Genomic DNA, 230,686 nt, shown 5'->3' on the forward strand with positions numbered 1-230,686 from the left:
GATGCCTTGCGCATAGGGCTTGCAGCCGGGGTGGCCGCATTTGCCGCACTGGGTCTGCGGCAGGAGGGCATCAATGAGTTGAATCAGACTCATGTTTTAATCAGTCCACTGAATCCGAGAAAAATCACTGCGATCAATCCGGCGCCGATCAGGTCGATCGGCAGGCCGCGGAAGGGCAGGGGAATGTCGTTGTCGGCGGTGCGTTCACGCAAGTCGCTGAACAGACTCAGCACCAGCCAGAAACCCAACCCGGCGCCAAGGCTCAGCGCCGTTGCCGGCAGCAGGCCGCGATCCTGTTGCGCATTGAGCAAGGCCAGCCCGAGCACGCCGGCATTGCCCAGCAACAACGGCCAGAGTCCGTCGAACGGCCAGTCGGGCAGCGCACGCGCCAACAGTTTCAGCAGCGGTGCGATCAGCAGCACGCTGAGCGGCAAGCACACGAACAGGTGCAGGGCCTGCAGTTGCAGCGGCACGAGCAGCCAGTGCCAGATCCCGTAACCGATGACGCCGACGCTCAGCATCAGGCAGAACGTCGCCAGCCCTAGCGCATGCAGCTGGCGCCGACTGCCCGCCAGCAACGGATCGACGCCCAGCGGCCAGTGCAACACGAAGTTGTTGAGCAGGGCGGCACTGATCAGCGTAAGCGCAAGTTCGGTCATGGTTCTGCCGGCAGCAACGGGCGGGTGTCACTTAAGGTTAGGCATTATCCGGCACCCGCGAAGGGGGGGCCAGATATGAAAAATCCCACAGGCTTGCAGAACATGCCTGTGGGATCGTTTTACCGCTGGGCCTTACTTGATGCGTTGACCCGGCTTGGCGCCGCTGTCCGGGCTCAGCAGATAGATTTCTTCACCGCCGGGACCTGCCGCCATCACCATGCCTTCGGAGATGCCGAACTTCATTTTCCGTGGCTTGAGGTTGGCGATCATCATGGTCAGGCGACCGTCGAGTTTCGACGGGTCGGGGTAGGCGCTCTTGATTCCGGAGAACACGTTGCGCTGCTCGTCGCCGATGTCCAGCGTCAGGCGCAGCAGCTTGTCCGCGCCTTCGACGTGTTCAGCCTTGACGATCAGGGCGACGCGCAGGTCTACGGCGGCAAAAGTGTCGAAGTCGATTTCCGGCGACAGCGGATCCTTGGCCAGCTCGCCGTTGCCCGCCGATGCGGCGGCACCGGTGTCGGTCTGGCTGGCGGTCAGGTCTTCTTTCGAGGCATCGGTCATGGCTTGTACTTTTATCGGGTCGATGCGGGTCATCAACGGCTTGAATTCGTTCAGCTGATGATTGGCCAGCAGGGTGGTGTGGTCGTTCCAGGTCAGCGGGGCGACGTTGAGGAACGCCTCGGCATCGGCGGCCAGCAGCGGCAGCACCGGTTTGAGGAAGATCACCAGTTGGCGGAACAGGTTGATGCCGGTGGCGCAGATCGCCTGGACTTCATCCTGTTTGCCTTCCTGCTTGTTCAGCGACCACGGGGCCTTGTCGGCGATCCACGCGTTGGCGCGGTCGGCCAGGGCCATGGTTTCACGCATGGCGCGGGCGAAGTCGCGGGCTTCATAGGCGTCGGCAATGCTTGGCGCAGCAGCGAGGAACGCCTCGGTCAGCTCTGGCGCGGCATTGTTGTCGACCAGCAGGCCGCCGTTGCCTTTATGAATGAAACCGGCGCAACGGCTGGCGATGTTGACCACTTTGCCGACCAGGTCGGAGTTGACCTTCTGCACGAAGTCTTCGAGGTTCAGGTCGAGGTCATCGACGCCACGGCCCAGTTTGGCCGCGTAGTAGTAGCGCAGGTATTCCGGCGACAGGTGATCCAGGTAGGTCCGGGCCTTGATGAAGGTGCCGCGGGATTTGGACATCTTCTGGCCGTTGACAGTCAGGTAGCCGTGCACGTTGATCCCGGTCGGCTTGCGGAAACCGGCGCCTTCGAGCATGGCGGGCCAGAACAGCGCGTGGAAGTTGACGATGTCCTTGCCGATGAAGTGGTAGAGCTCGGCGGTGGAGTCCTTGCCCCAGAACGCGTCGAAGTCCAGCTCAGGCGTACGGTTGCAGAGGTTCTTGAAGCTCGCCATGTAGCCGATCGGCGCGTCCAGCCACACGTAGAAGTACTTGCCCGGCTCGTCGGGGATCTCGAAACCGAAATACGGCGCATCGCGGGAGATGTCCCACTGTTGCAGGCCGGCGTCCAGCCATTCGGCGATCTTGTTGGCGACGGCGTCCTGCAGGGTGCCGCTGCGCGTCCAGGTCTGCAGCATCTGCTGGAAGTCTGGCAGTTTGAAGAAGAAGTGCTGGGAATCCTTGAGCACCGGGGTGGCGCCGGAGATCGCCGACTTCGGATCCTTCAGGTCAGTCGGGGCGTAGGTCGCACCGCATTTTTCGCAGTTGTCGCCGTACTGATCTTCAGTGCCGCATTTCGGGCAGGTGCCCTTGATGAAGCGGTCGGCCAGGAACATTTTCTTTTCCGGGTCGAAATACTGGGTGATCGAACGTTGGGCGATGTGCCCGGCGTCACGCAGTTTCAGGTAGATCTGGCTCGACAGCTCACGGTTTTCTTCGGCGTGAGTGGAGTGGAAGTTGTCGAAGTCGACCAGGAACTCGGCAAAGTCGGCGCTGTGTTCAGCCTGCACGTTGGCGATCAGTTGTTCCGGGGTGATGCCTTCCTTTTCCGCGCGCAGCATGATCGCCGAACCGTGGGCGTCGTCGGCGCAGACATAAATGCATTGATTGCCGCGATGCTTCTGGAAGCGCACCCACATATCGGTCTGGATATATTCCAGCATGTGGCCAAGGTGGATCGAACCGTTGGCGTAGGGCAGGGCGCTGGTGACGAGGATCTTGCGTGGTTCGGACATGTGGGGCTTCGCTACTTGATGAAACGGAGGTCGGCCACTATAAAGCGCTGGCGCATATTTTTCACCCTGTGCGCCTGTTTCCGGATACACCAATCACTTAATCCCAGTTTATGAAACCTTTTGATGGCAGTGGGGCGCTGTGGCGAGGGGATTTATCCCCGATGGGTGGCGAAGCCACCCCAAAACCAGACAACTCGGTCAATCAGGTAAACCGCGTTCAATGGTTTCACGACTGCTGCGCAACCGGTCGGGGATAAATCCCCTCACCACAGTGCTTTCCGGCTCTAGTAACGTGTCTGGCTATAAATCGCCTGACCAGAAACGAACCCGCAGGGTAGGATACCCGCCATCTATTCCCAGTCTTGTTATCGGAGTTGCCCATGAGTGCCGTCACTCGCGCAGCGGTGGAAGCCGTCCTCAGCCAATACACCGACCCTTACCTGAACCAGGACCCGGTCAGCGCCGGTTGCGTGAAGCACATCGAGATTGATGGCGAGCGCGTCAGGGTTGAGCTGGAAATCGGCTATGCCGCCGGTCTGTTCAAAAGTGGCTGGGCGCAAATGCTGCAACTGGCCATCGAAAACCTCGACGGCGTCGTCTCGGCCAAGGTCGAGGTCAACAGTGTGATCGCCGCGCACAAGGCCCAGGCGCAGATTCCGGGGCTGGCCAATGTCAAGAACGTCGTCGCCGTGGCCTCCGGCAAGGGCGGCGTGGGCAAGTCGACCACCGCTGCCAACCTTGCGCTGGCACTGGCCCGCGAAGGCGCCAAGGTCGGGATTCTCGACGCCGACATCTATGGCCCGAGCCAAGGGATCATGTTTGGCATCCCCGAGCGCACCCGTCCTGAAATCAAGGATCAGAAGTGGTTCGTGCCGCTCAAGGCCCACGGTGTCGAAGTCATGTCGATGGCGTTCCTGACCGACGACAACACGCCGATGGTCTGGCGTGGGCCGATGGTCTCCGGCGCACTGCTGCAACTGGTCACGCAAACCGCGTGGGGCGATCTGGATTATCTGGTCATCGACATGCCGCCAGGCACCGGCGACATCCAGTTGACCCTGGCGCAGAAGGTCCCGGTGGCTGGCGCGGTGATTGTCACTACGCCACAGGATCTGGCACTGCTCGACGCGCGCAAAGGCGTGGAAATGTTCCGCAAGGTCAACATTCCGGTGCTGGGCGTGGTGGAAAACATGGCGGTGCACATCTGCTCGAACTGCGGTCATGCCGAGCATCTGTTCGGTGAGGGCGGCGGTGAGAAGCTGGCGAGTCAATACGGCGTCGAGCTGCTGGCCTCGCTGCCGCTGTCGATGCTGATCCGCGAGCAGGCCGATGGCGGCAAGCCGACGGTGATCGCCGAGCCGGACAGCCAGATCGCCATGGTCTATCAGGAACTGGCTCGCCACGTCGGTGCGCGGATTGTGTTGCAGGAAGCGGCGACACCGGCGATGCCGAACATCACCATCAGCGACGATTGATGGCCTGAAACACGATCAACTGTGGGAGCTGGCCTGCCAGCGATAGCGGATTCACATTCAACGAATAGGTTGACTGAACCACCGCATTCGCGAGCAGGCTCGCTCCCACATTGGTTTTTGTGTTGGGCGGTTAGATGCGCAAGCCGCCATCCATCTCCAGAATCCGTCCGGTGTAGTAGTCGTTCTCGAAGATGTACGCCGCCGAATGGGCGATCTCTTCCGGTTTGCCCATGCGCTTGAGCGGAATCCCCGAAGTCATTTTCTCCAGTGCTTCCGGCTTCATGCCCAAGGTCATCTCGGTTTCGATAAAGCCCGGGGCAATGCCCGCGACGCGAATGCCGTAACGCGCCAGTTCCTTGGCCCAGGTCACGGTGGCTGCTGCCACGCCGGCCTTGGCAGCGGAATAGTTGGTCTGGCCGACGTTGCCGGCGCGCGAAATCGACGAGATGTTGATGATCGCGCCACTGTTCTTCAGCTCGACCATTTTCGCCGCGACTTCACGGGTGCACAGGAACACGCCGGTCAGGTTGACGTCAATCACTGCCTGCCACTGGGCCAGGCTCATCTTGGTCATTTCGCCGTCCTTGACCTTGAGCAGCAGGCCGTCACGGAGGATCCCGGCGTTGTTGATCAGGCCGTGGATTGCACCGAAATCGGCGGCCACCTGGGCGACCATGTGCTCGACCTGTTCTTCATTGGCCACGTTGCACAGATAGCTGCGGGCCTCGACGCCCTTGGCCTTGCAGGCCGCGACCGCAGCATCGAGTTTTTCCTGGTTCAAATCGACCAGTGCGAGCTTCGCGCCCTTGGCGGCGAAATACTCGGCCATGGAACGGCCCAAACCCTGGCAACCGCCGGTGATAATGATTACTTTGTCGTTGAGTTGCATGCGCATGCCCCGATGCCGGTCTGAGTGGTTTTTATTATTGGCGCCGCTCGATCTGTACCGGCCGTGGCCGGTTGCACATGAGCATAGCCCGATGGCGTGACCGGGACTTATCTCCGGGCGCCTGTCCGTTTTTTCGACGGATTATATATAAGGAGTCATAAATTGAGCGTTGAAGCGGCCAAGAATGCCCGAGAATTGCTTCTCAAGGAATACCGTGGCGTATTGTCCACCCACTCCAAATCAATGCCCGGTTTCCCGTTCGGCTCCGTGGTTCCCTATTGCCTGGATGAACAGGGTCGCCCGCTGATCCTGATCAGCCGCATCGCCCAGCACACCCACAACCTGCAAAAAGACCCGAAATGCTCGTTGCTGGTGGGCGAGCGTGAGGCCGACGACGTGCAGGCCGTCGGTCGCCTGACCTATCTGGCCGAGGCGCAAAAGCTCGAAGAGCCAGCCGCCATCGAAGCCGCCGCCGAGCGTTACTACCGCTACTTCCCCGATTCGCAGAACTACCACAAGGCCCACGATTTCGACTTCTGGGTGCTTAATCCTGTGCGTCATCGCTACATTGGCGGTTTCGGCGCGATCCACTGGGTCGAGCAACTGACCCTGGCCAACCCCTTCGCCGGCAAGGCTGAAATCAGCATGGTCGAGCACATGAACAGCGATCACGCCAAGGCCATCGCCCACTACGTGGAGCTCGCCGGCCTGCCGCAGACGGTGCCGGCGCAACTGGCCGGGATCGACAGCGAAGGCATGCACTTGCGCATCGGTCAGGCGCTGCACTGGTTGCCGTTTCAAGCGCCTTGTCACACGCCGATACAAGTGCGCGAGGCCTTGGTTTCTCTGGCTCACGCCGAGGTCTGGCCAAAAAATGCTGAGGCCGATGCTTGAATTCACGAAAGGGCGACGTCATCTAAGGCTTACTGCAAGGCATTTCTTGCGTTGAGGAATCTTTGATGCGCCCTTTTTTGTTGCTCTTTCTGCTGTTTCCGGTGCTGGAGCTGTTCGTATTCGTCAAAGTGGCAGGGGCTATCGGGTTTTTCCCGGCCCTGCTGCTGATCATTCTTGGCTCGATGTTCGGCGTGTTCGTGCTGCGTATCGCCGGTCTGGCCACCGCCCTGCGTGCCCGTGAAAGCCTGAACCGCGGCGAACTGCCTGCGCAAACCATGCTCGAAGGCCTGATGCTCGCCCTGGCCGGTGGCCTGTTGATCCTGCCGGGCTTCATCAGCGACGTGGTCGGTCTGGTGATGCTGCTGCCGTTCACCCGTCGTCTGCTGGCGAACAAAATGCGTCAACGCGCCGAAGACCAGGCCATGCGCCAGCGTGCCTTTGCCGATGACCTGCAACCCCGTGGCGGGCCTGCTCCACGCGAGCCGCTGGGGCGTGAGCCAAATGTCATCGAAGGCGAGTACGAACACCGCGACAGCAAGTAACGTCTGCATCGACACGGCACCTTCGGGTGCCGTGTTCGTTTATGGGGTCTGATCGTGAAAAAAATTCTGACCCCGCCCTTGTAATAACCTTATGCGCCCTTATGTATCGGTCACCGAAAGGTTTCCGGCATTGAGTCGGACAGACTTCCGCGGTTCGCTCGACGAATCGCAACCGGCGCAGGCCGGATTTGTTAAACCCGCCGGGACTACACCGGCCGATGAAAACCACAATTAGGAGAGATCGACAATGAAGCTTCGTCCTCTGCATGACCGCGTCGTTATCCGTCGCAGCGAAGAAGAAAAGAAAACCGCTGGCGGTATCGTCCTGCCAGGTTCGGCTGCTGAAAAAGCCAACCACGGTGTGATTGTCGCTGCAGGCCCAGGCAAGACTCTGGAAAACGGTGAAGTGCGTGCGCTGGCCGTTAAAGTCGGTGACAAGGTTGTGTTCGGTCCTTACTCCGGCAGCAACACTGTGAAAGTCGACGGCGAAGACCTGCTGGTAATGGCTGAGAACGAGATTCTCGCTGTACTGGAAGGCTGATTTCCCCGCTCATTTTCCCGCTACTACAAAGTATTTAAGGAATATCGATCATGGCTGCTAAAGAAGTTAAATTCGGCGATGCCGCCCGCTCCAAGATGCTCAAAGGCGTCAACGTTCTGGCTGACGCGGTAAAAGCGACCCTGGGCCCGAAAGGCCGTAACGTGATCCTCGAGAAGAGCTTCGGCGCTCCGACCATCACCAAGGACGGCGTTTCCGTTGCCAAGGAAATCGAGCTCGAAGATCGCTTCGAAAACATGGGCGCGCAGCTGGTCAAAGACGTTGCCTCCCGTGCCAACGATGACGCCGGTGACGGTACTACCACCGCTACCGTTCTGGCTCAGTCGATCGTCAACGAAGGCCTGAAAGCCGTCGCTGCCGGCATGAACCCGATGGACCTCAAGCGCGGTATCGACAAAGCGACCATCGCGATCGTCAAAGAGCTGAAAGCCCTGTCCAAGCCATGCGCTGACACCAAGGCGATCGCTCAGGTCGGCACCATCTCCGCCAACTCCGACAACTCCATCGGCGACATCATTGCCGAAGCCATGGAAAAAGTCGGTAAAGAAGGCGTGATCACCGTTGAAGAAGGCTCGGGCCTGGAAAACGAACTGTCGGTTGTAGAAGGCATGCAGTTCGACCGTGGCTACCTGTCCCCGTACTTCGTCAACAAGCCGGACACCATGGTGGCCGAGCTCGACGGCCCGCTGATCCTGCTGGTCGACAAGAAGATCTCGAACATCCGCGAAATGCTGCCAGTGCTGGAAGCCGTTGCCAAAGCCGGCCGCCCACTGCTGATCGTGGCCGAAGACGTTGAAGGCGAAGCCCTGGCGACGCTGGTTGTGAACAACATGCGTGGCATCGTTAAAGTCGCAGCCGTCAAGGCTCCAGGCTTCGGTGACCGTCGCAAGGCCATGCTGCAGGACATCGCCGTTCTGACCGGCGGTACCGTGATCTCCGAAGAAATCGGCCTGAGCCTGGAAAGCACCACTCTGGAGCACCTGGGTAACGCCAAGCGTGTCACCCTGTCCAAGGAAAACACCATCATCGTTGACGGTGCTGGCGTTGAAGGCGACATCCAGGCGCGTATCGCTCAGATCCGTGCTCAGGTTGCTGAAACTTCCTCGGACTACGACCGTGAAAAACTGCAAGAGCGTCTGGCCAAGCTGTCCGGCGGCGTTGCGGTGATCAAGGTTGGCGCTGGTTCCGAAGTTGAAATGAAAGAGAAGAAGGCCCGCGTTGAAGACGCCCTGCACGCAACCCGTGCAGCCGTTGAAGAAGGCGTGGTACCTGGCGGTGGCGTTGCGCTGATCCGTGCTCTGGAAGCCCTGACCGAACTGACCGGCGACAACGCTGACCAGAACGTCGGTATCGCTGTGCTGCGTCGCGCTGTTGAAGCGCCGCTGCGTCAGATCGCTGCCAACTCCGGCGACGAGCCAAGCGTAGTCGTCAACGAAGTGAAGAACGGCAAAGGTAACTTCGGTTACAACGCTGCTTCCGGCGAATACGGCGACATGATCGAAATGGGCATCCTGGACCCAACCAAGGTAACCCGTTCCGCTCTGCAAGCTGCAGCCTCGATCGGCGGTCTGATCCTGACCACCGAAGCCGCTGTTGCTGATGCACCGAAGAAAGAAGGCTCGGTTGGCGGCGGTATGCCAGACATGGGCGGCATGGGTGGCATGGGCGGCATGATGTAAGCCAGCCTTACCCCTGTAACGCAAAACCCCGCTGGCGAAAGCCAGCGGGGTTTTTTATTGCCTTCGATTTAGTGTTGGCTTGAGACCGAGGTGCGGCCATCGCTGGCAAGCCAGCTCCCACAAGGATCTATGGTGTTCACCCAATACGTGTTTCACCTTGGACATTGTGGGAGCTGGCTTGCCAGCGATAGCGTCAGATCAGACGCTGACCGGTTGTGCCTTGACGACGGCCTCAGCCTTCAGCGCCGGGCGATACAGCACCCAGTAATACGACCCCAGGCAAATCAGCCAACAGAAAATCGCCGTCCACACGCTGTGCGAAAAGAAGTGCGCACCCTGCATCATCCGGCTGATCGAGAACACCGAGCCCAGGGCAAAGGCAAAGATGAACGCCTGTCGGGCCAGACGTGGACGTCGGTCACGCAGCACAAAGAACAGCGCAACCAGGGTGAAACCGGTCGCCGCATGACCACCGGGCCAGCAACGGGCGAGGGGTGGGGCGCACAACGTTTGATGGCATGTTGGATCCTGAGCAAAAGAAAACGCCCCGGTGCCTCGGCCCGGGGCGCTTCGATTAACGTTCGCTGACTTGTGGCGCACCCTCCTTGGGTGCTTTCCAGCCAAGCAACTGATGTTTGAAACCATAACTGGCGGTTTGGTAGTAGCTGATGGCGCGGCTGATCAGCGGGTCATCACTGATCGCCCGGGATTCACGGCTCTCAGTCAGCGCATCGTCGTGTCGGCGCAAGCCCTGGCGCGGGCTGAGAATGGCCAGATCCTTGCCGTCGAACAGCCCCAGATGCTGGTAGTTGCCAACCACCACCCGTGGCGGCAACGGGTTTTCCTGCAGCAGGTTGCGCCCGAAGAACGTCGACTGGTAATCCATGTTCAGCAAGCCCAGCAGGGTCGGCGCGAGGTCGATCTGGCTGGCCAGTTGAGCGTTTTCGCGTGGTTCGATCAGCTTCGGCGCATAAATGAACAGCGGAATCTGATAGTTGGCGATCGGCAGGTCTTCCTTGCCGGCGCTACCGGCGGTGTGGTCGGCGACGAAGATGAAGATCGTGTTGTCGAACCACGGTTTCTGGCGCGCCTGCTCAAGGAACTGGCCGATGGCGTAGTCGGTGTACTTCACCGCGCCGTCGCGACCGTTGCCGGACTTGATGTCGATGCGGTTGTCCGGGTAGGTGTACGGGCGATGGTTGGAGGTGGTCATCAACTGCAACAGAAACGGCTGGCCCTTGGCGAAATCGGCATCGGCCAGTTTCAGGGTTTGCGTGTACAGGTCCTCGTCGGCCATGCCCCAGGCGTTCTTGAAGTGGATTTGGGCCTCATCGACGCTGCTCTGATCGACCACGCGATAACCGTTACCGCTGAAGAACGCGTTCATGTTGTCGAAGTAACCGCGCCCGCCGTAGACGAATACGCTGTCATAGCCTACCGCACTCAATTGCTGACCCAGGCTGGCGAACCCGCTTTCGCGGCCGATGCGTTTGACGATCGAGCGGCCCGGCGTCGGTGGAATGGCCAGGGTGATGGCTTCCAGGCCACGGTCGGTGCGGGTGCCGGTGGCGTAGAAATTATTGAAATACAGGCTCTGTTTGCGCAGCGCATCGAGGTGCGGGGTCAGATCGCGCTTGTCACCGTTGCTGCCCAGGTACTTGGCGCTGAGGCTTTCGATGGTCACCAGCACGATGTTGGGCGTGCGTGCCGTGCCGGGGTTGTCGATCACCCGGCGAATGTCCTGTGGGTCCTGACCGATGAAGCGGGCGTTGGGTTCGTTCAGTTCGGCGCGAATCTGCCGGGCCACCTCTTCTGACGAGCGGCTGCTGTAGAACTGGCTGTAATCCAGCTCGTTGTTACGAAAGGCCGCGAAGAACTGATAGGGGCCGTTGCTCGCCAGTTCGTTCTGGTAGGCATTGCCGCCCTGGGCGCGCGGTGCGTCCTGACTGAGCAGTTGCAGGCTGAGACCGGTCACCAGCAGCAGCACCAGCGCATTGAGCAGGCGGTTGCGCAACGGCGGCAGTGGCGCATTCAGCGCCGCATTGAACGGCTTGCGCAACGCGAAGCTGATGCCAATGGCCAGCAGCGCCAGAATGCTCAGCAGGGTGCCGATCGGGTACGACTCGAGCACGTTGTTCAGCACTTCATCGGAGTACACCAGGTAGTCCACGGCGATGAAGTTGAAGCGCACGCCGAACTCGTCCCAGAATAGCCATTCGGCCACCGACACGAACAGCATGACGAACAGGCTGACGGTCAGCAGCCCTCGCAGGAACCAGCGATGACCGCGGCGGCGCCACAAGGCCGGCGGGCAGAGCAACAGATACAGGCCCAACGGCAACGCCGCATAGGCAAGGAAACCCAGGTCATACAGCAAGCCAATGCCGAACACCGAGAGGGCAACGCCACCGGCCTCATCCAGATGAGTCAGGAGCAGCATGGTCCGGGTCAGGAAAAATACCAGCAGCCAGGCGCCGGTAATCAACAGCAGAAGGCGCAGGGGCGCCGTCTTGAAAAAATCCATAGTCCGCTTCCTTTTACGATGGCGCGGGAGTGTCGTGGCGGCGCCGTCGGCAGGTTGTGAACCCGTAGTGAAAAATTTGTTAAGACTTGAATATGCTCGAGAGAGTTGAGTCGCGGAACGCTCAACCCTAGCTCTGTGGAGAATCTGGCCTTAAGCTGCGCGGGCCATGACGGCCGTTACTGTGTACGGAGGAGGTGCCCATGCGAATTCTATTGGTCGAAGACAACCGCGACATCCTGGCCAATCTGGCCGATTATCTGGGGCTCAAAGGCTACACAGTCGATTGTGCCCAGGACGGTCTGTCGGGCCTGCATCTGGCTGCCACCGAACATTACGACCTGATCGTGCTCGATATCATGCTGCCGGGCATTGATGGCTACACCCTGTGCAAGCGCCTGCGTGAAGACGCCCGTCGTGACACGCCGGTGATCATGCTCACCGCTCGCGATCAACTCGACGACCGCTTGCAGGGTTTCAAGTCCGGCGCCGACGATTACCTGGTCAAACCGTTCGCCCTGTCCGAACTGGCGGCACGGATCGAGGCGGTGATGCGCCGCACCCAGGGCGGTGGGCGTCGGGCGTTGCAGGTCGGCGATCTGAACTACGACCTCGACACCCTGGAAGTGACCCGCGAAGGCAAACTGCTCAAGCTCAACCCGGTCGGCCTCAAGTTGCTGGCGGTGTTGATGCAGAAGAGCCCGCATGTGCTGCGGCGGGAAATTCTCGAAGAAGCGCTGTGGGGCGATGATTGCCCGGACAGCGACAGCCTGCGCAGCCACGTCCACCAATTGCGTCAGGTGATCGACAAACCGTTCGAAAAACCATTGCTGCATACCGTGCACGGCGTGGGTTATCGCTTGGCCGAGGGGCGTGATGGAGTTTAAGCAAAGCCTTTCCCAACGGATCATCATTGCCTTTGCGTTGATGAGCGCGCTGGTAGCCGGTGCCTTTGCCATGGGCATCGTGGCGACGGTGCATCTGGTGGAGGAAAAACTGATTTCGGCAGGGCTGGGTGGCGATCTGCAGCGCCTGTTGCTGATGGACAACGTCTCGGACTGGAGCCATCGGCCCGAGCCGGACCAGTTGTTCTATTTCAGCGGCGGGCCAGGTGATTTCGAGTTACCCAAGGATTTGCGTCACCTGGATGCGGGCTTCCATGAAGTCTTCCGCGAACAGTTGTCGTATCACGCCATGGTCGAAATCGTCGACGGCCGGCGATATGTGCTGCTGCAGGATCAGAGCGATTTCGAAGAGCGCGAGCGTGTGCTGTTTGCCGTCGTGCTGGTGGGCTTTGTGCTCAGTCTGGCTTTGGCGGTATTCCTCGGCTGGGTGCTTGCGCGCAAAGTGATGGCGCCGGTGGTGCGTCTGGCGCGTCAGGTTCGCCACCGCGATCAGTTGCTCGGGCTGGCGCCGCCGCTCGCACCCGACTACGCGGCTGACGAAGTCGGCGAACTGGCGGTGGCGTTCGACGCCACCCTCGGTCGCCTGCGTCAGGCCCTGACCCGTGAAAGATTATTCACCAGCGACGTCAGTCACGAACTGCGCACCCCCTTGATGGTGCTGGCCAGCTCTTGCGAACTGCTGCTGGAGAATCCGGCCATTGATCAACGCGGTCGCTCTCAGGTGGAACGTATCGCCCGGGCCAGCGAGGAAATGCGCGAGTTGGTGCAGACCTTCCTGATGCTCGCCCGTGCCCAGCGCGAAAACGCCGGGGTGGCGCTGCAGCAGAATATTGCGCAAGTGGCTGACAGCCTGTTGTGCGTATGGCGCGAGCCGATTGAAAGCAAGGGGCTGAGGTTGCAGTTCGAACCCGGCAATCCGCCGGACACCTGTTACAACGCAACGTTGCTGACCGCGGTGATGGGCAACCTGTTGCGCAACGCCTGCCATTACACCGACCAGGGCTTTATTCGCCTGACCCTTACCGCCAACGGGTTTGTGGTGGAAGACTCCGGTGTGGGCATTCCGGAAGAAAAACGCGAAGCCATGTTCCAGCCTTTCGTGCGTGGCACGGAAAACCGTGGTGAAGGCCTTGGGCTCGGCCTGTCGCTGGTGCAGCGGATCTGTGAAAACCAGGGCTGGACGGTCAATTTGAGCACGATGACGCCCAATGGCTGCCGCTTCGAGGTGGATCTTGGGGCGCCTTGACGCACGTAGTGGCTCCAGGCTACTCCCTCGAAGCTGTCTAAATCCTGTATAACTCTGTAATACTTTGCCGGTAGACCCGACATTTTTTTCACAAAGGGATGACCTGACGCTGACACGCCGCTGCCTATGGTGGTGGCATCAGTAACTCAGGAGTCCTGGTGATGGCCGGCCCGATCAAGCTCGATTTTTCCGAAAAGTATGACGATCAGCATGCCCAGAAATATCTGCGCAAGCACAAGGAAAGCCTTGGTCGTCGTCTTTCTCACTGGCGTGACGAACAGTTGGCCCGCAAGGCGCTGGCGTTGGTCGGCGAGCCAGGACTGGTGCTGGACCTGCCTTGTGGGGCGGGGCGTTTCTGGCCATTGCTGGGTGAAAAAACCAATCGGGTGATCATCGGCGCGGACAATTCCGAGTCGATGATCAAGACGGCCATGGCGTCGCAACCGGCTGACGTGGTGAAACGGGTACAACCCTTGCACACGTCTGCGTTCGACATCGCCTTGCCGGATAACGCCGTCGACAGCATTTTTTGCATGCGACTGCTGCATCACATCGGTGAGGCCGAGCATCGGCGCACGATTCTGCGTGAATTTGAGCGCGTGACCCGCGACAGCGTGATTGTTTCGCTGTGGGTCTACGGCAATTTCAAGGCGTGGAAGCGTCAACGCGCCGAGCAGAAGCGTGACAAACGGCAATACCAGAATCGCTTTGTGTTACCGGCCGCTACGGTCGAAAAGGAATTCGAGGAAGCAGGGTTTCGAATTCAGGAACAACTGGACTTTATTCCGCTCTACGCCATGTGGCGAGTTTATGTATTACGCAAGAGGTAGCAGGATGGCAGTGCAATTTGCAGCAGAAACGGACGTCGCTCCGCAAGATCGCTTTGACTTTTACTGGAACCAGCGCGGTGAGTGGGTGGAAGAACCCAACGTGCGGCGCGGTGGCGAAAGTGGAGTCCAGCGGGTCGTTGGACGCGATGGTCAACTGCTGTATGCCAAGCGCCAGACCGGTCATATCTATCGCAGCTGGTTGCACCCGTTCGGACGGCCGACGGTATTGCGTGAGCTGGATGCCCTGACCGGCGTGAGCAAGCTTGGCGTGCGCGTGCCGCAAATCGTTTTCTGTGGTACCCAGCCCGACCCGCAGCACAAGTGGCGTGCGTTGCTGGTGACCAAGTCCCTGGACGGTTTCCAGGAGATGGAACACTGGCTGGCTTCTGCCGGCGGGCGTGATCAGTGCGGCGACGTCGTTTATGAGCGTGTGCTCAAGGACCTCGCCGAGAATCTGGCGCGCATGCACAAGGGCCGTTGGCAGCACAGCTGCATCTACATCAAACATGTGTTCGTGCGGGTCACCGGCGAAGGTGAATCGGCCAAGGTTGAAGTAGCCCTGATCGACCTGGAGAAATGTCGCCAGCGTCTGACTGCCTATCGCGCTGCCTCTCACGACATGAAGCAATTACGCCGCCACTCGTCGTTCCGCGATGCGGACTGGAAAAAACTCGTCTACTTTTATGAGACGGCGTTTGGCAGCGCTATCAAAGGTTTATAGCGATGAAACTCGAAATTGCACGAGGTTTGTTTTTGGTTGGAGCCTTGGCAGTTGCATCACTGGCGGTGGCTGCCTGGGAGCAGCCACGCATGCAGGTCATTGGAGCGTCCACCAGCGACGCCCATTGTTCAATCCCACGGGAGGCCAAAGCCTCCGTGGCGACCAAACCCGACCATGACTTGTTGTTGTTCATGTTCGGACTTTCCCAAGGAATGAGGCCGCAGAGTTGAACCGATTGAAGCCCACCTGAAAGGCCTCGCAGATGCGAGGCCTTTTTTATGCCCGACACGACACAGATCCCTTGTAGGAGTGAGCCTGCTCGCGATAGCGGTGTGTCATTCAAATCATTGTTAACTGACAGACCGCTATCGCGAGCAGGCTCACTCCTACAGGGGGTTATGCGGTTGGTGTGGGATCGGGTTTCGCCAGCAGGGTGTAAACGCATGGCAAGACGAACAGCGTAAACAACGTGCCGATCGACATCCCCGTGGCAATCACCATGCCGATATCAAAGCGGCTGACCGCGCCGGCACCGGTGGCGAGAATCAACGGCACCATGCCAAACACCATCGCTGCAGTGGTCATCAATACCGGCCGTAAACGAATCGCTGCCGCTTCCTCAACGGCTTCACGCACTGTCAGGCCTTTGTCCTTGCGCAACTGGTTGGCGAATTCAACGATCAGGATGCCGTGTTTACTGATCAGGCCGATCAGCGTCACCAGCCCCACCTGGGTGTAGATGTTCATGCTCGACCAGCCAAGGAACAGCGGAATCAGCGCCCCGCAGATCGACAACGGCACCGTCACCAGAATCACCAGCGGATCGCGGAAACTCTCGAACTGCGCCGCCAGCACCAGAAAAATGATCGCCAGCGCGAGTGCAAACGTCACCCACAACGCGCTGCCTTCCTGAACGAACTGGCGTGACGCACCGCCATAGTCGAAGGCAAAACCGGCCGGCGCTTCTTCCCGGGCGATCTGCAGAACGGTGTCGATGGCTTCACCCATGCTCACCAGCGGAAAACCGGAGATCTTCGCCGCATTGAGTTGCTGGAACTGATTGAGCTGGCGCGGTCGTGCGCGGTCGCTGACCTTGATCAGAGTCGACAGCGGCAGTAACTCGCCCTGGGTGTTTTTCACGTAGTAATTGTTCAGCCAGTCCGGGTTGTCGCGGAAGGGGCGTTCAACCTGAGCAATGACCTTGTAACTGCGCCCCTCGATGGTGAACCGGTTGATTTCCGCTTCACCCAGCAACGTCGCCAGCGTGCCCCCCAGATCCTGCATCGACACGCCCATTTGCGCGGCTTTGGCGCGGTCGATATCGACCACCACCTCGGGTTTGTCGAACGCCAGATCGAGGTCGACGAAGGCGAACTTGCCCGACTCCATCGCACGCTTCTTGATCCGGTCGGCCACTTGCAGCAGCAATTCGTAGTCGTTGGCGGTGTTGACCACAAACTCGAACGGCAAGCCTTCACCGGTGCCAGGCAGGGACGGCAGGTTGAAGCCGAAAATCTGCAGGCCCGGGATGCCTTCCAGTTTGCCCTGCACCTCAGGGAGGATTTGCATCTGTGTGCGGCTGCGTTCGTTCCATGGCTTGAGCAGGAACCCGCCAATGCCCGCCTGCACGCCGTTGTAGCCGTTGATCTGGAACGAGGAATAGTACTCGGGGAATTCCTTGAAGATCTTGATGAACTCGTCGGTGTAGGTGCTCAGGTAATCGAGGTTGGTCGGCTGCGGCGCGGTGGCCATCATGAAAATGATGCCCTGGTCTTCGTCCGGCGCCAGTTCCGACTTGGCGAACTTGAGAAATACCGGAATCAGGCACAGCACGATCACCGCGAACACCAGCACCACCGGCCGCGTGTTCAGCGTGCCATGCAGCATGCTTTGATAGCGGCGCTTGAGACGGTCGAAAATGCGGTCGAGACGGTGGGCGAGGCCACTGGGGTTTTCTTCGTGACGCAGCAGAAGTGCGCACATCATCGGCGACAGGGTCAGGGCGACGATCCCGGAGATCACCACCGCCCCGGCGAGGGTCAGCGCAAACTCCTTGAACAGCGCGCCGGTCAGGCCGGTGAGGAAGCCGATCGGCGCGTACACCGCGGCCAGGGTGATGGTCATCGACACCACCGGCATGGCGATTTCCCGCGCACCTTCCAGGGCCGCATCAAACGGCGTCTTGCCTTCCTCGATGTGCCGGTGGATGTTTTCCACCACGACAATCGCATCGTCCACCACCAGACCGATGGCCAGCACCATTGCCAGCAGCGTCAGCAGGTTCATCGAGTAGCCCATCATCTGCATGAAGAACATCACGCCGATCATCGACAACGGAATGGTCACCACCGGAATCACCACCGAACGCAACGCGCCGAGGAACAGAAACACTACGACAATCACGATCAGTACCGCTTCGAACAGGGTTTTCACTACCTCGTCGATGGAGGCCTGAATGAACAGGGTGGCGTCGTAGGCAATCTCGCTCTTGAGGTTCGGCGGCAGCTGCGCTTCCAGCTCGGGCATCAGCTTGCGCACTTCCTTGATCACGTCCAGCGGGTTGGCGCCGGGCGTGGCCTTGATGCCGATGTACACCGACGGCGTGCCGCCGAACGAACTGATCGAGTCGTAGTTTTCCGCGCCCATCTCCACCCGCGCGACATCGCCGAGCAGCACGCGGCTGTCGCCACTGACCTTGAGCGGAATCGCCGCAAAAGCCTCGGCGGATTTCAGTTCGGTGTTGGCGTTGATGCTGGTGACCACGTACTCGCCTTTCACTTCGCCGGCGGCGGAGAGGAAGTTGTACTGGCGCACCGCATTGGTCACGTCGCTGGCGCTGAGGCCGAAACCGGCGAGCTTCACCGGGTCGAGCCACAGGCGCATGGCGAACACCTGATTGCCGAGAATCTCTGCTTCGGCCATGCCCGGCAGGGTCGCGAGTTTCGGCTGGATCACCCGTGACAGGTAGTCGGTGATCTGCGGGTTGCTCAAGTCCTTGCTGAAGAAGCTGATGTACATCAGCGCCGAGGCGTCGGCGGACTCCTTGCTCAGCACCGGGTCTTCAGCGTCCTGCGGCAGTTTGTTTTTCACCTCGTTGGCCTTGGCCAGCAACTCGGTAAAGAGGCGATCGGTGTTGGAGCCGATACGTGCGTAGATCGAAATTACCGAGAAGTTCTGCCGGCTGACCGACGTCATGTAGTCGATGCCCTCGGCGCTGGCCAGGCTTTGCTGCATCGGTTGGGTGATGTAACCCTGAATGGTTTCGGCGTTGGCCCCGGGGTAGGCCGTGGTCACCGTGATCAGGGCGTTTTCCATTTGCGGGTATTGGCGCAGGGGCAACTTGCTCCAGGCCTGAAAGCCGAGCAGCACAATCAACAGGCTGACCACGGTGGCGAGCACCGGGCGGCGGATGAACGGATCAGTAAAAGCCATGGGAATTCCTTGATCAGTCGGCGCGAGGCGGACTGTTCTGCTCGCCGAGGGTCTTGTCTTCGCTGATGGCAATGTGGGCGCCGTTGTCCAGTTTGATCTGGCCGGCCGTCACCACTTGTTCGCCGCTCTGCACGCCCTTGTTGATCATCACCAGGCCCTCGCGGCGTTCACCGGTTTCGATGAAGCGTCGCTCGGCAATCAGCACCGGTTGGCCCTTGTCGTCCTTTTCGACGCTGCCGTCTGCGGCTTTCTTCTGGCCGACCACGTAGACCGAGTTGCCGTAGAGGGTGTAGGTGATCGCGCTTTCCGGCACCACGATGTGCTTCTGCGGATCGGGCAGCAGCACATCGAGGCTGGCGAACATGCCCGGCAGCAGTTTGCCATCGGGGTTGGCCAGAGTGGCGCGCACCAGAATGTTACGCGTCGAGCTTTCGACGATCGGGTTGATCGCGCTGATCTTGCCCGGGAAGATCTGGCCGGGGTAAGCGGCGGCCGAGATATTCACCGGTTGGCCGATGGCCAGTTTCGGTACCGATTGCTCGGGCACATAGAAGTCGGCGTAGAGGCTGCTCAGGTCCTGCAGGGTTGCGATTTTGGTGCCGCTGGCGAGGTAGTCGCCGACGTCGACCTGACGAATGCCGATGGTGCCGCTGAACGGCGCGAGGATGCGTTTTTTCGCCAGGGAGGCATTGAGCTGGTTGACCGTGGCCTTGTTCTTTTGCAGAACCGCCGAAAGCCGGTCGTACTCGCCTTTGGAGATGGCCCGGCTGTCGACCAGTTGGCTGCCGCGGCCGAAGTCCAGTTGCGCCAGACCGAGGTCGGCCCTGGCGGTTTCCAGCAGGGCGGTTTCGACCGCGCTGTCGAGTTGCAACAGCGGTTGCCCGGCCTTGACCTTCTGCCCGGATTCGAATTTGAGTTCGGTGACGGTGCCGGCGACTTCCAGGCTCAGCTCGACGCCTTGCAGCGCTTTCAGTGTGCCGACCGTGGGCAGACGCATCTGCCACGGCCGCTCGTAAGCCGTGGCCACCGCGACGCTGATGGGCGGTTTCGGCTTGGAAAAGCCCTGGATCATTGTGTAGATCGAAAAGGCCTTGTACCCGCCCAGAACCAGGACGATCAACAAGACAACACCCAACATGATCAGCATGCGGCGACGCAGCATATTTCCAGTTCCTTGGATAAATCAGGTGAGACAGGCGGGCACATTACTCCGAGTGCTGGGGGGATTCCAACTGGCAGTTTTTACATGAAGGTCGGGTATGAACCTTGTGGCGAGGGGATTTATCCCCGTTGGGCTGCGAAGCGGCCTCCTAAATCCTTCAGTCATACCGCGATTGCAGGTTTTAGGGCGGCTTCGCCACCCAACGGGGATAAATCCCCTCGCCACAGGGGGGCGCGTCACGCCATCAGATGAAGATGGTTGTCCCAGAGCCCCGCCGGTAGCTCCAGCGGTTTGGCCAGCAGTTCATCCTGGCGGCAATCGTAGTAGCGGCAACGTCCTTGCCCTGAAGTCACGACAAACCCGTCCTTCACCGCGCCGACACCGGCGCAATCGGGCAAGGGCGCGTCGAGGCGCACTTCGCCGCTGTCCAGATCCCAGATAAAGAACCGGTTGCCACGCGGCGCCGTCAGCGCGACCAGACGCAGCTCGCTGTGTACGGCGACGCTGGCGGTGTAATGCCCCATCGACTGCAACTGGTGATCCGGCACCGGGAACGCCACGAACGGCTGCCCTGGACGCTTGATCGCCAGCAACTCGGAGCGCTCGTGGGACGCGCCCATAAATTGCTGACCGGCGACGATGGTGCCGTCGCTGGCAATGCCCAGGTGACGTACGCTGTTCATCTGCTGGGCGAGGGTTTCCTTGCTCAGCAGGGTGCCGTCGCGCTGCATCAGTACCAGGCTCGGTTCCATGGCATTGAGGTTCATGTCGACGCGGCTTTCTGCCTCGGTACGAATCCCGCCATTGGCCACCACCAGCGTCTCGCCATCGGGCATCCACGACACCTGATGCGGGCCGAGGCCGTGGGTGGAAATTTCGCCGGTGTGCACCAGCCGTTCGCCTTCGAACTTGTACACACCGAGCAAACCACGGCCAGGATCGGTGGTGTCGTTCTCGGTGGCGTACAGGTATTCGCCGTCCTTGTGCACCACGGCGTGGCCGTAGAAGTGCCGGTTCGGCTGCGAGGTCACCGTCTGCAGCAACTTACCGTCGCGCAGGTCGATCAGGTAACTCTCGGTGCCCGGGCGACGTGCGACGAACAGTGCAATCGGCTGCGTCGGATGGTTGATGATGTCGTGGCAGCGTTGGCCGACTTCGGTGGCGAACACCCGCGTGCCGTCCAGCCGATAGCCGACGGCGTAGTGCTTGCCGTCGGTGTCATCGCGCGCCGAGAGCAACAACGGGCTCTGATCCTTGCGCTTGAACAGCGTCCAGCCGCCCAGCGTCACTGCTCCCAGCAGTGCACTACCTAAAGTCAGAACCTGACGTCGCAGCATGGCACTTGCCCTCATCAGTCACCGTCGTTGGCGTTGAAGCCCAGTTGGATGCCCAGCGCCTTGGCCAGTTCGCCTTCGTGCAGGCGATGGACGACGTTGAGGCTGTCGTAGATGTCGTTCAGTTGCTGACGACCGGCGTCGTCTTCGAGCATTTCGCCGAGCGAACGCTGAGTGCTGTCGAACAGTTTCAGCGAAGCGGCGTAGGCTGCGTCGATCTTGTCGGCCAATGGCTTCTGATCGCTTGGCAGCAGGCTGCGCAGGCCTTTGTTATCGACACCTTCCCAGACGGTTTTGGCAGCGGCGAGGCTGGCTTCCAGTGCGGTCAGCGAGGACTGGCTGCGCCAGGCATCGGCCTGGAACGGTTGAGGCACGCCTTTGCTCTGGCGGCCCATCGGCGTGCCGAGCTTTTTCTTCAGCGTGTCGAGGGCGGTGACCTGCACGCGCAGCAGATCGGCGATCGCTTCGTGGGAGTCGGCGTAGCGCTGGTTCGGGAACTTGCTCATCTGCGCCAGCATGCCGTCGCTGGTGTTCCAGCTCTGCAGAATCTCCTCGGCCAATTGCTTCTGACGTTCGCCGATGGCGATCAGCAGCGGGCAGTACTTGGCTTTCTGTTCAGCATTGGCAACGTCAGGCTTTTCATCGAACAGGATGTACTCGTACGCCGACAGACCTTGAACGACTACGCTCGATTTGGCCAGGGCGGCGGCGTCGATCTGCGGCTGGGCGACGACCAGTTGCTCGACCTGACGACCGACGAGGTTTTTCTTGTCCGGCCAGAACTGCACCTGCCACGAACGGTTGCCCTCGGCCAGCGGCCCGATCAGCAACGGTTGCAGCTCGGCCCAGGCTTTCTGCGCGTGGAGAAAGTCGGCGCGGGCGGTTTCCAGGGTTTCCTTGCCCTGGCAGTAGGCGAGGGCGCTGACTGCCAGTTGCCTGTCGGCTTCGACCCAACGAGTGTAGGTCGGCAGGATCACCGATTTGGCGATGGCCGCCGAGGTGACCGCTTGCGGGTCCTGCGGCGAGCAGGCGCCGAGGGCGAGTGCGGCAAGGCTGGTGAACAACAACTTGGGACGGAACATGTCGGGCTCCCGATTCTTTTAAGTGTTTAAAGTGAGTTCAGAAACGCCAGCAGCGCGGCACGCTGTTCGGCGTTGAAAGACAAAACCTGTTGCTGCGCCTGCTGCGCTTCGCCGCCATGCCAGAGCACGGCTTCGAGCAGATTGCGCGCGCGGCCGTCATGCAAGAACTGCGTGTGGCCGCTGACCGCTTGCGTCAGGCCGATGCCCCACAACGGCGGGGTGCGCCAGTCGCGGCCGGAGGCCTGGAATTCAGTGCGGTGGTCGGCCAGACCATCGCCCATGTCATGCAGCAGCAGATCGCTGTACGGGCGAATCACTTGATTGGCCAGTTCAGGTTCGGCCGCGTTGGCGGCGGTGGTGTATTTCGGGGTGTGGCACGACTGGCATCCGGCCTGGAAAAACAGGTTCTTGCCGGCCAGCACTTCGGGATCATTGACGCCACGACGCGCCGGCACCGCGAGGTTGCGGCTGTAGAACAGCACCAGCCGCAGGATGTTGTCGCTGACTTCCGGCTCGCCGTCCGGGCCATTGCCGTTCGGTGCCTGTTTGCAGACGGTTTGCGCGTTGGTGCAGTCATCGAAGGGGCGCAGGCTGGTCGTGAGGCCCATGTCCCCGGAAAACGCGTGAACATTCTGCTGATTGAGATTCGGTTGTCCGGCTTTCCAGCCGAATCGGCCCATGACAGTTTTCTGCTGCGCGTCATCCCAGACCTGATTCGGCCGGCCATTGATGCCGTTGTTCGCTTTCGCCTGCGCGGCGGCGTTGGCGAGAATCGCCTCTTGCGGGATTGCTTCGAGCAAACCGAGGCCGATCATCGGCGGCGCGACCCGGGCGGAGAAACGCGTGTCCGGGTGCATCGGGCCGTAGCCCAGCTGAGTGAACTGCAGCACGGGTTTGCGCAGTTCCACTTCAGTGCCGTCCTTGAAGCGGACCGGCACCGGGGTGTATTCGACGCGCACCTTGCCTTCGGGGACGACGCCGGGCACCGCCATGTCCTGGAACTGGCCGCCGTAGACTGGCTCCGGCACTACGCCGACCTGCTCGATGAGTTTGGCAAATTCAGGCGCGTCGGGAATCGACAGGCGCACCAGCATGGACACCGCATTGGCTGCGTCCGGCGTCGGCGGATGGCCGCGACCGTCCTTGATGTGGCAGTTCTGGCAGGCGTTGGTGTTGAACAGCGGACCGAGGCCGTCCCGCGCAGTGGTGGTCGACGGTGCGATCACCCACGGGCTGCGGAAGAAACTGTTGCCGACACTGAAATCGACCCGGCGCGACGGCGGCAGGTTGGCCGAGGGCAGGGAAAAGGCGTTCTGATCGGTCTTGCGCACGGTCGCTGCACCGCCTGAACGCGCTTCACCAGGCTCAGCCTTGGTAAAGCGCGGAGCGTCATCACAGGCACTCAGGCCCAGGGCCAGAAGCAGTGCGGACAAGCGAAGCGACAGCGAAGGCATCGGACATCCTGCAGACGGGCGAAATTAAAGGCGCAAAGTCTAACAGGGCGAGGGGGTTTGAATAAGAGGAATTATCGTTTACTTGATTTGCGGCAGGGTTTCACTTGAGACCGAGGTGCCCCCTATTGCTGGCAAGCCAGCTCCCACAGGATTTGAGGTGTTTGCAGAATCCGTGTAAGTCACCATTCCCTGTGGGAGCTGGCTTGCCAGCGATGAGGTCATCAGCATTACAGCAAAAAGCAGGCATGAAAAAAGGCGACCCGCAGGTCGCCTTTTTTTGACGCAGACGCTGTGATCAGAACTCGTGATCAGCGTTGTCCGGGTTCAGGTCGCTGATGCCCAGTTTGCCAGCAGCGGCTTCGATCGAACCGGTCTGCTTGACCAGGGATGCGATGGCGTCACGCACGATCTGGTTGCCCGCGGTGTTGCCGGCAGCGATCAACTGGTCGTAGTGCTCACCCTTGTTGGCGTGATCGACCATGACCTGGATCTTGGCTTCGGTAGCGGCCAGATCGGCTTTCAGCGCGTTGTCGGCAGCCGGGTCGGCCTTGGCCACCAGCGACGACAGGCTGGCGCCGGTCATTTTGGTGCCGTCGGTACGGGTGTACTCGCCCAGGTACACGTTACGAATGCCTTTGGCATCGTAGAAGTGCGAGTTGTGGGTGTTGTCGCTGAAGCAGTCCTGCTCGTCTTCAGGGGAGTTGGCTTCCAGGGAAACCTTCATGCGCTCGCCCGCCAGTTCGCCCAGCGACAGGCTGCCCATGCCGAAGAGCATTTTGCGCAGACCGGTTTCAGCCGGCTCGGCTTCCAGGGTGGCGCGGTAGTTGTCGGCCACGTTCGGTTTCCAGTTGCCGACCATTTCTTCCAGGTCGCTGACCAGCAGTTGGGTCACGGTTTTCAGGTACGCACGGCGACGATCGTTGTGACCGCCGGTGGCGCCGGCGCCTTCCAGGTAGTCCGACGCCGGACGGTTGCCCGCGCCCGGGCCGGTGCCGTTCAGGTCCTGGCCCCAGAGCAGGAATTCGATGGCGTGGTAGCCGGTGGCGACGTTCGCCTCGGAACCGCCCAGCTCGTTGAGGCTGGCGAGTTTTTCCGAGGTGATGTCTTTTACATCGACCTTGTCTTCGCCGACCTGCACTTCAGTGTTGGCGATGATGTTGGCCGTGGCGCCCGGGTTACCCAGCGCGTGTTCGTAGGATTTGTCGACGTAGTCGATCAGGCCTTCGTCCAGTGGCCAGGCATTCACCTGACCTTCCCAGTCGTCGATGATGGTGTTGCCGAAGCGGAACACTTCGCTCTGCAGGTAAGGCACGCGCGCGGCAACCCAGGCAGCCTTGGCGGCTTTCAGGGTGTCGGCGTTCGGCTTGGCGAGAAACGCGTCGACGGCGGTTTGCAGGGTTTTCGCGGTGGATTCGGCATCGCTGTAAACGGCGAAGACCATGTCGGCGTAGTGCGCGACCACAGCCTTGGCGGCCGCTTCGTCGACTTTACCGGCAGCGGCAGGCGCAGCCGCTGGCGCGGTAGTGCTGGCAGCTGGCGTCGGCGCGGCGGCTTTGTCTTTGCCTTCGCCGCAACCGGCGAGGGAAATAGCGATGGCCAGCAGACTGGCGGTAGCCAGAGGCATACGAATCATGGCGAACATCCTGCTTCGGTAGTTGAATGGATAGGCGCTGGGGGCGCAAAACTGCGACATAATGCAAATCTTTCGCATTATGTGTAAAGGGCTGTGGCTGGAAATATTTCTTATTTACGAAACGCAAAAGATCGTCCGAACGCGGTCCGAGCCTTCGGCTGCATCTGCTGGGCTGCGATCTTCTGACGTTACAAAATGGCCGCGTTGCTGCGTTGCGCCTGTTTGAGGTAGGCACCCAGCTCACGGGCCGGCAGCGGTTTGCTGTAGTGGTAGCCCTGACCTTCGTGGCAGCCTTCGGAAATGATGTACGTCTCCTGCTCGGCGGTTTCCACGCCCTCGGCAATCACCTGCATGCCAAGGCTCTTGCCCAGTTGAATGATCGCGCGAACGATGGTCGCATCGTCGTCGTCATCCAGCAGATCCTGGACGAAGCTCTTGTCGATCTTGATCTTGTCCAGCGGCAGGCTTTTCAGATAACTCAGCGATGAATAACCGGTGCCGAAGTCGTCGATGGCGATCAGCGCCCCGGAGCGGCGCAGGCTGAGCAAGTGCTGGGCGGCGGTGCTGATGTCTTCCATCAGGCCGGTTTCGGTGACTTCCAGCTCCAGGCTGCGGGGCGGCAGGCGATACATCTGCAATAGATTGTTGACCACCCGCGGCAGCTCGGCGTGGTGCAGTTGCACGGTGGACAGGTTGACGGCCATGCGCAGGTCGACGAAGCCTTGATCGTGCCATTCGCGCAGTTGTTTGCAGGCCTGATCGAGCACCCATTCGCCAATGGCGATGATCGTGCCGTTCTGTTCGGCCAACGGAATGAACAGATCCGGCGGCACCAGACCGTGTTCCGGATGCTGCCAGCGAATCAACGCTTCGACCCCGACCACGCGATGATCGCGATAGCTGATCTGTGGCTGGTAGACGAGGTAGAACTGATCGCGCAGCAGTGCATCACGCAGGTCTTTTTCCAGTTCGCGCCGGCGGCGCATCTCGCTGTCGACGCTGGCGATGTAGAACTGATAGCGATTGCGCGAGCGGGTCTTGGCCAGGGTCATGGTCTGCTCGGCTTTCTGCAACAGCTTTTCCGTGCTGTCGCCGTCTTCGGGGAACAAGGTGATACCGATGGTGGCGCGCAGGCGGATTTCCTGATGGTCGAGGGCGAACGCCGCTTCCAGATCGTCGAGGATGCTTTGCGCCAGTTCCGCGGCTTCATAAGGCTGTTCGATATCGGCCTGCACCAGCGCGAACTGATCGCCGCCGAGGCGGGCGAGTGCGCCAAGCCGACCGCTGTGGGCGCGCAGGCGATCGGCAAGTGCCAGCAATAACTGGTCGCCGGTCTGGTAGCTGAACTGCTCGTTGATGCCCTTGAAATCATCCAGCCCCACGCACAACACCGCGACCCGCCGTTGCAGCTTGCCGGCGTCGACCAGAATCTTGTCCAGTTGCTGCTGTAATTGCTGGCGGTTCGGCAGGCCGGTCAGAAAGTCGTACTGGGCCATGCGTAGCAGACTGTTTTCCGCTTCGTGGCGCAGGTGGGTGTTGCGTTCGATGGATTCGAGCAACTGGTTGGCGGTGGTGATCCAGATGCCCAGCTCGTTTTTCTCGTGACCCTTGAGTTGCGGAATCTTGTGTTCGCTGGGGCGGTCCGGGTTGATTTCGGTGAGGTGCTCGATGATCCGCGACAGCGGTTTGGTCAGCAGCCAGTGATAGACCAGATACAGCACCAGGCCCATGGCCAGCGCGCGCAGCACGCCGGAAATGAAGATGATCACCGAGCTGACGATGAAACTCTCGCCATAAGTGGCGGTGTCGAGGGTGATGCTCAGGTCGCCGTAATACTCGCTGTAGGGACCGCGACCGACCAATTGCGTGGTAAAGGTGCGCTCCTGGCCGAGAATCAGGTCGGTCAGCCAGCGGCTGTTGGAATGCTGCAACTCACGGGACTTCTGCGCGAGCATGGCTTCGTTGGGATGGCCGATTGACGCCTGGCGCACCGCCTCGTCCTGGAACAGGCCTTCGATTACCTGCATGCCCATTTCCCGGTCCAGGCTGTAAACCGCCTGGGTGGAGGGATCGCGGAACATGTCGAGGATCCGCTCGGCGTCGCTGGCTACGGCCTGACGGGTTTTGTAGGCATCGAACACAATCTGCGCGCAGCTCAAGACCACGCCGACGATCAATGCTGACAGGAGCACGACCCGGAGCAACTTCACCGACAAGCTGTTCTTGAGTTCCAGCTTCAAAGGGTTATTCCTTGTTCCGTGCGGGTAGCGTCAAGTTGCCATGAGTATTGGCAATCCCGTGATGGCAGTCAAAGGGACAATCAAGCCCAGGGTTATTTGCCTGTGGCGTTGGCCGAAATGCAGCTGCCTGGAGTATTAGCCCTAATCTGTACTGTGTCGGTAGTTTCGACCCTCAACTTGAGCGGTTTGCAGCATTTTTTCCTCTTTTTGATGGTAGCCCGCTGTGGCATGGCAGCAAGCAGCGCGCCACAGAGAAGTCGGATTCCCCCTACACGTAAAACAGAAACACCCGGCATTCAAGTTTGAGTTCGCTCGCCAAAGTCCTGCGTTTTGCAGAGCGGGGCACGGACGTGACCAGACTTATCCCTCAACGTGAACTCCACGGCCAACAGGCGCTCGACACCCACCAGGCCATGGACACCTTTCGAGAGGCACTCAACCGTCCGGATGAACTGCCGGGATTCGACAACCTGCTCAATGCAATGGGCCTCAATCACTCCAACTATCTGCAAGGCGCCAACCAGCGAAAACTCGTCGAAGCCATCAATAACGGTGACTGGGTCATAGTGAAACCGCGGGTTGTTACTGATAGCGGCGGCGCTTCGTGGAACGCCTTCAGCCCCCAACCCGAACCACCACTGGCCGAGCAACTGGTGGAAGACCACGCCTACACCTTGCCGAAACCGGCTGAGTCAGGCTTTCACATTGTCCAGACATCTATGAGCCGCGAAGGGCTGGAGCGCGCGCTGTACGAAACGACGCCTGGCGAAGCACTGCGCCGCGAGTTCCGTTCGCTTAACCGTCATTTGGGTGAACAGGTCAAAGCGGGGCAAATGGTCCTCTTCAGCGACTCGCGCAACTACATGTGCCGACGCGAAGAGGCGCAAATGATGGCGGCAGCGGAGAAAGTGGATGAAGCGCTGAAAGACCTGACGGATGAAGAGGCTTCTTTCATGGTTGAGCATCATGAGGTGATTGAACCGTTTTTGGGTGTTTCTTCCGGAGCGTTGGGTGTTGCATCGTTTATGGTGGGGCAGCACATGGAAACGCTTAGCAACACGCTTAAAGAACTGGAGCGCTTACACATTGAGCAATACCGCCAGTATGGCAATCTCCACTCTCTGGAGTTTTTTGCACAACGCAAAAGGCTGATGAAGAAACTTGATGCCGGTTTAGGGCTCTTGGTTCGAAAGACAACCGGCATTCCGGATCACCCGAAGCTTAAACGGGCACTAGGCTTGTCCACGCAAAGGATCGTGCACAACTGGAACAAAGCAGGCGCACCGAATCAATTGCCGGGATATGCGACTCACATTGAAGGCGTGGCGCGAGCATAGAAATACATGAAGGCCGGTGGTTATGTGGCAATTGGTCTGGGAGCCAGTTCTGCGGCGATGAAAATCCAGGAAGCGTGCCGAACCGGACGCGAGGCGGAATGTCGGAGGGCGAGATTCATAGAGGGCTCGAAGCTGTCTGGAAACGTTCTAGGCGGAGCACTAGCGGGCAAGTTGGCGACAACCATTGCTCCGATGACATGTGCCGCAATAGGCGTAGGAACCGCCGGAGCAGGAGGAGTCGCTTGCATGTTGATTGTAAGTGGCATGCTCGCAGCGCAAATAGGGGATGGGGGTAGCCAGACAGGGGAACTTATCGGCGAAAAACTGTACGAGATGAACAAATAATGACCTTCTATCGAATTTTAAGCTTGCCCACCAGTTCATCTCTTACATTGAGCTACGTTCTTCTCGCTAATGGATTCTGGATGTTGGGAATCAACGTTAAGGATCCATCGTGATCGCCCCACATTTTGATCTCATCTATCTCTATTCATGGGCCGTCGTACTTCTGCTTTTCTTCCTTAGCGGTGCATTCGTGTTGTTCGCTGCCTATTTTCGGCTGGATCAGATGGAAGAGCATTTCATTGCCTCTTATGTCGTGGGCATTAATCGCAGAATATTGGGTAACGGCCCATTTGGACGAATGAGAAGAGTCAGAGAAATAGGGTCATTGACGGGTCGTTTGACCCATGTGCAAATGCTGGATCTGCATGCAGTCATGGAAGCTGAAACTATCCCGGAGCATCAGAAAAAGTGGCTGAGAATTCCAGGCTACCTCTTCCAGTTCGGTGTGACCGGTGCCGCTTTACTCTTACTTTGGCTGGGTATTGGTTGGATATGCGTGACCGTTTCAAGACCAGCGAACGATCTGCAATTACTCGGTATCGCCGGGTTGATTGCCTGTCTTTTTTTGGGCCTGATGGCTGCATTTGCAAAAGTATGGGTCAGCTTTTTCAGACTGGCGGAGATTGAGTCTCTCCTGAAAAAATCGTACTTCGTCGCTCGCAATCAGCGAGTGTTGGGCAATGGCGCCTATGGTCGCTACTGTCGTTTGTCTCACATTTCACACATGCTTTTAATGGACGATGATTTTCTGTCAAAAAGTGATCCCTATGCCATGGATGAGATTGCTGGTTTCCCCTCTCATCTACGACGCCTGGTTGTTATTCCTGCACGAATACTTGCCTATTCTTTCCTTGGCTATTTGGTCATCCACCTCGGCGGGAAAGCCTTCGGAGTGTTTACCTGAAGCCGCTACCGCAAATCACAGGCATAAAAAAACCCGGCAATAGCCGGGTTTTTTGACTGGCGCGCAGCTTAAGCGGTGAAGGTTTTACCTTCGAACTGCTCAGCAACGAACTTCCAGTTGACCAGGTTCCAGAACGCTTCAACGTACTTCGGACGCAGGTTGCGGTAGTCGATGTAGTAAGCGTGTTCCCAGACGTCGCAGGTCAGCAGCGGGGTGTCGCCGCTGGTCAGCGGGTTGCCGGCGCCGATGGTGCTGGCCAGGGCCAGGGAACCGTCAGCCTTTTTCACCAGCCAGCCCCAGCCGGAACCGAAGGTGCCGATCGAGGTTTTGCTGAACTCTTCCTTGAACTTGTCGAACGAACCGAAGGCTGCGTTGATGGCTTCAGCCAGTGCGCCGGTTGGTTGACCGCCGGCGTTTGGCGCCAGGCAGTTCCAGTAGAAAGTGTGGTTCCAGACCTGAGCGGCGTTGTTGAAGATACCGCCCGAGGAAGTCTTGACGATCTCTTCCAGGGTCTTGCCTTCGAACTCGGTGCCTGGCACCAGGTTGTTCAGGTTCACGACATAGGTGTTGTGGTGCTTGTCGTGGTGAAATTCCAGGGTTTCCTTGGAAATGTGCGGCTGCAGGGCATCGTGTGCGTAAGGCAGCGGCGGCAATTCGAAAGCCATGATGATTCTCCTAATCAGGTCTGTTGCGGTGAGCGCAAGGCCGATCACGGGCGGCCAGAAATGCACCGACGAGTTTTTACTCTTTGCGGCGCAGGGTTCGGATCATAGCACCGGGGTCAAGGCTTAACCACGCAACAACTGTGTGGGATAGAGGTTCCAGAGCTGTTTGGAATAAATCAGCTGGCGATAATCAGTTGGCCAGCCACCGTAAACATCATCAATGCCACCACCAGATCAAGAATCCGCCAGGTACTCGGCCTTGCCAGCCACGGCGCCAGCCATGCGGCACCGAGGGCGAGGGTGAAAAACCACAGCAGCGACGCACTCGCCGCGCCGACGACATAAGCCCCCGGCACCGACTGCTGCGCACCGAGCGAGCCGATCAGCAACACCGTGTCGAGATACACGTGCGGGTTGAGCAGCGTCACTGCCAGCGCGCTGAGCATCACCGCGCGCAACGAGCGCACGGTGGGGTTTTCGCCCTGATCCAGACTCTGTGTCGAGAACGCCCGGCGCAGCGCCTGGCTGCCATACCAGATCAGAAAGACTGCGCCGCCCCAGCGCGCCACCGCGAGCAATGTCGGGTTCTGCGCCAACACGGTGGCCAGACCAAACACCCCGGCCGCCACCAGCAGCGCATCGCACGCCACACACAACGCCGCCACCGGCAGGTGATGTTCACGCCGCAGGCTCTGGGCCAAGACAAAAGCATTCTGGGTGCCGATCGCCATGATCAACCCCAAGGCCACCAGCAGGCCGTTTACATAGCTTTGCCACATAACGATTACTCCGCGTTGGCTGCGAGATCGCGCAGCACTTGCATGGCGCGTTCGGCATCGGCCTGACCGACAAACAAATGATCGTGGTAGTAACCGGCGATTACGTTGCAACTGATCCCGGCCTTGCCCAGTGCGCTGGCGAACGCCGCGGTGAGGCCGACCGCTTCCAGTGCCGAATGCACATTGAGGGTGATCCACGCCGCCACATAATCGAAACCGAACCCGGCCCGTTCAGCCTGGGAGCGCTCGAGAATCAAGGTCAGGCCTTCCTGCTCGCGGAAGCTGCCGACAATCTCCAGACCCTCGGGAAACTGGCCATCGACCAAGGTGCAGAACACATATTCGCCAGCATTGAGCTGCGGGCTCATGCTGCGCAGCAACGTCGTGAGTGAGGTTTCGCCAGCCATTGCAGTGTTCCTTGATAAAGAGTGCTTGCTGGCTATTCTCCGGTCGAAAGTTGTATAAGAAAAACCAATAGTGCTGATCGCTCATTAGGAAAACTGATGTTCGACTACAAATTGCTGTCCGCGCTGGCCGCCGTGGTCGAACAGGCCGGATTCGAGCGCGCCGCGCAGGTGCTGGGCCTTTCGCAATCGGCGATTTCCCAGCGGATCAAGTTGCTGGAAGCGCGGGTCGGCCAACCGGTGCTGGTGCGCGGCACGCCGCCGTCGCCGACCGAAATTGGCCGACGTCTGCTCAACCATGTGCAGCAGGTACGACTGCTCGAGCGCGATTTGCAGACGCTGGTGCCAGCGCTCGACGAAGAAGGCCTGCCCGAGCGTTTGCGCATCGCCATTAATGCCGACAGCCTCGCCACCTGGTGGGCCGAAGCCGTGGGTGATTTTTGTGCCGAGCAGCATTTATTGCTGGATCTGGTGGTGGAGGATCAAACCGTCGGCCTCAAGCGCATGCGTGCCGGCGAGGTCGCGGCCTGTGTCTGTGCCAGCGAACGCCCGGTTGCCGGCGCCCGTAGCGTATTGCTCGGGGCGATGCGTTACCGGGCGCTGGCCAGCCCGGCGTTCATCGCGCGGCATTTTCCTGATGGCGTGCGCGCCGAGCAGTTGCCGCGCACCCCGGCGCTGGTGTTCGGTCCGGACGATTTCCTGCAGCATCGCTACCTGGCCTCGCTCGGCGTCGATGGCGGATTCGAGCACCATTTGTGCCCGTCTTCCGAGGGTTTTGTGCGCCTGACCGAAGCCGGTTTCGGTTGGGGACTGGTGCCGGAACTGCAAGTGCGCGACCAGTTGCAACGCGGTGTGTTGCGCGAACTGTTGCCAGATAAACCGATCGACGTGCCGTTGTACTGGCATCATTGGCGCAATGGTGGTCAGTTGCTGGGTTTGCTGACCGAACAATTGGTACGTTCTTCACCACAATGGCTGGTGGCTTAAAAGCAGTTGCGAGCGTCAAGCTGCAAGCGGCAAGTCAAGCGCTGAGCATTGTTTTTACCCTGCAGCTCGAAGCTTGAAGCTCGCAGCTGGTTTCATTGGAGCTTTACATGAAAATTCTGGTCACCGGCGCAAGCGGCTTCATTGGCGGACGCTTTGCGCGTTTCGCCCTGGAGCAGGGCCTGGACGTGCGGGTCAACGGTCGCCGGGCCGAGAGCGTCGAGCATCTGGTACGCCGCGGTGCCGAATTCATCCCCGGCGACCTGACCGATCCCGAATTGGTGCGTGAACTGTGTGCCGACGTCGAAGCGGTGGTGCACTGCGCCGGTGCCGTCGGCCTGTGGGGGCGTTATCAGGACTTTCATCAGGGCAACGTGCAGGTCACGGAAAACGTCGTCGAAGCCTGTCTGAAGCAGCGCGTGCGGCGGCTGGTGCACCTGTCGTCGCCGTCGATCTATTTCGATGGGCGCGACCACTTCAACCTCACCGAAGAACAGGTGCCCAAACGTTTCAAGCATCCCTACGCGGCGACCAAGTATCTCGCCGAGCAAAAGGTCTTTGGCGCGCAGGAGTTCGGTCTGGAAACCCTTGCGCTGCGTCCGCGTTTCGTTACCGGGGCCGGCGACATGAGCATCTTCCCGCGCTTGCTGAACATGCAGCGCAAGGGCCGGCTGGCGATTATCGGCAATGGCCTGAACAAGGTCGATTTCACTAGTGTGCAGAACCTCAACGAAGCGATGCTCAGCAGTTTGCTGGCGGCCGGCTCGGCGCTGGGCAAGGCCTACAACATCAGCAACGGCGCGCCGGTGCCGTTGTGGGATGTGGTCAATTATGTGATGCGCAAGATGGAAGTCCCACAGGTCACCAAGTACCGGTCCTACGGCCTGGCGTACAGTGTCGCGGCGCTCAACGAAGGCGCCTGCCGGCTCTGGCCGGGGCGACCGGAACCGACGCTGTCGCGCCTGGGCATGCAAGTAATGAAAAAAAATTTCACCCTCGACATCAGTCGCGCCCGGCATTATCTCGACTACGATCCGAAAGTCAGCCTGTGGTCGGCGCTCGACGAGTTCTGCGGCTGGTGGAAAGCGCAGGACATTCGCTGAAACGCGTTGCAACGATTCGGCCGGCCGGCAATGAACCGCACCGCAGGTTGGGGGTCAATCCCTGCGGCTGCGGCGGTTATACTTCGCAGCATTTAGCCATCACCGCGTTTCACAAAGGTTGCCTCAATGTCCATGCGTAATGATGCCCACGACGATTTCGACGATGTCCCGAGCCTGCGCGCCGACACGTTCGACGACGATGACATTCCGACCACTGCCCGTACGTCCGTGCACTCGCGCACGCCACCAGCGGTCAAGGTCCGGGCGGCCAGCACCGGACCATTGTGGGCGCTGGTCGGCGCGCTGTTTTTTGCCTTCATGGGCCTGGCGTGGTGGAGCTTTCAGCAGATCTCGCTGATGGAACAGCAACTGGTCGCGACCCAGGAAAGCTTCGCGCGCATCAGTGAGGAAGCCGCGGGGCGCTTGCAGGATATTTCCGGCAAGGTGGTCGCCAGCCAGACCAACGTCAACACCGACAGCGAAGCCCTGAAGCTGCAGATCAAGGCGCTTGAAGGCAAGTTGCTCGATCAGGGCAAACAGCAGCAGGGTGTGGCCGGTCAGGCCAGCGATCTGGACAAGCGCCTGGCGCAGATGACCGCGCAGACCACCGAACAACAGAACGCCAACACCCAGTTGCAGGCCCAGGTCAAAGCCCTGAGTGCAGAACTGGCGACCCTGAAAAGTGCGCCGGCCGACACCAGCAAGGTCGATGCCCTGCTCAAGAGTTATGACACCCAGCTGAAAAGCCTCGGCGCGGATATCACTGCGCTGAAAAAGCAGGGCAACTCGAACGCTGCGATTGAGCGCCTGGAGCAGGAAATCGTTGTCCTCAAAAGCGAGCAGGACAACCGTCCGGCAGCGCCACAGGGTGGTGGCAATACCGCCGAGTTCGATGCGTTCCGTGGCCAGATGACCCGCAACCTCAATACCTTGCAGGCACAGATCCAGAACCTGCAGCAACAGATCAATGCCCGGCCCTAGGGGCTAAGCTGAGGGGCTCTCGCCTGTAATCTCTGGATTCAAGTTCAACTTCCATATGACCCCAAGCCGTCTACGCTCTTGAAACACCAACAAGAACGAGGGATGCGTTATGGGGTTTTTGCATAAAGTGGCGTGGCTCGGGCTGATGCTGCTTGTGGGGGCAGGGCAGGCCAATGCCGTCTCCACGCAAAAGGACGACAGCAAGGCCGCCATCGCCCTGCTGGAAAAGGCACTGGCCTACTACCACGACAACGGCGACAAGGCCTTCGCCGCGTTCAGCCGTCAGGGCGAGTTCGTCGATAAGGATCGTTATGTGTTCGTGGTCGATACCAAGGGCGTGATGCTCGCCAGCGGCGGGCCATCCTCTGCCTTGATCGGTCGTGATGTCAGCGAAGTGCTCGGGCCGGACCTGCAAAAGACCTTCAAGGACGCGTTGCTGGTGCCTGAAGGCAACGGCATCCAGCAAGCCGAATACCGCTGGCAGAACTGGGCGGACGGCAAAGTCGAGCGCAAGCATGTGTATTACCAGCGCATCGGCCAGCGAATTCTGGCAGTGGGTTATTACTTGCCGCGAGCCTCTGCGGAGCAAGCCAAGGCACTGCTTGATAAAGCAGCCACCGATCTGGGCAAAGACGAAAAGGGCACGCTGACGGCGATCAACTCGCTCAAGGGCGGCTATCTGCAGGATGACCTGTATGTGTTTGTGGTCGACCTCGACACCCAGCGCTATGTCGCCCACGGCACCAACCTGCGGCTGATCAACACCGATTTCAGCAAGATCAAGGACCCGGACGGCAAACCGGTGGGCGAACCGATTCTGGCGCTGATCGGCAAGCAGGACAGTGGCGAATACGAATACCGCTGGAAAAACCCGGTGACCGGCAAGGTCGAGGACAAGCATGCCTACCTGAAGAAGGTCGGGCATTTCCTGGTGGCGGTGGGTTACTACAGCCCTTGAGTGAACGGCCTTTTGCAGGAGTGAGCCTGCTCGCGATCAGGGTGTTTTATTCAACAGTGATGTCGACTGACACGCGCTGATCGCGAGCAGGTTCACTCCTACAGGGGATAGTGGTGTTTGTTCTATCTGGCGCCGTGCTCACGCCCGCGCAGCAGGTTATTGGGCATCGCAATCGCTGCCGCCAGCCCCAGCAGCGACACCGCCGTGCTCACCCACAACAAATGCCGGAACGTCACCGAAAGCTCCGCACGCAAGGCGTTCTGTGCATCCCCTGGCGCCGCGTTCAAGCCATCGAGCAACACGTTGCCCGAATGCCCCTCGCTCATCAGCGAACTGCTTGCCAGATGGGCAAAACTCGAATCCTGCAAGAAGGCCAGCAACAGTGCCGACATCAACGCCACCCCCACCGCGCCGCCCAGCGAGCGAAACAGGTTGGTGGTGCTGGTGGCGACACCGATGTCACGTTGCTCCACCGAGTTTTGGGTGCCGACCAGCGACGTAGGGAATTGCATACCCCCGGCAATGCCGCTGAGCAGCATGAACAGACCACTGAGCAATGTCGCTTCTGGCGGACTGAATGCCATGCCGAGAATCGAGATCGGCATCAGGATCGCACCGGTGAGGATCTGCGGTTTGTAGCGCCCGGTGATCGACGTGCGCCGGCCGGCGAAGTAGGCACCGATCGGCAGGCCCATTGCCAACGGCAACAGATGCAACGCCGCACTGTCAGCGCCGGCGCCGGTGACACTCTGAAAGCGCAACGGCATCAGCACGATCAACGAAATCGCCTGGAAACTGGTAAAGAAAATCGTGCACCAGCACAGCAGGGCATTGCGGTTGGCGAACAGGTGCATCGGTAGCAGCGGTTCCCGCGCCCGGCGTTCATGCCAGACGAACACTGCCAGCACCACGACGGCGCAGGCGAACAAGCCAAGCACTTCACTGCTGCGCCACGAATGACCCTGACCGACCTGGGTGATGCCCAGCAACAGCGCGGTCAGACCGATGATCATCAGCAGCGTGCCGAGGTAATCAATGATCGGTTTGCGCTGCGGAACCGGCAATCCGCGCAGGTTGCGCCGCGCCACCCACCAGGCACCGAGGCCCAGCGGCAGGTTGATCAGAAACACCCAGCGCCACGACAGGTATTCGGTCATGTAACCGCCCAGCACCGGACCGGCGACGCTGGCCACCGCGTACATGCTGCTGAAATAACCCTGATAACGCCCGCGCTCACGCGGTGGCACGATGTCGCCGATGATCGCCTGACTCACCGAAATCATGCCGCCGGCGCCCATGCCCTGAAGAATCCGCGCCAGCACCAGTTGTTCCATGCTTTGCGCCATGCCGCAGAACAGCGAGGCGAGGGTGAACAGGCCCATGCCGAACAGCATCAGTTTGCGCCGCCCGTACAGATCGCCGAGCTTGCCGTAGATCGGCACGGCCACGGTCATCGCTACCATGTAGCCAGAAATTACCCAGGCCAGCAGGCTGACGTCCTTGAACTGGGCGGAGATGGCCGGCATCGACACGGCGACGATGGTCTGGTCCAGCGCGCCAAGAAAGATCGCCATCATCAGCGCGACCAGCACGCTGCGAATGGCCGGTTTGGGTGTTTCAGGCTGGTGAAGATTGGTCACGGGCGGAACCTGCGGGCAGTGAGAATCCCGCAGGTCGCAAGGCGAGCGGGGGATGCTCGCCAGTGTAAGTCGATAGCAGGCTATTCGATAGCCTCATATGGAAGTCCGACGTAATTTTCTGCAATGGTTTTTCTGCCGGCTTCGGAGCTGACGAAATAGTCGAGTTCCGAGGCGCTGATCCGCTGGCTGAAGTCATCATGTTCGTCGAACCGGTGCAGCATCGAGGTCATCCACCAGGAAAACCGTTCGGCTTTCCATACCCGGCGCAGGCAGATTTCCGAGTATTTCTCCAGCAAGTCGGTGCGGCCGTCGCGATAAACCTTCAGCAGAATATTGAACAGGGTGCTGACATCGCTGGCGGCCAGGTTCAAGCCCTTGGCGCCGGTAGGCGGAACGATATGGGCGGCATCGCCGACGAGGAACATCCGCCCGTACTGCATCGGTTCGACGACAAAGCTGCGCAGTGGCGCAATACTTTTTTCAATCGACGGACCGGTGACAAGTTTCTCGGCAAGCTCGGCGGGCAGGCGGGATTTGAGTTCGTCCCAGAAACGCTGATCGCTCCAGTCATCGACCTGTTCTTCGGCAGGCACTTGCAGGTAATAACGGGTGCGAGTCGCCGAGCGCATGCTGCACAGGGCGAAACCGCGCTCATGGCGGGCGTAGACCAATTCGTCATGCACTGGAGGGGTGTCGGCGAGAATGCCCAGCCAGCCAAACGGATAGACCCGTTCGAAGACCTTCAGGCAATCGGCCGGAATCGACTGTCGAGCGACCCCGTGGAAGCCGTCGCATCCGGCGATGTAATCGCAATCGACGCGCCAGGTTTCACCGTCCTTTTCGAAAGTGACGAAGGCTTCGTCGCTTTTCATGCCGTGGGGAACGACATGGCTGGCCTCGTAAAGGGTCGGCGCGCCGGCCTCCCGACGAGCGGCCATCAGGTCGCGGGTGACTTCGGTCTGACCGTAGATCATCACGGTCTGGCCACCGGTCAACCCGTGCAGGTCGATGTGCACCTGACGCCCGTCCAGGGCCAGATCGAAGCCGCCGTGCACCAGCCCTTCGGCGTCCATCCGCTGACTTACACCGGCCTGACGCAACAGCTCTACCATGCCTTGTTCAAGCACGCCGGCGCGGATGCGACCGAGGACATAGTCGGGTGTCTGACGTTCGAGAATGAGGGTGTCGATGCCGGCGTTGTGCAGCAACTGACCGAGGAGCAAACCGGACGGACCGGCACCAATGATGGCAACTTGGGTTTTCAGCGTTTTCATTGTTTTTATGACTCGCAAGCTTCACGCGGCCAAAGCCGGTGAATGATTTTTATGGATCGAGTGCTTGCATTTTTCCCTTGCGGGTCTGTCAATTGAAGGTGAAAACTGAGCCGATATCTGTACATTCTGCCAATCGGTGCGATTATCGCCCAAAAACCTGAGGCCTGGATTGAAGTGATGAACACGCCTGACCTGCCTTCGATTCCGGTGTTCAAGCTCTACGGTGAAAGCCTGGACTGGCCGACCCCTGACTTGCTGCACTGTGAAACCATTTCTTCCCGCAGTCGCGAACACCAATGGGAAATCAAACCCCACCGCCACGCCGATCTGTGCCAGTTACTCTTCGTCTTCAAAGGTCAGGCAGAGCTTGAAATCGAAGGCCAGCGCACGCAACTCGAAACCCCGGCGATTCAAGTCCTGCCGCCGCTGTCGGTGCATGGCTTCCGTTTTTCCGAGGACGTGGAAGGCTTCATCGTTACCCTCGCCACGCCGCTGATCAACCATCTGCAGGCGCAGCTGGGCGATTCGGTGCACGCCCTGGCCCAGACGCAAAGCTATCCGGCGGGCAAGGACGGCGAGTACCTGAACAGTCTGTTTTCAGCGTTGCAGGCCGAGTACAACGGCCATCAGCCGGCGCGGGAAATGCTCATGCATTCGCTGGTCAGCGTGATTATGGTCTGGGTCAGCCGTCAGGCTATCGTGCGACACAACGCCAGTCAGCGGCCGCAACGCCAGCGCGAATACCTCAATGGCTTTATTCAATTGGTGGAAGAGACCTACCGCCAGCATGTGAAGGTCGAGGATCTGGCCCATCGTCTGGGCATTTCCGTCTCGCATCTCAACGGCACGTGCCGGGAACTGGCCGGGCAACCGGCGCTGCAGATCATGCACGAACGCCAGTTGCTGGAAGCCAAGCGCTTGCTCACCTACACCAGCATGACCATTTACGAGATGTCGGAGTTGCTGGGATTTTCCGATCCGACCAACTTCACGCGCCTGTTCCGGCGCCGGGTGGGAATCTCGCCAAAGGCGTTTCGCGACCGTCTGAAGGCCGAGCAATAAACGCCTGAACGCCACGAACCCGGTGGGAGCTGGCTGGCCAGCGATAGGGGTGGTCCAGCCGTCTCAATGCTGAATGTCAATCCGCAATCGCTGGCAGGCCAGCTCCCACCGGATTGACTCCAGTTCAGGTCAATCAGCGCAACGCATTGAGCGTCGCGTTATGCGGAATGCAGCGTTCGAAATTACAGCTCGCGTAATCACGGGGCAGCTGCCGCATTTGCTCGACCCGCCAGGCCGCAGTGCCGTACAGCGCCAGCGTGGCGGCGCAGGTGATGAAAATCGCGAAATACCTTCTTGTTTTGATGTTCATGGCAATGACCTCTGAACGCATACCCTGCGGTATTACTTTCAGCATAGGTCAGGTAGACGCAGCTGCAAGCGTCGAGCGGCACGCGCCAAGATGAATGGCGGCGCAGCTAGCGTGTAGCTTGTGGCTTGACGCTGGAAACCGCTTCATCCCAAGCCGGGTTTTCGGGGAATCGCTGCACCAGAAAATCCAGCATGCTGCGCAGCGCCGCCGGCATGTGCTTGCGCGAGGCGTACACCGCGTAAATGTTCATCTGCCGTGGTTCGGCATGGGGCAACAGGCGCACCAGCTCACCGCTGTGAATATGCACCCCGGCCTGATAGGTCGGCAGCATCGCCACCCCCGCACCGGCCAGTGTTGCGCGCAGTAACGTGCTGGCTTCGTTGGCGCTGATATTGCCCTGTACCGGCACCGAAACCGGTTCACCGTCTTCCTCGAAATGCCACAGGCTCTTGCCGAAATACGAGTGCGTCAGGCAATTGTGCCGGCTCAGCGCTTCGACGCGCTGCGGCGCCGGTTGTTCTTGCAGATAGGCCGGCGCGGCGCAGACTACCGAGCGACACACGGTCAGGCGTCGGGCAATCAGGTTCGGATCGAGATCATTGCTGGTGCGGATTGCCAGATCAATGCGCTCGTCCACCAGGTTCACCGTGCGGTCGAGCATTTGCAGGTCGATGCTCACCCCCGGATAGCGTTTGACGTAGGCGGCCACGGCATCGGCCAGTTGTGCCTGGCCGAACGAGGTGCTGACACTGATGCGCAGCAGCCCGCGCGGTGCGTCATGGGGTTCGCTGACGGCGGCCTGCATGTCGCTCGACAGTTCGAGCATCTGCCGGCAGCGCGGGAGGATTTCGCTGCCCGCCGTGGTCAGGCTCAACTTGCGCGTGGTGCGGTGCATCAGGCGCGCGCCGACCCAGTCTTCCAGCTCCGCCAGATAACGCGACACCACCGGCCGCGACAGGTCCAGATGATCGGCCGCCGCCGACTGACTGCCCAGATCCACTACCGTGACAAACACCCGCATTGCTTGAAGACGATCCATGATTTGCCCGCTTTCAGAAACAAACTATGTTCAAGCATCGCATTTTTTGTACCGAGTCAGGCAACTAAGCTCTGTCCCATCGCCAAACACGGCATTCGGACCACGGAGCAACAGATGATCGGCTTCACTACCCTCAAGCGCGTTTTGCTGGCCACCGCCACCCTCGGTTTCGCGGCGCATGCCGCTGCCGCCAACCTGACACTGGATGTCTACAACCCAGGCACCAAGGCGATTTTTCCGGTGACCTCGGTGCTGGTCAGCGGCGAGAAAGACGCGATTCTGGTCGATGCGCAATTCGGCAAGGCCCAGGCCGAACAGGTCGTGGAAAAGATCCGCGCCAGCGGCAAGCACCTGACCACCATTTACATCAGCCACGGTGACCCGGATTACTATTTCGGCCTCGACACCCTGACCCAGGCCTTCCCTGATGCAGAGGTTCTGGCTTCGCAGCCGACCGTCGATCACATCAACAAAACCGTCGCCGGCAAGCTCGCCTTCTGGGGCCCGAAAATGGGCACCGACGTGCCGGCCAAAACCATCGTGCCGGGTGTGCTCAAGGGCGACAGCCTGATGCTTGAAGGGCAGAAACTGCAGGTGGTCGGCCTTGACGGCAAACAACCGGATCGCAGCTTCGTATGGATTCCGTCGCTCAAGGCCGTGGTCGGTGGCGTCGTGGTGGCCGAGAACATCCATGTGTGGATGGCCGACACCCAGACCGCGCAATCCCACGCCGACTGGCTGCAAACCCTGCACTCGATCGAAACCCTGAAGCCGAAAACCGTGGTGCCGGGTCATTACCTGGGCGAGAGCAGCCGTTCGTTGGCCAGCGTGAAATTCACCGCCGACTACATTAAGGCGTTCGACGCCGAAACCGCCAAGGCCAAGGATTCCGCCGCACTGATCAAGGCCATGCAGAAGCGCTACCCGGCACTCGGTGAAGAAAGCTCGCTGGAGCTGAGCGCCAAAGTCGCCAAGGGCGAAATGCAGTGGTAACCCGATTCTGAAAACGCAGCACTCTCAAGCCAACTGGAGAATGTCATGAGCAAGATCGCAATCATTGGTGCCACCGGCCGTGCCGGTAGCCAACTGCTGGAAGAAGCCCTGCGTCGCGGCCATAGCGTTACGGCTATCGCCCGCGACACCTCGAAGATCGGCAGCCGTGCCGGCGTGGTCAGCAAGAATGTCGACGTGCTGGATTCGGCAGCGCTGCAAGCCGCCGTGGCCGGTCACGACGTGGTGATCAGCGCCGCGCATTTCGCCACCGTGCCCGCCAGTGCCGTGGTCGGCCCGGTGAAGCAGGCAGGCGTTAAGCGTCTGTTGGTGGTCGGCGGTGCCGGTTCGCTGTTGCTGCCGGACGACACCCGGGTGATCGACAGCGCCGGTTTCCCTGCCGAGTACAAAGCCGAGGCCAGCGCTGGCGCGGCGTTTCTCGATGCGTTGCGTTCGGAGAACGAGCTGGACTGGACCTTTCTGTCGCCGTCGGCCGAGTTTGTCGAAGGCGAGCGCACCGGCAGCTTCCGTGTCGGCAAGGATCACTTGCTGTTCAGTGCCGAAGGTCGCAGCTGGATCACCTTCGCGGATTACGCGATTGCGCTGATCGACGAAGTGGAAACGCCGAAGCATTCGCGTCAGCGGTTTACGGTCGGCTACTGATGCTTCCCACGTTCCAGTTGTAGGCCTTCGCCTGCTCGCGATAGCAGTGTGTCAGTCGACGTAAATGTCACTGACCCACCGCCATCGCGAGCAGGCGAAGGCCTGCAGGGGAATGTGGTGCTTCAGCGGGTATGCGCCTGCTCCACCAGCCAGATCATCAACTCCTCCAACTGCGGCGACGCTTCCCCACCCTGCGGCATCACCACGTAGTAGCCCAGCCCCGTCTTCACCTTCAATTCAAACGGCATCACCAGCCGCCCGGCGCGCAGGTCGTCGCCGATCAACGACCAGTCGCCAATCGCTACCCCTGTCCCATGCGACGCCATCGACATTGCCTGATCCAGCGTCTCGAAATGCTGGCCCATGTTGACGTTGCTCAACTGCAATTGGGCAGCGTTCAGCCACACCGTCCAGTCCTGTGTGTCGCGGGTCGGGTGCAGCAGCAGATGCTGTTGCAGATCGGTCGGTTCGGTCAGCGCCGCAGAGCCCTTCAGTAACGCGGGTGAACAGACCGGTGTCAGTTGCTCATCGAACAGGTGCAGGGCGGTCGATGAATTGTCCGGCGGGGTGCCGTAGATCACCGCGGCATCGAACTGCTCGCGCTGAAAGTCCACGCCGTGGGCCAGGGTGGTGGTCAATTTGACCGGCACGTCCGGGCGTTCCTTTTGCCATTGCAGCAGGCGCGGCACCAACCAGCGCATCACGCAGCTGGGGGCCTTGAGCTGCAGGGTTTCGCGCTTCAGACCAATCTGCTCGGTGGCTTCGCTGATCAGGCCGAAGACCTTCTCCACCCGGGGCAGCCATTCACGCCCTTCGGCGGTCAGCTCCAGGCCCCGGGCCAGGCGAATGAATAACGCATAACCCAGATGCTCTTCCAGACCGGCGATCTGCCGGCTCACTGCCCCTTGGGTGATGTGCAACTGCTCGGCCGCCCGCGTGAAGTTGCAGCACTGCGCGGTGATCAGAAACGTGTGCAGGGCGGGCAGGGGAGGCAGTCGTTTCATGTGGATCCAAGGTATGACGTGAGGACATGGCTAGTATGACTTTTAATCGATTGTTGCCGCTACCTGCCGCCCGTTCAATGAGCCCATTCCACCCGGATCAATGTGGGAGCGAGCTTGCTCGCGAATACGGTTTTCTATTCAGCATCAATGTGGCTGATACACCGCTTTCGCGAGCACGCTCGCTCCCACACTGGCACGGCGTATTGAACAAACAAGAAGGGCAATCGACATGGCGACGTGTGGCGAAGTACTGGTCAAGTTACTCGAAAATTATGGGGTCGAGCAGGTGTTCGGCATTCCCGGGGTGCACACCGTGGAGTTGTATCGCGGGCTGGCCCGTTCGAGCATCAACCATGTCACTCCACGGCATGAGCAGGGCGCCGGTTTCATGGCCGACGGCTATGCGCGTACCCGCGGCAAACCGGGGGTGTGCTTCATCATCACCGGTCCGGGCATGACCAACATCACCACCGCGATGGGCCAGGCCTACGCCGACTCGATCCCGATGCTGGTAATCTCCAGCGTGCAGACGCGCAGCCAGTTGGGCGGCGGTCGCGGCAAGCTGCACGAGCTGCCGAACCAGAGTGCGTTGGTCGGTGGCGTCGCTGCGTTCTCTCATACCTTGATGTCCGCAGCGGAATTGCCGGGCGTACTGGCCCGTGCGTTTGCGCTGTTCCAGGCCGGGCGTCCACGTCCGGTGCACATCGAGATTCCGCTGGACGTGCTGGTGGAAGAGGCCGATGAATTGCTCGCCAGCGTCCCGGTCAACATCGACCGCGCCGGTGCCGCCCCCGCCGCCGTGAGCCGCATGAGCGAGCTGCTGGCCGGCGCACAACGACCATTGATTCTCGCGGGTGGCGGTGCGATCGACGCCGCCGCCGAACTCACCGAACTGGCCGAATTGCTCGACGCTCCGGTGGCGCTGACCATCAACGCCAAAGGCATGCTGCCGTCCAGCCATCCGCTGCTGATCGGCTCGACACAAAGCCTGGTCGCGACCCGCGCACTGGTGGCCGATGCCGACGTGGTGTTGGCGATCGGCACCGAACTGGCCGAAACCGATTATGACGTGACCTTCGCCGGCGGTTTCGAAATCCCCGGCAAACTGCTGCGCATCGACATCGACGCCGATCAGACCGTGCGCAACTATCCGCCACACGTGGCGTTGGTCGCCGACTCGCGCAACGCTGCACAGGCGTTGCTCAGTGCTTTGTCGCTCCAACCTCTGGCCGAGCGCCGCAACGATTGGGGCCAGGTGCGCGCTGCGCGTTTGCGCGACGATCTGGCCGCGAGCTGGGATGCGCCAACCCTGGCGCAGACGCGCTTCCTCGAAACCGTCCTGCACGAGTTGCCGGATGCAGTGTTCGTCGGCGATTCCACGCAACCGGTGTACACCGGCAACCTGACCTTCAACCCGGAACGACCACGGCGCTGGTTCAACTCGTCCACCGGTTACGGCACCCTCGGTTACGCCTTGCCGGCGGCCATTGGCGCGTGGCTCGGCGGCAGCATTGAGGATGGCGCCCGTGCGCCGGTGGTGTGCCTGATCGGTGACGGCGGCTTGCAGTTCACCCTGCCGGAACTGGCCAGCGCGGTCGAAGCGCGCACTCCGGTGATCGTCCTGCTGTGGAATAACCAGGGTTACGAAGAGATCAAGAAGTACATGGTCAACCGCGCCATCGAGCCGGTCGGCGTCGACATCTACACCCCGGACTTCATCGGCGTCGCCAAGGCCCTGGGTTGCGCTGCCGAGGCAATCGGCTCGGTCGAACAACTGCGCGGCGCGCTGCGCGCCGCCACCGATCGTCAGGGCCCGACCCTGATCGAAATCGACCAGACCCAATGGATGCAGGCGGTGGCCAAATGATCAATTTCCCGACCACACTCGATGGCCTGTTCATCAATGGCCAATGGTCCGCCGGTTGCGAGCATCTGCGGGTGATCAACCCGGCCACCGAAGCGCTGCTGACCACGGTCAATGGCGGTGACGAACAAGCGGTCGATCTGGCGGTCGCTGCTGCCACGGAAGCATTCAAGGACTGGTCGAAAACCAGCGGTGCCGAGCGTGGCGCGATCCTGCGCAACATCGCCAATGGCGTGCGCAACGGTCGCGATCATTTGATGAAGTTGCAGTCGAGCAACAACGGCAAGCCGCAATTCGAGGCGGCCATCGACGTCGACGACGTGATCGCCACCTTCGAGTATTACGCCGAACTCGCCGAAGGCCTCGACGCACAACTGGACAGTCACGTGGCGCTGCCCAGCGACGATTTCAGCGCCCGTCTGCGCCGGGAACCGTGCGGTGTGGTCGGGCTGATCGTGCCGTGGAATTTCCCGATGGTCACCACCGCGTGGAAACTCGCACCAGCGCTGGCCGCCGGCTGCTGCGTGGTGCTCAAACCGTCGGAAGTCACGCCGCTGCCGGAGCTGGAACTGGCGGCGATCATCGCCGAATCCGGCCTGCCCAAAGGCGTATTCAACCTGGTCTGCGGCACCGGTCTGGCGGTCGGTGCGCCACTCTCGGCTGATCCACGCATTGCGAAGATTTCCTTCACCGGCAGCAACGCTGTCGGCGTCCAGGTGATGCAACGCGCTGCGGAAACCGTGAAAGGTGTGAGCCTGGAACTGGGTGGCAAATCTTCGCTGTTGGTGCTTGAAGATGCCGATCTTGAACTGGCGGTGGAGTTGGCTTGCGGCGGCGGTTTTTTCAACGCCGGGCAGATGTGCTCGGCCACCAGTCGGGTGCTGGTCGCCGATGAGCTGGCCGATGAATTCCTCAACCGCTTGCAGGCCCGTGCAGAAAAAATCCGCGTAGCCGATCCGTTCGACCCGGACGTGGAGATGGGCGCACTGGTCAATCAGGCGCAATACCAGCGGGTGCTCGGCCACATTGACCGGGGTCTGAGTGCCGGAGCGAAGCTGGTGTGCGGCGGCAATCGTCCGGCGGATCTGCCGCGCGGCTATTTTTTGCAGCCGACGGTGTTCACCGAAGTGCCCCTCGACAGTGCGTTGTGGTGTGAAGAGATCTTTGGCCCGGTGCTCTGCGTGCGCAGTTTCAGCAGCGAAGCCGAGGCGATTGCCCTGGCCAACGACAGTCAGTTCGGGCTGGTCGCCAGTGTGGTAACGCGTAACGCCGAGACTGCCGAGCGGGTCGCCAACGCCCTGCAGGCGGGGCTGGTGTGGCTCAACGCGCCACAAGTGATCTTCCCGCAGACGGCATGGGGCGGCTACAAGCAGAGCAGCATCGGTCGCGAATTGGGGCCGTGGGGCCTGGCTGCATTTCAGGAAATCAAACACGTGATCCGGGCGCTCTGAGTGCCCGAAAACGGGGAGCGCATGCCTCGCAACGAGGCATGCGCCGGTGTCATGGCTTCGATGAGTTTTTATCGATAGTCAGGTGTATTGCACGACCTCAGGATGAACCCGTCGGCAGCGCTGCAGGCCTTTGAAAACAAGGCCTGCAGCAGATCCGGCCGCGCGGATGCAACGGTTGCGACCAACCTCATACTTAAAAGAACAAAGGGAGTCCTTCATGGGCGAGCATGATCTGAACAGGCGTCAATTCATTAAAACCGTCGGCGTCGCCTCGGTAGCGGCGGCGGCCCTGAGCATGCCCTTCATCCGGGCCTCTGCCAGCGACACACGTTTCGCCGGCAAGACCCTGCGCTTGCTGACCTGGTCGGATGACACCGGCCTCGCCGCACTGCGCAATATTGCCGCCACGTTCGAGGCCAAGACCGGCGCCAAGGTCATCGCCGACCGCACCGGCAGCACCTCGGAAATGGTCGCCAAACTCAAGGCCGGCGGTGACCGTCCGCAGTACGACATCATCACCCTGGCCGGGGTCGGCGCCGAAGGTCTGGCCGCCGCCGGACTGCTGGAAAAACCCGACCTCAACCGCATTCCCAACCTGATCGACGTCCCGGAAAAATACCGCACGGGCGCCAACGGTCACGGCATCGGTTACCTGCTGTGGTGCAACAGCCTGGTCTACAGCACCCGCACGCTCAAAGAGGCGCCGAACAGTTACGCGGCATTGTGGGACGCCGATCTGGCGCCGAACATTTTCCTGCCGCCGCCGAACTGGACCGAGGCGATGGACCTGATCATCATCGCCGCCAAACTCGCCGGCGGTGACGAACACAACATCGAACCGGGCTTCAAGAAACTTGCCGAACTCAAGGATCGCGTGGTCACCCTCGGCGAGAACCCGAACCAGATCGCCGAGCTGTTCCGCACCGGTTCGCTGGACATGGGCGGCTTGTACGCCCCGGCCTTCTTCCCCAAGCAGATCCGCGATCCGAACTACGGCCTCGGCGCCACGTTCGGCATGAAGGAAGGTTTCTACACCGACCTGATGCTGTCGGTGATGCCGAAGAACCGTCCCGGCGACACCGATCTGGCCTACGCCTTCATCGACCACTCTCTCGACCCGCTGGTGCAGGGCAAGATGGCCGAAGACATCTTCAACGGCCCGGTCAACGCCAAGGCGATCATCTCCGCCGAAGCACGCAAGAGCCCGTACATCCTCACCCCGGAGCAGATTGCCGAGAAGGCGATCATGCACGACAACGCCTTTTTGGCGACCGTGCATGACCAATGGATTCGTCGTTACACGGAAATCTTTTCTTCCTGAGCCGAACACCAACCTTCAAAACACCACAAAACCCTTGTGGGAGCTGGCTTGCCAGCGATGACGGCCTACCTGTCGACAATGATGTCACTGACAGATTGCGATCGCTGGCAAGCCAGCTCCCACAGGGGCACGGTGGTTTGGAGAGCTGTGTTCGTCAGTTGTTCTTCCATTGACGAGATCATTGCTATGGAACATCAATCCCTGAGCCAACCGGTCGACGCCGGCAGCGTGCGCCCGGCGCGCGGTGTTTCGCCGACCGCCCGGGCGTGGTTTTTCCTCACGCCGTCGATGCTGTTTCTCGGCGTGCTGATCGCCGCCAGCCTGCTGGTGTTGCGCATGAGCGTCGGCACCAAAGGCGCGGAGTGGACGGGGTTCAGCCTGGCCAGTTACGCCCAGTTGCTCGAACCCTATTACCTGAAATCCTTGCTGCTGACCTTGCGTCTGGCACTGATCAGCGCGGTGATTGCCGTGCTGCTGGCGATCCCGGTGGCGTACACCATGTCGCGCCTGACCTCGCCGTTCCTGCGGCGGATTTTTCTCGCGGCAGTGCTCCTGCCGCTGCTGGTCAACCTGCTGCTGCAAAGCTATGGCTGGCTGGTGATTCTCGGCCCGGGCGGGATGCTCAACCAGGCGCTGATGGGCCTGGGCCTGATCAAGCGCCCGATCATGTTGCTGTACAACCAGAACGGTGTGCTGATGGGTCTGGTACAAACCGCATTTCCGCTGGCCGTGCTGCCGATTGCCAGCGCCATGCGCGGCGTCGCGCGCACCTACGAAGAGGCGGCGGCAACGCTGGGCGCCAGTCGTTTTCAGGTGTTCCGTCAGGTGGTGTTGCCGATGAGTCTGCCGGGGATCATCACCGGGGCGACGCTGGTGTTCGCCTACAACGCCAGCAGTTTTGTCGTGCCGTTGCTGCTCGGTGGCCGTCGTGTGCCGATGCTCGCGGTGATGGTGCATGACCAGATCGCGCCGCTGATGAACTGGCCCGCCGCGTCGGCGGCCGGGGTGGTGCTGATCGTCACCACGCTGGCGATCATGACTTTGTCCGAATACATCACCGGCCGTCGTCGGCGTCTGCTGGAGGCTTCGCAATGAGTGCCCTGACCAAGAAGCGCATGGCGCTGTTGCCCGGCGACACCGGCAAGTTCGCCGGGATCCTCTCCGGCTTCATTCTGCTGTTGGCGGTGTTGCCGATCCTGACCATGATCGTCATGTCGTTCAGCGGGGCGTCGAACCTCGATTTCCCGCCGAGCAGCTACAGCCTGCAATGGTACAAGGCGGCCTGGCACACCTTCGTGTCGCCGGATGCCAGTGATGTGTTGAGCCTCGGCCAGGCCATGGCTACCAGTCTGCTGGTGTCGTGCCTGACCATGGTCTTCGCCACGTTGATCGCGGTGCCTGCCGCCTATGCGCTGACCCGTTGCGAGTTCCGTGGCAAAGCCGTGGCGCTGCAACTGATGTCGCTGCCGCTGGTGTTCCCGATGGTGGTGTTGGGCCTGGCCTTGCTGCTGGTGTTCGACAGCCTGCCGTTCCACCTGACCACCTCGCGGCTGGTAATTGCCCACGTGATTCTGGCGCTGCCGTTCGTGGTGAAGAACTGCACCGCGGCGATGCTCTCCATCGGCAGTGAAGTCGAAGAGGCGGCGCGAATGCTTGGCGCTTCGCCGCTGCGGGCGATTGTCGATGTGGTGGTGCCGTTGATGAAATCGGGGATTCTGGCGGGGATGCTGCTGGCGTTCATCGTCTCGTTCAACGAATTCACCGTGACCTATTTCCTTTACACCATCGACGTCATGACCGTGCCGATCTGGATGTACAGCCGCACCGTGTCATCGCTCGACCCTACCGTGTTCTCGTTTGCCGTGCTGATCGTGCTGATCGACTTCGTCCTGATCTGGGCGCTGGAGAAGCTGGTGGGCGAGGGCGGCGTTTCCTTTTGATTTGAGGTGCAACATGACTGGTCTGATTCTGGAAAACGTCGAGAAATTCTACGGCTCGGCGTGCGCGGTACAAGACGTCAATCTGCATTTGCCGGAAGGCAAACTGGTGTGTTTTCTCGGCCCGTCGGGCTGCGGCAAAACCACTTTGCTGCGGATGATCGCCGGGCTGGAAACCCTCAGCGGCGGCGAAATTCGCCTGGACGGCGAGGACATCGGCCAGACCCCGGCGCACCTGCGCAACTTCGGCATGGTCTTTCAGTCGCTGGCGCTGTTCCCGCACATGACCGTCGGTGAAAACATCGCCTACCCGCTGAAATTGCGCGGCGTCAGCAAGGCTGATCAGCAGAAGCGGGTAGTGGAGTTGCTGGAGTTGATCCAGTTGCAAGCGATGATCGACCGTCCGGTGGCGAAGCTTTCCGGGGGGCAGCGGCAGCGGGTGGCGATTGCCCGGGCGATTGCTTCACGTCCGAAAATCCTCTTGCTCGACGAGCCGCTGTCGGCGCTGGATGCCAAGCTGCGCGAGTCGATGCAGGTGGAAATCCGCCAATTGCAACAGCGCTTGAACATCACCACGATCATGGTCACCCACGACCAGCGTGAGGCGATGACCATGGCGGATATTGTCGTGGTGCTGGGCGAGCACAAGGTGCAGCAGGTCGGTACGCCGATTGAAATTTATCGGCATCCGGCCAACGAGTTTGTCGCTGACTTCATTGGCTCGGGCAACATCTTCCCGGCCACGGCATTGGGCGATGGCAAAGTCGGCCTGCCGGGTGGCGATGCACTGCAAGTGCCGATCTGCAGCAGCATCGTGGTGGGGCAGAAGGTGAAGATGCTGATTCGCCCCGAAGACCTGCAACTGTCTGCACCACAGGCGACGGCGGGCAATCGCCTGCTCGGCAAGGTGACGTTCGTGCGTGATATCGGCGCGACCATCGAGACCACGGTGGAGTGTTCCGGGGTGACGTTTACCGCGTTGAGTACGCCGTGTCAGGGGATTGGTTTGGGGATCGGGCATCCGGTGTCGGTGACGTTGCCGGTGGAGGCTTGTCGGGTGTTGGGGGCTTAGAGCGAGGTCTGACTCCGAATCGCCCCTCACCCCAGCCCTCTCCCGGGGGGGAGAGGGAGCCGACCGAGGTGTCTGGCGTTATCCATCGACCTGAAAAATCCAGTCGATTATGGATTCGGCAAAGCATTTTCAGGTCGGTGTACTTGTTGAATATCCCCCATTCAGTCCTCTCTCTCTGGAAGAGGGAGGCGACCGAGGTGTCTGGCGTTATCCATCGACCTGAACAATCCAGTCGATGATGGATTCGGCAAAGCATTTTCAGGTCGGTGTACTTATTGAATATCCCCCATTCAGTCCTCTCTCTCTGGGAGAGGGAGCCGACCGAGGTGTCTGGCGTTATCCATCGACCTGGAAAATCCAGTCGATGATGGATTCGGCAAAACATTTTCAGGTCGGTGTACTTGTTGAATATCCCCCATTCAGTCCCTCTCCCTCTGGGAGAGGGAGGCGACCGAGGTGTCTGGCGTTATCCATCGACCTGAAAAATCCAGTCGATGATGGATTCGGCAAACCACTTTCAGGTCGGTGTACTTGTTGAATATCCCCCATTCAGTCCTCTCTCTGGGAGAGGGAGGCGACCGAGGTGTCTGGCGTTATCCATCGACCTGAAAAATCCAGTCGATGATGGATTCGGCAAAACATTTTCAGGTCGGTGTACTTGTTGAATATCCCCCATTCAGTCCTCTCTCTGGGAGAGGGAGGCGACCGAGGTTTCTGGCGTTATCCATCGACCTGAAAAATCCAGTCGATGATGGATTCGGCAAAACATTTTCAGGTCGGTGTACTTGTTGAATATCCCCCATTCAGTCCCCTATCCCTCTGGGAGAGGGAGCCGACCGAGGTGTCTGGCGTTATCCGTCGACCTGGAAAATCCAGTCGATCATGGATTCGGCAAAACACTTTCAGGTCGGTGTACTTGTTGAATATCCCCCATTCAGTCCCCTCTCCCTCTGGGAGAGGGTTAGGGTGAGGGGCTTCTAAACGGTCACACTGAAAGCCGCAACCGCGCCAGATCCCGCAACGGCGGCGCGCCAAACAAGCGGCTGTACTCGCGGCTGAACTGCGACGGGCTCTCGTAGCCCACGCGATATCCTGCCGCCGAGGCTTCCAGACCCTCGGCCAGCATCAGGCGCCGCGCTTCCTGCAGGCGCAACTGCTTCTGATACTGCAGCGGACTCATCGCCGTCATCGCCTTGAAGCGGTGATGCAGGGTCGAGACGCTGAGGTTCACTTCTTTCGCCAGATCATCAATGCGCAAAGGTTGCTCGAAATTGCCGTTGAGCCATTTGATCGCCTGGCTGATGCGGTGGCTCTGGCTGTTGGCAATCGCGATCTCATACAAACGATGACCCTGCGGACTGCGCAGCAGACGATAGAGAATCTCGCGGCGAATCAGCGGCGCAAGCATGGCGATGTCTTTCGGTGCATCGAGCAAGCGGGCCAGGCGCAGCACGGCGTCAAGCATCGCGCCGTCGATGCGTTCAACGTACAGACCGCGCCCGGTGGGCCGGGTCGGTACGCCCATCGGGCCGGCATCGGCGATCAGTGCGGTGATTTCCGCCGGGTCGATGTCCAGGCGCACGGCGAGGATCGGCTCTTCCGGTGAAACGTTAACCACGCGCCCGCTCAGCGGCATCGAGACCGAGACCACCAGATAATTCAGCGGGTCGTAATTGAAGTACTCGTCGGCCAGCCGCACCTCTTTGCGCCCCTGGGCCATGATGCACAGCGCCGGCTGCGCGAGCACCGGAGCGAAGTTGTGGGACTGGGTGTGGCGCGACATGAACAGCGAGCCGACGGCGGTCTGGTAACTGCCATCGTCGGTGGTGTTGCGGCGGATGATCGCCGCCAGTTCTTCGCGCTGTTTCTCCATGTCGGCATCAGGCTGGGCTTGAAAACGATCGAATGACGTCATGCACGGCATCCTCGGCAAGGGAGATGGAATGGAGCAGAGCTTAAGTTTGTGCAAGCGCGAGCGGTAGACACATCCTGTCAAATGCTTGCCTGATTCTGCATTGGCTTGCCGGCGTGCTCAGTCACAGCAGGATGCAGAGCGGCAAACTTGCTTGATACGCCGTATGACAACGGTGTGACGCGGTTTCACAGGTTGTTACAAGTCCTGTGTGCAGTCTCGCAGGATTGTGCAACAGGGCGGCAGGAATCGACTAACGGCGCGGTGTGTTCGGCGCTTAACCTTTGATCCTGTCGCAGCCCGTCCGCTGGCTGCCACGCGACTCCCTGGGAGGGTTGAACATGTCCAAGCAGATTCCCGTCAGTCACATGGCCTTCGTTCGAGCGCGCGCCGGACGCTCGGCGGAACTCGGTGTACGCCTGAGCGCGTTGATCGAGCCGTCCCGTGCCGCCCCCGGTTGCCTGAGCTTTGCCTTGCAGCATTCGCAATGTGATCCCGAGTTGTGGCTGGTCTCCGGTTTCTGGAGCAGCCAGCAAATGATGACCCGTTATTTCAACAGCCCGTCGATGGAAATCTTCGCCGAGCTGGTGCAGGACCTGGTGGTCAACAGTCTGGATTTCCATACCTTCAAGGACGTGTCGGCCGCGCAAGCCCTTGGCCAATGCCCGGTGCCGGTACACAAACTCGCCGGTTGAGGGTTTAATGTCCGGCTTATTTGTCTGAGCCGGGATGTATGACATGGCACGTAAAGAGTTCGAACACTTCGAAGCAGTCTCCGCAGTCGTCCCCGTCGAGTTGGGCGGCAACAAGGGGTATCACGCGGCAATCGCGGTCAAGGCCCTGGTCGATGGCGGTACACCACGCTTTCACAAACTGCTGGATGATCAGGTGTTCCCCGGCGCCATCGCTGCCGACGAGGCGGCCATCAATGAGCTGGATAAACTCAAGGGCGTCACTGCTGACGCCGAGTTGGTCTGGTAACGCGTTACTGGCTGGCGCCTGGACGCCACATCTTGAACAGAGCCTCAGGCCCCAACTGAAAATAGTCCGCTGGTCCGCCGCCGCGCAGAATCGGTTCTGCCGCGGCGGTGTCGTAGATGCCGTCCTTCAACAGCCACTTGGCGATATGCACGGCGACCACTTCGCCGAGGATCAGCCAGCTCGGCACGGTTTCGCCGTCGGCGCGCTGCAATTGAATGATCTGCGTGACCTTGCACTCGAAGGACACCGGACTTTCGGCGACCCGTGGTACCGAAATCACTTTTGATGCCACCGTCGTCAGCCCCGCCAATTCAAACTCGTTGACCTGCGGCGCGACCATTGCGCAGCTCTGGTTCATCTGCTCGGCCAACGGGCGCGTGGCGAGGTTCCAGGCGAACTCGCCGGTCTGCTCGATGTTGTTCAGGCTGTCTTTGCGCCCGACGCTGGAAAAACCAATGATTGGCGGGATGTAGTTGAACGCGTTGAAAAAGCTGTACGGCGCCAGGTTCAAGTGGCCCTGAGCATCCTGCGAAGAAATCCAGCCGATGGGGCGCGGGCCGACGATGGCATTGAACGGATCGTGGGGCAGACCGTGGCCGTTGGCGGGTTCGTAGAAGTGGATGTCATCGGACATGGCGAGGGTTCCTGAAGAGGGCATGCTTAAAGACGCCATAGTGTAAGAGCGCACCGCGTATTTCCAGTCAAACGCTGATCCTCTGTAGGCGTGAGCCTGCAGGGGATGTTTGTGATGCTTCAGAAATGACTAAGCCCGGCCGAAGCCGGGCTGTTGGACGACTGCTGATATTCAGCTGATGGCTGCAGCAGTACCGGTTTTGTCGAAGCCGTCGGCAGCGATGGCATTGGCGGTGCCGGTTTTGTCGAAGCCATCGGCAGCGATGGCATTGGCGGTGCCGGTTTTGTCGAAGCCGTCGGCAGCGATGGCATTGGCGGTACCGGTTTTGTCGAAACCATCGGCAGCCACAGCTTTGCCAAGGCTGGTTTTATCAAAACCGTCAGCGGCGTAGGTGCCCGAGTGGCTGGTTTCGATGGCGGCGCTGGCGCCGGAAATGAAATCGGCGGATTTGGTTTTGTCCGAACCGTCGGCAGCGAAGGTATTGGCGGCCAGTACGGACAGGGTCAGAGCGAGGATCAGTCGGGTTTTCATGTCGGTTACTCCAGATTCGTTGGCGGGTGTGTCTTGCATGGGTTTCATGCTACGCCAGTTAATTTGATTAAAAAGCGCAAATTAATGCTAAAAACAATCAATTAAGTTGATATTAAGGCCGGCGTATCGAAATCGCTTTCGCCGTCGAAGCGAGCGTCGCGCAGTTCATTGATCAGGTGTTTGCAGGATGCAGCGGCAGGATTAATCAGCGATTAATCGCTTGGATGGCGATTCTGTTCTCCAACACCCTCGGCTCCGCGCTCGGTGACTACCTGGCAGATGATTCGCGCCTGGGGTTCGTCGGCGGTGCTGGCGGGGATTCTGTTGGTGATGGTTGTCGGGGCGTCGTATGCGCAGAAGCGCGTTGCCGAAATGACCTGATACCGAGTCGCCCCAATCGCTGGCAAGCCAGCTCCCACAATGACAGCGCTGTTCACAGACCTTGTGTACGACGCGAAACCTGTGGGAGCTGGCTTGCCAGCGAAGGGGCCCTCACAGCCACCGTTGCAGTGGCTGGGCAAACCCGATCAGTCAGTCACGATCCGCGAGTGCTTCTGGGTGTCTTTCATGGTGATGTACACCAGCAACGACACCGCGATGCACGCCGTCACGTACCAGTAGTAACCGGTCTCCATGCCGATGCTCTTGAACCACAGTGCGATGTATTCGGCGGTACCGCCGAAGATCGACACGGTCAGTGCGTACGGCAGGCCGACGCCCAGCGCGCGGATTTCGGTCGGGAACAATTCGGCTTTCACCACTGCGTTGATCGAGGTGTAGCCGCTGACGATGATCAGCGCCGCCATGATCAGGAAGAACGCGCCCCACCAGCTCTGAATCGTGTGCAAGGTCATCAGGATCGGCACGGTGAAGATCGTCCCCAACACGCCGAAGGCGATCAGGATCGGACGCCGACCGATTTTATCGGACAGGCCGCCAATGATCGGCTGCAGGCACATGAACAGGAACAGCGTGGCGGCAGAAATGGTGGTCGAGTCGGAGATGCTCATGCCGACGGTGTTCACCAGGTATTTCTGCATGTAGGTGGTGTAGGTGTAGAACGCCAGGGTGCCGCCCATGGTCAGGCCGACCACGGTCAACAGCTCTTTCGGGTGGCGCAGCAAGGTGCGCATCGCGCTTTCCTTGGACTTTTCTTTCTTGGTGAACGACTCGGTTTCCTCCATGCCACGACGCAGGTACAGCGCCACGATGGCACACAGCGCGCCGATGGCGAACGGAATACGCCAGCCCCACGCGTACAGTTGCTCGGTGGTCAGCACGTTCTGCAGCACGATCAACACGCCCAGCGCGATGAGCTGGCCGGAGATCAGGGTCACGTACTGGAAACTGGAGAAGAAGCCGCGACGTTCCTTGGTCGCCATCTCCGAGAGATAGGTCGCCGAGGTGCCGTATTCGCCACCGACCGACAGGCCTTGCAGCAGACGGGCGAACACCAGCAGGATCGGCGCGCCGATACCAATGGTTTCGTAGTTCGGGCTGAGGGCGATCAGCAGCGAGCCGAAGCACATCAGGTAGACCGAGGCCATCAGGGCTTTCTTGCGGCCGACCTTGTCAGCGTACAGGCCCATCAGCCAGCCACCGATCGGACGCATCAGAAAACCCACGGCGAAGATCGCGGCGGTGTTCATCAGTTGCGCGGTGGAGGAACCGGCGGGGAAAAAGGTTTTGGCGAAGTACAGCGAGAAGGCGGCATACACATACCAGTCGTACCACTCGACCATGTTGCCGACAGAACCGCTGAAGATCGATTTGATCCGGCTGGCTGTGGTTTTTTCTTTGGCCGGCACGGCCGCCGACCCAAGAGGCAGGGCGTTGGAGTTATCCATTGAAGGATCCTTCGTTTAATTGTTTTTGTGGAGCGCGTCGAAACGCAGCCTGCGGGGGCTGTAGCAGGAGCTGTGCCAACGGGGGGAGGGCCGGTTTAGAGGGGGTGACGGGATTGGGTGAGCGGGATATCGCCGAAAAATTTGGTTTGATGAGCGGATTTCCGCTCATTGGGGCGAAGATCAGAAGCCCCTCACCCTGGCCCTCTCCCGGAGGGAGAGGGAACTGACCGAGTGGATTGTTCGAGGTGCACCGGCCTGAGATATCGAGTCGAACTCAGGTTTTGAATAGCACAAAGATCGGCTCCCTTTCCCTCTACCCCTTGGGGGAGAGGGCTGGGGTGAGGGGGATGGATCTCGGCCAAACCAAAAATCCCGACCCAGCCTCATTCAGCCAAAAACATCTCCCGGCTCAACCCATGTCGCTGCATCTTTTCATTGAACGTGCGGCGCGGCAGTTGCAGTTCTTCGAGCACCGCTTTCACATCGCCCCTGTGCCGGGTCAATGCCGCGCGCAGACACTGCGCTTCAAACGCTTCCTGCTGCGCGGCGAGGGACTGGCCCGGATCGATTCCCTGCACCGGCTCATCCAGCCCCAGCACCTGGCGTTCGGCAACGTTGGCCAGTTCGCGCACATTCCCCGGCCAGTCATGGCTGAGCAGGTGACTCAACTGCGCGCCGCTCAATGGCGCAAACGTCCGCCCCAGGCGCTGCGCGGCGCTTTGGGCGAAGTTGTCGAACAACAACGGAATGTCTTCGCGACGATCACGCAACGGCGGTAAACGCAGTTCGGCGACGTTCAGGCGATACGCCAGGTCTTCCCGAAAACGTCCGGCCCGGGCTTCGTCGAGCAGGTCGGGTTTGGTCGCCGCGACAATGCGCAGATCCACGCGAATGCTCTGGTTCGAGCCCAGGCGTTCGAGTTTCTGCTCCTGCAACACCCGCAACAGTTTCACCTGTTGGGCCAGCGGCATGCTTTCGATTTCATCGAGGAACAGCGTGCCGCCATCGGCGTATTCGAGTTTGCCGATGCGCTTGCCCGATGCACCGGTGAAGGCACCGCTCTCGTGGCCGAACAGTTCGGCCTCGAACAACTGTTCAGGGATCGCCGCGCAATTGAGGGCGACGAAGGGTTTGTCCGCTCGGGAGCCAAAATCATGCAGGCAACGCGCAACCAGTTCCTTGCCGCTGCCAGTCTCGCCACGGATCAACACGTTGACCGGCAACGCGGCCAGCTCCAGCACTTGCCGACGCAAGGTCTGCAAGCCACGGGACACGCCGAGTAGCGTCGCGTCGAGTCGGGCGCGGTGATCGGCCTGCTCGTGCAGGGCACGGTTTTCCAGCACCAGCCGACGTTTCTCCAGGGCGCGGCGCAGGCTGCCGAGCAGGGTTTCCGGGCTGAACGGTTTCTCCAGAAAGTCGTAGGCGCCATCGCGCATCGCTTCGACGGCCATCGGCACATCGCCGTGCCCCGTGAGCAGAATCACCGGCAGATCGGCATCGCGCTTCTGCACGTCGGCCAATAACGCCAGCCCGTCCATACCGGGCATGCGCACGTCGCTGAGGATCACCCCGGCAAAGTGCGCGGGCAGGGCGGCGAGGCATTCTTCGGCGCGGCTGAACAGCTGCACGTCGAATCCCGACAGGCTCAGCCACTGTTCGACGGCGTTGCGAATACTGCTTTCGTCATCGACCACCATCACTGAGTTGAGCATCAGATATGCGCCTCCAGATCGATCGGCAAAGTCAGGGTGAACACCGCGCCACTGTCACCATTCTCGACGCTCAGGCGGCCGCCGGATTCATGCACGATGGCAAACGAGACCGCCAGTCCAAGCCCCAGTCCGTCGCCCACCGGTTTGGTGGTGAAGAACGGATCGAACACCTGGCTCAAGTGTTCTTCGGCAATCCCGCCGCCGTTGTCGATCACGCTCAAGCGCCACAACTGTTCGTCGGCTTGCAGGCGGATTTCCAGGCGCTTGCACGGTTTGCCGTGCATTGCATCGAGGGCGTTGCGCAGCAGGTTGATCAGTACCTGTTCGAGACGGATGGCATCGCCGCGCATCCACGCCGGGCGGGTCAGGTGCAGCACCAGGCTGACCTGTTCGTCACGCAGCCGCGCATCGAGCAACTGCAGCGACTGATCGACCACCGTCGCCAGATCCAGCCGCTCGCGCAACCCGCTTGGGCTTTTGCGCGCGAAGGTTTTCAGGTGCCCGGTGAGGGCGGCCATGCGCGTGAGCATCTCGTCCACCGGTTTGAGCGCCTTGTAGGCGTCGTCGACGCGGCCATGATCGAGCAGCAGGCGCAGGGTCGCCAGTTGCATGCGCTGAGCGGTCAGCGGCTGATTGATCTCGTGGGCAAGGGCGGCGGACATTTGCCCGAGTGCGGCGAGTTTCGCCGATTGCACCAGCCCCTCTTGCGCGGTGCGCAGGTCTCGGGTGCGCTCTTCGACTAACTGTTCAAGCTCTTCACGGCTGCGCTGGCGCAACTTCGCCAGACGCCAGCGCTGGTTGAGGAACAGCAGCAGAAACACCAGCGCCAGCCACACTCCGGCGGCGGCCAGGCCGGCGTTGCGCAGGTCTTCGAATGCCACTTGCGGGCGTCGCAACAGATGCAGGGTCCAGCCTTCGGTGCTGAGCGGCAGCGATTCCCAGAGATAATCCGCAGTGCCTTGCGGACCTTCGACCCGGCGCAGATCGCTGTTGTCATCGAAGCGCCGCAGCGACAGATGAGTCAAGGGTACGAGCGCCTGTTTATCGTACTGACGGGTGGCCTTGATCTCGGCCAGATCGGCGCTGTTCAACGTCCGCAACGAGCGATAGCGCCAGCCGGGCTGGTTGGCGATAAAGACGATGCCGCGGGCATCGCTGACCAGCAGGGTGTCAGTGCCCTGACTCCATTCGCGCTCAAGTTCAGGGAATTCCAGCTTGACCACCATCGCCCCGAGGAACTCGTCCTTGTCGCCCAGCACGGCGCTGGAGAGGAAATAACCGGGAATGCCGCTGGTCACGCCTACCGCATAAAAGCGCCCGCTGCCTTGGGTGCGGGTCTGGTTGAAGTAAGGCCGGAAACCGTAGTTGTGACCGACGTAACTGCTCGGTAGACGCCAGTTGCTGGCCGCTACGGCGAGGCCCGTGTGATCGAGCAGTTCAAGGGTCGAGGACTGCGCCGCGCCGTTGATCTTTTCCAGTTTCAGATTCAGCGCCGATTGTTCCTCGGCATCCACGGGACCGGCCAGCGCCGCACGCAACTGCGGATCCAGCGCCAGCACCGCCGGCAGGGCACGGTAGCGGTCGATCAGGGTGTGCAACGAGTTGGCGTAGAGCACCAGTTGCTGATTGGCGCGGGCGGCGTCTTCTTCCAGCGCCTGGCGCTCGGCGTGGCGGATGGCAAGCGTTGCGGCAATGGCCGCGCCGGCGATGATCAGCAGGGTATACAACGACAGACGCAAGGTACGGGAAGTCGGCAGCATGCTGGGCAGATGGATGGCAGGTCGGGCGGGCAAGATAGCATGGGCCGGACGGGTCCGGCGCGCTGTTCGCGCCGGCCGCACGGGTCACACAAACGTTTCAAGCTGACTTTGCCGGCGTGGCAGATTCAACCGGGGTTTCGGGATGGGTCTGGGTCTCGGTTCGTCGGCGATCGAGCGCTCCAGTTGTTGCAGGCGTTCGCTCACGCCCACTGCCGCGCCGGGAGCGTCGAGTAGCGCCTGAGCAGTCTCCATGACCTTGTCGATGGCGTCGAACGGATCGAGACCGGTCCGCGCCAGCTTCAATACCTGACGTTGCTTTTCAGCGTCCAGTGCCTTCAGTTGCGCATAGAACAGATCCTGAACAGGTGCCGCGTAGGTGTTGAGGTTGTCGGTGAAATTCTTGATGCCGTCGATCAGGGCTGTCCCCCCGTTGATCAGGTCTTTTGCACCGTCGACCACGCTGGACACCGTCTCGCCTGCCGTATTGAGGCCATCCTTGAGCTCCTGCGTGTGCAGCGTTTGCGCCAGCTTCAAACCCTTCTTGAAAAAGTGGTAACGCAGCAACGGGAAAACGATTGCACCGACGATCGCTCCGACGCCTGTACCGATGGCATTGCCGATCCCGGGGACCGCAGTGCCGATGATGCTGCCAATGGCGATACCTTTGCCGACACCATAAAAGACCGATTTGATGCCGGGCCTGGACTTGATGAACTTGCCGAACGTCATGCTCTTGCGCAGTTCTTCAATGTCGGCGCCTTCGGGAACCAGGCCATCGAATTCGCGGGTTAGATTGTGTAGCTGGTCTGCCGCCGTTTTGGCTTTATCGAATAGCCCGACGGCTTTCTTGACCAGGTTGAAAATGACTTTGGACGTGCCTGTCTGGTCGACATGGACAATCGGGTTGTTGCCGACGAACCCATACAGATTCAGCCCGTCGACATCTCCCGCCGGATCGGCGCTGAGCCAGCGCTGCAACCATGGCGCGTAGTAGCGTTCGCCGTAGTAATACAAACCACTGACATCCATCTCCTTGCCTGAGTAACGCACGGTTTTGTAGTCGATCCCGTCTGCCGGGTACTTGAGCATCCAGGCGGTGGCGCCAAACGGGTAATACCCTTCGTGGCTGATGATCTGTGCCTGCTGATCGAGCTCCATCACGCAGGAGCCGAGGTGGTCGTCGAGGCTGTAGCGCAGTTGATCGTCGTCGACGCCTTTGGGTTTGTTCTGTGCCCAATGCAGGCAGCGTGCGTTACCGACGCTGATGACGTGCAGTTCTTCGCCATTGTCGCGGGTGCGGATTTCCAGCCCCGGCAGGTAGCGCACTTGATGAAAGTGTTCAGTGTTGGCCGTGTAAGTCTGGTGGCGCTTGAACACGCGCAAGCCCTGGCTGTAGCGGTAATGCTCGGCGTCGTGGCGACCGTCCTCGCGGTGGATCAGGGTGACGCGGGTCAATTCATCGCGCGCGTTCCAGTGCAGGGCTTGCCCCGGTTGCACGGCTTGCTGATTGCCATGGCGGTCGAACAGTGTGTCGAAATCCGGAACCGGTTGCCCCTGCGTCCAGCGCACGCCGCGGTTGCTGTGCGGGTCAATGCTCAACTGTTGCGTGTGATTGGCGCCGGCCCGAACATGTTTGAGTTCGATGAGGTTGTTACCGGCGTCGTACCGGTAGCTCTGGGTGTAATTGAGGCGGTTGATCGGATCGGTCGGGGTTGGCAGGCCGGGAATGTCGGTGAGCGGGCCATCGTCGTAGCCGCTGGCGCTGGTCAGCCGATACAGCGAGTCGTAGCTGAAATGGCGACGGCCATCGACGCGCTGATTGGCGAAATGGCTCGGGGTAAACGCGTGGTCGTCGATGCGGGTGATGTTACCCATGGCGTCGTAAACGTATTCGAAATCCTGCAGGGGTGCCTGCGCTTGTTTCTGCGCCGACTGTCTTCGCAGACGGCCATCGGCAGGGTCGTAGCTCCATTGGCTGATGACATCGTTGCCGGCCCGTTGCTCAACGATCTGTGCGGCCGCGTTGTATTGCGCAGCGAGCAGTACCGGCCGCCATGTGGTTTGATCTTTCAGTTGCAGGTGGACCTGTTTGAGTTGCCCCGAGAGGTCGTAGCGCCATTGTTGCCGGTGACCCGCGGCGTCGATTTGCTCCAATGCTGCGCCCAAGGGGCTGAAGGCGTGGCGCGTGGTGAATGCCTCGGCATCATGGAAGCGGCGGGTTTGCTCCAGTGCCTGACCGGACAAACTGTAGCTGGGCAGGCGCAGTGTGCCTGACGGATCAGTCTGTTCCTGCCGTTGTCCGCGCAGATTGTGCCCGGGGTCAGCCGTGGAATCGGCGTAGGTAAATATTTCGACATCCACCTCGTCGTTTTCTGCGACCGCCACGACACGCAACTGACGGTCGTAGCGTATGCGCCAATGACTGCCGCGTGCATCCCAGCGATCCAGCACCTCACCGGCCATCCCGGCAAGGTGCAGACGCCATCCGGCGTCAACGCTGTCGATTTTCAAAGGTGTGCCGGGCAAGCTGTAATACGTGACGAGGCTAGCCCGCGGTAGCCGCGGATCCCACTGTTCGACTAACTGTCCCGCTGCATTGTGGTGCTGGCAGGTAACAAGACGTTCCACTACGCCATCCGCTACCTGACGAAAGTACGCCACACGCTTCACCGGCAAGGTCCGAGGATCATGGATGTACAGGTCGGGCGTACGAAAGTGCGGTGATCTATTCATATGCTGGTTCCAGTAATCCCTTCGCCTGCCGTTGCTCCCGGATGTTGTGGGGGCTGCGATCCCCGTGTTCTAGGCTGCTCGTTGTGCGTTGTACTGGCGATACCTTCCAATCAGTTCAAGGTTGCGATTGGCTTGTGCGATTCGTACCGATATTTGCGCTTGAATCTCATCCCGACGGATCATCCCGCCCTGGCTGGTGCCAACATTTTTTGTGAACATGTCGTAGGTGTAATTCAATGATCCGAGAAAACCTTCGGAATAGAATTCGTTGATCTCCAATCGAGCGAACGCGGCGTTGACTTCAATTCGGTCTTGATTCAGGAGGTCGATAATCAGGCCGAGACCTCGCTCTAAATCGTCGATGGTCGAGTCTTGCAGGCCCACCACTGCGGCAGCGACATCGCTCCCTGATTGGGCGATTGCCATCAGTTCACTTGCAGCGGGCACGCCCACCTGCCCAAGTGCTGTTGAAGTGACGACTGAAGCGATTTGTTTTCTTCCCTGCCCGCTGCGTGGGTCGTAACCCATGACAAAATTTTTGGCGAATTGCAGCGGTCGGTTCAATACACCCACCGTGGCTTCGGTATGCAGGCTTTCTGGATCGATTTTCCGAGGGTCAGGCAAAATGGGGGTCGAGAAGTTTTTGTAAATACTCAGCTTCTCCACAACTTTACTCACGATAGTACTGGCTATCGTTGGGACCAAAGGCACGCCGGGAGCAATACTGGAAACCAGAGCGGCAGCGCTTGTACTCGCACCCGCTTTTGTCAGGTGATAGGCAGTGTTCACCGCAAAGCGTTTTCCGATACTCCCGTTGCTGAACAGGTTGTTCAGTTGAACATCCATGGCCTGCATCTCGATTCCCAAGGTATCCAGCACTTTTGTGTAGTCTTCGATGTCCTGTCGGTCATTGTCAGGCGTGTCTTTGCTGGTGCCGTCGTTATCAATGAAGACCAGCGGGTTATTGCCGACGAATCCATACAGATTCAGCCCGTCGACGGCTCCCGCCGGATCGGCACTGAGCCAGCGCTGCAGCCATGGCGCGTAGTAGCGCGCACCGTAGTAATACAAACCACTGACATCCATCTCCTTGCCTGAGTAACGCACGGTTTTGTAGTCGATCCCGTCTGCCGGGTATCTGAGCATCCAGGCGGTGGCGCCAAACGGGTAATACCCTTCGTGGCTGATGATCTGTGCCTGTTGATCGAGCTCCATCACGCAGGAGCCGAGATGGTCGTCGAGGCTGTAGCGCAGTTGATCGTCGTCGACGCCTTTGGGTTTGTTCTGTGCCCAATGCAGGCAGCGTGCGTTACCGACGCTGATGACGTGCAGTTCTTCGCCATTGTCGCGAGTGCGGATTTCCAGCCCCGGCAGGTAGCGCACTTGATGAAAGTGTTCAGTGTTGGCCGTGTAAGTCTGGTGGCGCTTGAACACACGCAGGCCCTGGCTGTAGCGGTAATGCTCGGCGTCGTGACGACCGTCCTCGCGGTGGATCAGGGTGACGCTGGTCAATTCATCGCGCGTGTTCCAGTGCAGGACTTGCCCCGGTTGCACGGCTTGCTGATTGCCATGGCGGTCGAACAGTGTGTCGAAATCCGGAACCGGTTGCCCCTGCGCCCAGCGCACGCCGCGGTTGCTGTGCGGATCAATGCTCAACTGTTGCGTGTGATTGGCGCCGGCCCGGACATGTTTGAGTTCGATGAGGTTGTTACCGGCGTCGTACCGGTAGCTCTGGGTGTAATTGAGGCGGTTGATCGGATCGGTCGGGGTTGGCAGGCCGGGAATGTCGGTGAGCGGGCCATCGTCGTAGCCGCTGGCGCTGGTCAGCCGATACAGCGAGTCGTAGCTGAAATGACGACGGCCATCGACGCGCTGATTGGCGAAATGACTCGGGGTAAACGCGTGGTCGTCGATGCGGGTGATGTTACCCATGGCGTCGTAAACGTATTCGAAATCCTGCAGGGGTGCCTGCGCTTGTTTCTGCGCCGATTGTCTTCGCAGACGGCCATCGGCAGGGTAGTAGCTCCATTGGCTGATGACATCATTGCCGGCCCGTTGCTCAACGATCTGTGCGGCCGCGTTGTATTGCGCAGCGAGCAGTACCGGTAGCCATGTGGTTTGATCTTTCAGTTGCAGCTGGACCTGTTGGAGTTGTCCGGCCACGCCGTAGCGGGAACGTTGCCGATGACCGCCGGCGTCGGTCTGTTCGAGTAACGTGCCGAGCGGGCTGAGCACCCGGTCATGGGTGAATGCCTGGTCATCGTGAAAGGTACGGCGCTCTTGCAGAGGCTGGCCGCTGAGGGCAAAGCTGCCTGTGTGCAGCGTGCCCGAGCGATCCTTCAGTGTGTGTAACTGGCCGCGCAGGTTGTGTCCGGCGTCAGCCGTAGCGTCGGCATAGATGAATACATCGACATCGGGCTGGTCGTTTTCGGCGAGCGCCAGCACCCGCAGTTGTTCATCGAATGTCGTGCGCCAATGGTCACCGCGTTCGCTCCAGCGCTGCAGTGGTTCGGCGGCAAGCCCCGGCAAGGTCAGGCGCCAGCCGGCGTCGACGCTGTCTGTTTTCAGCGCCTCGCCGTCGAGGCGGTAAACCGTGGTCAGGCACGGCACAGGCAAGCGCGGATCCCATTGCTTTACCAGGCGCCCGGCAGTGTCGTGCTGGCGGCGAGTGGTCTGGCGCTCAGTGTCATCACCGGCCGCATTGCGCAAGTACGCGACGTCGCTGACCGGTAGCGTCCTGGGGTCATGGGCGCGCAGCGTCGGCGTATGCCAATGCACTGAAGGGGTCATCCTCGCGAGCTCGGACAGTGCCATATCAGGCCGCCTTTTTCTTGTTGGCTCGCGCCTGCTTCAGCAAAAACTGATTGTCCGTGGTGCCCATTTCCTTGTACCAGCCGACCATGGCCTGAGCGCGTGAAATGTGGCGCAAGGCGGCATTGGTTTGTTGGCGCATGCCCGCGCGAGTGATCGGCGCCAACCGTTGCCCGGAGGTCATATGGGTCACGTTGGGCAGCATCTCGGCGGGCAAAATGACGTCAGTGCCCAGCACGTCAAATGCGCTCTCTGCCCAGCCTGCGCGTTGCTCTACTGCGGTTTTCCATTCATTAAGCATGTTCTCGATTTTTTCGATTTTCGCGGGGTCAAGCCGGTTTTTGATGTCCTCGGCATCCTGCGCTTTTTTAAACAGACTCAGAAAGTGCGGGACGATCGATATCGCTGCGCCAAGCACCCTGCCGATGAGAAACTCAGGGTTGAGTACAGCGTTGAGCGCGGGGTTTATCAATTCGCTCTTTATGTCTTTCCACGATTCGATCTCTTTGACAGGGCGGTCAATGCCCAAACTTTTGTCAATGGCGCTGACAGACATTTGCGAGGTCTGCGGAATCAGTGGACCTAAATTGATCCCGACACTTTCCGTCACCGGATCGAGCATTTTCGCTGCGAGATCGCCGGCGGCATTGCCGCCGGAAACTCCCCCGACCGTCGGATAGGCGGCGACTTCAGTCGGAGGCGGAATAATGCCGTCGACAAATCCGCTGCCGAGACTTCCACTCTGTGTGGTGGCTGTATACCAATACGCAGTTTCGACGACCAGGCTCAGTACCATGGTTCTGTTGAGGCCAAGCGGATGGAGGATGTTATGCAGCTGGTCCACTACCTGTGTGGAATAAGCATTGATGACTGAAATAAATTCCGACGTCACCATAATCAGGGTTTCCGCACGCGCGTTGCCGTCAGGATCGATATAGCGCATCGGGTTATTGCCCACAAACGCATAAAGATTCGGGCCATCTGCCTGCTCTGTGTCCGCACTGACCCAGCGCTGCAACCACGGCGCGTAATAGCGCGCGCCGTAGTAGTACAAACCGCTGACATCCATTTCCTTGCCGGAATAACGGATGAATTTGTAGCTCACCTCGACCTCATGCTCGCCGACCATCCACGCCGTTTCGCCAAAAGGGTAATAGCCCTCGTGGTTGATCAGCCCGGCCTGTTGATCGAGTTCCATCACACAGGAACCGAGGTGATCGTCGAGGCTGTAACGCAGTTGGTCGGCGTCGGCGTCTTTGGGTTTTTTCTGCGCCCAGTGCAGGCAGCGCGCGTGAACGAGACTGATGACGTGCAACTCTTCACCGTTGTCTCTGGTGCGGATTTCCAGCCCTGGCAGGTAGCGCACCTGCTGAAAGTGTTCGGCGGTTGCGGTGAAAGTCTCGTGGTATTTGAGCACCCGCGCGCCCTGACTATAGGTGTAGTGCTCAGCGTCACTGCGCTGGTTTTCGCGGGGGATCAGGATCACCTGTTGCAGTTCGTCGCGAACATTCCATTGCAGGTTCTGGCCGGGCTGCACCGCTTGTTGATTGCCATGGCCGTCGAACAGCCTATCGAACACCGGCTCCGGATCGCCCGGTTTCCAGCGCACCCCGCGATTGCTCTGCGGGTCGATGCGCATCGTCCGGGTGTAGGCATTCGTGGCCCGCAGATGGCGCAGTTCGATGAGGTTGCCGCCGCAGTCATACTGGTACGTCTGGGTGTAGTTGAGGCGATTGTTCGGATCGCCCGGCTGTGGCAGACCGGGAATGTCTGAGGGCGGGGCGTCGTCGTACCCCGTGGCGCGAGTCAACCGATAGAGCGAGTCGTAGCTGAAATCACGGTGGCCATTGATGAGCTGGTTGGCGAAGTAAACGGGCTGGAACGCGTGATCTTCGATGCGGCTGATATTGCCGACCCGGTCGTGAAAGTATTCGAAGTCCTGTAGAACCTCGCCGGCCTCCTTGCGGCTCGACTGAGTGTGCAGACGCCCGTCCGCCAAGGCGTAGGTCCAGCGGCTGCGCACCCGGTTGCCGGCCAGTTGCTCGATGATCTGCGTGGCAGCGTTGTACTGCATATCCAGCAACACCGGCTGCCAGTCAGTCTTGCCGCTGACACGCAGATGCACTTGTTTGAGCTGTCCGGCCAGGCCGTAGCTTGAGCGTTGCCGATGGCCGCCGGCATCGGTCTGCTCCAGTAGCGCACCGAGCGGGCTGAACCGCCATTGACTGGTGAAGGTTTCGCCATCCTCGAAGATCCGGGTCTGCGTCAGCGCCTGGCGGGTGAGGGCGAAGCTGTCCGTGCTTAGCGTGCCCGAGCGATCTTTTTGTGTCAGCAGCTGGCCGCGCAGGTTGTGAGCAGCATCGGCGCTGGCATCGGCGTAGGTAAACACATCGACATCAGCCTCGTCGTTTTCGCTGAGTGCGATCACCCGTAGTTGCTCATCGAAGGTCGTGCGCCAACGCGTACCGCGCTCGTCCCAGCGTTGCAACGGCTCGCCGGCCAGACCGGGCAGGTGAAGGCGCCAGCCGGCGTCGACGCTGTCGGACTTGAGCGCTGAGCCGTCGAGGCCGGGAACCGAAACCCGACAGGGCACTGAAAGGCGCGGATCCCATTGCTCGATCAGCCGTCCTGCGGGGTCGTGATGTTGGCGGCTGGCCAAGGCTGCGGGCGTGTCATCCGCCACCGTGCGCAGGTAGGCCACCTGTCGCACCGGCAGGCCGCGAGCATCGTTCACGGCCAGCGCCGGCGTGCGTCGATGCACATTGGCAGTCATGAGCGTGGCGACCTGGCGGGCGGTGACGGCTCGGCGGTGTCGTTGAAGTCTTCGCTGGCGCGGTACCAGGGGTGGTAGGTTTCGCGGGAAAAGTCGCCACGCGCATTGATCAGCTTGATGGACCGGCCCAACGGGTCATAGAACAGTTGATCGAAATAGCCGAGCTCTCGCAGTGACTGGTCATTGACGTAGCCATGGGTGTCGGCGAAAAACGGCCGGAACTGACGCACCGGCAAGCCCTTGTTGTTGTATTCGACACGCTCGCTGATACGCCAGCGCGGGTCGGCGTCGACTTCTACGAACTGGCCATCCTCGACGATCAGCGCGCCGTCGGCGTCGACCGCATACGCCTTGCCCGGATCGACCCGTTGCTGGGTTTGCAGGGCACGGCCGAAGCCGTCGACGCAGGCTTTGATGATCTGGATCTGTGCGGGGATTTCGTCGTCAGGGTAGCGATCAGCGCTGAGCATCACGCTGTGCACCGGTTCGCGGTGAGCACTGGCGATGACTTCGCGCAACGCCTGTTCCGCAGCGCTCAGCACCGTGCGCTGCGCCAGTTGCCGGCGAGCACTGGCACGAATATGCCGGCTGGGCAGCACGTATCCCCGGGCGACCCATTCGGGGAGTGCAACTGCGTCCGCCGGCACTTGGCCCATCCAGCTGAACAAGTCCTTGCGCAGCGTGCTCGCGGCTTTTTGCACCGCGTCTTCGGGGGCTTCAATGGCCGGGTCCGGGCGATGATCTTCTGGCCGGATAAATTCGCTCAGGGACTTGAAACCTGCGGCGACGCCGCGCTCGGTGCCGTGAAAACTGCTGGCCAGCGGCTGTCCGGAAGGCTCGTAAATCACTTCTTCAATATTTTCATTGGCGTCGACGATGCGCTGCGGCAGCAGGGCGTGGTAGTCGTACTCGATGTGCGTGGTGCAGTGATCCGGCAGTTCGACGCGGATGATCGCCAGGTTGTAGTCGTCGTATTCGGCTTGGGTCGCGCCATGGCTGAGCGTTTCGCGGTAGCTGCACACTTTGTAGAAACCGCTGAGGTCGGCATAAGTGGCGTAGCCGAAGTGCGCCGACCAGAGGTCTTGTTCGGCATCGATGGGCGGCTCGATCTCAAACAACAGCGGCATCGCGGTGTAACCGATTCTCTTCAGTTCGTCGCGAATATCGAAGGGCGGGGGTAAAACGTCGTAAGCCTGCAGCGCGGTCTTGTCCAACTGCGCCAGCTCCAGTGGCCCGGCAAGTGCGACAAAATCGGCCTGCCCGTCATCGAGCAGCGTCCCATCGGGCTTCACGTAACGTTGCACTGACTGCGTTGTCAGTACCCGCTGTTCATCCCAGTAGGCCGAATCCTGATGCGCGATCATGTCCTCATAACTGGCCTGTTGCGCTGTCAAACCTTGCGGTAGCGAGCCTTTGGGCAACACCAGTGCATTGCTGCGCTGTTGCCACGGCAAACCGAGCCGCCACTGCTGCGGCTGGTCAGTCAGGTCAATGAACGTCGAGCGTGTTTCGCTCAGATAGAAGGATTGCTGCGCTGCATCGTGTGCATCGCGCCACCACTGTTGCTCATCCACATCGGTGAACGGCGGTGTGTCCGATTCGGTCAGGCGCCGCGCGTAGTTGACGGTCAGTGCATGGGTGGACAAACCGTGGGCGTCCCAGCGCAGATTGAGGTCGTGGCGGCACAGCGGATCGTCGATGAATGTGTCGTACTGGTAGCTGATGCTTTCCAGCACCAGCGGCAGCATTACCGCTGAGGCGTATTGGCCTCGGGCCCGGACTTCGCGCACCAGGTAGCGGTTCTCCTGCACCGCATAAGGGCTGGCAATGCCCGGGGCGTCGAAGCTGTCCTCGGCGTAGGTTTCGCTGCGGATGACCGACCCCACCAGTGCCCGAGCGATTTCGTACTCGGTGTCGGCATCATGCGGCGTGATGGTTTCATCGCATTCGTCGGTGACGTGATAGCGGCTGAACAGGGTGTTGCCCAGCGGCCATGCCTGGTGATCGCCATTGAAATAGGGCGCACGCGAACGATCCATGGATTGTCCGGTGTGAAACCAGGTACAGACCCGTACCGGCGCCGTAAAACCGCTCTCGTCATCGGCGCCGGCACGTTCGCTGTCGGTCTGTTGCAACTGGCCGAACCCGCGGAACTCACGCTCTCTGGCATCGTAGACGCCCTCGCGATAAAGGAAGTTCTGGGTCAGGCAATTGCCGGTGATTTCATCCAGTTGCCGTTGCTGTTTGACCACGGCCACGGCAAACGGCAAATGACAGATCGGCAGTTGTTTGAGTGCCAGTGTGCGTTGTTTCTCATCCAGCCACTCTTGCGCCGAGCTGCGATAAACCACGCTGGCGCTACACCCCATGTTGTTGTTGCTCGCGGTCAGCAGATAGGGTTTGGCGGCGACGAAATCGTAGCGCCAGTGCTGCGGCGTGATGTGTGGCACCGTCAGGATCAGGCTTGCGCAGCCAAGCCCTTGCAGGTCGGCGAAACTGACCTGGCTTGAACGGTCGTAGCGCACGCCTTCAGGCCATGGCACGCTGATCGGCGTTTGTTCCAGCCCGTTCCCGCCACGGTTGCGGTAGATCTCGAACCCCTGCGATTGCAGATAAATCAGCGCAGGGGCGCCGCTGCCATCGAGGTCGGCGATGCGTACCCGCGATGCATCGAACGTTTCGTACTCAAAGGGCAGGGCGCTGATCACCCGGCCTTCGCCAAACCTGCCGTGCCCCAGGTTCGGCCAGCATTTGATTTCGTCATGACGGATACGGCACAGCTCAGGCATGTCGCTGCCGAGCAGGTTGCCCAGCAGCACCAGTTCAGTGGACGAGTTGCTGAACAACGGCAGGTGGTCATCGACGGGCACATGCAGCACTTCTTCGCCGGGAGCGAAGCCTTCCTCACGTCGGTTGGCATAGAGGCGCACCGAGTTCGGCCCGATCAACCCCAGTGAACTGAGCCCGTCGCCGCTCAGGTCACCGAGTTGCGACAGCGTGTGGAAAAACTCCAGTGGAAATGCATTGAACGGGACGAAGTCGGCGAATTCACGCTGTGCATTGAGTGCGCGAAACGCACTGATACCCGGTTGCGCGCTGATCCAGTCGAGGCGGCCATCGCCGGTCAGGTCCGTCAGCAGTTGTTGCACCGGGCGCTTGCGATCGCCCAACGGCATGTTGTCCAGCGCCTGCCATGGCCCGTAGCCGATTTCATCGGTGCCTGAGGTTTGGCGCAGTGGCTCACGGTAATACCAGCACTGATCATAACGACACAGAAAACCCGGCACGCCTTCGCCATAAAGGTCAACGCACTGGTAGAAACCGCCGTCTTCCACACCGGGTTGGTTATCGGTTTCGAGCAGGCGTGTGGGGGTGCGATTGATGTCGAACGTTGAATATTCGAACTCCACGGGCGGGCTGTTCTCGACGCCGCCGCTGGCATCATAAGACTGATAGTGGGCGGCGCTGATCTGGCTGAAAGACCAGTCGCTGGAAGGCGTCGAATATTCCAGCAACAGGCGACGCACCAGCGCTGGCCTGATCGCCGGGTCATCGCTGAAACGATGAAACATCAGGACTTGCCGGCACAGCCGGCGGGTCGCGAGTTCAAAGCCTCGGCCGTAGGTCGAAAACGGGTCCTGGCGCGTGAGCCAGGGTTGCACCGTTGCGCCATCGTAGTCCGGTACATCGGCCAGCGCGGTGCTGCGCTCGCCGTAATCGAACAGCAACTGAAAGTGCCAGTCGAGTTCGGCGGGATTGTCGATCGTCCAGCTGTACAGATGGCTGCTGGCGGTGAAGTTGCCGTAGCACACACGGCGCAGATAGCGCTGGGCACGGTAGTCATGCACCGGGTCGGGATCCTGATCATCGGCCTTGTATTCAAAACAGATGTGTTCGCCACGGGCGTTCATGCTTTCGCACAGCAACCAGCTGGCGATTCGCCCTGGGGCCTCAGGATCGGCGAGCCGTGTGGCTTCGGTCTTGCCGTAAAGGTGTAGCGAGCCGTCGGCGCCGTGTATCAACCAGAATACCGGTGGATCTGCTTCTCGGGTCTGGCGCTGCCAGCGCTCGCGCAAGGCAAAATCGCTTTCGACTCGAGGCCAGTAGCGCACCACCCTGTGCGGGCCGATGTTGACGCCGTTGTAGGTGCTTTCTTCACGGAATTTGAGCTCGCCATCCTCGTCCAGCTCTGGCATCCACACTTCCCCATCGACGCCGATGATCTCGTCGTGATCGGTGTAACGCGGCACACCTTTATGGGTTCGGCGGCTGATCTGACCCACGCCGCCCAAGAGCCAGGACAGACCGAACGGACCGTTGCCGCTCTGACTGTTGTAGCTCAGCGAAAACTGTGGATCCCAGCCCCGGCCGGGGGAAGTCGGGATCGGCAGCTCGAACGATGCCGCGCCAGTCGGCCCCACGGCGCCCCAGCTTTTACCGATGGTGGCGAGCGATGCGCTTTTGGCGATGGCAGGTGTGGTGATGCTCAGTTCTTGTCGGTCAGGCATGCTCGAATCCATTGCGCACGGGGTTGGCGTGAATGGATTGACGCTATCAAGAATGGCATTGGAATTAACCTGTCATATCTGACAGGTGCGCAAGAACATTTTGTATGCTTTGGCAGGTTTTTTATCGCATTGGGTTTGCACATGCAAAAACGGCCGGTCATCCCTGGGGATGAGCCGGCCGTTTTCATAGGGCGAAGCGCTTACTGCACTTCGACCGCCAGGCTTTCGCTGATCTTCTGTTGCCAGATCGCAGGACCGGTGATGTGCACCGATTCACCTTTGCTGTCCACCGCAACGGTGACCGGCATGTCCTTGACCTCGAACTCGTAGATCGCTTCCATGCCGAGCTCGGCGAATGCCAGCACCTTGGACTTCTTGATGGCCTGAGCCACCAGGTACGCGGCGCCACCGACGGCCATCAGGTACACGGCCTTGTTGTCCTTGATCGCGTCGATCGCGGTCGGGCCGCGCTCGGACTTGCCGATCATGCCCAACAGGCCGGTTTGCTCGAGGATCTGCCGGGTGAACTTGTCCATCCGCGTTGCGGTGGTCGGGCCAGCCGGACCAACCACTTCGTCACCGACCGGGTCAACCGGGCCAACGTAGTAGATGAAGCGACCTTTGAGGTCTACCGGCAGGGTTTCACCCTTGTTCAGCATCTCGACCATGCGTTTGTGCGCAGCGTCGCGACCGGTGAGCATTTTGCCGTTGAGCAGGACGGTTTCGCCCGGCTTCCAGCTCTGCACGTCTTCCGGGGTCAGGGTGTCGAGGTTGACGCGGCGAGCCGACGGGCCGGCTTCCCAGACGATTTCCGGGTAGGCGTCCAGCGGTGGCGCTTCCAGCGAGGCTGGACCTGTACCGTCGAGCACGAAGTGCGCGTGACGAGTGGCGGCGCAGTTCGGGATCATGCACACCGGCAGGGAGGCGGCGTGTGTCGGGTAGTCCATGATCTTCACGTCGAGCACGGTGGTCAGGCCACCAAGGCCCTGGGCGCCGATGCCCAGCTGGTTGACCTTCTCGAACAGCTCCAGGCGCATTTCTTCAATGCGGTTCTGCGGGCCACGGGCCTTCAGCTCGTGAATGTCGATGGATTCCATCAACACTTCCTTGGCCATCACCGCGGCTTTCTCGGCGGTGCCGCCGATGCCGATGCCCAGCATGCCCGGTGGGCACCAGCCGGCGCCCATGGTCGGAACGGTCTTGAGTACCCAGTCGACGATCGAGTCGGACGGGTTGAGCATGGCCATTTTCGACTTGTTCTCGGAACCGCCGCCCTTGGCTGCCACGTCCACTTCCACGGTGTTGCCCGGGACGATGGAGTAGTGGATGACTGCCGGGGTGTTGTCCTTGGTGTTTTTACGAGCGCCCGCCGGGTCGGCGAGGATCGAGGCACGCAGGACGTTTTCCGGCAGGTTGTAGGCGCGGCGCACGCCTTCGTTGATCATGTCGTCCAGGCTCATGGTGGCGCCATCCCAACGTACGTCCATGCCCACACGCACGAACACGGTGACGATGCCGGTATCCTGGCAGATCGGCCGGTGGCCGGTGGCGCACATGCGCGAGTTGATCAGGATCTGCGCCATCGAGTCACGGGCCGCTGGCGATTCTTCGCGCAGGTAGGCCTCGTGCATCGCCTGGATGAAATCCACGGGGTGGTAGTAGGAAATGAACTGCAGGGCGTCGGCAACGCTCTGAATCAGGTCGTCTTGCTTGATCACGGTCATGAGTCGCGCTCCTCTAAAAGACGGGAACATTCAATAAGGTGCCTGCGGCTTGGGTGCATCGGTCGGTCGCAAGCACCTTTCAAGGCACGCCGGGGCTGCTGGCGCGACGCTAAAAAGGCGCGGCAGTATACCGCGCCTCGATGGGGCGTACACGCGCCGGCAGTCATTCGTTGGTCGCATGGGTGGGCGAATATCGGACAGCGGGTTTGCACTTCAAGAGCTATCCCCTCACCCGAGCCATCTCACCAGGGGCGAGGGGGCCGAGCTTCATACTGTTCAAACCTGAGTTCGACTCAGGGAAGGGTCCGATCTTCATGCTGTTCAAACCTGAGTTCGGCGCGATGTTTCAGGTCGGCGTACCTCGGATAAACCACTCGGTCAGTCCCCTCTCCCTCCGGGAGAGGGTTAGGGTGAGGGGCTTTTCAGGTCATGCATTTGACGTCAATTTTCGAGCCCGAAAATCTGTGGTCATTTATCGACTACGCCACTAAAGTGGCAGCCGGTCTGTAGAGTAGGACACTCGGTCAGCCTCTTATCGCACGGTGAGTCAACGATTGACCCATAACGCCATTCAACGTCTTTTGCTCAAACGCTTCGCCCTTGCTGCGGCCACCTATGGATTGGCTTTGCTGCTGCTGTGGCTGACGTTTTTCACCGGTCATTACGACCAGTCCCTGAGCTCCGTGGCCACTGGCAGCGCGCTGGTGGTGATCAGTCAGGCGACGCTGTTCGCGCTGTTCTGGAGCGGACGCAACCAGCGCTTTTCCGACCCCAGCCTGACCGAAGCGCAGGTGCTGCTCGGGCTCGGCTGGCAGACCTGGCTGATGGCGCATCTGGATGAAGCCCGCGGCGCGTTTCTGGTGTTTTACGTGCTGATCCTGTTGTTCGGCCTGTTTCACCTCAGTCGGCGGGCGTTCATCCGCTGTGCGCTGTTGGTGTTCTTCAGTTTTTGCACGATCACGCTGTGGGACGCCTATCAGTTTCGTCTGCGCGAGCCGGCACTCGCCGCGTTGCAGGTGTGCATTCTGGCCATGGTGCTGGCGTGGCTGGTGCTGTACGCGCGCTTCGTTCAAGTCTCGCGCCAACGCATGCGTCAGCGCCGGTTTGCCTTGCAGGCGCATCAGGACACCCTGCGCGGGATGATGCGTCAGCTCGAAGACCTGGTTGCCACCGACGAGCTGACCGGGTTGTTCAACCGCCGGCACTTTCTGCGCCTGGCCTCGCGCGAACTCAATACGATGGACAGCGATGTCGTGCACGGCCTGGCGCTGATCGATCTCGATCATTTCAAACGCATTAATGACCTGCACGGCCATGCCGCCGGCGATCAGGTGTTGCAGGCATTCGCCGGTGTCGCTCAGGCCTGTCTGCGCGACGGCGACGTGCTGGCGCGTTATGGTGGTGAGGAATTTGTGCTGCTGCTGCCCGATTGCGACGCCGAACGCCTGACCGCCTGCTGCGAGCGCTTGCGCATCGCCTTCACCGATGTCGAACTGGTCGGTCTGAATGTGGGCTCGCTCAGCCTGTCGGCGGGCATGACCTTGCTCGGCCTGGGTGACGATCTCGACGACGCCTTGCAACGTGCCGATCAAGCGCTTTACCGGGCCAAGCGTGACGGGCGCAATCGCTGTGCGGCGGCCTGGGAGAATGTCGATGCCTGAACTTCGTGTCGGTGAACGACAGTGGTCGGTGGCGGCGGGCAGCAACCTGCTCGACGCCCTTAATCAGAACGGTGTCGCCGTGCCTTACAGCTGCCGCGCCGGCAGTTGCCATGCCTGTCTGGTGCAATGTGTGCAAGGCCTGCCGGCGGACAATCGCCCGGACGCCTTGAGCGCCGAGCAACGCCAGCAGGGCTGGCGGCTGGCCTGTCAGTGTCAGGTGGTCGAAGACTTGCAGGTGCACACCTTCGATCCGCTCACCGACGGACGCCCCGCCGAAGTCGAGGCGCTGGACTGGCTCAGTGACAGCGTGCTGCGCCTGCGTCTGACCCCGCAGCGCCCGTTGCGCTACAGCGCCGGGCAACACCTGGTGCTGTGGCTAGATCACATCGCCCGGCCGTATTCGCTGGCGAGTCTGCCGGAAGAAGACCGCTTTCTCGAATTTCACCTCGACTGCCGCCAGCCCGGCGAATTCAGCGATGCCGCTCGACGGCTGCAGATCGGCGACCCGGTGCGCCTCGGCGAACTGCGCGGCGGCGCGTTGCATTACGACCCGGACTGGCACAGCCGGCCGCTATGGCTGCTGGCCGCCGGCACTGGCCTGGGCCCATTGTTCGGGGTGTTGCGCGAAGCCTTGCGCCAGGATCACCAGGGCGCGATTCGCATCATTCATGTGGCCCATGAGGCGAGCGAACACTATCTGGCCAAACCCTTGATGGCACTGGCCGCGCAGCGCGAAAACCTCAGTGTCGAGCTGTGGACGGCGGCCGAGTCAGCCGCCGCTTTGGCGCAACTGCGCCTTGTATCCCGGCAAACCCTGGCCTTAGTCTGCGGCTCAACCGCCAGTGTCGATGCCTTTGCAAAGCGTCTGTATCTGGCCGGACTGCCGCGCAATCAACTGCTGGCCGATGTGTTTCTGTCCCGCAGTTAAGCGCTGATATTCATGGGTTCGAAGAGCCTCTGAGGAGGGAGCCTGTGTTGTGGAAGTGTCTGTGGCGAGAGAATTTATCCCCGCCGGGCTGCGCAGTGGCCCCATGATTTTGTGAGCGCTGCGCACTCAAACGGCGATAAACCCCTTCGCCACAGCCTCCCTTCACCCTCTCTGAACTTCGCAACCCGGCACTGTTGAGAGATGCCATGACCGAAGCCATCCTGCTGGAGCGCGAACGCGGTTTACTGACCCTGCGCTTCAACCGTCCGGACAAGAAAAACGCCCTGACCCGCGCCATGTACAGCCGGCTCGCCGAGGCGCTGAAACAGGCCGACAGCGATCCCGCGATCACCGCCGTGCTGATCACCGGCAGTGCCGAGTGCTTCACCGCCGGCAACGACATTGCCGACTTCATCCAGCAACCGCCGAGCGACCTCGATAGCCCGGTGTTTCACTTCATGCTCAACCTGCTCGAATGCCGCAAACCGGTGATCGCGGCCGTGGCGGGGGCCGCGGTGGGCATCGGCACGACGCTGTTGCTGCATTGCGATCTGGTCTACGTCAGCCGCGACGCACGACTGCGCATGCCGTTCGTCAATCTTGGCCTGTGCCCCGAGTTTGCGTCCAGCCTGATTCTGCCGCGCCTGCTCGGTCAGGCCAGGGCGGCGCAGTTGTTGCTGCTCGGCGAAGGGTTTACCGGCGAGCAAGCGGCGGCGTGGGGCATTGCCAGTGAGGCGTTGGGCAGTGGCGCTGCGGCGTTGGCCAAGGCCCGGGAAATGGCGCTGCGCTTCGATGAATTGCCGCCGCAAGCGGTGCGGATCAGCAAGCAACTGATGAAGGCGCCGGATCGTGAATTGATCCGCCAGGTGATCGAGGAGGAGGGCGCGCTGTTCACCCAGCGGCTGCGTTCGCCGGAAGCGCTGGCGGCGTTGACCGGGTTTATCAAGCGGCAGTGAAAGATCGCCGCCTTCGACAGCAACGGCCGCGGGTGTGTGTTGACCCGACAGCGCTGGCGAAGGTGGCGACCTATGGGTTTTTCAGGGTTCGCTCAGTCATGCTTGCGGGGCGATAAGGCCCCTGGCAACCCCCAACTGGTGATGATTATTGACGCGGACTGCTGCAAAAAACAGCACCGTGCGATCCGTGATCAAGGCGGACGCCATCCCGAAGGGGTCGGCATCGAACTGCAGCCAGCCCGTGCCCGCACCAAAGTTTTTGTCCAGGATGCCGGCGTCGGTGAATCGGGCCACGACGACCTGCGCGGGCTTATAAATGTGGCCATACACCAGAATGCTTCCGTCCTTCTGGACAGACGCGTGATGCCAGTAAGTGTCACGGTCGTCCAGCCTGGTCAGCAGCGGCTTGCCGCGATTGAACTGGATGTTGGTACTGCCATCGGATTCACGACTGACCAACAAACCGCATTCTGCGTCATCCAGCGTGTAACCGACGCCAAGCAAGCGTTGGTTCGTCTGCGCAACAAGACGTTCTAACAGAAAGCTCATTGGCGCTTTCTGCGGTTCAATCAACACATAGCCAGCGTCCCCGAATGAGACGTCAGTTGCGCCAGTGGCAAGCAATCTCGTGAAGAGCGCACGGGATCCTTCATTAGCCGGGTTCTGGCAATAACCACTGAGTACGTATTTGTCGTCAGCGCTGACCAGAACGTCGGTGAGGTGGGTGTGCGCAAAATCGGCAAAGGCAATCCGGACGATGCCCGTCTGGTTGAAGTCGGGATCGAGCGCACCGTCCGGTGTCAGGCGAATGATCGCCGTTTGGGTTTCTTCCACGCCGTCATACACAGGTTCATGCAACAGGATTTTGCCGTCAGGCAGAATCACACTGTTACCCGCGGCAGCGACGTCGGAGGAGGTCGACGGCGCTTCAAAACCGTGCGCCTGAATCTCGCCGATGCTGCCAAGTGCAATCAGCACCGTGCCGTTATTGCCGAATGTCGAGTCCGGAGTGCCATCGGGATGCAGACGGATCAGGCCTTTCCAGGTGTTGAAGGTGCCATCGTAATAGTGGCCGATCAGTAAGATTTTTCCATCGCTGAGTTCAACCACCTCGCTGATCTGCGAGTAGGAGCGCCCTTCATCGTTTTCGACAAACGCCGCGATGACATAACCGTCCTTGCCAAATGTCGGGTCGATCATCCCGTTTGCCGTCAGCCTCACGCAGTAGTAATCAACCCTCTGACGCGTGAGCTGCACATCGCCGACCACATACAGTCGACCGTCAGCATCAACGCCCATGCCTTTGGGGTTAACGTTGCCTTCGGGAGCGCCGGGAGCATTCAACAAGACCAGGCCGCCGTCACCAAAGGCGGGGTCGAGCTGTCCTTCATTGCGCAAAACCTTTGAATCAATGCTCATGTTCATCTCCTTGAAATAGCCCGCCCCTTGTTCAGTCACGCCCGTGGTAACGCAGGACCCATCCTTGATTCGTCGAGTCTTTGAGGTAGGTTCCGGCCACTACGATTTTTCCATCCGCCTGGAGCGCGAGGCTGTCGAAAGAAAGCGCCCCGGTAAATGGCGTGCCCACCCAGCCGGCGTTGCCGAATGTTGAATCGAACGAGCCGTCGCTCAACATTCTGCCGATGACGGCGGGGGACGGTTGGTCGGACTGCTGGTATTTACCGACCAGCACGATCTTGCCGTCCGGTTGCATGATCCCGCTGCTCCAGTAGGTGGATGCATACTCCAATCGGGTCAGCAGAGGCTTGCCGCGATTGAACTGGATATTGTATTCACCATCCGGTTCCAGGCTGATCAGGAGACCTTCAGTGCCGGTTTTGCCGATGCCCAGCAGCCGCTTGTTCGGTTGCTGGATCACGCACTCAAGAACCGGCGACCCCGACATCGGCTCAATGACAAACCCGTTGTTGCCGAACTGCGGATCGAGGCTGCCGTCGCGCAGGTAGCGTGCAAACAGGGCGGCGGATGTGCCTGAGCGGGGCGCCAGTGCGCCGGATGTGCCTGAGCGGGGTGCCAGTGCGCCGCAGATGACGAGCTTGCCATCCTGATCGATCAAGCCGTTGCGCACCTTTACATCGGCAGGCGCCGCACCCGGGTAGAGGACCTGAACATAGCCTTTGTTATTGAAGGAGGTGTCCAGAGAACCATCGCTGTTGAGCAAGTACAGGAACGCTTGTGTGTCCTCTCCGTGCGTAATGGCGTAGGTGTACACCACGAGGATTTTTCCGTCGTTCAGCGACACGATGCTGCCCGATGAAGCCTGTTCGCTACCACTGGCTGCCTTCGCGGTCTGTTCGTCAGCACCTGCGGGCAACCGGAGGATGACGTAGCCCTGGTCTCCAAACGTGCTATCCAGCACACCTGCGGATGTAAAGCGCGCCAGTGCAGGTCTGCTTTCAGCGACGGTGCCCAGAAGCAGCTTCTTGCCGTCGCTCAGGCAGATGACCGATCGCCCCTTGGACTCGGTTCTGACGGTAAAAGCACCACTGGCAATGCCCTCGTTTCCAAAGGTCGGGTCCAGCTTGCCGTCCAGCGTCAGGCAGCCCAGAACGTAAGCCTGATCAGCGACCCCGGAGCCTGCCTGACCTGCGAAATACAAGCGTGTCGAGGCGCTGTCCGAACTGATCCCCCCCACATGGCTTTGCCGTCCGAGGGCCGGCAGCGTCAACCGGAAAACGCCAGCGTCGGCAAAGTCTTCATCCAGCGTTCCCGCTTTTGGTGCCTGTCGGTTCGAGTGATCCATGGCGTTCTCCTTGAGTAGAGGATTCTCGACTCAAGTAACTGCCCCAATGCTTGCACCGTCAACTGTCAGATCTGACAGTTGACACAGTGCTTGCCACAAAATTGCAGCTGCGGCCACGCTTGAAAGGACCCCGCCAATCACGTGCAGGTGCTGCACAAGGCTGCGATTTTTTGATGGGCCGGAAAACAAAAAGCCCCGCCGTTCACACGGCGGGGCTTTGGTTTTTCAGCAACCGGTCACTCAGACCTGCGGGTCGCCCACGTGCAGGATCTTCATGCCGTTGGTGCCGCCGGTGGTGTGGTAGCTGTCGCCCTTGGTCAGGATGACCCAGTCGCCTTTTTCCACTACGCCGCGCTTGACCAGTTCGTCGATCGCCTTCTGGCTGACTTCGTGCGGTTCCAGCGAAGCCGGGTCGAACGGAATGGTGTACACGCCACGGAACATCGCCGCACGCGCCTGGGTCTCGCGGTGTGGCGAGTAGGCGTAGATCGGCACCGAGGAGCGGATGCGCGACATGATCAGCGGGGTGTAACCACTTTCGGTCAGGGCGATGATCGCCTTGACGCCCGGGAAGTGGTTGGCGGTGTACATGGTCGCCAGTGCGATGCTTTCGTCGCAGCGGGTGAATTCCTTGCCGATACGGTGGCTGGAGGTCTTGCCGGTCGGGTGCTTTTCCGCGCCGACGCAGATGCGCGCCATCGCCTGCACGGCTTCCAGCGGGTACTGGCCAGCGGCGGATTCGGCCGAGAGCATCACGGCGTCGGTGTAGTCGAGCACGGCGTTGGCCACGTCGGACACTTCGGCGCGGGTCGGCATCGGGTTCTGGATCATCGACTCCATCATCTGGGTCGCGACGATCACTGCCTTGTTGTGGCGGCGTGCATGCAGAATGATTTTCTTCTGAATGCCCACCAGCTCGGCGTCGCCGATTTCCACACCCAAGTCACCCCGGGCAACCATCACCGCGTCGGACGCCTTGATCAGGCCGTCGAGGGTTTCGTCGTCGGCCACGGCTTCGGCGCGTTCGATCTTCGCCACCAGCCAGGCGGTGCCGCCGGCCTCGTCGCGCAGTTGACGGGCGTATTCCATGTCGGCCGCGTCACGCGGGAAGGACACCGCGAGGTAGTCGACTTCCATTTCCGCTGCGAGCTTGATGTCGGCCTTGTCTTTTTCAGTCAGGGCCGGCGCGGTCAGGCCGCCGCCGCGACGGTTGATGCCTTTGTGGTCGGACAGCGGGCCGCCGATGGTCACCACGCAGTTGAGTTCGGTGGCGGTGGCGGTTTCAACGCGCATCACCACGCGGCCGTCGTCGAGCAGCAGCTCGTCGCCCACGCCGCAGTCCTTGACCAGGTCCGGGTAGTCGATGCCGACCACTTGCTGGTTGCCTTCGGTCAACGGATGGCTGGTGGAGAAGGTGAACTTGTCACCGATCTTCAGCTCGATCTTCTTGTTGGCGAATTTGGCGATACGGATTTTCGGGCCTTGCAGGTCACCGAGCAGGGCGACGAAGCGGCCGTGCTTGGCAGCGAGGTCACGCACCAGTTTTGCGCGAGCCTTGTGCTCGTCGGGGGTGCCATGGGAGAAGTTCAGACGGGCGACGTCCAGGCCAGCCAGAATCAGCTGTTCGAGAACTTCCGGCGAGTTACTGGCCGGGCCAAGGGTAGCGACGATTTTGGTACGACGGACGGACATGCAAAGACTCCTCAGGTTCAAGCGCCAGCGAAGGCTACTATGCTCTTTGGGTGTAGTCATTGTTCGTTTGCACTACTTATCATTTTCTTTATTGAACGCGGCAACTTTGGGACAAACGCGCCTGAAGATTTCCGACCATGGGTCGATACAGAGCTCAAGACAGGAGAACCCCCATGCGATTGTTGCCCATTGCCGCCCTTGCCCTCAGCGTCCTCGCCGTCACGGGCTGCACCCGTTGGTCGATGAACCATCATTTGAACAACGCTTACAGTGCCTATGACCGTGGCAATTGCGAGCAGGTGATGCTCGAACTGTCCAAGGTCGAACGCGCCAGCCGTGCCCGCCCGTATGTGTGGCCGGAAGTGTCGATGATGCGCGGCCAGTGCCTGGAGCGGCAGAAGATGTTTGTCGATGCGGCGCAAACCTATCAGTTCATCATCGCCTCGTACCCCAACAGCGAGTACGCCTTCCGCGCCCGCGCCCGTCTGGAAACCCTGCAGAGCCTGGGCCATTACCCGACCCGCAGCGCAGCAGCGGTGGTGCGCCCGACGGGCTCTTGATGACAGTTGTCATACAAAAGCTGGCCGGTTGTACAGGCTGAGCTATAGTCGAATGAATCGGGTCGCCGGTGAATCCGCGATGACCCGTGCAACACCTGCGACTGGCAGTTGTAAGGTGATGGCGTATTAGCGACCGTCACACCGGAAGCGGGGAGAGCGTGCCTGCGACACAGGCGCGTTCCGAAGCAAGGGTGCGGCTCTGTGAGGGAGCCTTGCAGGACGAACTGCGCATCATGTTTACCGACCGCCGGATCGAACGGCATCAGCTGCCGTACTTCCTCAGAGTGTTCAACAGCGTCACCGACAAACCCATCGGTTTTCTGGGCAATGTGTCCGAAGACGGGCTGATGCTGATCAGCCAGTTGCCGATGATGGTCGGTGCGGATTTCCATCTGCGCCTGAAAATTCCCTGCGGTGACGGTTGCCAGCAGGTGATCGACCTGGCCGCGTCATGCCTGTGGTGCCACGAGGATGCGACGCCGCTGCATTACGACGCCGGTTTCAGTCTGCTGCGAGCGCCGCCCGAATACGGGCAGTTGGTCGAGGCGTTGCGTCAGTACTTCAGCTTTCAGCCGTTGCCGGCCTCGGCCTGAGTGCGGCGCCGCCTTCATTATTGTTATCGCTGGCAAGCCCGCTCCCACAGGGTTTTCGTCGCGCTCGGAGGGTGTGTCCGCGCGCAGAACCTGTGGCTGCGGGCTTGCCCGCGATGGCGGCAGTGCAGGCGCCGCAGGGTTAACGGTCAGGTCACGGCAATCGCCCGTTCACGGTCGAGCGTCTTCTCCGCCAGCAACAGGCCCATTTCACTCAATTGATAGATCGCCATCGCCAGATGGCGCGGCTTGTCGTCAAGGCTGTCGGCCAGGTCGAGCAGCAGAATGCTGACCGAGGAAAAGGTTTCATAAGTCTGGATGGCCACGGCTTCGGGGTTGAGGTCGGGGCTGACCATGAACATCTGCATGCCGCGATCCACGGAGTTGCGCGATGGGGGTTCGGGTTTGAGGTAGTGGTCGAGGGCGCGCTCGGCGGCCTCGTTGAGTTTTTTTGAATCGGCTGAGGTGTAGGGGGAAACCGGGTCGGTTGCCGGGGGATTCGGTGTGTCTTTGAACATAGTGATAACCCTTGTAGTGAGGGCCTTCACCACTTCGCGACTAAACGAAGGGTGGCGGCTGGACGCAGGTTAGTCGACCGGGGGGTATCACCAAAAACCGGCGCGCCGAAGCGCCCTGCGAACAGCCACCATCGAGTGCGGGGATAGGGAATACCCGACTGGATGACGCTTATACACATTGGTGACACACCCCTGGGCGACTAAACCCGACCACTGATTGGCAGCGGCACGGACCAAGTTACGGGGCATCACCAAAGCGCACAAGTCGGCGGATTCTGAGGGATGTGTAGGCAACGGCGCAAGGCACTGTAGCCATGTGCGTATGGCTGAAGGACGTTGCCAGCCTGCGTTGTAGGAAAAGCTACCGTCTGTCGGGACTGTCAGATTTTACAGGTAGGCAGCCGGTTATCCGGCGGCGTACACATACCTCTCGGACATAGCGACGATGAGGGCAGGGTCATGTCAAAGGATACGGATCTGGAAGGTGCACCCGGCGAGGCCGATGTTTTTGTCACCGATGAAGAAACGCCGCTTCTCTCGGATGGGGTGAGTCCGGACGGACTGTATGTCGGGCCTTTGCAAATTCAGCTTTGGGAGATAACCGAAACCGTCGATACCAACAGTTCGATCATCTTCAGTATCCCGCAGTCTGACGGAGAGCATCAGGTCTGGATTGATTACTACGGCCCCAACGGATATTACGTGAAATTGCTTGAGGGGGCCTGGTACAAGGGCGTCCAATGGAACGAATGCCTTGCTACTGGACTTCCGGAGGGTCCTGGCCGCTATTCCACGATATGGAATTACAAAAACAATTGGTCCGAGAGAAGGGACAAACCGGTATTCGTCAGAAAGCTACCTGTTATCACCGGTAAAGATGAACTGACAGCAACAGTCTTCGGCACGGGTGTTACGAGTGGCTATCTTGACATCGTCCAAGACAGCACTAACCTCTCGATGAGTCCGGCGATTCTCGGCAACCAGGCCAACTGGACCCTCAAAGTGCGCGAAGGCTTAAAGCCCTGGACTTACAGCATCAGGGTCAGGCATTCGCAAACTGGACATGTTACTCGTTACTCGACGCCGATCAGTTTCAATTATTACGGCGTCCCGACCATCCGTGAGCCGAAACAGGATGATGTGGTAAGGGAAAGCAGACCCAGGGTTGAAGGCCAAGGGTTTCCGTCTGCAACCGTGAAAATTTATCAATCAGGCTCGGGCATCATTACCTATGGTGAGGCCCAGGTTGGCAATGACGGGCTCTGGTCGACGTATTTGCAGCACGACTTGCCCTATGGATCCTTTACGTTTATCGCTCAACAGTCGATGGGCAATTCTGTATTGCCCGGCTGGTCGAATCTGGTGACGATCAATGCCAAATTTCCGCCCGGTATCCCTGCAATAAATTCCTTGCTTCCTGTCACGGAGCAGAATCAGAGTTTTACCCTGACTGGATCGAATGGCGGGGTCGGGGGGATTGTTCGAATTTTCATCGACGGAACGTCAACCCCGGTCGGTGAAAGCGCCGTGCTGACGCAGGCAAATTGGAGTGCCCAGGTTCAAGTGCCCGTAGGGCCCGCCTCGTTGGTGGCCATAAACGTGCGGGACGAATACGAATCCGGGCGCAGCGGTCCCCGCGCCTTCAAGATCCGCCCCCCGGCGCTGCTGGAACCACAAATGACCGTTCTCGCGGATGGCGGCATTCGGTTCTCAGGCAGCGGCCACTCCAGTGCAACGGTCGAATTCACTCTGCTCTCAGCCCCGGAAGTCACTGTACCGCCGTCTGTTGTAGTCAGAGACGGCATCTGGCAAACAACCGCGACAGGCTGGCCATTCGGCACTTATAAGCTCAAGGTCATTCAAAAGGTTCCGGACGGAGCCAATGGCTGGATCGAGTCAGTCAAATTGGAGTTCACGGTCTACAAGCAAATGCCTGATGTATATGAGACGGACTTCTCAAGGGAGTACCAACCCACCTTCAGCGGCAAAGGTTACAACGGCGCCACTGTCAGGCTCTACCATCCCGGCGGCATACATCTGGCCGCCCCCGATGTCGTCGTGAAGGGCGGGGAATGGTCCAGCATGGCCATCGAGCAATGGGGGCCGTCGAACAAACGGGAAGTTCATATCAAGCAGTTCATCGGTGAACAGTGTTCGCTGAACTGGGTGGTACTGGAGGTCACGATCCCGCCACGGGCTCCCGGCCTGGATGATCCGCCCGAAGACGACCTCTTACCCATGTTCAGTGGCACATGCTGGCCGGGAGCAGGCGTCAACATCCGCTTCAGCGACGAAGAACAGGTTGTACACCCGGGCATTGTCAGTGAAGGCACCTGGCAATTTCAGCGTGACAAGGCGTTTGCCGCGGACGTGGCACATACCGTCACCGTGACTCAATTCGTCGCCGAGCAAACCTCGGCTCCGGCATCGAAAAGCTTTACCGTCCATCTACCCATGCTGGTGCCGGTGATCACTCAGCCCGAAGGCGACGCGAAAGTCGGCCGCGTCACGACGGTCGCAGGCGAGAACGGTATGCAAGGCGCCACGTTGCAGTTGCGTGACTTCCTTTCCGAGAGACCTCTGGGGGCGCCCAAGGAACTGGATAAGGACGGTAACTGGTCGATCGATCTGAGTGATCTGGAATTCAGGCGCTACACCATCGATGCTCGGCAGACACTGGCCGGACGGCACTCTGAGTACAGTGACCGGCGCTCGTTCGAGGTGGTACTGCAGCCTCCGCTCATCACCCAGCCGACGATGAACGGCAAGCTGCCACGTACCGCGATGCTGGAGGGGACGGGGATGGCGAATGCGCAGGTCGAGGTGTTTCTGCAAGGGCTCTCCGAGCCTTGGCTCAAGGATGTGGCGGTGAACCAGGAGGGCTACTGGAAAGCCGAAGTGACCTTGCCGGTGGGCCACAAAACCATCTGGGCCCGGCAATGGTTCACGGATGACACCGGCAAGCGGCGTGAGTCGGACAATACCGAACCTGTGAACTATCAGGTCGTCCCGGCCGCCCCGTTCATCGAAACCCCGGTCGAGGGCGACGTCATCGGACGGCGGGTGGTGGTGTCGGGCTTCGGTGTACCCGGCGATACCGTCAGTGTGACGTTGGCCGGGGCTGCGCGGGCAGTGCTGGCAAGCGCCATCGTGCAGGACGATCGCACCTGGTCGGTGGCGAGCGATGTCGGCTCCCTCACCGGGGGGCATTACCGGTTGCAAGCGGTAGCGTCACTGCAGGAGTTCGAATCGGTCGAGGCACTGCGACCGGTCATGCTGGGTACGTTTTTGCCCAGCCTCGAGCGGCCGGCGGCGGGCAAGTGGGTCAGCCAGCCGGTGCAGTTTTCCGGTCGCGGCCGGGAGGGCATGGGCGTCGCCGTCAGTTGGTACAACCCGGATGTGCAGTGGGTGGCGCAATTGCCCGTTACCGGTGGGCAGTGGGACGCAGAGGCGACGCAGACATTGCCCGAGGCGGGTCACTGGTACCGATTCCGACAGACCCTGACTGACGGCGCGGACGACGCAACGATGTCTGACTGGGTCGACAGTGCGCGTTTTGAAGTGGAGTCCGCGCGCCCGCTCCGCAAGGATTCCTGAAGTCTGTTTCCGATTAACGGTCTGTGCACCTGTCAGATCTGACAGTAGACGGCGCCGCTGTCGAAGCGCTCAATCTTCCTCATCGAATGTGCAACCTGACACCAAGTGTCAGGTTGCTCGGACCTTCTGTCGCCTCAAGGAACCCTGATCATGGCTGATTCGCGCCGTCCTGCCGTGCAACTGTTCGAGCAGTTGTTTGGCGAAGAAAAACAATCCCAGGATGCTGGGCTGGAAAGTCTCAGGCAGTACCTTGAGGAGGGGGGCTCGATTTTTCCACTGGTGGAAAAAGGCGTTCAGGGCCTGGTGCTGGAGCACGCGCTGGGTGCGGAGGATGCCCGGCAAATTCTGCGCCGGTTGAACAGCATGGCCACCTACGTGCGTCGCCAGTTCATTCAGCGGACCCTCAGCGGCGAAAAAGGGGCGCAGGCAGCGCGGTCGAGCGGGATTCTGGCGATGGTCGATGGTCCGAGTTATGAACGCCTGTTCCCCACCTCTTTTGATTCGCTGTGCCCACCGGATGGCCTGGAGTCGATCACCTCGCCGGTGGCGTATCTGATCGATCTGTTGCGCTGGATCCGCGACCGTATCGAACTTTACGGCGTCGAGACAGAAAAGTTTCCGCTGCATGATCGACGCAAGGATCTGAAGCGGCTGTCGGTCGATTTCAATGCGGTGTACCGCTCGGTATCGTCGGTCGACATCATTGTCGCGGTGCTGGAAACGTTCATCTCCGAACACCAACCCGGCGTGCCACTGGAAGATGCGTTGCTCGCGGCGCGTTACCCCAACGGTCTGCCCTATTACCAGCACTGGGTCACGATCGACACGGTCGCCCGTCACCACGGATTGTCGGTCGGTGATTTTTCCCGACGGGTTGATCTGATCTATCCCTATTTTTTGTCGCCGCTCCCCGGCGATACCGATTCTGCGCGTGCTGCCATGATCCATGCATCGCGGCTGGGGCCCAAACAGCGGGAATTGCTGACTGAGCCGGCCGTAGTGGTGGGCGAACGTAACGATTTTTACCGGGACAACTATGGCGCCGATGTGCTGGATTGGCAGAACCTCAACCAGGTGACGTTCTTCGGTGGACGGACAAAGCTCGATACCCGGGCAATCGAAAGCCTGTTGTCGGTGCGCACCTTTGCTCCGGTGCGTTCGGCCAATGTGAAATTCACCCCTGAAGTACCGCCCAATGAGGCGGAAAGCGGTCATTCCGGTTCGATTTACATCAATAAGAACCAGCATCCGGCGATCGGACTCACCGAAGACAGTTCAACCCCGTCAATTCTGCACAAATTGACAGCAAGTCCCAGCGACGCCGCAGGGCTGAACGGCTATGACCGAATGAACCGAATGGTGCGTCTGGCCAACTGGCTGGAGTTGCCGTTCGATCAGGTGGACGCGCTTCTGGCGGCTGCCATGCGCGCTGAAAGTCGCGGCACCGAAACGGCGAACAATTGGGAAATTACCGAAGGCGTGGTGCGGGCTCTCGGCCTTTACCAGAGCCTGCGCGAGCGCTACCAATGCACGCCGGCGGACTTCGCGGTGTTTATTGACGAATTGGCGGTTTACGGTCGCGCCGAGGTGCTGTCACCGTTTGATCAGGTCTTCAATCATCAGGGCGACTACCGCCAACCGTTCAAGCTCGATGGCGCGACGTTTCCGCTGATGCCGCTACCGGGCGTCTCGGACCTGACCATCAGCCAACTGTGCGAGGGCCTGGCGACCGACCTGCAGACTTATCATTACCTGGCGTTAGCGGTGGCCTCTGCACACGGGCTCTCCCAAAACCTGACGCGCACCGCGGCGATTGTTTCCAGTTTTTATCGGCTGGTGAAGTTGCCTCGGCTGTTGAACATTACACCGATGGAAGGTTTGCTGATGCTGACATTGCTCGGTGGCGAGCACGAGCAATGGCTTCCCGCTTTGGCAGGCGAGCCGGCCATCCACGCGCCCAATTCGGGCACACCGGATGTGTTGAACCTGATCGAGGCCATGTCCAGCTGTGTGCAATGGTGCGAGGACAGCGGGCTGTCGGTGTCGTGGATGCTGCAACACGTGGCACCGGTGCAGCCCGTGAGCGAGGCGTCGGAGTCGGATCGGCAGTTTTTCGAGCAGATTCGCAATCTGCTGTCGACGGCGCTGTTGAGCAACGGCGCCTTGTTGATGGCCGGCGTACCCTCTGCAGGCGCGGCCAACTGGCTGGACTTTCTCACCAGTCACGCGGACAACCTCGACCCTGTCGTGGATGCTGACGGCCTGGTATTGGCCCCAGTGGGAACAGCAGACGCTTATTTGAGCTTCCTGCGTGCCAAGTTGGCGTGGGCGGTTGAAAGTGCTCTGGGTGACATCGGCACGCCGCAGCGCGATTCGATTGTCGAAACCATGCTCAGTGTGGTCTTGCAGGCACGAGACGCTCAGGTGTCGTTGGTCAGGGAGACCCTGGCTGTCTATGCAGGCGTTCCGGTCGATCGGTCCATTGCCCTGCTCGATTGGTCAAACGCTACGGTCTACCAATTACTGCGACAGGTGATCGAACACGTCGGTCTCGATGTGCAGGAAACATTACGCGGGCGCAACGAAGAACCGGATCCGTTACTGACGCTGTTGGGCGAGGTGCGCCGGCGGGCGGAGGTGACGACGACGCTGGGGTTGAGCGCCACGCTGTTGCAGGACTATCTGGATTACGGTCATCTGGCCTGGCTCAATCAGGCGGACAAATATGCGTTCACCGTGCGTACGCTTTATTACCTCACCACGCTCACACGGGCGTTCAGCCTGAGTGAACAGCCAGAGCAGGCGCTTCTGGACTATCTGCGTCAGGTCAATGCACTGCCGAAAGTCACCGGCCATGCTGCGCGTCTGGCGCAACAGGCCGCCGCGATCAAACTGGCCGGGTTCTTCGGCTGGAGCGTGCAGGAAGTCAATGAGTGTGTCAGCCGCGTTGACGATTCAGAGCTCAAAGTGTTGAAGGACCTGACACAACTGGATCTGTTGATGCGCGTGCGTGTGCTGTCAGCCGACAGCGGCATGGATGCGCTGACGATTTTTCTGATGGGCCGGTTGCCCGCGACGCTCGACAAAGCGGCCTACGCCGAAGCGGCGGAACTGGCCTTGCTGAGCGAGACTCGGGCGCGAGTGCCGGTTATCCAGGCGCAGGGCGACCTGAAACAACTGGTCACGATCACGTGCACAGTCGACAACTCGACCGTTGTAGCCAACAAACCTGATTCGAAAGCCACCTACACCGTGACCCTCACGGATGCTGAGGGGCAGGCGTTGAAGGACGTTACGGTTTATTGGCGTGCGACGCTCGGCACGGTTGAAACTAAAAAAACCGAGGTAAACGGCGTGCTTGAAACCGATTTTGTTCCGGGCAAGGTCATGGGAACGGACACGCCGCAATACTGGCTGGATTTGTTTGAGCCCGAGAACGCTCCGCCCATCCAGGTGATGGCCGATTTCGACTCACTGAGTTTTTCGGAGAGGGACAAATCCCCAGTGCCCCTGGAAACCGTGCCGCGGGGCCAAGAGGTCGAGCTCTACGCCAGGCTGCGGGATAACTATGGAAATCTTGGCCAAAACCTGCTGGTGGACTGGAGTTACAGACCTGTCAATTCGAATAAAAGACAGAGTGTGAGCATCCGGCCTGCGCAAGGCTTCACCAATCAGGAAGGGCTGACGCGTGTCTTTGTCTCCAGCGCTACTGGCGGGACGTTCGCGTTCAGTGTCCTCAGTCAAACCGGCGAGACCTCTGTCAATTTTGAGGCCATCACCTTTGAAGGCGATGAGGTGCCGGCATGAGCCTGCGCAACAGTTTCACCCCGAGTGATACCCCCAGGGAGCAAAGATCATGGCATTGAGCAATGTTGGCGGGCTGTTGGAAAAACGTCGTTTGGCGCTGCTTGAATACTGCATCGGACAGTTCGGCGCACAGACTTATGATTTTCTGGAAACACCGGATGACCTGTTTGAACTACTGCGCATGGACCCGCTGGACACCTACCCGGTGCAGAGCTCCTGGGTGGCCGAAGCGACCAGTTGCGCGCAGCAGTACATCCATGCCGTTTATCGCAAACTCGAGCCAGGTTATACCACGCACCAGTTCGACCCGCGCCATCTGGCGGAGTGGGAACTCACCAACAATTACCCGGACTGGGCCGCCGTGCAGTTGATCGCGTGCTACCCGGAAAACTTCATCAATCCTTTTGTACGGCAGCGCAAGACCAGCCTGTTCAAAACCCTGGAGAGCGCTCTCACTCAGAGCCGCTTGAGCAACGATTCGGCACAGGCGGCGCTGCGCGATTACCTGCAAACGTTCGAGCAGACCTGCAATCTGGATGTCATCAGCGGCTACATGGACGGCAAGACCCCGGCCCGCGCCGATTATTACTTTGTCGGGCGTCAGCGCGAGCAGCCGTTCCAGTATTTCTGGCGCAAGGTCGAGGTTGAACTCACTTCCACGGATAAGGCCATCAATCCAGCGGCCTGGAGCGAATGGCAGGCGGTGGACATCCCGGCGGGTAATCGCGTGCTGGATATTCGCCCGGTGTTCTGGAATGGCCGCTTGTGTCTGGTCTGGGCAGAGTGGCGCGACCGGGTGCCCCTTAAGGAGGCGGACGAATACACGCCCTACAAACTGGAGATCAACCTGGCATTCATGACGCAGAACGGCCAATGGTCGGCGCCGTTGGCTGTGCACAGTGCGGAGTATGAAGAGGATCGCAGTGCCGGTGCGCGGCTGATTGCGACGGTGCGCGAGAACTATCTGCACCCCAAGGGCAAGCTGGGTGTGTTGATCACCAACGACGAGACGGGTGAAGACAATAAGCTGAGCGCGCAGGTCATCCGTGATGTGCTGATGCAGCCTGTCACTGACGATGGTGGTGCCTGGCTGGAATCGGCGCTGCAGAATCGTTTTGTCAGCGCCGAGACGGTGCAGCACCCAATCGGCAGTCAGGTAACGGTGGTCTCTCGCGTGACGACGCTGGGCGCCATGACGCCCTATCTGGATGTGCAATTCACGGCGTTGCGTGTGGATGGCAAAGATGTGCTGACAGTTCAGGGTTTTTGCCGGCCAACGGGACTGGGCGCCGGCAATGCGAGCATGAAACTGGCCTTGAACTTCAGAACCGAGGATGACCCTGCGGATGTTGTTCAAAACTTTCCAATAGCGGGCGGCTGGACAACTGATGTGCTGACCTACTCGCGAAGAGCCGGTAGCTGGGGGGCAACCACCTTCTCCTTCGGCGATGCTGCTGGCGAACTTGGAGGCAAGGAATTTGACCTGACCATTGTCGATCTCATGGATTTCTCCGCGCCGACGCTGGTAAAAAACAGCATCGACGCCGCGCAATTTCTGTCTCTCAATCAGCCCGGCCTGGCGCTGAAATTCTCCCGTCTGAATTCACTGTTCGCTCCGGAACTGGTACAGCGCGCCGGTATTTCCGTGGATGCGGTACTGGATTGGGATACCCAGTTTCTGTCCGAACCACCGCCTACCGGCGTCGTCTTCACCGAACCCAACGGTGCTTTCGACGGTGCCAACGGTCTGTTCTTCTGGGAGTTGTTTTTTCATCTGCCGCACTTGATGGCCACGCGTATGCGCGACGAGGAGCGCTTTGGCGAAGCGCAGGTCTGGCTGCATTACCTGTTTGATCCGCAAGCCGTCGCCGATCCACAAACGCCGTCGAAGCTTGTCAATCCGAAACCGCGGTATTGGCGCTGCCGTCCACTGGCGGACCTGGGCAATCCGGGCTTTGAGGCCATGGCCCCCACCGACCCGGATGCCATCGGTTATGCAGCACCGGAACACTTCAAGATTCTGGTGTTCAGCGACTACGTGAGAAACCTGATGGCATGGGGCGACTGGTATTACCGGCAACTGACCCGTGACAGTCTGGTGGCGGCCAAGTTGTGCTATGTGCAGGCCGGGTTTCTGATGGGCAAGGCACCGACGGCACGCACCGTGACCCGTTGGCAAACCGCGACGGTTGAGAGCTTGCTGACCCAGTGCGGCGCGCGCACGGCGCTGGATGAGTTCGAGCAAACGCTGGATTACAGCCTGGCGGATCTTCCTGCCGCTTCCGATACCCCGCCCATTCTCGGGGTGGTGGGTTGCGGGCCTTTTGAAATACCGATCAATCAGTCACTGCTGGACCTGTTCGCGGCACCGCAACAGCGTCTGGATAACCTGCGCAACAATCTCACCCTCGATGGCAAACCACTGGATATCCCGTTGTTCAGCCCGCCCACCGATCCCAATCAATTACTGCGTGATCTGGCGGCGGGCGGTGTCGCCGGGCCGCGGCCGATGGGCGGGCGGTTGGTCGTCAACGCATTCCGCTGGCGGGTGATATTCGAGGTCGCGTTGCGTGCGGTGCAGTCGCTGCAGGATTACGGCAGCCAGGTGCTGAACCTGCTGGAACGCAGGGATCGTGCCGAGCAGGAGGAGACGCAGCAAAGCCATATCGTCGAATTGGGCGCTTACGCCCGGTCCATGCAGGAGCAATCCATCGCCCAACTGGAGGCGAATGTGACCGCGTTGCAGCAAAGCAGCCTGGTGGCCAGCGAGCGCGCCGAAGCCTACAACAAACGCTATGTCGAAAATATTTCGCAATACGAATATGAGGTCATGGACAACCTGGCCACAGCGAAAGTCCTGGCGGTGACGTCCTCCAGTATCAAGCCCGCTGCGGCGTTGATGGCGGCGCTGCCGAATATTTTCGGCTTCGCCAATGGCGGGCACCGCGCCGACCAGGTGCTTGAAGCCGTCAGCTTCGGACTGGGCATCGCCTCGAACATGAAGCAGCTGGATGCCGACAGGCAAGCCACCACCGAAGCGTATCGCCGTCGTCGCAACGAATGGGCGCTGCAACGTGATCAGGCCTTGGCGGAAGTGCGGGCCATCGACGCGCAAATCGTGGCGCAGGGTTACGCCATCACGGCGGCCCGATTGAATCTTGAGCAAACCCTCAGGGCCAACGATCAGGCATTGACGGTTTACAACTTTCTGAAAAAACGCGCGAGCAATGCCGAGCTGTACGGCTGGCTGTTGGGCCAGCTCAAGGCCTTGCACTATCAGGCTTACGATGCCGTCATTAGCCTGTGCCTCAACGCCCAGGCATCCCTGAGCGCCGAGACCGGTGATTACGATGCGCAGATTCCCCTGCCCAATGTCTGGCTTGATCATCGGCATGGTCTGACGGCCGGCGAGCACCTGCGTGGGCATTTGCTGCGTATGGAGCGTGAATACCTGCAGCGCCACGAGCGGCGGCTGGAACTGGTGAAGACCGTCTCCCTGCGGCAGTTGTTCGAGGACCGGGTGGACTTGCAAACCGGCGCTGACTGCTGGGCCAGTGCGCTCAAAATATTGCGCGAGAGCGGCACGCTGGAATTCAAACTGACGCAGCTATTGTTTGATCGTGATCATCCGGGGCACTACTGCCGCCAGATCAGTGGGGTAGAAGTCGATCTGCCGGTGTTGACCGGTCCCTACGAGGACGTGCGGGCCACTTTGCTGCAGATCGGCAGCATGACGGCGACCCGAGCCACGGCGCAGTCGGTGGCCTATTTGCACAAACCGACAGGCACGGCGCCTTCGGATGTGTTGTTCAACCTGCGTAGCGGTCAGCAGATCGCCTTGTCCACAGGCGTTGCCGATAACGGCCTGACGGCGATGAAACCCGACGAGGGTTTGCTCAATCCTTTTGAAAATACCGGGGTGGTTTCCAGTTGGAAAATCAGTTTTCCCTGGCCGTTGAAAAGCCCGCAAGCGGCCACGCTGAACTCGCTGACGGACATCATCTTGCGTGTTCGCTACACCGCAAAGGCCGGCGAGCGGACCTTTGCCCGAACGGTCGAAGACATGGTGACCAAAGCTGAACGTACCGGTCAAAACACAATGCTCAAGGGAGTGCGCAATCATGAATGAACCGGTGATTCAAGCGAACGAGAGTCTGGTGCGCAACGGCGAATTTGCCGATCTGGAGCACTGGGACAGAAGTGGCCTGGTCGGCACCGGCAGTGAAATGTATGAGGGTAACGTCACCTCCTTTCTGCAAGCCGTGGACGGAGGCTGGGTGAGACAAGAGATGACCTTGCCCAAAGACCCCGGCGTCGACGCGCATTACACCCTGACTTTCCTCTGTGAGATACGGCACGAGGAATCAGGCTGGCTGCGCCTCTGGAGAGATACGCAGTTGTTATTGGAGATTGAACTCAAGCCTGGAGACTCGCGCAATAGCGAGCAAGACCGGGCCCGACTGGCAGCGGGACAACCGCTGGAGTTCAGACCGATTAAATACGAACAGGCGCTGGAACTGCCGATTGCGCGTGGCGACATACTTCGTCTTGAAATTACCAGCCCTCTGAATGAAGCGCATATTGAGGCTTCGAGACTGCGTATCACCCACGTCGACATCCAATTGCGTCTGGCGCCGCTGGCGTTGCAGGCGTTGCAGATAGACCAAGAGACCCTGGCGCCAGGCCGTACGTTGCACCTGTGCATTGGCGCGACAGACACCGATTCTCACCGATTGACCTTTGTGCCTGAGCCGGACAATAGCTGGCGTGAAACCAAGGCTGCACTGATCATCCAAGGCAATCCGCAAGACGCAATTCTGGCGACACCCGACTGGCAGGTTGATCAGCCGCTGCAAGACCAATGGTTGCTCGACTGCCCCTTCCTCGGCGATGACCAAGAGCATGAGTTGACGCTGAACCTGCTCAACCAGTACCGCGCCGAGGCTTACACCATTCCCGTATCGCTGGGGCATCACCGTTTGGCTTTCGGGGCGGAAAAGGACGCGGCTTACTACCCGATTTTCGAATACGGGCAACAGGTGCAATTGGGGGTTCGAGTGGTGTCGTTTTACACCGCGCAGGCCATCAGCGGGCGCACCGTGACCTGGGCGCAAGCGGGTGCAGGCGTCAAAGGCGCCGCTGTTTCCGGTGACGATGGTTGGGCGTATTTCGATTACCAGCCAACGCAGGCCGGTGAGTTCGTCATCGAAGCGTCGGTTGTCAGCCCTTATTACGCTGGCGGTGTGGTTTCACGCCGCTTCGATGTCCGCGTACTGGCCACGGACCCGTGGCGTGAGCTGTCGGTGATTGTCGACGAAAACGCGACGGGCTGGGAGGCGACCGGTTATCCGAATCGTGGCAGTGCCCATCCCTTGCAGATCCGCGTGCCTGTCGACAGTCCTTTGTTGGACTCTGAACTGTCGCTGCATTGGCGCGGCGATAGCCAGACGCAATTGGGCGTCGTGGTCAGCCCGGCGCTTGAACAACCGGTGCCGGTCGACAGCGTCGACACGGTCTGGACGCTGACCAGCGACGACAGCAGTGACGGCCGGTTTGTATTGTCACTGGTCTGCTCGAAGCTGCTGTTGCCGTCACCGGATAAACCCATGTCACTGGCGCGCAACCGGGTCAAGGTCGGCGAGGTGCGCGGCGCCAATAAGTTTCCGATTGTCGATGAGCAAGAAAGCGTGTTGCTGCGCGTGCAGGTATTACACGACGTGACCCTGGGGGACGGCGATCCGGTGACCAATGCGTTGGTCGACTGGGAGACACCCGAGGACGACATCGTGCGCACTGTCACCGGGGCCGGTGGCTGGGCCAGTTTGCTCTACACGCCAAAAAGCGCCGGGGCCAGGACGGTCACGGCCAGCGTCAAGGCACATGCCGAGGCCAGTGCGATCGAGCAGTCGTTCGATGTCACAGCTGTCGCGACCAGTCCGTGGAAAAACCAGGTCAACATTTTTCTGGACGGGGTGGAAGTCGAGCGCAATACGCTGGGCGTGCTGTGCCGTCGCGGGCAGATCCATACGCTGCGAGTCGAACCGGTTAGCGGCAGCCCGTGGATCGGTAAAAACATCAGTTTGCACTGGCGAGGTGAGGCGCCTGCTATCGGCTTGCAACCTGCCGATCTGGACATGCCCAAGGCATTGGTACAGGCAGGGGTGCAATGGCAACTCGCCTCAACGGCGGAGTCCAGCATCAGCAGCCTGTTCGATCTGGTGTTGCGCCTTGAAAGCGTTGAACTGCCACGGGAATTGTCCGGGCGTCTGATCGCCGCAGACCTGACTGAAGAGTTGAGTCTGGTGCTCGATCAAATCCACGCTGAGCTGGATTCTCTCAGCCTTTATCCATGCCTGGGCGCGCGGCACCGCTTCAACGTTTTGCCCAATGCATTGAGCCCGTTGGTGGGTTTGCAGGCATGGCTGGTATGGTCGGGTACCTCCGCCGAAGCATTGGCCGCGACAGTGCAGCCAGCACTGAATGCCGGGCAACCGTTGAGTGATGGCGGGGCGCTGTGGACATTGGATTTTTCCGCCAGCGAGCAACCTGGCCAGTTTTCATTGTCGCTGGCGCTTCCTCAGCTGGACTTTGCTGCCGCGCCCAAACCAATGGACCTGGCGCACAACAAAGTACGCATCGAAGCGTGGCGTGAATCGCCGATCGAGCCCGTAGTGAGCGAGGATTCGGCATGGATGTGGGTCCAGGTGGTTTCGCATTTCACCGACCGTGCCGTCGATCAGGTCCCCGTCAGTTGGGTGGCGGAGGAAAAAACCCACGAAATGAATACCGCCGCCGATGGCTGGAGCGGGTTCCCGTTTGTGCCCACCTCTGCCGGGCAGAAAACGGTGCAGGCTTCGCTGTTCAGCCCCTATGACGGCTATCGGGATTCGCAGTCAATGACCGTCGAAGCGCTGGAGGTCGATCCGTGGAAGGGCGTGACGGTCAGTTTCGATGGTCAGCCAGCGCAGCCCTGGGGGGAGGTAACCTGCTTCCCGCGCCGCCGCGCTCAGCACACCATCAATGTGATGGCTGCGCAAAACAGCCCCTTGTTCGATCATCAACTGACACTGGGGATGAGCGGGGCAGGGCCTGCCGAGTCAGGGATCCGTTTCGAATCTCCCGGTCTTGGAACGCCTATACCTTTCAGCAGCGCGGGTTTTCGCTACACCTTCATGACCGGCGATCTGAAGGACGCCAGCTTTGCCCTGCGCCTGGCCTCATCGAAACTGGCCAGGCTGTCCCCGGCCAATGCAATGTCATTGGGGTCGGGAACTCAAGTGCTGAAAATCCTTGCCAGTCAGCGAGCCACGCAGACGCTGCTGTGGGGCGAGGCGGTGTCTGAACAGATCAGCGTGGTCTCGTCTGTCAGTGGCAGGCCGATGGCGGGCCTGACGGTAACCTGGCGCAGCCCGGAGCTGGGCGTGGTTACCACGGTGACGAACTTCTACGGGGTTGCGAAGATCCGTTTTGTGCCCACTACGCCGGGGGCCATTGAGCTGACGGCGACGGTGGGCGATGCGCAGTATTCGGAATCGGTTTCGTTTGCGTTTTTCCTTGATGAACCTCGTCAAATAAAGTCGCTGTTCAGCGTCGATTCACCGGGGCAGCAAGTCCATGCGGGTGCGACTGTTGTTTCGGCCTTGACGGGGAAACCTCTGCCGGATGTGTGGGTGAAGTGGACATTTGAAAACGTCTCGCTCTTACAGAGCAAAACGAATGAAGACGGGATCGCAATGGTCATCTTCAAACGTCCCTTGATCAGGCAGGGTTTTTTACAAGCCTTGGTCAAGGGCGGCCTTGCCGGCTGGGAAATACAATCTCTAGCGGTGCCAATTGATGTTCTCTAGGTGAAGCGACTGACTGTACCGGGAAATCAAGTGATTCAGGTGGGAGAATTGACACTCATCTCTGCGCTGATCTTTTCTGCTGTCAGTCAAGCGCCCCTTGAGAGCGTGGAGGTAGTCTGGATCAAGAACGGCGTAGAGCAAGAGTTGCGAACTAAAACCAATATTCGAGGCGAGGCGTATGAAAACTTCAGGGCCAATGCAGCGGGAAGCATGACCATCCAGGCACAAATTCGTGACCCCAAAGGAAAGCCTTTCGACAGTAAGCAATTTGTATTCACCGTGGTCGAGCGGCCCTGAGGCTGGGAGCGAAGACGCTACAGGTTTCCCGCTCGTTTCCACTGCAGATACTGCGTCACCAACTCGGCCCCTAACTCCGGGGGCCGAACATCCACCACCGGAACGCCATGCGCACTCAAGCGCTCATGGAGTTCTGCCCGCTCATTCAAGTAATTCACTGTCCCGCAATAAGCCAACGCCTCAGGCAGCGTTTGTACCGTGGTCTGGCGTAACGTATCCAGCGTCTCTTCACGCAGACTGGCCACCAGCACCCGATGTTGCGTGCTCAGGCGTTTGACCGCGTTGAGCAGTTCATCATCGTCTTCATCGCGCAGGTTGGTCACGAGAATGACCAGCGCCCGGCGCTTGTGCCGAAGCAGTAGCTGATTGACTGCAGCCTGATAGTCGGCAGGGCGTTGCGTGCTGTCGAGATCGTAGACGCTGTTGAGCAACACATTGAGCTGGCCGCTGCCTTTGACAGGCGCCAGATGGCGCGATTGATCGCCGGCGAAGGTGCTCAGCCCTACCGCATCGCCCTGACGCAATGCCACATGACTGAGCAGCAGGCAGGCATTGAGTGCGTGATCGAAATGCGACAGCTCATCGTCCTGGCTGCGCATCCGTCGGCCACAGTCGAGCATGAAGATGATTTGCTGATCGCGCTCGTCCTGATACTCCCGGGCAATCGGCGTGCGCTGGCGGGCGGTGGCTTTCCAGTCGATCTGACGCAGGCTGTCGCCTTCGCGGAATTCGCGCAGCTGATGGAACTCCAGACCCTGACCGCGACGCTGCCGCTGGCGTACGCCGAGCTGGCTGAGCCAGTTGTCCACGGCCAACAGTTCGCCACCGTAGAGTCGGGCGAAATCCGGGTAGACGCGGGTGTTGTCGACGACGCTGAGCAGGCGCTTGCCTGACCATAATCCCAGTGGGCTCGGCAGGTTGATCTCGCAATGTTCGAAGCTGAAGTGACCGCGTTTGAGCGGGCGCAGGCGATAGCCGATCAGGCTGCGCTGGCCGGGTTGCAGTTCGACCGACAGTGGCAAGTGCTCGAAACTCAAACCCTCGGGAACGTGATCGAACACTTGAACCTGCAACGGCTCGGTAAATTCATGCACGACCTCCAGACTTACCTCGCTCCAGCGACCGAGCGCCAGGCTGCCGGGAATCTGCCGACTGATGCGCACTGCGGGCAGGCGTTTGAGGCGCATTGCATCGAGCGTCGCCAAGGCGAGCAAGGCCAGTAGCAATCCCCAGTTGATCGACAGCAGGCTCGCCGGGACATTGATCTCCAGTGCTTGCAAGGTGCCCAGCACGATGCCGATGGCCGCCAGGATCAGCAGCCAGATCAGCAGCAAGCGCGAGGGTTTCACAGGCGCGGCGCCGGGACTTGATCGAGCAATTGCTGCAACACCTGATCGACTTGCAAGCCTTCGATATCCAGCTCCGGGGCGAGGCGCACACGATGGCGCAGCACGGCCAGGGCGCACCCCTTGATGTCGTCGGGAATCACGAATTCACCGCCACGCAACAGGGCACGGGCACGTGCGCAACGTGCCAGTGCAATCGAGGCGCGCGGCCCGGCGCCAAGGCTCAGGCCCGGCCAGGTGCGGGTGCTGCGTGCGAGTCTGACAGCATAGTCGAGCACCTGATCGTCCAGCGGCAAATCGCTGGCGATGCGCTGCAGTGCCTGCACATCCTTGGCCTGCAAGACCGTGCGCAGCGGCTGCACGTCGAGCATGTCGGCGCGGGTCGAACGGCTGACCTGACGCACCATGTTCAACTCTTGATCGGCATCGGGATAGTCCATGCGCACCTTGAGCATGAAGCGGTCGAGCTCGGCTTCCGGCAACGGATACGTGCCTTCCTGTTCGATCGGGTTTTGCGTGGCGAGGACCATGAACGGTTGAGCGATCGGCAGGGCCCGGCCCTCGAGGGTGACCTGGCGCTCCTGCATCGCTTCCAGCAACGCCGCCTGGGTTTTCGCCGGGGCGCGGTTGATCTCGTCGGCCAGCAGCAGGTTGGTGAACAGCGGGCCTTTGCGCAGCTTGAACTGTTCGGTCTGCAGGTCGTACACGGCGTGGCCGGTGACGTCGCTGGGCATCAGGTCCGGGGTGAACTGGATGCGCGCAAACTCGCCGCCAAAGCAGCGTGCCAGTGCCCGCACCAGCAACGTCTTGCCGAGCCCCGGCACGCCTTCGAGCAAGACGTGGCCACCGGCAATCAGCGCGGTCAACACGTCGTCGATCACGGCGTTCTGGCCAATCAGTGCCTTCTGCAATTCGCCGCGCACGGCCTGCGCCAACTGACTGGCGCGCTGGCGCTGCTGGGCGGCGTGGCTGGCGCTGCCGGGCTCGATCTGTTCAGTCATAACGTGTTCCTCAAGGTTTGCAGATGGGCGACCTGACGGCAGAAGTCAGCACTGGACAGGCGCCGCTTCGACACCGGGCTCAGGGCCTGGCTGATGGCGCGGGTGGGTTGCCGGGTCAGGCGTGACAGCGCCAGCCATTGCTCGGCGACGTTCAGTTGAGCGAAACCGGGATGTCGGCGCCGGGCGCGGCGCAGGACGTCCTGTTGCAAGGCCTGCAACAACGCCTGCTGACCCGAGTGGCGCAGGGTGAAGTCGGCACTCGCGCGCAGGTGTTCCTGCAACTGTCGGCGCCCCTGCGGCGCCGGCGCCTGCAGCGGACCATGACGTACGCCGGCCTGCCACAACCACAGGCCAATCAGCGCGAGCAGGGCGACGATGGCCTGGGGGAAATAGCGCCAGAGCAAAGTCAACAGGCCGTCGTGCACGGTGTTGTAAATCAGTGTGACGTCGGTGTCGGCGCTCAGATACCAGAGCAGCCAGGCGTTGTCGTACTGGCTGATGGCGGTGGTTTTCCAAAGGTCGGCATCGGTGACCACGGTGATCGAGCCGAGGCTGTAGGGCAGTTGCATCATGTGCGTGGCCTTGGCGCTGTTGGCCCAGGCCTGTGCGAGGTTCTTCGGGTCATCGAGATGGAAGTCGGTGTCGAACCCGGCGTAGGCCGGTGCGTCCTCATCTTCCAGGTACAACCTGGTCAGTTTCGGGAAGCGCTCTGATTCCGGAACAGGGGGGGAGTCTTTCAGATCCTTGCTCAAGGACTGATGCAGTTGTACCCGGTCGAGCAGCAGGTCGTTGCTCTGCTTGGTCTGCTCGTCCCATATCGACTCCGCCACGAACACCAGACGTCCGCCGGCGCGCGCCCAGTTCAATACCTGATCGACCTGACGCGGCGTCATCCGCGAACGGTCGTTGAACAGCAGAAGCGTGTGTCGACGCGGGTCGATCTGCGGCAATACGGTAAGGCTTTCAGCGTGGCTGACATTGATGCCGCGCTCACGCAGAAACATCTCAGCTGCCAGATAGGGATTGGCTTGCGCCGCCGGCGATGGGCCGTGATCGACCACTTCCTGATAAGGCCTGGCCTTGAGATACATAAACACGCTCAATACGCCGAGCAGCATGACGATCAGTGCGCCAAGCCACCACACCGTACGCCGGCTCAACGCGCAGTTCCGTGGTCGAACAACGCGCGCCAGCCATCGCACAATTGTTGTTGCAGATGCGCCGCCGGCAGGCGATGCCCATAGGCCATGTTTTGCCAGTGCGTGGTCAGGGTGCGGCTGAAGGCGAGCAGTTCCGGGCGCTGCAGCTGTTCGATCCGGGCGAGTACCTGATGTTCAGTGTCGGCGGATTTCAGCGGCAGATCGAAGTCATGGAGCAGTTGGCTGAGCAGCCCGCGATAGAGCAGGCTCAACGCTGCACGGGGCTGGCTGTGCCAGAGTTGTTCGGCACTGCCGGCGATATCGTCAGGCAGGGTGTCCCGGTTCAGATCCAGACCGAACGCCTGCGCTGGCAGGGCTCGTGCAGGCTTGGCCGGCAGTGTCGGGCGGCGACTGACAAAAGCTTGCAGAAACTCGCGATAGCGCCAGATCAACCCGCCGAGCAACGCGATGACAATGCCCCACAGCAGCACTTCAATGAACTTGGCGAGGGTGTTGAGGTGCTGACCGTCGAGCCAGCCCAACAGGGTTTTCAGCCACTGCGGCAATTCACCGGGCGTTTGCTCTTTGGCCGGGGCCGCCGGGTCATCGCCGAAGCGGTAACGAGTAACGCTTTCTTTGTTCTTGAACGGCGGTTGTTCAAGCAGGGCCTTGATGCTGTCGCGCGACGCCTGACTGGTCAGGGGCTGATTCAGCAGTCGTGGGGCGTCGGGGCCGGTGTCGGGTTCGCCAGCCCGGACTGACGGTACATTCGGCAACACCAGACAGACCGCCAGGATCAGCCCCAACACACTGTGGTTCAGACGCTGGCGTAAGCGGCGGAACACCAGTTCGATGTCCCAGGCTTCGAGTTGCGTGCGGCGGTTCAGATACAGGCTGAAACCACAGGCGACATATATCGGTTCCCACACCACGAGCACCAGCGCATACAAGGCATTGGTCAGGTGTTCGAGCCAGCGCCAGTCGTGATCCGCCGCGAGGATCAGCGACTGCCAGTCCCAGTCGGTTTCGATCTGCTGCGGCAAGAGCATGTAGAACAGCACCATCAGGCCGATCCACAGTGCGGTTTCCAGATGCACGCCGATGATGGTCAGCCATTGCGCGGCGCCGGCGTTGCGCTGCAGCAGTACGTGCAGACGTTGCTGCCTGGCATTGCCGTCCAGCCCTTCGAGCTGCATCACCGGCATCAGAAAACTGCGGCTGACACTCAGGCGTCGCCAGGTCAGACTGGCCAGCAGTTGTGGCCTGAGCAGACGCGGCCATTCGCGCAAGGCTTGTCCGAGTGTCGGCGTTTCCCCGAACAGCGCCCTGGACAGGATGTACAGCGGCAGTCGTTCATACGCCGGCTTCAGCCACCAGAAGATAAACACCGCCAGTGACGGCGAGTCCCACAACACCACCGTGAGCAAGGCAAACAGCGGCAGGGTGACGATCGCCCAACTGGTCATCAACAAACGTCGATGTTGCTGACACATGAGCACGCCCAGATCCATGGCTTCCCAGGTCGTGCGCGGACGGATCACCACGGTGGCGTCACTCAGGCGCATGGCGTGTCCTTCCGGCGAACAGCAAATAAGCGGCGACCCCTAACCACAGTCCCGCACCCACCAGATATTTGGTGTGCGGTGCAACGCTGGTTCTGGATGACCAGTACGCCTCGATGAACGCCGCAATAAGCAGGAACAGCATCACGCCGCAGACCAGCAACACGCTTTTGCGCGCCGCCCGTTTCAACGCCTCGGCGCGAGTCAGGCGGCCAGGGGCGATCAAGGCCCAGCCGAGTTCAAGACCGGCTGCGCCGGCAAGCGCGATCGCGGTCAGTTCAAAGGCACCATGGGCGATCACGAACGACCAGAAGGTCTGGCCGAAACCGATTTCGGTGAGGTGCCCGGCCACCGCGCCGATCACCAGACCGTTGTAGAACAGGAAAAACGCACTGCCCACGCCCATCAGCAAACCGCTGGCAAAGGTCTGAAAGGCGATGCCGATGTTGTGCATCACGTAGTAACCGAACATGACCCAGTCCTCACTGGCGGCACGTTCGACGGGGCGCCCGAGGTGACCGGCCACCGGGTCGTACATGCCTTGCATTTCACGCACCTGGTCGGCCGGGATCAGGTTGTAGACCAGTTCGGGAAAGGCATACACCAGCACGCCAACGCCGATCAGGCTCCCGAAAAACAGCAGGCCGGCGACCAGTACGAAGCGCCATTCGGCGCGCACCAGCCTGGGGAAGTCGGCAAGAATGAAACTCAAAAGGTTGGCGCCCAAACGGCTGCGATGCCGGTATAGCTGTTGGTGCCCGCGCAGTACCTGCTGTTGCAGCGAGTCGATGAGGAAACTGCTGTAACCGCGTTCCCGGGCCAGTGCCAGGTGGTGGCAGAGGCTGCGATAGGCTTTGGGGAAACCGGCGACTTGCGAGGTGTCCTTGCCGCGCTCGAGACGTTCGAGGGTCAGCGCAAAACGCTCCCATTCGGCCTTGTGACGACTTTCGAAAAGGCTTTGCTTCATGTCGGCCCCAACAAGCCACGGGCGATGCCATTGAGTTCCGCGACTGCCTTCGGCGCGGAGATATGCAGTGGCTGGGCCAGCAATGCTGCCAGTTCATTGACCCGCGACACTGACAACTCGCCCTGACGTTCGGCAAAGCCGAGGATGGCGCGTTGTTCGTTGAGGCTGAGGGCAATGGGTGATCGACGAGGTTCGGCGCTCGGCAATGCCGGGCGAGTCAGTGGCCGCTCGCTGTAGACCACCAGCGTGCCCGCTGCCATATCGCCAAGCCGTTTGAAGGTCGGGTGTTGCAGGCAATTGATCGCGCCGAGGAAGTAGCCGAACGGCAGCAGGTCGACGAAGCGCAGCAGGTTGCGCAGCAGCGAAGCCGACCAGCCGACGGGCGTGCCGTCGTCGTGCACCACGCGCAGGCCCATCCACTGTTTGCCCGGCGAGCGGCCCTGACGCAACACTTCGAACAGCACCATGTACCACCAGCTGATCGCAAACAGTAGCAGCGAGCCCAGACCCATGCCGAGCTTGCCGAGAAACGCCAGAGCGATAAACAGCACGGCCATGATCGCCCCGCGAATGCCCAGATCGATCGTGAAGGCCACGGCCCGCACCATCAGCCCGGCCGGGCGCAATGGCAGGTCGATGCCTTCCGGCGTTTCGACCTGATACCGCGTATCCAGCGGCGGGGTCAGCGGTGCTTTCCTTGGCAGTGCTGTAGGCTCGAGCATGGGCTACCTGATGTTCGCCTGTTCGGGGTGCAAGTGAGTCCGATGCTAGCAGTCTCTCGGGGGAAAACGACATAACTATGTATTGCACATCGTGTGTCGCAGGGTGCCTGAATGACGCGAGGCTGGCCGCGACCGCAGTTGAACGCCTAGACTTCGCCGATCTTCAGTTCAGGAACCGCCCGTGACTTCTATCTTCTGGTACGACTACGAAACCACTGGCATCAATCCCCGTAGCGATCGCCCGTTGCAGGTGGCGGGGATTCGCACTGACCACGCGCTCAACGAAATCGACGAGCCGGTCAACCTCTACTGCCAGCCCAGCGAAGACATCCTGCCGCATCCGGCCGCCTGTGCCATCACCGGTATCACCCCGAGCCAGCTCGCCGAACAGGGCTTGAGCGAAGCCGATTTCATGACCCGCGTGCACGCGCAGCTTGCTGCGCCAGGCACGTGTGGCGCGGGTTACAACACCCTGCGTTTCGATGACGAGATGACGCGTTACAGTCTGTATCGCAATTTCTTCGACCCCTATGCCCGCGAGTGGCAGGGCGGGAACAGTCGCTGGGATCTGATTGATGTGGTGCGTGCGGCCTATGCCTTGCGCCCCGACGGTCTGGTCTGGCCGACCGATGACGAAGGCCGGGTGACCCTCAAGCTCGAACGCCTGACCGCCGCCAATCACATTGATCATGGGCATGCCCACGAAGCGTTGTCCGACGTGCGCGCGACCATCGCCCTGGCGCGCTTGATCCGTGAGAAGCAGCCAAAACTCTATGACTGGCTGTTTCAGTTGCGCAGCAAGCAGAAGGTGATGGATCAGATTCGCCTGTTACAGCCTTTGGTGCATGTGTCCGGGCGCTTCTCGGCGGCGCGCAGTTACGTCGGTGTGGTGCTGCCACTGGCCTGGCACCCGAAGAATCGCAATGCCTTGATCGTCTGCGATCTGCACCTCGATCCGCAGGGCTTGCTCGATCTTGACGCGCAGACCCTGCGCCAGCGGCTGTACACCCGTCGTGACGATTTGCCCGAAGGCCAACTGCCGGTGCCGCTCAAGCTGATTCACATCAATCGTTGCCCGGTGGTCGCGCCCCTGGCGGTGTTGCGTGGCGAAGATCAGCAGCGTCTGGGGCTGGACATGGCGTTGTATCAGGCACGAGCACTGCGACTAACTGACGCACAACAAGTTTGGAAAGATAAAGTCGCGGCCATTTATGCCAGCGAAGATTTCATCCCCAGCGAAGATCCGGAGCAACAGTTGTACGACGGATTTATCGGTGACCGCGATCGACGTCTATGTGAGCAAGTCAGAAGCGCTGACCCTGCTCAACTAGCGCAAGAGCAATGGCCTTTCGATGATGAACGTTTGCCCGAATTGCTCTTTCGATATCGAGCGCGCAACTTTCCCGATACGTTGAATTCTGAAGAGCAAGAACGCTGGCGGATATTTTGTCAGCAGCGTTTGTCTGCGCCGGAATGGGGCGCTCCGAATACCTTGGAATCTTTTACAGAGGCGGCCGGCGAATGGATGCATAGTGCGACGGCGAGTCAGAAAGAGGTGCTCAATCAATGGCAGAATTATGTCCAGGCATTACGCAAACGTTTGGATCTTTGAAAACGAACATGACCGGCTCTGAAAAACGCACATAAAAAAACGCCAGCATTCGCTGGCGTTGTTTTTTTCGCGGATTGCTCTGCGAAGGCGTTGCGGCTTAGCCCAGCAGGGTAGCCCAACCTTCAACCACGTCGCCGCCCCACTTGGCTTTCCACTCTTTCAGAGTTTTGTGGTTGCCACCTTTGGTTTCGATGACTTCGCCATTGTGCGGGTTTTTGTATTGTTTAACTTTGCGTGCACGCTTGGTGCCAGTAGTTTTTACTGCACCGCCACGTGGTGCCTTGGTTTTTGCATCCGGATCCAGCAGTGCGATGATGTCGCGCAGGGATTTGGAGTATTCGCCCATCAGGGTGCGCAGTTTGCCTTCGAATTCCAGCTCGGCTTGCAGTTTGTCGTCTTGCGACAGGTTCTTCAAACGGGCTTGCAGCTCTTTGATTGCTTCTTCGGTGGCGCGATATTCGTTGATCAAGGACATGATTACTACCTTAGTAGAGTGCTGAATGACAGGGGACAGTGCCGCAATAATAGTCAGGCTGTTTCATCAAGTAAACATTTAACCGGACTTTTTATTTAATTTAGTTACAAGAGTTAGCGATAAATTGAATGCCCCGTTAAATAGTGTGATGCAGTCATCACAGATATTCACAGTTGCCTGATCAACCAGGCCATCGGCGCGCCACTGTCCTGACGAATCATTCCGCCAAAAAGCCGTAATTCGCAGCGGCAGCCACGGTAACGGTCATCAATACTGCAGTTTTCCTGCGCAGTCGCTAGAATGGCGGCCTTTGCGAAGTTCTGGAGTTTCCCCCTCATGCGCACCTATCGGCTGGTGATCTCTTGCCCGGACCGCGTTGGCATCGTTGCCAAAGTCAGTAACTTTCTGGCGTCCCACAACGGCTGGATCACTGAAGCGAGCCACCACTCCGACAATCAGATCGGCTGGTTCTTCATGCGTCACGAAATTCGTGCCGATTCGCTTCCCTTCGGTATTGAAGTATTGCGCGAGAAGTTTGCGCCAATCGCCGAAGAGTTCTCGATGGACTGGCGCATCACCGACACCGAGCAGAAAAAGCGCGTGGTGCTCATGGCCAGCCGCGAATCCCACTGCCTGGCCGACCTGCTGCACCGCTGGCACAGCGATGAACTGGACTGCGAAATCTCTTGCGTGATTTCCAACCACGACGACTTGCGCAGCATGGTCGAGTGGCACGGCATTCCTTATTACCATGTCCCGGTCAATCCGCAGGACAAGCAACCGGCGTTCGCCGAAGTGTCGCGCCTGGTCAAACAGCACGATGCCGAAGTGGTGGTGCTGGCGCGCTACATGCAGATTCTGCCGCCGGAGCTGTGCCGCGAATATGCGCACAAGGTGATCAACATTCACCACAGCTTCCTGCCATCGTTCGTCGGTGCCAAGCCGTACCACCAGGCTTCCCTGCGTGGGGTGAAACTGATCGGTGCGACCTGCCACTACGTGACCGAAGAGCTGGATGCCGGCCCGATCATCGAGCAGGACGTGGTCCGTGTCAGCCACAGCGACAGCATCGAAGACATGGTGCGTTTCGGTCGCGATGTCGAGAAGATGGTGCTGGCCCGTGGCTTGCGTTATCACCTCGAAGATCGCGTGCTGGTGCACGGCAACAAGACCGTGGTGTTCTGATCGAACGCACGTGCGCTTGAATTCTGAAGGGCCTGGGCGTTCAATCGCTCAGGCCCTTCTTCATTCAGGCCCCTTCGCCGTTTCCGACCCGAGGACATGCTGATGAGCGATCCACTGGACAAAGCCACTTCCAAAGCGCCCGCCACATTGGGCGAAGGTTGTCTGAGCCGCTATGACCCGGAGGATATGAGCCCGGAGGATGGTACGGAGTTTCCCGGGGCTGCCGAGTTGTGGGAGCAGTTAAAGGAAGAATCCGACGATTCAGATTCCAGACGCTGAAAAGATCACTGCCGAAATCTGTGATCTTTTTACGTCTGCGACACCTTCATCAATTTGCGCAACAGCGGCCGCCCCAACATCAACAGAAACACCGGCCCACCTACCAGCAAATAGAAGTAATACGTCACCACTCGCCAGATCAGGATCGCTGCCGCGGCGGTGGATTTGCCGACCATGGGCGTCAACAGTGCCGCCGAAGTCAACTCCGCAGCGCCCGCGCCGCCGGGTAACAGGCTGAACTGCCCGGCACCCAGCGACAGCATCTGTACCAGAAAACTCCACGCCCACTGCAGGTCCGCGCCCAGCCCGCGCAGGGCCAGATACAGCACGCTGTAGCGCAGCAGCCAATGCACGCAGGTCAGGGCAAAAACCTTGATCAAGGTCTGTGTCGGCAGTTTCAGCGTGTCGATGAACGCCGCGAGAAAGTGCAGGAGTTTGCGCGCCCAGCGCCGGCGCGTACGGTGCTGGACATTCATGCCCGCGAGCAGGCGTCCGCTCAGGCGAATCAAGCGGCGATGGTAGCGCGCCAGGACGACGCAACTGAGCAGGCCGCCGAACAGGGAAACCGCGCTGACGATCAGCAGCCACTCCAGGCGATCGCTGAGGTGCTGAAACAACGCGTAGATCAGAATCGCGCTCAGGGCGCAGAGAAAGAACAGCAAGTCGCTCAACTGATCCATGGCAAACACCGCGCTGCCACGGGCCGGGCGCACCCCGCAGCGGGCCAGCAGCGCCATGATCGTCAGCGGTCCGCCGCTGCCGCCGGGGGTGGCGCAGTAGGCGAATTCGGCGGCCATCACCACCCCCAGACTCTTCAGCGGTGTGACGCGCTCCCGTTGATCGCCGAGCAACAGCCTCAGGCGCAGGGTGTTGATTCCCCAGCACAGCAGAATCATGCCGAACATGATCAGCAACCAGTTCAGCGGAAAGCTTTGCAGGCGCGCCCAAGTGTCGCTGCCGCCCAGCACGACAGGGATCAGCACCGCCGCGAGCAAGCCGATCAACAACAGAATGCCGCGGCTCATGCGGCGTGCTCCAGGCACTGGCGCTGTTGCGTCAGCCAGTCGATCTTGGTCATTGGCACTCGTCCTTCAGCCAGCAGTCGTTCAAGGGTGTGCAGCCAGTAATCCCGAGAGAAGGGGTGGCGCATGTCCACCGGGTGCAAGCCTAGACGAATCACCGGTGCCTGGCGCCAGCGCTGTTCGCGCTGGGCACTGACTATTTTTGACACGCCCCGACGCCAGGCACTGCGCGCGCTCCAGACCAGCCCCGGGGCAGCGATGGGAGTGAAATCCGGCAACCGATAGAGATGTTGCGGATCACTGGTGTAGCTCAGCGGCAATTCGCGCAAGGCCTGACGGGTGCCGTCGCTCATCAGCCACGCCGGGGCGACAAAACCGTGCAGCGGCCAATCGTGGCGTTGGAACGTTGCAATGCCGGCACGCAGGCGGGCGAGGGCGGCCTCGTGTGGCAACTGATAGAACTCGCCCTCATGGGTGTAGAGACGACGCATGAACCAGTCGCGCGGCGTGCTCGGGCCGGGTTCCTGGTCGTCATGGAAATAGCCGTGCAGGGCCAGTTCATCGCCACGGGCAACGCGTTCGCTGAGCAAGCGACAGAACCCCGGATGGGCGTCGAGCGCGTTACGGCGGTGAAAATCCGGCACGACCAGCCAAGTCATCGGCACGTCACCCATGGCGTCGGCGGCTTCGACAAACGCTTGGTAGTCCGCCCATGTTTGCGGTGCCACGTCGTGCAGCACCAGTAACACGGCGGGACGATTCAGTGGCTCAGCCATTGGCAACCTTGGGCAGCGCGTGGCCGAGCACGGCGTGATAGTGGCCGAGCAGGCTGTCGACCACCGTGTCCCAGGCGTAATGCCGCTCAACATGCTGGCGTGCCTGCTGACCGAGCTTTTCAGCGCCGCGACTGAACAGCTCGCGCACGGTATTGGCCATGGCTTGCGGGTCATTCGGTGCACAGAGCAGGCCGCAGGATTCGCTGACGATCTCTGTGAAAGCGCCGGCCGCCACGGCCACCACCGGAATGCCACAGGCCATGGCTTCAAGGATCACCAGACCGAAGGTTTCCTGATCGCCGGCATGCAACAGCGCATCGGCGCTGGCCATCAGGCGCGCGACGGTCGCCGCCGGGCAGAAGCTGTCGATCACGCTGACATTGTCTGGCACCCCGGCGGGCATTGACGAACCGACCAGCAACAATTGATAGCGTGGGCCCAGGCGCTGCATGCATTTGAGCAGGATCGGCAGGTTTTTTTCTTTCGAGCCGCGCCCGGCGAAGATCAACAGGCGTGTGTCCTCACCGATGCCCAGTTCTGCGCGCAGTCCGGGGGCGCGGGCGTCAGGATGGAAGGTTTGCAAATCGACGCCCAGCGGTTGCACGAACACATTGCGCACCCCAAGGCCGATGAGTTTGTCGGCCATCACCTGACTCGGCGCCAGGACCCGGTCGAAGTTGCCATAGAGCCGGGTGACATAAGCTTCGATATTCGGCGTGACCCAATGGCCCATGCGGTTGCTGACCAGCAGTGGCAGGTCCGAGTGATAAAAGCCGATCACCGGCACATCCAGTTGCCGCCGCGCATCCAGGGCAGCCCAGGCGGTCAGATACGGATCGCCCACTTCGATCAGATCGGGCTGCAAATCCTGCAGGACGTTGCGCCACGGCGCCAGCCGCACCGGGAAACGATAGCCTTTGCCAAAGGGCAGAGCGGGGGCGGGAACCGTGTAAACACCATCGTGTTCACTGAAGTGGGCGCCAGGGATCAGCAGGCTGTGGCGAGTTGCAGGTTTAACGCCCAGCCGGCGGTGTTTGGCATCCAGATAAGTCCGCACGCCGCCGCTGGCCGGGGCGTAGAACATGGTGATGTCGGCGATGTGCACGGTGACTGTCCCTCCGCTGCGTGGTACTCCCTTGGTTGACCTTTATCAAGAATAGATGTTCGGTCGGGATTGCGCGGTGGGGCGGTTAGTGAAGTGTTGCCGTGTTTTGCGGTCCGTAATCGCTGGCAGGCGGGTTTCCACAGGGATTTGCGATAACGCAGTTCCCATGTGTGAGCCAGCCTGCTGGCGATGAGGGGCGTGCAGACGCTAGATGCGGAAACTGCCGACCAGTTGCTTCAACCGCGAAGCCTGTTGTTCCAGATCGGAACAGGCGCGCAACGTTGCCTGCAGGTTTTCCACGCCTTCCTGGTTCAGCGTGTTGATCTCGGTGATGTCGACGTTGATCGACTCCACCACCGCCGTCTGCTCCTCGGTCGCCGTGGCCACCGACTGGTTCATCCCGTCGATCTCGCCAATGCGCTGAGTCACGCTGTTCAGGCGCTCCCCGGCGAGGTTGGCAATCTCGACGCTGTCCTGACTGTGGCGCTGGCTGTCGCTCATGGTGCTCACCGATTCGCGGGCACCGACTTGCAGCTCCTCGATCATGGTCTGCACCTGTTGCGCCGATTCCTGGGTGCGGTGCGCCAGGTTGCGCACTTCATCCGCCACCACGGCAAAGCCACGGCCGGCCTCACCGGCACGCGCCGCTTCGATCGCGGCGTTGAGCGCCAGCAGGTTGGTTTGCTGGGAAATGCTGGTGATCACTTCGAGAATCTGGCCGATGTTCACGGTTTTGCTGTTCAGCGACTCGATGTTGCTGCTCGAGGCGCTGAGCATGCTCGACAGCTGATTCATTGCCTTGATGCTGCGATCGACCACTTGCTGGCCGTCTTCGGCGAGGCCACGGGCGTCGCTGGCCTGGTTCGAGGCTTGCGCGGCGTTACGGGCGATTTCCTGGGCGGCGGCGCCGAGCTGGTTGATCGCGGCGGCCACGCTGCTGGTGCGCGAAGCCTGTTGATCGGAGTTGTACATCGACGAATTCGACGCCGCGACCACGCGCAACGCGACCTCGTTGACCTGTCCGGTGGCCGACGACACTTCGCGGATCGAGCTATGAATACGCTCGACGAAACGGTTGAACGCCGTGCCCAGCACACCGAATTCATCGTGATTGACGATGGTCAGCCGTTTGGTCAGGTCGCCTTCGCCGTCGGCGATGTCTTCCATGGCGCGGGTCATGACGTGCAGCGGCTGGATCAGCAGGCGGATCAGCATGCCGAGCAGGGCGATGATGATCGCCACCGCAATGATGGTCGCAATCACCGCCGAGGTGCGGAACTGGCTGAGCATGGCGAAGGCCTTGTCCTTGTCCACCGACAGGCCGATGTACCAGTTCACCGACGGCAGGCCTTTGATTGGTGCGAAGGTCACGATACGGGTTTTGCCATCGACGGTGACTTCACTGAAATCGCCGCTGATGCGCGGGGTGTCCTGGGGATAGGCTTCCTTCAGTGATTTCATCACCAGTGCCTTGTCCGGGTGCACGAGGATCTTGCCGTCCGAGCTGACCAGGAACACATAACCCATGCCGTCGAAATCCCGCGCGGCGAGGGTGTCGACCAGCGATTGCAGGCTCAGGTCGCCGCCGACCACGCCAACGCTCTGGCCGGCCTTCTTCGAGGCGGTGGCGATGGAAATGATCAACTGGCCGGTGGCCGCGTCGATGTATGGTTCGGTCAGGGTCGAGGTGCTGCTGCTCTCGGCGCCCTTGTACCAGGGACGAACCCGAGGGTCGAAACCGTCCGGCATCTTCGTATCCGGGCGAATGGTGAAGTGACCGGTGGCGTCACCCAGATAGGTGGCCATGAACGTCGACGTCAGGGTTTTCTGTTCCAGCAGGCTGGCGACGTTGGCGGACTCGGGGTTGATGGCGATGTTCTGGGCGGCGTTTTCGATCAGCAGGATGCGACCGTTGAGCCAGGTCTGGATATTGCCGGCAGTGACTTCGCCCATCTCGTTGAGATAGTTCTTCAGGTCATCGCGGATCGCGTTGCGCTGGAGCCAGTCGTTGTACAGCGTGAACGAGGCGAAGGCGGCGATGACGATGAGGGCGGCGGCAAGCAAAATTTTATGGCTGAAGCGCAGATTTTTGTTCATGGCTTGGGGTTCCGCTAAGGTCTTAATGTCCAGGGCGTGCTTTTATAGAAGCGCGCGTAATGGGCAAGGGTGAAAGTAAGCTGATATTTCCGTCTCTCCTTAGGGAAATGTCCGGCCCGACTTGTGATCGGGCTCTCACCTCTGTTTATCGGCCATGCAGAATCAAAGATTAACCATTGGGTGACAAAATGCCTGACTCCTCGCAACTCGTAATCGGTGCCGAACTCACAGGACAGCAGGTGGGGCAGGCCATGCGCCTGGCGAACCGCCACGGGCTCGTCGCCGGCGCCACCGGTACGGGTAAAACCGTCACCTTGCAGCGCCTTGCCGAAGCGTTCAGCGACGCCGGCGTGGCGGTGTTTGCCGCCGACATCAAGGGTGATCTGTGCGGCCTTGGCGCCGCTGGCAACCCAAAGGGCAAGGTCGCTGAGCGCATTGCCGGCATGCCGTGGCTCAATTACCAGCCCAAGGCTTACCCGGTGACGTTGTGGGACATCCACGGCGAGTCCGGTCATCCGTTGCGCACCACGCTGAGCGAAATGGGCCCGCTGTTGATCGGCAGCCTGCTGGAACTCACCGACAGCCAGCAGTCGGCGCTGTATGCCGCGTTCAAGGTCGCAGACCGCGAAGGGCTTTTGCTGCTGGACTTGAAGGACCTCAAGGCCCTGCTTAACCACCTCAAGGACAATCCGCAGCTGCTTGGCGAAGACGCGGCGCTGATGACCACCGGTTCCAGTCAGGCACTGTTGCGGCGACTGGCGATCCTCGAACAGCAGGGCGCCGAGGCGCTGTTTGGCGAGCCGGCGCTGCAACTCGAAGACATTCTGCAACCGACCGCCGACGGCCGTGGACGCATTCATCTGCTGGACGCCAGTCGTCTGGTGCATGAAGCACCGAAGGTCTACGCGACCTTCCTGTTGTGGCTGCTGGCCGAGCTGTTCGAGCAGTTGCCGGAGCGCGGCGATGCCGATAAACCCCTGCTGGCCTTGTTCTTCGATGAGGCGCACTTGCTGTTCGGTGACACGCCCAAGGCCTTGCAGGAGCGCCTGGAGCAAGTGGTGCGGCTGATTCGTTCGAAAGGCGTCGGCGTGTACTTTGTGACCCAGTCGCCGGCGGACTTGCCGGATGACGTGTTGGCGCAACTGGGGTTGCGCGTTCAGCACGGTTTACGTGCGTTCACCGCCAAGGAGCAGAAATCCCTGCGGGCAGTGGCCGATGGCTTCCGGCCGAACCCGGAATTCGACAGCCTGGCGGTGTTGACGGAGCTTGGCATCGGCGAGGCGCTGGTCGGCACGCTGACAGAAAAAGGTACGCCGGAAATGGTCCAGCGCGTCCTGGTGGCGCCGCCGCAGTCGCGGATCGGGCCGCTGAGCGAAACCGAACGCACGGTATTGATCGCCGGGTCGCCGTTCAAGGGCCGATATGACAAACCGATCGACCGAGAGTCGGCGTATGAAATTCTGATGGGGCGCAAGGGGCTGGCGCCAGAAACTGAGGTCCCGGCAGGTAAGCCCGTGCCCGAAGAGCCGAGTCTTGCCGACAGGGCCGGGGAGTTTCTCGGGACGGCGGCCGGGCAGGCGTTGAAATCCGCCATGCGCCAGGCGGCCAATAATTTGGGTAAACAACTGGTGCGCGGCTTGATGGGCTCTTTGCTTGGAGGCAGCAAACGCCGCTGACCATTCTTTGCCGGCGAGCTAAATGTGGGAGCGAGGCTGCTCCCACATTGGATCTGCGCCCACGTTCAGATAGATTTCAGGACTTGTCTTTAGCGTGCGCCGCCAGCCGTTCCAGTGCCGCCCGCAGCCCCGGATCACTGATCCCGTCGGCCGTGGCCTGAATGGTCGCCGCCGCATCCGTCGACAAATCCATCGTATGTCCGGTCGCCCCGCGCTGCACGGTAGGCGGCTGCACCTTGAACAGAATGCGTGTCAGGCTGGCGAACTCGTCGAACATCTGCAATTGCCGCTGCAAGCGTTTCTGCTGATAACGCAGACGGGTGGCCCAATGGCCGTCGGTGACAATCAGCAACAGACTGCCTTCACGCCAGGACGCCACATGACAATGTTCGCGGGCGGCGGGTTGCAGTTGGCTTTCGAGCAAGCGTTGCAGATGCCCCAGACGTTGGGCATGGCCGAGAATGGCTTTGAGCGGCTTGGCTTCGCGCAGCAGAACGGCGGGTGCTCTGGCCGTAAGAGGGCGGAATGCCATGATCGAACACCTGAAGTAACAGAAACGCCATGGTAGCAGAAAGCGGCAAAATCACTCGCCCATTGCTTTTGTCCCTGCTTTACCCATTAAATCAACGACTAACTTCTTTCCTGTACGGGTTGAAGTTGAGCAAAACGCCCCTATCTTAAGTGAGCCCCGTCAAAGCGCAGTGCCAGCATCGTGGAACATCGCCACTTTCCTCACTTCCGTTTCCGGGTAGAATGCTCGTTCGCATGCGGCCATGAGGGCTGCACGGGCGACGCTCACGGGGCCGCCCTCCATCCCTTTAGTGTGGAAGATCCTGCCGATATGTTTGCGCCTTTGTTAAAGAAACTTTTTGGAAGCAAGAACGAGCGTGAAGTCAAACGCATGCTCAAGACGGTGCAGCTCGTCAATGCCTTCGAAGAGCAAATGGTGGCCCTTTCGGACGATCAATTGCGTGCCAAGACCGCCGAGTTCAAGGCCCGCATCGCCAAAGGGGAAACCCTCGACAAGCTGCTGCCAGAAGCCTTTGCGGTCGCCCGCGAAGCCGGCAAGCGCGTCATGGGCATGCGCCACTTCGACGTACAGCTCGTCGGTGGCATGACCCTGCACGAAGGCAAAATTGCCGAAATGCGTACCGGTGAGGGTAAAACCCTCGTGGCGACCCTGGGTGTTTACCTCAACGCGCTGTCCGGCAAGGGCGTGCACGTGGTGACGGTGAACGACTACCTGGCCCGTCGTGACGCCAACTGGATGCGTCCGCTGTATGAATTCCTCGGCCTGACCGTCGGCGTCGTGACGCCGTTCCAGCCGCCGGAAGAGAAGCGTGCCGCCTACGCCGCCGACATCACCTACGGCACCAACAACGAATTCGGGTTCGACTACCTGCGCGACAACATGGCGTTCAGCATGGAAGAAAAATTCCAGCGCGAACTCAATTTTGCCGTGATCGACGAAGTCGACTCCATCCTCATCGACGAAGCGCGTACCCCGCTGATCATCTCCGGTCAGGCCGAGGACAGCTCCAAGCTGTACATGGAGATCAATAAACTGATCCCGCAGCTGGAACTGCACGTCGAAGAAGTCGAAGGCGAAGTCACCAAGGCCGGCCACTACACCGTTGACGAGAAGACCCGTCAGGTCGAGCTCAACGAAGCCGGTCACCAGTTCATCGAAGACATGCTCACCCGCGTCGGCCTGCTGGCTGAAGGCGAAAGCCTGTACTCGGCACACAACCTGGGCCTGCTGACCCACGTGTATGCCGGTCTGCGTGCGCACAAGCTGTTCAACCGCAACATTGAATACATCGTGCAGGACGGTCAGGTCGTACTGGTCGACGAACACACCGGTCGTACCATGCCGGGTCGTCGTCTCTCCGAAGGCCTGCACCAGGCCATCGAAGCCAAGGAAGGTCTGAACATCCAGGCCGAAAGCCAGACCCTGGCCTCGACTACGTTCCAGAACTACTTCCGTCTGTACACCAAGCTGTCCGGCATGACCGGTACCGCCGACACCGAAGCGTTCGAATTCCACCAGATCTATGGTCTGGAAGTCATGGTCATTCCGCCGAACAAGCCGTTGGCGCGTAAGGACTTCAACGACCTGGTGTTCCTCACCGCCGAAGAGAAGTACGCGGCGATCGTGGCGGACATCAAGGAAAGCATGGCCGCCGGTCGTCCGGTGCTGGTGGGTACTGCCACCATCGAAACCTCCGAGCACATGTCCGCATTGCTCGTGAAGGAAGGCATCGAACACAAGGTTCTGAACGCCAAGTTCCACGAAAAAGAAGCCGAGATCATCGCACAGGCCGGTCGTCCGGGCGCCCTGACCATCGCCACCAACATGGCCGGTCGTGGTACCGACATCCTGTTGGGCGGTAACTGGGAAGTGGAAGTCGCGTCGCTGGAGAACCCGACCCCCGAGCAGATCGCGCAGATCAAGGCCGACTGGCAGAAGCGCCACCAGCAAGTGCTGGAATCCGGCGGTCTGCAGGTGATCGCGTCCGAGCGTCACGAATCCCGTCGTATCGACAACCAGCTGCGTGGCCGTGCCGGCCGTCAGGGCGATGCCGGTTCCAGCCGCTTCTACCTGTCGCTGGAAGACAGCCTGATGCGCATCTTCGCTTCTGACCGGGTGAAGAACTTCATGAAGGCCCTGGGCATGCAGCCGGGCGAAGCGATCGAGCACCGCATGGTGACCAACGCGATCGAGAAGGCGCAGCGCAAGGTTGAAGGCCGCAACTTCGATATCCGCAAGCAACTGCTCGAGTTCGACGACGTCAACAACGAACAGCGTAAAGTGATCTATCACATGCGTAACACGTTGCTGGCCGCTGACAACATCGGTGAAACCATCGCCGATTTCCGTCAGGACGTGCTCAACGCCACCGTCAGTGCCCACATTCCGCCGCAATCGCTGCCAGAGCAGTGGGACGTCGCCGGTCTGGAAGCCTCGATTGCCAGCGATTTCGGCGTGAAACTGCCGATCCAGCAGTGGCTTGACGAAGACGATCACCTGTACGAAGAAACCCTGCGTGAGAAGCTGATGCAGGAGCTGATCGCCGCGTACAACGAAAAAGAAGACCAGGCCGGTGCCGACGCACTGCGCTCCTTCGAGAAACAAATCGTTCTGCGCGTACTGGACGATCTGTGGAAAGACCACCTGTCGACCATGGATCACCTGCGTCACGGCATCCACCTGCGTGGCTACGCCCAGAAGAACCCGAAGCAGGAATACAAGCGCGAGTCGTTCACGCTGTTCTCCGAGCTGCTGGATTCGATCAAGCGCGACTCGATCCGTGTGTTGTCGCACGTTCAGGTTCGTCGCGAAGATCCGGAAGCCGAAGAACAACGCCTGCGTGAGGAGGCCGAAGCACTGGCCGCCCGCATGCAGTTCGAACACGCCGAAGCCCCGGGCCTGGACCAGCCGGAAGCCCTGGTCGGTGAAGAGGTCGATGTCGCCCTCGCCACTGCCCCGGTTCGCAACGAGCAGAAGCTGGGCCGCAACGAACTGTGCTACTGCGGTTCGGGCAAGAAATTCAAGCATTGCCACGGGCAGATCCAGTAAAACCCGTTTCAATCGCTGAAATACCCGCGCCGCGACCGGCTCCTGCCGTCGCGGCGTTTTGCCATTCAAGCCACCGTCCCTACGATTGGCGGTGCTGACATCATTGAGTAAGGAGCGCATTCATGGCTGTTGGTCTTGGTCCTTTGCCAACGTTGCACCCGGTTGCCGGTTTTGAACTCGGTATCGCCTCGGCCGGCATCAAGCGCCCGGGGCGCAAGGATGTGGTGGTGATGCGTTGCGCCGAAGGCTCTACGGTGGCGGGCGTGTTCACCCTGAACGCCTTTTGTGCGGCGCCGGTGATCCTGGCGAAACAACGTGTGCACAACGCTGTGCGCTACCTGCTGACCAACACCGGCAACGCCAATGCCGGTACCGGTGAGCCGGGCCTGGCTGCGGCCGAGCGCACCACGGCGAAGCTCGCTGAGCTGACCGGTGTCGATGCCAGCCAGATCCTGCCGTACTCCACCGGTGTGATCGGCGAGCCACTGCCGGTCGAGAAGATCGAAGGCGCCCTGCAAGCGGCGCTGGACGACCTGTCGGAAAACAACTGGGAAGCCGCAGCCACCGGCATCATGACCACCGACACCCTGCCCAAGGGTGCCAGCCGCCAGTTCCAGCATGATGGCGTGACCATCACCGTGACCGGTATCAGCAAAGGTGCGGGCATGATCCGCCCGAACATGGCGACCATGCTCGGCTACATCGCCACCGACGCCAAAGTCTCCCGTGATGTATTGCACAACCTGATGCTCGACGGCGCCAACAAGTCGTTCAACCGCATCACCATCGACGGCGACACCTCGACCAACGACTGCTGCATGCTGATTGCCACCGGCAAGGCTGCGCTGCCGGAAATCAGTCGCGCTGAAGGCGAGCTGTTCAACAAGTTGAAGCAAGCGGTGTTCGAAGTGTGCATGGACGTGGCCCAGGCCATCGTGCGTGACGGCGAAGGCGCGACCAAGTTCGTCACTGTTGAAGTCAACGGCGGCGGCAATCACCAGGAATGCCTGGACGTCGGCTACACCGTGGCGCATTCGCCGCTGATCAAGACCGCACTGTTCGCCTCCGACCCGAACTGGGGCCGTATCCTGGCCGCTGTCGGCCGTGCCGGTGTGCCGGACCTGGACGTGAGCAAGATCGACGTGTTCCTCGGTGACGTGTGCATCGCCAGCCGTGGCGCCCGCGCAAGCACCTACACTGAGGCGCAGGGTTCGGCTGTGATGCAGCAGGAAGAAATCACCATCCGCATCGAGCTGGGTCGCGGTGATTGCAGCGAAACCATCTGGACCACCGACCTGTCGCATGAATACGTGAAGATCAACGCCGAGTACCGCACTTGATCTAAAAGGTGGGGGCGGGCTGTCGGCCTCTTCGCGAGCAAGCTCGCTCCCACAGTGGTTTCGGCCGTTCACACATGCTGTGTACACCCAAGAACCTGTGGGAGCGAGCTTGCTCGCGAAAGCGATGGTTCAGACTCGACAAGTTTAGAAGCTTCCTCTGACGAAAAGGCGCCACACCCATGTCCCTGCACCTGATCATCGGCGACAAACTGCTTTCCTCCTGGTCCCTGCGCGCCGCCCTGGCCGTTGAACTGACCGGCGCACCCTACAGCGAAGAACTGATCAAACTCGGCAAGCCCGACACCCGCGCGCTGCTGCTCAAGCACTCGCCGACCGCCAAGGTCCCGCTGCTGCAAACCTCGCGCGGCACCATCGCTGACTCATTAGCCATCGCCGAGTACCTCGCCGAGCAGTTTCCGTCCGAGCAACTCTGGCCGACAGATATATTCGCCCGTGCCCAGGCGCGATCCGCCTGCGCACAAATGCACAGTGGCTTCTTCGCCATGCGCAATCACATGCCGTTCAACCTCAGCCATGACGCGCCGCTGAACCCGGTGCCGCCAGAAGTGAAGGTCGACATCGAGCGCATGCTCGCGCTGTGGGCCGAATGCCGTGCTGCTGCCACCGAGAGCGGGCCGTACCTGTTTGGTCGGGTGAGTCTGGCCGATGCCTTCTTCGCGCCGATTGCCGTGCGCCTGCGCACCTATCAGGTCAAGCTGCCAGCGGCCGACGAAGCCTATGTTGAAACCGTCTACCAATGGCCGGCCTTCAAGGCATGGCAGAAGGCTGGACTGGAGGAGTTGAATCCGTGAAACGCGTACACGTCGCCGCCGCCGTCATTCGTGACGACAGCGGCAAAGTTCTCATCGCCCGCCGTGCCGACACCCAGCATCAGGGTGGCTTGTGGGAGTTTCCCGGCGGCAAGGTCGAGGCCGACGAGTCGGTGAAAACCGCGCTGGCCCGTGAGCTGCACGAAGAGTTGGGCATTGTCGTCGGTGCTGCCCGTCCACTGATCAAGGTTCACCACGACTATCCCGACAAGCAGGTGTTGCTGGATGTCTGGGAAGTGTCGAGCTTCAGCGGCGAACCCCACGGTGCCGAAGGTCAGCCGCTGGCCTGGGTCACCGCGAAGGAGCTGGTGGACTATGAGTTCCCCGCCGCCAATCAGCCGATCGTCGCGGCGGCGCGTTTACCGGGCGACTATTTGATCACTCCGGAAGACCTGGAAGCCCCGGCCTTGTTACGCGGCATCCAGAAAGCGATTGCCGGCGGGATCAAGTTGATCCAGTTGCGCGCACCGAACGGCTATGACCCCAAGTATCGCGATCTGGCGGTGGACGCGGCCGGTCTGTGTGCCGGCAAGGCGCAGTTGATGATCAAGGGTCCGTTCGAGTGGCTCGGCGATTTCCCGTCCGCCGGTTGGCACATCACGGCCGCGCAATTGCGTAAATACGCGGCGGCGGGGCGGCCGTTGCCGGCGGAGCGCTGGCTGGCGGCGTCGTGCCACAGCGCTGAAGAACTGGCACTGGCCGAGCAGATGGGCGTGGACTTCGTCACGTTGTCGCCGGTACAGCCGACCTTGACCCATCCGGATGCGCAGCCATTGGGCTGGGAGCAAGCGTCGACGTTGATCGACGGCTTCAGCAAGCCGGTGTTTCTGTTGGGTGGGGTTGGTCCGGCTGAGCGCGAAAAAGCCTGGGGCGTCGGTGCACAAGGCGTGGCGGGGATTCGCGCGTTCTGGCCGGATTCTCTGTAACGGCTGCTGGCCTCTTCGCGAGCAAGCTCGCTCCCACATTGACTGCATTCCAACTGGATGAACCGAATCAACTGTGGGAGCGAGCTTGCTCGCGAAGGCAGCCTGTCAGACGCTACTTTTCTGCAGGTTTTACCGCCGGCTGCCACAAAATCTCCGCAATCCCCTGCCGCCGCGCAATCAACCTGGCCGCGACGAACAACAAATCCGACAACCGATTGATATACGCCAGGCCGACCCCGGCCAACGGCTCAAGCGCATTCAAATGCTGACAACGTCGCTCGGCACTGCGCGCCAGGCTCCGGCACACATGCGCCTGAGCAATCAGCAGCGAACCGCCGGGCAGTATGAAGTTCTCCAGCGGCCCCAATTCTTCATTCCACACATCAATCGCTGCTTCCAGACGCTGGATTTCCGCCGTATTCAACGCCTGATATTCCGGCATCGCCAGCTCGCCGCCGAGATCGAACAGCCGATGCTGACAAGGCGCCAACACGTCAATCAGCTCATTCAGCCCCGGACAGGCCTCGCGCTCGGCCAGCAACCCGGCCAGCAGCACGCCGACCTGACTGTTCAGCGTATCGACTTCGCCAATCGCCTCGATCCGCGGATGATCCTTGGGCACGCGACGTCCATCGCCCAGGCCAGTTTCGCCTGTGTCGCCGGTGCGGGTGTAAATCTTCGACAAGCGAAAGCCCATGCTTTACCTCGGTAGTTGATTGTTTTCGGCCGCTATCGGCGCAGGTTGCGTCAGCGGCAGGCGCAGGGTGAAGCAGGTGCCCTGGCCGGGCGCCGATTGCACTTCCATCTGGCCTTTGTGGTTGTTGGTGATGATGAAATACGACACCGACAACCCCAGCCCCGTGCCCTGGCCGATTTCCTTGGTGGTGAAGAACGGCTCGAACGTGCGTTTGCGCACGCTCTCGCTCATGCCGATCCCGTTGTCTTCGACCTGAATCTCGGCCCACGGCGGATTGAGCCGGGTGCGCAGGATGATCCGCCCGGGCTCGCTGTCATCTTCGCGCTGGTGAATGGCCTGCGCGGCGTTTTTCAGCAGATTGAGCAACACTTGCTCCAGCTCGTTGGCGGTGCCGGGCACCGGACCGAGGGCCGGGTCGAATTGACGGATGATTGCTTGCCCCTTGAAGTCGAAGCCGATGGCCAGGTCGAAGTCGTTGCCGGCGATTTCCACGGCCTGATCAATCAGCGCCGGCAGATCGCATGGCGCCATTTGCCGGGTGCTGCGACGGCTGAAGCTGAGCATATGGGTGACGATCTTCGCGGCCCGTGCGCCGGCCTGTTGAATGCCGTCGAGCAACTGCGGGACCTCCCGGCCCTGCAAGTAACGGTTGACCGTGTCCAGATCGATGCCCAGTTGCTCGGCGGTTTCGAGGTTCTTCGGCAGGTCCGCCGACAGCCGCCGACGAATGTTCTGCACGTTGTGCAGGATCGCCCCCAGCGGGTTGTTGATTTCGTGAGCCATGCCAGCGGCAAGTCCACCGACCGAAAGCATTTTTTCCGACTGCACCATCATCTCTTCCAGCGACAGGCGCTGGGTGATGTCGTCGATACGGATCACCACGCCACGCCCGGCGCCGCCCATCAATGGGTAGAAGGTCAGGGCGTAGTGCTTGGGTTCGTCGTCCTTGAACCAGGTCACCCGCTCGATTTTCGCCACGGTGTGTTCTTCCACAGTCTGCTTGAGTTGTGGCAGAAATGGCTTGAGTGGCTCGAACGCGAGGAAGATCGGCTGGTTCAGCGCTTCGTCCAGGCGTGTACCGGAAAGCGCACTGGCCTCCTGGTTCCACTGGGTGACATAAAGCTGTTCGTCGAGGGCGATCAGTGCCGAGGGCATCGAGTCGATGATGCTGTTGAGGTAGTTCTGGAAGCCGGTGAGCTTCTTCTCGATCTTGCTTCGCACCTGGACTTCCAGTTCCAGTTTGCGGTTGGTGTGACGGGTTTCCTCGGCAAGCCCCTGCGCCTGATCGTAGGCGGCTTGCGAGTCATCGCGTGCACGCTTGAGCTGTTGCTCACGGGCTTCGATGCGCGACAGCATGGTGTTGAACGCTTCCGCGAGGCTGCCGATTTCGTCGTGGTTGCCCCGTGAGGCGCGCAGGGCATAGTTTTCCTCGCGGGTCACCTGGCGCGACAACTCTTCAAGTTGATGAATCGGATGGGTGATCAGGCGTTTGATCTGCCGGGCAATCACCAGCCACAGCAGCACACTGAAGATCAGGATGCCGAGGCTCGCAGTCAACGTGCCAGTGTAGAACGCCATCGGCAGCTCGCTGCTCGCGACCAGTAGCAAATGGCCCGGTGCGGTACCGGGGCGGGGCAGGGTGATCAACTGGTTACTGCGAAACTCGGTGAGTTGCCAGGCTTCGATGTGCCGGTAACGTTCCGGCAAGTTGAGTTTGTCGCCGCGTTGCATCTGCGCGAGCCGTTCGCCTTTGCCGTCATACAGCGCGGCGGCGCGCAGCGGAGAATAGCTGTCGAGTTCCTTGAGCAGGCGCTCGGCGCTTTGCGGCGATTCCAGGGCTTGTGACACCAGGCTGGGGTTGGAAATCAGCCGGCCGATGGTCTGCAGTGCCTGCGGCGCCATGCTTTCCTGGGAGATGTAGTAGGCGGCACTGATGAACGTCAGGTTGGCAACCAGCAGGACAGTGGTCAACAGCACCAGCAGGGCGGCCAGCAGTTTCTGGCCGACCGGCAGGTTTTCAAGGCGCTGGCGCAATGGCATCAGAGTAATCGCAGCAAAGGAACAAGCAGTCAGCGTAGCGGGTGCTCAGTCGCTGGGCAATCCAAGGCTGCGCAGATGAGCGACCAGGCGCACTTGCAACTGATTGAGATGGGGCAAGTGCAGTTGATGGCGCGTGGCAACTTTGCAGGCGTGGCCCAATAGATAACTGATTTCGGTACGGCGTCGGCTGGCCACGTCCTGATACATCGAAGAGTAATTGGCCGCGGTGGCCAGGATCACCCGCTCGACTTCCTGTTGCAGGTTGTCTGCCGCTGCCGGTTGGCCGCAGCGCTGCAGTAACTCGGTCAGTTCCGCGCACAGGATAGCGACTTCACAGTGATGCGCCTGCAATCCACCGTTACGGCAGTCATGCAGCACGGTCAGCGGGTTGATCGCACAGTTGAGCGCCAGCTTGCGCCACAGCCGGGTGAGGATATCGGTGCTCCACTCATGAGGGATTTTCGCCGCGTCCAGATCATCCAGCCAGATCGGCGCCACTGCATGCGCGACGTCGCCGAGCCAGGTGTAGCCGTGACCGGCAAACACCACCCGCCAGTCGCCGTCGCGAAAGGCGCCTTCGGTGCTCGAGGCGCTGATGCAGCGTGCCTGCGGGACGCGGTTGGCGACGGCGTCCTGACTGCCGAGGCCGTTTTGCAGCAAGATCAGTTCAGCGTCGGCTGTCAGGCGTGAAGCGAGGCCGGCGACGGCGTTTTCGGCGTCGTATGCCTTGCACGCCACGAGCAGGCGGCGGATCGGCTCTGGGTCGTCGGTCGTTTGCGCGGGGACGGCATAGGTGTTGGCTTCGCCGTGTTCGACCAGCGTCAGGCCGCCGGCTGCGTTATAGCTGCGCAAACGCTCGGCATCACGCACGATCAGCCGCACCGCCAGCCCCGCCCGGGCCAGGCGGGTGGCCCATAGCGTGCCGAGGCTGCCGGCGCCGAGAACGTGCCAGGGGGTGGACATCAGTTTTTCACTCGGTAAGGTACTGGCATGCAAGGCTCGCCGTATCGGTGGGAAAAGACCCGTTATAATGAGCCCGATTTTAACCGCAAGCCAAGCGCGCTCCATCCTCATCGGGCGCGCCTTTTTATTGGAGAGATTACATGCCGTCGTTCGACGTGGTATCCGAACTGGACAAACACGAGCTGACCAACGCGGTCGAGAACGCCGTGAAGGAACTCGATCGTCGTTATGACCTGAAAGGCAAAGGCAGCTTCGAGTTCAAGGAAAAGGACCTGACCGTCAACCTGACCGCTGAAGCCGGGTTCCAGCTGGAAGCGATGATCGAGATCCTGAAGCTGGCCCTGACCAAGCGCAAGATTGATGTGCAGTGCCTGGAAGTCAAAGACGCTTACGCCTCGGGCAAGCTGATGAAGCAGGACGCCATCCTCAAGGAAGGCATCGACAAGGAGCTGGCGAAGAAGATCGTCGCGCACATCAAGGACGCCAAGCTCAAGGTTCAGGCCGCCATCCAGGGCGAGCAGGTGCGTGTTACCGGCAAGAAGCGCGACGACCTGCAGGAAGCCATCGCGGCCCTGCGTGCCAAGGAATTCGGCATGCCACTGCAATTCAACAATTTCCGCGACTAAGCTTTCCGGTCGGGGAACCTCTCGGCGTTTTCAACGTCCGAGGGCCCAGCAGCGGCAGAAACGATTGAGCCCCAACAGGTTCAGTCTTTCTGCCGTTGATTTTTTACAGGCCGGGTAGCCGGAAATCAGGAGATAGAAGATGGATTTGAATGCTGAGGTAGACAACCTGGTCAAGGCATCCCAGGCGTGGATTCCGATGATCATGGAATACGGCAGCCGCGTGCTGCTGGCCGTGATTACCCTGGCCATCGGCTGGTGGTTGATCAACAAGGTCACGCAAAAGCTCGGCGGTCTGCTGGCCCTGCGCAATGCTGACCTGGCGCTGCAAGGCTTCATCAGCAGCCTGGCGAACATCATTCTCAAGGTGTTGCTGATCGTCAGCGTGGCCTCGATGATCGGTGTTGAAACCACCTCGTTCGTTGCCGCGATTGGTGCGGCGGGCCTGGCCATCGGTCTGGCATTGCAAGGCAGCCTGGCGAACTTCGCCGGCGGCGTGCTGATTCTGCTGTTCCGCCCGTTCCGCATCGGTGACTGGATCGAAGCGCAGGGCGTGTCGGGTACGGTCGACAGCATCCAGATTTTCCACACCGTGCTGCGTACCGGCGACAACAAGACCATCATCGTGCCGAATGGCAACCTGTCGAACGGCATCATCACCAACACCAATCGTCAGCCAACCCGCAAAGTGGTGTTCGATGTGGGTGTCGATTACGAAGCCGATCTGCAAAAGGCCCGTCAGGTGCTGCTGGATCTGGCCAAAGATGAGCGTGTGCTGCAGGATCCTGCGCCGCAAGCCGTGATTTCGACACTGGGTGACAGTTCGATCACTGTTTCCCTGCGTGTGTGGGTTAAAACCGCAGACTACTGGGATGTGCTGTTCATGTTTAACGAACAGTCGCGTGATCGTTTAAAGACTGCCGGCATTGATATTCCTTTTCCGCAACGCGTGATCCGTGTGGTGCAGGAATCGGCAACACAATGATAGGTTGCTAATTAATTGCCTGACTTGTCGGTCAGGCAACTATGACAAGTGACAGGCAATAAAAAAGGCCCATCGCAAGATGGGCCTTTTCTTATGCTTCCAAACTAACCACTGACAATTACAGGATGTTCAGTGGGTATTCGGTGATCAGACGGAACTCTTTGACATCGCCTTCGCCTTGGTCAGCGTTGGCAGTGTGCCAGGCTTGACGAATGCGGAAGGACAGGTCTTTGGCCGGGCCAGACTGAACAACGTATTTGGCTTCAAAGTTGGTTTCGTGGTGTTTGCCGTCTTCACCGTACAGACCAGCGTAAGCGCTGCCCGCTGGAGTGCTGGTACCGTCGATGTCCCAACCTTTAACGTAGCGAACCATGAAGCTCAGGCCTGGAACGCCATACTCGGCCATTTTCAGGTCATAACGAGCTTGAACGGATTTCTCGCCAGGACCGTTGAAGTCAGAGTACTGGATGGAGTTGGCGAGGAAGATCGAGTCGCCACCACGGTTGTTCTTGCCGACGCCGATGTAGTCGAAAGGCGTGTCACCGTTAACCTTCTGGAAGCCCAGGGTGAAGGTGTGCGCTTTCAGGAACGACAGCGCGGTTGCCAGGGAGAAGGTCGTGTTGCTGATGTCACCTGCTTCCTTGTTACCGGTGTCGGTGGTGCGATAGATGTTGAAGTCAGTGTTAAGCGAAGTGTCGCCACCGAACGGGGTGGTCAGGTTCACGTTCGCGTAGTACTGGTTCCAGATATCTTCCAGCTTGGCACCGTAGAGCGAAGCGCTCAGGTTTTCGGTGATGCCGTACTTGCCGCCGAAGTAGTCGATCGTGTTGGCTTCCACGCCCGCGTAGTTGGCGTACAGGCCGCCATCGCGTGCGTTTTTGTCCTGGCTGGAGCCGGAGTAGAAGTGACCGGCTTCGAGGTCAAGGTCTTTCACTTCGCTGCTCTGCAACTGGAAGCCAGTGGCCGTTTGCGGCAGGATGCGGGAACCGCCGACAGCGAACACTGGGGAAGTGCTTGGCTGCATGTCGCCGAATTTCAGTTCGGTTTTGGAAACACGGAACTTGATCGACGCGCCGGCTTTGCCCTGGCTGTCGTTGACGTCGCGAGCACCGTTGTTCGGGTTGACAGTGTCGCTACGGCTCATGTTACCCGAACCGGAAGTACCGTCACCGCCATCCAGTTTCAACGCCAGATAGCCGTAAGCATCGATACCTACACCAACAGTGCCTTGGGTGTAACCGGAGGTGAAGTTACCGAGGAAACCCTGAGTCCAGTCCTTCTGGTCGCGGCCACCGTTCTTGTTGTCGCGGTTGAAGTAGTAGTTCTTCAACGTCTCGGTAAGTGCAGCGCCCTCAACAAAGCCTTTGGCTTCTGCCTGGTCACTTACAAACGGGGCGGCCGTAGCCACTTGAGTACTGGCTGCTGCTGCAACTGCCAGTGCGATCATGCTCCACTTCATCACGCGCATCGTGATTTGCTCCTTTGGTTTTAGAAGAGTACTGCCGTCCCACCTGTTTTATTATCTGGGCGGCTCTTTCTTTTTGTGTCGGCGCAAACTTATATCACGCCGACAATGTTGGCGATACTTGCTGATCCAACCTTTCAGCATCTTTACGACGTTGTCGCAGATGGCGTGGTGGATGTCGCAAATTCACAGTACCGACGCAGCCGGACTGACAACTTTCTCGCTGTTTTTTTTGCCTTCAGCATCGGTAAAAAAGAGTCCCTGGCAAAACACTTGAATCTCCATCGGGCAACCCTGCCACTGTTCTTATGGGGCTTAAGGCATCCACTTCCAGTGGTGCGCTTATAGTCCATATGGGTATGAATGCAACAAGCGTGCACAAACCGCAATTTTGCTGCGGTTATTTTTTTGAACGCCCGCCTGAACATGTGAAAACCTTGTGAAAGCTGGGCTTCAAGCCCGACTTTTTCAGTGCTTGACGCCTTTACTTCTATGGTGTTGCCGCACCGTAAAGTGCGCGTGACAACCAAAAACGTTACCGGTTCACCCCGCCAGTGAGTATTTGGCGGATACCCGACGCACTCAGCGTAGACGCACTGTGCGGTTTTGGTGCAAAAAATTTTACAGCTGTTCCGGATTCATACAGTTGAGAACGGGCTGGAGGCTGAGCGCATCAGGGTTTTTCAGTCATTTCCTTGCTTCTGAAACCGATATGGGTGCTGTACTGGTGCGCGGTCTCGATAAATGTTCCATGCCGGGGCGGGCGCAGCGCTCGCGATCACAGCCTTCGTGAAGGTCGGCGCATTCGCAGGTATGCTGCCGTCCTGTCGCTTGGTGCGTCTTTCGCGAGAAGGGCCGCTAAGCTGAATAATGTCGATCAGCTGGGAGTGCGCGCAGTGTTTGCTTTAGATTCACGACTTCAACAGGACACGCTGGTCATCGGTGACTTTCCGCTGTGCCGGCTGCTGCTGTCCAATGACGCCAACTACCCGTGGTTCATCCTGGTGCCTCGTCGCGACGATATCAGCGAGTTGTTTCAGTTGGATGTCGCCGACCAGCAGCAGCTGTGGCAGGAAACCACCACGCTGGCCGAGTTGCTCAAGGATTCGTTCGACGCCGACAAGCTGAACGTGGCGACCCTGGGGAACGTCGTCAGTCAGTTGCACATGCATGTGATTGTGCGTAAGCGCGACGACGCCGCATGGCCGGCGCCGGTCTGGGGCAAGCACCCGGCCAGACCTTACAGCGCCGGGCAGGTGGCCGCTATTCGCGAGCGCCTGCGCCTGGTGCTGACCGAAGATTTCACGTTTCTGGAGGGCTGAATCATGAGCCTGGAACAACGCGTTACCGATCTGGAAAGCCGTCTGGCCTTTCAGGATGACACCATTCAGGCGTTGAACGACGTCCTGGTGGCGCAGCAGCGGGTAGTCGAGCGGCTGCAATTGCAGATGGCCGCATTGCTCAAGCGTCAGGAGGAGATGGTCGGGCAGTTCGAATCGTTCGAGGAAGAGGCGCCGCCGCCACACTATTGAGCCGGGAGCTTTTCTCCAGGCATAAAAAAACCGCGCACAGCCCAGGCTGTTCGCGGTTTTTTTTACTTTGGATCAGCGACGCGGCAGAGCGGCGATCACGTCTTCGGCTTGCAGACCCTTGTCCCGGTTCATCACCGAGAACTCCACGCGCTGGCCTTCGACCAGAACGCGGTGGCCTTCGCCACGGATGGCGCGAAAGTGCACGAAAATATCATCGCCGGAATCCCGGGAGATAAAGCCGAAGCCTTTGGAAGTGTTGAACCACTTGACGGTGCCGGTATCGCGGTTGCTCATGTCGTAGCTGGTTGGCGCGGCGGCAGGTGAAGACTTATAGAAGCTGACGGCCAGGTGCAGGATCACGGCCACCAGGGCAATCGCCAGGCTGAACAGCACGGCTGGCTGGCCGGCGATGACAGGCATCGGCGCGATCAGGGTCAGCGTTTGCAGGACGACGGTCAGGATCAGAAGCGCGCTGACCAGGTTTTGCAGATGCTGACGCGGGCCCTTGTTCCAGTACGGGATCACTGGGGCGAGAAGCAGGTTCAGCAGGCCGAAAAAGGCCAGGTAAAGTGCATCGGGTTGTTGCAGGTAGGGAACAGCTTCGGATTTCAAGCTAGGGATGAACGACAGCAGCAATGCCGCTGCGCCCATTAGCAGGTGGACGATTTTCAACATTTTGATTGGCTCACGTTTTATGACGGCTCACAAGGAAGAGCTGAAGGCGCACGGTTCGCTTCGAACAAAATAAAGAGGCGGTAGGCACGTACACGGCATCAGCCTATGCGCCACGCCCCGAAAAATGGGGCGTGGCGACACACTGCCTATTTAACAGCAAAGCCTGCGGCTACTCAAATCAGCCCGGCCGACGGCATGGCGACGGTCGATTTGTCGCAGGCTGTGCACCCGATCAGGGCTGCGGGCTGTCAATAGCCTTGCTAGAGTGGGTCTGCACCTGTTGGATGAATTCAATCGCCGTTAGGGGGTAAACATGGCAATCGATATCGGTATCAGTGAAGAGGATCGCAAGTCCATCGTTGAGGGGCTGTCGCGTCTGCTGTCGGACACCTACGTGCTGTATCTGAAAACCCATAACTTCCACTGGAACGTGACCGGTCCCATGTTCCGTACGCTGCATTTGATGTTCGAAGAGCAATACAACGAACTGGCGCTGGCCGTGGACTTGATCGCCGAGCGTATCCGGGCCCTGGGGTTCCCGGCGCCGGGCGCCTATGCCACTTACGCACGTCTTTCTTCTATCAAGGAGGAGGAGGGTGTCCCGAGCGCGGAGGCCATGATCAAACAACTGGTCGAGGGGCAGGAAGCCGTGACCCGCACCGCGCGCGGCATTTTCCCGCTGCTGGACAAGGTCAGCGACGAGCCGACGGCCGACTTGTTGACCCAGCGCATGCAAGTGCATGAGAAAACTGCATGGATGTTGCGCGCCTTGCTCGAGGCCTGACCGACGGCGCGCGCGGGCAGGCCTGAGGGTTGCTCGCGCGCTGTCCGCAATCTTACTGCTGTCGTTGGCTTATCCTACGTTGATGGTCAATAAGTCATCTGGATATAACTTTGCGTCTGCGCTTTTATGAAGGCCACAGGGAGTGACTTTCACAACAGGCAGAGATGACAAAGGAGTGTCACCGATATGGTAGATGGAGACAGGCGAGGCGACAGCCATACTGGCGTGCCTCATGCGTTGAGAGTCGATTCGTTCGTCAATGAATTCGACATGTCATTGATCCGGCCGTTATCCCGGTCCGTTCGTTTGAATGGTTATGCGACCTGCCTGAGACTGGAGCAGGTCTACTGGAACATCCTCGGCCAGATGGCCGCCGACAATCGTTGTTCGGTCAGTTCACTGTTGTCCCGCGTCGATCGCGAAGTGCAATTGCGTCACGGGGGGGTGAAAAACTTCAGTGCACTGGTTCGGGTCGTGTGCGTGATGAACGGCGCCAAGGAGAAGGCGCCCGCCATTGCGCTTTGAAAACGGCGGTCGTCAGTAAGGTCGCGGCCTGTGCAGTCTTACGGCTGCACAGGCCGCATTTAATGGATATAATCCCGCTCTTTCGCCGCAAAGCCCTGCGCGCGGTGGCAATCTGATCGCCGAGACACCCCCATGCCGATGTACGATTACCAATGTGCTTCCTGTGGTCATCAGTTGGAAGCCATTCAAAAGATCAGCGAGGCACCGCTGGTCGACTGCCCTGCCTGCCAGGCGCCAGAGCTCCGGAAACAGCTGTCCATGCCAGGCTTTCGCCTCAGCGGCAGCGGTTGGTACGAAACCGATTTCAAGACCGGCGCCAAGAAGAATCTGGCCGGTGGCGACAAATCTGACTAGGGTTCAGGCCCAGGTCGAACGACACGCGTGAGTTTCTACATGTCGCACAATGCTTGAGTGCGGCGGGATCTCCACCGAATTTCGAATTACGAGAAGCGAACCACTACCATGATGCGCAGCCACTATTGCGGCCAACTGAATGAAAGCCTGGAAGGCCAGGAAATTACCCTTTGCGGATGGGTTCACCGTCGCCGCGACCACGGCGGGGTGATTTTCCTCGATATCCGTGACCGTGATGGTCTGGCTCAGGTGGTGTTTGACCCGGATCGCGCCGAGAGCTTCGCCGCCGCTGACCGTGTGCGCAGCGAGTACGTGGTGAAGATCACCGGTAAAGTGCGTCTGCGTCCGGCCGGCGCGACCAACGCCAACATGGCGTCGGGCATGATCGAAGTGCTGGGCTACGAGCTGGAAGTGCTGAACGAGTCGGAAACCCCGCCGTTCCCGCTCAACGAATACTCCGACGTCGGCGAAGAAACCCGCCTGCGCTATCGCTTCCTCGACCTGCGTCGTCCGGAAATGGCCGAGAAGCTGCGTCTGCGTTCGCGCATGACCACCAGCATTCGTCGCTACCTCGACGAGAACGGCTTCCTTGACGTGGAAACGCCGATCCTGACTCGCGCAACGCCAGAAGGCGCCCGTGACTATCTGGTGCCAAGCCGTACTCACGCCGGTTCGTTCTTCGCCCTGCCGCAATCGCCGCAGCTGTTCAAGCAACTGCTGATGGTCGCCGGCTTCGACCGTTACTACCAGATCGCCAAGTGCTTCCGCGACGAAGACCTGCGTGCCGACCGTCAGCCTGAGTTCACTCAGATCGACATCGAGACCAGCTTCCTCGACGAAAAAGACATCATGGGCCTGACCGAAGGCATGATCCGCAACCTGTTCAAGGAAGTGCTGGATCTGGAATTCGGCGAATTCCCGCACATGACCTTCGAAGAAGCCATGCGTCGTTACGGCTCCGACAAGCCGGACCTGCGTAACCCGCTGGAACTGGTCGATGTTGCCGATCAACTCAAAGAAGTTGAATTCAAGGTCTTCAGCGGCCCGGCCAACGATCCGAAATGCCGTATCGCCGCACTGCGCGTTCCAGGCGGCGCGAGCATGCCGCGCAAGCAGATCGACGACTACACCAAGTTCGTCGGCATCTACGGTGCCAAGGGCCTGGCGTACATCAAGGTCAACGAGCGTGCTGCCGGTGTTGAAGGCCTGCAGTCGCCGATCGTGAAGAACATCCCTGAAGACAAGCTGAACGTGATCCTCGATCGCGTCGGTGCTGTCGATGGCGACATCGTGTTCTTCGGCGCCGACAAGGCCAAGATCGTCAGCGAAGCCCTGGGCGCGCTGCGGATCAAGCTCGGTCACGATCTGGACCTGCTGACCTGCAAGTGGGCACCGATGTGGGTCGTTGACTTCCCGATGTTCGAAGAAAACGACGACGGCAGCTTCTCGGCCCTGCACCACCCGTTCACTGCGCCGAAGTGCTCTCCTGAAGAACTGGAAGCCAATCCGGCCGGCGCACTGTCCCGTGCGTACGACATGGTTTTGAACGGCACTGAACTGGGTGGCGGTTCGATCCGTATCCACCGCAAGGAAATGCAGCAAGCGGTGTTCCGCCTGCTGGGTATCAATGAAGCAGAACAGGAAGAGAAATTCGGCTTCCTGCTCGACGCGCTGAAGTACGGTGCACCGCCGCACGGTGGTCTGGCCTTCGGTCTGGATCGTCTGGTGATGCTGATGACCGGCGCCCAGTCGATCCGTGAAGTGATCGCCTTCCCGAAAACCCAGAGCGCTGCGGACGTCATGACGCAAGCACCGGGTGTGGTGGATGCCAAGGCGCTGCGCGAACTGCACATCCGTTTGCGCGAAACGCCAAAGGCTGAGTAAGACGGGCCTGAAGGCGCATCTTCGGATGCGCCTTTTTTCTTTCCAGAGAGAGCAGGTCGAGATTTTTTTGTTTGCCGGCCAGCGCAGTTTCGCGCGGCGGGCAACGTTTCAAAGAGAATTCGGAGCGAGTTATGGCAGGTCATTCCAAGTGGGCGAACATCAAGCACCGCAAAGAACGTCAGGATGCCAAGAGAGGCAAGATTTTCACCAAGTGGATCCGTGAACTGACCGTTGCCGCCCGTCAGGGCGGCGGCGATCCGGGTTCCAACCCGCGTCTGCGTCTGGCCCTGGACAAGGCGCTGGGTGCAAACATGAGCCGCGACATCATCGACCGCGCCGTGGCCCGTGGCGCCGGTGCGACCGAAGCGGACAACGTCGAGGAACTGACCTACGAAGGTTACGGCCCGGGCGGTGTGGCGGTGATGGTCGAGTGCATGACCGACAACCGCAACCGTACTGCCGCCGCCGTACGCCATGCGTTCAGCAAATGCGGGGGCAACCTTGGCACCGACGGTTCGGTGGCCTACCTGTTCGAACGCAAGGGCCAGATCAGCTTCGCGCCGGGCGTTGACGAGGATGCCTTGACCGAAGCGGCGCTGGAAGCCGATGCCGACGACGTGGTGACCCACGACGACGGTTCGATCGACGTGTTCACCTCGTTCACCAGCTTCTACGCCGTGCGCAACGCGCTGGAAGCGGCCGGGTTCAAGGGTGATGACGCGGAAATCGTGATGCAGCCGACCACCAGTGCCGAGCTGGATCTGGAAGGCGCGGAGAAGGTGCTCAAGATGATCGACATGCTTGAGGACCTCGATGACGTGCAGAACGTCTATTCCAATGCGGACATTCCGGAAGACGTGGCCGCTCAGCTCGGTTAAGAGCGACTAGGCTTGAATGTGGGAGCTGGCTTGCCAGCGATGGCGTCGACCCATCAGGTAATGATGGCGCTTGACACTCCGTCATCGCTGGCAAGCCAGCTCCCACATTTGTTTTTGTGTTATTTCGAACCAGCAGGCCTATGACTTTAATTCTTGGTATCGACCCCGGCTCGCGCATCACCGGTTACGGGATTGTTCGCGATACCGGGCGCGGTGGCTGTATCTACGTGGCCTCGGGCTGTATCCGCACCGGCGCCGGCGAACTGCATGAGCGTCTGCAGATCGTCTATCGCGGCGTGCGTGAAATCATTCAGACCTACGGTCCGGTGACCATGGGCATCGAAAAAGTGTTCATGGCAAAAAATGCCGATTCAGCGCTGAAGCTGGGACAGGCCCGCGGGGCTGCTATTGTGGCGGGCGCTGAAGAGTGCCTGGAGATTGCCGAGTACACTGCAACACAGGTCAAGCAAGCCGTGGTCGGCACGGGGGCGGCTAATAAAGAACAAGTGCAGATGATGGTCATGCACATGCTGAAACTGACCAGCAAACCGCAGATCGATGCCTCGGATGCCCTGGCGATCGCCATTTGTCACGCGCACACCCGCTCCAGTCTGTTGCCTCACGGTCTGGGCGCCGCACGCAGTCGTGGCGGGCGCTTGCGTCTCTGATAGCATCAGCATCAATTTTTCCGGAATGCGGATGGCGCCCCTGGGTTGTCGGCGCGCAACCCGCATTCCAACAGTCGCCAGCCCCCGGCTGGCCAGTGCTCAAGGATCTGAAACGTGATTGGACGCTTGCGCGGTACTCTGGCTGAGAAGCAGCCGCCGCACCTGATTCTGGATGTAAATGGCCTTGGGTATGAGCTGGAAGTGCCCATGACCACCCTTTATCGCCTGCCGTCGGTCGGTGAACCACTGACCCTGCATACCCATTTGGTCGTACGCGAAGACGCGCAGTTACTCTATGGTTTTGCCGGCAAGCGTGAGCGAGACTTTTTTCGCGAGTTGATCCGTCTCAATGGTGTCGGGCCGAAGCTGGCGCTGGCACTGATGTCGAGCCTGGAAGTCGATGAGCTGATTCGCTGTGTGCAGTCGCAAGACACCTCGGCGTTGACCAAGGTGCCGGGGGTTGGCAAGAAGACTGCCGAACGTTTGCTGGTCGAACTGAAGGATCGCTTCAAGGCCTGGGAAACCTCGCCGGCGATGTTTGCTCTGGTGCCGAACCAGCCTGACGGCCCGGCGCCGGTCAATACCGCCGAAAACGACGCGGTCAGCGCGCTGATTTCCCTGGGTTACAAGCCGCAGGAAGCGAGCAAGGCGATTTCCGCGATCAAGGACAAGAATTTGAGCAGTGAAGACATGATCCGCCGCGCCCTGAAGGGAATGATTTAAGTGATTGAAGCTGATCGTCTGATCGCCGCCGCGCACAGTCCGCGCGAGCGCGAAGAAGTCCAGGACCGGGCCATCCGCCCGGTCAGTCTGGCCGACTATATAGGCCAGCCGACGGTACGCGAGCAGATGGAGCTGTTCATTCAGGCTGCCCGTGGCCGAAACGAATCCCTCGACCATACGTTGATTTTCGGCCCGCCGGGGCTGGGCAAGACCACGCTGGCCAACATCATCGCCCAGGAAATGGGCGTGTCGATCAAAAGCACGTCGGGCCCGGTGCTCGAGCGTCCCGGCGATCTCGCCGCGCTGCTGACCAACCTTGAACCGCACGACGTGTTGTTCATCGACGAAATCCATCGCCTGTCGCCGATCGTTGAAGAGGTGCTGTACCCGGCGATGGAAGACTTCCAGCTCGACATCATGATCGGTGAAGGACCGGCGGCGCGTTCGATCAAACTCGATTTGCCACCGTTTACGCTGGTGGGTGCAACCACCCGGGCCGGCATGCTGACCAATCCGTTGCGTGACCGTTTCGGTATCGTCCAGCGTCTTGAGTTCTACAGCACCGCTGACCTGTCGACCATTGTCAGTCGCTCGGCGAACATTCTCGGCTTGCCGCTCGATCCGGACGGCGCCTTTGAAGTGGCACGCCGGGCTCGCGGGACGCCGCGAATCGCCAACCGGCTGTTGCGCCGGGTGCGCGATTTCGCCGAAGTGCGGGCCAAGGGGCATATCACCAAAGCAGTGGCGGACCTGGCGTTGAACCTGCTGGATGTCGACGAACATGGTTTCGATCATCAGGACCGGCGTCTGTTGCTGACCATGATCGAGAAGTTCGATGGCGGTCCGGTGGGGGTCGACAGCCTCGCCGCTGCCATCAGCGAAGAACGCCACACCATCGAAGATGTGCTGGAGCCGTATCTGATTCAGCAGGGCTACATCATGCGCACGCCGCGGGGCCGAGTGGTGACGCGACATGCCTATCTGCACTTCGGTTTAAACATTCCGTCACGAATGGGCGAAATGCCCGTGGCAGACGAGTTTCTCGATGCCGTCGACGACTGATACACATTTTTTGGCGATTTATTCAGGGTTTGTACTGTCAGAGGACGGTACTTTTGCGGTAAAGCCGCGAATCAATGAAAAACAGTTGTCTGGCCGGATTGGCAACCTGAGGAGTAAGCACTAGAGTATGCGCGCGCAAAACGGGCTTGAGCCGTTCGCACATCGTTGTCGCGTTTATTACGAGGACACCGATGCGGGCGGCATCGTGTATTACGTTAATTACCTCAAGTTTATGGAACGGGCTCGAACCGAGCGGCTCCGCGAGCTGGGCTTTGCCCAATCGCAGCTGGCAGGGGAGGACCTGTTGTTCGTCGTGCATTCCAGCGAAGCGCGTTACCACGCGCCGGCGCGACTGGACGATGAACTGCTGGTAAGCGCTGATGTAATCGAATTGAACCGTGCCAGCCTGCGCTTCAAACAGCAGGTCAGGCGGGCAACGGATAATGTGCTGCTCTGTGAAGGGCAGTTTTTGGTGGCCTGTGTGCGCACTAACAGTTTGAAACCCCGGGCCCTTCCCGATGACCTGCGTGCGGCCTTCGCCGACGCGGTCGGTCCGGGTACACACTCTAAGCAGGAGATAAAGCGTGGAAGCTAACGTCGTCGACCATTCCTCCATGTGGAGCCTGGTCAGCAATGCCAGCATCGTGGTGCAGTTGGTAATGTTGACTCTGGTGGCCGCATCGGTGACCTCATGGATCATGATCTTTCAGCGCAGCAACCTGCTGCGTGCCGGTCGACGCGCCCTGGAGAGCTTCGAGGAGCGCTTCTGGTCGGGCATCGATCTGTCCAAGCTGTACCGCCAGGCGGGCAGCAACCCGGACCCGGATTCGGGTGTGGAGCAGATCTTCCGTGCCGGTTTCAAGGAATTCTCCCGTCTGCGTCAGCAGCCTGGCGTCGATCCTGAAGCGGTGATGGAAGGCGTGGCCCGAGCCATGCGCGTCGCCATCTCTCGCGAAGAAGAGAAACTGGAACAGAGCCTGCCGTTCCTCGCCACTGTCGGCTCGGTCAGCCCGTACATCGGTCTGTTCGGTACTGTATGGGGCATCATGAACTCCTTCCGCGGTCTGGCCAGCGCCCAGCAAGCGACCCTGGCCACCGTGGCTCCGGGTATCGCCGAAGCCCTGATCGCCACGGCGATCGGTCTGTTTGCCGCGATCCCGGCCGTTATCGCTTACAACCGTTTCTCTGCCCGCAGCGAAACCTTGCTGAGCCGCTACTACACCTTCGCCGATGAATTCCAGGCGATCCTGCACCGCAAAGTGCACACCAGCGAAGAATAAGCAGGTATTTCCCGATGGCTTTAATCGCTCGAGCCCGAAACAAGCGCAAGCCGGTCGCCGAGATGAACGTAGTGCCCTACATCGACGTGATGCTGGTACTGCTGGTCATCTTCATGGTGACCGCGCCGATGCTCAATCAGGGCGTGAAAGTGGATCTGCCCAAGGTTTCCAGCGAAGCCTTGCCGCAGGACAACAACACTCAGGTGCTGACGATTTCGATCAAGGCTGACAAGACCTATTACTGGAACCTTGGCAGCGAAGTCGATACCGAGAAGCAGCAGGACAGGGCCATGACCCTGCCGCAGATGACCGACGCGGTGACCAAGATCATTCGTGCCGGCACCGAAGGCGGCAAGCGTACCCAGGTCTTTATCCGCGGCGACAAATCCGTCGATTACGGCGCCGTCATGGGCGCCATGGGCGGGTTGCAGAAAGCCGGGGTCGGTAATGTTGGTTTGATTACCGAGGCCCCCTGATGCAGCAACAGCGAGAGCCGTCCGCCTCGGAAAGCTACTTCTGGCCTAGTGTTCTGGCGATTGTCCTGCACGTGCTGGTGTTCGGCATGCTGTTCGTCAGTTTCGCCTTCACACCAGAACTGCCGCCGGCCAAGCCGATTGTCCAGGCGACCCTGTATCAACTGAAATCGAAAAGTCAGGCAACCACCCAGACCAATCAGAAGATTGCGGGTGAGGCGAAGAAATCCGCCGCGCGCCAGACTGAAGTCGAGCAGATGGAGCAGAAAAAGGTCGAGCAGGAAGCGGTGAAGGCTGCGGAACAAAAGAAAGAAGAAGCGGCTCAAAAGGCCGAGGAAGCCAAGAAGGCCGACGAGGCGAAGAAAGCGGACGAAGCGAAGAAGGCTGATGAAGCCAAGAAAGCCGACGACGCGAAGAAAGCCGAGGCCAAGAAGGCAGAAGAGAAACAATTGGCTGATATAGCCAAGAAGAAAGCCGAAGAAGAAGCCAAAAAGGCAGCTGAAGAAGAGGCCAAGAAAGCGGCCGCTGAAGAAGCCAAGAAGAAAATCGTCGAAGACGCGAAGAAGAAAGCCGCCGAAGACGCCAAGAAGAAAGCTGAAGCTGAAGAGGCGAAGAAGAAAGTCGCCGACGAAGCGAAGAAGAAAGCTGCTGCCGATGCTGCGAAGAAGAAATCGCAGGAAGCGGCACGTAAATCCGCCGAAGAGAAAAAGGCTCAGGCCCTGGCTGATTTGCTTTCCGACACGCCGCAGCGTCAGCAGGCCTTGGCCGATGAGCAGGGTGACGAAGTCGCGGGCAGTTTCGATGACTTGATTCGTGCACGGGCAGCAGAAGGTTGGGCTCGTCCTCCTTCGGCACGCAAAGGCATGACGGTCGTGCTGCAGATTGGCATGTTGCCGGACGGTACGGTGACTTCGGTCAGCGTGGCCAAGTCCAGTGGCGACGGTCCGTTCGATGCCTCGGCAGTGGCGGCGGTGAAGAATATTGGACGTTTGACAGAAATGCAGGGAATGAAGGCGAGCGATTTCGCTCCATATCGTTCATTCAAGATGACATTCACACCTGAGGACTTAGCCTTGTGAGAAACCTTCTTCGAGGAATGCTGGTCGTGATCTGCTGCATGGCAGGGATCGCGATGGCTGATGAAAAGAACATTCTGGTCACCAGCGGCAGCGATCGGGCTACTCCGATCGCCGTTGTACCGTTCGGTTTCCAGGGCGGTGCCGTCCTGCCGGATGACATGGCTGAAATCATTGGTAACGATTTGCGCAACTCGGGCTATTACTCGCCGATTCCAAAGCAAAACATGATCAGCCAGCCAAGCCAGCCGAGCGAAATCATCTTCCGTGACTGGAAGGCGGTGGGTGCTCAATACATGATGGTCGGCAGCATCGTTCCAGCGGGCGGTCGCCTGCAGGTGCAATGGGCACTGTTCAACGTGGCCACCGAGCAGAAAGTGGCTGACGGCAGCGTTTCCGGTACCACCGAGCAACTGCGTGACATGGCGCACTACATCTCCGACCAGTCGTTCGAGAAACTCACCGGTATCAAAGGTGCGTTCTCGACCCGTCTGCTGTACGTCACAGCCGAGCGTTTTTCCGAGAAGAACACTCGCTACACCCTGCAGCGTTCGGACTACGACGGTGCCCGCGCGGTGACCCTGCTGCAATCGCGCGAGCCGATCCTGTCGCCGCGTTTCGCGCCGGATGGCAAACGCATTGCCTATGTGTCGTTCGAGCAGAAGCGTCCGCGCATCTTCATGCAGAACATCGACACCGGTCGCCGTGAGCAGATCACCAACTTCGAAGGCCTGAACGGTGCGCCTGCCTGGTCGCCGGATGGCAATCGCCTGGCGTTCGTGCTGTCGAAAGACGGTAACCCGGACATCTACGTGATGAACCTCGGTTCGCGTCAGATCACTCGCGTCACTGCGGGCCCTGGCATCAACACCGAACCGTACTGGGGCAAGGATGGCTCGACCATCTACTTCACCTCGGACCGTGGCGGCAAGCCACAGATCTACAAAACCAGCGCCAGTGGCGGTGGTGCCGAGCGTGTGACCTTCATTGGTAACTACAACGCCAACCCGAAACTTTCGGCTGACGAAAAGACCCTGGTGATGATCCATCGTCAGGACGGTTTCACCAATTTCAAAGTGGCGGCTCAGGATTTGCAGCGCGGAAGTGTAAAAATCCTAACTGATAGCACTCTGGACGAGTCGCCTACTGTTGCGCCCAACGGCACCATGGTAATCTACGCCACCCGCCAGCAGGGCCGGGGAGTCTTGATGCTCGTGTCCATTAATGGACGCGTGAGGCTCCCGCTTCCTACCGCTCAAGGCGAAGTCAGAGAACCGTCCTGGTCCCCTTACCTGAACTGACGCGGCGCTTTACGTTTTACTTAACACACTGGGGTTCATTAGGAGTTTCACGATGGAAATGCTGAAGTTTGGTAAATTTGCTGCGCTGGCTCTGGCCATGGCTGTAGCTGTAGGTTGCTCGTCCAAAGGCGGCGACAACGCCGGTGAAGGCGCTGTTGATCCAAACGCTGGTTACGGCGCAAACACTGGTGCCGTTGACGGTTCCCTGAGCGAAGAAGCTGCTCTGCGCGCAATCACCACCTTCTACTTCGAATACGACAGCTCGGACCTGAAGCCAGAAGCCATGCGCGCTCTGGACGTTCACGCCAAAGACCTGAAAGCAAACGGCGCTCGCGTTGTTCTGGAAGGCAACACCGACGAACGTGGTACTCGTGAGTACAACATGGCACTGGGCGAGCGTCGTGCGAAAGCCGTTCAACGCTACCTGGTACTGCAAGGTGTTTCCCCAGCTCAGCTGGAACTGGTTTCCTACGGCGAAGAGCGTCCAGTTGCTACCGGCAACGACGAGCAGTCCTGGGCTCAAAACCGTCGCGTCGAACTGCGTAAGTAATTCGATATGCGAACGTGCCGTCGTGCTGTAACTGTTCTGGCTCTCAGCCTCGCGCCGCTTGCGGCGTGGGCTGCGGTTCCTGTGGTCGATGACAACTCCGGTTATAACAATAGCGGGAGCAGCTATCCGCCTGCGGGTTACGGTACGAACGGCGCCTATGCCGGGGGAGCGGCTTCGGCCCCTGCCTCGGCACAAGGCATGCTGTTCAACCAACTGCAACAGATGCAGGATCAGATTTCTCGCCAGCAAGGCGTGATCGAAGAACTGCAGAATCAGGTTGCGCGCATGAAGCAAGAATCCCTGGAGCGATACCAGGATCTTGATCGGCGCATAGGATCCGGTGTTGCACCAGCCGCGACTCCTGAGAATTCTTCTGCCGGTGGCGACGCAAGTGCTGCTGCCAGTGCTGCTGCCGGTGCCGGGGCTGCCGCTGCGGCCCAAGCGCCTGCCGCGAGCAGTGAGCCGGGTGATCCGGCCAAGGAAAAGCTGTATTACGATGCCGCTTTCGACTTGATCAAAGCCAAGGATTTCGACAAGGCCAGTCAGGCTTTTGCCGCTTTCCTGCGCAAATACCCGAACAGCCAATACGCGGGCAATGCCCAGTACTGGTTGGGTGAGGTGAACCTGGCGAAGGGTGATCTGCAAGGCGCAGGTCAGGCGTTCGCCAAGGTTTCGCAGTTGTATCCGAAGCACGCCAAAGTGCCGGATTCGCTGTACAAGCTGGCTGACGTAGAGCGCCGCCTCGGTCACACCGACAAGGTCAAGGGCATTCTGCAGCAGGTGGTTTCCCAATATCCGGGTACCTCCGCCGCTCAGTTGGCCCAGCGCGATCTGCAGCGCATGTAATTCAGCTTCACCCGTTTGGAAGAAACCCGCGCTTGTCGCGGGTTTTTTCGTTAGAATTCACGCCCTTTTTCTGAAACACGCTTCTGGTGATCTACGCGATGGCGGGGTTGCCGGAGGTGCCTGACGGAGGCGGACAGCCTGTTTAGCTGTTACGCCCGTGGCGACTATGCAAGACACATTGAGAATCACCGAAGTTTTCTACTCGTTGCAGGGGGAAACGCGGACTGCCGGGCTGCCCACGGTTTTTGTGCGCCTGACCGGTTGCCCATTGCGTTGCCAATACTGCGACAGCGCCTATGCGTTCAGCGGCGGTACGATCCGCACTCTCGACGACATCCTCGAGCAAGTGGCTGGCTATCGTCCGCGCTATGTCTGTGTCACCGGCGGCGAGCCGCTGGCGCAGCCGAACGCTATCCCTTTACTCAAGCGTTTGTGTGATGCCGGTTACGAAGTGTCACTGGAAACCAGTGGTGCGCTCGACATCTCGGCAGTCGATTCGCGCGTCAGTCGTGTTGTCGACTTGAAGACGCCGGACTCGAAAGAGGCCCATCGCAACCGTTACGAGAACATCGAGCTGCTGACCGCCAACGATCAGGTGAAGTTTGTCATCTGCTCGCGGGAAGACTATGACTGGGCGGTGTCCAAGCTGATTCAGTACGGTCTCGAGCGACGTGCAGGCGAAGTGCTGTTTTCCCCAAGTCACCATGACCTGAACGCTCGAGATCTGGCGGACTGGGTGGTGGCGGATAACCTGCCGGTGCGCCTGCAACTGCAGCTGCATAAATATCTTTGGAATGATGAGCCGGGGCGCTGAGATGACTGAACCACTGAACACTGGCGAAAAGCGTGCAGTCATTCTGCTGTCCGGTGGCCTGGACTCGGCCACGGTCGTGGCGATGGCCCGGGCTGAAGGCTATGCCTGCTACACCATGAGTTTCGATTACGGACAGCGTTCGCATGCAGAGTTGTATGCCGCCGCGCGCGTTGCTCGCGACCTCGGTGTGGTCGAGCACAAAGTGATCGGCCTGAACCTGAACGGCATGGGCGGCTCGGCGCTCACCGATACCAGCATTGATATCCCTGAAGCGCTGGGCGAGGGCATTCCGGTGACGTACGTGCCGGCGCGCAACACCGTGTTCCTGTCGCTGGCCTTGGGCTGGGCTGAAGTGCTCGGCGCCCGTGACATCTTTATCGGGGTCAATGCCGTGGATTATTCCGGTTACCCGGATTGCCGTCCTGAGTTCATTGAGTCGTTCGAGCGCATGGCCAATCTGGCGACCAAGGCGGGCGTGGAGGGCAATGGCTTCCGTATTCAGGCGCCGCTGCAGAACCTGAGCAAGGCGCAGATCGTCCAGGCAGGTGTGAAGCTGGGTGTCGATTACAGCCTGACCGTTTCCTGCTATCAGGCCGATGATGATGGCCGTGCCTGCGGCAAATGCGACAGCTGCCGCCTGCGTGCGGAAGGCTTCGCGGCAGCCGGTGTAAGCGATCCAACACCTTATTTTTGATTTTTTTCAAAAAGGTGTTGAATAGTCCTTAAAAATCAGTATTATACGCGCCACCACACAGCGGGTCGTTAGCTCAGTTGGTAGAGCAGTTGGCTTTTAACCAATTGGTCGTAGGTTCGAATCCCACACGACCCACCATATTTGGCGGTTTAGAAAATCCGGAAGGCCCACGAAAGTGAGGATTTCCGGGTTTTTTTTTGCCTGCGATTCGGGGGTGTGTTCTTTCCCGGTGTCCGCGCTGACGCAGGTCAGAATCATCTTTTGCATCTACGGGATATTCTGTAGCCTTGCGCAGCTTCAATGTTGTCCGTGCCTGATAATACTCACTCTCCCGGCGGTACCCTCAAGCGGTCCGGAGCCGGGTGTATACTCGACTTTCGCGCGAACGCGCCTGCAGGTCTTGCGAACATGACGCAGATTTCCGAACGCCTACTGGTTCAAGCCCACCTCGACGCCAAACAGCCCAAACCGCTGACTGCCGAGGAAGAGGCTTACTACCGTTCCGCCATCGCCGCCGAGCTCAAGGCTCAGGACGCGGTGCTGGTGGCTCACTTTTATTGCGATCCGGTGATTCAGGCCCTGGCCGAAGAAACCGGTGGCTGTGTTTCCGACTCCCTGGAAATGGCTCGCTTCGGCAATGCCCACCCGGCCAAGACCGTGGTGGTCGCCGGCGTTAAATTCATGGGTGAGACCGCGAAGATCCTCAATCCGGAAAAACGCGTGCTGATGCCGACCCTGGACGCCACCTGCTCGCTGGACCTGGGGTGCCCGGTCGACGAGTTCTCGGCGTTCTGCGATCAGCACCCGGAGCGTACGGTAGTGGTTTACGCCAACACCTCGGCAGCGGTCAAAGCCCGAGCTGACTGGGTCGTGACGTCGAGCTGCGCACTGGAGATCGTCGAAAGCCTGATGGACAACGGCGAGACCATCATCTGGGGCCCGGACAAGCACCTGGGCACTTACATTCAGCGCAAGACCGGTGCCGACATGCTGCTGTGGGACGGTGCCTGCATCGTCCACGAAGAGTTCAAGTCCAAGCAGCTTGAAGACATGAAGGCGCTGTACCCGGATGCCGCGATTCTGGTTCACCCGGAATCGCCGACCTCGGTGATCGAACTGGCCGACGCCGTCGGTTCGACCAGTCAGTTGATCGCCGCCGCTCAATCGCTGCCGAACAAGACCCTGATCGTCGCCACCGACCGTGGCATCTTCTACAAGATGCAGCAGTTGTGCCCGGACAAGGTCTTCATCGAGGCGCCTACCGCCGGTAACGGCGCTGCGTGCCGCAGTTGCGCACATTGCCCGTGGATGGCCATGAACACCCTTGAGCGCACGCTCAAGAGCCTGAAAGAAGGGACGAACGAGATCTTTGTTGATCCGGCGTTGATTCCGCAGGCGATCCGACCTTTGAAGCGCATGCTGGATTTCACCCAGGCGGCACGGATGAAGCTGGCCGGCAACGCTTAAGCTCAAAGGCATTACACAAAACCTGTGGGAGCGAGCTTGCTCGCGAAAGCGGTGTGTCAGTCACCATTGGAATCGACTGATACGACGCCTTCGCGAGCAAGCTCGCTCCCACAGTGGTATGGGGTATCACGAAGTTATTTGGTCTTTTTCGGAATTCGCACGAGGCGGGTGTCGGAATAGATGTCGTGCCAGGTGCGCTTCTGCTTGTCGTACAGCGACCAGAAGAACCCAAGCCCCACGCACAGCCACGAAGCGATCGACACCATGAAGCGCAGCAGCGCCTGCCACAGGCTGATCGCGCTGCCGTCGGCGTTCTGCACACGAATCCCCCACACTTGCATGCCCAGCGTCTGCCCGCCGTGGGTCCAGAACTTGGCGAAGAACGCGAACAGCACCAGCAGCAGTACCGTAGAGTAAAGCGGATCGCCATCCATTTTCCCGGCGTCGGTCAGCACGCGCAGGCGTTCTTCACCGATGATTGCCGCCTGGATCAGCTTGTAAACGAATCCGGTGACAATCAGCAGGGCGGTGCACAGCAGGAAGTCATAGAACATCGCGGCCAGGCGACGGCCGAGGCCAACGGCAGGAAAGTCGCCCTGTGGGATGAGCAAGGTTTTCGACATGGCAGCCTCTGGACGCAAAATGAAGCGCCATTTTACGGATTCGCGCGCACAAAAAAGCCCCTGATATCAATATCAGGGGCTTTTTCGTAACAGAAATCAGGCTTCTGCTTGTACTTCGTCAGCCTGCATGCCTTTCTGGCCTTGCACAGCAACGAAAGTCACTTTCTGGCCTTCTTTCAGGCTTTTGAAGCCGTTGCCCTGAATAGCGCGGAAATGCACGAACAGATCCGGACCGCTTTCTGGAGTGATAAAACCAAAACCTTTCTCGTCGTTAAACCACTTGACGGTACCGCTCTGACGTTGGGACATTTCTTATTTCCTTTGACGCAAAAATTGATGACAGTCTCTTCCTCATGAAAGAGTACTGGGGCTGGTTGCAGGAGAGTAAGAAGACGTCGAACGGGATGTAGCTAACTTGTAGGCTACTGCCCAGGTCACGATTCCAAGCTGACCCATGCAAACACAGTGGACAAACTCTACGCCAACTACGGGAGAAAAAACAAGCCCCGCGAAGGCCCCGGTTTTCCTACACTTGCTGGCAGTTAGTCAATTCACTAGTGCGGCTTAGACGATTAGCTCGTTCAATTGTTTTCGAACGTTATAAGCAAAGTTCATATTCGAATCAGATGTTAGAAAATGCACTTTTTTGTGGCGATTGCGTTACACATTAGTGCACGCATAACGCAATCGCGTTACTTATAGAAACAGTCAATCAGCCACGATAGTAGCGTTGTGGAACAAATGGCATTTTGCTTACAAGCATTGGCACCTTTTTCCCACGGACGATTGCCCAAACGGTGGTGTCGAGGGTGACATAAGCGCTGTCGAGGTATCCCATCGCCAGAGGGCCGCCCAGGGTCGGCCCGAAGCCGCCGCTGCACACGCTGCCGATGATCTCGCCCGCCTCGTTGACGATTTCCGCGCCTTCACGCACCGGGGTGCGTTCCTGCGGCAACAGGCCGACGCGTTTGCGTGCGACACCATTCTGCTGCTGGGCAAATACCTGCTCCGCCCCCGGGAAACCGCCGGCTCGCGCGCCGTCGGCACGGCGTGTCTTCGAGATCGCCCACAACAGGCCGGCCTCGATCGGCGTGGTCTCGGTGTTCATGTCGTGGCCGTAAAGGCACAGGCCGGCTTCCAGACGCAGTGAATCGCGGGCGCCGAGGCCGATGGCCTGGACTTCCGGTTCAGCCAGCAGGGCGCGGGCGAGTTTTTCCGCATCGGCGGCTGGCACCGAGATTTCGAAACCGTCTTCACCGGTGTAACCCGAACGGCTGACGAAGCAATCGACGCCCAGCAGTTGCACGCGATTGAACTGCATGAAGGTCATTTTCGCCACGTCCGGCGCCAGCCGCGCGAGCACGGTGACGGCTGCCGGACCTTGCAGGGCGAGCAGGGCGCGCGCTTCGAACAGCTCCGTTATGGTGCACTGATCGCCGATGTGTTTTTGCAGATGCGCCAGGTCCTGATCCTTGCACGCGGCGTTGACCACCAGAAACAGCTCGTCGTTACCGAGGTTGGCGACCATCAGGTCGTCGAGGATGCCACCGTTGTCGTTGGTGAACATCGCATAACGCTGCATGCCTACCGGCAGGTCGATGATGTCCACCGGCACCAGGGTTTCCAGGGCTTTGGCGGCATTGGCACCGGTCAGGCGGATCTGGCCCATGTGCGAGACATCGAACAGGCCGGCGTGCTCACGGGTGTGTTGATGTTCCTTCATCACGCCCAGCGGGTATTGCACCGGCATGTCGTAGCCGGCGAACGGCACCATACGGGCACCAAGTTCGAGGTGCAGAGCGTGCAGCGGGGTTTTCGACAGTTGTTCGGTGGACATGCGTGGCTCCTTGAAAATGTGATTCGGGATCGGGGGCAAGATCAAAAGCCCCTCACCCCGGCCCTCTCCCGGAGGGAGAGGGAGCTAGTTACGTTTGTCTCCCGGAGGGAGAGGGGGCTAAGTACGATCGTCTCCCTGAGGGAGGCGGAGTTAAATAAGGTTCAGCATTCGATAATGTTGACCGCCAGGCCGCCGCGGGCGGTCTCCTTGTATTTGCTTTTCATGTCGGCGCCGGTCTGGCGCATGGTGCGGATGACCTTGTCGAGGGAGACGAAGTGTTGGCCGTCTCCGCGCATGGCCATGCGTACCGCGTTGATCGCTTTCACCGAGCCCATCGCATTGCGTTCGATGCACGGCACCTGCACCAGCCCGCCAATCGGGTCGCAGGTCAGGCCGAGGTTGTGTTCCATGCCGATTTCCGCAGCGTTTTCCACTTGCTGCACGCTGCCGCCAAGGACTTCGCACAACGCACCGGCGGCCATTGAACAGGCGACACCGACTTCGCCCTGACAGCCGACTTCAGCGCCGGAGATCGAGGCGTTTTCCTTGTACAGAATGCCGATGGCGGCAGCGGTCAGCAGAAAGCGCACGACGCCGTCATCGTTGGCTCCGGGAATAAAGCGCATGTAGTAATGCAGCACTGCGGGGATGATTCCCGCCGCGCCATTGGTGGGGGCGGTGACCACGCGTCCGCCATTGGCGTTTTCTTCGTTGACCGCCAGCGCGTACAGGTTGACCCAGTCGAGTACCGACAGCGGATCGCGCAGTGCCGACTCCGGGTTCTTGCACAGTTGCCGATGCAGCGCCGCCGCCCGGCGCTTGACCTTCAGCCCGCCCGGCAGGATGCCTTCGTTGCGGCATCCGGCGGCGACGCAGTCCTGCATCACTTGCCAGATGTTCAGCAGGCCGGCGCGGGTTTCCGCCTCCGGGCGCCAGGCGCTCTCGTTGGTCAGCATCACCTGACTGATCGACAGCCCATAAGTGGCGCAATGACCGAGCAAATCCTTGGCGCTTTTGAACGGGAAGGTCAGCGGCGTAGCATCTTCGACAATCCGGTCGGCGCCGGCAGCGTCTTCGTCGACGACAAAACCACCGCCAACCGAGTAGTACTCGCGGCTGCGAATCTGAATGCCGGCGGCGTCGAATGCGCGAAAGATCATGCCGTTGGGGTGATAGGCCAATGGCTTGCGGATCATCGCCAGATGTTCTTTCTCGTTGAACGCAATGCTGTGTTCGCCGAGCAGGTTCAGCTGGCTATTACCGCGAATGGCTTGCAGGCGGGCGGCGACGGTTTCGGTGTCGACGGTGTCCGGGTGTTCACCCTCAAGGCCAAGCAGCACGGCCTTGTCACTGCCGTGACCTTTGCCGGTAGCGCCCAGCGAGCCATATAACTCGACGCGCACACTGGCGGTTGCGCTGAGCAGGTTTTCCCGGCGCAGACCTTCGGCGAAGCGCGCAGCGGCACGCATCGGGCCAACGGTGTGGGAGCTGGAAGGGCCGATGCCAATCTTGAACAGGTCGAACACGCTTAACGACATGAGTGGTTCTCCGGTTTCTTGTTATAGGAATTGGCGGAATATCAGGCTTGATGCGTTCCTTGTGGGAGCTGGCTTGCCAGCGATGGCGGTGTGTCAGGCAACAGAGATTGAGACTGATCCACCCTCATCGCTGGCAAGCCAGCTCCCACAGGGATCCGTGGTGTTCTGGAGAAAGGGGCAGGTATTCCCGCCCCTCATTCCTTTAAGCGTAGCTTTCGATCGACGGGCAGGCGCACACCAGGTTGCGGTCGCCGAACACGTTGTCGACGCGGCCGACCGGCGGCCAGTATTTGCCTTCAACCAGCGACGCCACCGGATACACCGCTTGCTCGCGGCTGTACGGATGGGTCCACTCGCCGACCAGCTCCGCCGCAGTGTGCGGGGCGTTCTTCAGCGGGTTGTCGTCCTTGTCCAGCGTGCCGTTTTCCACTGCGCGGATTTCTTCGCGGATGCGGATCATGGCGTCGCAGAAGCGATCCAGTTCTTCCTTGGATTCGCTTTCGGTCGGCTCGATCATCAGCGTGCCGGCGACCGGGAACGACATGGTCGGCGCGTGGAAGCCGAAGTCGATCAGGCGCTTGGCAACGTCATCGACGCTGATGCCGCTGCTGTCTTTCAGCGGACGCAGGTCGAGGATGCACTCGTGCGCCACCAGCCCGTTGCTGCCGGTGTACAGCACTGGGTAGTGCTCTTCCAGACGACGGGAAATGTAGTTGGCGTTGAGGATCGCCAGTTGCGAAGCGCGCTTCAGACCTGCGCCACCCATCATGCGAATGTACATCCAGGTGATCGGCAGAATGCTCGCGCTGCCGAACGGTGCCGCGCAGACCGCGCCTTCCTTGCGCTCCATCTGGGCGTGGCCCGGCATAAACGGTGCGAGGTGTGACTTGACGCCAATCGGGCCGACGCCCGGGCCGCCACCGCCGTGTGGAATGCAGAACGTCTTGTGCAGGTTCAGGTGCGAAACATCGCCGCCGAACTTGCCCGGCGCGCAGAGGCCGACCATCGCGTTCATGTTGGCGCCGTCGATGTACACCTGGCCGCCGTTGTCGTGAATGATCCCGCAGATTTCGCGGATACCTTCTTCGAACACGCCGTGGGTCGACGGGTAGGTGATCATCAGTGCAGCGAGGTGTTCGCGGTGCTCGATGGCTTTGGCACGCAGGTCTTCGATGTCGACGTTGCCGCGCGCGTCGCACGCGGTCACAACCACGCGCATGCCGGCCATGTTGGCGGTGGCCGGGTTGGTGCCGTGGGCGGACGACGGGATCAGGCAGATGTCGCGGCGCTCATCGCCACGGCTCTGGTGGTAAGCGCGAATCGCCAGCAGGCCAGCGTATTCACCCTGCGAACCGGCGTTCGGTTGCAGCGAGATCGCGTCGTAACCGGTAGCGGCGCAGAGCATCGCTTCCAGTTCGTCGGTCAGTTGCTGGTAACCGACGCTCTGTGCGGCGGGAGCGAACGGGTGCAAGGCGCCGAATTCGGCCCAGGTCACTGGGATCATTTCGCTGGCGGCATTGAGTTTCATGGTGCACGAACCCAGCGGGATCATGGTGCGATCCAGTGCCAGGTCCTTGTCCGCCAGTTTGCGCAGGTAGCGCATCAGCTCGGTTTCCGAGTGATAGCGGTTGAACACCGGGTGGCTGAGGATCGGCGACTGACGCACCAGCGCAGCCGGGATGGTGCTTTGCACCGAGGCGGCCAGCGCAGCGAAATCCGGCAGGGTCTTGCCGTCGGCGAACAGACTCCACAGGGTTTCAATATCAGCCTGAGTGGTGGTTTCGTCCACCGACAGGCCCAGACGCTGAGCGTCGATCACCCGCAGGTTGATCTGCTGGGCGTGCGCCTTGTCGTGCAGCGCGGCGGTTTGCGCGCCGGTGGCGAGGGTCAGGGTGTCGAAGAAGCTGTCCTGCTCGACGTTGGCGCCCAGTGCGTTCAGGCCCTTGGCCAGAATGGCGGTCAGGTGATGCACGCGGTTGGCGATCTGGGTCAGGCCTTTCGGGCCGTGGTACACGGCGTACATGCTGGCGATATTGGCCAGCAGCACTTGCGCGGTGCAGATGTTCGACGTGGCCTTCTCGCGGCGAATGTGTTGCTCGCGGGTCTGCATCGCCAGGCGCAGGGCCGGTTTGCCGAAACGGTCAACCGAGACACCGACCAGACGGCCCGGCATGTCGCGCTTGAACGCATCCTTGGTGGAGAAGTACGCGGCGTGCGGGCCGCCGAAGCCCAGCGGCACGCCGAAGCGTTGCGCGGAGCCGATGGCGACGTCCGCGCCGAACTCGCCCGGTGCGGTCAGCAAGGTCAGCGCCAGCAGGTCGGCAGCCACGGCGACCAGCGCGTTGGCGGCGTGGAAGCGTTCGGTCAGTTCGCGGTAGTCGAACAGGTCACCGTTGCTGGCCGGGTATTGCAGCAGCGCGCCGAAGAACGGCGTCACGTCAGTCAGTTCACGCTCGTCACCGACGACCACGTCGATACCCAGCGGCTCGGCACGGGTGCGCAGCACGTCGAGGGTTTGCGGGTGGCTGTGGATCGAGGCGAAGAATTGGTGGCTGCCCTTGTTCTTGCTCAGGCGTTTGCAGAAGGTCATGGCTTCGGCAGCGGCGGTGGCTTCGTCGAGCAAGGAAGCGTTGGCGATCGGCAGACCGGTGAGGTCGCTGATCAGGGTCTGGAAGTTCAGCAGCGCTTCGAGACGGCCCTGGGAGATTTCTGGCTGGTACGGGGTGTACGCGGTGTACCAGGCCGGATTTTCCAGGAGGTTGCGCAGGATCGGCGACGGCGTGTGGCAGTTGTAGTAGCCCTGGCCGATGTAGGTCTTGAACAGCTGGTTCTGGCCGGCGATGGATTTGATCATCGCCAGGGCGTCGGCTTCGCTGAGGCCGTCGTCCATGCCGAGCACGCTGGTGCCCTTGATGCTTTCCGGGATCACGCTGGCGCTCAGGGCTTCGAGGGAATCGAAGCCGAGGCTGTTGAGCATGGCTTGCTCGTCAGCGGCGCGCGGGCCGATGTGACGGGCGATGAATTCGTTGGCAGTGCCGAGGTTTACTTGGGTCATGTCGCTACTCCTCAGGCTTCGGCTTGGGCTTTGATCAAACGGTCGTAGGCGTCTTGATCCAGCAGTTTCGCCACAGCCGAGGCGTCGCTTGGCTGGAAGCGGAAGAACCAGCCTTCGCCCAGCGGATCTTCGTTGACCAGTTCCGGTGCGTCTTCCAGTGCCGGGTTGATTTCCAGTACGTCGCCATCGAGGGGCATGTACACGCCGCTGGCGGCTTTCACCGATTCCACGGTGGCGGCTTCGGCGCCTTTTTCGTAAGCCTGCAGCTCAGGCAGTTGCACGAACACCACGTCGCCCAGGGCGTTCTGCGCGAAAGCGGTGATGCCGACAGTAACGCTGCCGTCAGCTTCAGTGCGCAGCCATTCGTGATCTTCAGTAAAACGCAACTCGCTCATGGAAACTCCTAAGGGGGCCAGACTCGTCTGGTGGACGCGGTGGAAGGCTCGGGCGGCAAAGCCCTGATTTTATGAACGGTTACTTAGCAAGAACGCGGCCATCTTGGATTTATCGTTATAAATCAATTGGATAGCTATTTCTGGCGCTGCCGCATATTGCGTGCGTGTAGCGAAATCGCTACAGCTTGGGGCGGGGAAAAAAGCTGAACGGGATCAAAGCCTTGCACTGTGGTCGCTGGAAGAGGGTGTAGCGATATCGTTCCGCTGTAGCGCTTTCAGTACAGATGGAGGTCGCTTTTGAACGGATTTCGAATCCGTCACAAATCGTTGTAGGAGTGAGCCTGCCAGGGGATATGCGGCGTGATCAGGGCTTGTTGGGAATGCCGTACTTGCGCAGGCGATGGGCGATGGCGGTGTGCGAGGTTTGCAAGCGGCTCGCCAGTTGCCGGGTCGAGGGGTAGCTGACGTAGAGCTTTTCCAGCAGCGATTTTTCGAAGGACTCGACGGCTTGTTCGAGGCTGTCGACATCGCTGTCGGTCTGGCGCGCCACGGAGGTGCCGGCGATGTCGAGATCGCCGATATCGACCAGGCTGCTTTCGCAGATCGCGGCGGCGCGGAAGATCACGTTCTGCAGTTGCCGCACGTTACCCGGCCAACGATTACCGAGTAGCGCCGGATAGGTGCCGGGGGCGAGGCGGCAGACCGGGCGCTGGATCTGTGCGCAAGCCTGCTGCATGAAATAGCGCGCCAGCAGCAGGATGTCCTGACCGCGTTCGCGCAGCGGCGGCACTTCAACGTTGAGCACGTTGAGACGGTAGAACAGGTCTTCGCGGAACAGGCCTTCGCTGACCATTTTTTCCAGGTCGCGGTGGGTGGCGCTGAGGATCCGCACGTTGACCTTCACTTCGCGATCACCGCCGACCCGACGGAAGCTGCCGTCATTGAGAAAGCGCAACAGCTTGGCCTGCAAGTACGGCGACATCTCGCCGATTTCATCGAGAAACACCGTGCCCTGGTTCGCCAGTTCCATCAGCCCCGGTTTTCCACCACGCGCCGCGCCAGTGAAGGCGCCGGGGGCGTAGCCGAACAGTTCGCTCTCGGCGAGGTTCTCCGGCAGCGCCGCGCAGTTCAGGGCGAGAAACGGCGCACTGTGCCGCGCACTGATGGCATGGCAGGCGCGAGCCACCAGTTCTTTACCGGTGCCGGTTTCGCCCTGAATCAGCAGCGGCGCGTCGAGGGCCGCGACCCGTTGCGCGCGCGCCTTGAGGGTGCGGATCGCCGGGGATTCGCCGAGCAATGCATCGAAACCTTCGGCGTGGTCGTGGTGCAGTGCCGACAATTGTTCGCCGATGCGGTTGGGTTGATAGAGCGTGAGCAAGGCGCCGGCATCTGTGATCGGTGTGGCGTCGAGCAACAGGGTCTGGCCGTTGACGGTGATCTCGCGCAGCGGCAGGCGGAAGCCTTGCTCGAGCAGGGTGTCCAGCAGGCCGGGATCGTTGAACAGCTCGGAGACGCTTTCCCCCGCCGGTTCACGCCCGTACAGCGCGATCAAGGCCGGGTTGGCCAGCAACACCTTGCCGGCGCTGTCGAGGGCCAGCACCGGGTCGGTCATCGCCGCGAGCAAGGCATCGAGCTGCAGGTGCCGACGCTGGCCGGGGAGGATGTCGACGACCGTCACCGCTTCCACACCGCGCACGCGAAACAGCGCATCTTTCAGCTCTTCGAGCACTTGCGGGCTCAGGGTCGGGGCGTCGATGTAGACGTTCGGTGGAATCATCTCCACCGCATCCAGATTGAGATTGCGCCCACCGAGGATAGCCAGGACTTCCTGGGTGATGCCGACGCGGTCGATGAAGCTGACGTGGATACGCATGGGGCGGTTCAGTGATCTGCAGTGCGGAGGGTGGCAAGTATGCCTTAAATCAAAAACACCCTCACCCCAGCCCTCTCCCGGAGGGAGAGGGGGCCGATAGCGGAATGCTCACGAGGTACGTCAACCTGAAAATACGGCTGTGAATCACGAGGTACGCCGACCTGAAAATACGGCTGTGAATCACGAGGTACGCCGACCTGAAAAATACGGCTGCGAATCCATAATCGACTCGGTCTTTCAGGTCGATGTCTGTCCTCAGACACTTCGGTCAGTCCCCTCTCCCTTTGGGAGAGGGCTAGGGTGAGGGGCTTTTGAGGTTATTCGAAGTGCTCGAGATTAACCGGGTCGCCGGATTTCATATCGAGCTGCTTACGGATGTCTTCGAACATCAGATCGTAATGCTTGTGCACCGAGCCGATCTGGCTGTGGGTTCTGGGGATGCCGTATTTCTCGGCGATTCGCGTCACATTGTTGGCAAAGTTGTAAGCCTCTTCCTTGGGCAGGAAGAAGGTCTCTTTCATGTCCTTTCCCTGAAGGCTGCCATGCATCGTGAACTGGATGCCTTTGCCTTTTTGCGGATCGGTGAACACTTCATAGTCGAGGCACACGTTGTAACTGACGTCATCCGGCGTCAATGCGTGCCGCTCGATATGCAGATGACCAGGTTCGAATTGGGCCATGGGTTTCTCCTTTCAAGGCATGGGAGAAGGGCAGACCCTGGGTCTGCCCCCGGAGTTTCTATTTATCGATAACGGATGCCCGGCTTCGCGGTGCTGACGCGAGTACCGGCGGTGCCCTGGACGATCGCTTCGATGTCCGCGAGTGAGCCGATCACCGCGACCTTGCCAGTATGGCGTGCGAATTCGCAGGCTGCCTGCACCTTCGGTCCCATGGAACCGGCGGCGAAGCCCAGCCGTTCCAGTTCATCCGGATGCGCCTCGGCGATGGCTTTCTGCGTTGGCTTGCCGTAGTCGATGAACGCCGCGTTGACGTCGGTGGCGATCACCAGCAAATCGGCTTCCAGCTGTTCAGCGAGCAGCGACGAGCACAGGTCCTTGTCGATCACCGCCTCGATGCCCTTGAGGTGGTGATTCTCGTCGTACATGGTCGGAATCCCGCCACCACCGGCGCAGATGACGATGCTGCCCTTGTCCAGCAGCCACTTGATCGGACGGATTTCAAAGATGCGTTTCGGCCGTGGGCTGGCGACCACGCGGCGGAACTTGTCACCGTCCGGGGCGATGGCCCAGCCTTTCTCGGCGGCGAGTTTTTCCGCTTCGGCCTTGTCGTAGACCGGGCCGATCGGTTTGCTCGGGTTCTGGAAGGCCGGGTCCTTGGCATCGACTTCAACCTGGGTCAGCAGGGTGGCGAATGGCACCTCGAAGTCCAGCAGGTTGCCCAGTTCCTGTTCGATGATGTAGCCGATCATGCCTTCGGTTTCGGCACCGAGCACGTCCAGCGGGTAAGGGGTGACGGAGGTGTACGCCGCCGCCTGCAGCGACAGCAGGCCGACTTGCGGGCCATTGCCGTGGGCGATGACCAACTGGTTGCCGGGATGGATCTTGGCGATTTGCTCGGTGGCGATGCGGATGTTGGCGCGCTGGTTGTCAGCGGTCATCGGTTCACCACGGCGGAGCAGGGCGTTACCGCCCAGAGCTACGACGATACGCATGGTGCATGTCCTTCTAGAAAACAGTGAGTTCGTGCAGGACGAATACGATCCCTGTGGGAGCCGGGCTTGCCCGCGATGGCGGTGTATCAGTCAGCATTTCTGTCGGCTGACACACCGCTATCGCTGGCAAGCCAGCTCCCAAGTGACCGTGTCGATCAATTACAGATCAGCCAGGGTCGAGACCAGAATCGCCTTGATCGTGTGCATGCGGTTTTCCGCTTGCTCGAAGGCGATGCAGGCGGGCGACTCGAACACGTCGTCGGTCACTTCGATGCCGTTGGCCAGGTGCGGATACTGCTCGGCGATCTGTTTGCCGACCTTGGTATCGCTGTTGTGGAAGGCCGGCAGGCAGTGCATGAACTTGGTGCGCGGGTTGCCGGTGGCTTTCATCAGTTCGGCGTTGACCTGGTACGGCAGCAGTTGCTGGATACGTTCGGCCCAGGCTTCCACCGGTTCACCCATCGACACCCAGACGTCGGTGTGAATGAAGTCGACGCCCTTGACGGCGGCTTTCGGGTCTTCGGTCAGGGTGATGCGTGCACCGCTTTCTTCCGCGTACTTGTTGCAGCGCTCGACCAGATCGTCATGCGGCCACAGGGCTTTCGGCGCACAGATGCGCACATCCATGCCGAGTTTGGCGCCAACCAGCAGCAGCGAGTTGCCCATGTTGTTGCGGGCGTCGCCGAGGTAGGCGTAGCTGATTTCATGGATCGGCTTGTCGGCGTGCTCACGCATGGTCAGCACGTCGGCAATCATTTGCGTCGGGTGATATTCGTCGGTCAGGCCGTTGAACACCGGCACCCCGGCGAACTTCGCCAGCTCTTCGACGATTTCCTGTCTGAAGCCACGGTACTCGATGGCGTCGTACATGCGACCCAGCACGCGGGCCGTGTCTTTCATGCTTTCCTTGTGGCCGATCTGCGAGGAGTTCGGGTCGATGTAGGTGACGTTGGCGCCCTGGTCATAGGCCGCCACTTCGAACGCGCAGCGGGTGCGGGTCGAGGTTTTTTCGAAGATCAGGGCGATGTTGTTGCCCTTCAGGTGTTGCTGCTCGGTGCCGGTGTACTTGGCGCGTTTCAGATCGCGGGACAGGTCGAGCAGGTAACGCAGCTCACGTGGGGTGTGGTGTTCCAGGCTGAGCAGGTTACGGTTGTGAATGTTGAACGCCATGATGATTCTCCTTGGATTCGGTAATCGGCCCGGCCGCGACGGGGTGGGTGCGGCCGGGGAGATGGTCGTTTAGTAATCGATTGGATCGCGGATGATCGGGCAGGTCATGCAGTGGCCGCCGCCACGGCCGCGGCCGAGTTCGCCGGCGCTGATGGTGATGACCTCCACGCCCGCCTTGCGCAGCAGGGTGTTGGTGTAAGTGTTGCGGTCGTAGCCGATGACCACGCCCGGTTCCACGGCCACCACGTTGTTGCCGTCGTCCCATTGCTCGCGTTCGGCGGCGAAGCTATTGCCGCCGGTTTCCACCACGCGCAGCTTCGGCAGGTTGAGGGCTTTGGCCACGGTGTCGAGGAAGTTGGTTTCTTCGCGGCGAATGTCGATGCCGCCCTGTTTGCTTTCGTCAGGGCGCAGGGTGAACGCGACGATCTGGTTGACCACTTCCGGGAAGATCGTCACCAGGTCGCGGTCGCAGAAGCTGAACACGGTGTCCAGGTGCATCGCGGCGCGGGACTTCGGCAGGCCGGCGACGATGACTTTCTCCACGGCTTTGTTCTTGAACAGGTTCAGCGCCAGTTGGCCGATGGCCTGGCGAGAAGAACGTTCGCCCATGCCGATCAACACCACACCGTTGCCGATCGGCATCACGTCGCCGCCCTCAAGGGTGGCGCTGCCGTGATCCTTGTCCGGGTCGCCGTACCAGATCTCGAAATCGGCGTTGGTGAACTGCGGGTGGAATTTGTAGATGGCGGTGGTCAGCAGGGTTTCCTGACGGCGCGCCGGCCAATACATCGGGTTCAGCGTCACGCCGCCGTAGATCCAGCAGGTGGTGTCGCGGGTGAACTGGGTGTTCGGCAGCGGCGGCAGAATGAAGCTGGAGTGGCCGAGGAAGTCGCGGAACATCTGGATGGTCTTGCCACCGAAGCTGTCTGGCAGATCATCGGCCGACACGCCACCGATCAGGAACTCGGCGATGTGCCGCGGCTCAAGGCTTTTCAGCCAGGATTTGACTTCGCTGATCAGGCCCAGGCCCACCGAGTCGGCGGTGACCTTGCGGTCGAGAATCCAGTCCAGCGCTTCAGGGATGGCGACGATGTCGGTCAGCAGGTTGTGCATTTCCAGCACGTCGATCCCGCGTTCACGCATCTTGGTCACGAAGTCGAAGTGGTCGCGCTTGGCCTGGGCGACCCACAGCACGTCGTCGAACAGCAGTTCATCGCAGTTGTTCGGGGTCAGCCGCTGGTGGGCCAGACCTGGGGAGCAAACCATGACTTTGCGCAGTTTGCCGGCTTCGGAATGGACGCCGTACTTAACTTTTTCCGTGGTCATTGCAGTGATCCTCCAGAGATAAAATTTTGGGCAATTACAGAGTCAGGAAGCCGTCGTAGAGACCGTAGGCAGCCACCAGGGCACCGACGACCACCGCGGCGAAAATCAGCTTCTCGACGTTGGTGAAAACCGCTTGTTTGAGTTCGAGCTTGGCCTTGGCGAACAGGATCGCGCCGGGGGCATACAGCAGGGCCGAGAGCAGCAGGTACTTGACGCCGCCGGCGTACAGCAGCCAGACCGCGTAGACCAGGGCGATGCCGCCGATGATCAGGTCCTTGCGCCGCTCGGCCGCGAAGCCTTCGTAGGTTTCGCCACGCACCGCGATCAGCAGGGCGTAGGCTGCCGACCACAGGTACGGCACCAGAATCATCGAGGTGGCGAGGTAGATCAGCGACAGGTAAGTGCTGGCCGAGAACAGAGTGATGATCAGGAAAATCTGCACCATCGCGTTGGTCAGCCACAGGGCGTTGACCGGTACGTGGTTGGCGTTTTCCTTACGCAGGAACTCCGGCATGGTGTGGTCTTTGGCGGCGGCGAACATGATCTCCGCGCACAGCAGCACCCACGACAGCAGCGCCCCCAGCAGCGAGATGATCAGCCCGACGCTGATCAGCACCGCGCCCCAGTGACCGACCACGTGTTCGAGCACGGCGGCCATCGACGGGTTCTGCAACTTGGCCAGTTCTGGCTGAGTCATGATGCCCAGCGACAGCACGTTCACCAGCACCAGGAACAGCAGCACGGTGATGAAGCCGATTACAGTGGCCTTACCCACGTCGGAGCGTTTTTCCGCCCGCGCCGAGAAGATGCTCGCGCCCTCGATGCCGATGAACACCCACACGGTGACCAGCATCATGTTGCGCACCTGGTTCATCACGCTGCCCAGGTCGGGGTTTTTCAGGCCCCAGATATCAGCGGTGAAGATGTCCAGTTTGAACGCGAAGACCGCGATCAGGACGAACAGCAGCAGCGGCACGACTTTGGCGACGGTGGTCACCAGGTTGATGAACGCCGCCTCCTTGATCCCGCGCAACACCAGGAAGTGCACGGCCCACAGCAGCACCGAGGCGCCGATCACCGCAGCAACGGTGTTGCCCTCGCCGAAGACCGGAAAGAAATACCCGAGGGTGCTGAACAGCAGAACAAAGTAACCGACGTTGCCCAGCCAGGCACTGATCCAGTAACCCCAGGCGGACGAGAAACCCATGTAATCGCCGAAACCGGCCTTGGCGTAGGCGTAGACACCGCCGTCCAGGTCAGGTTTGCGATTGGCGAGGGTCTGAAAGACAAAAGCGAGGGTGAGCATGCCGACTGCGGTGATGGCCCATCCGATCAGGACCGCGCCGACGTCGGCGCTGGCGGCCATGTTTTGTGGTAACGAAAATATCCCGCCACCGATCATTGAACCGACTACCAATGCAACGAGTGCACCGAGTCGTAGTTTTCCGGGAGCTTCAGACATTGCATAACTCCATTGCAGGAGAGAAGAGTTCACAGCGTAGTGGTGTTATCTGTGCAAACAGCTGACTTGGATCAGTTCATGGTCACATTCCATTGTTAATGAATGACTTAAGAAAGGACTGATGGCATAAAGCTGCTGCCTGAAGAGCCCTGTTCCAGAGGCTTTTGGCAGATGTGGTTGGGAATTGCTCCTATTACTTTCGAATTATCACGCTAGTTGCTTTTCAGCTTTTGGCAAATTTTTGGCATCTGTTTTCAATACAGAATCGATTAATCAGGATTGGTGCACAAAACGGATTAACCGTGTTATGCGTTAGCGTTGTTGGCTATATATAAAAGGCGTTGATTGGCGTTATTCAATAAACGTACTTACGCTTATCCGTTTAGTTAATACCCAGAAATAGACACACCTTGTGGCGAGGGGATTTATCCCCGATGGGTGGCGTAGCCCCCCAGATCCATTCAGCGCGGTGCATCAGGCAGAACGAGTTCTCAGGTTTTGGGGCGGCTTCGCCACCCATCGGGGATAAATCCCCTCGCCACAGGTATAACTCGCCACAGGTATAAACAGGTTTCGAGAACCTTTGTCAGGAAGAGGGAGACTGGAATGTCGCAACCGACGCAAAAGCTGCGACTGGGGGCGTTGATCGCCTTGGTAGTGGGTTCGATGATTGGCGGGGGGATTTTTTCCCTGCCGCAGAACATGGCGGCCCGCGCCGATGCCGGGGCGATCCTGATCGGCTGGGGCATCACCGCCATCGGCATGCTGACCCTGGCGTTCGTGTTCCAGACCCTGGCCAATCGCAAACCCGAACTGGACTCCGGTGTCTACGCTTACGCCAAGGCCGGGTTTGGCGACTACATGGGGTTCTCGTCGGCGTGGGGTTACTGGATCAGCGCCTGGCTGGGCAACGTCGGTTATTTCGTCCTGCTGTTCAGCACCCTCGGCTACTTCTTTCCGGTTTTCGGTCAGGGCAACACCCCGGTCGCCATTGCCTGCGCGTCGGTGTTGTTGTGGGCCGTGCATTTTCTGGTGATGCGCGGGATCAAGGAGGCGGCGCTGATCAACCAGTTGACCACCATGGCCAAGGTCGTGCCGTTGATCATGTTCATCGTCATCGCGGCGCTGGCGTTCAAGGCAGATATTTTTACCCGTGACATCTGGGGCCACAGCAACCCGAATTTTGGCGGGGTGATGGACCAGGTGCGCAACATGATGCTGGTCACGGTGTTCGTGTTCATCGGCATCGAAGGCGCCAGCGTCTACTCGGCGCGAGCAGAGAAACGCAGCGACGTCGGCCGCGCCACGGTGATTGGTTTCATCGGGGTGCTGGCGCTGCTGGTGCTGGTCAACGTGCTGTCGCTGGGGATCATGAGCCAGCCGGAACTGGCGACCCTGCAGAACCCTTCGCTGGCGGCGGTGCTCGAGCATATTGTCGGGCCGTGGGGCGCGTTGTTGATCAGCGTCGGCCTGGCGATTTCCCTGCTCGGTGCGTTGCTGTCGTGGGCATTGCTGTGCGCGGAAATCCTCTTCGCCACGGCCAAGGACAAGACCATGCCGGCGTTCCTGAAAAAGGAAAACAAGAACCACGTGCCGGTCAACGCACTGTGGCTGACCAACGTGATGATCCAGATTTTCCTGTTGATCACGCTGTTCTCCGCAGGCACCTACACCAGCCTGATTTACCTGGCCTCGTCGATGATTCTGGTGCCGTATTTGTGGTCGGCGGCGTACGCGGTGCTGTTGAGCGGTCGCGGCGAAACCTATGAGCACGCGTCGGCCGAGCGCACCAAAGACCTGCTGATCGGCGGCATCGCCCTGTGCTACGCGGTGTGGTTGTTGTACGCCGGCGGAGTGAAGTATCTGCTGCTGTCGGCGTTGTTGTATGCGCCGGGGGTGTTGCTGTTCGCCAAGGCCAAGCGTGAGCAGGGCGAGCCGTTGTTCACCCATGTCGAGAAGGCGATTTTCACCTGCGTGATCATCGGCGCCGGGCTGGCGGCGTACGGTTTGTACAGTGGTGTGCTGTCGCTGTGAGGTTGATGCTGGCCTATCGGCCACCCTATGACTGGACGGCGATGCTGGGCTTTCTCGCTGCACGGTCAGTGGTCGGCATGGAAACCGTGGTGGACGGCGTGTATTCGCGCAGCATCGGCTTGAACGGTGTCCACGGCACGCTGTCGGTCTGGCCGGGGAGGGGCGATGCGCTAGAGGTCGAGCTGGATTTTCCCGATCCGGCAGCACTGCCCGAGATTGTTGCGAGGCTGCGGCGGCTGTTTGATCTGGATGCCGATCTGCCGTCGATGCACCGGCATCTGGCTGACGACCCGTTACTGGCGCGGTTGATCGCCGAACGTCCGGGGCTGCGAGTGCCGGGGGCGTGGGACGGTCTGGAGCTGGCCTTTCGTGCGGTACTCGGGCAGCAGATTACCGTGGTCGCGGCGATCCGGCTGGCGGGGAAACTGGTGGCGCAATATGGCGCGCCGTTGTGCTCGGCGGTACCGGGTTTGACTCGAGTATTTCCCGATGTCCAGGTGCTGGCGGCGGCTGATCTGGCGGCGTTGGGCATGCCGAAAAGTCGTGGACGGACGCTTTCGGGCATGGCGCAGGCGCTGCTGGAAGATCCGCTGTTGTTCGAGCCGGGGCGCGAGAGTGGCGTGGCGCGTTTGCTGGCATTGCACGGGGTCGGCGAGTGGACGGCGCAGTACATCGCGTTGCGCCAGTTGCGCGATATGGACGGGTTTCCCCATGGCGATGTCGGGTTGTTGCGGGCGCTGGAGGTGCTGGAAGGTGTGCGACCCGCGGCGCGGGAACTGGCTGATCGGGCTGAGGCCTGGCGACCCTGTCGCGGGTATGCGGCGCAGGTGTTGTGGACGTCTTTGAGCGCTGTGCCCGCAGCCCAGCCGTCTCCCGGAGGGAGAGGGGGCTGACCGCGGTGTCTTTCGTGAGACATCGACCTGAACGATCGAGTCGATTATGGATTCAACTTCGATCTTTCAGGTCGGTGAACCTCTTCAATATCCCCCAATCAGTCCCCGCGCCTCGGGGAGAGGGTCAGGGTGAGGGGCTGTTATTAAAACCACTGTGGGCGATGTGTACCCAATTCGCTGGCCGGCAACGCCCACTGCAGCGGCGTTCCGCTGATCTTCAGCGGTGCCAGCAAGCGGCGCGCCGGCCCCCAGGGTGTCTGTTCCAACACTGAGTTTTGATCCTGCGCATCTTCGGCGCGCAACGCCTCGCTTGTCCCCGGCCCATGCTCAATCAACAACTTCGCCGTGCGCGCCAGTGACAGACGCGCCGCGCCACCCCGACCAGTCTTTAAACGTTCAGTCAAAAGGCGCATCGCACTCGCCGCCAGCAGATACCCGGTCGCATGGTCCAGCGCCTGCACCGGCAGTGGCGTTGGCTTGTCAGCGGTTTTCCAGCGCTGCCCGGCCTCGGCGATGCCGCTGCTCATCTGCACCAGGCTGTCGAAGCCGCGGCGGTTCTGCCACGGGCCGCTCCAGCCGTAGGCGTTGAGGCAGACGTCGATCAGCGCCGGGGCCAGTTGTCGGCGGCGCTCGGCGCCGAAACCGAGGTGTTCCAGCGCGTCGGCGCGGTAGCCGTGCAACAGGATGTCGGCGTCCTTGAGCAGGTTTTCAAACACCGCACGATCTGCCGGAACATGCAGGTCCAGCCGAGCGCAGCGTTTGCCAAGGGTGACTTCCGGGACCACGCCTGGTTCGTTCCAGCCCGGTGGGTCGATACGCAGCACGTTCGCGCCGAGGCCCGCAAGAAAACGGCTGGCGGTAGGGCCGGCGAGTACGCGGGTCAGGTCCAGTACCTTGAGGCCGGCCAGCGGTTGCGCCGCCGAGCCTTGCCACACACTGACGTTTCCAGCCTGCGAATGGATGACATGCACCAGCGGTTCGGCATTCACCGCCATTCCCTGCGGATGCTGCTGCCACTGCGCCCAACTGCGCATTTCGGCGGCGCAGCCCTTGGCCTCGACCAGTGCTTGTTCCAGATCGGCACTGGTCCACTGCGCGACTTTTGCTGCCATCGCGGCACGGTCGGCGCAGGCCCCGAGCACACGTTCAGCGGCGGCGCGGTGGTGCGGGGCGTTAGTGTGCAGGCGGATCCAGCCGTCCCGGGTCGCGTAGTCACCGGCCACCGCATCCCACAGTGGTGGGACTTCCCAGCCCATCGGACGCAACGAGGTGGCGAACCAGAACGAGGCCAGTCTTCGGTCGACTTCGACGGCGGGCAAGTGTCCGGTTTGTTGCTGGAGCAGTTCGCTGACGGCCTGACCGGCCGCGGCGATGCTCGCGCAGGCCAGGTCGGTGACGGCGAATGCCGAGGGCAGGGCGCCCTGTGCGGTGAAGGGAATCGGCGTGTGCGGCAAGCCGAGTGCGGCTTGAATGGACGTGAGCAGATCAGTCATCGAAGGCCCTCCGGAAGAGAGGGCGATGATAGTGCAAAACAATCTCGAGTCAGATGAAAACGCCAGCGGGTGAACACTCACCACTGTGGGAGCGAGCTTGCTCGCGAAGAGGTCATCACATTCAACATCATCATTGAATGGCAGACCGCATTCGCGAGCAAGCTCGCTCCCACAGGGTTCAACGATGTGGCTTATACGCGGAACTGATCCATCAATTTCATCTGCTGACTGGCCAGTGCATTGAGCTGGCTGCTGATCGCCGCCGACTCAGTGGCTTGCTCGGTCAGTGTCTCGGTGACGGTGCGAATCGCCGAGACATTGCGGTTGACCTCTTCGGCCACCGCGCTCTGCTGCTCGGCGGCGCTGGCGATCTGCAGGTTCATGTCGCTGATCACCGTCACCGCATCGCTGATCTTGCCCAGTGCGTCCACCGCCTGACGGATCTGCCCGGCGTTGTTGTGGGCCTGGGTCTGGCTCGAATGCATGGTCGCGACCACGCCACGGGTGCCAGTCTGGATGCGCTCGATAACGATGCGGATTTCTTCCACCGAATCCTGGGTGCGTTTGGCGAGGTTGCGCACTTCATCGGCCACCACCGCGAAACCACGGCCGCTCTCACCGGCGCGGGCCGCTTCGATGGCGGCGTTCAGGGCCAGCAGATTGGTCTGTTCGGCGATGCTGCGGATCACTTCCAGCACCGAGCCGATTTGCTCGCTGTTGACCGCCAGCGCTTCGACTTCGGTCACCGCTTTGCTGACTTCGTCGGCCAGTTGATTGATGTCGCGGGTGCTGCGTTCGATGATCGACATGCCGTCCCTGGCCGATTGATCGGCACCCTTGGCCGCGTTGGCGGCGTTCGAGGCGCTGTTGGCGACGTCGTGGGCGGTGGCGCTCATTTCGTTGGACGCGGTGGCGACCTGATCGATTTCGCGGAACTGCACCTGCATGCCTTCACTGGTCTGGCGCGCAATTTCCGAAGACTGATCGGCGGTGCCCCGGGCCTCGGTGATGCTCTGCTTGATCTGGGCGATGGTTGGTTGCAGCTTGTCGAGGAAGCGGTTGAACCAGTTCACCAGTTCGCCCAGTTCATCTTTCTTGCTGTAGTTCAGGCGCTGGGTCAGGTCACCTTCACCGCTGGCAATGTTCTTCAGCATTTCGGCAACGCTGTTGATTGGCCGGGTGACGCCGGACGCGGTCAGCCAGATCAGCAGCAGACCAATCAGGCCGGCGACCACAGCGACCAGCAGCGCGGTGATCACACCGGTTTCCTGCGCGTCGTCGAGCACCGCTTGCAGCTTGACCGAGTCGGCCAGCAGCACCTGTTTCGGCAGGTCGATGACCACGCCCCAGGCCCGCGAGTTGCCAATCGGGTCGACCGGATACACGGCGCGAATCAGCTCGCCCTGTTCGAGAATCTTCGGTGTGCCGCTGTTGATCAGTTGCAGCAGGTCCTTGCCGTCGGCGCCGAGGGTGTCAGTGATTTTCTTGCCGACCTTGGTTGCGTCGGAACTGTCGGCACCGAGCACGCCGCTGCCGGAGACGATCAGCATGTGCCCGGCGTTGTTGAACAGGTTGCGCTGGGAATCCACGGCGGCCGCTTGCAGGGCGTCGAGGGCGATGTCGACCCCGACCACGCCAATGGCCTTGCCGTCGACGATCAGCGGCACGGAAATGGTCGTCATGAGCATTTCCTTGCCACCGACGGTGTCGGCGTACGGGTCAAGCAGGCAGGTACGCTTGTTGTCGCGAGGGCAGGTGTACCAGCTGTTGTACGGCGTGCCGCTGAGGCTGAGGGTGGTCTTGGTCATGTCTTCTTCGACCATGATCGTGTTCAGCGCCGAGCCGGCAGCGCGGCTCCAATACGTCGCGAAACGCCCGGCTTCGTTGGACTGGCGTGCGGCGTCATTGACGAACTCGCTGTCCTTGCCGTCGAGGCCGTTGGGTTCGAAGGCGAGCCAGATGCCGAGCACTTTGTCGTTGCGCTCGAAGGCGGTCTTCAGGCTCAGGTTCAGCTCTTCGCGCAGGGCGCCGGCGTCCAGCGAACGCTTGGCGGCCATCACCCGCATGTCCTTGATCTGGTCGGCGAGGGCGGTGATCACCGTCAGGCTTTCGCCGAAGGTTTTCTGCACCCGCACTGCTTGTTCCGCAGCCTTGGCCTGCAACAGGTTCTGCACGCTGGCGGTGAGCAACTTGTTGCTGGAGTCGCTGACCAGTTCGTCGTTCTGGTTGGTCTGGTAAATGTTCATGCCGACGATCAACGCGACCACACCGAGCAGGCACAGACCGGAGAGCAGGACGATTTTCAGGCGAATGGAGAGAGAGTCGAACATGGGGCGATCTCGTGAATGAATAAACGGGTGGCTTCGGGTACGCACGACCCGTTTCGCCAAATCCATTCAGCGCCATGCCATGCAATCGGCGCCTGAAGCAGGTGCATGAGGACGTTGCCGACGAACGGTCAGCGCTAAACGTTTGCGCAGGGGATTGTGCTGAAAAGGCGATTAATTACAGGGAAGTTTCAGGCTGATGAACGCCGGAGTGTTTTTGTGCTGATGAGGCTTTTGTGGCGAGGGAATCAGGCAGGGATAGATTCCGGGCGCGACCAGATCCACAGATTGCCCAGGCTCATCCCGGCAATCGCCAGGTAAACCGGCCAGCCGTGATCGAGCATGATCAGCATCAGTGTCGCGCACAGCAGCATGCTGACCGTGGCGCTGACCTTGGCTTTACGCGCGATGATCTTGCCGTTGCGCCAGTTGCTCAGGATCGGCCCGAACAGCCGATGGTTTTCCAGCCAGGCACTCAGGCGCGGCGAGCTGCGGGTCGCGGCCCAGGCGGCGAGCAGGATGAACTCGGTGGTCGGCAGGCCGGGCACGACGATGGCAATCAGGCCAATGCCGAGGCTGACGTAGGCCAGCAGGCCGAACAGCAGGCGGGCGAGTTTCGAGGAGGCGGGTTGCGGCATGGGCTCGGGATTGCAGTGAGGCGAAACGGGGATTCTACAGGCTTGCAGAGATCCCTGTGGGAGCTGGCTTGCCAGCGATAGCGGTGGGACAGTCGACATCGTATTGACTGATCTATCGCCATCGCTGGCAAGCCAGCTCCCACAGGGTCGTGTGTTGTGTTAGTCAGGCCGGTTCTGCTTCGGTGGCGTAAGCCTGTTCCAGCAGCACGGTGAAGCGGTTGAACGCATCCAGTGCGCCTTGCTCGACTTCAGCCTCTTCTTCAGCGCTGAACTGCAGCGAATCGAGCGTACGCACAAAGCGCTTCCAGCCTTCGGCACGGCCGCCTTCTGGCTCGCCGAGGTGACGGGCACCGAAGCTTTCGCTCAGCTCCAGCGCGACGGCGCGCTTGATCAGGAACGCCGCGCCGAGCTTTGACCCTTCGGAAACAAACAGCCAGCCCAGGGCGCGGGCCTTGCTCGGGTTGGCCACGGCACCCGCCACTGGCGCCGGGACTTCGGTGTCCAGATCAGCGAGATCAGCCTTGGCCGCTTCCGCGCGGCAACGGGCCGGCAGATCCGGGACGATGGTGTTCAGTTCAGCGTCGTTGTAGAGGTCGACCAGTTCCGACTGGAACAGGTACTGCGCCACCACAAAACGGGCGAAGCTGGCGCGGGTCTCGAACGGCGCGTGGGCTTTGACCAGGGCGTCGAGCTTGCTGTGCGGCTCGTGGGTGATCTGGTTCAGGCGTTGTGAACGCAGGGCTTTTTCCGAAATGGTCATGACATGTCCTTGATAAAAGAGGCGCTTGATAACGAGACGAACAAGGCAACGTGCAAGCGTAAAAAAACCTCACGGCGCGGTGCCTGAACACACGCCGTGAGGTTGACCGGATCAGATGTCCCAGATCAGGTTGATCGCGAAGTTGCGGCCCGGTTGGGTCAGGCGATCGAGGTTGGCCGGTTGCGTTACCGAGGCCTCGCCGACGCTGTCGTAACCGCGCACGTCATCCCACAGCCAGTATTTCTTGTCGGTCAGGTTGTAGATGCCGCCGCTGACAGTGACGTCGTCGGTAACTTTGTAGTACCCGGCCAGATCAAGAATGCCGAAGCCCGGGGTTTTGAACTGGCTGCTGACGCCATCCGGCGACTTGAAGTTGCTGTCGTCGACGCGGTCCTTTTTCTTCACCACGGTCCAGCTCAGCAGGCCGCCGTAGTGGTCCTGGTCGTAACCCAGGCCGAACACGCCGGTCAGCGGATTGACGCTGTTGAGTGGCTCGCCGTTGTCGTTGTTGCGACCGTAGGCGTAGGCGATCGAGCCTTGGGTGTAGAGGCCTTGCGGGGCACCAAACGCATCCAGATTCAAGCGACCTTTGACTTCCGCGCCCTTGATGGTGGCGTGCTTGATGTTGGCCGACTGGAAGGTCAGTTCGTTGCGACCCGGGGTCACAGCGTCTTCGTTGATGAAATCGCGGTACTTGTTATAGAACACCGCCACATCGAACGAGCCTTGTTCGAATTGGCCACGCAGACCGGTTTCGTAGCTTTTGCTTTTTTCCGGTTCGAGGTCCGGGTTCGGCGCCACGCTATAACCGGTGGTGGTGTTTTCGAAGCGGCCGTACAGGGCTTTCGCGGTCGGCGTGCGGAAACCTTCGGCGTACTGACCGTACCAGGTGTAGTGGTCGGTCAGGGCGTAGGTCAGGCCGAATTTTGGCGAGACTTTGTGCCAGGTCTTGTTCTCGTCGCTGACCGTGCCTTGGCCATCAGCCGCCACGGTATTGAGGAATTCCTGGGTGATGTGCGGTTTGAGCTGGGTGTAGTCGTAGCGCAGGCCCGGCAGGAAGGTCCAGTTGTTCCAGTTGATCTGATCCTGAGCGAACACGCTGTAGGTGTTGATGGTCGGGTCCGGGAAGTCGGTGGCCTTGGCCAGCACGTCAGCGCTACTGGTCGCACCAATGGCGGTGCAGCCACGACCGACGGCCAGGCACGTGCCGTTGCCGCTGCGCGAGCCGGTGACTTTCTGTTGCTTGATGGTGGTGCCGTAAGTCAGGACGTGATCGGTCTCGCCGATGGCGAAGGCCTTGTCCAGCTGAGCGTCGAACACCCACTGCTTTTCTTCGTAAAGGGTGTCACGGGTGCGCAGCACTTTACGGGTGATCGGGTAGTAGAACTCGGTGGTGCTCTGGTCGGTCTTGGCGATCTGGTGGTTGAGGCTCCACTTCACGTTGTCGACCAGCAGGCTGTCGAGGGCGAACGAGTGCTCGATGCCGAAACGCTCACGGGTGATGGTGTCGTTGCCGGTCCGCCACTGATACATGCCGCCGGGCAGTACGCTATTCGGAATGGTCGGTGCGCCATTGAAGTACGGCCCGCCATAAGCACTTTTCTGATCGGTGTCGCGATCATCCTTGTACTTTTCGTAGGTCAGGCCCAGACGCGAATCTTCGTTGTAGTTCCAGCCGATCTTGGCCAGTACGTTGTAGGCGTTGACGTCTTCCGGGTTGGCGGCGGTGCGTTGCAGACCGGTGCCGTTGTTGCTGCCGTAGGAGTCGGTTTCATGGCCGTCGCGCTGGCTGTAGTGCAGCAAGCCGTCGAACTGCTCGGCGCGGCCGGCGACGGTGGCGGATTTCAGCCAACTGTCATCGGCGGAGCTGTAGCCGGTTTTCAGGCGCGCGCCGACGTCCTTGCCGGGCTTGATGATGTCGTCCGGGTCGAGGGTGTAGTAGCTGACGGCGCCGCCGATGGCGTTGCTGCCGTACAGCACCGAGGCCGGGCCGCGAAGGATTTCCACGCGTTTGACGATTTCCGGGTCGACGTAATTGCGCTGGGTCTTGGCGTACGGGCCGTTGAAGAAACCGTCCGGCACTTCCACACCGTCGACTTGCGTCAGGATGCGGTCGCCGTCGATACCACGGATGTTGTAGCCGCTGATGCCGCCGCGCTGGCCGGCACCGCCGACGGACACGCCCGGCTCGTAGCGCACCAGATCCTTGATGGTGTTGACGTTGTTGCGGTCCAGATCCTGGCGGGTCTGCACGGTGACGGTGGCCGGCACGCTGTTGACCGATTGCTCCTGACGGGTGGCGCTGATGGTCACCTGATCCAGATTGAGCGTGCCGCTGGCGTTGCGTTTTTCCAGTACGACGTTGTTGTTGCTGATTTTGCGGAAGCTCAGATTGGTCCCCACCAACAGACGCTCCAGGGCTTTTTCCGGTGGCAGCGAGCCACGCACGCCCGGCGAGGACACACCCTGACCCAGTTCCGCCGGCAAGCCGACCTGCCAACCGGTCACGGCGGTGAAGGCATTGAGCGCCGACACCAGCGGTTGCTGGCCGATCGAGAACGAATAATCACCCATGTTGCGCGCCGGTTGTTCGGTGGCAGCCATCAGCGGTGCAGTGCCGGCCATGAGGATGGCGGCCGTCAGCAGCGACAATACGCGGGAAGGGGAAGCAGTCTGGCGGGTAAGGCGAGAGGACATCGATAGCGCTCCGTGTCGCACGAATCTTTATAGGTTGCTGATCCGCATCAGAAGATGCGAATCAATTGCATTGGCTATAACGAGACGAACGGACTTTCGCTATCGAGTAAAAATAATTCTCATTTAGTTCAGGATCACCAGCGCCGGGAATTCCTGCAGGCGCGCCGATGTGATGTGGGCGAGGGAGCGCACTGCGTCCAGTGGCTGGTCGAGGCGATAGTTACCGGTGACGTTGACGTCGGCCAGCTCCTCGTTGGTGTTGATGATCCAGCCCGGGTAGTAGCGGCGCAGTTCCGCCAGGACCTGATTCAACGGGCAGTTCTCGAACACCAGCCGGCCCTGGACCCAGGCCAGGTCGGTGGTGGCATCGAGCTTGGCCGGGCGATCAAAACCGTTGGGGCCGATGCGGATGCTCTCCCCGGCGGACAACCGCACCCGTGCATCGTTGTGGGTGGCGCGCAGATCGACATCGCCGCGTTGCACATTGACCTGCGCCACGCCGTCCAGATAACGCACGGCGAACGCGGTGTCGCGCACGCTGGCCTGTACCGGGCCGGCGTCGATTTCCAGTGGCTGAGCACGGTTGGCGGCGACCTCGAAAAACGCTTCGCCCTGATACAGCCGTGCTACTCGCTGGCGCTCGTTGATGGTGCTGGAGAATGCGGAGTTGGTGTTGAGCAGCACCTTGGAGCCATCCTCCAGTTGCAGGCGCTGACGCTCGCCGACCACGGTCAGGTGATCGGCCTGGAGGCGCATCGGCAGGTTGCTGAAACTGAACAGGCCGAGGATCAGCACGGCGGCGGTGGCCAGTGGTTTCCAGTGCGGACGCAGACGTTTGAGGACAGTGATTTTTGCAGGCTGCGCAGCGAGACTCTGCGCGCATTGCACCACTTGCGGGCCGTCCCAGATCGCCTGAGCCTTGGCGAACGCCTCGGCATTCAACGGATCGGCCGCCAGCCAGGCGTGGAACTGCCGGGTCTGCTCCTCGTCCGGGCTGCCGAGCACGATGAGCCAGTCCAGAGCCTGGTCCATTGCACGGGCGGCGTCCTGCGCCGTTGCGGGCGAAGGCGGGCGGTGGGTGTCCGTCACGGTGTGTCCTCGAGCTTTTGCAAAGCAGTTTCAAGTTTCAAGCCGCAAGCTGCAAGCCAGATGCGTGTACTGCTTTTGGTTTTTACTTGGGGCCTGAAGCTTACAGCTTGCCGCTGCTGTCGTGTCGTTCAGCGACACCGATGCAGATCGACATGATCAGCTTGAGTTCCTTCTGCACGGTGCTGAGGGACACGTTCAACTCGTCGGCGATTTCCTGATAGCTGTGCCCGTGCAGGCGGCTGAGGATGAAAATCTGTTGCTGGCGGGGGCTGAGTTGACTGAGGCTCACGTTCAGGCGCTCCAGCAATTGTTCGGCGTGGGCGGCGTCTTCGGCGCTGCTGGCGGGGGCAGCGACGCTGTGCACGACATCCTGCGGCACGTCGTCGACCATGGTTCGCGAGTGAATCTTGCGCGCACGCAAATGATCCAGCGCCAGATTGCGTGCAGTCTGGAAGACAAAGGGTTCGAGGTGATCGACGGCCCGCTCGCTCAACGCCCGCGTCACGCGCAGGTAGGTTTCCTGCAGCAGGTCTTCGGCGGTGCTGTGGTTGTTGACCATCCGTTCCAGCGTACGCAGCAGCGAAGTGCGCTGCGTGAGGAAGACGTGGTGGAAGCGCGACTGACTCACGGGGAAACCTGATCCATTTTGAGCGAATGATAATATTTATCATCTAGCTCAATGGTCAAGTGTTGATTTCAAATTGAAATCGAAACCCTGTGGGAGCGAGCTTGCTCGCGAAGGCGTAGTGTCAGCCAATTCAACTAGCGACTGACCCACCGCTTTCGCGAGCAAGCTCGCTCCCACAGGGATAGGGGGATTACTTGAGATTACTCGGCGTTGCACAGCGCCAGGCAGTTATCCAGCATGCGGTTGGAGAAGCCCCACTCGTTGTCGTACCAGGCCAGCACCTTCAGCAGTTTGCCGCTGGCTTTGGTGTGGTTGGCGTCGAAGATCGACGACAGCGGGTTGTGGTTGAAGTCGCTGGAAACCAGCGGCAACGTGTTGTAACCCAAAATTTTCGAGTGCTGGCTGGCCGCCTTCATCAGCGCGTTGACTTCGTCGGCGCTGGCTTCCTTTTTCAGCTGCACGGTCAGGTCCACCAGCGATACGTTGATCACCGGTACACGCACGGCCATGCCGGTCAGTTTGCCCGCCAGTTCCGGCAGCACCAGGCCCACCGCTTCAGCGGCGCCGGTCTTGCTCGGGATCATGTTCTGCGTGGCCGAACGTGCGCGGTACGGGTCGGTGTGGTAGACGTCGGTCAGGTTCTGGTCGTTGGTGTAGGCATGAATGGTGGTCATCAGACCGCTTTCGATGCCCAGCTCGCGGTGCAGCACCTGCGCCACGGGCGCCAGGCAGTTGGTGGTGCACGATGCATTGGAGATGATCTGGTGCGACTGGCGCAGAATGTCGTGGTTAACACCATAAACGACGGTGGCGTCGGCGCCTTTGGCCGGGGCCGAGATGATCACTTTGCGTGCACCGGCCGTAATATGCGCGGCCGCTTTGGCGCGATCGGTAAAGAGACCGGTGCATTCGAACACCACATCAATCTTTTCCGCCGCCCATGGCAGTTCGGACGGGTTGCGGATCGCGCTGACCGCAATGCGGTCGCCGTTGACGGTCAGACTTTCATTGTCATGCTCGACTTGCGCGTCGAACGTGCCGTGAACGGTGTCGTATTTGAGCAGATGGGCATTGATCGAGCTGTCGCCCAGATCGTTGATGGCGACGATCTGCAAATCCTGTCGATAGCCTTGGGTATACAGTGCGCGCAGGACATTACGGCCGATGCGGCCAAAACCATTGATTGCGATTCGAAGAGTCATTGAACAGCGCCGCCGTCGTTTTGTTGTTGGAATTACAAGATTATTCGCATAAAAATAGAAAACAAGCCTTTTTAGTGGCAATATTTTGTTTTATCTACAACGAGTGACCTGAATCAACTGGTCCGAATGGTCAAAAAAGCCGTCTGTCATTCCAACAACATCGGCGTTTGATCAGCATAGACAATCAGGTCGCCACATCCGTTAGCCTGGAGTTCTACACATGCATCCCCGCGTCCTTGAGGTCACCGAACGGCTTATCGCCCGCAGCCGCGCCACGCGTCAGGCTTACCTTGCACTGATTCGCGGCGCCGCCACTGACGGGCCGATGCGCGGCAAGCTGCAATGCGCCAACTTCGCCCACGGCGTGGCCGGGTGCGGCAGCGAAGACAAGCACAGCCTGCGGATGATGAACTCGGCGAACATCGCCATTGTTTCGTCGTATAACGACATGCTCTCGGCGCACCAGCCATACGAAGTGTTTCCGCAACAGATCAAAAATGCCCTGCGCGAAATCGGTTCGGTCGGCCAGTTCGCCGGCGGCACGCCCGCCATGTGCGATGGCGTGACCCAGGGGGAGCCGGGCATGGAGCTGAGCCTGCCGAGCCGCGAAGTGATCGCCATGTCCACGGCGGTGGCGCTGTCGCACAACATGTTCGATGGCGCGCTGATGCTCGGCATCTGCGACAAGATCGTCCCGGGCCTGATGATGGGTTCGCTGCGTTTCGGTCATCTGCCGACGATCTTCGTCCCTGGCGGACCGATGGTCTCGGGGATTTCCAACAAGGAAAAAGCCGACGTGCGGCAGAAGTACGCCGAAGGCAAGGCGACCCGTGAAGAGCTGCTGGAATCGGAGATGAAGTCCTACCACAGCCCGGGCACCTGCACCTTCTACGGCACCGCCAACACCAACCAGTTGCTGATGGAAGTCATGGGCCTGCACTTGCCGGGCGCCTCGTTCGTCAACCCGAACACGCCGCTGCGCGATGCCCTGACCCGCGAAGCCGCGCATCAGGTCACGCGCCTGACCAAGCAGAACGGCAACTTCATGCCGATCGGCGAAATCGTCGACGAGAAGGCGCTGGTCAACTCGATCGTCGCATTGCACGCCACCGGCGGCTCGACCAACCACACCCTGCACATGCCGGCCATCGCCATGGCCGCGGGTATTCAACTCACCTGGCAGGACATGGCCGACCTCTCCGAAGTCGTGCCGACCCTGAGCCACGTCTACCCGAACGGCAAAGCCGACATCAACCACTTCCAGGCCGCTGGCGGCATGTCGTTCCTGATCCGCGAACTGCTCGAAGCCGGCCTGCTGCACGAAGACGTCAACACCGTGCTCGGCCACGGCCTGAGCCAGTACACCAAGGAGCCGTTCCTCGATAACGGCCAGTTGGTATGGCGTGAAGGCCCGACCGACAGCCTCGACGAAAACATCCTGCGACCGGTCGCTCGCGCATTCTCGTCAGAGGGTGGCTTGCGGGTGATGGAGGGCAACCTCGGTCGCGGGGTGATGAAAGTCTCCGCCGTCGCGCTGGAAAACCAGATCGTCGAGGCGCCAGCGATGGTGTTCCAGGATCAACAGGATCTGGCAGACGCGTTCAAGGCCGGTTTGCTGGAGAAGGATTTTGTCGCGGTGATGCGCTTCCAGGGCCCGCGCTCCAATGGCATGCCCGAGTTGCACAAGATGACGCCGTTCCTTGGCGTGCTGCAGGATCGCGGTTTCAAAGTGGCGCTGGTGACTGACGGGCGCATGTCCGGCGCGTCGGGGAAAATCCCGGCGGCGATTCACGTCAGCCCCGAGGCTTATGTCGGTGGTGCTTTGGCGCGGGTGCAAGAGGGCGATATCATCCGCGTCGACGGCGTCAAAGGTACTTTGGAACTCAAGGTCGACGCCGCCGAATTCGCAGCGCGCGAACCCGCCAAAGGCCTGTTGGGCAACAACATCGGCAGCGGCCGCGAACTGTTTGGCTTCATGCGTTTGGCCTTCAGCTCGGCGGAGCAGGGCGCCAGCGCCTTCACTTCTGCCCTGGAGACGCTTAATTGAAACTGGCTTTGGTCGGTGACATCGGAGGCACCAACGCGCGGTTCGCGTTGTGGAAAAACCAGCAACTGGAATCGGTTCAAGTGCTGGCCACGGCCGACCATGCCAGCCCGGAGGAGGCCATCAGCCTCTATCTGAGCGGCCTCGGTCTGGCGCCGGGTTCGATCGGTTCGGTGTGCCTGTCGGTGGCCGGTCCGGTCAGTGGCGATGAATTCAAGTTCACCAACAACCACTGGCGCCTGAGCCGTACGGCGTTCTGCCAGACCTTGCAGGTCGAGCAGTTGTTGCTGGTCAATGACTTCTCGGCGATGGCGCTGGGCATGACCCGCTTGCAGCCGGGCGAATTCCGCGTGGTTTGCGAAGGCACGCCGGAGCCGTTGCGTCCGGCGGTGGTGATCGGTCCGGGCACTGGCCTTGGCGTCGGCACGTTGCTGGATCTCGGTGAAGGTCGTTTCGCGGCGTTGCCGGGGGAGGGCGGTCACGTCGATCTGCCATTGAGCAGCCCGCGTGAAACTCAACTCTGGCAGCACATCCACAACGAAATCGGCCATGTCAGCGCGGAAACCGCGTTGAGCGGTGGCGGCTTGCCGCGGGTGTACCGGGCGATCTGCGCGGTGGACGGGCACGAGCCCGTACTCGACACGCCGGAAGCGATTACGGCAGCTGGCCTTGCGGGTGATCCGATTGCGCTGGAAGTGCTGGAGCAGTTCTGCTGCTGGCTCGGACGCGTCGCGGGTAACAACGTGTTGACCACGGGTGCACGTGGCGGGGTGTATATCGTTGGCGGTGTGATTCCACGCTTTGCCGATTTCTTCCTCGAAAGCGGTTTCGCCCGCAGCTTTGCTGACAAAGGGTGCATGAGCGATTACTTCAAGGGCATTCCGGTGTGGCTGGTGACAGCGCCGTATTCCGGCCTCGTTGGTGCCGGTGTGGCCCTGGACCAATCAATCCCAACCTGAAATGCAATCCCCCCTGTGGGAGCGAGCTTGCTCGCGAATGCGGAGTATCAGTCAACCCAAATGTTGAATGTAATGACGCCTTCGCGAGCAAGCTCGCTCCCACAGTGGTTCTGTGGTGTTTGTTAGTTTGATGCTTAAGGCATAATCCGCCCCAATTCCAACAACAAGGATGCCTTCGAAGTGAGCTCAGTCAACAAGTCGATATTGTTGGTCGATGACGACCAGGAAATACGCGAGTTGCTGGAAACCTACCTGACCCGTGCCGGGTTCCAGGTACGGGCCACCGCCGATGGTGCCAGTTTCCGCCAGGCCCTCAACGAGGCGCCGAGCGACCTGGTGATCCTCGATGTCATGCTGCCCGACGAAGACGGCTTCAGCCTCTGCCGCTGGGTGCGCCAGCATCCGCGTCAGGCCCAGGTGCCGATCATCATGCTCACCGCCAGTTCCGACGAGGCCGACCGGGTGATCGGTCTGGAGCTCGGCGCTGACGACTACCTCGGCAAACCGTTCAGCCCTCGCGAACTGCAAGCACGGATCAAGGCGTTGCTGCGTCGCGCGCAGTTCGCCCACGAACGCAGCGGCAGTGAAGTGCTGGCCTTCGACGAGTGGCGGCTGGACATGGTCAGCCATCGGCTGTTCCACACCGACGGTGAGGAAGTGATTCTTTCCGGCGCCGACTTCGCCCTGCTCAAGCTGTTTCTCGATCACCCGCAGGAAATCCTCGACCGCGACACCATCGGTAACGCCACCCGTGGCCGCGACCTGATGCCGCTCGATCGCATCGTCGACATGGCCGTCAGCCGGTTACGCCAACGCCTGCGCGACACGGAAAAACCGCCACGACTGATTCGCACCGTACGCGGCAGCGGCTACCAACTGGCAGCCAACGTGGTTGCCGGCAATGGTCACTGAGTCGCTGCGCAAACTTGCCGCCAGGGTGCCGGTGCCGCGTTCGCTGCTCGGGCGGATGTTGCTGCTGACCTTGCTCGCGGTGTTGTTTGCACAGACGTTGTCCAGTGTGATCTGGGTCTCGCAACTGCGCGCCACGCAGCTTGAAGGGCTGGTCACCAGCGCCCGCAGCCTCGCCCATTCGATGACCGCCAGCGTCAGTTACTTTCGCTCGTTGCCGGTGGCTTATCGGCCTCTGGTGCTGGATCAATTGCGCAGCATGGGCGGCACGCGGTTCGTGGTGACGCTTAACGACAAACCGCTGGGCATGGATGTGCTGCCGGTCACCCCGCGCAAGGCCGCGGTGATGAAAGCGGTCGATGAAGTGCTGCGCCAGTCGCTGGGCAATGACACCGATATCTCGGTGACCTTCGTCAGTCCTGAAGATCTGCGCATCTTCAATGCCGGCCTGAAGCTCGACGAACTGCCACGCTCCTGGGCGCATTACGCGCTGACCCTGGAACCGGTGAACCCGCCAGTGCTGGTCACGCAGATCCAGATGGCGCCGGGCGAATGGCTGTACATCGCCTCGCTGTTGCCTGAGCCCTACACCAGTCTTGAAGAACAAGGTCTGCCGGCGCAGCAGGTATGGTTCATCGTGCTCACCAGCGGCTTTTTGCTGTTGTTCATTGGTCTGCTGGTGCACTGGCAGAGCCGGCCGCTCAAGCGCCTGGCGCGGGCGGCGCGGGATCTGTCGCTGGGCGCCGACGTCGAACCGGTGGCCGAGGGCGGCGGCAGCGAAGTGGTGGAAGTGGGCCGTGCGTTCAACACCATGCGCGAACGTATCAGCCGCTACCTGACCGAACGCAGCCAGTTGTTCAGTGCGATTTCCCATGATCTGCGCACGCCGATCACCCGCCTGCGCTTGCGCGTCGAGCTGCTGGAGGACGAGCAACTGCAAGCCAAGTTCGGCCGCGATCTGGATGAGCTGGAGTTGCTGGTCAAAGGCGCATTGCAGTGCGTGAAAGACACCGATATCCACGAAAACATCGAGCCGGTGGACTTGAACCATGTGCTCGACTGCCTGGTGGAGCCATATCTGGCGCCCAACGGCAATGGCCGCGTGACGCAGCAAGGCAAGGCGCTGGCGACGTATCCGGGCAAGCCTTTGGCGCTGAAACGCTGCATCGGTAACCTGATCGACAACGCGTTGAAATACGGGCAGAACGCTCATCTGCACATCGACGACGATGAGCGCGCGTTTGTCCTGCACGTCGACGATGAAGGCCCGGGTGTGCCGGAGCAGCGGCTGGAGCAGGTGTTCGAGCCACACTTTCGTCTGGCGGGGCAGCAGCAGGGTTATGGTCTGGGTTTGGGCATTGCGCGCAACATCGCCCATAGCCATGGCGGTGAGGTGACGTTGCAGAACCTGCGTGAGGGTGGGTTGCGCGTGACCCTGCAACTGCCGCGCTCGGTGGATTAGCTCAAAAGAGCCCCTCACCCTAGCCCTCTCCCAGGGGAGAGGGGACTGATCGGGGGATGCTGCAGAGATACGCCGACCTGACCGTACAACGCCGAATCCATAATCGACTCGGTATTTCACGTCGGCGGAAAGCTTATTACACCTCGGTTGGCTCCCTCTCCCAGGGTGAGGGGACTGAGCGCGTTGTTCATTCGAATTGCGCCGACCTGATGCATTGAGTCGATTGTGGATTCGGTACAGCATTTTCAGGTCGACGTAACTCTTCAGTATCGTGCGGTCGGCCCCCTCTCCCTCCGGGAGAGGGCTGGGGTGAGGGCTGCTCTTTGTCACGGATCAGTGACAAAAACCGCCCCCTTCGTTACAAGCCCATCCCGACCTGTTGTTTAGACTGCCCGCAGTCATAACAACAAAAAAGGCCACCCATGGATCTCTTCCACCCAGGCTTCAGCAGTTGGCTGAACGCCCCTGCCCACCAGCAATGGCTCGCCGACGAAGGTCTGCGCCTGCTGGCATTCGCCAAGGCTTCAAAGCTGCCCGAAGGTTTCGGCAACCTCGACGAACGCGGCCGTCTGCCAGCGCACGCGCAAGCCGAAACCATGAACACCGCGCGCATGACCCACAGCTTCGCCATGGCCCACATTCAGGGCCTGCCGGGTTTCGCCGAACTGGTCGATCACGGCATCGCGGCCCTGCGCGGCCCGTTGCGTGATGCACTGCACGGCGGCTGGTTTGCGGTCGCCGAACACCGCGACGGCAATACCGGCAAGAACGCTTATCTGCATGCCTTCGTCGCGCTCGCGGCCAGCTCTGCAGTGGTCGCACAGCGTCCCGGCGCCCAGGCCTTGCTGGATGACGCCATCGACATCATCGACACGTATTTCTGGAGCGAAGAAGAGGGCGCCATGCGCGAATACTTCAATCGCGACTGGAGCGAAGAAGAAGCCTATCGCGGTGCCAACAGCAACATGCACGCGACTGAAGCGTTCCTTGCATTGGCCGATGTCACCGAAGATCCGCGCTGGTTGATCCGTGCACAACGCATCGTCGAGCGAGTGATCCACGGTCATGCTGCCGCCAACGGTTACATGGTCATCGAGCACTTCGATCGCAATTGGCAACCGCTGCGCGAATACAACCTCGACAATCCCGCTGACGGTTTCCGCCCTTACGGCACCACGCCGGGTCACGGTTTCGAATGGGCGCGGCTGTTGCTGCACCTCGAAGCGGCGCGGGTTCAGGCCGGCATGCTCACACCCGGCTGGCTTGCCACTGATGCGGCAAAACTGTTCGAGAACAACTGCCGCCACGGCTGGGACGTCGATGGCGCGCCGGGGATCGTCTACACCCTCGACTGGGACAATAAATCCGTGGTGCGCCATCGCCTGCACTGGACGCACGCAGAAGCCAGCGCCGCCGCCAGCGCCTTGCTCAAACGCACCGGCGAGGCGCAATACGAAGCCTGGTACCGACTGTTCTGGGAATTCTGCGAAAACCATTTCATCGACCGCTGCGACGGCAGCTGGCACCACGAACTCAATCCGCAAAACCTGCCAAGTGCCGATATCTGGCCGGGAAAACCCGATCTGTACCACGCCTGGCAAGCCGTACTGATCCCTCGTCTACCCTTGTCGCCGAGCATGGCGACTGCGCTGGCGCAGTTGTCCCAGAGCTGTCCTGTGTAACCATGTGGTGACATTCGCGCGTCCCTTCGTTACCTGCGAGGGGAAACGTCCTGTTTAAACTCCTATGCAGCGCAAGCACCAGACTTGCAATGCATAACAACAAGAAAGGTACATCTCAGATGAATGCGATTTCTCGCCTCGCTACTGTCATTTCTGTCGCCTCCCTGTTCCCGCTCGCAATTCTGCCTCTCAGTGTTTCCGCTGCCGAATCCAAAGGTTCGGTGGAAGTCGTGCACTGGTGGACGTCCGGTGGCGAAAAAGCTGCCGTTGATGTGCTCAAGGCCCAAGTCGAAAAAGACGGTTTCACCTGGAAAGACGGCGCTGTCGCCGGCGGTGGCGGTGCCACGGCCATGACCGTGCTGAAAAGCCGTGCCGTGGCTGGCAACCCGCCGGGCGTCGCCCAGATCAAAGGCCCGGACATCCAGGAATGGGCGTCGACCGGCCTGCTTGACACCGACGTGCTCAAAGATGTCGCCAAGTCGGAAAAGTGGGACAGCCTGCTCGACAAGAAAGTCTCCGATACCGTGAAGTACGACGGTGATTACGTGGCTGTGCCGGTGAACATTCACCGCGTCAACTGGCTGTGGATCAACCCGGAAGTATTCAAAAAAGCCGGTATCGCCAAAGCCCCGACCACCCTCGAAGAATTCTACGCCGCCGGCGACAAGCTGAAGGCTGCGGGCTTCATTCCGCTGGCTCACGGCGGTCAGCCTTGGCAGGACAGCACCGTGTTCGAAGCCGTTGTGCTGTCGGTCATGGGCGTTGATGGCTACAAGAAAGCCCTGGTCGATCTGGACAACAAGGCGCTGACCGGCCCGGAAATGGTCAAGGCGCTGACCGAGCTGAAGAAAGTCGCGACCTACATGGACGTCGACGGCAAAGGCCAGGACTGGAACCTGGAAGCGGCCAAAGTCATCAACGGCAAGGCCGGCATGCAGATCATGGGTGACTGGGCCAAGTCCGAATGGACCGCTGCCAAGAAAGTCGCCGGCAAGGACTACGAGTGCGTAGCGTTCCCGGGCACCGACAAGGCGTTCACCTACAACATCGACTCCCTGGCGGTGTTCAAGCAGAAAGACAAAGGCACTGCGGCCGGTCAGCAGGACATCGCCAAAGTCGTGCTGGGTGAAAACTTCCAGAAAGTCTTCAGCCTCAACAAAGGCTCGATCCCGGTGCGTAACGACATGTTGAACAACATGGAGAAACTCGGTTTCGACTCCTGCGCGCAGACCGCTGCCAAGGACTTCCTGGCGGACGCCAAGTCCGGCGGCCTGCAACCAAGCATGGCGCACAACATGGCGACCACGCTGGCGGTGCAGGGCGCGTTCTTTGACGTAGTCACCAACTACATCAACGACCCGAAAGCCGACCCTGCCGATGCGGCCAGGAAACTGGGCGCGGCGGTTCAGTCGGCTAAATAAGCACCAGCACCGTAGCCCCTGTGGGAGCGAGCTTGCTCGCGAAAGCGGAGAGTCAGGCAATCGAACTATCAACTGACAGGACGCCTTCGCGAGCAAGCTCGCTCCCACAAGGGGAAAGCGTGTGAATTTTCTACCTTCGTACTGGATTTCCCCATGAGTTCTGTTGCTGTGTTCAGCAAAGCCTCGCCGTTCGATGCACTGCAGCGCTGGCTACCGAAACTGGTGCTGGCGCCGAGCATGGTCATCGTGCTGGTTGGCTTCTATGGCTACATCCTGTGGACGTTCGTGCTGTCGTTCACCACCTCGACGTTCCTGCCGAACTACAAGTGGGCCGGCCTGGCGCAATACGCCCGGCTGTTCGACAACGACCGCTGGTGGGTGGCGAGCAAGAACCTCGCGGTGTTCGGTGGCATGTTCATCGGCATCACGTTGGTGATTGGTGTGCTGCTGGCGGTGTTCCTCGACCAGCGTATCCGTCGCGAAGGCTTTATCCGCACCATTTACCTGTACCCGATGGCGCTCTCGATGATCGTCACCGGTACCGCGTGGAAATGGCTGCTCAACCCGGGCATGGGCCTGGACAAATTGTTGCGTGACTGGGGCTGGGAAGGCTTCCGTCTGGACTGGCTGATCGACCCGGATCGCGTGGTGTACTGCCTGGTGATCGCCGCAGTGTGGCAAGCCTCGGGTTTCATCATGGCGATGTTCCTCGCCGGCCTGCGCGGTGTCGATCAGTCGATCATCCGTGCTGCGCAGATCGACGGCGCGAGCATGCCGACCATCTACTGGAAAGTGGTGCTGCCCAGCCTGCGTCCGGTGTTCTTCAGTGCGGTGATGATCCTCGCCCACATCGCGATCAAGAGCTTCGACCTGGTCGCGGCGATGACCGCAGGTGGTCCGGGTTATTCCTCCGACCTGCCGGCGATGTTCATGTATTCCTTCACCTTCAGTCGCGGCCAGATGGGCATGGGCTCGGCCAGTGCGATTCTGATGCTCGGTGCGATCCTCGCGATCATCGTGCCTTACCTGTACTCCGAGCTGAGGACCAAGCGTCATGACTAGTCTCGCTGCCAAACCTGCCATCAGCCTGAGTCGCATCGCGATCTACGCGGTGCTGATTTTCGCCGTGTTCCTGTACCTGGTGCCGCTGGTAGTCATGCTGCTGACCAGCTTCAAGACCCCGGAAGACATCAGCACCGGCAACCTGCTGAGCTGGCCGACCGTGGTCAGCGGTATCGGCTGGGTCAAGGCCTGGGCCACGGTTGACGGTTACTTCTGGAACTCGATCAAGATCACCGTGCCGGCCGTAATCATCTCCACCGCCATCGGTGCGTTGAACGGTTACGTGCTGTCGATGTGGCGCTTCCGTGGTTCGCAGTTGTTCTTCGGTCTGCTGTTGTTCGGCTGCTTCCTGCCGTTCCAGACCGTGCTGCTGCCGGCCTCGTTTACCCTCGGCAAGATGGGCCTGGCGAGCACCACCACCGGTCTGGTGTTTGTTCACGTGGTTTACGGCCTGGCGTTCACCACGCTGTTCTTCCGTAACTACTACGTGAGCATTCCCGATGCGCTGGTGAAGGCTGCACGTCTGGATGGCGCGGGTTTCTTCACGATCTTCCGCCGCATCATTCTGCCGATGTCGACGCCGATCATCATGGTCTGCCTGATCTGGCAGTTCACCCAGATCTGGAACGACTTCCTGTTTGGTGTGGTGTTCTCCAGCGGTGATTCGCAACCGATCACGGTGGCGCTGAACAACCTGGTCAACACCAGCACCGGGGCCAAGGAATACAACGTTGATATGGCAGCGGCGATGATCGCCGGGCTGCCGACCCTGCTGGTCTATGTGGTCGCAGGCAAGTATTTCGTGCGCGGGCTGACGGCCGGCGCAGTCAAGGGGTAATCATGGCAACGCTCGAACTTCGCAACGTCAACAAGACCTACGGTGCCGGCCTGCCGGACACCCTGAAGAACATCGAACTGTCGATCAAGGACGGTGAGTTCCTGATCCTGGTCGGCCCGTCGGGCTGCGGCAAGTCGACCCTGATGAACTGCATCGCCGGTCTGGAAACCATCAGCGGCGGCGCGATCATGATCGGCGATCAGGACGTCAGCGGCATGAGCCCGAAAGATCGCGACATCGCCATGGTCTTCCAGTCCTACGCGCTGTACCCGACCATGAGCGTGCGCGAGAACATCGAGTTCGGTCTGAAGATCCGCAAGATGCCGCAGGCGGCGATCGACGAAGAAGTCGCGCGCGTGGCCAAGCTGTTGCAGATCGAACACCTGCTGAATCGCAAGCCGGGTCAACTTTCCGGTGGTCAGCAGCAGCGTGTGGCGATGGGCCGTGCATTGGCGCGGCGGCCGAAGATCTATCTGTTCGACGAACCGCTGTCCAATCTCGATGCCAAGCTGCGTGTCGAGATGCGCACCGAAATGAAACTGATGCACCAGCGCCTGAAAACCACCACGGTCTACGTGACCCACGACCAGATCGAAGCGATGACCCTGGGCGACAAAGTGGCGGTGATGAAGGATGGGATCATCCAGCAATTCGGCACGCCGAAAGAGATCTACAACGACCCGGCCAACCTGTTTGTGGCGAGCTTCATCGGTTCGCCGCCGATGAACTTCATTCCGCTGCGCCTGCAGCGCAAGGACGGTCGGCTGCTGGCGCTGCTCGACAGCGGCCAGGCCCGTTGCGAGTTGCCGATGGGCATGCAGGACGCCGGGCTTGAAGATCGCGAAGTGATCCTCGGCCTGCGCCCGGAGCAGATCGTGCTGGCGAATGGCGAAGGCAATGGTTTGCCGAGCATCAAGGCTGAAGTGCAAGTCACCGAACCGACTGGTCCGGACACCCTGGTGTTCGTCAACCTCAATGACACCAAGGTCTGCTGCCGTCTGGCACCGGACGTGGCACCGCAGGTGGGCGAAAGCCTGACGCTGCAATTCGATCCGTCGAAAGTGCTGTTGTTCGATGCCAAGACTGGCGAGCGTCTGGGCGTTGCGGGCCAGGCGCAGGCCGAAGCGCGGTCGGCGAACGTCGCGCAATTCAAAGGGCGCTGAGGAACAAATGTGGGAGCGAGCTTGCTCGCGAAAGCGGTGTGTCATGCAACACATGTATCAACTGACATAAAGCCTTCGCGAGCAAGCTCGCTCCCACAAAGGAGCACGCGGTGGATGGCCTGTTATCCATCGCACTTTATGTAAACCGCGTTAGATAAAAACAGTTAATAACAATAAAGACGAGGATGTAGGGATGAAAAAGAAACACGTCAATGCCCGCTTGATCTGCCAAGTGTCAGCGGCAGCAGCACTGGTGCTGGCCGGCAATGCAATGGCGGCCGATGCGTTCAGCTCCGATTCCAAGTGGATGACCGGCGACTGGGGTGGCGAGCGGACCAAGCTGATCGAGCAAGGTATCGACATCAAGGCGGACTACGTCGGGGAAGTCGGTGGCAACCTGCACGGCGGCTACAACGACGACAAGACGGCGCGTTACGCTGACCAGTTCGGTCTGGGCGTGGCACTGGATCTGCAAAAACTCTGGGGCTGGGACAACACCCAGGCCAAGATCCAGCTGACCAACCGTAACGGCTACAACATCTCTAACGATCGCGTGGGCGATCCGCGTGCCGGCACCTTGTCTTCCTCGCAGGAAGTCTACGGTCGTGGCCACATGGTGCGTCTGACCCAGTTGTGGATTCAGCACCAGTTCTTCGACAACAAGCTCGACGTCAAGGCCGGTTACTTCGGTGAAGGCGAAGACTTCAACACCTTCCCGTGCGACTTCCAGAACCTGGCGTTCTGCGGTTCGCAAGTGGGTAACTGGGCGACCAACATCTGGTACAACTGGCCCGTCAGCCAGGCCGCGATCCGCGTGAAGTACAACATCAACGACGAGCTCTACGCGCAAATCGGTGCGTACAACCAGAACCCGTCGCAGCTGGAACACGGCAACGGCTTCAAACTCAGCGGCAGCGGCACCAAAGGTACCGTTCTTCCTGTCGAGCTGGTCTGGTCGCCGAAGGTCAACAGCCTGCCGGGCGAATACCGCGTCGGTTACTACAAGAGCACTGCTGATGCCAGCGACGTTCGTGAAGACGTCAACGGTTTCGACGCTGCTACTACTGGCGACGCGTACAAAACCCACAGCAGCAAAAGCGGCTACTGGTTCGTGGCGCAACAGCAACTCACCAGCCACAACGGCGACGCTTCCCGTGGTCTGAACATCGCGGCCAACGCCACTTTCCACGACAAGGACACCAACTTCATCGACAACTATCAGTCGGTGATGTTTGTTTACAAAGGCCCGTTCGACGCGCGTCCGAAGGATGACGTCGGTATCGGCGCGGCGCGTATCCACGTCAACGATGACGTGAAGAAAAACGCTGAACTGCTGAACGTTTCCAACGGTGTGTCGGATTACGACAATCCGGTGTTCTCGCCAATTCGCGAAACCGAGTACAACTACGAGATCAACTACGGCTTCCACGTCACCAACTGGCTGACCGTGCGTCCTAACCTGCAGTACATCACTCACCCGGGTGGTGTGGATGAAGTGGACAACGCTTTGGTCGCCGGCCTGAAAATTCAGTCTACGTTCTGACGCGTCTGCGATAAGCTCCTCTCTATGTGCGCATATTTGCGGACAGCGGGGGGCGTTCTCAATTGTTTTGCCCGGCGCGGTGGGAAAAACAATTGAGAACGCCCCCTAGGCTGTCCGCTTTTTTTTGAGGGCTGGCGCAGCCCGTAACAGATGAATTCGGAACCGTGGCAAATGCATGAGCATCCGCTGCAACGCTTCTTCAAATCCCTGCGTGAACAACCGGTGTTCGCCTGGGAGCGCTATCAGATGCGCGACGTGTTGGTGATTGATCATCCGCTGTGTCAGGCGGTGTTCAGTCGTCAGGGCGCGCAGTTGCTGCACTTTCAGCCACGCGGGCAGAAACCGTGGTTGTGGTGTGCGGCGAAGTGGCCGCACGTTGGCGCCATTCGTGGCGGCGTGCCGGTGTGCTGGCCGTGGTATGGCCGCCATCCCAGCGAAAACGCCTGGCCGTCCCATGGTTGGGCGCGGCTGCTCGACTGGAAACTGCTCGACAGCAGCAGCGCCGAGGATGGCGTGCGCCTGCACTGGCAATTGCAATTGTGCGACTGGCAGGTCGACCTGCACGCGCACCTCGGAGAACGCATGGAGTTACGCCTGAGCACTGAGCATCAGGACGACATGCCGTGCCAGTTGAGCCAGGCGTTGCACGCTTACTGGCGTATTGGCGATGTCGGTGAGATAGCGCTGTCTGGCCTCGAGGGCGCGCAGGGTTATGACCAGTTGAGTCGCCAGTCTTGTCAGCAGGAAGGCGAGTTACGCGTCGATGGCGGCTGCCAGCGTGTGTTCCAGCACGACGGCGAATTACAGCTCAAGGATCACGCCTGGCAGCGCGAGTTGTGCATTGATACCGGTGACAGCGGCGACACGGTGGTCTGGCATCCTGGAGCGCGGCCGTTGTTGGGCGTGAGCTGGGATGAGATTTCCGAGTTTGTCTGTGTTGAAGCGGCGGCGGGTGGGACTGACAGCTTGCATCTGGCGCCGGGGGAGAAGGCGCATTTGAGTTTGCAGGCGTGGGCGGCGGCTTGAGTGTGTCAGTCACATCGTAGCCCCTCACCCTAGCCCTCTCCCTGTATGTACCGGAGACATGGTGGACACATGTTCGGAGACATGGTGGACGGTTTTAGATCTTCTTACCTGCTGTAACGATCTGCAAGTTCAAGTCGATTCGGGCGATGCGATGTCTACTCCAGTAGACATCGTGGATGCCGTCCTCCGTCGTTTCCCGGATAGCTACTGACTTCCCGTAAAAAGCTTTCCCGACTGTGTATTCACGGTTCCTCCAGTAGATCTCGCCCTTTACCTGAACCTTCCTGACCACATCACCATCGTCGTACTCCGGCGCTGCGGGTTGCTCCTGATATTCCCTTGAGCTGCTGCTGTACCGAGTAGCAGGAACCTGCATGTCCAGCGCTTGATGCGGGCGCTTCTGGTTGTAAATATCACGCCAGATATCAAACGCCCGTTGCGCGCTGTTGAGATCGTTAAAGTGCTGACCCTGGAGAACTTCATTTTTCAGACTGCGGTGGAAGCGTTCCAGCTTTCCCTGGGTTTGCGGATGATAAGGTCGAGAGTGGCCGACCTTGATGCCTTGACTCATCAGCCAGACCTCCAGCGCGGTATAAACGCCTGTCTGATCACCCCATGGAGAGCCGTTGTCCATCGTCATGCGCAAAGGCAGGCCATAGCGCCGAAAGGCCCGGACCAGATGCTCCTGGACGGTGTCGCGCTGCTCATTGATACACGCCGCGATGCACAGTGAAAACCGCGAATGATCGTCCAGTATCGTCAACGGATGGCAACGCCCCTGACCCAGACTGATATGCCCTTGAAGTCCATCTGCCAAAGATCGTTGGGCGCTTCATGCTCAAAACGGATAAACGGTTTGATCTCGGCGGCCTTTGGATCAACGCGTGAATGACGCTGTAAAACCGCATGCACGGTACTGACTGAAGGCATCACTAAGCCATTGTCTTCCAACACACGTTTGAGCTTGCGAGCGCCCCAGGCCGCGTACTCCTGACTCACGGTCAGAATCTGCTGTTCAACCTCATCAGCACATCGCTTGGGTGATGTCTTCGGTCGTCGAGACTGATCGTTCAGTCCTTCTGCACCCAGGTTTTCAAACCTGTTAAGCCATTTATAGGCGGTGCTTGGGCTGATATTAAATCGACGGCAAAGCTGCCGGACATTGGCCCCTTCTTGCCGAGCCAAAAGCACGAATTCTGAACGAAGCTGCACAGTGGACACCTCTTCCCAAGACACAGGTCATCTCCTTAGTGATGAGCAATGTGCCTATTAAAAAGTGTCCACCATGTCTCCGAACACCTGTCCACCATGTGTCCGGTACATACACTCCCGGAGGGAGAGGGGATCGAATGGGGGATGCTTAAGCGTTACGCCGACGTGAAAGTGCAGCGCTGAATCCATAATCGACTCTATTTTTCAGGTCGATGTATAGCGCAAGACACCTCGGTCGGCTCCCTCTCCCCCCGGGAGAGGGGGCGAATGGGGGATATTCGAGAGATGCACCGACCTGAACGGATGACGTTGAATCCATAATCGACTCAGTGTTTCAGGTCGATGTATAGCGCAAGACACCTCGGTCGGCTCCCTCTCCCCCCGGGAGAGGGGGCGAATGGGGGATATTCGAGAGATGCACCGACCTGAACGGATGACGTTGAATCCATAATCGACTCAGTGTTTCAGGTCGATGTATAGCGCAAGACACCTCGGTCGGCCCCCTCTCCCCCCGGGAGAGGGGGCGAATGGGGGATATTCGAGAGATGCACCGACCTGAACGAATGTCGGTGAATCCATAATCGACTCGGTGTTTCAGGTCGATGTATAGCGCAGACACCTCGGTCGGCTCCCTCTCCCCCAGGGAGAGGGCTGGGGTGAGGGGCTTTTGATCTTTAGTTGAATTCATCCCCAACCGGATACCGGCTGGCATTCAAGCTCTCTTTGATCTTGCGCAAATGCGGCTGGAAATCCACCCCGCGCCGCAAGGTCATGCCGGTCGCCAGCACATCCAGCACGGTCAACTGAATGATCCGCGAGGTCATCGGCATATAGATGTCGGTGTCTTCCGGCAGTGGAATGTTTAGGCTCAGGGTGCTGGCCTTGGCCAGCGGCGAATTCTCCGCCGTCAGGCCCAGCACCGAAGCGCCGTTCTCCCGAGCAATGCGCGCCACTTCCACCAGCTCGCGGGTGCGCCCGGTGTAGGAAATGATCACGAACAACTCACCGGTGTGCGCCACCGAAGCAATCATCCGCTGCATCAGCACATCGGCATGCGCGGTGACTGCCAGGTTGAAGCGGAAGAACTTGTGCTGCGCATCCAGCGCCACCGGTGCCGAGGCGCCGAGGCCGAAGAAGTGGATCTGCCGCGCCTGAATCAACAGGTCGACGGCGCGGCTGATCAGGTTCGGGTCCAGCGCCTGGCAAGCGCTGTCCAGCGAGGCGATGGCACTGCCGAAAATCTTCTGCGTGTACGCCTCTGGATTGTCGTCGGCTTCCACCGCACGGCTGACGTACGCCGCGCCGCTGGCCAGGCTCTGCGCCAGTTGCAGCTTGAGTTCGGGATAGCCGCTGACACCGAACGAACGGCAGAAACGGTTGACCGTCGGCTCGCTCACCGACGCCGCCTGGGCGAGGGCGGCGATGCTGAAGCGGGTGGCCTGCTGCGGGTTGAGCAGGATCACCTCGGCGACTTTGCGTTCGGCCTTGTTCAGCTCTTCAAGGCGACTCTGGATCTGTTCCAGTAAATTTCGCACGCGGTCCATATGAAATTCCTAATTCACCTGCGCAAAGGTGCGCCGGGCTATGCAAATTGGGCCTTTGATATGGCCCGTAACGGTGGCCTATCCTACTGATGGCTCCGACCGACCACCACTCGGAATCTGTATTTTGCGAAAATGTTGTGGTTATTACTACATTTTCCCTTGAGTGATGCCTTGAAAAAAGGTATTTGTAGCTTAACTTGATAAAAGAACAAACATCATGCCTTCGATTACGGTTGAACCGTGCACCTTTGCCTTGTTCGGCGCTCTTGGCGATCTGGCCCTGCGCAAGCTGTTTCCTGCCCTTTACCACCTCGATGGCGCTGACCTGTTGCACGAGGACACGCGGATCATCGCGCTGGCCCGTGAAGCCGGTAGCGAACAGCAGCACCTGGCGTTCATCGCCGCCGAATTGCGTCGGTATGTCGGCAAAGAGCTGGACGAAGCCGTGGCCGAGCGCTTTCTGGCGCGCCTGACTTATCTGCACGTCGACTTCCTCAAGGCTGAAGACTACGTGGCGCTGGCCGAACTGGCCGGCAGCGCGCAACGCATGATTGCCTACTTCGCCACACCGGCGGCGGTGTACGGTGCGATCTGCGAGAACCTGGCGAAAGTCGGTCTGGCGGAGAATACTCGCGTGGTCCTGGAAAAGCCGATCGGCTCCGACCTTGAGTCCTCACGCAAAGTGAACGACGCCGTGGCGCAGTTTTTCCCGGAAAACCGCACCTACCGCATCGACCACTATCTGGGCAAAGAGACCGTCCAGAACCTGATCGCCCTGCGTTTCGCCAACAGCCTGTTCGAAACCCAGTGGAACCAGAATTACATCTCCCACGTGGAAATCACCGTGGCCGAGAAGGTCGGCATCGAAGGCCGTTGGGGCTACTTCGACAAGGCCGGCCAACTGCGCGACATGATCCAGAACCACCTGTTGCAGCTGCTGTGCCTGATCGCCATGGACCCGCCGGCCGACCTGTCGGCTGACAGCATCCGTGACGAAAAGGTAAAAGTGCTCAAGGCCCTGGCGCCGATCAGTCCGGAAGGCCTGACCACTCAGGTGGTGCGCGGCCAATACATCGCCGGCCACAGCGAAGGCAAGTCCGTACCGGGCTATCTGGAAGAACCGAACTCCAACACCCAGAGCGACACCGAAACCTTCGTCGCTTTGCGTGCCGACATCCGCAACTGGCGCTGGGCCGGCGTGCCGTTCTACCTGCGAACCGGCAAGCGCATGCCGCAGAAGTTGTCGCAGATCGTCATCCACTTCAAGGAACCGTCGCACTACATTTTCGCGCCGGAACAACGCCTGCAGATCAGCAACAAACTGATCATCCGCCTGCAGCCGGACGAAGGCATTTCCCTGCGTGTGATGACCAAGGAACAAGGCCTGGACAAAGGCATGCAACTGCGCAGCGGCCCGCTGCAACTGAATTTCTCCGACACCTGGCGCAGTGCGCGGATCCCCGACGCCTACGAGCGGTTGTTGCTGGAAGTGATGAACGGCAATCAGAACCTGTTTGTCCGTAAAGATGAAATCGAAGCCGCGTGGAAGTGGTGTGACCAGTTGATCGCCGGCTGGAAAAAGTCCGGTGACGCGCCCAAGCCGTATGCGGCCGGGTCGTGGGGGCCGATGAGCTCGATTGCACTGATCACGCGGGACGGGAGGTCGTGGTATGGCGATATCTGATGTGCAACTGCCTGCGGGCGTGAATGCCCACGAGTTCAAGAGCCCGGTGCTGTTGGCCGAAGGTCTGGCGCTGAATGTGGCCAAGCAACTGGGCGAGGCCATTGCTGCACGCGGCAACGCGGTGCTGGTGGTGTCCGGCGGTCGCAGCCCGGTGGCGTTCTTTCAGCACCTGGCCAAGCAGGCGCTGGACTGGTCGAAAGTCGTCGTGACCCTGGCCGATGAACGCTGGGTCCCGGTTGAGCACGCCGACAGCAATGCCGGTCTGCTCAAGCAGTACCTGCTCAAAGGCCCGGCGGCGAAGGCGCAGTTCCTCAGCCTCTACAGCGCTGCGGCGAACGTTGAGCAAGCTGCCGAACACGCCGATCGTCTGCTCGCCGAATTGCCACCGATTGACGTGCTGGTGCTGGGCATGGGCGATGACGGTCACACCGCGTCGCTGTTCCCCGACAGCCCGAACCTCGCCGAAGCGTTGAAGGCCGATGGCAGCCGTCGCTGCTGGCCGATGCTGGCGCCGAGCGTGCCGCGTCAGCGCCTGACCATGAGTCGCGCGCTGCTGGCGTCGGCCAGGCACAAGATTCTGTCGATTTCCGGTCAGTCGAAACTGACCACCCTGAATGCCGCACTGGCATCCGACGACGTCGCGGCCATGCCGGTGCGCGCGTTTCTGCAACCTACGTTAGAGATTTACTGGTGCCCATGAGCCAAGGAACAGCCGCTATGACAACCCCATCCCCGACCGTTTCCATGGCGGACAAAGTTGCCCTGATCGACAGCCTCTGCGCCAAGGCGCGGATTCTGCCGGTGATCACCATCGCCCGTGAGCAGGACGTACTGCCGCTGGCCGACGCCCTGGCCGCTGGTGGCCTGACGGCGCTGGAAGTGACCCTGCGTTCGCAGTTCGGTCTCAAGGCAATCCAGATCCTGCGCGAGCAACGCCCGGAGCTGGTAACCGGTGCTGGCACCGTGCTCGATCGCAACATGCTCGCGGCTGCCGAAGCCGCTGGCTCGCAGTTCATCGTCACCCCAGGCATCACCCGTGATCTGCTCGAAGCCAGCGTCGACAGCCCGATTCCGCTGTTGCCGGGCATCAGCAACGCCTCCGGCATCATGGAAGGCTACGGTTTGGGTTATCGCCGTTTCAAGCTGTTCCCGGCGGAAGTCAGCGGCGGCGTGGCGGCGATCAAGGCGCTCGGCGGCCCGTTCGGCGAAGTTAAATTCTGCCCGACCGGCGGCGTTGGCCCGGCCAACATCAAGAGCTACATGGCGCTGAAAAACGTCATGTGCGTGGGCGGTAGCTGGATGCTCGATCCGGAGTGGATCAAGAACGGCGACTGGGCGCGCATTCAGGAATGCACCGCCGAAGCCCTGGCGCTGCTGGATTAACAGTTTTTACCTGACACTTCGTTGTGTGTTCTACGGCTTTACGGTGCGCTTGGTCGGTGCACCGTTTTTTTTTGCTCGGCAAAAACCTGTTCCGGCCAGCGCTGCCACAATTGAAGTTACGCGGCGATACATAGTTACCGCACACAGGTTTTTCCACGGCGCTAATCTGCGTTCATCTTATGGATGAGAGAACGTGTCATGGACCCAGACTTCGCAATCCCCGTACCCTGTCCGGTGTATCAACTGGCCCCCGAGCAGATCGCCGGGCCGTTTTTCCGTAATCCGAAACTGCTGCGTCGCAATATCAGCGAAGGTGCGGATGGTTTGCCACTGTTGCTGCGCCTGACCATTGTCGATGCCATGACCGCAGAGCCGGTGGTTGGCGCGAGGGTGGATATCTGGCATTGCAACGCGCGGGGCGCGAACGCGGGCGGGTGTCCGGTCAATCAGGGCCTCGATGCCAGGACCGCAATCACCGGCGACGATGACACCTACCTGCGCGGCAGCCAGTTCTGCGATGCCCGGGGCAGGGTGCGCTTCACCACGATTTATCCAGATTCCCATGCCGGCCGGGCGCTGCATCTTCATGTGGCGGTGCGCATGGTTGTCGGCGACGAATATCCCGCCGAGCACGATGTCGCCTGGACCGGCGAGCTGCTGCTCCCGGAAATCATCTCGCGCCCGACACATCACGCCAAAGCCTGGGGCGGGCGCACTTCGATGCGGTTGAACAATGCTTCGGACAGTTTGCCACCCGGCATGGGCCGCGAAGCCTCGACCCTGTATGTATGGCCGATCGGCCGTGACTCCCACGAGGACGGTTACTTCGGGCACCTCACGATCGGCATCGACACCTTTGCGGTGTCGTCGCAGATCAAACCCGAGGACTTCGACAAATACACGCTTTAGCGCATCAGCGCAGTTCGTTCAGCGCGCGAGTCAGCCGTTGCATGTCGCCTGCGGTGGTGGTCAGTCCCGGCGTGATGCGAATGCACGGCCCGCAGGCGGCACCATTGCGGACCACGGTGAACAGGTTGAAGTCATTGAGCAGGCGGTCGGCCATGGCCTTCTGGTCAGCATGTCGGCTGAAGCGCAGCGCGGTGATGCCACAATAAAGCTGCGGATCGTCCGGTGTCATGACCTCGATACCCGGCAGATGACGCACCGCGCTGACCCACAGGTTGCGCAGGTAATTGAGGCGCGCGCCTTTTGCCGGTGCACCGCCGATGGAGCGGTGTTCTTCAAAGACCAGCGGCAAGCTCATCAGCGCCGGAATGTTCGGCGTGCTGTACGGCGTGCGGGCGCGGATGTCGCTGACCGGGTAGTGCATCTCGCCCATGTCCGGGTCGATGTCGGCCAGACGCTGCGGCGCGATATACATGAAGCCGAGTGTCAGCGGCGCGCCGATCCATTTGTGCAGGTTGTAGCCGGCGAAGGCGACGCCGAGGGCTTCGAGGTCGAACTCGATCTGGCCGAGGGCATGGGCACCATCAAGGATGATGTCGATGCCATGCTCTTTGGCCAGCGCCGCGATGGCCTGCACCGGCATCACCAGTCCCGTACGATGGGTGACATGGGTCAACGCCATCAGTTTGAGTTTCGGGTGGCGGACGAAGGTTTCGCGATAGGTCTCCAGCAGGCTGTCGAAACTGGCCGGGTGTGAGTGGGCAATCTCGATGACGTCGACGCCGCGATGCTCGCCCAGCCAGCGCATCGCGCCTTTGACCGTGTCGTACTCGAGGTCGCAGATCAGCACCTGATCCCCCGGTTGCAGGCGGTTGTAGTTGCGGATCAGCGATTGCAGGCCTTCGGTGGCATTGCGGGTGAACGCCACACTCTGCGCGTGTACGCCGATCAACTCGGCCAGTTGCGCGCGAATGTCGAGGTGGTCGCGTTGTTCGAATTGCTGGCGCACGTACACCGAGTTGCTGGTGTTGATCAGCTCTATGTTGCGCTGATACTCCTCGATCACCGTGCGTGACATCCGTCCGAAGTAACCGTTTTCCAGGTTCACGGGGCCTGGTTGAACGTCGTAACGGTCGGCGAACGTCTGCCAGAAGGCTTCGTCACGGGCGCGGCGGGTGTTATCGGGCATGGTCGGCAAGCTCAGTAGAGGAGGGCGTTTCAGTGGCGCGGGGCGGGTTTGCCGTGTTTGGCGCGCAGCGGTTCGAGCAGATCCGACAAACCGTTGTGATCGATTTCCTGCATCAAGGCCAGCAGTCCGCCGAGCTCGCCGTTCGGGAAACCTTCACGGGCGAACCAGTTCAGATAGGGGCCGGGCAGGTCGGCAATGATCCGGCCCTTGTATTTGCCGAAAGGCATTTCGCGGGTGATCAGCAGTTCGAGTTTTTCGGGATTCATCAATGCATTCGTCTGGCTTTAAATCAAACTGGAAAATACAGGCATTCTGCATGCAGGCCAAATGACAGATCATGCAAATAGCCGTGATACAGATAGTTCAATCGTATTTAAATCATTGAAAAATAACGATTTTTATACAAATAAAAACTGGCACGCACACTGCAATATCCCTTGCATCTTCAACCAACCGCAAGGAATTTGAAAAATGACTGACATGAATAAAGAAGCCATCTCTGTACTCAACGACCTGATCGAAACCAGCAAAGACGGTCAGGAAGGGTTCAAGACTTGCGCCGAAGATATCAAGCACCCGGAACTGAAAGCACTGTTCGCCAAGCGCTCGGCCGATTGCGCCACCGCCGCTGCCGAACTGCAAGCCACCGTGCGTTCGATGGGCGGTGATCCGGAAACCTCTACCAGCGTCAGCGGTGACCTGCACCGTCGCTGGGTCGACGTCAAAGCCATGTTTACCGGCAAAGACGAAGAGGCTGTGCTCAACGAAGCCGAGCGCGGTGAAGACCACGCCCTGAAGGCTTATCGTGAAGCCATCGAGAAAATCAACAAGCACAATCTGGTTGGCATTCGTGATCTGGTTGAACGCCAGTATCACGGCGTACAGCGTAACCACGACCAAGTGAAAGCCCTGCGTAACGAGGCTCGTGCCCGTTCGTAAGCGCTTGTCGGTTATAAAAAACGCCAGCTAGTCTGGCGTTTTTTTATGGGGTTGGGAAAAGCAGAAGCCCCTCACCCTGGCCCTCTCCCGGAGGGAGAGGCGACTGACCGAGGTGGATGTTGGAGATGCACCGACTTGAACGATCTGAGGTGAACTCAGGTTTTGAAAAGCAGCAAGATCAGCTCCCTTTCCCCCTCGCCCCCTGGGGGAGAGGACTGGGGTGAGGGGGAAAAGCTCTCACTGACACCCCACCAATCAATCAGCCGATGCTGATCGCCGGCAAAGTCGGCAACGTCACCGTCTGCTGCTTGCGCGGCGCCAGAATCTCCGCTTCACCATCCACTACCAATTCATCACGCTGATTGAATACGCGAGTGGCGATGCGCACACGAAACTTCGGCAGCTTCTCGAGAATTTCCAGGCGCACGGTCAGGGTGTCGCCAATCTTCACCGGCTTCTGAAAGCTCATTTGCTGACCGATATAAATAGTGCCCGGCCCAGGCAGTTCGCAAGCCACCGCAGCACTGATCAGCGCACCGCTGAACATACCGTGGGCGATGCGTTCCTTGAACATGCTGGCGGCGGCGAACTCGGCGTCCAGGTGCACCGGGTTGTGGTCGCCCGACATCGCGGCAAACAGCTGAATGTCGCGCTCTTCGACCGTCTTGCTGTAGCTCGCGGTCTGGCCGACTTCGAGGGCTTCATAAGGGATGTTGGTAACCTGGGTCATCGGTCTTGATTCCTGTGACGGATTAAATGAATCCACAAAAATTATTCGCTGCGATGCGGGCGCGGATGGCTCAGCGCCTGGTCGATCCAGGCCAGCACATCGGCGATCACTTCGTCGCGATTGGTTTCGTTGAACAATTCGTGCCGGGCCTGCGGGTAAATCTTCAATTGCAGGTTCTGGCTGCCGGCGTTGCGCAGTGCATTGGCCAGATCTGTCAGACGTTTGCCTTCACTCACCGGATCACATTCACCGCCGATCACCAGCAGTGGCAGGCCCGGGTCGATCTGCGCGAGAGTGGACGCTTTGCTGATTTGCTGCAAGCCGCCGAGCAGGTCGATCCACAACTGGTTGGTGCAGCGAAAGCCGCACAGCGGGTCGGCCACGTATTTGGCGACTGCGGCCGGATCGCGGCTGAGCCAGTCGAACGGTGTGCTCACCGGTTTGAAGGTGTTGTTGAATGAACCAAACGACAACCATTCGATCAGCGCACTGCGGCCCTTGCCACCCTGACGCAGTTTTTCCAGGCGGGCAATTTGCCGGGCGGCGCGATAGAGGGCCGGGGGCTGGAAATTCGAACCACTGAGAATCGCCCCGTGCAGGCTGGCGCTGTGGTGCAGCAGATAACCCTGAGCGAGGTAACTGCCCATACTGTGCCCGAGCAGAATGATTGGCACGCCGGGGTGTTGCTGGCCGATGTATTGATTGAGGCTGGCGAGGTCGCTGACAACCTTGCACCAGCCGTCGTCATCGGCGAAATGGCCGAGGGTGCCGTTCTCGGCGGTCTGGCCATGACCGCGCAGATCCGGGGCGTAAACACCGTATCCTTTGTCGCAAAACGTTTCCGCCAACTGTTGATAACGCCCGCTGTGTTCCGCCATGCCGTGGGCAATCAGGACCACCGCTTTCAATGGTGCGGCCGGCAGCCACTGATTGACGAAAAGCCGGCTGCGGTCATTCGCATCAAGCCATAGGGTGTGGTGGATCATGGCGATTCCTTTGCTCAGGGTCGAAACATTGTATAGCGCATCCGCCAGGTTAAGTCTGATCAGCCCACGCCACGGCAGGAAGATTCACGCGATCAATGACGAGATGGCCCATATTTGCCTGAATGGCCATAGCTGCTAGTGTCCGAGAAGCACCGCTTTTTCAGAAATGACAGAGAGCGGCCCGGATCAGCTCAGGTAAAGAGGACAAAAACAATGCAACCTGATTTCTGGAATGACAAACGCCCGGCCGGCGTACCGCTGGACATCGACATGGGGGAGTTCAAGTCGGTGATCGAGGTGTTTGAACGTTCCTGCAAGAAATTCGCTGATCGCCCGGCCTTCAGCAATATGGGCGTGACCCTGACGTATGCCGAGCTGGAGCGCCAGAGCGCGGCCTTCGCCGGTTACCTGCAAGCCCATACCGATCTGGTCCCGGGGGATCGCATCGCGGTGCAGATGCCCAACGTTCTGCATTATCCGATTGCTGTGTTCGGGGCGCTGCGCGCCGGGCTGATCGTGGTCAACACCAATCCGCTGTACACCGCGCGGGAGATGCGTCACCAGTTCAAGGACTCCGGGGCGCGGGCGCTGGTGTACCTGAACATGTTCGGGCAGAAAGTCCAGGAAGTGCTGGCCGACACCGATATTCAATACCTGATCGAAGCGAAGATGGGCGACCTGATGCCCACTGCCAAGGGCTGGCTGGTCAATACTGTGGTCAGCCAAGTGAAGAAGATGGTCCCGGCGTACTCGCTACCCCAGGCGATCTCTTTCAAGAGTGCGCTGCGCAGGGGCCGTGGCCTGGGCATCAAGCCCCTGAAGGTCAGCCTCGACGATATCGCCGTGCTGCAATACACCGGCGGCACCACCGGACTGGCCAAAGGCGCGATGCTCACCCACGGCAATCTGGTGGCGAACATGCAGCAGGTTCGCGCCTGTCTCGCGCAACTCGGCCCGGATGGCCAGCCCCTGCTGCGTGAAGGTCAGGAGGTGATGGTCGCGCCGCTGCCGCTTTATCACATCTATGCCTTTACGGCGAATTGCATGTGCATGATGGTTTCCGGCAATCACAACGTGTTGATCACCAACCCGCGGGACATTGCCGGGTTCATCAAGGAACTGAAAAACTGGCGTTTCTCGGCCTTGCTGGGGCTGAACACGCTGTTCGTCGCGCTGATGGATCATCCGGATTTCAAGACCCTCGACTTCTCCAGCCTGAAGCTCACCAACTCCGGCGGCACCGCGCTGGTCAAAGCCACCGCCGAGCGTTGGGAACAGCTCACCGGTTGCCGCATCACTGAAGGTTACGGCCTGACCGAAACCTCGCCGGTGGCCTGCACCAACCCGTATGGCGATCAGTCGCGCCTGGGCACAGTCGGCTTGCCGGTGCCGGGCACATTGCTCAAAGTCATCAACGATGACGGTGTTGAACAACCGATGGGCGAGCGTGGCGAGTTGTGCATCAAGGGCCCGCAGATCATGAAGGGCTACTGGCACCAACCCGACGCCACCGCCGAAGTGCTGGATGCCGAAGGCTGGTTCAAGTCCGGTGATATTGCGGTGATCGATCCGGACGGCTTCGTGCGCATCGTCGACCGCAAGAAGGACATGATCATCGTCTCCGGTTTCAACGTGTACCCGAACGAAATCGAAGACGTGGTCATGGCCCATCCGAAAGTCGCCAACTGCGCGGTGATCGGCGTGCCGGACGAGCGTTCCGGGGAGGCGGTGAAGCTGTTTGTGGTGGCGCGGGAAACCGGCGTGAGCCTCGAAGAGCTGAAGGCGTACTGCAAAGAGAATTTCACCGCGTACAAGGTGCCGAAGCACATTGTGTTGCGTGATTCATTGCCGATGACGCCGGTTGGCAAGATTCTGCGGCGGGAGTTGCGCGATATCGCCTGATCGGTGAATGGCCGCGCTGTGCGCGGATCGCGGGCAAGCCACGCTCCCACAGGGATTTTCATCAACCTTGTGGGAGCGGGCTTGCCCGTGATGCTTTTTGGAGGGGGCAAAGGCCCGGAAAACCGGGACTTCCACAGGTTTCTAGGATTTTTGCTCTAAAATGACTGTTAGAAAGTCTTGAGTCATCAATGTGACTGTGTGGGCCGCTTTTGGCTCTAGTCGGCACTTGGCAAAGCTGCTACTCTCGGCGCGCTTTGTGACTTCTCGGCCTATATAAAAGCCAGATTCACCAATACAAAACACACACCAATAATAATCGCATCAAATGCGGTGAAGAATTCGCGTTGCTGAGGAGTGGGCTTCCATGATCGAAGACTTTTGGAAGGATAAATACCCGGCTGGAATTGCTGCCGACATCAATCCAGACGAGTATCCGAACATTCAGGCAGTGTTGAAGCAATCCTGCCAACGCTTCGCCAACAAACCGGCTTTCAGCAACCTGGGCAAGACAATCACCTACGGTGAACTGTACGAATTGTCCGGTGCCTTTGCCGCGTATCTGCAACAGCATACCGATTTGCAGCCCGGTGATCGAATCGCCGTGCAACTGCCCAACGTTCTGCAGTACCCGGTGGCCGTCTTCGGTGCGATCCGCGCCGGGCTGATCGTGGTCAACACCAACCCGCTGTACACCGCGCGGGAAATGGAACACCAATTCAACGACTCCGGTGCCAAGGCCCTCGTCTGCCTGGCCAACATGGCTCACCTGGCGGAAGCCGTGGTGCCGAAAACCGGGGTCAAGCACGTCATCGTCACTGAAGTGGCCGACCTGCTGCCGCCGCTCAAGCGTCTGCTGATCAACAGCGTCATCAAGTACGTGAAGAAGATGGTGCCGGCGTATCACTTGCCCAAAGCCGTCAAGTTCAACGACGTACTGAGCAAGGGCCAGGGCCAGCCTGTGGCCGAAGCCAATCCGCACAGCGGCGATGTCGCGGTGCTGCAATACACCGGCGGCACCACCGGTGTGGCCAAGGGCGCGATGCTGACTCACCGCAACCTCGTCGCCAACATGCTGCAGTGCAAGGCGCTGATGGGCTCCAACCTCAATGAAGGTTGCGAGATCCTGATCACGCCGCTGCCGCTGTACCACATCTATGCGTTCACCTTTCATTGCATGGCGATGATGCTGATCGGCAACCACAACATCCTGATCAGCAACCCGCGCGACCTGCCGGCGATGGTCAAGGAGTTGTCGAAGTGGAAGTTCAGCGGCTTTGTCGGCCTGAACACGCTGTTCGTCGCACTGTGCAATAACGAAGGTTTCCGCAAGCTGGACTTCTCCAATCTGAAAGTCACCCTGTCCGGTGGCATGGCCTTGCAACTGGCCGCTGCCGAGCGCTGGAAAGCGGTGACCGGTTGCTCGATCTGCGAAGGTTACGGCATGACCGAAACCAGCCCGGTGGCCACGGTCAACCCGATCCAGCACATCCAGATCGGCACCATCGGCATTCCGGTGCCGTCGACCCTGTGCAAAGTCATCGACGATGCCGGTGTCGAGCAGCCGCTGGGCGAAATCGGTGAGCTGTGCGTCAAGGGCCCGCAAGTGATGAAGGGCTACTGGCAGCGCCAGGAAGCCACCGACGAAATCCTCGACAGCGAAGGCTGGCTGAAGACCGGTGACATCGCGCTGATCCAGCCGGACGGCTACATGCGCATTGTCGATCGCAAGAAAGACATGATTCTGGTCTCCGGTTTCAACGTCTATCCGAACGAACTGGAAGATGTGCTGGCGACCCTGCCGGGCGTGTTGCAGTGCGCCGCCATCGGCGTGCCGGACGAGAAGTCGGGCGAGGCGATCAAGATTTTCATCGTCGCCAAACCGGGCGTGACCCTGACCAAGGAAACCGTGATGGAGCACATGCGCGCCAACGTCACCGGTTACAAGGTCCCGCGTTCGGTGGAGTTCCGCGATGCGCTGCCGACCACCAACGTCGGCAAGATCCTGCGCCGCGAGTTGCGTGACGAAGAGCTGAAGAAGATCAAGGCGAAGAACGCCGCATAAAACAAAAAGCCCCGCAGATGCGGGGCTTTTTGTTGGGGCGGAGCAGGGCTGGGATTTTGTGTTGAACCTGCCCCTCACTTGGCTGGGGTGAGGGGGCCTTTCATAACCTGAGTTCAACTCGATATCTCAGGTCCATGTAGCTTATCCAAACACCTCGGTCAGTTCCCTCTCCCTTGGGAGAGGGCTAGGGTGAGGGGAAGGGCAGCGGCACAAATCCTACTGACGGAACGGCGCAAAGTTCACGTTGGTCCCCGCCGGCCGCATGTCCTGCAGGTACGAATCCTTGTCCGCACTCAACTCCAGGCTCAACGCGGCCTTGCGCTTGCCTTCGTTGCGAATCACCAGGCCTTCGAGTTTTTCTCGCAGGAACACCGTCGGCACTTTCAGGTGCAGCAGTTCGTCGGTCGCCGGGGTGTGCATCAGCAGGTGAATCCACTCGTACTGACCGACGGCCAGGCGCGATACCGGCAGGTCGAACCACCAGATGTTGCGGTTGCGGTTCAGTTCGGCGAAGTGGCAGTTGTTGGTGCCGAGCACCGCGCCGCCCAGTTCCTGGTTGCGACGGGCAATGGCCTGCTTTTTATCGAGTTTCATAACATTCCTGCGGGATCTGATCGTTGGCGCACCGCGCCCATAGCTGCGCATTCTCGAGGCTTGGGGAGCAAACATAAAGCCCAACCTGCATTGCCCGACGAAAAGAGGAGCAAAAATAAATGAAACTCGTGGCAAACCGCGCCAGTCAATCTTTACGTACTGACTTTTCCCCTTCAATGCACCAAGGAGAAACACCATGAGTAGCACTGGCGATAAAGTAAAAGGCATGGCCAACGAAGCGGTCGGCAACATCAAGCAAGGCGTCGGTAAAGCCACTGACAACACCAAGCTGCAAGCCGAAGGCAAGGTTCAAGAGAAAAAAGGCGAAGCCCAGCAAGCAGTCGGCAAAGCCAAAGACGCAGTGAAGAAGACCATCGACAAGGCGTAATCCGGCCTTGAACGAAACACACGAACGGCCATCCAAGGATGGCCGTTTTTGTGTCAAAGCCCGACAGTCATCCACGAAGGTCGCCAAGTAGGCTACCGTGATGTAAAAAACGGCCCCTGAGTCGCCACGACTTCAACCTGTTTCTGCGGCGAAAGGAGACGCGAATGATTTTTCCGGACATGAAAGGTCTGCCCTTGCACCGGGTGATGGTGCGCACGGTCACTGAGTTCGTTGACGACGAGATGTCGACCTACGCTTCGGCACTGGCCTACCAGATGCTGTTCTCGCTGTTCCCGTTCATTCTGTTCCTGATTGCCCTGATCGGTTTCCTGCACCTGCCGGATTTCTTCACCTGGCTGCGCCTGCAATCGGAACTGGTCCTGCCACCGCAGGCGCTGGAGCAGGTCAACCCGGTGATCGACCAGTTGCAGCAATCCAAGGGCGGCCTGCTCTCGGTCGGTATCGTTATTGCCCTGTACACGGCGTCTGCCGGTGTGCGCCTGATGATGAGCGCGATGAACGCCGCCTACGATGTGGTCGAGGGCCGGCCGATCTGGAAGCGTTTTCCGCTGTCGGTGTTCTACACCATTGGCATCGCCGGCATGCTCCTGGTCGCCGCCGCGCTGATGGTGCTCGGGCCGCAAGTCATGGGCTGGATCGCCGCGCAGGTGGGGCTGGAAGACTTCATCGTCACCGTGTGGACAATTGCGCGCTGGCCGGTGATCGTGATTCTGATGATGGTCGCCGTGGCCCTTATCTACTACGTGATGCCAGACGTTAAACAGGAATTCCGCTTTATCACCCCGGGCTCGGTACTGGCCGTGGTGGTGTGGATCATCGCCTCGTTGGGTTTTGCGTTTTACGTCAAGACGTTCGCCAACTACAACGCGATGTATGGCAGCATCGGGGCGATCATCGTGCTGTTGCTGTATTTCTATATTTCCTCGGCGGTGCTGCTGCTCGGTGCCGAGATGAATGCGGTGATTGAACACATGTCCAGCGAGGGCAAGGACGCGGGTGAGAAAGTCCCCGGTGAACTCGATGCACACCCCAAACAACATGTCTCGGGCCTGGGGCGCGATCACTCGCTCAAGCCGGACACTGACGAAGCCTGATCATGATTCGTGAAATCCTCAAAATGGGCGACGAACGCCTGCTGCGCATCGCCCCGCCCGTGCCGCCGGAGATGTTCGACAGCCCCGAACTGTGGCAACTGATCGACGACATGTTCCAGACCATGGAAAGCGTCGGCGGTGTTGGCCTGGCCGCGCCGCAGATCGGCGTCGACCTGCAACTGGTGATCTTTGGCTTCGAGCACAGCGAACGGTATCCGGACGCTGAAGCGGTGCCGCAGACGATCCTGATCAATCCGCTGATCACACCGTTGAGTCCGCTGACCGAGGAAGGTTTTGAAGGCTGTCTGTCGGTGCCGGGATTGCGTGGCGCGGTGGATCGCTATCAGCAGATTCGTTATGAAGGTTTTGATCCGAAGGGCGAGCCGATCGTGCGCGTGGCGTCAGGTTTTCACGCACGGGTGGTACAGCATGAATGCGATCATCTGATCGGCCGCCTGTATCCCTCGCGCATCACCGATTTCAGCAAGTTCGGCTTTACCGAAGTGATGTTCCCGGATCTCGATCCAACCGCCGACGACTAATCCGGGTCAAACGCAATTCTCCCCTGCAGGAGTGAGTCACGAACGATCCAGCCCCATCGCAATCATCGGCTTGCTCCGCGCATACCGGCTCAACCGTTCGGTCATCGCCTGGGGCAGGGCCGGGTCGAAACTGAACCCGCGCCGCTCATAAAAACCGCGCAAATCCGGATGACAGAACAACCACACCGGTTCCATCACATCCTTGACGGCCGCCGCGATCAACTGCGCGGCAATCCCTTGTTCGCGGCACTGTGGATCAACAAACAAACCGGTCAACCAACGCCCGCCCGTGACCGGCCGCAAACACAGTGCGGCAACGATTTCCTCGCGCCGCGCCACCCACAATTGCGCATCGCGCACGGCTTTCATCGACGATTGGTGGCTGCGGTAGAACTTGTTCATCAACGGCCACAACGGCTCGTCGAGCAGGACGTACTGGGTATCGGGCATGGGATCGGGACTGTCGGCGGGCAAAGCGGCGATTATAAAAGAACGCGCGAGGCGCGATAGGTGTATACCTGAGCCTACATCCCCTGTGAGTGGAGTACGCATCATGTCCAAAGGTATGGATTCAAAGAAAGCCGCGAAGAAGAAGCCGGCCAAGACCGCGATTGAAAAGCGTGCGGAGAAGAAAGCCAAGAAAGTCGACATCTTCGGTCATTGATCACGCCTTTCCGGAGCCCGGTTCTCGGGCTCCTGCCTGCACCCGGAAAATAATCTGCAAGATTTATCAATGTTGTTGCACAGAAGGGGAAGATTCCCGTTCCGAGCAACGCCATGCCCCATTACTTCGACGCCGCTCATCGCCAGCACATCGAAACCCTGCGCCAACGCTGGACCGCCCGCACCGAATGGCCGACCTGGCTGTTGCTGATTGGTGTCTATGTCGGGTGGTTTGCCATTGTCCTCAATAGCCAGTGGTTGGGGCGCGGCGTCAGCACATTGCTGTTGATTCCGCTGCTGGTGCTGTGGCTGTCGCTGCAACACGAATTGCTGCATGGGCATCCGACACGCTCGACTCGGGTGAACAAAATCCTCGGCTACGCACCCTTCGCGGTGTGGTACCCGTACACGCTGTATCGCGACAGCCATTTGTTACATCACCGCGATGAGCACCTGACGGTTCCCGGCGTCGATCCGGAAAGCCGCTACCTCAGCGCCGCGCGCTGGCACGACAGTTCACTGTTCGAGCGCAGCCTGCACTGGCTGAACAAAACCGTACTCGGGCGTTTCGTCATGGGCGCGCCGCTAGCACTGCTTGCCCTGGCCACTGAAGAACTGCAACGCCTGAAACACGGCGAGCGCCAGGCTTGGCAGATGTGGCTGACCCACAGCGCTTTCACCCTGCTGATGCTGTGGTTCCTCGTCCGTTACAGTGTGTTGCCGGTGTGGCATTACCTGCTGTTGATCAGCGTGCCGGCGCTGTCGATCGCGATGATCCGCTCCTACTATGAGCATCGCCCTCATGCGCAACCGGAGCAACGCACCGTGCTCAACGAAGCTGCCTGGCCCTGGCGCTGGTTGTTTCTGAACCTGAATTTTCATCTGGTGCATCACGACTTGCCGGGCCTGGCATGGTACGACTTGCCCCGGGTTTACCGAAGGCATCGCGAGCAATGGGTGGCGCGCAGTGGCGGATTTCTGGTGCAGGGCTATGGGCAGTTGTGGCGGCAGAACGGGTTAAGGCCGATCGACAGTCCGCAGCATCCCTTTCACTGACACGACCTGGCCCTTGTGATAGCTGGAATTTTTTTGTCTGGAAAGTAAGTGTATGACTCGACATCACGTTGAACTGCAGATGTACACCGCCCCTGAGCCCATTCGAGCGGCCAACGAACACTGGATCACGCGCATCCTCGAACACCTCGGCCTCTCGCGCCTCAATGCCGAGGGACTATCACTGCCCGAACTGTGGCTTTCGCCGGCTCTGCTGCTGACCCAGACCTGCGGCTATCCCTTGATGACCCTACTGCGCGGTCGGGTGCGCATCATTGGTCGACCACGCTACGAACTGTCCGACGCCAGCGCCGGCAAGCATTGCAGCCTGATTCTTTGCCGCGCTGATGACCCGCGCAAAAACCTCGCGGAGTTTCGCGACAGTCGCGGGGTGATCAACAGCGAGGACTCCAACAGCGGCATGAACCTGCTACGCCAGCGTCTGGCGCCGCTACATCACAACGGCCGGTTTTTCGCCACAGTTGGCCTCAGCGGAGCGCACCGCGAGAGTCTGCGCTGGCTGCGTGAAGATCGCGGCGACCTGGCAGCCATCGACAGTGTCACCTATGCGTACCTTGCGCATTACGCGCCGGCTGAGGTCAGCGGTTTGCGGGTCGTGGCGCGCAGCGCATTCAGTCCGACGTTGCCCTTTATCACCGCCGCTTCTGCCACTGACGAGCAGATCGAACACGTGCGCGCGGTGATGAATCAGGCATTGCGTGAACTGCCTGATGTGGCGCAGATCCTCGGCTTGCCTGAAGTGTTGCCCGCCAGCGAAAGCGATTATCAGATCGTGCTCGACTATCAGCGTGAAGCTGAAGAGCTGGACTATGGCGGTTTGCATTAGACGCTCGCAGCCTGCGTGGATCGCGTACCCCTGTAAGTGCTGCCGGAGACCGCGATCTTGGGTTGTAATATTCCAAAATAGAATATAAAAATAAAATTTAAATATTTTTAATGCATAAGGCGCCTTGCTACGATCGCGCCACCGGAACACCGGACATTCAGCGACCCCTCACCCAGGAGCCCCTATGTCCGGCGCCGATCTATCCCATCGCGACACCGTTGGCGGCCTGTTCCGTGCTCACTACCCCTGGCTGTGCACCTGGCTGCGCCGTCAACTGCACGACGCGGCGAGCGCCGAAGACCTCGCGGCGGAATCCTTCGCGCAGTTGCTTGAAGCCCCCGCACTCACCGCCATCCGCGAACCCCGCGCCTTGCTCACTACGATTGCGCAACGCCTGCTCTATCAGCATTGGCGCCGCGCTGATCTGGCGCGGCGCCATGCGCAGCAGGTCGATGTCGGGGTCGCCACTTCACCGGAAGAACTGACGCAACTGAGACAAACCCTGAGCCGTCTCGACCACAGCCTGCAGCGCTTGCCGGGCAAGGTTCGCTCGACCTTTCTGCTGGCGCGTGTCGATGGCCTGACCTACCCGCAAATCGCTGCCGAACTGGGCATCTCGCAACGTTCGGTCAGCGTCTACATGACCCGTTCGCAAGCACTGTGCGATCGCCACAGCGCCAACCAATCCCTACCCCACAAGAGGTCCGCATGAGATCAATCAAAACCCTGCTCGGCCGTTCGCTGCTGGCGCTGAGCCTGAGCATTGGCGCTGTTTCGGCTAGCGAGAAAACCGCGCCGATCTACTTCGGCGACATCACCTGGGAAAGTGGCAGTTTCATCACCGAAGTGCTGCGCCTGATCGTCGAAAAGGGCTATGGCTATCCGACCGACACGCTGCCCGGCAGCACCGTCAGCCTGGAAGCGGCGCTAGCGAAAAACGATATTCAGGTGATCGGCGAGGAGTGGGCCGGGCGCAGCCCAGCGTGGGTCAAGGCCGCCGCCGAGGGCAAGGTGTTTGGTCTGGGCGATACGGTCAAAGGCGCAACCGAAGGCTGGTGGGTGCCGGAATACGTGATCAAGGGTGATCCCGAGCGCGGGATCAAACCGTTGGCGCCCGAGCTGAAATCGGTGGCCGATCTGCCGCGTTACAAGGAGGTGTTCCGCGACCCCGAAGATCCGTCCCGCGGGCGCTTTCTCAACAGCCCGACTGGCTGGACCTCGGAGATCGTCAACAGCCAGAAACTCAAGGCCTACGCCCTGAACGACAGTTTCGTCAACTTTCGCACCGGCTCCGGCGCGGCGCTGGATGCCGAGGTCGCGTCGTCGATCAAACGCGGCAAACCGGTGCTGTTCTACTACTGGTCGCCGACCCCGCTGTTGGGGCGCTTCAAACTGGTAAAACTGGAAGAGCCGCCATTCGATGCCGAGGCCTGGAAAACCCTGGCCGATGCCAATAACCCGAATCCCAGGGGCAGCCGTTCGATGCCGGCCAGTCTTGCAATTGGCGTGTCGGCAGCGTTCAAGGCGCAGTATCCGGAACTGGTGACGTTCTTCGAGAAAGTCGACTTGCCGATTGATCTGCTGAACCAGACCCTGGCGGCCATGAGTGAAAAGCGCCAACAGCCGAGAGTGGTGGCCGAGGCGTTCCTGCGTGATCAGCCGCAGGTGTGGAAGTCTTGGCTGCCTGCGGATGTAGCTACCAAAGTGACTGGAAGTCTGTAGGTCATTTCTGTTGTTTCTGTAGTGCTTGTAATGGGCTCATCGCTGGCAAGCCAGCTTCCACAAGACCAGCGCTGATTTGATCCAGCGCAGCCCCTGTGGGAGCTGGCTTGCCAGCGAAAGCGTCAGACCCGCCAACACCTGCCACCGCGCTGAACCGATTCTTGTGCAAAAAGTGCCAGATACTGGCCGACTAGTGGCCTTGCGCACGGCTTCGCGCTGTCTATGCTGACCTTTAACTGACTATGTCGACCGTCATGTCAATCCATGAGGGTCGTACACGGTTGGTCCGTGACTTCATGCTGCCAGAGTGCGCAATTAAAGGCACCGACACTGAACCGACAAGGAGCATCGTTTTACATGGAAGTTCTTCAACGCGTTAGGGCTGGCCCGCGTGCGGGCTATCAAGAGAAGGATGTCTTGATTAGAGCGTCGCTGCATGGACTCTCCGATTAACCATCATTTATCACCTGACAACTTCCTCCCGTGGAGGAGTGCGTGTGCCTGTTCTATGGAACGTAGTGGTGGATCTTGAAAGACCTGAACTTTCATCAAATCAAAAGACCGCGCGGAAGGTGATACAACCATGTTCAACCTACATCACAAGGCTGACCTGCAGGAAATCGAGCGTTTCAGCTGCGCCTTGACCGAAGCCAATGCCAAACTCGAAGCGATCAGCCGCTCGATGGCGATGATCGAATTCACGCCTGAAGGCATTGTTCTGGATGCCAACGAAAACTTCTGCAAGACCATGGGTTACAGCGCCGAGGAAGTGCGCGGCAAACATCACCGGGTATTTTGCGAAGAGGTGTATTACCGCAGCGAGGACTACGCCAGGTTGTGGCGTGACCTGGCCCGGGGCGAGCCGATCAGCGGCACGTTTCTGCGCTTGAACAAAAGCGGCAAGGAGATCTGGCTCGAAGCCAGTTACATGCCGGTGTACGGCGCGGACAAACAAGTCAAAAGTGTGATCAAAGTGGCGGCGGACATCACCGCACGGGTCAATAAAGAACACGAAGAAGAAAGCATGCTGGCGGCGATCAGCCGTTCGATGGCGGTGATCGAGTTCACTCCGGAAGGCAACGTGATTACCGCCAACGACAACTTTCTCAGAACGATGCAGTACTCGCTCAATGAAATCGTCGGTCACCACCACAGCCTGTTTTGTCACCGTTCCGAATCCGAGTCGGCGCAGTACAAGGCGTTCTGGGCATCACTCAATCGCGGCGAATACCACTCGCACCGTTTCGAGCGCAAGAACAAGTCCGGGCAAATGGTTTATCTCGAAGCCTCGTACAACCCGTTGTTCGATACCAAGGGCCGTTTGTACAAAGTGGTGAAGTTCGCCAGCGACATCACCCAGCAGATGACCACTTTGCAGAACGCGGCGGAATCGGCTCACAGCACCTCGGTACAAAACGACGCCTGCGCGCAAAAAGGCTCACAGGTCGTGCAGCAAACGGTGCAGATCATTCAGGACATTTCCCGCGACCTCAACGAAGCGGCGCGAAGCATCGACGCGGTTAACAAGCAGTCGGACATCATCGGCACCATCGTGCAGACCATTCGCGGGATTGCCGACCAGACCAACTTGCTGGCACTGAACGCCGCCATCGAGGCGGCGCGGGCCGGTGAACACGGGCGTGGTTTTGCGGTGGTGGCGGATGAGGTGCGAAGTCTGGCGGCGCGCACCAGTCAGGCGACGCTGGAAATTGTCGACGTGGTGCGCAAGAACCACGATCTGTCGCTGAGTGCGGTGTCGAGCATGCAGTCGAGCCTGAGCCGCACCGGGCTCGGGGTGGAACTGGCGAATGAAGCGGGGGAGGTCATCCTGGAAATTCAACAGGGCTCACGGCATGTGGTGGATGCCATCGGGCAGTTCAATGCGACGCTGCAACTGAACTAGCCACCCCTGAACAACTGTAGGAGTGAGCCTGCTCGCGATTGCGGCGTGTCAGTCACCGGATAAGTAACTGATGTACCGTGATCGCGAGCAGGCTCACTCCTGCATTGGGTTTCATGCACCTTTCAGATCAAAGCGCAGCGAGAAACTTGTCCGCCAGTTTGTCACTGTCCTTGACGTCGTTGACGTTCTCTTTCTCCGATTGCGCCAGTTGCATCTTGTCCTGCAGGCGCTGGGCGATCTCTTTGGCCACCGCCAGTTGTTTCTCCGGCGGCAGGTTGGCGATGTCTTCTTCGGTCAGGCCCATGTCCTTGAGGATACTGTCGCGCAGCCGTTGTTCCGGCGTCTTGCTCATGTAGTCCTTGAACTCGTCGGTGGCGCTTTTGCCGGTGCCGCCGGTGGCATCGGTCGATTGCAGATTGACGCGGGTCTTGGCGAACGCTTCATCGACATTGTCGCTGATGCGCGAGGCTGCACTGACCTGTTGGGTCGCATTCTGGGTGGCCGAGTCCTGCACCTTGGCCGTGGCTTCCGTGCTTTGCATCTGCACCTGGTTCTGCAGGGCTTGCAGCATCGCGCCGTGGAGGCCGCCTTGCAGACCTGCCGCCGCGGTGGCGGTGGCGTCTTCAGCCAGCCGCTTGGGCAGCGGGAGCGTTTCCATGTGTTTTGCACTGACCAACATGATGAATTGACCTGTAGGTAATGACTGACTGCCGTACAGGAGCAATTACCGTGCCCGTTGCATAAGTTGTTGTGTTTCAGGGGGTTGGCGTGTCAGCCAAGCGAAGAAGCGGTCAGCCGTTGCCGTCTCGCGGCAGAGGATGACCGCTCGGCTGTCAGCGATGGGCAATGTTCTCCAGCGCCAGATTGCGGGTGCGCGGGCCGAAATAGCCAATGGTCAGCATCACGATGAGCATGCTGCTGACGATGAACGCCAGCACCCCGGGTGTGCCGAAGTGATCGAGAAACACGCCGATCAACAGGCTGCTGAACACGGTCGACAATCGACTGAACGAATAGCAGAACCCCACCGCCCGGGCGCGGATGTTGGTGGGGAACAGTTCGCTTTGGTAAGAGTGATAACTGAAGCTCAGCCAGGCGTTGCAGAAGGTGATCATCACCCCGCAGACAATCAGGCCGAACGCGCTGGTCTGCCAGGCGAACAGGGTGCCGAAGGTCATCGAACCCAGGGCCGAACCGACGATCTGCCACTTGTTTTCGAACCGGTTGGCAAATTTCACGAACAGCAACGGCCCGAGCGGGTAGGCGAGGGTGATGATGAACGCATACATCAGGCTATGGGTGACGCTGACGCCCTGACCGGAAAGCAGCGCCGGCAACCAGTTGCCGAAACCGAAGAAGCCGATGGCCTGAAAGATGTGGAAAACGATCAGCATCAACGCGCGCCGACGATACGGCGGTTGCCAGATATCAGCGAAACGCCCCTTGCCTTCGACATCGACCGGCACGGTTTCGGGCTGATCCAGTGGCTGGCGATGATCCTTTTCGCAGCGCGCCTCGATGTCATCGAGGATGCGGTTGGCTTCGTCGAAGCGGCCATGTTGCGCGAGCCAGCGCGGCGACTCCGGCAAGCGCTTGCGCAACCACCAGATAAACAGCGCGAACACCGCGCTGGCCAGCACCACCCAGCGCCAGCCGCTGATCCCGAACGGCGCCTGCGGCACCAGCCACCACGACATGAGCGCCACCGCTGGCACCGAGAGAAACTGCACGAAAAAGGCGAAGGCGAACGCCGAGCTGCGCATGCGCTTGGGCACCAGCTCCGAGAGGTAGGCGTCGATGGTCACTAACTCGATACCCAAGCCAATGCCCACCAGAAAACGCATGCAGATAATGCCCAGCGCCGAGCTTTGAATGCCCATCAGTACCGTGGCCACTGTGTACCAGACCAGCGCAAAGGTGAAGATCGCCCGCCGGCCGAAACGATCGGCCAATGGGCTGAGCAGGCTGGCGCCGAGGAACAGGCCAAGGAACGTCGCCGAGGCAAACGCGGCCTGATCGGAGAAGCCAAACACGCCCTGATTGCCGGTGGCGAAGAGGCCGTCGCGGATCAAGCCGGGGCTGATGTAGGCGGTCTGGAACAGATCGTAGAGTTCGAAGAAACCGCCGATCGACAACAGCGCCACCAGTCGCCAGATCGTGGCGACGGCAGGGAGGCGGTCGATGCGGGCGGAAATCTCGGCGGCGCGTATCGGGTCGATGCCATCGCGTAGCGCGGTGGCGGGGGCGTGAGCAGTCATCGGCTGATCCATTTTTTATTGATGGAAAAGCTTAGCCTGCTATCGGAGTTCACGGATTGTGAATATCGGCGGTTTACCCGGAAAAGCCGCCGATTTCTTGCAATAACTGGTTACCAATTAACGATTTATGCCGCGGCGGGCGAATCGGGCAGCGCCGACGCCGGCAAGCCGAAGACGCGATCGAACAGCCAGTTAAAGGCGAACGTGTAGCACGGGATGAAGATGATCAACGCCAGATCCAGCAGGAATGCCTGCACCAGACTGATGTTCATCCACCACGCGATCAGCGGAATCAGAAACACGATCAGCGTCAGTTGAAAACCGACCGCGTGGGCGATCCGCCGTTTGACCGTGCGCGTGCGCGATGGCTGACGGCTTTCCCAATGCTCGAACAGCGAGGTGTAGATGAAGTTCCAGGTCACGGCGATGGTGGTGATGATCACCGCCAGCGGCCCGGTGCTGCCCGGCGAGGTGCCGGACAGCAGCGCCAGACCGAGGGCGGAGAAGGTCATGCCGATCACTTCATAGAGCGACACGTAGACCAGTTTGCGTTTGACGCCTTGCATGGGGTTTTGCCTCTTTCTTGCAGCGTGTTGGCCAGCGGGGCTGGCGAAGGCGATGAAAGATAGCTTCAATAGGCGTGACAGAAAAAGTCAGAAGCTTTCAGTTTTATTGATAGGTGGGCGGAGTGAATTTCAACAGTGACAGCATCGAACTGTTCCTCGCAGTGATCGAGCGCGGTTCGTTTTCCGCCGCCGCCCGGGCCTTGGGCAAAGTCCCCTCGGCGGTGAGCATGGGCATCGGCAACCTTGAGGCGGAACTCGGTTATTCGCTGTTCGACCGCAGCCATCGCGAGCCGAAACCGACGGCCATGGCCCTGTCGCTGGTGCCTCACGCACGGCTGATCGCCGAGCAACTCAAGCAGTTGCAAGTCCACGCGGTGGAACTGTCGTTGGGGCTGGAGAGCAAGTTGTCGATTGGCGTGGTTGCCGATATCGACCGTCGGCGTTTGCTGGCCGCGATCAAGGTGATTGCCGAGCGCCATCCGCTGCTCGACATCGAAGTGCTGACTGCGCCGCAGGATGACGTGCTGGCGATGTTGCACAGCGGCCGGGTCAGCGTGTGCCTGGCGTTTGCCGGGTTGAGCATGAACGTGCTGGAGCGCTTTCAGTTCGTCGGCAGCGAACGGATGATTGCCACGCTGGCGGCGGACAGTCCGTTGTTGCAGGGGCAGGATCTGTTTCTCGAAGACCTGGTGCACGTGCGGCAGATCTTCGTCGCCAGTCGTGATTTGCCGATCAGCGAAACCCGACCGCTGGTGGCCGAATCGCATTGGCGCACCGACACCCTGGAAGCGGCGCTGGAGATGGTCGAGGCGGGACTGGGCTGGGGCAATTTCCCGTTGTCGGTGGTGCAGCCGTGGCTGGACAGCGGGCGTTTGAAGCGGCTGAATTTCCGCAACATCGAAAACGGTCTGGTGCTGCCGGTGCATGCGGTGTGGCTCAAGAGCCAGCCGTTACAGAAGGGTGCGTTGGCGCTGGTCGAACTCCTGGGCGATTGAATCCGCGCAAATCCCACAGGGATTGCGGTTAAACCTCGGATTTGAGAACGCCAGAAAAAACTGTGGGAGCTGGCTTGCCAGCGATAGCAATGGGTCAGTCAACAATTTATCGACTGACTTGAGGCCATCGCTGGCAAGCCAGCTCCCACAGGGATTTCGGGGTCAGGTACTTTCGCGGATTTTCAGTTCGAAGCCCATGTCTTCGACCGGCCGCGCCACGCTGTTGCCGGCCATCAACGTCAACATCTGCTCCGCCGCGCGCCGGCCAATCGCCTCGCGCGGGGTGTTGATACTGCTCAGGCGCGGCACCATGTGCTGGGACATCGGCAAGTCGTTGAAGCCAAGAATCGCCACCTGCTCGGGAATCTTGATGCCGTTGCGCAACGCTTCCAGCAAGGCACCCTGCGCGAGGTCGTCGTTGCCGAAGAAGATCGCATCGACATCCGGATGCGCCGCCAGCAGTTGCAGGAACAACTCGCCGCCCAGGCCCACCGACGATGATCGCGGGGTCAGCACTTCCAGATCCGGGTCATACCGCCCGGCCTTCTGCAACGCTTTGCGGAAACCTTCGCCGCGCAACAACGTGCGCTGATCGAGTTGCGCGCCGATGTATGCCAGACGCTTGCGCCCACGAGAGAGCAAATGTTCGGCCGCTGTTTCCCCGGCACTGAGTTGCGAGAAACCCACGCAATTCACGCCGGCGGCGCTGTCCAGTTCCATCATGTAGACGCAGGGAATGTTGCTGGCCTCGATCATCCGTCGCGAACTTTCCGTGCGATCAAACCCGGTCAGCAGCAAACCACGGGGCTGATAGGCCATGTAGTTGCGCAGCAGGTTTTCTTCTTCATCGCGCGAATAGTGGAAGTTGCCGATCAGCACTTCAAAGCCCTTGGGCGTCAGCACGCGATGAATGGCTTCCAGCGTATCAATGAACAACAGGTTGGACAGCGATGGCACCAACACCACCACCGAGTGGCTCTGCGCCGAGGCCAGGGCGCGGGCGGCAGGGTTGACCACGTAGTTGAGTTCGAGGGCGGCTTTCTGGACTTTTTCCACCAGTTCAGTGGCCACGGTGCTGACCCCGCGCAGGGCGCGGGAGGCGGTAATCGGGCTCACCCCGGCGAGGCGGGCAACTTCGTTAAGGGTGGGACGGCCGGTGGTGCGAGTGTTTTTATCGTTTTTAGGGGTGGTCATCGGGCGGCTTGCCAAACAAAAATCAAGGCACTAAGGTAGCGCTGTCCTGATGCAGCTGCAAATGCGTGAGCGAGGTCCTGCCTGATCCTCGCTTTTTGGCGTTGGACGAAAACCTGCTGCAACCCAAAAAAACGACAAGAAGGCGTCGGCAACTTCTGCCTGTGCACTAGAGTCATAGCTAGCAAAGGTAGCGCTGTCTGCGCGCTGAGGTGTTATATGAGTCATCCCATCACCGCCCTGGTCATCATGGGCGTTGCCGGTTGCGGCAAGACGTGCGTCAGCGAGGCCCTGTGCCAATTGAGCGGCGCCACTGCCATTGAAGGCGATACTTTCCATCCGGCCGCGAACATCGAAAAGATGAGCGCGGGGATCCCCCTGAACGACGACGACCGTGCCGGCTGGCTCGACAGCCTGTGCGATGAGTTGCGTCGTGTCGATGCGCTGGGCGAGCGCCCGGTGCTGACCTGCTCGGCCCTTAAACACAGTTATCGCGAAGTGCTGCGCAGTGCCTTGCCGGGCCTGGGCTTCGTGTTTCTTGAGCTGACCCCTGAAGTGGCCGCCGAGCGTGTGTCCCACCGCCCGGGTCATTTCATGCCGGCCACGTTGATCGAAAGCCAGTTCGCCACGCTCGAATCGCCGAAAGGCGAGCCGTTGACCCTGGCGCTGAATGCCTCGATTCACAGTGTTGAAGAACTGGCGGCGCAGGCTCATGTCTGGTGGCAGGCCCACGGTCTGAAACAGGCGGTATGAGTGTGTTGAAAGAGATAGCGCTGTCCTCCCGACTTCTGTTTAACCCGTTTTAATAACAACAACAATCCAGGAGACACCCCCAATGTTTGGCATGTCCCACGACGCCTACCTGCTGCTCGATGCAGTGGTCACGGTAATCGGCCTGATTATCCTGATCACCAAATTCAAGATTCACCCGTTCATTTCCCTGACCATCGCGGCCGCGTTCCTCGGCCTGACGTCCGGCATGCCGATCGGCACCATCATCAAGGCGTTCCAGGACGGCTTCGGTGGCGTGCTCGGTTTCGTCGGCATCATCCTGGCGCTGGGCACCATGCTCGGCAAAATGATGGCCGAATCCGGCGGTGCCGACCAGATCGCCCAGACCCTGATCCGCGCCTTCGGCAAAGACAAGGTCCAGTGGGCGATGATGTTCGCCGCGTTTCTGGTGGGCATTCCGCTGTTCTTCGAAATCGGCTTTGTGCTGCTGATTCCGTTGGTGTTCATCGTTGCCCGTCGCACTGGTGTGTCGATCATCAAGATCGGTATCCCGCTGCTCGCCGGCCTGTCCGCCGTGCACGGTCTGGTGCCGCCGCACCCGGGGCCGCTGCTGGCCATCGGCGTATTCGGTGCTGACATCGGCAAGACCATTCTTTACGGTCTGATCGTTGCGCTGCCGACGGCAATCATTGCCGGTCCGATCTTCGGTACGTTTATCGCCAAGCACATTCCGGGTCACCCGAATCAGGAACTGGTCGATCAACTGGCCCGCGAAAATGACGACTCGACAACGCTGCCTAGCTTCAGCATCACCCTGATCACCGTGCTGTTGCCGGTGTTCCTGATGCTGCTGAAAACCTTCGCGGACGTGGCGCTGCCGGACGGTCATTTCTTCCGCACCTGGATGGACATGATCGGTCACCCGATCTCGGCACTGCTGCTGGCCTTGCTGCTGTCGCTGTACACCTTCGGGCACAAGCAGGGCATCGGTTCCCAGCAGATGCTCAAGTGGCTCGACGCGAGCCTGGCGCCGACCGCTGCGATCATCCTGATCATCGGCGCCGGCGGTGGCTTCAAGCAGATGCTGGTGACCAGTGGTGTAGGTGACGTGATCGGCCACATGGCGGTGAGCGCACAGATCTCGCCGATCCTGCTGGCGTGGCTGGTGGCGGCGGTGATTCGTATCGCTACCGGTTCGGCAACTGTGGCGACCATTACCGGCGCGGGCATTGTCGTGCCGGTGGTCGGGATGATCCCGGGTGTCAACCGTGAGCTGCTGGTACTCGCGACTGGCGCGGGTTCGTTGATCCTGTCCCACGTTAACGACGCCGGTTTCTGGCTGGTGAAGCAGTACTTCAACATGACCGTGGCCGAGACGTTCAAGACCTGGACGGCGATGGAAACCATCCTGTCCATCGTCGCGTTGGGCTTTATCCTGCTGTTGTCGCTGTTCGTTTAAGCGGCTTCTTGCAGGCACAAAAAAACCGCAGCGATGCGGTTTTTTTGTGGGGGGATTTCGTGCTTCACCCAAAACCAATGTGGGAGCGAGCCTGCTCGCGAAAGCGGTGGGTCAGTCAGCTTTGATGTAGCTGACACGACGCCTTCGCGAGCAAGCTCGCTCCCACAGGGGATAGGTGTTAGCCGCCAGTTTTTGCGACTAAGCCATCGGCCCGGAACATCCCGCGAATCCCGCGCACTGCCTGACGAATCCGGTCCTGGTTTTCGATCAGCGCGAAGCGCACGTGATCATCGCCATACTCACCAAAACCCACCCCCGGCGAGACGCAGACCTTGGCCTCGGCCAGCAGTTTCTTGGCGAACTCCAGCGAACCGAGGTGAGCGTAGGCCTCGGGAATCTTCGCCCAGACATACATCGAAGCCTTCGGATTCTCGACCATCCAGCCCAGTTCATGCAGGCCTTTGACCAGTACGTTGCGGCGTTGGCGATACTGCTCGGCGATGTCGCGCACGCACTGCTGATCACCTTCCAGCGCGGCAATCGCCGCCACTTGCAGCGGGGTGAAGGTGCCGTAGTCGTGGTAGCTCTTGATCCGCGCCAGCGCATTGACCAGTTCCGGGTTGCCGACCATGAAACCGATCCGCCAGCCGGCCATGTTGTAGCTCTTGGACAGGGTGAAAAACTCCACCGCTATGTCCTTGGCGCCCGGCACCTGCATGATCGACGGGGCTTTCCAGCCGTCGTAGACGATGTCGGCGTACGCCAGGTCGTGAATCACCAGCACGTCGTACTGTTTGGCGAGGGCGATCACCCGTTCGAAGAAATCCAGCTCCACGCACTGTGCGGTGGGGTTGGACGGGAAGCCGAGGATCATCATCTTCGGCTTCGGGATCGAGCCGCGGATGGCGCGTTCCAGTTCGGCGAAGAAGTCCACGCCCGGCACCAACGGCACCGAACGTACCTGGGCGCCGGCAATCACTGCGCCGTAGATGTGAATCGGGTAACTCGGGTTCGGCACCAGTACGGTGTCGCCCTGATCCAGGGTCGCCAGCATCAGGTGCGCCAGGCCTTCTTTGGAGCCGATGGTGACAATGGCTTCGCTTTCCGGGTCGATGTCGACCGCGTAGCGTTCCTTGTACCAGTTGGAAATCGCCCGACGCAGGCGCGGAATGCCCTTGGACGTGGAGTAACCGTGGGTGTCTTCGCGCTGGGCGACCTGCACCAGTTTTTCGACAATGTGCGGCGGCGTGGCCCCGTCGGGGTTGCCCATGCTCAGGTCGATGATGTCTTCACCACGCCGCCTGGCGGCCATCTTCAGTTCGGCGGTGATGTTGAAAACGTAAGGGGGGAGTCGATCTATGCGCGCAAAGCGGCGCGGCGAACCTTGTTCAGCCATTGTTGCCTCGGATAACGTAAGCGCCCGGAACCGTCCGAGCGACGCTGGTCACTGCGGTGACCTGTTGGCGAAGATAAGGGCTGTGATGGCAGACTGTCCAGCCCCCCGGTGTTCAAACAATCGTTAAACACATTTTTCCCAAGGAAATCGGTAGATGGAATTCACCAGCGGCTTCTTGCTGAGCCTCTCGCTGTGCCTGGATATCGGCGTGGCCAACATCGCGATGATTACCCTGGCGATGCAGCGCGGTTACTTCCAGGGCTTCGCGCTGGGCCTCGGTACCTGCGTCGGTGATCTGATCTACGCGGTGCTGGCGCTGGCCGGGATGACCGTGCTGCTGCAATACGAAACGGTGCGCTGGGTCCTGTGGATCGGCGGTTCGGCGCTGCTGATCTATTTCGCGGCGAAGATGATCTACTCGGCGATTCACCACGAGGCGCAACTGGCGGCGACCGCAGAAGTGGGGCAGAACTCGCACCGCAAGGAGTTCTTTCGCGGGATCTTCCTCGCCATGTCCTCGCCGAGCGCGATTCTGTGGTTCGCGGCAGTGGGCGGCACCTTGATCGCCCGTTCCGGCGGTGGTGGTCCGGTCAGTTCGGCGCTGTTCCTCGGCGGGTTTCTCTGCGCCGGGCTGCTGTGGTCGGCCGGTTTGTGCTTTGCCGCGAGCCACGGCGGCAAGTTGCTCGGCGACAAGCTGTTGCGTTACTCCTACATGGCATCGGCGGCGATCTTCTGCTATTTCGCGGTTTACGTGATCGTATCCGGTTATAACGAGTTCGTTGGCTCCGGGGCGGCCGACCAGTTGCACGCCTTGTAACATTGCGAATCGGGTTTGGCTTCTATACTCACCTGCCGAACCCCTTTTTTTGTTCCAGGAGTCGAGTCATGGATGAGCAAAAACGCGTCGAAGTGTCAGAACCTCGCTTCGAACATGGACACTTCCTGCTGATTGCAGGATTTCGTGGACGATTTACCCAGGACAGCGCCAAGGACATCCCCGCACTGTGGGAAAAGTTCTTGCCGCACCTGGGAAAGATACAGGGACAAAAAAACGAAGTGACCTACGGCGTCTGCAGTAACTTCGATGGCCAGGGCGGCTTCGATTACATCGCCGGGGTGGAAATCAGCAAGCTCGATGACCTTGACCAGAAGGTCTACCAGTGGATCGAAGTGTTGCCCAGGCAGTATGCGGTGTTCGAGCACAAGGGACCGCTCGATCAGTTGCCGCAGACTCTGCAGTACATTTACAAGACCTGGCTGCCGACGTCCCATTACGTGGAGCTCAACGCGCCGGAAATCGAGCGTTACAGCGCCGATTTCAATCCGCGGCTGCACACCGGCAAACTGGAAATCTGCGTACCGGTCGACACCCGGGCCTGAGCGCATAAGCATGAGGCGGATCAATGATCCGCCTCATGCTGTTCAACCGCGTTTACCTTTGCCCACCCGTCGCGCCCGCAACAGGTCGATGCCCAGGGTGATAAAGCCGAACGTACTGATGCCCAACACCATCAACAGGCCGATTTCCACGCTGCTCATAAGCGGTTTCCCCCAAGGGTGATCAGAGACACGCCTCAGAAATAGCTCGCCGCCGGCACGAAGAAAAGCGCTTATACGCAGGCTTTACGCGCCCTGCACAGATCGATATGGGCACCTTATTCCTTTATGCTTTGCGCACTTTTCTCCGCTGATTTTCGAGCTGCCATGAACACCCTCATCCGCAACGTCACCGCTGCCGACCTGGACCGCTGCTACGCCATCGAAACCGTTGCCTATGAAGGCGATGAAGCCGCCACCCGCGAGAAGATCGCCACCCGCATCGCCACCTGGCCGCAAGGCTTCATCGTCGCCGAGGTGGACGGGGTGGTCGCCGGTTTCGTCAACTCCGGTGCGGCGTTTGATGTGCAGATGTCGGACGAGGCGTTCAAGGAGCTGATCGGCCACGATCCGCAAGGGCCGAACGTGGTGATCATGTCGGTGGTGGTGCACCCGGACTACCAGGGCCAGGGCCTGGCCAAGCGCCTGATGGCCGAGTTCATCGAACGCATGCGCGTAATGGATAAAGCGACGATTCATCTGATGTGCAAGGAGAAGCATATCCCGCTTTATGCCGGGTTTGGCTTTGCCTACATCAAGCCGTCAGAGTCCGATCATGGCGGGATGGCGTGGCACGAGATGATCCTCACTATGTAAGACATCACTCATAACCTGTGGGAGCTGGCAAGCCAGCTCCCACAGGTTCTAGCGGTGTTTGCAATTCCCCGTTCAGTAGAGAGTGTCGCTTACTCTTTTCGGCGCTTCCCGATCGTAGGTCTCGGCATCAAACTGCCCGTCATTCAGGCGCTTGTGAAAGGCGCCGGCGGAGGGCAGGGCCGAGCGCGGCAGGTGGGTTTGCGGGTTCCACGCGTCCGAACGTACAAACGCTTTCGAACAATGAAAAAACGCTGCCTCCACCGTCACCAGCAACACCGTTTTCGCCGGTTTGCCATTCACCGCAAAGCTTTCCAGCAGTTCGGGATCTGCACTGATGGTCGCGGTGCCATTGACCCGCAGCGTCTCGCCAATCCCCGGAATGATAAACAGCAGCGACACTCGCGGATCGTGCAGCACATTGCGCAGGGTGTCGATGCGGTTGTTGCCCGGGCGATCCGGCAGGGCCAGGGTGTTTTGATCAATGATCCGTACAAATCCTGGCGCATCACCCCGCGGCGAATTGTCGAGACCGTCGGCGCCCACCGAACTGACGATCACCAGCGGCGACAGGCGCACCATCGCCTGATAGTCCTCGTTGAGAAAGCCGATCTGCTTGCGCACCGCGCGCTCGTGGGGCAATCCGTATATCGCTTCCAGTGCTTCGATTGACTCGATCATCGTGCAATCCTTGCTGACTCAGAAAAACAGCCCCATGCGCCGCTCGTAACCGACCCGGCCCTTGTACGCTTCGCCGCTGTCGACGAAGCCGTATTTGGCGTACAGCGCGATCGCTGCGTCGTTATCCGCATCCACCGACAGCTCCAGGCCCTTGATCTCCGGCCATGCTTCACGCGCCACGGCGGGCAACGCTTGCAGGCAGGCCTTGCCGTAACCCTTGCCCTGCGCCCGATGGTCGACCTGCAAAGCGTGCAGGGTGGCGCTGTGTGCATCGGCCCAGTCCGGCAACACGGGCGGGCGCTTGAGCAGCAGGAACGCCACCGGTACTTCCTCCGCCAGCAGCGCGAAGCCCTTCACGCCGGGGCCGGGTCTGGACAGCAGCGTGTGCAGCGCGCCGTGGATGTCGCCGGAAAACTTGATCTGCTCGGGATGGATTTCAATCGCCTCGACTTGCTGACGCTGCAATGGGCTCAGGCTGTCGTACGGCACGAGTTGGGCTGACACGGGAATTTCCTTTTTCCTACAAAGATAAGCCTCGGATTCTAGCGATTTTGTCTTCGGCGGAAATTTTTTGTTTCGTCTGTCGATCCGTTCGATGGCTGAACGACTAAGGGTGTCTTCACCACAAAAACCGGAGAACACCATGAGCGCACACGCTGACATCCAGAGCCTGATCAATACTTACCGCGAGGCGGTGATGAGCAAAAACGTCGAGCAAGTCATGGCGTTGTACGCCGACGACATCGTCTCGTTCGATGCGATCAAGGCCCTGCAATTCAAGGGCAAGGCGGCCTACCGCGCACACTGGGAAGCCTGCATGGAAATGTGTGCCGGCCCGCACGTTTTCGAGTTCCACGAGATCGCCATCGAGACTGCCGACAACCTCGCCTTCGCCCACTGGGTCGCGCATTGCGGCGGGACCAACGACAAGGGCGAAACCCAGAGCTGCTGGATGCGCGCCACCGCGTGTTATCGGCAGGTGGGCGGGACGTGGAAGATTGCCCACGAGCATTGGTCGGCCCCGTTCGATCCGATGAGCGGCGCCACGCTGTTCGACGTGCAGCCCTGATCTTCAGCCATAGTTGATCCGTTCGAATCAGGAGAAAGCCATGAAGTATCTATGCCTGGTCTACAGCGATGAGCGCCTGCTGCACACGTCGCCCGACAGCCCGGAAGACGCCGAATGCTGGGCGTATGCCGAGTCGATTCAGGGCAGCGGCCGCATGGTTGCCGCCGAAGCGTTGGAGTCGGTGCAGACCGCGACCACGGTGCGCATGCGCAACGGCAAGCTGTCGATCACCGATGGCCCGTTCGCGGAAACCAAGGAGCAACTGGCCGGTTTCTACCTGATCGATGCCAAGGACCTCAACGAAGCGATTCAGGTCGCCGGCAACATTCCGGCGGCCCGGGTCGGCAGCGTCGAAGTGCGCCCGGTGCGGCAGCTGAATGTCTGACGTCCGGGCGCGGGTCGAGCAGGTCTATCGCGAGGATTCGCGGCGGATCCTCGCGACGCTGATTCGCCTGCTCGGCGATTTCGACCTCGCCGAAGAAGCCTTGCACGAGGCGTTCTTCGTCGCGGTCGAGCGCTGGCAGCGCGACGGTGTGCCGGACAATCCGCGCACCTGGCTGGTGTCCACCGGGCGCTTCAAGGCCATCGACGTGTTGCGCCGACGTGCGCGTTTCAAAGCCTCGCAGCCGTTGCTGCGGGCGCAACTTGAAGAACTGGAACAGGCCGACTGGAGTGGCGAAGATGTGGAAGACGATCGCCTGCGGTTGATCTTCACCTGCTGTCACCCGGCGCTGGCGGCGGATGCGCAAGTGCCGCTGACCTTGCGCGAAGTCTGCGATCTCACCACTGAAGAAATTGCTCGCGCCTTTCTCTCGGCGCCGGCGGCCATCGCCCAGCGCATCGTGCGGGCCAAAGCCAAGATCCGTGACGCGAAAATCCCCTATCAAGTCCCCGGCCTGAGCGAACTGCCCGAACGCCTCGACAGCGTGTTGCGGGTGATCTATCTGGTGTTTAACGAAGGCTATTCGGCGTCGATGGGGGCTGAACTGATCCGTGAAGACCTGACCCGTGAGGCGATCAGGCTCGGGCGTTTGCTGATGGAGCTGCTGCCGGAACCGGAGGTGATGGGGCTGTTGGCGTTGATGCTGCTGCACGAGTCGCGGCGGCCGGCGCGTACCTCGCCGGACGGCGAGTTGGTACTGCTGGATGACCAGGACCGCTCGCGCTGGGATGCCGGGCTGATTGTCGAAGGTTGCGCACTGGTGGAGCGGGCGCTGACCACGCGGCGATTCGGCCCGTATTGCCTGCAAGCGGCGATTGCTGCGGTGCATGCCGAGGCGCCTTCAGCGGCGCAAACGGATTGGCAGCAGATCGTCGGGCTGTATGACGTATTGCTCCGAGCGATGCCATCGCCGGTGATCGAACTGAACCGCGCGGTGGCGGTGGCCAAACGGGATGGGGCGTTGGCCGGGTTGACGCTGATCGAGGGGATCCTGGATCGCGGCGAATTGCAGGATTACCACCTGGCGCATTCGGCGCGGGCGGAGTTCTGTCGGCAGTTGGGGCGGGTGGAGCAGGCGCGGCTGGCGTATCGGCGAGCGCTGGAGCTGACGCGGCAGGAGCCGGAGCGGCGGTTTATCGAGGGGCGGCTGAGCGAACTGGATTGACCCGAGACCTTCAGTGGCAGTGTCGGCCTCTTCGCGAGCAAGCTCGCTCCCACAGGTGATCGCATTCCAAATGTGGGAGCGAGCTTGCTCGCGAAGAGGTCAGTAAGGCCTGTATCAATAAACCAGGCCTGCTCGCGAATGGGCGCGCCACCTATTCCAGCATCTTGCTCAACAACCAGCTCCCCGCCGGCCCTGGCGGATAAATCCGCGACCACAACGCATCGACGTACACCGGTCGTGGCCAGCCGCGCACGGTCAGTTCCACCAGCGAGCCATTACCGAAGCGCCCCACCAGCCAGCGCGGCAGCGCCGCCCAGCCAAAGCCCATCTCGGCCATTTCCATCAACATCAGGTAACTCGGTGCGGACCACACCCGGCCCTTCGCCCGGCTGTCGTAGGGATTGACGATGGTCGCCAGCCGCAACTCGCGATGCTGCTGCAGAACCGTCTGATCGATATTTTCGACGCCGGTCAGGTTGTGGTCGTCCTTCACGAACAGGGCAATGTCTGTGCGCTCGGCCACCGTCGAGGTCACCAGATCCGGCGGATAGCTGTCCTGCATTTCGGCAAACGCCAGATGTGCGCGACCACGCTGGACCAGTTCGATGAGGTCGTCGCACTCGGCGATCAGGCATTCCAGCTCCAGATCGGGATAACGCTGCTCGAACTCGACCAGCGCCGCTTCGAAGCGCGCCGATTGGTAGGTATCGGAAAGCGCCACGGTCAGCTTCGGCTCGACGCCTTCGGCCAGTTGCCGCGCCGTCATCTCCATGCGACTGCTGGCCGCCAGAATCGCTTCGGCCCGTTGCAGCATCACATGGCCGGCCGGGGTCAGGCTCGGTTTGCGGCTGGTGCGATCGAACAGTTGCAGATCGAGGTCGATCTCCAGGCTGGCCACTGCCGCGCTGATGGTCGACTGACTGCGCCCCAGTTTGCGCGCCGCCGCCGAGAACGAACCTTGGGTCGCCGCCTGGACGAACGCCAGCAGCACTTCCTGCGAAATCATCAACTATCGCCTTGGTAGATGGTTATTGGTTATGAAGTATCGGTATCCAGGTGGATCATGGCAACCATCTTCACAGAGGAGTCAGGCCATGACTGCCAATAAATCCATCGTTGAACGAATTTGCCAGGCCATCGGTTTCGAACTGCTGGCGATCCTGATCTGTACCCCGTTGCTGGCGTGGATCATGGATAAACCGCTGCTCGACATGGGCGCGGTGACCGTGCTGATCGCGTTGTTGGCACTGGCGTGGAACGTGGTGTTCAACCGCTTCTTCGACCGCATGCTTGCGCGCCTGAACGTCGCCCACACCGCTTGGGTACGCGTGATCCATGCGCTGCTGTTCGAAGGGGGCTTGATCGTGATGGGCGTGCCGCTGATTGCCTGGTGGCTGTCGGTCAGCCTGTGGCAGGCGTTCCTGCTGGACATCGGCGTGCTGCTGTTCTTCCTGCCGTACACCTACGTGTATCACTGGGGCTATGACGTGGTGCGGGAGCGCTTCTTGATGTCGCGTGCGGTTTAAATCCGCACTACAACCTGTGGCGAGGAGCGCTTGCTCCCTCGCCACAATGTGTGTTCGCGGATTTCAGTGTCAGAGGAACATCCCGCCCGACGCTTCAACCCGCTGGCCATTGATCCACTGGCCACCCGGCGACAGCAGCAACGCCAGCGCGCCACCAATGT

At 60.1% G+C, this 230,686-nt stretch carries 192 protein-coding genes, 1 tRNA gene and 6 pseudogenes (2 of these 199 cut by a window edge); 107 read left to right on the plus strand and 92 right to left on the minus strand.

Going from position 1 to position 230,686, the window contains the following annotated elements; all coding sequences use genetic code 11:
• The 3 genes from rsxB to metG form a co-directional block, all read right to left on the minus strand.
• A protein-coding gene (gene rsxB, locus K5Y35_RS13695) for an electron transport complex subunit RsxB (RefSeq protein ID WP_222834401.1) crosses the window boundary here: on the minus strand, nt 1-93 show its start. It extends 1,122 nt beyond the left edge of the window; only the first 93 of its 1,215 coding nucleotides appear in the window; its start codon is at nt 91-93; the stop codon falls past the left edge of the window.
• Nucleotides 90-659, minus strand: coding sequence for an Rnf-Nqr domain containing protein (locus tag K5Y35_RS13700; protein WP_222834402.1), 570 nt, complete (start codon nt 657-659; stop codon nt 90-92). Before K5Y35_RS13700 ends, rsxB begins: the two co-directional genes overlap by 4 nt.
• Before the next feature lie 132 nt (nt 660-791).
• Nucleotides 792-2,843 carry a methionine--tRNA ligase gene (gene metG, locus K5Y35_RS13705; RefSeq protein WP_222834403.1) on the minus strand — a complete coding sequence of 684 codons (2,052 nt, stop codon included), beginning with the start codon at nt 2,841-2,843 and terminating at the stop codon, nt 792-794.
• A gap of 380 nt (nt 2,844-3,223) precedes the next feature.
• On the opposite strand from metG, the gene apbC reads away from it, so the two are divergent.
• A complete protein-coding gene (apbC, locus tag K5Y35_RS13710; protein ID WP_123466258.1) occupies nt 3,224-4,318 on the plus strand; it encodes an iron-sulfur cluster carrier protein ApbC in 1,095 nt (364 codons plus the stop codon).
• A gap of 130 nt (nt 4,319-4,448) precedes the next feature.
• Here apbC and K5Y35_RS13715 read toward each other — a convergent pair whose 3' ends face one another.
• Nucleotides 4,449-5,207 carry an SDR family oxidoreductase gene (locus K5Y35_RS13715; RefSeq protein WP_123466357.1) on the minus strand — a complete coding sequence of 253 codons (759 nt, stop codon included), beginning with the start codon at nt 5,205-5,207 and terminating at the stop codon, nt 4,449-4,451.
• 162 nt (nt 5,208-5,369) lie between these two features.
• Here K5Y35_RS13715 and K5Y35_RS13720 point away from each other — a divergent pair, with 162 nt between their 5' ends.
• The 4 genes from K5Y35_RS13720 to groL all read left to right on the plus strand — a co-directional run bounded on the left by K5Y35_RS13720 (nt 5,370) and on the right by groL (nt 8,881).
• Nucleotides 5,370-6,101 (plus strand): HugZ family protein, encoded by a 732-nt coding sequence (locus K5Y35_RS13720; protein ID WP_123466260.1) that lies wholly within the window; start codon nt 5,370-5,372, stop codon nt 6,099-6,101.
• Between the two features lie 65 nt (nt 6,102-6,166).
• Entirely contained in the window at nt 6,167-6,643 is a 477-nt protein-coding gene (locus K5Y35_RS13725; RefSeq protein WP_123466262.1) for an FxsA family protein, read from the plus strand.
• 247 nt (nt 6,644-6,890) lie between these two features.
• Complete coding sequence (locus K5Y35_RS13730) at nt 6,891-7,184, plus strand: co-chaperone GroES (RefSeq protein ID WP_003227685.1); 294 nt, start codon at nt 6,891-6,893, stop codon at nt 7,182-7,184.
• A 50-nt stretch (nt 7,185-7,234) separates the two neighbouring features.
• Nucleotides 7,235-8,881 carry a chaperonin GroEL gene (gene groL, locus K5Y35_RS13735; RefSeq protein WP_222834404.1) on the plus strand — a complete coding sequence of 549 codons (1,647 nt, stop codon included), beginning with the start codon at nt 7,235-7,237 and terminating at the stop codon, nt 8,879-8,881.
• A gap of 198 nt (nt 8,882-9,079) precedes the next feature.
• Here groL and K5Y35_RS13740 read toward each other — a convergent pair.
• Together K5Y35_RS13740 and K5Y35_RS13745 are read right to left on the minus strand one after the other, a co-directional pair.
• Nucleotides 9,080-9,367, minus strand: a pseudogene (locus tag K5Y35_RS13740) (phosphatase PAP2 family protein); the annotation flags it as partial.
• Between the two features lie 88 nt (nt 9,368-9,455).
• On the minus strand, nt 9,456-11,405 hold the full coding sequence (locus K5Y35_RS13745) for an LTA synthase family protein (protein ID WP_222834405.1): 1,950 nt from the start codon (nt 11,403-11,405) through the stop codon (nt 9,456-9,458).
• A gap of 200 nt (nt 11,406-11,605) precedes the next feature.
• On the opposite strand from K5Y35_RS13745, the gene colR reads away from it, so the two are divergent.
• The 5 genes from colR (at nt 11,606) to K5Y35_RS13770 (ending at nt 15,334) form a co-directional block, all read left to right on the plus strand.
• Nucleotides 11,606-12,289, plus strand: coding sequence for a two-component system response regulator ColR (colR, locus tag K5Y35_RS13750; protein WP_123466266.1), 684 nt, complete (start codon nt 11,606-11,608; stop codon nt 12,287-12,289).
• Nucleotides 12,279-13,553, plus strand: coding sequence for a sensor histidine kinase (locus tag K5Y35_RS13755; RefSeq protein ID WP_222834406.1), 1,275 nt, complete (start codon nt 12,279-12,281; stop codon nt 13,551-13,553). Before colR ends, K5Y35_RS13755 begins: the two co-directional genes overlap by 11 nt.
• Nucleotides 13,554-13,714: 161 nt before the next feature.
• Nucleotides 13,715-14,383, plus strand: a complete 669-nt coding sequence (locus K5Y35_RS13760) for a class I SAM-dependent methyltransferase (RefSeq protein ID WP_222834407.1) — start codon at nt 13,715-13,717, stop codon at nt 14,381-14,383.
• A gap of 4 nt (nt 14,384-14,387) precedes the next feature.
• Nucleotides 14,388-15,104 carry a lipopolysaccharide kinase InaA family protein gene (locus tag K5Y35_RS13765; protein WP_123466272.1) on the plus strand — a complete coding sequence of 239 codons (717 nt, stop codon included), beginning with the start codon at nt 14,388-14,390 and terminating at the stop codon, nt 15,102-15,104.
• Nucleotides 15,105-15,106: 2 nt separating this feature from the next.
• Entirely contained in the window at nt 15,107-15,334 is a 228-nt protein-coding gene (locus tag K5Y35_RS13770) for a hypothetical protein (RefSeq protein WP_123466274.1), read from the plus strand.
• 166 nt (nt 15,335-15,500) lie between these two features.
• Here the strand turns inward: K5Y35_RS13770 and K5Y35_RS13775 are convergent, their stop codons facing one another.
• The 7 genes from K5Y35_RS13775 to K5Y35_RS13805 form a co-directional block, all read right to left on the minus strand.
• Nucleotides 15,501-18,536: a multidrug efflux RND transporter permease subunit gene (locus tag K5Y35_RS13775; protein WP_123466276.1), complete on the minus strand. Its 3,036-nt coding sequence runs from the start codon at nt 18,534-18,536 to the stop codon at nt 15,501-15,503.
• A gap of 13 nt (nt 18,537-18,549) precedes the next feature.
• Nucleotides 18,550-19,698 carry an efflux RND transporter periplasmic adaptor subunit gene (locus tag K5Y35_RS13780; RefSeq protein ID WP_222834408.1) on the minus strand — a complete coding sequence of 383 codons (1,149 nt, stop codon included), beginning with the start codon at nt 19,696-19,698 and terminating at the stop codon, nt 18,550-18,552.
• A 236-nt stretch (nt 19,699-19,934) separates the two neighbouring features.
• A complete protein-coding gene (locus tag K5Y35_RS13785; RefSeq protein ID WP_222834409.1) occupies nt 19,935-21,035 on the minus strand; it encodes a DUF1513 domain-containing protein in 1,101 nt (366 codons plus the stop codon).
• A 14-nt stretch (nt 21,036-21,049) separates the two neighbouring features.
• Nucleotides 21,050-22,114, minus strand: a complete 1,065-nt coding sequence (locus K5Y35_RS13790; protein ID WP_222834410.1) for an imelysin family protein — start codon at nt 22,112-22,114, stop codon at nt 21,050-21,052.
• Nucleotides 22,115-22,140: 26 nt separating this feature from the next.
• Nucleotides 22,141-23,568 (minus strand): di-heme oxidoredictase family protein, encoded by a 1,428-nt coding sequence (locus tag K5Y35_RS13795; protein ID WP_222834411.1) that lies wholly within the window; start codon nt 23,566-23,568, stop codon nt 22,141-22,143.
• A gap of 295 nt (nt 23,569-23,863) precedes the next feature.
• Complete coding sequence (locus K5Y35_RS13800; RefSeq protein ID WP_222834412.1) at nt 23,864-25,201, minus strand: imelysin family protein; 1,338 nt, start codon at nt 25,199-25,201, stop codon at nt 23,864-23,866.
• Nucleotides 25,202-25,389: 188 nt separating this feature from the next.
• Complete coding sequence (locus K5Y35_RS13805) at nt 25,390-27,441, minus strand: putative bifunctional diguanylate cyclase/phosphodiesterase (RefSeq protein WP_222834413.1); 2,052 nt, start codon at nt 27,439-27,441, stop codon at nt 25,390-25,392.
• Between the two features lie 302 nt (nt 27,442-27,743).
• Between K5Y35_RS13805 and K5Y35_RS13810 the strand changes: the two genes are divergently transcribed.
• Both K5Y35_RS13810 and K5Y35_RS13815 read left to right on the plus strand, forming a co-directional pair.
• Nucleotides 27,744-28,778, plus strand: a complete 1,035-nt coding sequence (locus K5Y35_RS13810; protein WP_222834414.1) for a hypothetical protein — start codon at nt 27,744-27,746, stop codon at nt 28,776-28,778.
• Nucleotides 28,779-29,232: 454 nt separating this feature from the next.
• Nucleotides 29,233-30,027 (plus strand): hypothetical protein, encoded by a 795-nt coding sequence (locus K5Y35_RS13815; RefSeq protein ID WP_261991762.1) that lies wholly within the window; start codon nt 29,233-29,235, stop codon nt 30,025-30,027.
• 68 nt (nt 30,028-30,095) lie between these two features.
• Here the strand turns inward: K5Y35_RS13815 and K5Y35_RS13820 are convergent, their stop codons facing one another.
• From K5Y35_RS13820 to K5Y35_RS13830, 3 genes are all read right to left on the minus strand, one after another.
• Complete coding sequence (locus K5Y35_RS13820; RefSeq protein ID WP_003227660.1) at nt 30,096-30,692, minus strand: superoxide dismutase; 597 nt, start codon at nt 30,690-30,692, stop codon at nt 30,096-30,098.
• Between the two features lie 176 nt (nt 30,693-30,868).
• The gene (locus K5Y35_RS13825) at nt 30,869-31,471 is read right to left on the minus strand and encodes a LysE/ArgO family amino acid transporter (protein WP_123466294.1); all 603 of its coding nucleotides are present in this window, start codon (nt 31,469-31,471) and stop codon (nt 30,869-30,871) included.
• A gap of 5 nt (nt 31,472-31,476) precedes the next feature.
• Complete coding sequence (locus K5Y35_RS13830; protein WP_123466296.1) at nt 31,477-31,878, minus strand: ACT domain-containing protein; 402 nt, start codon at nt 31,876-31,878, stop codon at nt 31,477-31,479.
• Between the two features lie 96 nt (nt 31,879-31,974).
• On the opposite strand from K5Y35_RS13830, the gene K5Y35_RS13835 reads away from it, so the two are divergent.
• From K5Y35_RS13835 to K5Y35_RS13850, 4 genes are all read left to right on the plus strand, one after another.
• Complete coding sequence (locus K5Y35_RS13835) at nt 31,975-32,862, plus strand: LysR family transcriptional regulator ArgP (RefSeq protein ID WP_186746769.1); 888 nt, start codon at nt 31,975-31,977, stop codon at nt 32,860-32,862.
• Nucleotides 32,863-32,969: 107 nt separating this feature from the next.
• Nucleotides 32,970-33,962, plus strand: a complete 993-nt coding sequence (locus K5Y35_RS13840; RefSeq protein ID WP_123466300.1) for an NAD-dependent epimerase/dehydratase family protein — start codon at nt 32,970-32,972, stop codon at nt 33,960-33,962.
• 126 nt (nt 33,963-34,088) lie between these two features.
• Complete coding sequence (locus K5Y35_RS13845) at nt 34,089-34,943, plus strand: ATPase (protein ID WP_128616301.1); 855 nt, start codon at nt 34,089-34,091, stop codon at nt 34,941-34,943.
• A 109-nt stretch (nt 34,944-35,052) separates the two neighbouring features.
• Nucleotides 35,053-35,901: a cache domain-containing protein gene (locus K5Y35_RS13850; protein WP_128616300.1), complete on the plus strand. Its 849-nt coding sequence runs from the start codon at nt 35,053-35,055 to the stop codon at nt 35,899-35,901.
• A gap of 122 nt (nt 35,902-36,023) precedes the next feature.
• On the opposite strand, the gene K5Y35_RS13855 is transcribed toward K5Y35_RS13850, so the two are convergent.
• Nucleotides 36,024-37,541: an MDR family MFS transporter gene (locus K5Y35_RS13855; protein ID WP_222834415.1), complete on the minus strand. Its 1,518-nt coding sequence runs from the start codon at nt 37,539-37,541 to the stop codon at nt 36,024-36,026.
• Between the two features lie 80 nt (nt 37,542-37,621).
• Nucleotides 37,622-38,815, minus strand: coding sequence for a 4-hydroxybenzoate 3-monooxygenase (gene pobA / locus K5Y35_RS13860; protein ID WP_222834416.1), 1,194 nt, complete (start codon nt 38,813-38,815; stop codon nt 37,622-37,624).
• Nucleotides 38,816-38,992: 177 nt separating this feature from the next.
• Here pobA and K5Y35_RS13865 point away from each other — a divergent pair, with 177 nt between their 5' ends.
• The gene (locus tag K5Y35_RS13865; protein WP_186746776.1) at nt 38,993-39,877 is read left to right on the plus strand and encodes a helix-turn-helix domain-containing protein; all 885 of its coding nucleotides are present in this window, start codon (nt 38,993-38,995) and stop codon (nt 39,875-39,877) included.
• A gap of 133 nt (nt 39,878-40,010) precedes the next feature.
• Here the strand turns inward: K5Y35_RS13865 and K5Y35_RS13870 are convergent, their stop codons facing one another.
• Both K5Y35_RS13870 and K5Y35_RS13875 read right to left on the minus strand, forming a co-directional pair.
• Nucleotides 40,011-40,187 carry a hypothetical protein gene (locus K5Y35_RS13870; RefSeq protein ID WP_177490692.1) on the minus strand — a complete coding sequence of 59 codons (177 nt, stop codon included), beginning with the start codon at nt 40,185-40,187 and terminating at the stop codon, nt 40,011-40,013.
• Between the two features lie 106 nt (nt 40,188-40,293).
• Complete coding sequence (locus K5Y35_RS13875; protein ID WP_123466312.1) at nt 40,294-41,226, minus strand: LysR family transcriptional regulator; 933 nt, start codon at nt 41,224-41,226, stop codon at nt 40,294-40,296.
• Nucleotides 41,227-41,340: 114 nt separating this feature from the next.
• Between K5Y35_RS13875 and K5Y35_RS13880 the strand changes: the two genes are divergently transcribed.
• Both K5Y35_RS13880 and K5Y35_RS13885 read left to right on the plus strand, forming a co-directional pair.
• Nucleotides 41,341-42,219 (plus strand): MBL fold metallo-hydrolase, encoded by an 879-nt coding sequence (locus tag K5Y35_RS13880; RefSeq protein ID WP_222834417.1) that lies wholly within the window; start codon nt 41,341-41,343, stop codon nt 42,217-42,219.
• A gap of 45 nt (nt 42,220-42,264) precedes the next feature.
• On the plus strand, nt 42,265-42,879 hold the full coding sequence (locus tag K5Y35_RS13885) for an NAD(P)-dependent oxidoreductase (protein ID WP_222834418.1): 615 nt from the start codon (nt 42,265-42,267) through the stop codon (nt 42,877-42,879).
• A gap of 122 nt (nt 42,880-43,001) precedes the next feature.
• On the opposite strand, the gene K5Y35_RS13890 is transcribed toward K5Y35_RS13885, so the two are convergent.
• Nucleotides 43,002-43,883, minus strand: a complete 882-nt coding sequence (locus K5Y35_RS13890; RefSeq protein WP_123466318.1) for a LysR substrate-binding domain-containing protein — start codon at nt 43,881-43,883, stop codon at nt 43,002-43,004.
• Nucleotides 43,884-44,112: 229 nt separating this feature from the next.
• On the opposite strand from K5Y35_RS13890, the gene K5Y35_RS13895 reads away from it, so the two are divergent.
• From K5Y35_RS13895 to K5Y35_RS13920, 6 genes are all read left to right on the plus strand, one after another.
• Nucleotides 44,113-45,750 (plus strand): 5-guanidino-2-oxopentanoate decarboxylase, encoded by a 1,638-nt coding sequence (locus K5Y35_RS13895; RefSeq protein WP_222834419.1) that lies wholly within the window; start codon nt 44,113-44,115, stop codon nt 45,748-45,750.
• Nucleotides 45,747-47,198, plus strand: a complete 1,452-nt coding sequence (locus tag K5Y35_RS13900) for an aldehyde dehydrogenase family protein (RefSeq protein ID WP_222834420.1) — start codon at nt 45,747-45,749, stop codon at nt 47,196-47,198. The genes K5Y35_RS13895 and K5Y35_RS13900 overlap by 4 nt, the downstream gene beginning before the upstream one ends.
• Nucleotides 47,199-47,415: 217 nt before the next feature.
• Nucleotides 47,416-48,519: an ABC transporter substrate-binding protein gene (locus K5Y35_RS13905; protein ID WP_123466324.1), complete on the plus strand. Its 1,104-nt coding sequence runs from the start codon at nt 47,416-47,418 to the stop codon at nt 48,517-48,519.
• 186 nt (nt 48,520-48,705) lie between these two features.
• The gene (locus K5Y35_RS13910) at nt 48,706-49,614 is read left to right on the plus strand and encodes an ABC transporter permease (protein WP_123466326.1); all 909 of its coding nucleotides are present in this window, start codon (nt 48,706-48,708) and stop codon (nt 49,612-49,614) included.
• Nucleotides 49,611-50,459 carry an ABC transporter permease gene (locus K5Y35_RS13915; RefSeq protein WP_123466328.1) on the plus strand — a complete coding sequence of 283 codons (849 nt, stop codon included), beginning with the start codon at nt 49,611-49,613 and terminating at the stop codon, nt 50,457-50,459. Before K5Y35_RS13910 ends, K5Y35_RS13915 begins: the two co-directional genes overlap by 4 nt.
• A gap of 13 nt (nt 50,460-50,472) precedes the next feature.
• The gene (locus K5Y35_RS13920; RefSeq protein ID WP_222834421.1) at nt 50,473-51,528 is read left to right on the plus strand and encodes an ABC transporter ATP-binding protein; all 1,056 of its coding nucleotides are present in this window, start codon (nt 50,473-50,475) and stop codon (nt 51,526-51,528) included.
• Nucleotides 51,529-52,513: 985 nt separating this feature from the next.
• Here K5Y35_RS13920 and K5Y35_RS13925 read toward each other — a convergent pair.
• Nucleotides 52,514-53,443 carry an AraC family transcriptional regulator gene (locus K5Y35_RS13925; protein WP_123466332.1) on the minus strand — a complete coding sequence of 310 codons (930 nt, stop codon included), beginning with the start codon at nt 53,441-53,443 and terminating at the stop codon, nt 52,514-52,516.
• Nucleotides 53,444-53,781: 338 nt separating this feature from the next.
• On the opposite strand from K5Y35_RS13925, the gene K5Y35_RS13930 reads away from it, so the two are divergent.
• Both K5Y35_RS13930 and K5Y35_RS13935 read left to right on the plus strand, forming a co-directional pair.
• Nucleotides 53,782-54,135, plus strand: coding sequence for a putative quinol monooxygenase (locus K5Y35_RS13930; RefSeq protein WP_123466335.1), 354 nt, complete (start codon nt 53,782-53,784; stop codon nt 54,133-54,135).
• A 43-nt stretch (nt 54,136-54,178) separates the two neighbouring features.
• Entirely contained in the window at nt 54,179-54,421 is a 243-nt protein-coding gene (locus K5Y35_RS13935) for a hypothetical protein (protein ID WP_222834422.1), read from the plus strand.
• A gap of 4 nt (nt 54,422-54,425) precedes the next feature.
• Here K5Y35_RS13935 and K5Y35_RS13940 read toward each other — a convergent pair whose 3' ends face one another.
• The 10 genes from K5Y35_RS13940 to K5Y35_RS13985 all read right to left on the minus strand — a co-directional run bounded on the left by K5Y35_RS13940 (nt 54,426) and on the right by K5Y35_RS13985 (nt 75,454).
• A complete protein-coding gene (locus K5Y35_RS13940) occupies nt 54,426-55,055 on the minus strand; it encodes a flavin reductase family protein (protein ID WP_123466337.1) in 630 nt (209 codons plus the stop codon).
• A gap of 171 nt (nt 55,056-55,226) precedes the next feature.
• Entirely contained in the window at nt 55,227-55,586 is a 360-nt protein-coding gene (locus K5Y35_RS13945; protein WP_222834423.1) for a hypothetical protein, read from the minus strand.
• Nucleotides 55,587-56,113: 527 nt separating this feature from the next.
• The gene (locus K5Y35_RS13950) at nt 56,114-57,433 is read right to left on the minus strand and encodes an MFS transporter (RefSeq protein ID WP_128614922.1); all 1,320 of its coding nucleotides are present in this window, start codon (nt 57,431-57,433) and stop codon (nt 56,114-56,116) included.
• Nucleotides 57,434-57,816: 383 nt separating this feature from the next.
• Nucleotides 57,817-59,145 carry a sigma-54-dependent transcriptional regulator gene (locus tag K5Y35_RS13955; protein ID WP_128614923.1) on the minus strand — a complete coding sequence of 443 codons (1,329 nt, stop codon included), beginning with the start codon at nt 59,143-59,145 and terminating at the stop codon, nt 57,817-57,819.
• Complete coding sequence (locus K5Y35_RS13960) at nt 59,145-60,905, minus strand: ATP-binding protein (RefSeq protein ID WP_186746799.1); 1,761 nt, start codon at nt 60,903-60,905, stop codon at nt 59,145-59,147. The genes K5Y35_RS13955 and K5Y35_RS13960 overlap by 1 nt, the downstream gene beginning before the upstream one ends.
• An 84-nt stretch (nt 60,906-60,989) precedes the next feature.
• Nucleotides 60,990-63,638, minus strand: coding sequence for an RHS repeat-associated core domain-containing protein (locus tag K5Y35_RS13965; RefSeq protein ID WP_222834424.1), 2,649 nt, complete (start codon nt 63,636-63,638; stop codon nt 60,990-60,992).
• Between the two features lie 69 nt (nt 63,639-63,707).
• Nucleotides 63,708-66,452, minus strand: coding sequence for an RHS repeat-associated core domain-containing protein (locus K5Y35_RS13970; RefSeq protein WP_261991774.1), 2,745 nt, complete (start codon nt 66,450-66,452; stop codon nt 63,708-63,710).
• Between the two features lies 1 nt (nt 66,453).
• Entirely contained in the window at nt 66,454-69,222 is a 2,769-nt protein-coding gene (locus tag K5Y35_RS13975) for an RHS repeat-associated core domain-containing protein (RefSeq protein WP_222832177.1), read from the minus strand.
• Nucleotides 69,219-73,730, minus strand: a complete 4,512-nt coding sequence (locus K5Y35_RS13980; RefSeq protein ID WP_222832178.1) for a SpvB/TcaC N-terminal domain-containing protein — start codon at nt 73,728-73,730, stop codon at nt 69,219-69,221. Before K5Y35_RS13980 ends, K5Y35_RS13975 begins: the two co-directional genes overlap by 4 nt.
• A 200-nt stretch (nt 73,731-73,930) precedes the next feature.
• Nucleotides 73,931-75,454, minus strand: coding sequence for a fumarate hydratase (locus tag K5Y35_RS13985; RefSeq protein WP_085689500.1), 1,524 nt, complete (start codon nt 75,452-75,454; stop codon nt 73,931-73,933).
• Between the two features lie 554 nt (nt 75,455-76,008).
• On the opposite strand from K5Y35_RS13985, the gene K5Y35_RS13990 reads away from it, so the two are divergent.
• The 3 genes from K5Y35_RS13990 to K5Y35_RS14000 all read left to right on the plus strand — a co-directional run bounded on the left by K5Y35_RS13990 (nt 76,009) and on the right by K5Y35_RS14000 (nt 78,999).
• Nucleotides 76,009-77,115, plus strand: a complete 1,107-nt coding sequence (locus tag K5Y35_RS13990; RefSeq protein ID WP_128613703.1) for a sensor domain-containing diguanylate cyclase — start codon at nt 76,009-76,011, stop codon at nt 77,113-77,115.
• Nucleotides 77,108-78,043 (plus strand): iron-sulfur-binding ferredoxin reductase, encoded by a 936-nt coding sequence (locus tag K5Y35_RS13995; protein WP_222832179.1) that lies wholly within the window; start codon nt 77,108-77,110, stop codon nt 78,041-78,043. The genes K5Y35_RS13990 and K5Y35_RS13995 overlap by 8 nt, the downstream gene beginning before the upstream one ends.
• 206 nt (nt 78,044-78,249) lie before the next feature.
• On the plus strand, nt 78,250-78,999 hold the full coding sequence (locus K5Y35_RS14000) for an enoyl-CoA hydratase-related protein (RefSeq protein ID WP_128613705.1): 750 nt from the start codon (nt 78,250-78,252) through the stop codon (nt 78,997-78,999).
• Between the two features lie 96 nt (nt 79,000-79,095).
• Here the strand turns inward: K5Y35_RS14000 and K5Y35_RS14005 are convergent, their stop codons facing one another.
• The 3 genes from K5Y35_RS14005 to pyk all read right to left on the minus strand — a co-directional run bounded on the left by K5Y35_RS14005 (nt 79,096) and on the right by pyk (nt 83,455).
• On the minus strand, nt 79,096-80,418 hold the full coding sequence (locus K5Y35_RS14005; protein ID WP_222832180.1) for a hypothetical protein: 1,323 nt from the start codon (nt 80,416-80,418) through the stop codon (nt 79,096-79,098).
• 31 nt (nt 80,419-80,449) lie between these two features.
• Nucleotides 80,450-81,763: a hypothetical protein gene (locus tag K5Y35_RS14010; protein WP_222832181.1), complete on the minus strand. Its 1,314-nt coding sequence runs from the start codon at nt 81,761-81,763 to the stop codon at nt 80,450-80,452.
• A gap of 240 nt (nt 81,764-82,003) precedes the next feature.
• Entirely contained in the window at nt 82,004-83,455 is a 1,452-nt protein-coding gene (pyk, locus tag K5Y35_RS14015) for a pyruvate kinase (RefSeq protein ID WP_123467280.1), read from the minus strand.
• Nucleotides 83,456-83,628: 173 nt separating this feature from the next.
• Between pyk and K5Y35_RS14020 the strand changes: the two genes are divergently transcribed.
• On the plus strand, nt 83,629-84,015 hold the full coding sequence (locus K5Y35_RS14020) for a tetratricopeptide repeat protein (protein ID WP_123467278.1): 387 nt from the start codon (nt 83,629-83,631) through the stop codon (nt 84,013-84,015).
• 233 nt (nt 84,016-84,248) lie between these two features.
• Complete coding sequence (locus K5Y35_RS14025) at nt 84,249-84,608, plus strand: PilZ domain-containing protein (protein WP_123467324.1); 360 nt, start codon at nt 84,249-84,251, stop codon at nt 84,606-84,608.
• A gap of 146 nt (nt 84,609-84,754) precedes the next feature.
• On the opposite strand, the gene K5Y35_RS14030 is transcribed toward K5Y35_RS14025, so the two are convergent.
• Entirely contained in the window at nt 84,755-85,123 is a 369-nt protein-coding gene (locus tag K5Y35_RS14030) for a DUF6124 family protein (RefSeq protein WP_123467276.1), read from the minus strand.
• A 459-nt stretch (nt 85,124-85,582) separates the two neighbouring features.
• Here K5Y35_RS14030 and K5Y35_RS14035 point away from each other — a divergent pair, with 459 nt between their 5' ends.
• From K5Y35_RS14035 to K5Y35_RS14055, 5 genes are all read left to right on the plus strand, one after another.
• The gene (locus tag K5Y35_RS14035; RefSeq protein ID WP_261991196.1) at nt 85,583-88,720 is read left to right on the plus strand and encodes a hypothetical protein; all 3,138 of its coding nucleotides are present in this window, start codon (nt 85,583-85,585) and stop codon (nt 88,718-88,720) included.
• 150 nt (nt 88,721-88,870) lie between these two features.
• A complete protein-coding gene (locus tag K5Y35_RS14040) occupies nt 88,871-92,527 on the plus strand; it encodes a Tc toxin subunit A (RefSeq protein WP_222832182.1) in 3,657 nt (1,218 codons plus the stop codon).
• A 49-nt stretch (nt 92,528-92,576) separates the two neighbouring features.
• On the plus strand, nt 92,577-96,656 hold the full coding sequence (locus K5Y35_RS14045; protein ID WP_222832183.1) for a neuraminidase-like domain-containing protein: 4,080 nt from the start codon (nt 92,577-92,579) through the stop codon (nt 96,654-96,656).
• Entirely contained in the window at nt 96,649-100,374 is a 3,726-nt protein-coding gene (locus K5Y35_RS14050) for a hypothetical protein (protein WP_222832184.1), read from the plus strand. The genes K5Y35_RS14045 and K5Y35_RS14050 overlap by 8 nt, the downstream gene beginning before the upstream one ends.
• Complete coding sequence (locus K5Y35_RS14055) at nt 100,375-100,671, plus strand: hypothetical protein (RefSeq protein WP_222832185.1); 297 nt, start codon at nt 100,375-100,377, stop codon at nt 100,669-100,671.
• Between the two features lie 17 nt (nt 100,672-100,688).
• Here the strand turns inward: K5Y35_RS14055 and K5Y35_RS14060 are convergent, their stop codons facing one another.
• The 6 genes from K5Y35_RS14060 to K5Y35_RS14085 are packed head-to-tail and all read right to left on the minus strand — an operon-like array spanning nt 100,689 to nt 107,408.
• Nucleotides 100,689-102,020, minus strand: a complete 1,332-nt coding sequence (locus K5Y35_RS14060) for a DUF58 domain-containing protein (protein WP_222832186.1) — start codon at nt 102,018-102,020, stop codon at nt 100,689-100,691.
• Nucleotides 102,017-103,018 carry an AAA family ATPase gene (locus K5Y35_RS14065; protein WP_123467264.1) on the minus strand — a complete coding sequence of 334 codons (1,002 nt, stop codon included), beginning with the start codon at nt 103,016-103,018 and terminating at the stop codon, nt 102,017-102,019. Before K5Y35_RS14065 ends, K5Y35_RS14060 begins: the two co-directional genes overlap by 4 nt.
• Nucleotides 103,015-104,178 (minus strand): DUF4350 domain-containing protein, encoded by a 1,164-nt coding sequence (locus K5Y35_RS14070; RefSeq protein ID WP_222832187.1) that lies wholly within the window; start codon nt 104,176-104,178, stop codon nt 103,015-103,017. The genes K5Y35_RS14065 and K5Y35_RS14070 overlap by 4 nt, the downstream gene beginning before the upstream one ends.
• Nucleotides 104,175-105,722 carry a DUF4129 domain-containing protein gene (locus K5Y35_RS14075; protein ID WP_128613819.1) on the minus strand — a complete coding sequence of 516 codons (1,548 nt, stop codon included), beginning with the start codon at nt 105,720-105,722 and terminating at the stop codon, nt 104,175-104,177. Before K5Y35_RS14075 ends, K5Y35_RS14070 begins: the two co-directional genes overlap by 4 nt.
• Nucleotides 105,709-106,686: a stage II sporulation protein M gene (locus K5Y35_RS14080; RefSeq protein WP_186748187.1), complete on the minus strand. Its 978-nt coding sequence runs from the start codon at nt 106,684-106,686 to the stop codon at nt 105,709-105,711. The genes K5Y35_RS14075 and K5Y35_RS14080 overlap by 14 nt, the downstream gene beginning before the upstream one ends.
• Nucleotides 106,683-107,408 carry an RDD family protein gene (locus K5Y35_RS14085; protein WP_222832188.1) on the minus strand — a complete coding sequence of 242 codons (726 nt, stop codon included), beginning with the start codon at nt 107,406-107,408 and terminating at the stop codon, nt 106,683-106,685. The genes K5Y35_RS14080 and K5Y35_RS14085 overlap by 4 nt, the downstream gene beginning before the upstream one ends.
• A gap of 181 nt (nt 107,409-107,589) precedes the next feature.
• Here K5Y35_RS14085 and sbcB point away from each other — a divergent pair, with 181 nt between their 5' ends.
• Nucleotides 107,590-109,020, plus strand: coding sequence for an exodeoxyribonuclease I (sbcB, locus tag K5Y35_RS14090; protein ID WP_222832189.1), 1,431 nt, complete (start codon nt 107,590-107,592; stop codon nt 109,018-109,020).
• Between the two features lie 97 nt (nt 109,021-109,117).
• Here the strand turns inward: sbcB and mvaT are convergent, their stop codons facing one another.
• Nucleotides 109,118-109,495: a histone-like nucleoid-structuring protein MvaT gene (gene mvaT / locus K5Y35_RS14095; protein ID WP_038366705.1), complete on the minus strand. Its 378-nt coding sequence runs from the start codon at nt 109,493-109,495 to the stop codon at nt 109,118-109,120.
• Between the two features lie 336 nt (nt 109,496-109,831).
• Between mvaT and purU the strand changes: the two genes are divergently transcribed.
• Together purU and K5Y35_RS14105 are read left to right on the plus strand one after the other, a co-directional pair.
• Nucleotides 109,832-110,680, plus strand: coding sequence for a formyltetrahydrofolate deformylase (purU, locus tag K5Y35_RS14100; protein ID WP_123467252.1), 849 nt, complete (start codon nt 109,832-109,834; stop codon nt 110,678-110,680).
• A gap of 102 nt (nt 110,681-110,782) precedes the next feature.
• Nucleotides 110,783-110,959, plus strand: coding sequence for a hypothetical protein (locus tag K5Y35_RS14105; protein ID WP_186748189.1), 177 nt, complete (start codon nt 110,783-110,785; stop codon nt 110,957-110,959).
• Between the two features lie 29 nt (nt 110,960-110,988).
• Here the strand turns inward: K5Y35_RS14105 and K5Y35_RS14110 are convergent, their stop codons facing one another.
• From K5Y35_RS14110 to K5Y35_RS28195, 5 genes and pseudogenes are all read right to left on the minus strand, one after another.
• Nucleotides 110,989-111,984, minus strand: coding sequence for a YbhN family protein (locus K5Y35_RS14110; protein WP_222832190.1), 996 nt, complete (start codon nt 111,982-111,984; stop codon nt 110,989-110,991).
• Nucleotides 111,981-112,757 (minus strand): DUF2334 domain-containing protein, encoded by a 777-nt coding sequence (locus K5Y35_RS14115; RefSeq protein WP_222832191.1) that lies wholly within the window; start codon nt 112,755-112,757, stop codon nt 111,981-111,983. The genes K5Y35_RS14110 and K5Y35_RS14115 overlap by 4 nt, the downstream gene beginning before the upstream one ends.
• Nucleotides 112,750-113,862, minus strand: a complete 1,113-nt coding sequence (locus tag K5Y35_RS14120; protein ID WP_410055899.1) for a glycosyltransferase family 4 protein — start codon at nt 113,860-113,862, stop codon at nt 112,750-112,752. The genes K5Y35_RS14115 and K5Y35_RS14120 overlap by 8 nt, the downstream gene beginning before the upstream one ends.
• Before the next feature lie 207 nt (nt 113,863-114,069).
• The gene (locus K5Y35_RS28190) at nt 114,070-114,834 is read right to left on the minus strand and encodes a methyl-accepting chemotaxis protein (RefSeq protein ID WP_371043227.1); all 765 of its coding nucleotides are present in this window, start codon (nt 114,832-114,834) and stop codon (nt 114,070-114,072) included.
• A 141-nt stretch (nt 114,835-114,975) separates the two neighbouring features.
• Nucleotides 114,976-115,959, minus strand: a pseudogene (locus K5Y35_RS28195) (cache and HAMP domain-containing protein); the annotation flags it as partial.
• Between the two features lie 188 nt (nt 115,960-116,147).
• Here K5Y35_RS28195 and K5Y35_RS14130 point away from each other — a divergent pair.
• A complete protein-coding gene (locus K5Y35_RS14130) occupies nt 116,148-117,635 on the plus strand; it encodes a helicase HerA-like domain-containing protein (RefSeq protein ID WP_222832193.1) in 1,488 nt (495 codons plus the stop codon).
• Between the two features lie 76 nt (nt 117,636-117,711).
• Here the strand turns inward: K5Y35_RS14130 and K5Y35_RS14135 are convergent, their stop codons facing one another.
• Nucleotides 117,712-118,167 carry a DUF721 domain-containing protein gene (locus K5Y35_RS14135; RefSeq protein WP_123467243.1) on the minus strand — a complete coding sequence of 152 codons (456 nt, stop codon included), beginning with the start codon at nt 118,165-118,167 and terminating at the stop codon, nt 117,712-117,714.
• Nucleotides 118,168-118,476: 309 nt separating this feature from the next.
• Between K5Y35_RS14135 and secA the strand changes: the two genes are divergently transcribed.
• The 4 genes from secA to K5Y35_RS14155 all read left to right on the plus strand — a co-directional run bounded on the left by secA (nt 118,477) and on the right by K5Y35_RS14155 (nt 124,311).
• Entirely contained in the window at nt 118,477-121,215 is a 2,739-nt protein-coding gene (secA, locus tag K5Y35_RS14140; RefSeq protein ID WP_123467241.1) for a preprotein translocase subunit SecA, read from the plus strand.
• Nucleotides 121,216-121,337: 122 nt separating this feature from the next.
• Nucleotides 121,338-122,555, plus strand: coding sequence for a bifunctional glutamate N-acetyltransferase/amino-acid acetyltransferase ArgJ (argJ, locus tag K5Y35_RS14145; protein ID WP_222832194.1), 1,218 nt, complete (start codon nt 121,338-121,340; stop codon nt 122,553-122,555).
• Nucleotides 122,556-122,734: 179 nt separating this feature from the next.
• Nucleotides 122,735-123,367: a glutathione S-transferase family protein gene (locus K5Y35_RS14150; RefSeq protein ID WP_222832195.1), complete on the plus strand. Its 633-nt coding sequence runs from the start codon at nt 122,735-122,737 to the stop codon at nt 123,365-123,367.
• The gene (locus K5Y35_RS14155; protein WP_222832196.1) at nt 123,364-124,311 is read left to right on the plus strand and encodes a Nudix family hydrolase; all 948 of its coding nucleotides are present in this window, start codon (nt 123,364-123,366) and stop codon (nt 124,309-124,311) included. The genes K5Y35_RS14150 and K5Y35_RS14155 overlap by 4 nt, the downstream gene beginning before the upstream one ends.
• 112 nt (nt 124,312-124,423) lie before the next feature.
• On the opposite strand, the gene K5Y35_RS14160 is transcribed toward K5Y35_RS14155, so the two are convergent.
• The 3 genes from K5Y35_RS14160 to K5Y35_RS14170 are packed head-to-tail and all read right to left on the minus strand — an operon-like array spanning nt 124,424 to nt 128,011.
• On the minus strand, nt 124,424-125,008 hold the full coding sequence (locus K5Y35_RS14160; RefSeq protein ID WP_222832197.1) for a cob(I)yrinic acid a,c-diamide adenosyltransferase: 585 nt from the start codon (nt 125,006-125,008) through the stop codon (nt 124,424-124,426).
• 3 nt (nt 125,009-125,011) lie between these two features.
• Complete coding sequence (locus tag K5Y35_RS14165) at nt 125,012-127,048, minus strand: sensor histidine kinase (protein ID WP_123467230.1); 2,037 nt, start codon at nt 127,046-127,048, stop codon at nt 125,012-125,014.
• 45 nt (nt 127,049-127,093) lie between these two features.
• Nucleotides 127,094-128,011 carry a putative 2-dehydropantoate 2-reductase gene (locus K5Y35_RS14170; protein ID WP_222832198.1) on the minus strand — a complete coding sequence of 306 codons (918 nt, stop codon included), beginning with the start codon at nt 128,009-128,011 and terminating at the stop codon, nt 127,094-127,096.
• A 140-nt stretch (nt 128,012-128,151) separates the two neighbouring features.
• On the opposite strand from K5Y35_RS14170, the gene K5Y35_RS14175 reads away from it, so the two are divergent.
• Nucleotides 128,152-128,637, plus strand: coding sequence for a YajQ family cyclic di-GMP-binding protein (locus K5Y35_RS14175; protein WP_003227548.1), 486 nt, complete (start codon nt 128,152-128,154; stop codon nt 128,635-128,637).
• Nucleotides 128,638-128,776: 139 nt separating this feature from the next.
• Nucleotides 128,777-129,619 (plus strand): mechanosensitive ion channel family protein, encoded by an 843-nt coding sequence (locus K5Y35_RS14180; protein ID WP_123467226.1) that lies wholly within the window; start codon nt 128,777-128,779, stop codon nt 129,617-129,619.
• 118 nt (nt 129,620-129,737) lie between these two features.
• On the opposite strand, the gene K5Y35_RS14185 is transcribed toward K5Y35_RS14180, so the two are convergent.
• Nucleotides 129,738-131,087 carry an OprD family porin gene (locus tag K5Y35_RS14185; protein WP_222832199.1) on the minus strand — a complete coding sequence of 450 codons (1,350 nt, stop codon included), beginning with the start codon at nt 131,085-131,087 and terminating at the stop codon, nt 129,738-129,740.
• 893 nt (nt 131,088-131,980) lie between these two features.
• On the opposite strand from K5Y35_RS14185, the gene K5Y35_RS14190 reads away from it, so the two are divergent.
• On the plus strand, nt 131,981-132,406 hold the full coding sequence (locus K5Y35_RS14190; protein ID WP_123467222.1) for an HIT family protein: 426 nt from the start codon (nt 131,981-131,983) through the stop codon (nt 132,404-132,406).
• A 3-nt stretch (nt 132,407-132,409) separates the two neighbouring features.
• On the plus strand, nt 132,410-132,616 hold the full coding sequence (locus K5Y35_RS14195; protein ID WP_123467221.1) for a SlyX family protein: 207 nt from the start codon (nt 132,410-132,412) through the stop codon (nt 132,614-132,616).
• Between the two features lie 72 nt (nt 132,617-132,688).
• On the opposite strand, the gene K5Y35_RS28020 is transcribed toward K5Y35_RS14195, so the two are convergent.
• Entirely contained in the window at nt 132,689-133,291 is a 603-nt protein-coding gene (locus K5Y35_RS28020; RefSeq protein WP_123467219.1) for a cold-shock protein, read from the minus strand.
• A gap of 313 nt (nt 133,292-133,604) precedes the next feature.
• Between K5Y35_RS28020 and K5Y35_RS14205 the strand changes: the two genes are divergently transcribed.
• The 19 genes from K5Y35_RS14205 (at nt 133,605) to nadA (ending at nt 148,670) form a co-directional block, all read left to right on the plus strand.
• The gene (locus K5Y35_RS14205) at nt 133,605-134,075 is read left to right on the plus strand and encodes a Dps family protein (RefSeq protein WP_123467217.1); all 471 of its coding nucleotides are present in this window, start codon (nt 133,605-133,607) and stop codon (nt 134,073-134,075) included.
• A gap of 186 nt (nt 134,076-134,261) precedes the next feature.
• Nucleotides 134,262-134,600, plus strand: coding sequence for a ribbon-helix-helix domain-containing protein (locus K5Y35_RS14210; protein WP_128616506.1), 339 nt, complete (start codon nt 134,262-134,264; stop codon nt 134,598-134,600).
• A gap of 132 nt (nt 134,601-134,732) precedes the next feature.
• Nucleotides 134,733-134,954, plus strand: coding sequence for an FmdB family zinc ribbon protein (locus tag K5Y35_RS14215; protein WP_025112785.1), 222 nt, complete (start codon nt 134,733-134,735; stop codon nt 134,952-134,954).
• Nucleotides 134,955-135,062: 108 nt separating this feature from the next.
• The gene (aspS, locus tag K5Y35_RS14220) at nt 135,063-136,838 is read left to right on the plus strand and encodes an aspartate--tRNA ligase (protein WP_123467213.1); all 1,776 of its coding nucleotides are present in this window, start codon (nt 135,063-135,065) and stop codon (nt 136,836-136,838) included.
• Between the two features lie 131 nt (nt 136,839-136,969).
• Complete coding sequence (locus tag K5Y35_RS14225; RefSeq protein WP_123467211.1) at nt 136,970-137,716, plus strand: YebC/PmpR family DNA-binding transcriptional regulator; 747 nt, start codon at nt 136,970-136,972, stop codon at nt 137,714-137,716.
• 140 nt (nt 137,717-137,856) lie between these two features.
• Nucleotides 137,857-138,384, plus strand: coding sequence for a crossover junction endodeoxyribonuclease RuvC (ruvC, locus tag K5Y35_RS14230; RefSeq protein WP_123467209.1), 528 nt, complete (start codon nt 137,857-137,859; stop codon nt 138,382-138,384).
• 114 nt (nt 138,385-138,498) lie between these two features.
• Complete coding sequence (ruvA, locus tag K5Y35_RS14235; RefSeq protein WP_123467207.1) at nt 138,499-139,107, plus strand: Holliday junction branch migration protein RuvA; 609 nt, start codon at nt 138,499-138,501, stop codon at nt 139,105-139,107.
• The gene (ruvB, locus tag K5Y35_RS14240) at nt 139,108-140,169 is read left to right on the plus strand and encodes a Holliday junction branch migration DNA helicase RuvB (protein WP_123467205.1); all 1,062 of its coding nucleotides are present in this window, start codon (nt 139,108-139,110) and stop codon (nt 140,167-140,169) included.
• A 127-nt stretch (nt 140,170-140,296) separates the two neighbouring features.
• Nucleotides 140,297-140,764: a tol-pal system-associated acyl-CoA thioesterase gene (ybgC, locus tag K5Y35_RS14245; protein ID WP_123467202.1), complete on the plus strand. Its 468-nt coding sequence runs from the start codon at nt 140,297-140,299 to the stop codon at nt 140,762-140,764.
• On the plus strand, nt 140,754-141,449 hold the full coding sequence (tolQ, locus tag K5Y35_RS14250; RefSeq protein WP_007912733.1) for a protein TolQ: 696 nt from the start codon (nt 140,754-140,756) through the stop codon (nt 141,447-141,449). Before ybgC ends, tolQ begins: the two co-directional genes overlap by 11 nt.
• A 23-nt stretch (nt 141,450-141,472) precedes the next feature.
• Nucleotides 141,473-141,925 carry a protein TolR gene (tolR, locus tag K5Y35_RS14255; protein ID WP_161794900.1) on the plus strand — a complete coding sequence of 151 codons (453 nt, stop codon included), beginning with the start codon at nt 141,473-141,475 and terminating at the stop codon, nt 141,923-141,925.
• Nucleotides 141,925-143,001, plus strand: coding sequence for a cell envelope integrity protein TolA (gene tolA / locus K5Y35_RS14260; RefSeq protein ID WP_123467200.1), 1,077 nt, complete (start codon nt 141,925-141,927; stop codon nt 142,999-143,001). Before tolR ends, tolA begins: the two co-directional genes overlap by 1 nt.
• Nucleotides 143,002-143,018: 17 nt before the next feature.
• Nucleotides 143,019-144,299 (plus strand): Tol-Pal system beta propeller repeat protein TolB, encoded by a 1,281-nt coding sequence (gene tolB / locus K5Y35_RS14265; protein WP_171057245.1) that lies wholly within the window; start codon nt 143,019-143,021, stop codon nt 144,297-144,299.
• A 52-nt stretch (nt 144,300-144,351) separates the two neighbouring features.
• Nucleotides 144,352-144,849, plus strand: a complete 498-nt coding sequence (pal, locus tag K5Y35_RS14270) for a peptidoglycan-associated lipoprotein Pal (RefSeq protein ID WP_003178634.1) — start codon at nt 144,352-144,354, stop codon at nt 144,847-144,849.
• Nucleotides 144,850-144,855: 6 nt separating this feature from the next.
• Nucleotides 144,856-145,695 carry a tol-pal system protein YbgF gene (gene ybgF / locus K5Y35_RS14275; RefSeq protein ID WP_222832200.1) on the plus strand — a complete coding sequence of 280 codons (840 nt, stop codon included), beginning with the start codon at nt 144,856-144,858 and terminating at the stop codon, nt 145,693-145,695.
• A gap of 166 nt (nt 145,696-145,861) precedes the next feature.
• The gene (gene queE / locus K5Y35_RS14280) at nt 145,862-146,509 is read left to right on the plus strand and encodes a 7-carboxy-7-deazaguanine synthase QueE (RefSeq protein WP_123467196.1); all 648 of its coding nucleotides are present in this window, start codon (nt 145,862-145,864) and stop codon (nt 146,507-146,509) included.
• Between the two features lies 1 nt (nt 146,510).
• Nucleotides 146,511-147,203: a 7-cyano-7-deazaguanine synthase QueC gene (gene queC / locus K5Y35_RS14285; protein ID WP_222832201.1), complete on the plus strand. Its 693-nt coding sequence runs from the start codon at nt 146,511-146,513 to the stop codon at nt 147,201-147,203.
• Between the two features lie 62 nt (nt 147,204-147,265).
• Nucleotides 147,266-147,341 (plus strand) — tRNA-Lys (locus K5Y35_RS14290).
• A gap of 270 nt (nt 147,342-147,611) precedes the next feature.
• Nucleotides 147,612-148,670, plus strand: a complete 1,059-nt coding sequence (nadA, locus tag K5Y35_RS14295; RefSeq protein ID WP_003227499.1) for a quinolinate synthase NadA — start codon at nt 147,612-147,614, stop codon at nt 148,668-148,670.
• A 134-nt stretch (nt 148,671-148,804) separates the two neighbouring features.
• Here the strand turns inward: nadA and K5Y35_RS14300 are convergent, their stop codons facing one another.
• The 12 genes from K5Y35_RS14300 to arcD (K5Y35_RS14355) all read right to left on the minus strand — a co-directional run bounded on the left by K5Y35_RS14300 (nt 148,805) and on the right by arcD (K5Y35_RS14355) (nt 163,621).
• Nucleotides 148,805-149,293, minus strand: coding sequence for an RDD family protein (locus tag K5Y35_RS14300; protein WP_123467192.1), 489 nt, complete (start codon nt 149,291-149,293; stop codon nt 148,805-148,807).
• A gap of 96 nt (nt 149,294-149,389) precedes the next feature.
• Entirely contained in the window at nt 149,390-149,602 is a 213-nt protein-coding gene (locus K5Y35_RS14305; RefSeq protein WP_003175786.1) for a cold-shock protein, read from the minus strand.
• Nucleotides 149,603-150,005: 403 nt separating this feature from the next.
• Nucleotides 150,006-151,130 (minus strand): glycine cleavage system aminomethyltransferase GcvT, encoded by a 1,125-nt coding sequence (gene gcvT, locus K5Y35_RS14310; protein WP_222832202.1) that lies wholly within the window; start codon nt 151,128-151,130, stop codon nt 150,006-150,008.
• A gap of 161 nt (nt 151,131-151,291) precedes the next feature.
• Entirely contained in the window at nt 151,292-152,668 is a 1,377-nt protein-coding gene (locus tag K5Y35_RS14315; protein ID WP_222832203.1) for an L-serine ammonia-lyase, read from the minus strand.
• Between the two features lie 202 nt (nt 152,669-152,870).
• A complete protein-coding gene (gcvP, locus tag K5Y35_RS14320) occupies nt 152,871-155,723 on the minus strand; it encodes an aminomethyl-transferring glycine dehydrogenase (RefSeq protein ID WP_222832204.1) in 2,853 nt (950 codons plus the stop codon).
• An 11-nt stretch (nt 155,724-155,734) separates the two neighbouring features.
• The gene (gcvH, locus tag K5Y35_RS14325) at nt 155,735-156,118 is read right to left on the minus strand and encodes a glycine cleavage system protein GcvH (RefSeq protein ID WP_123467185.1); all 384 of its coding nucleotides are present in this window, start codon (nt 156,116-156,118) and stop codon (nt 155,735-155,737) included.
• A 364-nt stretch (nt 156,119-156,482) separates the two neighbouring features.
• Nucleotides 156,483-157,991, minus strand: coding sequence for a sigma-54-dependent transcriptional regulator (locus K5Y35_RS14330; RefSeq protein WP_123467183.1), 1,509 nt, complete (start codon nt 157,989-157,991; stop codon nt 156,483-156,485).
• A 317-nt stretch (nt 157,992-158,308) separates the two neighbouring features.
• On the minus strand, nt 158,309-158,671 hold the full coding sequence (locus tag K5Y35_RS14335) for a DUF5064 family protein (RefSeq protein WP_123467181.1): 363 nt from the start codon (nt 158,669-158,671) through the stop codon (nt 158,309-158,311).
• 62 nt (nt 158,672-158,733) lie between these two features.
• Nucleotides 158,734-159,663: a carbamate kinase gene (gene arcC, locus K5Y35_RS14340; protein WP_222832205.1), complete on the minus strand. Its 930-nt coding sequence runs from the start codon at nt 159,661-159,663 to the stop codon at nt 158,734-158,736.
• 159 nt (nt 159,664-159,822) lie between these two features.
• On the minus strand, nt 159,823-160,833 hold the full coding sequence (locus K5Y35_RS14345; RefSeq protein WP_222832206.1) for an ornithine carbamoyltransferase: 1,011 nt from the start codon (nt 160,831-160,833) through the stop codon (nt 159,823-159,825).
• Between the two features lie 69 nt (nt 160,834-160,902).
• Entirely contained in the window at nt 160,903-162,159 is a 1,257-nt protein-coding gene (gene arcA / locus K5Y35_RS14350) for an arginine deiminase (RefSeq protein WP_123467175.1), read from the minus strand.
• Nucleotides 162,160-162,193: 34 nt separating this feature from the next.
• Nucleotides 162,194-163,621, minus strand: a complete 1,428-nt coding sequence (arcD, locus tag K5Y35_RS14355) for an arginine-ornithine antiporter (RefSeq protein ID WP_222832207.1) — start codon at nt 163,619-163,621, stop codon at nt 162,194-162,196.
• A 606-nt stretch (nt 163,622-164,227) separates the two neighbouring features.
• On the opposite strand from arcD (K5Y35_RS14355), the gene arcD (K5Y35_RS14360) reads away from it, so the two are divergent.
• Nucleotides 164,228-165,655, plus strand: a complete 1,428-nt coding sequence (arcD, locus tag K5Y35_RS14360; RefSeq protein WP_186746688.1) for an arginine-ornithine antiporter — start codon at nt 164,228-164,230, stop codon at nt 165,653-165,655.
• Entirely contained in the window at nt 165,652-166,548 is an 897-nt protein-coding gene (locus K5Y35_RS14365) for a DNA-3-methyladenine glycosylase family protein (RefSeq protein WP_222832208.1), read from the plus strand. Before arcD (K5Y35_RS14360) ends, K5Y35_RS14365 begins: the two co-directional genes overlap by 4 nt.
• 143 nt (nt 166,549-166,691) lie before the next feature.
• Here the strand turns inward: K5Y35_RS14365 and K5Y35_RS14370 are convergent, their stop codons facing one another.
• From K5Y35_RS14370 to gap, 9 genes and pseudogenes are all read right to left on the minus strand, one after another.
• Nucleotides 166,692-168,041 carry a CoA transferase gene (locus K5Y35_RS14370; RefSeq protein WP_222832209.1) on the minus strand — a complete coding sequence of 450 codons (1,350 nt, stop codon included), beginning with the start codon at nt 168,039-168,041 and terminating at the stop codon, nt 166,692-166,694.
• Nucleotides 168,042-168,232: 191 nt separating this feature from the next.
• The gene (locus tag K5Y35_RS28200; protein ID WP_371260381.1) at nt 168,233-168,988 is read right to left on the minus strand and encodes a methyl-accepting chemotaxis protein; all 756 of its coding nucleotides are present in this window, start codon (nt 168,986-168,988) and stop codon (nt 168,233-168,235) included.
• A 150-nt stretch (nt 168,989-169,138) separates the two neighbouring features.
• Nucleotides 169,139-170,437: pseudogene (locus tag K5Y35_RS28205) on the minus strand (cache domain-containing protein); the annotation flags it as partial.
• A gap of 179 nt (nt 170,438-170,616) precedes the next feature.
• The gene (locus tag K5Y35_RS14380; protein ID WP_123467163.1) at nt 170,617-171,006 is read right to left on the minus strand and encodes a YbaN family protein; all 390 of its coding nucleotides are present in this window, start codon (nt 171,004-171,006) and stop codon (nt 170,617-170,619) included.
• 163 nt (nt 171,007-171,169) lie between these two features.
• A complete protein-coding gene (locus tag K5Y35_RS14385) occupies nt 171,170-171,766 on the minus strand; it encodes a biliverdin-producing heme oxygenase (RefSeq protein WP_222832211.1) in 597 nt (198 codons plus the stop codon).
• A 111-nt stretch (nt 171,767-171,877) separates the two neighbouring features.
• Nucleotides 171,878-174,463 carry a TonB-dependent receptor gene (locus K5Y35_RS14390; RefSeq protein WP_222832212.1) on the minus strand — a complete coding sequence of 862 codons (2,586 nt, stop codon included), beginning with the start codon at nt 174,461-174,463 and terminating at the stop codon, nt 171,878-171,880.
• Between the two features lie 123 nt (nt 174,464-174,586).
• Complete coding sequence (locus K5Y35_RS14395) at nt 174,587-175,552, minus strand: FecR family protein (RefSeq protein ID WP_123467158.1); 966 nt, start codon at nt 175,550-175,552, stop codon at nt 174,587-174,589.
• 100 nt (nt 175,553-175,652) lie between these two features.
• Nucleotides 175,653-176,180 carry an RNA polymerase sigma factor gene (locus K5Y35_RS14400; RefSeq protein WP_123467156.1) on the minus strand — a complete coding sequence of 176 codons (528 nt, stop codon included), beginning with the start codon at nt 176,178-176,180 and terminating at the stop codon, nt 175,653-175,655.
• Nucleotides 176,181-176,380: 200 nt separating this feature from the next.
• Nucleotides 176,381-177,382 carry a type I glyceraldehyde-3-phosphate dehydrogenase gene (gene gap, locus K5Y35_RS14405; protein ID WP_222832213.1) on the minus strand — a complete coding sequence of 334 codons (1,002 nt, stop codon included), beginning with the start codon at nt 177,380-177,382 and terminating at the stop codon, nt 176,381-176,383.
• Between the two features lie 220 nt (nt 177,383-177,602).
• On the opposite strand from gap, the gene edd reads away from it, so the two are divergent.
• The 11 genes from edd (at nt 177,603) to K5Y35_RS14460 (ending at nt 191,491) form a co-directional block, all read left to right on the plus strand.
• Nucleotides 177,603-179,429 (plus strand): phosphogluconate dehydratase, encoded by a 1,827-nt coding sequence (gene edd / locus K5Y35_RS14410; protein WP_222832214.1) that lies wholly within the window; start codon nt 177,603-177,605, stop codon nt 179,427-179,429.
• Nucleotides 179,426-180,385 (plus strand): glucokinase, encoded by a 960-nt coding sequence (locus K5Y35_RS14415; RefSeq protein WP_186746672.1) that lies wholly within the window; start codon nt 179,426-179,428, stop codon nt 180,383-180,385. The genes edd and K5Y35_RS14415 overlap by 4 nt, the downstream gene beginning before the upstream one ends.
• A 180-nt stretch (nt 180,386-180,565) precedes the next feature.
• Nucleotides 180,566-181,297: a response regulator gene (locus K5Y35_RS14420; RefSeq protein WP_123467146.1), complete on the plus strand. Its 732-nt coding sequence runs from the start codon at nt 180,566-180,568 to the stop codon at nt 181,295-181,297.
• Nucleotides 181,287-182,756, plus strand: a complete 1,470-nt coding sequence (locus K5Y35_RS14425; protein WP_128616502.1) for an ATP-binding protein — start codon at nt 181,287-181,289, stop codon at nt 182,754-182,756. The genes K5Y35_RS14420 and K5Y35_RS14425 overlap by 11 nt, the downstream gene beginning before the upstream one ends.
• Before the next feature lie 422 nt (nt 182,757-183,178).
• Nucleotides 183,179-184,438 (plus strand): AGE family epimerase/isomerase, encoded by a 1,260-nt coding sequence (locus K5Y35_RS14430; protein WP_222832215.1) that lies wholly within the window; start codon nt 183,179-183,181, stop codon nt 184,436-184,438.
• Between the two features lie 119 nt (nt 184,439-184,557).
• On the plus strand, nt 184,558-185,859 hold the full coding sequence (locus K5Y35_RS14435; RefSeq protein WP_222832216.1) for an ABC transporter substrate-binding protein: 1,302 nt from the start codon (nt 184,558-184,560) through the stop codon (nt 185,857-185,859).
• 153 nt (nt 185,860-186,012) lie between these two features.
• The gene (locus tag K5Y35_RS14440) at nt 186,013-186,921 is read left to right on the plus strand and encodes a carbohydrate ABC transporter permease (protein WP_123467138.1); all 909 of its coding nucleotides are present in this window, start codon (nt 186,013-186,015) and stop codon (nt 186,919-186,921) included.
• The gene (locus K5Y35_RS14445; protein WP_042607262.1) at nt 186,914-187,759 is read left to right on the plus strand and encodes a carbohydrate ABC transporter permease; all 846 of its coding nucleotides are present in this window, start codon (nt 186,914-186,916) and stop codon (nt 187,757-187,759) included. Before K5Y35_RS14440 ends, K5Y35_RS14445 begins: the two co-directional genes overlap by 8 nt.
• A gap of 2 nt (nt 187,760-187,761) precedes the next feature.
• Nucleotides 187,762-188,922 carry an ABC transporter ATP-binding protein gene (locus K5Y35_RS14450; RefSeq protein WP_123467136.1) on the plus strand — a complete coding sequence of 387 codons (1,161 nt, stop codon included), beginning with the start codon at nt 187,762-187,764 and terminating at the stop codon, nt 188,920-188,922.
• A 193-nt stretch (nt 188,923-189,115) separates the two neighbouring features.
• Entirely contained in the window at nt 189,116-190,465 is a 1,350-nt protein-coding gene (locus tag K5Y35_RS14455; RefSeq protein WP_222832217.1) for a carbohydrate porin, read from the plus strand.
• 171 nt (nt 190,466-190,636) lie between these two features.
• A complete protein-coding gene (locus tag K5Y35_RS14460; protein ID WP_222832218.1) occupies nt 190,637-191,491 on the plus strand; it encodes a D-hexose-6-phosphate mutarotase in 855 nt (284 codons plus the stop codon).
• 94 nt (nt 191,492-191,585) lie between these two features.
• On the opposite strand, the pseudogene K5Y35_RS14465 reads toward K5Y35_RS14460, so the two are convergent.
• Both K5Y35_RS14465 and K5Y35_RS14470 read right to left on the minus strand, forming a co-directional pair.
• Nucleotides 191,586-192,727: pseudogene (locus tag K5Y35_RS14465) on the minus strand (IS481 family transposase).
• 650 nt (nt 192,728-193,377) lie between these two features.
• Nucleotides 193,378-194,238 carry a MurR/RpiR family transcriptional regulator gene (locus K5Y35_RS14470; RefSeq protein ID WP_169842436.1) on the minus strand — a complete coding sequence of 287 codons (861 nt, stop codon included), beginning with the start codon at nt 194,236-194,238 and terminating at the stop codon, nt 193,378-193,380.
• 226 nt (nt 194,239-194,464) lie between these two features.
• Between K5Y35_RS14470 and zwf the strand changes: the two genes are divergently transcribed.
• The 4 genes from zwf to K5Y35_RS14490 all read left to right on the plus strand — a co-directional run bounded on the left by zwf (nt 194,465) and on the right by K5Y35_RS14490 (nt 198,223).
• Nucleotides 194,465-195,931, plus strand: a complete 1,467-nt coding sequence (zwf, locus tag K5Y35_RS14475; protein WP_123467130.1) for a glucose-6-phosphate dehydrogenase — start codon at nt 194,465-194,467, stop codon at nt 195,929-195,931.
• Complete coding sequence (gene pgl / locus K5Y35_RS14480) at nt 195,918-196,631, plus strand: 6-phosphogluconolactonase (protein ID WP_222832219.1); 714 nt, start codon at nt 195,918-195,920, stop codon at nt 196,629-196,631. Before zwf ends, pgl begins: the two co-directional genes overlap by 14 nt.
• A 17-nt stretch (nt 196,632-196,648) precedes the next feature.
• Nucleotides 196,649-197,314 carry a bifunctional 4-hydroxy-2-oxoglutarate aldolase/2-dehydro-3-deoxy-phosphogluconate aldolase gene (locus K5Y35_RS14485; protein WP_007969324.1) on the plus strand — a complete coding sequence of 222 codons (666 nt, stop codon included), beginning with the start codon at nt 196,649-196,651 and terminating at the stop codon, nt 197,312-197,314.
• Between the two features lie 198 nt (nt 197,315-197,512).
• Nucleotides 197,513-198,223 (plus strand): intradiol ring-cleavage dioxygenase, encoded by a 711-nt coding sequence (locus K5Y35_RS14490; protein WP_222832220.1) that lies wholly within the window; start codon nt 197,513-197,515, stop codon nt 198,221-198,223.
• A 4-nt stretch (nt 198,224-198,227) separates the two neighbouring features.
• Here the strand turns inward: K5Y35_RS14490 and K5Y35_RS14495 are convergent, their stop codons facing one another.
• Both K5Y35_RS14495 and K5Y35_RS14500 read right to left on the minus strand, forming a co-directional pair.
• On the minus strand, nt 198,228-199,409 hold the full coding sequence (locus tag K5Y35_RS14495; protein WP_222832221.1) for an aminotransferase class V-fold PLP-dependent enzyme: 1,182 nt from the start codon (nt 199,407-199,409) through the stop codon (nt 198,228-198,230).
• A 29-nt stretch (nt 199,410-199,438) separates the two neighbouring features.
• The gene (locus K5Y35_RS14500; protein WP_123467122.1) at nt 199,439-199,675 is read right to left on the minus strand and encodes a DUF3820 family protein; all 237 of its coding nucleotides are present in this window, start codon (nt 199,673-199,675) and stop codon (nt 199,439-199,441) included.
• 205 nt (nt 199,676-199,880) lie between these two features.
• On the opposite strand from K5Y35_RS14500, the gene K5Y35_RS14505 reads away from it, so the two are divergent.
• Nucleotides 199,881-200,348: a ferritin-like domain-containing protein gene (locus K5Y35_RS14505; RefSeq protein WP_123467120.1), complete on the plus strand. Its 468-nt coding sequence runs from the start codon at nt 199,881-199,883 to the stop codon at nt 200,346-200,348.
• A 259-nt stretch (nt 200,349-200,607) separates the two neighbouring features.
• On the opposite strand, the gene K5Y35_RS14510 is transcribed toward K5Y35_RS14505, so the two are convergent.
• Nucleotides 200,608-201,078: a MaoC family dehydratase gene (locus K5Y35_RS14510; protein WP_003227420.1), complete on the minus strand. Its 471-nt coding sequence runs from the start codon at nt 201,076-201,078 to the stop codon at nt 200,608-200,610.
• A 41-nt stretch (nt 201,079-201,119) separates the two neighbouring features.
• Nucleotides 201,120-202,064 carry an alpha/beta hydrolase gene (locus tag K5Y35_RS14515; RefSeq protein ID WP_222832222.1) on the minus strand — a complete coding sequence of 315 codons (945 nt, stop codon included), beginning with the start codon at nt 202,062-202,064 and terminating at the stop codon, nt 201,120-201,122.
• A gap of 213 nt (nt 202,065-202,277) precedes the next feature.
• On the opposite strand from K5Y35_RS14515, the gene fadD2 reads away from it, so the two are divergent.
• Together fadD2 and fadD1 are read left to right on the plus strand one after the other, a co-directional pair.
• Nucleotides 202,278-203,966: a long-chain-fatty-acid--CoA ligase FadD2 gene (gene fadD2 / locus K5Y35_RS14520; RefSeq protein WP_222832223.1), complete on the plus strand. Its 1,689-nt coding sequence runs from the start codon at nt 202,278-202,280 to the stop codon at nt 203,964-203,966.
• Between the two features lie 364 nt (nt 203,967-204,330).
• A complete protein-coding gene (gene fadD1 / locus K5Y35_RS14525) occupies nt 204,331-206,028 on the plus strand; it encodes a long-chain-fatty-acid--CoA ligase FadD1 (RefSeq protein ID WP_123467114.1) in 1,698 nt (565 codons plus the stop codon).
• A 216-nt stretch (nt 206,029-206,244) separates the two neighbouring features.
• Here the strand turns inward: fadD1 and K5Y35_RS14530 are convergent, their stop codons facing one another.
• Nucleotides 206,245-206,622: a hypothetical protein gene (locus K5Y35_RS14530; protein WP_041068691.1), complete on the minus strand. Its 378-nt coding sequence runs from the start codon at nt 206,620-206,622 to the stop codon at nt 206,245-206,247.
• A gap of 196 nt (nt 206,623-206,818) precedes the next feature.
• Here K5Y35_RS14530 and K5Y35_RS14535 point away from each other — a divergent pair, with 196 nt between their 5' ends.
• The 3 genes from K5Y35_RS14535 to def all read left to right on the plus strand — a co-directional run bounded on the left by K5Y35_RS14535 (nt 206,819) and on the right by def (nt 208,667).
• Entirely contained in the window at nt 206,819-207,010 is a 192-nt protein-coding gene (locus tag K5Y35_RS14535; protein ID WP_025112838.1) for a CsbD family protein, read from the plus strand.
• A 164-nt stretch (nt 207,011-207,174) separates the two neighbouring features.
• Entirely contained in the window at nt 207,175-208,125 is a 951-nt protein-coding gene (locus K5Y35_RS14540; protein WP_123467112.1) for a YihY/virulence factor BrkB family protein, read from the plus strand.
• A gap of 2 nt (nt 208,126-208,127) precedes the next feature.
• The gene (gene def / locus K5Y35_RS14545; protein ID WP_003227403.1) at nt 208,128-208,667 is read left to right on the plus strand and encodes a peptide deformylase; all 540 of its coding nucleotides are present in this window, start codon (nt 208,128-208,130) and stop codon (nt 208,665-208,667) included.
• Between the two features lie 36 nt (nt 208,668-208,703).
• Here def and K5Y35_RS14550 read toward each other — a convergent pair whose 3' ends face one another.
• Entirely contained in the window at nt 208,704-209,117 is a 414-nt protein-coding gene (locus K5Y35_RS14550; protein ID WP_222832224.1) for a GNAT family N-acetyltransferase, read from the minus strand.
• A 327-nt stretch (nt 209,118-209,444) separates the two neighbouring features.
• Between K5Y35_RS14550 and K5Y35_RS14555 the strand changes: the two genes are divergently transcribed.
• The 6 genes and pseudogenes from K5Y35_RS14555 to K5Y35_RS28215 form a co-directional block, all read left to right on the plus strand.
• Nucleotides 209,445-210,386 carry a fatty acid desaturase gene (locus tag K5Y35_RS14555; RefSeq protein ID WP_222832225.1) on the plus strand — a complete coding sequence of 314 codons (942 nt, stop codon included), beginning with the start codon at nt 209,445-209,447 and terminating at the stop codon, nt 210,384-210,386.
• Nucleotides 210,387-210,438: 52 nt separating this feature from the next.
• Entirely contained in the window at nt 210,439-211,230 is a 792-nt protein-coding gene (locus K5Y35_RS14560) for a phosphate/phosphite/phosphonate ABC transporter substrate-binding protein (protein ID WP_222832226.1), read from the plus strand.
• Between the two features lie 184 nt (nt 211,231-211,414).
• Entirely contained in the window at nt 211,415-211,942 is a 528-nt protein-coding gene (locus K5Y35_RS14565; protein ID WP_222832227.1) for a sigma-70 family RNA polymerase sigma factor, read from the plus strand.
• Entirely contained in the window at nt 211,939-212,952 is a 1,014-nt protein-coding gene (locus tag K5Y35_RS14570) for an ABC transporter substrate-binding protein (protein ID WP_222832228.1), read from the plus strand. Before K5Y35_RS14565 ends, K5Y35_RS14570 begins: the two co-directional genes overlap by 4 nt.
• A gap of 688 nt (nt 212,953-213,640) precedes the next feature.
• Nucleotides 213,641-214,264 (plus strand): annotated as a pseudogene (locus K5Y35_RS28210) (PAS domain-containing protein); the annotation flags it as partial.
• Nucleotides 214,265-214,432: 168 nt separating this feature from the next.
• Nucleotides 214,433-214,855 (plus strand): annotated as a pseudogene (locus K5Y35_RS28215) (methyl-accepting chemotaxis protein); the annotation flags it as partial.
• A 127-nt stretch (nt 214,856-214,982) separates the two neighbouring features.
• On the opposite strand, the gene K5Y35_RS14580 reads toward K5Y35_RS28215, so the two are convergent.
• The 3 genes from K5Y35_RS14580 to K5Y35_RS14590 form a co-directional block, all read right to left on the minus strand.
• Nucleotides 214,983-215,534, minus strand: coding sequence for a hypothetical protein (locus tag K5Y35_RS14580; RefSeq protein WP_222832229.1), 552 nt, complete (start codon nt 215,532-215,534; stop codon nt 214,983-214,985).
• Nucleotides 215,535-215,688: 154 nt separating this feature from the next.
• Nucleotides 215,689-217,113: an MFS transporter gene (locus K5Y35_RS14585; protein WP_222832230.1), complete on the minus strand. Its 1,425-nt coding sequence runs from the start codon at nt 217,111-217,113 to the stop codon at nt 215,689-215,691.
• Nucleotides 217,114-217,238: 125 nt separating this feature from the next.
• On the minus strand, nt 217,239-217,679 hold the full coding sequence (locus tag K5Y35_RS14590; protein ID WP_123467101.1) for a PACE efflux transporter: 441 nt from the start codon (nt 217,677-217,679) through the stop codon (nt 217,239-217,241).
• 122 nt (nt 217,680-217,801) lie between these two features.
• Here K5Y35_RS14590 and K5Y35_RS14595 point away from each other — a divergent pair, with 122 nt between their 5' ends.
• Complete coding sequence (locus K5Y35_RS14595) at nt 217,802-218,674, plus strand: LysR family transcriptional regulator (RefSeq protein WP_123467099.1); 873 nt, start codon at nt 217,802-217,804, stop codon at nt 218,672-218,674.
• 162 nt (nt 218,675-218,836) lie between these two features.
• Here K5Y35_RS14595 and K5Y35_RS14600 read toward each other — a convergent pair whose 3' ends face one another.
• Entirely contained in the window at nt 218,837-219,868 is a 1,032-nt protein-coding gene (locus K5Y35_RS14600; protein ID WP_222832231.1) for a LacI family DNA-binding transcriptional regulator, read from the minus strand.
• A gap of 216 nt (nt 219,869-220,084) precedes the next feature.
• On the opposite strand from K5Y35_RS14600, the gene K5Y35_RS14605 reads away from it, so the two are divergent.
• A complete protein-coding gene (locus K5Y35_RS14605; protein WP_123467095.1) occupies nt 220,085-220,618 on the plus strand; it encodes a gluconokinase in 534 nt (177 codons plus the stop codon).
• An 82-nt stretch (nt 220,619-220,700) separates the two neighbouring features.
• The gene (locus K5Y35_RS14610) at nt 220,701-222,056 is read left to right on the plus strand and encodes a GntP family permease (protein WP_095048166.1); all 1,356 of its coding nucleotides are present in this window, start codon (nt 220,701-220,703) and stop codon (nt 222,054-222,056) included.
• 178 nt (nt 222,057-222,234) lie between these two features.
• Here the strand turns inward: K5Y35_RS14610 and alaC are convergent, their stop codons facing one another.
• Nucleotides 222,235-223,452 (minus strand): alanine transaminase, encoded by a 1,218-nt coding sequence (gene alaC / locus K5Y35_RS14615; RefSeq protein ID WP_222832232.1) that lies wholly within the window; start codon nt 223,450-223,452, stop codon nt 222,235-222,237.
• Nucleotides 223,453-223,606: 154 nt separating this feature from the next.
• On the opposite strand from alaC, the gene K5Y35_RS14620 reads away from it, so the two are divergent.
• From K5Y35_RS14620 to K5Y35_RS14630, 3 genes are all read left to right on the plus strand, one after another.
• Nucleotides 223,607-224,269, plus strand: coding sequence for a LysE family translocator (locus tag K5Y35_RS14620; RefSeq protein WP_123467091.1), 663 nt, complete (start codon nt 223,607-223,609; stop codon nt 224,267-224,269).
• 68 nt (nt 224,270-224,337) lie between these two features.
• Nucleotides 224,338-224,832, plus strand: a complete 495-nt coding sequence (locus K5Y35_RS14625; protein ID WP_123467089.1) for a GyrI-like domain-containing protein — start codon at nt 224,338-224,340, stop codon at nt 224,830-224,832.
• 324 nt (nt 224,833-225,156) lie between these two features.
• Complete coding sequence (locus tag K5Y35_RS14630) at nt 225,157-225,645, plus strand: GNAT family N-acetyltransferase (protein WP_222832233.1); 489 nt, start codon at nt 225,157-225,159, stop codon at nt 225,643-225,645.
• Nucleotides 225,646-225,717: 72 nt separating this feature from the next.
• Here K5Y35_RS14630 and K5Y35_RS14635 read toward each other — a convergent pair whose 3' ends face one another.
• Complete coding sequence (locus K5Y35_RS14635; RefSeq protein WP_123467085.1) at nt 225,718-226,323, minus strand: pyridoxamine 5'-phosphate oxidase family protein; 606 nt, start codon at nt 226,321-226,323, stop codon at nt 225,718-225,720.
• An 18-nt stretch (nt 226,324-226,341) separates the two neighbouring features.
• Nucleotides 226,342-226,827, minus strand: a complete 486-nt coding sequence (locus K5Y35_RS14640) for a GNAT family N-acetyltransferase (protein WP_222832234.1) — start codon at nt 226,825-226,827, stop codon at nt 226,342-226,344.
• A gap of 139 nt (nt 226,828-226,966) precedes the next feature.
• Between K5Y35_RS14640 and K5Y35_RS14645 the strand changes: the two genes are divergently transcribed.
• Genes K5Y35_RS14645 through K5Y35_RS14655 form a run of 3 tightly spaced genes read left to right on the plus strand, consistent with a single transcriptional unit; the run spans nt 226,967 to nt 228,999 of the window.
• Nucleotides 226,967-227,392, plus strand: coding sequence for a YybH family protein (locus tag K5Y35_RS14645; RefSeq protein ID WP_123467081.1), 426 nt, complete (start codon nt 226,967-226,969; stop codon nt 227,390-227,392).
• A gap of 40 nt (nt 227,393-227,432) precedes the next feature.
• Nucleotides 227,433-227,777, plus strand: coding sequence for a YciI family protein (locus K5Y35_RS14650; protein ID WP_007969364.1), 345 nt, complete (start codon nt 227,433-227,435; stop codon nt 227,775-227,777).
• Nucleotides 227,770-228,999: an RNA polymerase sigma factor gene (locus K5Y35_RS14655; RefSeq protein ID WP_222832235.1), complete on the plus strand. Its 1,230-nt coding sequence runs from the start codon at nt 227,770-227,772 to the stop codon at nt 228,997-228,999. Before K5Y35_RS14650 ends, K5Y35_RS14655 begins: the two co-directional genes overlap by 8 nt.
• A gap of 151 nt (nt 229,000-229,150) precedes the next feature.
• On the opposite strand, the gene K5Y35_RS14660 is transcribed toward K5Y35_RS14655, so the two are convergent.
• Nucleotides 229,151-230,005, minus strand: coding sequence for a LysR family transcriptional regulator (locus tag K5Y35_RS14660; RefSeq protein WP_222832236.1), 855 nt, complete (start codon nt 230,003-230,005; stop codon nt 229,151-229,153).
• 88 nt (nt 230,006-230,093) lie between these two features.
• On the opposite strand from K5Y35_RS14660, the gene K5Y35_RS14665 reads away from it, so the two are divergent.
• Nucleotides 230,094-230,525 (plus strand): multidrug/biocide efflux PACE transporter, encoded by a 432-nt coding sequence (locus K5Y35_RS14665; protein ID WP_128616035.1) that lies wholly within the window; start codon nt 230,094-230,096, stop codon nt 230,523-230,525.
• A gap of 69 nt (nt 230,526-230,594) precedes the next feature.
• Here K5Y35_RS14665 and K5Y35_RS14670 read toward each other — a convergent pair whose 3' ends face one another.
• On the minus strand, nt 230,595-230,686 hold the final stretch of the coding sequence (locus tag K5Y35_RS14670; RefSeq protein ID WP_222832237.1) for an SDR family NAD(P)-dependent oxidoreductase. It continues 667 nt past the right edge of the window; 92 of the gene's 759 nt are visible here — the last part of the coding sequence; the start codon falls outside the window, past its right edge; the stop codon is at nt 230,595-230,597.

Origin of the sequence: Pseudomonas sp. SC3(2021) (genome assembly GCF_019856535.1) — a bacterium.
GTDB classification, from domain to species: Bacteria; Pseudomonadota; Gammaproteobacteria; order Pseudomonadales; family Pseudomonadaceae; genus Aquipseudomonas; species Aquipseudomonas monsensis.

What these genes read in the sequence shown, in the direction of transcription:
- K5Y35_RS13700 (WP_222834402.1), bottom strand. Translation starts at nt 659, where the DNA reads ATGACCGAACTTGCGCTTACGCTGATCAGTGCCGCCCTGCTCAACAAC.
- metG (WP_222834403.1), bottom strand. Translation starts at nt 2,843, where the DNA reads ATGTCCGAACCACGCAAGATCCTCGTCACCAGCGCCCTGCCCTACGCC.
- apbC (WP_123466258.1), top strand. Translation starts at nt 3,224, where the DNA reads ATGAGTGCCGTCACTCGCGCAGCGGTGGAAGCCGTCCTCAGCCAATAC.
- K5Y35_RS13715 (WP_123466357.1), bottom strand. Translation starts at nt 5,207, where the DNA reads ATGCAACTCAACGACAAAGTAATCATTATCACCGGCGGTTGCCAGGGT.
- K5Y35_RS13725 (WP_123466262.1), top strand. Translation starts at nt 6,167, where the DNA reads ATGCGCCCTTTTTTGTTGCTCTTTCTGCTGTTTCCGGTGCTGGAGCTG.
- K5Y35_RS13730 (WP_003227685.1), top strand. Translation starts at nt 6,891, where the DNA reads ATGAAGCTTCGTCCTCTGCATGACCGCGTCGTTATCCGTCGCAGCGAA.
- groL (WP_222834404.1), top strand. Translation starts at nt 7,235, where the DNA reads ATGGCTGCTAAAGAAGTTAAATTCGGCGATGCCGCCCGCTCCAAGATG.
- K5Y35_RS13745 (WP_222834405.1), bottom strand. Translation starts at nt 11,405, where the DNA reads ATGGATTTTTTCAAGACGGCGCCCCTGCGCCTTCTGCTGTTGATTACC.
- colR (WP_123466266.1), top strand. Translation starts at nt 11,606, where the DNA reads ATGCGAATTCTATTGGTCGAAGACAACCGCGACATCCTGGCCAATCTG.
- K5Y35_RS13755 (WP_222834406.1), top strand. Translation starts at nt 12,279, where the DNA reads ATGGAGTTTAAGCAAAGCCTTTCCCAACGGATCATCATTGCCTTTGCG.
- K5Y35_RS13760 (WP_222834407.1), top strand. Translation starts at nt 13,715, where the DNA reads ATGGCCGGCCCGATCAAGCTCGATTTTTCCGAAAAGTATGACGATCAG.
- K5Y35_RS13765 (WP_123466272.1), top strand. Translation starts at nt 14,388, where the DNA reads ATGGCAGTGCAATTTGCAGCAGAAACGGACGTCGCTCCGCAAGATCGC.
- K5Y35_RS13770 (WP_123466274.1), top strand. Translation starts at nt 15,107, where the DNA reads ATGAAACTCGAAATTGCACGAGGTTTGTTTTTGGTTGGAGCCTTGGCA.
- K5Y35_RS13775 (WP_123466276.1), bottom strand. Translation starts at nt 18,536, where the DNA reads ATGGCTTTTACTGATCCGTTCATCCGCCGCCCGGTGCTCGCCACCGTG.
- K5Y35_RS13780 (WP_222834408.1), bottom strand. Translation starts at nt 19,698, where the DNA reads ATGCTGCGTCGCCGCATGCTGATCATGTTGGGTGTTGTCTTGTTGATC.
- K5Y35_RS13785 (WP_222834409.1), bottom strand. Translation starts at nt 21,035, where the DNA reads ATGCTGCGACGTCAGGTTCTGACTTTAGGTAGTGCACTGCTGGGAGCA.
- K5Y35_RS13790 (WP_222834410.1), bottom strand. Translation starts at nt 22,114, where the DNA reads ATGTTCCGTCCCAAGTTGTTGTTCACCAGCCTTGCCGCACTCGCCCTC.
- K5Y35_RS13795 (WP_222834411.1), bottom strand. Translation starts at nt 23,568, where the DNA reads ATGCCTTCGCTGTCGCTTCGCTTGTCCGCACTGCTTCTGGCCCTGGGC.
- K5Y35_RS13800 (WP_222834412.1), bottom strand. Translation starts at nt 25,201, where the DNA reads ATGATTCGTATGCCTCTGGCTACCGCCAGTCTGCTGGCCATCGCTATT.
- K5Y35_RS13820 (WP_003227660.1), bottom strand. Translation starts at nt 30,692, where the DNA reads ATGGCTTTCGAATTGCCGCCGCTGCCTTACGCACACGATGCCCTGCAG.
- K5Y35_RS13825 (WP_123466294.1), bottom strand. Translation starts at nt 31,471, where the DNA reads ATGTGGCAAAGCTATGTAAACGGCCTGCTGGTGGCCTTGGGGTTGATC.
- K5Y35_RS13830 (WP_123466296.1), bottom strand. Translation starts at nt 31,878, where the DNA reads ATGGCTGGCGAAACCTCACTCACGACGTTGCTGCGCAGCATGAGCCCG.
- K5Y35_RS13835 (WP_186746769.1), top strand. Translation starts at nt 31,975, where the DNA reads ATGTTCGACTACAAATTGCTGTCCGCGCTGGCCGCCGTGGTCGAACAG.
- K5Y35_RS13840 (WP_123466300.1), top strand. Translation starts at nt 32,970, where the DNA reads ATGAAAATTCTGGTCACCGGCGCAAGCGGCTTCATTGGCGGACGCTTT.
- K5Y35_RS13845 (WP_128616301.1), top strand. Translation starts at nt 34,089, where the DNA reads ATGTCCATGCGTAATGATGCCCACGACGATTTCGACGATGTCCCGAGC.
- K5Y35_RS13850 (WP_128616300.1), top strand. Translation starts at nt 35,053, where the DNA reads ATGGGGTTTTTGCATAAAGTGGCGTGGCTCGGGCTGATGCTGCTTGTG.
- pobA (WP_222834416.1), bottom strand. Translation starts at nt 38,815, where the DNA reads ATGAAAACGCTGAAAACCCAAGTTGCCATCATTGGTGCCGGTCCGTCC.
- K5Y35_RS13865 (WP_186746776.1), top strand. Translation starts at nt 38,993, where the DNA reads ATGAACACGCCTGACCTGCCTTCGATTCCGGTGTTCAAGCTCTACGGT.
- K5Y35_RS13870 (WP_177490692.1), bottom strand. Translation starts at nt 40,187, where the DNA reads ATGAACATCAAAACAAGAAGGTATTTCGCGATTTTCATCACCTGCGCC.
- K5Y35_RS13875 (WP_123466312.1), bottom strand. Translation starts at nt 41,226, where the DNA reads ATGGATCGTCTTCAAGCAATGCGGGTGTTTGTCACGGTAGTGGATCTG.
- K5Y35_RS13880 (WP_222834417.1), top strand. Translation starts at nt 41,341, where the DNA reads ATGATCGGCTTCACTACCCTCAAGCGCGTTTTGCTGGCCACCGCCACC.
- K5Y35_RS13885 (WP_222834418.1), top strand. Translation starts at nt 42,265, where the DNA reads ATGAGCAAGATCGCAATCATTGGTGCCACCGGCCGTGCCGGTAGCCAA.
- K5Y35_RS13890 (WP_123466318.1), bottom strand. Translation starts at nt 43,883, where the DNA reads ATGAAACGACTGCCTCCCCTGCCCGCCCTGCACACGTTTCTGATCACC.
- K5Y35_RS13895 (WP_222834419.1), top strand. Translation starts at nt 44,113, where the DNA reads ATGGCGACGTGTGGCGAAGTACTGGTCAAGTTACTCGAAAATTATGGG.
- K5Y35_RS13900 (WP_222834420.1), top strand. Translation starts at nt 45,747, where the DNA reads ATGATCAATTTCCCGACCACACTCGATGGCCTGTTCATCAATGGCCAA.
- K5Y35_RS13905 (WP_123466324.1), top strand. Translation starts at nt 47,416, where the DNA reads ATGGGCGAGCATGATCTGAACAGGCGTCAATTCATTAAAACCGTCGGC.
- K5Y35_RS13910 (WP_123466326.1), top strand. Translation starts at nt 48,706, where the DNA reads ATGGAACATCAATCCCTGAGCCAACCGGTCGACGCCGGCAGCGTGCGC.
- K5Y35_RS13915 (WP_123466328.1), top strand. Translation starts at nt 49,611, where the DNA reads ATGAGTGCCCTGACCAAGAAGCGCATGGCGCTGTTGCCCGGCGACACC.
- K5Y35_RS13920 (WP_222834421.1), top strand. Translation starts at nt 50,473, where the DNA reads ATGACTGGTCTGATTCTGGAAAACGTCGAGAAATTCTACGGCTCGGCG.
- K5Y35_RS13925 (WP_123466332.1), bottom strand. Translation starts at nt 53,443, where the DNA reads ATGACGTCATTCGATCGTTTTCAAGCCCAGCCTGATGCCGACATGGAG.
- K5Y35_RS13930 (WP_123466335.1), top strand. Translation starts at nt 53,782, where the DNA reads ATGTCCAAGCAGATTCCCGTCAGTCACATGGCCTTCGTTCGAGCGCGC.
- K5Y35_RS13935 (WP_222834422.1), top strand. Translation starts at nt 54,179, where the DNA reads ATGGCACGTAAAGAGTTCGAACACTTCGAAGCAGTCTCCGCAGTCGTC.
- K5Y35_RS13940 (WP_123466337.1), bottom strand. Translation starts at nt 55,055, where the DNA reads ATGTCCGATGACATCCACTTCTACGAACCCGCCAACGGCCACGGTCTG.
- K5Y35_RS13945 (WP_222834423.1), bottom strand. Translation starts at nt 55,586, where the DNA reads ATGAAAACCCGACTGATCCTCGCTCTGACCCTGTCCGTACTGGCCGCC.
- K5Y35_RS13950 (WP_128614922.1), bottom strand. Translation starts at nt 57,433, where the DNA reads ATGGATAACTCCAACGCCCTGCCTCTTGGGTCGGCGGCCGTGCCGGCC.
- K5Y35_RS13955 (WP_128614923.1), bottom strand. Translation starts at nt 59,145, where the DNA reads ATGCTCAACTCAGTGATGGTGGTCGATGACGAAAGCAGTATTCGCAAC.
- K5Y35_RS13960 (WP_186746799.1), bottom strand. Translation starts at nt 60,905, where the DNA reads ATGCTGCCGACTTCCCGTACCTTGCGTCTGTCGTTGTATACCCTGCTG.
- K5Y35_RS13965 (WP_222834424.1), bottom strand. Translation starts at nt 63,638, where the DNA reads ATGAATAGATCACCGCACTTTCGTACGCCCGACCTGTACATCCATGAT.
- K5Y35_RS13970 (WP_261991774.1), bottom strand. Translation starts at nt 66,452, where the DNA reads ATGGCACTGTCCGAGCTCGCGAGGATGACCCCTTCAGTGCATTGGCAT.
- K5Y35_RS13975 (WP_222832177.1), bottom strand. Translation starts at nt 69,222, where the DNA reads ATGACTGCCAATGTGCATCGACGCACGCCGGCGCTGGCCGTGAACGAT.
- K5Y35_RS13980 (WP_222832178.1), bottom strand. Translation starts at nt 73,730, where the DNA reads ATGCCTGACCGACAAGAACTGAGCATCACCACACCTGCCATCGCCAAA.
- K5Y35_RS13985 (WP_085689500.1), bottom strand. Translation starts at nt 75,454, where the DNA reads ATGACCGTGATCAAGCAAGACGACCTGATTCAGAGCGTTGCCGACGCC.
- K5Y35_RS13995 (WP_222832179.1), top strand. Translation starts at nt 77,108, where the DNA reads ATGCCTGAACTTCGTGTCGGTGAACGACAGTGGTCGGTGGCGGCGGGC.
- K5Y35_RS14000 (WP_128613705.1), top strand. Translation starts at nt 78,250, where the DNA reads ATGACCGAAGCCATCCTGCTGGAGCGCGAACGCGGTTTACTGACCCTG.
- K5Y35_RS14005 (WP_222832180.1), bottom strand. Translation starts at nt 80,418, where the DNA reads ATGAGCATTGATTCAAAGGTTTTGCGCAATGAAGGACAGCTCGACCCC.
- K5Y35_RS14010 (WP_222832181.1), bottom strand. Translation starts at nt 81,763, where the DNA reads ATGGATCACTCGAACCGACAGGCACCAAAAGCGGGAACGCTGGATGAA.
- pyk (WP_123467280.1), bottom strand. Translation starts at nt 83,455, where the DNA reads ATGTCCGTCCGTCGTACCAAAATCGTCGCTACCCTTGGCCCGGCCAGT.
- K5Y35_RS14020 (WP_123467278.1), top strand. Translation starts at nt 83,629, where the DNA reads ATGCGATTGTTGCCCATTGCCGCCCTTGCCCTCAGCGTCCTCGCCGTC.
- K5Y35_RS14025 (WP_123467324.1), top strand. Translation starts at nt 84,249, where the DNA reads ATGTTTACCGACCGCCGGATCGAACGGCATCAGCTGCCGTACTTCCTC.
- K5Y35_RS14030 (WP_123467276.1), bottom strand. Translation starts at nt 85,123, where the DNA reads ATGTTCAAAGACACACCGAATCCCCCGGCAACCGACCCGGTTTCCCCC.
- K5Y35_RS14035 (WP_261991196.1), top strand. Translation starts at nt 85,583, where the DNA reads ATGTCAAAGGATACGGATCTGGAAGGTGCACCCGGCGAGGCCGATGTT.
- K5Y35_RS14040 (WP_222832182.1), top strand. Translation starts at nt 88,871, where the DNA reads ATGGCTGATTCGCGCCGTCCTGCCGTGCAACTGTTCGAGCAGTTGTTT.
- K5Y35_RS14045 (WP_222832183.1), top strand. Translation starts at nt 92,577, where the DNA reads ATGGCATTGAGCAATGTTGGCGGGCTGTTGGAAAAACGTCGTTTGGCG.
- K5Y35_RS14050 (WP_222832184.1), top strand. Translation starts at nt 96,649, where the DNA reads ATGAATGAACCGGTGATTCAAGCGAACGAGAGTCTGGTGCGCAACGGC.
- K5Y35_RS14065 (WP_123467264.1), bottom strand. Translation starts at nt 103,018, where the DNA reads ATGACTGAACAGATCGAGCCCGGCAGCGCCAGCCACGCCGCCCAGCAG.
- K5Y35_RS14075 (WP_128613819.1), bottom strand. Translation starts at nt 105,722, where the DNA reads ATGCGCCTGAGTGACGCCACCGTGGTGATCCGTCCGCGCACGACCTGG.
- K5Y35_RS14080 (WP_186748187.1), bottom strand. Translation starts at nt 106,686, where the DNA reads ATGAAGCAAAGCCTTTTCGAAAGTCGTCACAAGGCCGAATGGGAGCGT.
- K5Y35_RS14085 (WP_222832188.1), bottom strand. Translation starts at nt 107,408, where the DNA reads ATGCTCGAGCCTACAGCACTGCCAAGGAAAGCACCGCTGACCCCGCCG.
- mvaT (WP_038366705.1), bottom strand. Translation starts at nt 109,495, where the DNA reads ATGTCCTTGATCAACGAATATCGCGCCACCGAAGAAGCAATCAAAGAG.
- purU (WP_123467252.1), top strand. Translation starts at nt 109,832, where the DNA reads ATGCGCACCTATCGGCTGGTGATCTCTTGCCCGGACCGCGTTGGCATC.
- K5Y35_RS14105 (WP_186748189.1), top strand. Translation starts at nt 110,783, where the DNA reads ATGAGCGATCCACTGGACAAAGCCACTTCCAAAGCGCCCGCCACATTG.
- K5Y35_RS14110 (WP_222832190.1), bottom strand. Translation starts at nt 111,984, where the DNA reads ATGAGCCGCGGCATTCTGTTGTTGATCGGCTTGCTCGCGGCGGTGCTG.
- K5Y35_RS14115 (WP_222832191.1), bottom strand. Translation starts at nt 112,757, where the DNA reads ATGGCTGAGCCACTGAATCGTCCCGCCGTGTTACTGGTGCTGCACGAC.
- K5Y35_RS28190 (WP_371043227.1), bottom strand. Translation starts at nt 114,834, where the DNA reads ATGTACAACTCCGATCAACAGGCTTCGCGCACCAGCAGCGTGGCCGCC.
- K5Y35_RS14130 (WP_222832193.1), top strand. Translation starts at nt 116,148, where the DNA reads ATGCCTGACTCCTCGCAACTCGTAATCGGTGCCGAACTCACAGGACAG.
- K5Y35_RS14135 (WP_123467243.1), bottom strand. Translation starts at nt 118,167, where the DNA reads ATGGCATTCCGCCCTCTTACGGCCAGAGCACCCGCCGTTCTGCTGCGC.
- secA (WP_123467241.1), top strand. Translation starts at nt 118,477, where the DNA reads ATGTTTGCGCCTTTGTTAAAGAAACTTTTTGGAAGCAAGAACGAGCGT.
- argJ (WP_222832194.1), top strand. Translation starts at nt 121,338, where the DNA reads ATGGCTGTTGGTCTTGGTCCTTTGCCAACGTTGCACCCGGTTGCCGGT.
- K5Y35_RS14150 (WP_222832195.1), top strand. Translation starts at nt 122,735, where the DNA reads ATGTCCCTGCACCTGATCATCGGCGACAAACTGCTTTCCTCCTGGTCC.
- K5Y35_RS14160 (WP_222832197.1), bottom strand. Translation starts at nt 125,008, where the DNA reads ATGGGCTTTCGCTTGTCGAAGATTTACACCCGCACCGGCGACACAGGC.
- K5Y35_RS14165 (WP_123467230.1), bottom strand. Translation starts at nt 127,048, where the DNA reads ATGCCATTGCGCCAGCGCCTTGAAAACCTGCCGGTCGGCCAGAAACTG.
- K5Y35_RS14170 (WP_222832198.1), bottom strand. Translation starts at nt 128,011, where the DNA reads ATGTCCACCCCCTGGCACGTTCTCGGCGCCGGCAGCCTCGGCACGCTA.
- K5Y35_RS14175 (WP_003227548.1), top strand. Translation starts at nt 128,152, where the DNA reads ATGCCGTCGTTCGACGTGGTATCCGAACTGGACAAACACGAGCTGACC.
- K5Y35_RS14180 (WP_123467226.1), top strand. Translation starts at nt 128,777, where the DNA reads ATGGATTTGAATGCTGAGGTAGACAACCTGGTCAAGGCATCCCAGGCG.
- K5Y35_RS14185 (WP_222832199.1), bottom strand. Translation starts at nt 131,087, where the DNA reads ATGCGCGTGATGAAGTGGAGCATGATCGCACTGGCAGTTGCAGCAGCA.
- K5Y35_RS14195 (WP_123467221.1), top strand. Translation starts at nt 132,410, where the DNA reads ATGAGCCTGGAACAACGCGTTACCGATCTGGAAAGCCGTCTGGCCTTT.
- K5Y35_RS28020 (WP_123467219.1), bottom strand. Translation starts at nt 133,291, where the DNA reads ATGTTGAAAATCGTCCACCTGCTAATGGGCGCAGCGGCATTGCTGCTG.
- K5Y35_RS14205 (WP_123467217.1), top strand. Translation starts at nt 133,605, where the DNA reads ATGGCAATCGATATCGGTATCAGTGAAGAGGATCGCAAGTCCATCGTT.
- K5Y35_RS14210 (WP_128616506.1), top strand. Translation starts at nt 134,262, where the DNA reads ATGGTAGATGGAGACAGGCGAGGCGACAGCCATACTGGCGTGCCTCAT.
- K5Y35_RS14215 (WP_025112785.1), top strand. Translation starts at nt 134,733, where the DNA reads ATGCCGATGTACGATTACCAATGTGCTTCCTGTGGTCATCAGTTGGAA.
- aspS (WP_123467213.1), top strand. Translation starts at nt 135,063, where the DNA reads ATGATGCGCAGCCACTATTGCGGCCAACTGAATGAAAGCCTGGAAGGC.
- K5Y35_RS14225 (WP_123467211.1), top strand. Translation starts at nt 136,970, where the DNA reads ATGGCAGGTCATTCCAAGTGGGCGAACATCAAGCACCGCAAAGAACGT.
- ruvC (WP_123467209.1), top strand. Translation starts at nt 137,857, where the DNA reads ATGACTTTAATTCTTGGTATCGACCCCGGCTCGCGCATCACCGGTTAC.
- ybgC (WP_123467202.1), top strand. Translation starts at nt 140,297, where the DNA reads ATGCGCGCGCAAAACGGGCTTGAGCCGTTCGCACATCGTTGTCGCGTT.
- tolA (WP_123467200.1), top strand. Translation starts at nt 141,925, where the DNA reads ATGCAGCAACAGCGAGAGCCGTCCGCCTCGGAAAGCTACTTCTGGCCT.
- tolB (WP_171057245.1), top strand. Translation starts at nt 143,019, where the DNA reads ATGCTGGTCGTGATCTGCTGCATGGCAGGGATCGCGATGGCTGATGAA.
- pal (WP_003178634.1), top strand. Translation starts at nt 144,352, where the DNA reads ATGGAAATGCTGAAGTTTGGTAAATTTGCTGCGCTGGCTCTGGCCATG.
- ybgF (WP_222832200.1), top strand. Translation starts at nt 144,856, where the DNA reads ATGCGAACGTGCCGTCGTGCTGTAACTGTTCTGGCTCTCAGCCTCGCG.
- queE (WP_123467196.1), top strand. Translation starts at nt 145,862, where the DNA reads ATGCAAGACACATTGAGAATCACCGAAGTTTTCTACTCGTTGCAGGGG.
- queC (WP_222832201.1), top strand. Translation starts at nt 146,511, where the DNA reads ATGACTGAACCACTGAACACTGGCGAAAAGCGTGCAGTCATTCTGCTG.
- nadA (WP_003227499.1), top strand. Translation starts at nt 147,612, where the DNA reads ATGACGCAGATTTCCGAACGCCTACTGGTTCAAGCCCACCTCGACGCC.
- K5Y35_RS14300 (WP_123467192.1), bottom strand. Translation starts at nt 149,293, where the DNA reads ATGTCGAAAACCTTGCTCATCCCACAGGGCGACTTTCCTGCCGTTGGC.
- K5Y35_RS14305 (WP_003175786.1), bottom strand. Translation starts at nt 149,602, where the DNA reads ATGTCCCAACGTCAGAGCGGTACCGTCAAGTGGTTTAACGACGAGAAA.
- gcvT (WP_222832202.1), bottom strand. Translation starts at nt 151,130, where the DNA reads ATGTCCACCGAACAACTGTCGAAAACCCCGCTGCACGCTCTGCACCTC.
- K5Y35_RS14315 (WP_222832203.1), bottom strand. Translation starts at nt 152,668, where the DNA reads ATGTCGTTAAGCGTGTTCGACCTGTTCAAGATTGGCATCGGCCCTTCC.
- gcvP (WP_222832204.1), bottom strand. Translation starts at nt 155,723, where the DNA reads ATGACCCAAGTAAACCTCGGCACTGCCAACGAATTCATCGCCCGTCAC.
- gcvH (WP_123467185.1), bottom strand. Translation starts at nt 156,118, where the DNA reads ATGAGCGAGTTGCGTTTTACTGAAGATCACGAATGGCTGCGCACTGAA.
- K5Y35_RS14330 (WP_123467183.1), bottom strand. Translation starts at nt 157,991, where the DNA reads ATGCGTATCCACGTCAGCTTCATCGACCGCGTCGGCATCACCCAGGAA.
- K5Y35_RS14335 (WP_123467181.1), bottom strand. Translation starts at nt 158,671, where the DNA reads ATGGCCCAATTCGAACCTGGTCATCTGCATATCGAGCGGCACGCATTG.
- arcC (WP_222832205.1), bottom strand. Translation starts at nt 159,663, where the DNA reads ATGCGTATCGTCGTAGCTCTGGGCGGTAACGCCCTGCTCCGCCGTGGT.
- K5Y35_RS14345 (WP_222832206.1), bottom strand. Translation starts at nt 160,833, where the DNA reads ATGGCGTTCAACATTCACAACCGTAACCTGCTCAGCCTGGAACACCAC.
- arcA (WP_123467175.1), bottom strand. Translation starts at nt 162,159, where the DNA reads ATGACCACGGAAAAAGTTAAGTACGGCGTCCATTCCGAAGCCGGCAAA.
- arcD (WP_222832207.1), bottom strand. Translation starts at nt 163,621, where the DNA reads ATGTCTGAAGCTCCCGGAAAACTACGACTCGGTGCACTCGTTGCATTG.
- arcD (WP_186746688.1), top strand. Translation starts at nt 164,228, where the DNA reads ATGTCGCAACCGACGCAAAAGCTGCGACTGGGGGCGTTGATCGCCTTG.
- K5Y35_RS14370 (WP_222832209.1), bottom strand. Translation starts at nt 168,041, where the DNA reads ATGACTGATCTGCTCACGTCCATTCAAGCCGCACTCGGCTTGCCGCAC.
- K5Y35_RS28200 (WP_371260381.1), bottom strand. Translation starts at nt 168,988, where the DNA reads ATGCAGGTGCAGTTCCGCGAAATCGATCAGGTCGCCACCGCGTCCAAC.
- K5Y35_RS14380 (WP_123467163.1), bottom strand. Translation starts at nt 171,006, where the DNA reads ATGCCGCAACCCGCCTCCTCGAAACTCGCCCGCCTGCTGTTCGGCCTG.
- K5Y35_RS14385 (WP_222832211.1), bottom strand. Translation starts at nt 171,766, where the DNA reads ATGACCATTTCGGAAAAAGCCCTGCGTTCACAACGCCTGAACCAGATC.
- K5Y35_RS14390 (WP_222832212.1), bottom strand. Translation starts at nt 174,463, where the DNA reads ATGTCCTCTCGCCTTACCCGCCAGACTGCTTCCCCTTCCCGCGTATTG.
- gap (WP_222832213.1), bottom strand. Translation starts at nt 177,382, where the DNA reads ATGACTCTTCGAATCGCAATCAATGGTTTTGGCCGCATCGGCCGTAAT.
- edd (WP_222832214.1), top strand. Translation starts at nt 177,603, where the DNA reads ATGCATCCCCGCGTCCTTGAGGTCACCGAACGGCTTATCGCCCGCAGC.
- K5Y35_RS14425 (WP_128616502.1), top strand. Translation starts at nt 181,287, where the DNA reads ATGGTCACTGAGTCGCTGCGCAAACTTGCCGCCAGGGTGCCGGTGCCG.
- K5Y35_RS14430 (WP_222832215.1), top strand. Translation starts at nt 183,179, where the DNA reads ATGGATCTCTTCCACCCAGGCTTCAGCAGTTGGCTGAACGCCCCTGCC.
- K5Y35_RS14435 (WP_222832216.1), top strand. Translation starts at nt 184,558, where the DNA reads ATGAATGCGATTTCTCGCCTCGCTACTGTCATTTCTGTCGCCTCCCTG.
- K5Y35_RS14440 (WP_123467138.1), top strand. Translation starts at nt 186,013, where the DNA reads ATGAGTTCTGTTGCTGTGTTCAGCAAAGCCTCGCCGTTCGATGCACTG.
- K5Y35_RS14445 (WP_042607262.1), top strand. Translation starts at nt 186,914, where the DNA reads ATGACTAGTCTCGCTGCCAAACCTGCCATCAGCCTGAGTCGCATCGCG.
- K5Y35_RS14450 (WP_123467136.1), top strand. Translation starts at nt 187,762, where the DNA reads ATGGCAACGCTCGAACTTCGCAACGTCAACAAGACCTACGGTGCCGGC.
- K5Y35_RS14455 (WP_222832217.1), top strand. Translation starts at nt 189,116, where the DNA reads ATGAAAAAGAAACACGTCAATGCCCGCTTGATCTGCCAAGTGTCAGCG.
- K5Y35_RS14460 (WP_222832218.1), top strand. Translation starts at nt 190,637, where the DNA reads ATGCATGAGCATCCGCTGCAACGCTTCTTCAAATCCCTGCGTGAACAA.
- zwf (WP_123467130.1), top strand. Translation starts at nt 194,465, where the DNA reads ATGCCTTCGATTACGGTTGAACCGTGCACCTTTGCCTTGTTCGGCGCT.
- pgl (WP_222832219.1), top strand. Translation starts at nt 195,918, where the DNA reads ATGGCGATATCTGATGTGCAACTGCCTGCGGGCGTGAATGCCCACGAG.
- K5Y35_RS14485 (WP_007969324.1), top strand. Translation starts at nt 196,649, where the DNA reads ATGACAACCCCATCCCCGACCGTTTCCATGGCGGACAAAGTTGCCCTG.
- K5Y35_RS14490 (WP_222832220.1), top strand. Translation starts at nt 197,513, where the DNA reads ATGGACCCAGACTTCGCAATCCCCGTACCCTGTCCGGTGTATCAACTG.
- K5Y35_RS14495 (WP_222832221.1), bottom strand. Translation starts at nt 199,409, where the DNA reads ATGCCCGATAACACCCGCCGCGCCCGTGACGAAGCCTTCTGGCAGACG.
- K5Y35_RS14500 (WP_123467122.1), bottom strand. Translation starts at nt 199,675, where the DNA reads ATGAATCCCGAAAAACTCGAACTGCTGATCACCCGCGAAATGCCTTTC.
- K5Y35_RS14505 (WP_123467120.1), top strand. Translation starts at nt 199,881, where the DNA reads ATGACTGACATGAATAAAGAAGCCATCTCTGTACTCAACGACCTGATC.
- K5Y35_RS14510 (WP_003227420.1), bottom strand. Translation starts at nt 201,078, where the DNA reads ATGACCCAGGTTACCAACATCCCTTATGAAGCCCTCGAAGTCGGCCAG.
- K5Y35_RS14515 (WP_222832222.1), bottom strand. Translation starts at nt 202,064, where the DNA reads ATGATCCACCACACCCTATGGCTTGATGCGAATGACCGCAGCCGGCTT.
- fadD2 (WP_222832223.1), top strand. Translation starts at nt 202,278, where the DNA reads ATGCAACCTGATTTCTGGAATGACAAACGCCCGGCCGGCGTACCGCTG.
- fadD1 (WP_123467114.1), top strand. Translation starts at nt 204,331, where the DNA reads ATGATCGAAGACTTTTGGAAGGATAAATACCCGGCTGGAATTGCTGCC.
- K5Y35_RS14530 (WP_041068691.1), bottom strand. Translation starts at nt 206,622, where the DNA reads ATGAAACTCGATAAAAAGCAGGCCATTGCCCGTCGCAACCAGGAACTG.
- K5Y35_RS14535 (WP_025112838.1), top strand. Translation starts at nt 206,819, where the DNA reads ATGAGTAGCACTGGCGATAAAGTAAAAGGCATGGCCAACGAAGCGGTC.
- K5Y35_RS14540 (WP_123467112.1), top strand. Translation starts at nt 207,175, where the DNA reads ATGATTTTTCCGGACATGAAAGGTCTGCCCTTGCACCGGGTGATGGTG.
- def (WP_003227403.1), top strand. Translation starts at nt 208,128, where the DNA reads ATGATTCGTGAAATCCTCAAAATGGGCGACGAACGCCTGCTGCGCATC.
- K5Y35_RS14550 (WP_222832224.1), bottom strand. Translation starts at nt 209,117, where the DNA reads ATGCCCGATACCCAGTACGTCCTGCTCGACGAGCCGTTGTGGCCGTTG.
- K5Y35_RS14555 (WP_222832225.1), top strand. Translation starts at nt 209,445, where the DNA reads ATGCCCCATTACTTCGACGCCGCTCATCGCCAGCACATCGAAACCCTG.
- K5Y35_RS14560 (WP_222832226.1), top strand. Translation starts at nt 210,439, where the DNA reads ATGACTCGACATCACGTTGAACTGCAGATGTACACCGCCCCTGAGCCC.
- K5Y35_RS14565 (WP_222832227.1), top strand. Translation starts at nt 211,415, where the DNA reads ATGTCCGGCGCCGATCTATCCCATCGCGACACCGTTGGCGGCCTGTTC.
- K5Y35_RS14570 (WP_222832228.1), top strand. Translation starts at nt 211,939, where the DNA reads ATGAGATCAATCAAAACCCTGCTCGGCCGTTCGCTGCTGGCGCTGAGC.
- K5Y35_RS14580 (WP_222832229.1), bottom strand. Translation starts at nt 215,534, where the DNA reads ATGTTGGTCAGTGCAAAACACATGGAAACGCTCCCGCTGCCCAAGCGG.
- K5Y35_RS14585 (WP_222832230.1), bottom strand. Translation starts at nt 217,113, where the DNA reads ATGACTGCTCACGCCCCCGCCACCGCGCTACGCGATGGCATCGACCCG.
- K5Y35_RS14590 (WP_123467101.1), bottom strand. Translation starts at nt 217,679, where the DNA reads ATGCAAGGCGTCAAACGCAAACTGGTCTACGTGTCGCTCTATGAAGTG.
- K5Y35_RS14600 (WP_222832231.1), bottom strand. Translation starts at nt 219,868, where the DNA reads ATGACCACCCCTAAAAACGATAAAAACACTCGCACCACCGGCCGTCCC.
- K5Y35_RS14605 (WP_123467095.1), top strand. Translation starts at nt 220,085, where the DNA reads ATGAGTCATCCCATCACCGCCCTGGTCATCATGGGCGTTGCCGGTTGC.
- K5Y35_RS14610 (WP_095048166.1), top strand. Translation starts at nt 220,701, where the DNA reads ATGTTTGGCATGTCCCACGACGCCTACCTGCTGCTCGATGCAGTGGTC.
- alaC (WP_222832232.1), bottom strand. Translation starts at nt 223,452, where the DNA reads ATGGCTGAACAAGGTTCGCCGCGCCGCTTTGCGCGCATAGATCGACTC.
- K5Y35_RS14620 (WP_123467091.1), top strand. Translation starts at nt 223,607, where the DNA reads ATGGAATTCACCAGCGGCTTCTTGCTGAGCCTCTCGCTGTGCCTGGAT.
- K5Y35_RS14625 (WP_123467089.1), top strand. Translation starts at nt 224,338, where the DNA reads ATGGATGAGCAAAAACGCGTCGAAGTGTCAGAACCTCGCTTCGAACAT.
- K5Y35_RS14630 (WP_222832233.1), top strand. Translation starts at nt 225,157, where the DNA reads ATGAACACCCTCATCCGCAACGTCACCGCTGCCGACCTGGACCGCTGC.
- K5Y35_RS14635 (WP_123467085.1), bottom strand. Translation starts at nt 226,323, where the DNA reads ATGATCGAGTCAATCGAAGCACTGGAAGCGATATACGGATTGCCCCAC.
- K5Y35_RS14645 (WP_123467081.1), top strand. Translation starts at nt 226,967, where the DNA reads ATGAGCGCACACGCTGACATCCAGAGCCTGATCAATACTTACCGCGAG.
- K5Y35_RS14650 (WP_007969364.1), top strand. Translation starts at nt 227,433, where the DNA reads ATGAAGTATCTATGCCTGGTCTACAGCGATGAGCGCCTGCTGCACACG.
- K5Y35_RS14655 (WP_222832235.1), top strand. Translation starts at nt 227,770, where the DNA reads ATGTCTGACGTCCGGGCGCGGGTCGAGCAGGTCTATCGCGAGGATTCG.
- K5Y35_RS14660 (WP_222832236.1), bottom strand. Translation starts at nt 230,005, where the DNA reads ATGATTTCGCAGGAAGTGCTGCTGGCGTTCGTCCAGGCGGCGACCCAA.
- K5Y35_RS14665 (WP_128616035.1), top strand. Translation starts at nt 230,094, where the DNA reads ATGACTGCCAATAAATCCATCGTTGAACGAATTTGCCAGGCCATCGGT.